This is a genomic window from Streptomyces sp. NBC_01314, assembly GCF_041435215.1.
Taxonomy (GTDB): domain Bacteria; phylum Actinomycetota; class Actinomycetes; order Streptomycetales; family Streptomycetaceae; genus Streptomyces.
In genome coordinates this window covers 10511922-10739930 of sequence record NZ_CP108394.1, presented here as the reverse complement: position 1 = coordinate 10739930, position 228009 = coordinate 10511922, and the positions used below count along the sequence as shown (strand labels likewise).

General features: G+C 69.8%; 200 protein-coding genes and 20 pseudogenes (1 of these 220 cut by a window edge). 112 read left to right on the top strand and 108 right to left on the bottom strand.

All coding sequences use genetic code 11. From position 1 onward, the window contains the following. Together OG622_RS47355 and OG622_RS47350 are read left to right on the top strand one after the other, a co-directional pair. Nucleotides 1-4927: the 3' portion of an amino acid adenylation domain-containing protein gene (locus OG622_RS47355; protein ID WP_371583394.1), read on the top strand. Its footprint begins 13979 nt before the window's first position; the window shows 4927 of its 18906 coding nt (coding positions 13980-18906); its start codon lies beyond the left edge, outside the window; its stop codon occupies nucleotides 4925-4927. Between the two features lie 42 nt (nucleotides 4928-4969). Further along, nucleotides 4970-5179, top strand: coding sequence for an MbtH family protein (locus OG622_RS47350; protein WP_319768694.1), 210 nt, complete (start codon nucleotides 4970-4972; stop codon nucleotides 5177-5179). 73 nt (nucleotides 5180-5252) lie between these two features. On the opposite strand, the gene OG622_RS47345 is transcribed toward OG622_RS47350, so the two are convergent. From OG622_RS47345 to OG622_RS47335, 3 genes are read right to left on the bottom strand one after another with little or no spacing between them, the layout of a single operon-like run. Further along, nucleotides 5253-6317, bottom strand: a complete 1065-nt coding sequence (locus OG622_RS47345) for an iron-siderophore ABC transporter substrate-binding protein (protein ID WP_371583391.1) — start codon at nucleotides 6315-6317, stop codon at nucleotides 5253-5255. Then, a complete protein-coding gene (locus OG622_RS47340; protein WP_371583389.1) occupies nucleotides 6317-8182 on the bottom strand; it encodes an ABC transporter ATP-binding protein in 1866 nt (621 codons plus the stop codon). Before OG622_RS47340 ends, OG622_RS47345 begins: the two co-directional genes overlap by 1 nt. Further along, nucleotides 8179-9930, bottom strand: a complete 1752-nt coding sequence (locus OG622_RS47335) for an ABC transporter ATP-binding protein (RefSeq protein ID WP_371583388.1) — start codon at nucleotides 9928-9930, stop codon at nucleotides 8179-8181. Before OG622_RS47335 ends, OG622_RS47340 begins: the two co-directional genes overlap by 4 nt. Nucleotides 9931-10154: 224 nt before the next feature. On the opposite strand from OG622_RS47335, the gene OG622_RS47330 reads away from it, so the two are divergent. Continuing rightward, the gene (locus OG622_RS47330; RefSeq protein ID WP_371583386.1) at nucleotides 10155-11717 is read left to right on the top strand and encodes an amidohydrolase; all 1563 of its coding nucleotides are present in this window, start codon (nucleotides 10155-10157) and stop codon (nucleotides 11715-11717) included. Between the two features lie 86 nt (nucleotides 11718-11803). Here the strand turns inward: OG622_RS47330 and OG622_RS47325 are convergent, their stop codons facing one another. Continuing rightward, nucleotides 11804-12754, bottom strand: coding sequence for a Dyp-type peroxidase (locus OG622_RS47325; protein ID WP_371583384.1), 951 nt, complete (start codon nucleotides 12752-12754; stop codon nucleotides 11804-11806). A 381-nt stretch (nucleotides 12755-13135) separates the two neighbouring features. Between OG622_RS47325 and OG622_RS47320 the strand changes: the two genes are divergently transcribed. Continuing rightward, on the top strand, nucleotides 13136-13816 hold the full coding sequence (locus tag OG622_RS47320) for a hypothetical protein (protein ID WP_371583383.1): 681 nt from the start codon (nucleotides 13136-13138) through the stop codon (nucleotides 13814-13816). Nucleotides 13817-13868: 52 nt separating this feature from the next. Here the strand turns inward: OG622_RS47320 and OG622_RS47315 are convergent, their stop codons facing one another. Then, nucleotides 13869-15341: an MFS transporter gene (locus tag OG622_RS47315; RefSeq protein ID WP_371583381.1), complete on the bottom strand. Its 1473-nt coding sequence runs from the start codon at nucleotides 15339-15341 to the stop codon at nucleotides 13869-13871. A 191-nt stretch (nucleotides 15342-15532) separates the two neighbouring features. Here OG622_RS47315 and OG622_RS47310 point away from each other — a divergent pair, with 191 nt between their 5' ends. Together OG622_RS47310 and OG622_RS47305 are read left to right on the top strand one after the other, a co-directional pair. Beyond that, nucleotides 15533-15988 (top strand): MarR family winged helix-turn-helix transcriptional regulator, encoded by a 456-nt coding sequence (locus OG622_RS47310; protein WP_371583379.1) that lies wholly within the window; start codon nucleotides 15533-15535, stop codon nucleotides 15986-15988. 32 nt (nucleotides 15989-16020) lie between these two features. Beyond that, nucleotides 16021-16485: an RpiB/LacA/LacB family sugar-phosphate isomerase gene (locus OG622_RS47305; protein ID WP_371583377.1), complete on the top strand. Its 465-nt coding sequence runs from the start codon at nucleotides 16021-16023 to the stop codon at nucleotides 16483-16485. Here the strand turns inward: OG622_RS47305 and OG622_RS47300 are convergent. The 4 genes from OG622_RS47300 to OG622_RS47285 all read right to left on the bottom strand — a co-directional run bounded on the left by OG622_RS47300 (nucleotide 16457) and on the right by OG622_RS47285 (nucleotide 20989). Continuing rightward, nucleotides 16457-17461, bottom strand: a complete 1005-nt coding sequence (locus OG622_RS47300) for a serine/threonine-protein kinase (protein ID WP_371583375.1) — start codon at nucleotides 17459-17461, stop codon at nucleotides 16457-16459. The genes OG622_RS47305 and OG622_RS47300 overlap by 29 nt on opposite strands. Further along, a complete protein-coding gene (locus OG622_RS47295) occupies nucleotides 17454-18134 on the bottom strand; it encodes a hypothetical protein (RefSeq protein WP_371583373.1) in 681 nt (226 codons plus the stop codon). Before OG622_RS47295 ends, OG622_RS47300 begins: the two co-directional genes overlap by 8 nt. 5 nt (nucleotides 18135-18139) lie before the next feature. Beyond that, nucleotides 18140-20464: an FHA domain-containing protein gene (locus OG622_RS47290; RefSeq protein WP_371583371.1), complete on the bottom strand. Its 2325-nt coding sequence runs from the start codon at nucleotides 20462-20464 to the stop codon at nucleotides 18140-18142. A 114-nt stretch (nucleotides 20465-20578) separates the two neighbouring features. Further along, nucleotides 20579-20989, bottom strand: coding sequence for a hypothetical protein (locus OG622_RS47285; protein ID WP_371583369.1), 411 nt, complete (start codon nucleotides 20987-20989; stop codon nucleotides 20579-20581). A 426-nt stretch (nucleotides 20990-21415) separates the two neighbouring features. Here OG622_RS47285 and OG622_RS47280 point away from each other — a divergent pair, with 426 nt between their 5' ends. Next, nucleotides 21416-21805: a nuclear transport factor 2 family protein gene (locus tag OG622_RS47280; RefSeq protein WP_371583367.1), complete on the top strand. Its 390-nt coding sequence runs from the start codon at nucleotides 21416-21418 to the stop codon at nucleotides 21803-21805. Between the two features lie 97 nt (nucleotides 21806-21902). Further along, nucleotides 21903-22226, top strand: a complete 324-nt coding sequence (locus OG622_RS47275) for a DUF1905 domain-containing protein (RefSeq protein ID WP_371583366.1) — start codon at nucleotides 21903-21905, stop codon at nucleotides 22224-22226. On the opposite strand, the gene mgrA is transcribed toward OG622_RS47275, so the two are convergent. Continuing rightward, nucleotides 22207-23205, bottom strand: coding sequence for an L-glyceraldehyde 3-phosphate reductase (mgrA, locus tag OG622_RS47270; RefSeq protein ID WP_371583364.1), 999 nt, complete (start codon nucleotides 23203-23205; stop codon nucleotides 22207-22209). The genes OG622_RS47275 and mgrA overlap by 20 nt on opposite strands. A gap of 127 nt (nucleotides 23206-23332) precedes the next feature. Between mgrA and OG622_RS47265 the strand changes: the two genes are divergently transcribed. Then, on the top strand, nucleotides 23333-24238 hold the full coding sequence (locus OG622_RS47265) for a LysR family transcriptional regulator (protein WP_371583362.1): 906 nt from the start codon (nucleotides 23333-23335) through the stop codon (nucleotides 24236-24238). On the opposite strand, the gene OG622_RS47260 is transcribed toward OG622_RS47265, so the two are convergent. Beyond that, nucleotides 24228-25733 carry a helix-turn-helix domain-containing protein gene (locus OG622_RS47260; RefSeq protein WP_371583360.1) on the bottom strand — a complete coding sequence of 502 codons (1506 nt, stop codon included), beginning with the start codon at nucleotides 25731-25733 and terminating at the stop codon, nucleotides 24228-24230. The genes OG622_RS47265 and OG622_RS47260 overlap by 11 nt on opposite strands. 234 nt (nucleotides 25734-25967) lie before the next feature. Between OG622_RS47260 and OG622_RS47255 the strand changes: the two genes are divergently transcribed. The 3 genes from OG622_RS47255 (at nucleotide 25968) to OG622_RS47245 (ending at nucleotide 27819) form a co-directional block, all read left to right on the top strand. Next, complete coding sequence (locus OG622_RS47255; RefSeq protein ID WP_371583359.1) at nucleotides 25968-26588, top strand: hypothetical protein; 621 nt, start codon at nucleotides 25968-25970, stop codon at nucleotides 26586-26588. Between the two features lie 66 nt (nucleotides 26589-26654). After that, the gene (locus tag OG622_RS47250) at nucleotides 26655-27119 is read left to right on the top strand and encodes a hypothetical protein (RefSeq protein ID WP_371583357.1); all 465 of its coding nucleotides are present in this window, start codon (nucleotides 26655-26657) and stop codon (nucleotides 27117-27119) included. 178 nt (nucleotides 27120-27297) lie between these two features. Next, on the top strand, nucleotides 27298-27819 hold the full coding sequence (locus OG622_RS47245; protein ID WP_371583355.1) for a DinB family protein: 522 nt from the start codon (nucleotides 27298-27300) through the stop codon (nucleotides 27817-27819). Here OG622_RS47245 and OG622_RS47240 read toward each other — a convergent pair. The 5 genes and pseudogenes from OG622_RS47240 to OG622_RS47220 all read right to left on the bottom strand — a co-directional run. Then, nucleotides 27795-28871 carry an adenosine deaminase gene (locus OG622_RS47240; protein WP_371583353.1) on the bottom strand — a complete coding sequence of 359 codons (1077 nt, stop codon included), beginning with the start codon at nucleotides 28869-28871 and terminating at the stop codon, nucleotides 27795-27797. The genes OG622_RS47245 and OG622_RS47240 overlap by 25 nt on opposite strands. A gap of 100 nt (nucleotides 28872-28971) precedes the next feature. Further along, the gene (locus OG622_RS47235) at nucleotides 28972-29370 is read right to left on the bottom strand and encodes a VOC family protein (protein WP_371583352.1); all 399 of its coding nucleotides are present in this window, start codon (nucleotides 29368-29370) and stop codon (nucleotides 28972-28974) included. 240 nt (nucleotides 29371-29610) lie between these two features. Continuing rightward, entirely contained in the window at nucleotides 29611-30954 is a 1344-nt protein-coding gene (locus OG622_RS47230) for a hypothetical protein (protein ID WP_371583351.1), read from the bottom strand. A gap of 63 nt (nucleotides 30955-31017) precedes the next feature. Next, nucleotides 31018-31956, bottom strand: coding sequence for an oxidoreductase (locus OG622_RS47225; protein ID WP_371583349.1), 939 nt, complete (start codon nucleotides 31954-31956; stop codon nucleotides 31018-31020). 42 nt (nucleotides 31957-31998) lie between these two features. After that, nucleotides 31999-32187: pseudogene (locus tag OG622_RS47220) on the bottom strand (phospholipase); the annotation flags it as partial. Nucleotides 32188-32438: 251 nt separating this feature from the next. Between OG622_RS47220 and OG622_RS47215 the strand changes: the two are divergent. Further along, nucleotides 32439-33482, top strand: coding sequence for an acyl-CoA dehydrogenase family protein (locus OG622_RS47215; protein ID WP_371583347.1), 1044 nt, complete (start codon nucleotides 32439-32441; stop codon nucleotides 33480-33482). A gap of 67 nt (nucleotides 33483-33549) precedes the next feature. Then, complete coding sequence (locus OG622_RS47210; protein WP_371583346.1) at nucleotides 33550-34050, top strand: GNAT family N-acetyltransferase; 501 nt, start codon at nucleotides 33550-33552, stop codon at nucleotides 34048-34050. A gap of 52 nt (nucleotides 34051-34102) precedes the next feature. Here OG622_RS47210 and OG622_RS47205 read toward each other — a convergent pair. The 3 genes and pseudogenes from OG622_RS47205 to OG622_RS47195 all read right to left on the bottom strand — a co-directional run. Further along, nucleotides 34103-34399: pseudogene (locus OG622_RS47205) on the bottom strand (alkanesulfonate monooxygenase); the annotation flags it as partial. Nucleotides 34400-34520: 121 nt separating this feature from the next. Continuing rightward, nucleotides 34521-35075 (bottom strand): NADPH-dependent FMN reductase, encoded by a 555-nt coding sequence (ssuE, locus tag OG622_RS47200; RefSeq protein WP_371583344.1) that lies wholly within the window; start codon nucleotides 35073-35075, stop codon nucleotides 34521-34523. Between the two features lie 290 nt (nucleotides 35076-35365). Next, nucleotides 35366-35443, bottom strand: coding sequence for a putative leader peptide (locus OG622_RS47195; RefSeq protein ID WP_371584437.1), 78 nt, complete (start codon nucleotides 35441-35443; stop codon nucleotides 35366-35368). A 143-nt stretch (nucleotides 35444-35586) separates the two neighbouring features. Here OG622_RS47195 and OG622_RS47190 point away from each other — a divergent pair. From OG622_RS47190 to OG622_RS47180, 3 genes and pseudogenes are all read left to right on the top strand, one after another. Next, nucleotides 35587-35965 (top strand): annotated as a pseudogene (locus OG622_RS47190) (LysR family transcriptional regulator); the annotation flags it as partial. Nucleotides 35966-36435: 470 nt separating this feature from the next. Further along, nucleotides 36436-37965 carry an SDR family oxidoreductase gene (locus OG622_RS47185; RefSeq protein ID WP_371583342.1) on the top strand — a complete coding sequence of 510 codons (1530 nt, stop codon included), beginning with the start codon at nucleotides 36436-36438 and terminating at the stop codon, nucleotides 37963-37965. Between the two features lie 112 nt (nucleotides 37966-38077). Further along, on the top strand, nucleotides 38078-39439 hold the full coding sequence (locus OG622_RS47180) for a deoxyribodipyrimidine photo-lyase (protein WP_371583341.1): 1362 nt from the start codon (nucleotides 38078-38080) through the stop codon (nucleotides 39437-39439). Here OG622_RS47180 and OG622_RS47175 read toward each other — a convergent pair. The 3 genes from OG622_RS47175 to OG622_RS47165 form a co-directional block, all read right to left on the bottom strand. Continuing rightward, nucleotides 39436-39597, bottom strand: a complete 162-nt coding sequence (locus tag OG622_RS47175) for a hypothetical protein (RefSeq protein WP_371583340.1) — start codon at nucleotides 39595-39597, stop codon at nucleotides 39436-39438. The genes OG622_RS47180 and OG622_RS47175 overlap by 4 nt on opposite strands. A gap of 254 nt (nucleotides 39598-39851) precedes the next feature. Then, entirely contained in the window at nucleotides 39852-40202 is a 351-nt protein-coding gene (locus tag OG622_RS47170) for a MerR family transcriptional regulator (protein WP_371583339.1), read from the bottom strand. A gap of 279 nt (nucleotides 40203-40481) precedes the next feature. After that, nucleotides 40482-40700: a hypothetical protein gene (locus OG622_RS47165; RefSeq protein WP_371583338.1), complete on the bottom strand. Its 219-nt coding sequence runs from the start codon at nucleotides 40698-40700 to the stop codon at nucleotides 40482-40484. Between the two features lie 211 nt (nucleotides 40701-40911). Here OG622_RS47165 and OG622_RS47160 point away from each other — a divergent pair, with 211 nt between their 5' ends. Next, nucleotides 40912-41367 carry an SPW repeat protein gene (locus tag OG622_RS47160; protein ID WP_371583337.1) on the top strand — a complete coding sequence of 152 codons (456 nt, stop codon included), beginning with the start codon at nucleotides 40912-40914 and terminating at the stop codon, nucleotides 41365-41367. 36 nt (nucleotides 41368-41403) lie between these two features. On the opposite strand, the gene OG622_RS47155 is transcribed toward OG622_RS47160, so the two are convergent. Beyond that, nucleotides 41404-42189 carry an ArsR/SmtB family transcription factor gene (locus OG622_RS47155; RefSeq protein ID WP_371583336.1) on the bottom strand — a complete coding sequence of 262 codons (786 nt, stop codon included), beginning with the start codon at nucleotides 42187-42189 and terminating at the stop codon, nucleotides 41404-41406. 212 nt (nucleotides 42190-42401) lie between these two features. Here OG622_RS47155 and OG622_RS47150 point away from each other — a divergent pair, with 212 nt between their 5' ends. The 3 genes from OG622_RS47150 to OG622_RS47140 all read left to right on the top strand — a co-directional run bounded on the left by OG622_RS47150 (nucleotide 42402) and on the right by OG622_RS47140 (nucleotide 45159). Continuing rightward, nucleotides 42402-43622: an aminoglycoside phosphotransferase family protein gene (locus OG622_RS47150; RefSeq protein ID WP_371583335.1), complete on the top strand. Its 1221-nt coding sequence runs from the start codon at nucleotides 42402-42404 to the stop codon at nucleotides 43620-43622. Nucleotides 43623-43809: 187 nt separating this feature from the next. Next, on the top strand, nucleotides 43810-44073 hold the full coding sequence (locus OG622_RS47145; RefSeq protein ID WP_371583334.1) for a GlsB/YeaQ/YmgE family stress response membrane protein: 264 nt from the start codon (nucleotides 43810-43812) through the stop codon (nucleotides 44071-44073). 201 nt (nucleotides 44074-44274) lie between these two features. Further along, the gene (locus tag OG622_RS47140; RefSeq protein ID WP_371583332.1) at nucleotides 44275-45159 is read left to right on the top strand and encodes a GNAT family N-acetyltransferase; all 885 of its coding nucleotides are present in this window, start codon (nucleotides 44275-44277) and stop codon (nucleotides 45157-45159) included. 30 nt (nucleotides 45160-45189) lie between these two features. Here the strand turns inward: OG622_RS47140 and OG622_RS47135 are convergent, their stop codons facing one another. Beyond that, nucleotides 45190-45984: a GNAT family N-acetyltransferase gene (locus OG622_RS47135; RefSeq protein ID WP_371583330.1), complete on the bottom strand. Its 795-nt coding sequence runs from the start codon at nucleotides 45982-45984 to the stop codon at nucleotides 45190-45192. A gap of 159 nt (nucleotides 45985-46143) precedes the next feature. Here OG622_RS47135 and OG622_RS47130 point away from each other — a divergent pair. Continuing rightward, nucleotides 46144-46446: pseudogene (locus OG622_RS47130) on the top strand (nucleoside deaminase); the annotation flags it as partial. A gap of 65 nt (nucleotides 46447-46511) precedes the next feature. Then, a complete protein-coding gene (locus tag OG622_RS47125; RefSeq protein ID WP_371583329.1) occupies nucleotides 46512-47702 on the top strand; it encodes an acyltransferase family protein in 1191 nt (396 codons plus the stop codon). On the opposite strand, the gene OG622_RS47120 is transcribed toward OG622_RS47125, so the two are convergent. Then, nucleotides 47680-48528: a GNAT family N-acetyltransferase gene (locus tag OG622_RS47120; RefSeq protein WP_371583328.1), complete on the bottom strand. Its 849-nt coding sequence runs from the start codon at nucleotides 48526-48528 to the stop codon at nucleotides 47680-47682. The genes OG622_RS47125 and OG622_RS47120 overlap by 23 nt on opposite strands. Nucleotides 48529-48857: 329 nt before the next feature. Between OG622_RS47120 and OG622_RS47115 the strand changes: the two genes are divergently transcribed. The 3 genes from OG622_RS47115 to OG622_RS47105 all read left to right on the top strand — a co-directional run bounded on the left by OG622_RS47115 (nucleotide 48858) and on the right by OG622_RS47105 (nucleotide 52547). Beyond that, the gene (locus OG622_RS47115; RefSeq protein ID WP_371583326.1) at nucleotides 48858-50600 is read left to right on the top strand and encodes an alpha/beta fold hydrolase; all 1743 of its coding nucleotides are present in this window, start codon (nucleotides 48858-48860) and stop codon (nucleotides 50598-50600) included. A 124-nt stretch (nucleotides 50601-50724) separates the two neighbouring features. Further along, nucleotides 50725-51267, top strand: a complete 543-nt coding sequence (locus OG622_RS47110; RefSeq protein ID WP_371583325.1) for a DUF4232 domain-containing protein — start codon at nucleotides 50725-50727, stop codon at nucleotides 51265-51267. Nucleotides 51268-51431: 164 nt separating this feature from the next. Continuing rightward, nucleotides 51432-52547: a chemotaxis protein gene (locus OG622_RS47105; RefSeq protein ID WP_371583324.1), complete on the top strand. Its 1116-nt coding sequence runs from the start codon at nucleotides 51432-51434 to the stop codon at nucleotides 52545-52547. Between the two features lie 43 nt (nucleotides 52548-52590). On the opposite strand, the gene OG622_RS47100 is transcribed toward OG622_RS47105, so the two are convergent. Further along, nucleotides 52591-53004 (bottom strand): SsgA family sporulation/cell division regulator, encoded by a 414-nt coding sequence (locus OG622_RS47100; RefSeq protein ID WP_371583322.1) that lies wholly within the window; start codon nucleotides 53002-53004, stop codon nucleotides 52591-52593. Nucleotides 53005-53482: 478 nt separating this feature from the next. Between OG622_RS47100 and OG622_RS47095 the strand changes: the two genes are divergently transcribed. After that, a complete protein-coding gene (locus tag OG622_RS47095; RefSeq protein ID WP_371583321.1) occupies nucleotides 53483-54913 on the top strand; it encodes a PP2C family protein-serine/threonine phosphatase in 1431 nt (476 codons plus the stop codon). A gap of 48 nt (nucleotides 54914-54961) precedes the next feature. On the opposite strand, the gene OG622_RS47090 is transcribed toward OG622_RS47095, so the two are convergent. Continuing rightward, on the bottom strand, nucleotides 54962-56458 hold the full coding sequence (locus OG622_RS47090) for a hypothetical protein (RefSeq protein WP_371583320.1): 1497 nt from the start codon (nucleotides 56456-56458) through the stop codon (nucleotides 54962-54964). 233 nt (nucleotides 56459-56691) lie between these two features. Here OG622_RS47090 and OG622_RS47085 point away from each other — a divergent pair, with 233 nt between their 5' ends. Both OG622_RS47085 and OG622_RS47080 read left to right on the top strand, forming a co-directional pair. Beyond that, nucleotides 56692-57834 (top strand): aminoglycoside phosphotransferase family protein, encoded by a 1143-nt coding sequence (locus OG622_RS47085; protein ID WP_371583318.1) that lies wholly within the window; start codon nucleotides 56692-56694, stop codon nucleotides 57832-57834. Between the two features lie 228 nt (nucleotides 57835-58062). Beyond that, the gene (locus OG622_RS47080; RefSeq protein WP_371583316.1) at nucleotides 58063-60039 is read left to right on the top strand and encodes an N-acetylmuramoyl-L-alanine amidase; all 1977 of its coding nucleotides are present in this window, start codon (nucleotides 58063-58065) and stop codon (nucleotides 60037-60039) included. 65 nt (nucleotides 60040-60104) lie between these two features. On the opposite strand, the gene OG622_RS47075 is transcribed toward OG622_RS47080, so the two are convergent. Both OG622_RS47075 and OG622_RS47070 read right to left on the bottom strand, forming a co-directional pair. After that, nucleotides 60105-60602 carry a hypothetical protein gene (locus OG622_RS47075; RefSeq protein WP_371583315.1) on the bottom strand — a complete coding sequence of 166 codons (498 nt, stop codon included), beginning with the start codon at nucleotides 60600-60602 and terminating at the stop codon, nucleotides 60105-60107. Nucleotides 60603-60681: 79 nt separating this feature from the next. Next, nucleotides 60682-61284, bottom strand: coding sequence for an ABATE domain-containing protein (locus tag OG622_RS47070; protein WP_371583313.1), 603 nt, complete (start codon nucleotides 61282-61284; stop codon nucleotides 60682-60684). A 177-nt stretch (nucleotides 61285-61461) separates the two neighbouring features. Between OG622_RS47070 and OG622_RS47065 the strand changes: the two genes are divergently transcribed. After that, entirely contained in the window at nucleotides 61462-62382 is a 921-nt protein-coding gene (locus OG622_RS47065) for a transglutaminase-like domain-containing protein (RefSeq protein WP_371583311.1), read from the top strand. 123 nt (nucleotides 62383-62505) lie between these two features. On the opposite strand, the gene OG622_RS47060 is transcribed toward OG622_RS47065, so the two are convergent. From OG622_RS47060 to OG622_RS47040, 5 genes are all read right to left on the bottom strand, one after another. Beyond that, a complete protein-coding gene (locus OG622_RS47060) occupies nucleotides 62506-62751 on the bottom strand; it encodes a DUF397 domain-containing protein (RefSeq protein ID WP_371583310.1) in 246 nt (81 codons plus the stop codon). Nucleotides 62752-62833: 82 nt separating this feature from the next. Further along, a complete protein-coding gene (locus OG622_RS47055) occupies nucleotides 62834-64000 on the bottom strand; it encodes a thiolase domain-containing protein (protein ID WP_319691490.1) in 1167 nt (388 codons plus the stop codon). After that, nucleotides 63997-65073 (bottom strand): thiolase domain-containing protein, encoded by a 1077-nt coding sequence (locus OG622_RS47050; protein ID WP_371583309.1) that lies wholly within the window; start codon nucleotides 65071-65073, stop codon nucleotides 63997-63999. Before OG622_RS47050 ends, OG622_RS47055 begins: the two co-directional genes overlap by 4 nt. Next, nucleotides 65070-66020, bottom strand: a complete 951-nt coding sequence (locus OG622_RS47045) for a Zn-ribbon domain-containing OB-fold protein (RefSeq protein ID WP_371583307.1) — start codon at nucleotides 66018-66020, stop codon at nucleotides 65070-65072. The genes OG622_RS47050 and OG622_RS47045 overlap by 4 nt, the downstream gene beginning before the upstream one ends. A gap of 118 nt (nucleotides 66021-66138) precedes the next feature. After that, a complete protein-coding gene (locus OG622_RS47040) occupies nucleotides 66139-66939 on the bottom strand; it encodes a crotonase/enoyl-CoA hydratase family protein (RefSeq protein WP_371583305.1) in 801 nt (266 codons plus the stop codon). Between the two features lie 212 nt (nucleotides 66940-67151). Between OG622_RS47040 and OG622_RS47035 the strand changes: the two genes are divergently transcribed. Continuing rightward, the gene (locus OG622_RS47035; protein WP_371583303.1) at nucleotides 67152-68771 is read left to right on the top strand and encodes an acyl-CoA synthetase; all 1620 of its coding nucleotides are present in this window, start codon (nucleotides 67152-67154) and stop codon (nucleotides 68769-68771) included. A 49-nt stretch (nucleotides 68772-68820) separates the two neighbouring features. On the opposite strand, the gene OG622_RS47030 is transcribed toward OG622_RS47035, so the two are convergent. From OG622_RS47030 to OG622_RS47015, 4 genes and pseudogenes are all read right to left on the bottom strand, one after another. Further along, nucleotides 68821-69171 (bottom strand): DUF6193 family natural product biosynthesis protein, encoded by a 351-nt coding sequence (locus OG622_RS47030; RefSeq protein ID WP_371584436.1) that lies wholly within the window; start codon nucleotides 69169-69171, stop codon nucleotides 68821-68823. A gap of 12 nt (nucleotides 69172-69183) precedes the next feature. Next, nucleotides 69184-70017, bottom strand: a pseudogene (locus OG622_RS47025) (alpha/beta fold hydrolase); the annotation flags it as partial. 64 nt (nucleotides 70018-70081) lie between these two features. Beyond that, a complete protein-coding gene (locus tag OG622_RS47020; protein ID WP_371583301.1) occupies nucleotides 70082-71581 on the bottom strand; it encodes an acyl-CoA synthetase in 1500 nt (499 codons plus the stop codon). 187 nt (nucleotides 71582-71768) lie between these two features. Next, on the bottom strand, nucleotides 71769-73313 hold the full coding sequence (locus OG622_RS47015) for a recombinase family protein (RefSeq protein WP_371583299.1): 1545 nt from the start codon (nucleotides 73311-73313) through the stop codon (nucleotides 71769-71771). A 31-nt stretch (nucleotides 73314-73344) separates the two neighbouring features. On the opposite strand from OG622_RS47015, the pseudogene OG622_RS47010 reads away from it, so the two are divergent. Both OG622_RS47010 and OG622_RS47005 read left to right on the top strand, forming a co-directional pair. After that, nucleotides 73345-74235: pseudogene (locus tag OG622_RS47010) on the top strand (penicillin acylase family protein); the annotation flags it as partial. Between the two features lie 98 nt (nucleotides 74236-74333). Beyond that, nucleotides 74334-75149, top strand: a complete 816-nt coding sequence (locus OG622_RS47005) for an SAM-dependent methyltransferase (protein ID WP_371583298.1) — start codon at nucleotides 74334-74336, stop codon at nucleotides 75147-75149. Nucleotides 75150-75224: 75 nt separating this feature from the next. On the opposite strand, the gene OG622_RS47000 is transcribed toward OG622_RS47005, so the two are convergent. From OG622_RS47000 to OG622_RS46970, 7 genes are all read right to left on the bottom strand, one after another. Next, nucleotides 75225-76820, bottom strand: a complete 1596-nt coding sequence (locus OG622_RS47000; RefSeq protein WP_371583296.1) for an acyl-CoA synthetase — start codon at nucleotides 76818-76820, stop codon at nucleotides 75225-75227. Beyond that, nucleotides 76817-77929, bottom strand: a complete 1113-nt coding sequence (locus OG622_RS46995; protein ID WP_371583295.1) for an NAD(P)H-dependent flavin oxidoreductase — start codon at nucleotides 77927-77929, stop codon at nucleotides 76817-76819. Before OG622_RS46995 ends, OG622_RS47000 begins: the two co-directional genes overlap by 4 nt. Nucleotides 77930-78360: 431 nt before the next feature. Continuing rightward, nucleotides 78361-79980 (bottom strand): phytoene desaturase family protein, encoded by a 1620-nt coding sequence (locus tag OG622_RS46990; RefSeq protein ID WP_371583293.1) that lies wholly within the window; start codon nucleotides 79978-79980, stop codon nucleotides 78361-78363. Between the two features lie 156 nt (nucleotides 79981-80136). Then, a complete protein-coding gene (locus tag OG622_RS46985; protein ID WP_371583291.1) occupies nucleotides 80137-82530 on the bottom strand; it encodes a M4 family metallopeptidase in 2394 nt (797 codons plus the stop codon). 314 nt (nucleotides 82531-82844) lie between these two features. Next, complete coding sequence (locus OG622_RS46980; RefSeq protein ID WP_371583290.1) at nucleotides 82845-85139, bottom strand: tetratricopeptide repeat protein; 2295 nt, start codon at nucleotides 85137-85139, stop codon at nucleotides 82845-82847. A gap of 159 nt (nucleotides 85140-85298) precedes the next feature. Then, nucleotides 85299-86165: an oxygenase MpaB family protein gene (locus OG622_RS46975; protein ID WP_371583288.1), complete on the bottom strand. Its 867-nt coding sequence runs from the start codon at nucleotides 86163-86165 to the stop codon at nucleotides 85299-85301. A gap of 234 nt (nucleotides 86166-86399) precedes the next feature. Next, nucleotides 86400-87002: a TetR/AcrR family transcriptional regulator gene (locus OG622_RS46970; protein ID WP_371583287.1), complete on the bottom strand. Its 603-nt coding sequence runs from the start codon at nucleotides 87000-87002 to the stop codon at nucleotides 86400-86402. A gap of 251 nt (nucleotides 87003-87253) precedes the next feature. Here OG622_RS46970 and OG622_RS46965 point away from each other — a divergent pair, with 251 nt between their 5' ends. Next, nucleotides 87254-88309 carry an aldo/keto reductase gene (locus OG622_RS46965; protein ID WP_371583285.1) on the top strand — a complete coding sequence of 352 codons (1056 nt, stop codon included), beginning with the start codon at nucleotides 87254-87256 and terminating at the stop codon, nucleotides 88307-88309. Nucleotides 88310-88633: 324 nt separating this feature from the next. On the opposite strand, the gene lpdA is transcribed toward OG622_RS46965, so the two are convergent. After that, on the bottom strand, nucleotides 88634-90046 hold the full coding sequence (gene lpdA / locus OG622_RS46960) for a dihydrolipoyl dehydrogenase (protein WP_371583284.1): 1413 nt from the start codon (nucleotides 90044-90046) through the stop codon (nucleotides 88634-88636). A 606-nt stretch (nucleotides 90047-90652) separates the two neighbouring features. On the opposite strand from lpdA, the gene OG622_RS46955 reads away from it, so the two are divergent. Next, nucleotides 90653-91282 carry a TetR/AcrR family transcriptional regulator gene (locus OG622_RS46955; RefSeq protein ID WP_371583283.1) on the top strand — a complete coding sequence of 210 codons (630 nt, stop codon included), beginning with the start codon at nucleotides 90653-90655 and terminating at the stop codon, nucleotides 91280-91282. 68 nt (nucleotides 91283-91350) lie between these two features. Here the strand turns inward: OG622_RS46955 and OG622_RS46950 are convergent, their stop codons facing one another. The 3 genes from OG622_RS46950 to OG622_RS46940 all read right to left on the bottom strand — a co-directional run bounded on the left by OG622_RS46950 (nucleotide 91351) and on the right by OG622_RS46940 (nucleotide 93562). Further along, on the bottom strand, nucleotides 91351-92409 hold the full coding sequence (locus OG622_RS46950) for an LLM class flavin-dependent oxidoreductase (protein ID WP_371583281.1): 1059 nt from the start codon (nucleotides 92407-92409) through the stop codon (nucleotides 91351-91353). Then, the gene (locus tag OG622_RS46945; RefSeq protein WP_371583279.1) at nucleotides 92409-92951 is read right to left on the bottom strand and encodes an SRPBCC family protein; all 543 of its coding nucleotides are present in this window, start codon (nucleotides 92949-92951) and stop codon (nucleotides 92409-92411) included. Before OG622_RS46945 ends, OG622_RS46950 begins: the two co-directional genes overlap by 1 nt. Nucleotides 92952-93064: 113 nt before the next feature. After that, nucleotides 93065-93562, bottom strand: a complete 498-nt coding sequence (locus OG622_RS46940; protein WP_371583277.1) for a winged helix-turn-helix transcriptional regulator — start codon at nucleotides 93560-93562, stop codon at nucleotides 93065-93067. A 104-nt stretch (nucleotides 93563-93666) separates the two neighbouring features. Between OG622_RS46940 and OG622_RS46935 the strand changes: the two genes are divergently transcribed. After that, complete coding sequence (locus OG622_RS46935) at nucleotides 93667-94563, top strand: short-chain dehydrogenase/reductase (protein WP_371583276.1); 897 nt, start codon at nucleotides 93667-93669, stop codon at nucleotides 94561-94563. A gap of 33 nt (nucleotides 94564-94596) precedes the next feature. Here the strand turns inward: OG622_RS46935 and OG622_RS46930 are convergent, their stop codons facing one another. Then, the gene (locus OG622_RS46930; protein ID WP_371583274.1) at nucleotides 94597-95280 is read right to left on the bottom strand and encodes a TetR/AcrR family transcriptional regulator; all 684 of its coding nucleotides are present in this window, start codon (nucleotides 95278-95280) and stop codon (nucleotides 94597-94599) included. A 263-nt stretch (nucleotides 95281-95543) separates the two neighbouring features. Here OG622_RS46930 and OG622_RS46925 point away from each other — a divergent pair, with 263 nt between their 5' ends. Genes OG622_RS46925 through OG622_RS46915 form a run of 3 tightly spaced genes read left to right on the top strand, consistent with a single transcriptional unit; the run spans nucleotide 95544 to nucleotide 98973 of the window. After that, entirely contained in the window at nucleotides 95544-96512 is a 969-nt protein-coding gene (locus OG622_RS46925; protein WP_371583273.1) for an enoyl-CoA hydratase/isomerase family protein, read from the top strand. A 7-nt stretch (nucleotides 96513-96519) separates the two neighbouring features. Further along, on the top strand, nucleotides 96520-97443 hold the full coding sequence (locus OG622_RS46920; RefSeq protein WP_371583272.1) for an alpha/beta hydrolase: 924 nt from the start codon (nucleotides 96520-96522) through the stop codon (nucleotides 97441-97443). A 36-nt stretch (nucleotides 97444-97479) separates the two neighbouring features. Beyond that, complete coding sequence (locus tag OG622_RS46915; RefSeq protein WP_371583271.1) at nucleotides 97480-98973, top strand: class I adenylate-forming enzyme family protein; 1494 nt, start codon at nucleotides 97480-97482, stop codon at nucleotides 98971-98973. Nucleotides 98974-98982: 9 nt separating this feature from the next. On the opposite strand, the gene OG622_RS46910 is transcribed toward OG622_RS46915, so the two are convergent. After that, on the bottom strand, nucleotides 98983-101145 hold the full coding sequence (locus OG622_RS46910; RefSeq protein WP_371583269.1) for a SpoIIE family protein phosphatase: 2163 nt from the start codon (nucleotides 101143-101145) through the stop codon (nucleotides 98983-98985). A gap of 145 nt (nucleotides 101146-101290) precedes the next feature. Continuing rightward, on the bottom strand, nucleotides 101291-101686 hold the full coding sequence (locus OG622_RS46905; RefSeq protein WP_371583267.1) for an alpha/beta fold hydrolase: 396 nt from the start codon (nucleotides 101684-101686) through the stop codon (nucleotides 101291-101293). Between the two features lie 38 nt (nucleotides 101687-101724). Between OG622_RS46905 and OG622_RS46900 the strand changes: the two genes are divergently transcribed. The 4 genes and pseudogenes from OG622_RS46900 to OG622_RS46885 form a co-directional block, all read left to right on the top strand. Next, on the top strand, nucleotides 101725-102219 hold the full coding sequence (locus tag OG622_RS46900) for a winged helix-turn-helix transcriptional regulator (RefSeq protein WP_371583266.1): 495 nt from the start codon (nucleotides 101725-101727) through the stop codon (nucleotides 102217-102219). Nucleotides 102220-102726: 507 nt separating this feature from the next. Continuing rightward, nucleotides 102727-104265, top strand: a complete 1539-nt coding sequence (locus tag OG622_RS46895; protein WP_371583265.1) for a flavin-containing monooxygenase — start codon at nucleotides 102727-102729, stop codon at nucleotides 104263-104265. Next, nucleotides 104262-105188, top strand: coding sequence for an alpha/beta fold hydrolase (locus OG622_RS46890; RefSeq protein ID WP_371583264.1), 927 nt, complete (start codon nucleotides 104262-104264; stop codon nucleotides 105186-105188). Before OG622_RS46895 ends, OG622_RS46890 begins: the two co-directional genes overlap by 4 nt. 12 nt (nucleotides 105189-105200) lie before the next feature. Beyond that, nucleotides 105201-105542, top strand: a pseudogene (locus OG622_RS46885) (4-coumarate--CoA ligase family protein); the annotation flags it as partial. Nucleotides 105543-105710: 168 nt separating this feature from the next. Here the strand turns inward: OG622_RS46885 and OG622_RS46880 are convergent. After that, on the bottom strand, nucleotides 105711-106601 hold the full coding sequence (locus OG622_RS46880) for a TIGR03620 family F420-dependent LLM class oxidoreductase (protein WP_371583262.1): 891 nt from the start codon (nucleotides 106599-106601) through the stop codon (nucleotides 105711-105713). 91 nt (nucleotides 106602-106692) lie between these two features. Here OG622_RS46880 and OG622_RS46875 point away from each other — a divergent pair, with 91 nt between their 5' ends. The 4 genes from OG622_RS46875 (at nucleotide 106693) to OG622_RS46860 (ending at nucleotide 110906) form a co-directional block, all read left to right on the top strand. Next, the gene (locus OG622_RS46875; RefSeq protein ID WP_371583261.1) at nucleotides 106693-107268 is read left to right on the top strand and encodes a TetR/AcrR family transcriptional regulator; all 576 of its coding nucleotides are present in this window, start codon (nucleotides 106693-106695) and stop codon (nucleotides 107266-107268) included. 126 nt (nucleotides 107269-107394) lie between these two features. Further along, the gene (locus OG622_RS46870; protein ID WP_371583259.1) at nucleotides 107395-108411 is read left to right on the top strand and encodes an NADP-dependent oxidoreductase; all 1017 of its coding nucleotides are present in this window, start codon (nucleotides 107395-107397) and stop codon (nucleotides 108409-108411) included. A gap of 228 nt (nucleotides 108412-108639) precedes the next feature. Continuing rightward, entirely contained in the window at nucleotides 108640-109338 is a 699-nt protein-coding gene (locus tag OG622_RS46865) for an SDR family oxidoreductase (RefSeq protein WP_371583258.1), read from the top strand. Between the two features lie 116 nt (nucleotides 109339-109454). Then, a complete protein-coding gene (locus OG622_RS46860) occupies nucleotides 109455-110906 on the top strand; it encodes a DHA2 family efflux MFS transporter permease subunit (protein WP_371583257.1) in 1452 nt (483 codons plus the stop codon). Nucleotides 110907-111097: 191 nt separating this feature from the next. On the opposite strand, the gene OG622_RS46855 is transcribed toward OG622_RS46860, so the two are convergent. After that, nucleotides 111098-111970, bottom strand: a complete 873-nt coding sequence (locus OG622_RS46855; protein ID WP_371583256.1) for an alpha/beta fold hydrolase — start codon at nucleotides 111968-111970, stop codon at nucleotides 111098-111100. 64 nt (nucleotides 111971-112034) lie between these two features. Between OG622_RS46855 and OG622_RS46850 the strand changes: the two genes are divergently transcribed. The 9 genes from OG622_RS46850 (at nucleotide 112035) to OG622_RS46810 (ending at nucleotide 123855) form a co-directional block, all read left to right on the top strand. Then, nucleotides 112035-112640, top strand: coding sequence for an ABATE domain-containing protein (locus OG622_RS46850; RefSeq protein ID WP_371583255.1), 606 nt, complete (start codon nucleotides 112035-112037; stop codon nucleotides 112638-112640). A gap of 266 nt (nucleotides 112641-112906) precedes the next feature. Beyond that, the gene (locus OG622_RS46845; RefSeq protein ID WP_371583253.1) at nucleotides 112907-113479 is read left to right on the top strand and encodes a TetR/AcrR family transcriptional regulator; all 573 of its coding nucleotides are present in this window, start codon (nucleotides 112907-112909) and stop codon (nucleotides 113477-113479) included. A 903-nt stretch (nucleotides 113480-114382) separates the two neighbouring features. Further along, the gene (locus tag OG622_RS46840; RefSeq protein WP_371583252.1) at nucleotides 114383-115258 is read left to right on the top strand and encodes an alpha/beta fold hydrolase; all 876 of its coding nucleotides are present in this window, start codon (nucleotides 114383-114385) and stop codon (nucleotides 115256-115258) included. 609 nt (nucleotides 115259-115867) lie between these two features. Then, nucleotides 115868-117337, top strand: a complete 1470-nt coding sequence (locus OG622_RS46835; RefSeq protein ID WP_371583251.1) for an amidase — start codon at nucleotides 115868-115870, stop codon at nucleotides 117335-117337. 79 nt (nucleotides 117338-117416) lie between these two features. Further along, nucleotides 117417-118664 carry an NADH:flavin oxidoreductase/NADH oxidase family protein gene (locus OG622_RS46830; protein WP_371583249.1) on the top strand — a complete coding sequence of 416 codons (1248 nt, stop codon included), beginning with the start codon at nucleotides 117417-117419 and terminating at the stop codon, nucleotides 118662-118664. A gap of 441 nt (nucleotides 118665-119105) precedes the next feature. Further along, complete coding sequence (locus OG622_RS46825; RefSeq protein WP_371583247.1) at nucleotides 119106-120065, top strand: GlxA family transcriptional regulator; 960 nt, start codon at nucleotides 119106-119108, stop codon at nucleotides 120063-120065. A 498-nt stretch (nucleotides 120066-120563) separates the two neighbouring features. Beyond that, nucleotides 120564-121568 carry an NADP-dependent oxidoreductase gene (locus OG622_RS46820; protein WP_371583245.1) on the top strand — a complete coding sequence of 335 codons (1005 nt, stop codon included), beginning with the start codon at nucleotides 120564-120566 and terminating at the stop codon, nucleotides 121566-121568. Nucleotides 121569-122071: 503 nt separating this feature from the next. Next, a complete protein-coding gene (locus tag OG622_RS46815; RefSeq protein WP_371583243.1) occupies nucleotides 122072-122920 on the top strand; it encodes an alpha/beta fold hydrolase in 849 nt (282 codons plus the stop codon). 320 nt (nucleotides 122921-123240) lie between these two features. Continuing rightward, nucleotides 123241-123855, top strand: coding sequence for a TetR/AcrR family transcriptional regulator (locus tag OG622_RS46810; protein ID WP_371583241.1), 615 nt, complete (start codon nucleotides 123241-123243; stop codon nucleotides 123853-123855). A 491-nt stretch (nucleotides 123856-124346) separates the two neighbouring features. Here the strand turns inward: OG622_RS46810 and OG622_RS46805 are convergent, their stop codons facing one another. From OG622_RS46805 to OG622_RS46785, 5 genes and pseudogenes are all read right to left on the bottom strand, one after another. Then, nucleotides 124347-124931 (bottom strand): hypothetical protein, encoded by a 585-nt coding sequence (locus OG622_RS46805; RefSeq protein ID WP_371583240.1) that lies wholly within the window; start codon nucleotides 124929-124931, stop codon nucleotides 124347-124349. A gap of 1050 nt (nucleotides 124932-125981) precedes the next feature. Continuing rightward, nucleotides 125982-126131 (bottom strand): annotated as a pseudogene (locus OG622_RS46800) (aromatic compound degradation protein PaaI); the annotation flags it as partial. 637 nt (nucleotides 126132-126768) lie between these two features. Further along, nucleotides 126769-127359, bottom strand: a complete 591-nt coding sequence (locus OG622_RS46795) for a TetR/AcrR family transcriptional regulator (RefSeq protein ID WP_371583238.1) — start codon at nucleotides 127357-127359, stop codon at nucleotides 126769-126771. 858 nt (nucleotides 127360-128217) lie between these two features. Then, nucleotides 128218-129105 (bottom strand): NAD(P)-dependent oxidoreductase, encoded by an 888-nt coding sequence (locus tag OG622_RS46790; RefSeq protein WP_371583236.1) that lies wholly within the window; start codon nucleotides 129103-129105, stop codon nucleotides 128218-128220. Nucleotides 129106-129283: 178 nt separating this feature from the next. Beyond that, complete coding sequence (locus tag OG622_RS46785; RefSeq protein WP_371583234.1) at nucleotides 129284-130174, bottom strand: NAD(P)-dependent oxidoreductase; 891 nt, start codon at nucleotides 130172-130174, stop codon at nucleotides 129284-129286. A gap of 157 nt (nucleotides 130175-130331) precedes the next feature. On the opposite strand from OG622_RS46785, the gene OG622_RS46780 reads away from it, so the two are divergent. Beyond that, entirely contained in the window at nucleotides 130332-130664 is a 333-nt protein-coding gene (locus tag OG622_RS46780) for a winged helix-turn-helix transcriptional regulator (protein ID WP_371583232.1), read from the top strand. Nucleotides 130665-130815: 151 nt separating this feature from the next. Next, the gene (locus OG622_RS46775) at nucleotides 130816-131187 is read left to right on the top strand and encodes a recombinase family protein (RefSeq protein WP_371584435.1); all 372 of its coding nucleotides are present in this window, start codon (nucleotides 130816-130818) and stop codon (nucleotides 131185-131187) included. On the opposite strand, the gene OG622_RS46770 is transcribed toward OG622_RS46775, so the two are convergent. Then, nucleotides 131178-131678, bottom strand: coding sequence for a PaaI family thioesterase (locus tag OG622_RS46770; protein ID WP_371583230.1), 501 nt, complete (start codon nucleotides 131676-131678; stop codon nucleotides 131178-131180). The genes OG622_RS46775 and OG622_RS46770 overlap by 10 nt on opposite strands. A gap of 104 nt (nucleotides 131679-131782) precedes the next feature. On the opposite strand from OG622_RS46770, the gene OG622_RS46765 reads away from it, so the two are divergent. Then, nucleotides 131783-132250 (top strand): winged helix-turn-helix transcriptional regulator, encoded by a 468-nt coding sequence (locus tag OG622_RS46765; protein WP_371583228.1) that lies wholly within the window; start codon nucleotides 131783-131785, stop codon nucleotides 132248-132250. 1132 nt (nucleotides 132251-133382) lie between these two features. Here the strand turns inward: OG622_RS46765 and OG622_RS46760 are convergent. The 3 genes and pseudogenes from OG622_RS46760 to OG622_RS46750 form a co-directional block, all read right to left on the bottom strand. Further along, nucleotides 133383-133538 (bottom strand): annotated as a pseudogene (locus OG622_RS46760) (aminoglycoside phosphotransferase); the annotation flags it as partial. A 90-nt stretch (nucleotides 133539-133628) separates the two neighbouring features. Next, entirely contained in the window at nucleotides 133629-134228 is a 600-nt protein-coding gene (locus tag OG622_RS46755) for a hypothetical protein (protein WP_371583227.1), read from the bottom strand. Further along, nucleotides 134207-135775, bottom strand: coding sequence for a transposase (locus OG622_RS46750; RefSeq protein WP_371583225.1), 1569 nt, complete (start codon nucleotides 135773-135775; stop codon nucleotides 134207-134209). The genes OG622_RS46755 and OG622_RS46750 overlap by 22 nt, the downstream gene beginning before the upstream one ends. Nucleotides 135776-135967: 192 nt before the next feature. Here OG622_RS46750 and OG622_RS46745 point away from each other — a divergent pair, with 192 nt between their 5' ends. Continuing rightward, a complete protein-coding gene (locus OG622_RS46745) occupies nucleotides 135968-136789 on the top strand; it encodes a phosphotransferase (protein WP_371583223.1) in 822 nt (273 codons plus the stop codon). Between the two features lie 266 nt (nucleotides 136790-137055). On the opposite strand, the gene OG622_RS46740 is transcribed toward OG622_RS46745, so the two are convergent. Further along, on the bottom strand, nucleotides 137056-137280 hold the full coding sequence (locus OG622_RS46740) for a hypothetical protein (protein WP_371583221.1): 225 nt from the start codon (nucleotides 137278-137280) through the stop codon (nucleotides 137056-137058). Nucleotides 137281-137375: 95 nt separating this feature from the next. Here OG622_RS46740 and OG622_RS46735 point away from each other — a divergent pair, with 95 nt between their 5' ends. The 3 genes from OG622_RS46735 (at nucleotide 137376) to OG622_RS46725 (ending at nucleotide 142804) form a co-directional block, all read left to right on the top strand. After that, entirely contained in the window at nucleotides 137376-141215 is a 3840-nt protein-coding gene (locus OG622_RS46735; RefSeq protein ID WP_371583220.1) for a HEAT repeat domain-containing protein, read from the top strand. A 634-nt stretch (nucleotides 141216-141849) separates the two neighbouring features. Then, the gene (locus OG622_RS46730) at nucleotides 141850-142110 is read left to right on the top strand and encodes a transposase (protein ID WP_371583219.1); all 261 of its coding nucleotides are present in this window, start codon (nucleotides 141850-141852) and stop codon (nucleotides 142108-142110) included. A 352-nt stretch (nucleotides 142111-142462) separates the two neighbouring features. Next, nucleotides 142463-142804: a hypothetical protein gene (locus OG622_RS46725; protein WP_371583217.1), complete on the top strand. Its 342-nt coding sequence runs from the start codon at nucleotides 142463-142465 to the stop codon at nucleotides 142802-142804. A gap of 448 nt (nucleotides 142805-143252) precedes the next feature. Here OG622_RS46725 and OG622_RS46720 read toward each other — a convergent pair whose 3' ends face one another. Further along, complete coding sequence (locus tag OG622_RS46720) at nucleotides 143253-143618, bottom strand: transposase family protein (RefSeq protein WP_371583215.1); 366 nt, start codon at nucleotides 143616-143618, stop codon at nucleotides 143253-143255. A gap of 297 nt (nucleotides 143619-143915) precedes the next feature. Here OG622_RS46720 and OG622_RS46715 point away from each other — a divergent pair, with 297 nt between their 5' ends. The 3 genes from OG622_RS46715 to OG622_RS46705 all read left to right on the top strand — a co-directional run bounded on the left by OG622_RS46715 (nucleotide 143916) and on the right by OG622_RS46705 (nucleotide 145540). Continuing rightward, nucleotides 143916-144821: an aminoglycoside phosphotransferase family protein gene (locus tag OG622_RS46715; RefSeq protein WP_371583214.1), complete on the top strand. Its 906-nt coding sequence runs from the start codon at nucleotides 143916-143918 to the stop codon at nucleotides 144819-144821. 37 nt (nucleotides 144822-144858) lie between these two features. After that, entirely contained in the window at nucleotides 144859-145038 is a 180-nt protein-coding gene (locus OG622_RS46710; protein ID WP_371583212.1) for a hypothetical protein, read from the top strand. 103 nt (nucleotides 145039-145141) lie between these two features. Continuing rightward, nucleotides 145142-145540, top strand: a complete 399-nt coding sequence (locus OG622_RS46705; protein ID WP_371583210.1) for a MerR family transcriptional regulator — start codon at nucleotides 145142-145144, stop codon at nucleotides 145538-145540. Between the two features lie 112 nt (nucleotides 145541-145652). Here OG622_RS46705 and OG622_RS46700 read toward each other — a convergent pair whose 3' ends face one another. Both OG622_RS46700 and OG622_RS46695 read right to left on the bottom strand, forming a co-directional pair. Continuing rightward, nucleotides 145653-145976, bottom strand: coding sequence for a hypothetical protein (locus tag OG622_RS46700; protein ID WP_371584482.1), 324 nt, complete (start codon nucleotides 145974-145976; stop codon nucleotides 145653-145655). Beyond that, nucleotides 145897-146163, bottom strand: coding sequence for a hypothetical protein (locus tag OG622_RS46695; RefSeq protein ID WP_371584434.1), 267 nt, complete (start codon nucleotides 146161-146163; stop codon nucleotides 145897-145899). Before OG622_RS46695 ends, OG622_RS46700 begins: the two co-directional genes overlap by 80 nt. Before the next feature lie 59 nt (nucleotides 146164-146222). Here OG622_RS46695 and OG622_RS46690 point away from each other — a divergent pair, with 59 nt between their 5' ends. Then, on the top strand, nucleotides 146223-146492 hold the full coding sequence (locus tag OG622_RS46690; RefSeq protein WP_371583209.1) for a Tn3 family transposase: 270 nt from the start codon (nucleotides 146223-146225) through the stop codon (nucleotides 146490-146492). 45 nt (nucleotides 146493-146537) lie between these two features. Here OG622_RS46690 and OG622_RS46685 read toward each other — a convergent pair whose 3' ends face one another. Further along, nucleotides 146538-146945: a RidA family protein gene (locus OG622_RS46685; protein ID WP_371583208.1), complete on the bottom strand. Its 408-nt coding sequence runs from the start codon at nucleotides 146943-146945 to the stop codon at nucleotides 146538-146540. A gap of 145 nt (nucleotides 146946-147090) precedes the next feature. Here OG622_RS46685 and OG622_RS46680 point away from each other — a divergent pair, with 145 nt between their 5' ends. Next, on the top strand, nucleotides 147091-147471 hold the full coding sequence (locus tag OG622_RS46680; RefSeq protein ID WP_371583207.1) for a winged helix-turn-helix transcriptional regulator: 381 nt from the start codon (nucleotides 147091-147093) through the stop codon (nucleotides 147469-147471). 436 nt (nucleotides 147472-147907) lie between these two features. Then, entirely contained in the window at nucleotides 147908-148069 is a 162-nt protein-coding gene (locus OG622_RS46675; RefSeq protein ID WP_371583206.1) for a three-helix bundle dimerization domain-containing protein, read from the top strand. A gap of 18 nt (nucleotides 148070-148087) precedes the next feature. Here the strand turns inward: OG622_RS46675 and OG622_RS46670 are convergent. After that, nucleotides 148088-148384, bottom strand: a pseudogene (locus OG622_RS46670) (transposase); the annotation flags it as partial. Between the two features lie 142 nt (nucleotides 148385-148526). Between OG622_RS46670 and OG622_RS46665 the strand changes: the two are divergent. The 6 genes from OG622_RS46665 (at nucleotide 148527) to OG622_RS46640 (ending at nucleotide 154472) form a co-directional block, all read left to right on the top strand. Further along, nucleotides 148527-149333 (top strand): sensor histidine kinase, encoded by an 807-nt coding sequence (locus OG622_RS46665; protein WP_371583204.1) that lies wholly within the window; start codon nucleotides 148527-148529, stop codon nucleotides 149331-149333. After that, nucleotides 149330-150091 carry a response regulator transcription factor gene (locus OG622_RS46660; RefSeq protein ID WP_327726265.1) on the top strand — a complete coding sequence of 254 codons (762 nt, stop codon included), beginning with the start codon at nucleotides 149330-149332 and terminating at the stop codon, nucleotides 150089-150091. Before OG622_RS46665 ends, OG622_RS46660 begins: the two co-directional genes overlap by 4 nt. Nucleotides 150092-150245: 154 nt before the next feature. Next, nucleotides 150246-151325, top strand: a complete 1080-nt coding sequence (locus OG622_RS46655; RefSeq protein WP_371583202.1) for an ABC transporter substrate-binding protein — start codon at nucleotides 150246-150248, stop codon at nucleotides 151323-151325. Further along, nucleotides 151322-153070: an ABC transporter permease gene (locus OG622_RS46650; protein WP_371583201.1), complete on the top strand. Its 1749-nt coding sequence runs from the start codon at nucleotides 151322-151324 to the stop codon at nucleotides 153068-153070. The genes OG622_RS46655 and OG622_RS46650 overlap by 4 nt, the downstream gene beginning before the upstream one ends. Continuing rightward, nucleotides 153067-154197, top strand: a complete 1131-nt coding sequence (locus OG622_RS46645; RefSeq protein WP_371583200.1) for an ABC transporter ATP-binding protein — start codon at nucleotides 153067-153069, stop codon at nucleotides 154195-154197. The genes OG622_RS46650 and OG622_RS46645 overlap by 4 nt, the downstream gene beginning before the upstream one ends. Nucleotides 154198-154298: 101 nt before the next feature. After that, on the top strand, nucleotides 154299-154472 hold the full coding sequence (locus OG622_RS46640) for a hypothetical protein (protein ID WP_371584481.1): 174 nt from the start codon (nucleotides 154299-154301) through the stop codon (nucleotides 154470-154472). A 399-nt stretch (nucleotides 154473-154871) separates the two neighbouring features. On the opposite strand, the pseudogene OG622_RS46635 reads toward OG622_RS46640, so the two are convergent. After that, nucleotides 154872-154919, bottom strand: a pseudogene (locus tag OG622_RS46635) (hypothetical protein); the annotation flags it as partial. 266 nt (nucleotides 154920-155185) lie between these two features. Then, a complete protein-coding gene (locus OG622_RS46630) occupies nucleotides 155186-155767 on the bottom strand; it encodes a hypothetical protein (protein ID WP_371583199.1) in 582 nt (193 codons plus the stop codon). A 376-nt stretch (nucleotides 155768-156143) separates the two neighbouring features. On the opposite strand from OG622_RS46630, the gene OG622_RS46625 reads away from it, so the two are divergent. Continuing rightward, nucleotides 156144-156632: a hypothetical protein gene (locus OG622_RS46625; RefSeq protein ID WP_371583198.1), complete on the top strand. Its 489-nt coding sequence runs from the start codon at nucleotides 156144-156146 to the stop codon at nucleotides 156630-156632. A 732-nt stretch (nucleotides 156633-157364) separates the two neighbouring features. Here OG622_RS46625 and OG622_RS46620 read toward each other — a convergent pair. Further along, nucleotides 157365-157838, bottom strand: a complete 474-nt coding sequence (locus OG622_RS46620; protein WP_371583197.1) for a winged helix-turn-helix transcriptional regulator — start codon at nucleotides 157836-157838, stop codon at nucleotides 157365-157367. Nucleotides 157839-158044: 206 nt separating this feature from the next. Between OG622_RS46620 and OG622_RS46615 the strand changes: the two genes are divergently transcribed. Then, nucleotides 158045-159058, top strand: coding sequence for an NADP-dependent oxidoreductase (locus OG622_RS46615; RefSeq protein ID WP_371583196.1), 1014 nt, complete (start codon nucleotides 158045-158047; stop codon nucleotides 159056-159058). Between the two features lie 522 nt (nucleotides 159059-159580). On the opposite strand, the gene OG622_RS46610 is transcribed toward OG622_RS46615, so the two are convergent. Continuing rightward, nucleotides 159581-159862, bottom strand: coding sequence for an enoyl-CoA hydratase/isomerase family protein (locus OG622_RS46610; RefSeq protein WP_371583194.1), 282 nt, complete (start codon nucleotides 159860-159862; stop codon nucleotides 159581-159583). Nucleotides 159863-159930: 68 nt separating this feature from the next. Here OG622_RS46610 and OG622_RS46605 point away from each other — a divergent pair, with 68 nt between their 5' ends. The 4 genes from OG622_RS46605 (at nucleotide 159931) to OG622_RS46590 (ending at nucleotide 164246) form a co-directional block, all read left to right on the top strand. Then, nucleotides 159931-160842, top strand: a complete 912-nt coding sequence (locus OG622_RS46605) for an alpha/beta hydrolase (RefSeq protein ID WP_371583193.1) — start codon at nucleotides 159931-159933, stop codon at nucleotides 160840-160842. A 216-nt stretch (nucleotides 160843-161058) separates the two neighbouring features. Continuing rightward, nucleotides 161059-162948 (top strand): propionyl-CoA synthetase, encoded by a 1890-nt coding sequence (locus OG622_RS46600; protein ID WP_371583191.1) that lies wholly within the window; start codon nucleotides 161059-161061, stop codon nucleotides 162946-162948. 3 nt (nucleotides 162949-162951) lie between these two features. After that, nucleotides 162952-163653: an MMPL family transporter gene (locus OG622_RS46595; RefSeq protein WP_371583190.1), complete on the top strand. Its 702-nt coding sequence runs from the start codon at nucleotides 162952-162954 to the stop codon at nucleotides 163651-163653. A gap of 290 nt (nucleotides 163654-163943) precedes the next feature. Further along, nucleotides 163944-164246, top strand: a complete 303-nt coding sequence (locus OG622_RS46590) for a hypothetical protein (RefSeq protein WP_371583189.1) — start codon at nucleotides 163944-163946, stop codon at nucleotides 164244-164246. A 271-nt stretch (nucleotides 164247-164517) separates the two neighbouring features. Here OG622_RS46590 and OG622_RS46585 read toward each other — a convergent pair whose 3' ends face one another. From OG622_RS46585 to OG622_RS46570, 4 genes and pseudogenes are all read right to left on the bottom strand, one after another. Further along, nucleotides 164518-165492, bottom strand: coding sequence for an NmrA family NAD(P)-binding protein (locus OG622_RS46585; protein ID WP_371583188.1), 975 nt, complete (start codon nucleotides 165490-165492; stop codon nucleotides 164518-164520). A 68-nt stretch (nucleotides 165493-165560) separates the two neighbouring features. After that, nucleotides 165561-166596, bottom strand: a pseudogene (locus OG622_RS46580) (alpha/beta fold hydrolase). Between the two features lie 33 nt (nucleotides 166597-166629). After that, nucleotides 166630-167331 (bottom strand): SDR family oxidoreductase, encoded by a 702-nt coding sequence (locus tag OG622_RS46575; protein ID WP_371583186.1) that lies wholly within the window; start codon nucleotides 167329-167331, stop codon nucleotides 166630-166632. A 553-nt stretch (nucleotides 167332-167884) separates the two neighbouring features. Next, entirely contained in the window at nucleotides 167885-168454 is a 570-nt protein-coding gene (locus OG622_RS46570) for a TetR/AcrR family transcriptional regulator (protein WP_371583184.1), read from the bottom strand. A gap of 393 nt (nucleotides 168455-168847) precedes the next feature. On the opposite strand from OG622_RS46570, the gene OG622_RS46565 reads away from it, so the two are divergent. After that, entirely contained in the window at nucleotides 168848-169681 is an 834-nt protein-coding gene (locus OG622_RS46565) for a PIG-L family deacetylase (RefSeq protein ID WP_371583182.1), read from the top strand. A 191-nt stretch (nucleotides 169682-169872) separates the two neighbouring features. Then, nucleotides 169873-169974, top strand: a pseudogene (locus OG622_RS46560) (type 1 glutamine amidotransferase domain-containing protein); the annotation flags it as partial. A 162-nt stretch (nucleotides 169975-170136) separates the two neighbouring features. Here OG622_RS46560 and OG622_RS46555 read toward each other — a convergent pair. From OG622_RS46555 to OG622_RS46515, 9 genes are all read right to left on the bottom strand, one after another. After that, a complete protein-coding gene (locus OG622_RS46555) occupies nucleotides 170137-171282 on the bottom strand; it encodes an L-dopachrome tautomerase-related protein (RefSeq protein WP_371583180.1) in 1146 nt (381 codons plus the stop codon). A 299-nt stretch (nucleotides 171283-171581) separates the two neighbouring features. Further along, a complete protein-coding gene (locus OG622_RS46550; RefSeq protein WP_371583178.1) occupies nucleotides 171582-172094 on the bottom strand; it encodes a nuclear transport factor 2 family protein in 513 nt (170 codons plus the stop codon). 48 nt (nucleotides 172095-172142) lie between these two features. Further along, entirely contained in the window at nucleotides 172143-172955 is an 813-nt protein-coding gene (locus OG622_RS46545; protein ID WP_371583177.1) for an oxidoreductase, read from the bottom strand. A 239-nt stretch (nucleotides 172956-173194) separates the two neighbouring features. Next, nucleotides 173195-173386 (bottom strand): hypothetical protein, encoded by a 192-nt coding sequence (locus OG622_RS46540; RefSeq protein WP_371583175.1) that lies wholly within the window; start codon nucleotides 173384-173386, stop codon nucleotides 173195-173197. A gap of 524 nt (nucleotides 173387-173910) precedes the next feature. Next, a complete protein-coding gene (locus tag OG622_RS46535) occupies nucleotides 173911-175014 on the bottom strand; it encodes an alcohol dehydrogenase catalytic domain-containing protein (RefSeq protein WP_371583174.1) in 1104 nt (367 codons plus the stop codon). After that, nucleotides 175014-176003: a hypothetical protein gene (locus OG622_RS46530; protein ID WP_371583172.1), complete on the bottom strand. Its 990-nt coding sequence runs from the start codon at nucleotides 176001-176003 to the stop codon at nucleotides 175014-175016. Before OG622_RS46530 ends, OG622_RS46535 begins: the two co-directional genes overlap by 1 nt. 96 nt (nucleotides 176004-176099) lie before the next feature. Continuing rightward, nucleotides 176100-176843 (bottom strand): hypothetical protein, encoded by a 744-nt coding sequence (locus OG622_RS46525; RefSeq protein ID WP_371583171.1) that lies wholly within the window; start codon nucleotides 176841-176843, stop codon nucleotides 176100-176102. A 95-nt stretch (nucleotides 176844-176938) separates the two neighbouring features. Next, nucleotides 176939-177058, bottom strand: a complete 120-nt coding sequence (locus OG622_RS46520; protein WP_371583169.1) for a fumarylacetoacetate hydrolase family protein — start codon at nucleotides 177056-177058, stop codon at nucleotides 176939-176941. Beyond that, nucleotides 177055-177177 (bottom strand): hypothetical protein, encoded by a 123-nt coding sequence (locus tag OG622_RS46515; protein ID WP_371583167.1) that lies wholly within the window; start codon nucleotides 177175-177177, stop codon nucleotides 177055-177057. The genes OG622_RS46520 and OG622_RS46515 overlap by 4 nt, the downstream gene beginning before the upstream one ends. Before the next feature lie 347 nt (nucleotides 177178-177524). Here OG622_RS46515 and OG622_RS46510 point away from each other — a divergent pair. Together OG622_RS46510 and OG622_RS46505 are read left to right on the top strand one after the other, a co-directional pair. Then, a pseudogene (locus OG622_RS46510) lies at nucleotides 177525-177746 on the top strand (FAD-dependent monooxygenase); the annotation flags it as partial. Between the two features lie 161 nt (nucleotides 177747-177907). Further along, nucleotides 177908-178543 (top strand): annotated as a pseudogene (locus tag OG622_RS46505) (FAD-dependent monooxygenase); the annotation flags it as partial. 139 nt (nucleotides 178544-178682) lie between these two features. Here the strand turns inward: OG622_RS46505 and OG622_RS46500 are convergent. Then, on the bottom strand, nucleotides 178683-179264 hold the full coding sequence (locus OG622_RS46500) for a TetR/AcrR family transcriptional regulator (RefSeq protein ID WP_371583166.1): 582 nt from the start codon (nucleotides 179262-179264) through the stop codon (nucleotides 178683-178685). 84 nt (nucleotides 179265-179348) lie between these two features. Here OG622_RS46500 and OG622_RS46495 point away from each other — a divergent pair, with 84 nt between their 5' ends. Next, entirely contained in the window at nucleotides 179349-179942 is a 594-nt protein-coding gene (locus tag OG622_RS46495; RefSeq protein ID WP_371583165.1) for a TetR/AcrR family transcriptional regulator, read from the top strand. A gap of 217 nt (nucleotides 179943-180159) precedes the next feature. Here OG622_RS46495 and OG622_RS46490 read toward each other — a convergent pair whose 3' ends face one another. Continuing rightward, complete coding sequence (locus OG622_RS46490; protein WP_371583163.1) at nucleotides 180160-181011, bottom strand: aldo/keto reductase; 852 nt, start codon at nucleotides 181009-181011, stop codon at nucleotides 180160-180162. Nucleotides 181012-181083: 72 nt separating this feature from the next. Between OG622_RS46490 and OG622_RS46485 the strand changes: the two genes are divergently transcribed. The 5 genes from OG622_RS46485 to OG622_RS46465 all read left to right on the top strand — a co-directional run bounded on the left by OG622_RS46485 (nucleotide 181084) and on the right by OG622_RS46465 (nucleotide 184713). Next, nucleotides 181084-181755: a DNA-binding response regulator gene (locus tag OG622_RS46485; RefSeq protein WP_371583161.1), complete on the top strand. Its 672-nt coding sequence runs from the start codon at nucleotides 181084-181086 to the stop codon at nucleotides 181753-181755. Between the two features lie 353 nt (nucleotides 181756-182108). Next, nucleotides 182109-182672 (top strand): MarR family winged helix-turn-helix transcriptional regulator, encoded by a 564-nt coding sequence (locus OG622_RS46480; protein WP_371583159.1) that lies wholly within the window; start codon nucleotides 182109-182111, stop codon nucleotides 182670-182672. 275 nt (nucleotides 182673-182947) lie between these two features. Continuing rightward, a complete protein-coding gene (locus OG622_RS46475; RefSeq protein ID WP_371583157.1) occupies nucleotides 182948-183487 on the top strand; it encodes a heme-binding protein in 540 nt (179 codons plus the stop codon). 321 nt (nucleotides 183488-183808) lie between these two features. Beyond that, complete coding sequence (locus OG622_RS46470) at nucleotides 183809-184339, top strand: hypothetical protein (RefSeq protein ID WP_371583155.1); 531 nt, start codon at nucleotides 183809-183811, stop codon at nucleotides 184337-184339. A gap of 191 nt (nucleotides 184340-184530) precedes the next feature. Then, nucleotides 184531-184713, top strand: a complete 183-nt coding sequence (locus OG622_RS46465) for a hypothetical protein (protein WP_371583153.1) — start codon at nucleotides 184531-184533, stop codon at nucleotides 184711-184713. 410 nt (nucleotides 184714-185123) lie between these two features. On the opposite strand, the gene OG622_RS46460 is transcribed toward OG622_RS46465, so the two are convergent. Beyond that, nucleotides 185124-186059 carry an AraC family transcriptional regulator gene (locus OG622_RS46460; RefSeq protein ID WP_371583152.1) on the bottom strand — a complete coding sequence of 312 codons (936 nt, stop codon included), beginning with the start codon at nucleotides 186057-186059 and terminating at the stop codon, nucleotides 185124-185126. Nucleotides 186060-186182: 123 nt separating this feature from the next. Between OG622_RS46460 and OG622_RS46455 the strand changes: the two genes are divergently transcribed. From OG622_RS46455 to OG622_RS46410, 10 genes and pseudogenes are all read left to right on the top strand, one after another. Further along, nucleotides 186183-186992 carry an alpha/beta fold hydrolase gene (locus OG622_RS46455; RefSeq protein WP_371583150.1) on the top strand — a complete coding sequence of 270 codons (810 nt, stop codon included), beginning with the start codon at nucleotides 186183-186185 and terminating at the stop codon, nucleotides 186990-186992. A 109-nt stretch (nucleotides 186993-187101) separates the two neighbouring features. Beyond that, complete coding sequence (locus tag OG622_RS46450) at nucleotides 187102-188403, top strand: class I adenylate-forming enzyme family protein (RefSeq protein ID WP_371583149.1); 1302 nt, start codon at nucleotides 187102-187104, stop codon at nucleotides 188401-188403. Further along, nucleotides 188387-188620, top strand: coding sequence for a hypothetical protein (locus OG622_RS46445; RefSeq protein WP_371583147.1), 234 nt, complete (start codon nucleotides 188387-188389; stop codon nucleotides 188618-188620). Before OG622_RS46450 ends, OG622_RS46445 begins: the two co-directional genes overlap by 17 nt. Nucleotides 188621-188831: 211 nt before the next feature. Then, nucleotides 188832-189772 (top strand): annotated as a pseudogene (locus OG622_RS46440) (immunity 49 family protein). A gap of 379 nt (nucleotides 189773-190151) precedes the next feature. Beyond that, nucleotides 190152-190400: pseudogene (locus OG622_RS46435) on the top strand (threonine/serine dehydratase); the annotation flags it as partial. Nucleotides 190401-190893: 493 nt separating this feature from the next. After that, on the top strand, nucleotides 190894-191040 hold the full coding sequence (locus OG622_RS46430; protein WP_371583146.1) for a hypothetical protein: 147 nt from the start codon (nucleotides 190894-190896) through the stop codon (nucleotides 191038-191040). Nucleotides 191041-191730: 690 nt separating this feature from the next. Then, the gene (locus tag OG622_RS46425; RefSeq protein ID WP_371583144.1) at nucleotides 191731-192396 is read left to right on the top strand and encodes an ArsR/SmtB family transcription factor; all 666 of its coding nucleotides are present in this window, start codon (nucleotides 191731-191733) and stop codon (nucleotides 192394-192396) included. Further along, a complete protein-coding gene (locus OG622_RS46420; protein ID WP_371583143.1) occupies nucleotides 192393-193730 on the top strand; it encodes an MFS transporter in 1338 nt (445 codons plus the stop codon). The genes OG622_RS46425 and OG622_RS46420 overlap by 4 nt, the downstream gene beginning before the upstream one ends. Nucleotides 193731-193961: 231 nt before the next feature. Beyond that, on the top strand, nucleotides 193962-194843 hold the full coding sequence (locus OG622_RS46415; protein WP_371583141.1) for a DUF3626 domain-containing protein: 882 nt from the start codon (nucleotides 193962-193964) through the stop codon (nucleotides 194841-194843). A gap of 366 nt (nucleotides 194844-195209) precedes the next feature. Then, nucleotides 195210-196076, top strand: a complete 867-nt coding sequence (locus OG622_RS46410; protein WP_371583139.1) for a class I SAM-dependent methyltransferase — start codon at nucleotides 195210-195212, stop codon at nucleotides 196074-196076. Here the strand turns inward: OG622_RS46410 and OG622_RS46405 are convergent. Continuing rightward, a complete protein-coding gene (locus tag OG622_RS46405; RefSeq protein ID WP_371583971.1) occupies nucleotides 196057-197328 on the bottom strand; it encodes an IS256 family transposase in 1272 nt (423 codons plus the stop codon). The genes OG622_RS46410 and OG622_RS46405 overlap by 20 nt on opposite strands. A gap of 586 nt (nucleotides 197329-197914) precedes the next feature. Here OG622_RS46405 and OG622_RS46400 point away from each other — a divergent pair. Further along, nucleotides 197915-198520, top strand: a complete 606-nt coding sequence (locus OG622_RS46400; protein WP_371583137.1) for a hypothetical protein — start codon at nucleotides 197915-197917, stop codon at nucleotides 198518-198520. 492 nt (nucleotides 198521-199012) lie between these two features. Here the strand turns inward: OG622_RS46400 and OG622_RS46395 are convergent, their stop codons facing one another. From OG622_RS46395 to OG622_RS46365, 7 genes are all read right to left on the bottom strand, one after another. Further along, the gene (locus OG622_RS46395; RefSeq protein WP_371583135.1) at nucleotides 199013-201427 is read right to left on the bottom strand and encodes a tyrosine-type recombinase/integrase; all 2415 of its coding nucleotides are present in this window, start codon (nucleotides 201425-201427) and stop codon (nucleotides 199013-199015) included. Further along, the gene (locus OG622_RS46390) at nucleotides 201424-202674 is read right to left on the bottom strand and encodes a tyrosine-type recombinase/integrase (RefSeq protein WP_371583133.1); all 1251 of its coding nucleotides are present in this window, start codon (nucleotides 202672-202674) and stop codon (nucleotides 201424-201426) included. Before OG622_RS46390 ends, OG622_RS46395 begins: the two co-directional genes overlap by 4 nt. Beyond that, nucleotides 202605-202955 carry a Tn3 family transposase gene (locus OG622_RS46385; protein ID WP_371584433.1) on the bottom strand — a complete coding sequence of 117 codons (351 nt, stop codon included), beginning with the start codon at nucleotides 202953-202955 and terminating at the stop codon, nucleotides 202605-202607. The genes OG622_RS46390 and OG622_RS46385 overlap by 70 nt, the downstream gene beginning before the upstream one ends. Before the next feature lie 351 nt (nucleotides 202956-203306). Then, nucleotides 203307-204179, bottom strand: coding sequence for a hypothetical protein (locus OG622_RS46380; RefSeq protein WP_371583131.1), 873 nt, complete (start codon nucleotides 204177-204179; stop codon nucleotides 203307-203309). Nucleotides 204180-204477: 298 nt separating this feature from the next. Further along, nucleotides 204478-204993 carry an N-acetyltransferase family protein gene (locus tag OG622_RS46375; RefSeq protein ID WP_371583129.1) on the bottom strand — a complete coding sequence of 172 codons (516 nt, stop codon included), beginning with the start codon at nucleotides 204991-204993 and terminating at the stop codon, nucleotides 204478-204480. A gap of 13 nt (nucleotides 204994-205006) precedes the next feature. After that, complete coding sequence (locus OG622_RS46370) at nucleotides 205007-205261, bottom strand: hypothetical protein (protein WP_371583127.1); 255 nt, start codon at nucleotides 205259-205261, stop codon at nucleotides 205007-205009. A gap of 149 nt (nucleotides 205262-205410) precedes the next feature. Beyond that, nucleotides 205411-205713, bottom strand: coding sequence for a hypothetical protein (locus tag OG622_RS46365; RefSeq protein ID WP_371583125.1), 303 nt, complete (start codon nucleotides 205711-205713; stop codon nucleotides 205411-205413). Nucleotides 205714-205766: 53 nt separating this feature from the next. Between OG622_RS46365 and OG622_RS46360 the strand changes: the two are divergent. The 3 genes and pseudogenes from OG622_RS46360 to OG622_RS46350 all read left to right on the top strand — a co-directional run. Then, nucleotides 205767-206663, top strand: a pseudogene (locus tag OG622_RS46360) (IS630 family transposase); the annotation flags it as partial. 670 nt (nucleotides 206664-207333) lie between these two features. Continuing rightward, the gene (locus OG622_RS46355) at nucleotides 207334-209139 is read left to right on the top strand and encodes a reverse transcriptase domain-containing protein (RefSeq protein ID WP_371572569.1); all 1806 of its coding nucleotides are present in this window, start codon (nucleotides 207334-207336) and stop codon (nucleotides 209137-209139) included. A gap of 74 nt (nucleotides 209140-209213) precedes the next feature. Beyond that, nucleotides 209214-209414, top strand: a pseudogene (locus OG622_RS46350) (IS630 family transposase); the annotation flags it as partial. On the opposite strand, the gene OG622_RS46345 reads toward OG622_RS46350, so the two are convergent. Beyond that, nucleotides 209411-210694: a LuxR C-terminal-related transcriptional regulator gene (locus tag OG622_RS46345; protein WP_371583124.1), complete on the bottom strand. Its 1284-nt coding sequence runs from the start codon at nucleotides 210692-210694 to the stop codon at nucleotides 209411-209413. The pseudogene OG622_RS46350 and the gene OG622_RS46345 sit on opposite strands and share 4 nt — an antisense overlap. A gap of 180 nt (nucleotides 210695-210874) precedes the next feature. On the opposite strand from OG622_RS46345, the gene OG622_RS46340 reads away from it, so the two are divergent. The 3 genes and pseudogenes from OG622_RS46340 to araB all read left to right on the top strand — a co-directional run bounded on the left by OG622_RS46340 (nucleotide 210875) and on the right by araB (nucleotide 214148). Continuing rightward, a complete protein-coding gene (locus OG622_RS46340) occupies nucleotides 210875-211783 on the top strand; it encodes an NADP-dependent oxidoreductase (RefSeq protein WP_371583122.1) in 909 nt (302 codons plus the stop codon). A gap of 197 nt (nucleotides 211784-211980) precedes the next feature. After that, nucleotides 211981-212310 (top strand): annotated as a pseudogene (locus tag OG622_RS46335) (RICIN domain-containing protein); the annotation flags it as partial. Nucleotides 212311-212465: 155 nt separating this feature from the next. Beyond that, nucleotides 212466-214148, top strand: coding sequence for a ribulokinase (araB, locus tag OG622_RS46330; protein WP_371583121.1), 1683 nt, complete (start codon nucleotides 212466-212468; stop codon nucleotides 214146-214148). Nucleotides 214149-214542: 394 nt separating this feature from the next. Here araB and OG622_RS46325 read toward each other — a convergent pair whose 3' ends face one another. Further along, entirely contained in the window at nucleotides 214543-214773 is a 231-nt protein-coding gene (locus tag OG622_RS46325; protein WP_371584432.1) for a DUF6308 family protein, read from the bottom strand. Nucleotides 214774-214906: 133 nt separating this feature from the next. On the opposite strand from OG622_RS46325, the gene OG622_RS46320 reads away from it, so the two are divergent. Then, nucleotides 214907-215533 carry a transposase gene (locus OG622_RS46320; protein WP_371583120.1) on the top strand — a complete coding sequence of 209 codons (627 nt, stop codon included), beginning with the start codon at nucleotides 214907-214909 and terminating at the stop codon, nucleotides 215531-215533. On the opposite strand, the gene OG622_RS46315 is transcribed toward OG622_RS46320, so the two are convergent. Next, nucleotides 215436-215828 (bottom strand): nuclear transport factor 2 family protein, encoded by a 393-nt coding sequence (locus OG622_RS46315; RefSeq protein WP_371583118.1) that lies wholly within the window; start codon nucleotides 215826-215828, stop codon nucleotides 215436-215438. The two genes, OG622_RS46320 and OG622_RS46315, sit on opposite strands and share 98 nt — an antisense overlap. Before the next feature lie 126 nt (nucleotides 215829-215954). Here OG622_RS46315 and OG622_RS46310 point away from each other — a divergent pair, with 126 nt between their 5' ends. After that, on the top strand, nucleotides 215955-216530 hold the full coding sequence (locus OG622_RS46310; RefSeq protein ID WP_371583116.1) for a PadR family transcriptional regulator: 576 nt from the start codon (nucleotides 215955-215957) through the stop codon (nucleotides 216528-216530). Between the two features lie 70 nt (nucleotides 216531-216600). Here OG622_RS46310 and OG622_RS46305 read toward each other — a convergent pair whose 3' ends face one another. The 4 genes from OG622_RS46305 to OG622_RS46290 form a co-directional block, all read right to left on the bottom strand. Beyond that, the gene (locus OG622_RS46305; protein ID WP_351057686.1) at nucleotides 216601-216732 is read right to left on the bottom strand and encodes a hypothetical protein; all 132 of its coding nucleotides are present in this window, start codon (nucleotides 216730-216732) and stop codon (nucleotides 216601-216603) included. A gap of 8 nt (nucleotides 216733-216740) precedes the next feature. Then, nucleotides 216741-216902 carry a hypothetical protein gene (locus OG622_RS46300; RefSeq protein ID WP_371583114.1) on the bottom strand — a complete coding sequence of 54 codons (162 nt, stop codon included), beginning with the start codon at nucleotides 216900-216902 and terminating at the stop codon, nucleotides 216741-216743. 838 nt (nucleotides 216903-217740) lie between these two features. Next, on the bottom strand, nucleotides 217741-218547 hold the full coding sequence (locus OG622_RS46295) for an SGNH/GDSL hydrolase family protein (protein WP_371583112.1): 807 nt from the start codon (nucleotides 218545-218547) through the stop codon (nucleotides 217741-217743). A 524-nt stretch (nucleotides 218548-219071) separates the two neighbouring features. Then, entirely contained in the window at nucleotides 219072-220532 is a 1461-nt protein-coding gene (locus OG622_RS46290) for an aldehyde dehydrogenase (protein WP_371583111.1), read from the bottom strand. Nucleotides 220533-220900: 368 nt separating this feature from the next. Between OG622_RS46290 and OG622_RS46285 the strand changes: the two genes are divergently transcribed. After that, nucleotides 220901-221845, top strand: a complete 945-nt coding sequence (locus OG622_RS46285) for a superoxide dismutase (protein ID WP_371583109.1) — start codon at nucleotides 220901-220903, stop codon at nucleotides 221843-221845. Nucleotides 221846-221974: 129 nt separating this feature from the next. Here the strand turns inward: OG622_RS46285 and OG622_RS46280 are convergent, their stop codons facing one another. Next, a complete protein-coding gene (locus OG622_RS46280; RefSeq protein ID WP_371583108.1) occupies nucleotides 221975-223456 on the bottom strand; it encodes an aldehyde dehydrogenase family protein in 1482 nt (493 codons plus the stop codon). A 284-nt stretch (nucleotides 223457-223740) separates the two neighbouring features. On the opposite strand from OG622_RS46280, the gene OG622_RS46275 reads away from it, so the two are divergent. After that, nucleotides 223741-224532: an IclR family transcriptional regulator C-terminal domain-containing protein gene (locus OG622_RS46275; protein ID WP_371583106.1), complete on the top strand. Its 792-nt coding sequence runs from the start codon at nucleotides 223741-223743 to the stop codon at nucleotides 224530-224532. A gap of 53 nt (nucleotides 224533-224585) precedes the next feature. Here OG622_RS46275 and OG622_RS46270 read toward each other — a convergent pair whose 3' ends face one another. The 3 genes from OG622_RS46270 to OG622_RS46260 all read right to left on the bottom strand — a co-directional run bounded on the left by OG622_RS46270 (nucleotide 224586) and on the right by OG622_RS46260 (nucleotide 227928). Then, nucleotides 224586-225497 (bottom strand): SDR family NAD(P)-dependent oxidoreductase, encoded by a 912-nt coding sequence (locus OG622_RS46270; RefSeq protein ID WP_371583104.1) that lies wholly within the window; start codon nucleotides 225495-225497, stop codon nucleotides 224586-224588. Nucleotides 225498-225637: 140 nt separating this feature from the next. Then, nucleotides 225638-226255, bottom strand: coding sequence for a response regulator transcription factor (locus OG622_RS46265; RefSeq protein WP_234441052.1), 618 nt, complete (start codon nucleotides 226253-226255; stop codon nucleotides 225638-225640). A gap of 17 nt (nucleotides 226256-226272) precedes the next feature. Beyond that, entirely contained in the window at nucleotides 226273-227928 is a 1656-nt protein-coding gene (locus OG622_RS46260; RefSeq protein ID WP_371583102.1) for an ATP-binding protein, read from the bottom strand. Between the last annotated feature and the right edge of the window lie 81 nt (nucleotides 227929-228009).

Here is a 228009-nt window from a genome sequence, read left to right as displayed (position 1 = left end):
ACTGGACCGCCGGGCGCTGCCCGTGCCCGACTTCTCGGCGGGCGGCGGCACGGGCGGCCGGGCGCGGGATCCGCGCGAGGAGATCCTCTGCGGTCTGTTCGCGGGCGTCCTGGGCGTGGACCGGGTCGGTATCGACGACGACTTCTTCGTCCTCGGCGGCCATTCCCTGCTCGCGATGCGACTGGTCGCCGGAGTCCGGGCGGCCTTCGGCGCCGAGGTGTCGCTGCGTACGGTGTTCGACGCGCCGACGGTGGCCCGTCTCGCGCGACGCCTGGCGGAGGATTCCACGGCCGATGTCCGTGCCAGGCCGGCGCTCGGGGTCCGGCCGCGCCCCGAGCGGCTGCCGCTGTCCTCCGCCCAGCAGCGCCTGTGGGTGCTGTACCAGGTGGAGGGCGCCGGCGCGACGTACAACATCCCCTCGGCCTGGCGGCTGACGGGCGCGCTGGACGTCGAGGCGCTGCGGGCCGCCGTGCACGACGTCGTCGTACGCCACGAGACACTGCGCACGGTCTTCCCCGACGACGCGGGCCGGGCCCATCAGCTGGTGCTGGCGCCCGACGAGGTCCGTGTCCCGTTCGAGGTCGTCGACACCGACGACGACCTGCTGCCGGAGCTGCTGGCGGAGGCCGGCGCGTACGGCTTCGAGCTGGACCGCGAACTCCCGCTGCGCGTCCATGTGTTCCGCACCGGCGAGGAGGAGTGGACCGTCCTGCTGCTCCTGCACCACATCGCCGGGGACGAGTGGTCGGAGGGGCCGCTCAACCGGGACCTCGCGCTCGCCTACTCCGCCCGTACGGCCGGACTCCCTCCCGAGTGGGAGCCGCTGCCCGTCCAGTACGCCGACTACACGCTGTGGCAGCGGGAGGTACTCGGCGACGAGAAGGACGCCGACAGCCTCGCGGCCCGCCAGCTCGCGTACTGGAAGCAGGCGCTGGCCGGGCTGCCCGAGGAGCTGGCACTGCCCGTGGACCGGGCCCGGCCGCTGGAGGCGACCTACCGGGGCGGCTCCGCCGACCTGTCGCTGGACGCCGGACTCGCCACAGCCCTGCACGGGTTGGCGCGGGACAACGGGGTCAGTGTGTTCATGGTGCTCCAGGCGGCCGTGGCCACCCTCCTCTCCCGGCTCGGCGCTGGGAACGACATCCCGATCGGCAGCCCCATCTCCGGGCGCGGCGACGCCGGTCTGGACGACCTGGTCGGGTTCTTCCTCAACACGCTGGTGCTGCGGACCGACACCTCGGGGGAGCCGACGTTCCGGGAGCTGCTCGGCCGTGTCAGGGAGGCCGACCTGGCCGCGTTCGACCACCAGGACGTGCCCTTCGAGCGGCTGGTGGAGGTGGTCAACCCGGCCCGGTCGCTCGCCCGTCACCCCCTGTTCCAGGTGATGGTCGTGTATCTGGCGTCGGGTGGCGACGACACCGGGCTGCTCGGACTGGACGCCCGCCGGGACGACGTGGCGCAGACGACCGCCAAGTTCGACCTGTCCTTCGACTTCGTCGAGCGCGGCGACGGCACCGGGGTGGACGGTGTCCTGGAGTACAGCGCCGATCTGTTCGACCACGACACGGCCCAGTCGTTCGCGGCCCGACTGCTGCGCGTCCTGCGTGCCGTGACCGCCGACCCGGACACCACGCTCGGCCGCGTCGACATCCTCGGCGCGGACGAGCGGGCCCTCCTCCTCGGCGGCTGGCACAGCAGGCCCGCCTCGGGCGCGCCGACCACCGTTCCCGCACTCTTCGAGGAGCGCGCGCACCGGCACGGCGATCGGCCCGCGGCCGCCTCCGACGGCGTCGAGCTGACCTTCGCCGAGCTCAACGCGGACGCCAACCGGTTGGCCCGGCTGCTCGTCGAGGCCGGTGCCGGACCGGAGCGGTTCGTGGCGCTCGCGCTGCCCCGTACGGCGCACTTCCTCACGGCCGTCCTCGCGGTCCACAAGGCGGGCGCCGGCTATCTGCCGCTCGACCCGGACGCCCCGGTGGAGCGCACGGCCGACGTCCTCGCCGATGCCCGGCCGGTCCTGACCCTGACCACCCGCGACCTCGCCGCCGCCCTGCCACCCGGCACCGAACCGCTGGTGCTGGACGACCGGGACACCAAGGCGCGGATCGCGGCCCAGGACACCGCCGACCTCACCGACGCCGACCGCACCGCCCCGCTGACGCCCCAACACCCGGCGTACGTCATCTACACCTCGGGCTCCACCGGCCGCCCCAAGGGCGTCGTGATCACCCACGAGACCCTCGGCAACCTCTTCCACAGCCACCGCGAGACCCTCTACGCACCCGCGATCGAGGCGGCCGGGCGGAGGCATCTGCGGGTGGGCCACGCCTGGTCGTTCTTCTTCGACGCCTCCTGGCAGCCCCAGTTGTGGCTGCTGGACGGGCACTGCGTCCATGTGCTGTCCGAGGAGGTCCGGCGCGACCCCGAGCTGGTCACCGAGGCCGTGTTCCGGCACCGCTTCGACTTCCTGGAGGTCACCCCGTCGTTCTTCGCGCAGATGGCCGACAGCGGTCTGCTGCGGGGCGGCGACTGCCCGCTCGCGGTCGTCGGCGTGGGCGGCGAGGCCGTCCCCGTCGCCCTGTGGAAGCGGCTGTCCGAGCTGCCCGGCACCGAGGCGTTCAACCTGTACGGGCCGACCGAGTCGACCGTGGACGCCCTCGTGGGACGCGTCCGCGACAGCGAACGGCCACTCGTGGGACGGCCGGTGGCCGGTACCCGGGCGTACGTCCTCGACGACCGCCTCCAGCCGCTGCCGCCCGGCGTCCCCGGCGAGCTGTACCTCGCGGGCGGCGGTCTCGCCCGCGGTTACCTGGGCGGCCCCGCGCTGACGGCCGAGCGGTTCGTGGCCGACCCGTTCGGGCCCGCCGGATCACGGCTGTACCGCACGGGCGACCTGGCCCGCTGGACCGCCGACGGACGGATCGACTACCTCGGCCGCGCCGACGACCAGGTCAAGATCCGGGGCTTCCGTATCGAGCCCGCCGAGATCGAGGCGGTGCTCACGACCCACCCGGAGGTCGGCCAGGCCCTGGTGACCGTCCACCAGGACGGCCCGCGCAAGCTGCTCGTGGCCTACGTCGTGCCGGTCCCGGACTCCGCGCCCGACCCGGCGCGGCTGCGCGCCCATGTCGCCGGCCGGCTCCCGGACCACATGGTCCCGGCGGCCGTCGTCGCCCTGGAGCGGTTCCCGCAGCTGGCCAACGGCAAGCTGGACCGGTCCGCCCTGCCCGCGCCCGACTTCTCCGCCCTGTCCTCCGGACGGGCACCCGCGACCCCCGTCGAGGAGCTGCTGTGCACGGTCTTCGCGGAGGTGCTGGGGCTCGAACGGGTCGGTGTGGACGACGACTTCTTCGCCCTCGGCGGTGACAGCATCGTCGCCATGCAGCTCGTGGGCCGGGCCCGCGCGGCAGGCCTGAGGATCAGCCCGAGGCTGGTGTTCCGGCACCGCACGGTCGCCGGGCTGGGCACGGTCGCCGAGGCGGCCGACGTCAGCGCACCGCGCCCGGCGGACGACGGTACCGGCTCCGTGCCGTTCACTCCGGTCATGCACTGGCTGCGCGAACTGGGTGGCCCCTTCGCCACGTACCACCAGTCGGCCCTGGTGCGCACCCCGGCGGCCCTGGACCTGCCCGCTCTGACCACCGTGCTCCAGGCGCTCACCGACCGGCACGACCTGCTGCGGGCCACCCTGGTCAGGCCCTCCCGCGAGGACACCGGGGAGTGGTCGCTGCTCGTACCGCCCGTCGGCACCGTCGACGCGGCCGGCTGGATCGAGCGGGTCGACGTGTCCGGCCTGGACGCCGGCGCGCTGGGCGAGGCCGTACGCGAACACACCACCGCGGCACGGGCGTTGCTCGACCCGGACTCGGGGGTCATGGTCAGGGCCGTATGGTTCGACGCGGGCGACGCCCCGGGCCGACTGCTGCTGATGGGCCACCATCTCGTCGTGGACGGTGTGTCGTGGCGTGTGCTGCTGCCGGACCTCGAAGCGGCCTGGCGGGACCTCTCCGCCGGACGGCCCATCGGGCTGGTGCCCGTCGAGACGTCGTTCGCCCGCTGGTCCCGGCTGCTCACCGAGCTGGCCCAGGCACCGGAGCGGGAGGCCGAACTCCCCGTGTGGGAGGCGATTCTCGACGGCGGCACCGAGTCCCTGCCGCTCACCCGCGAACGGGACCCGGACCGCGACACCGCCGCCACCCGGCGCGAGGTCGTGCTGCGACTGCCCGCCGAGCACACCGGACCGCTGCTGTCGGCCGTGCCCGCCGCGTTCGGCGCCGCCGTCAACGACGTGCTGCTGGCCGGGCTCGCCCTCGCCTTCGCCGACCGGCGGCGGCGGGACGGCGGTGCGGACACCTCGGTCCTCGTCGACCTCGAAGGCCACGGCCGCGAGGAGGAGCTGGGCGGCGACGGGATCGATCTGTCCCGTACGGTCGGCTGGTTCACCAGCGTCTTCCCGGTCCGGCTCGATCCTGGGCCGACCGACCCGGCCGAGGCCTTCGCCGGGGGCCCGGCAGCCGAGGAGGCCGTACGGCGGGTGCGCGAGCATCTGGCGGCGCTGCCCGCGAACGGGGTCGGGTACGGACTGCTGCGGCACCTCAACCCCCGTACCCGCGAGGTGCTGGCGGCCTACGAGCCGCCACGTGTCGAGTTCAACTACCTGGGCCGGTTCGGCATCCCGGAGGAGACGGACTGGTCGTACGCGCCCGAGGAGGACGCCGCGGACATCGGGTCGGAGGGCTCGATGCGGGAGGGTCACGCGCTGGAGATCAACGTGGTGACCGAGGACCGGGCGGACGGGCCGGTGCTGGCCGCGCACTGGTCGTACCTGGAAGGACTGCTGCCGCGCGACACGGTCCAGGATCTCGCCGAGACCTGGTTCCGGGCCCTGCGAGGGCTCGTCGCGTGGGCGGAGCGGAGTCCGAAGTGAGCAACCCGAAGTGAGTAACCCCAAGTCAGAAAGAGGAGTGGAATGAGCAACCCGTTCGAGGACCCCGAGGGCACCTACCTGGTGCTGGTCAACGACGAGAACCAGCACAGCCTGTGGCCGGACTTCGTGGACGTGCCGGCCGGCTGGCGGGTGGCCCACGGGCCCGACTCGCGGCAGTCCTGCCTGGACCACGTCGAGACCCACTGGACCGACATGCGGCCGCGGAGTCTGGCCGAGTCGATGGACGGCTGACAGCCGGGGACGGCTGACATGCGGGAGGGGGGCCGGTCGGTGACCGGCCCCCCTCCTTGTGCCCCCGCCCGCGTCAGGACGCGGGCTGCTCCACCTTGGTGTCCGTCTTGCCGTCGACGGCCGCCGCCAGCTGCGGGGCCAGCCGCTCGACCACGTACGGCAGGCTGAGGACGGAGACGAAGGACGTGGCGTTGCCGTAGTCGCCGGTCTCGTTCACGAAGACCTCGCGGCCCTCCTTCACGACCCCCAGGTCCTTGTAGGAGGCGTCCTTGTGCAGCTTCGCGGCGTCCTTGACGGGGTCGCCGACGATCCACACGATGGCGTCCTGGTCCAGCAGGTCGGTGCGCTCCTTGCTGATGTTCGCGCCGAACTGGTCGCCGATCGCCTTGTCCAGGTCGGTCGGCAGGGTGAAGCCGAGGCCGGTCAGCAGGCGCGAGCGGGCGTCCTGGCTGCCGAAGACGAACATGCCCTCGTAGGGGGTGGCCATGACGGCCGTGGCGCCCTTGAAGGCGGGGTACTCGTCGGCTGCGGCCTTGATCTTCGCCTCGGTGCCGGCGACCGCCTCGGCGGCCTCCTCGGACTTGCCGAGCGCCTTGCCGATCGTCTCGGTCTGCTCCTGCCACGGGACGCCGTAGTCGTTGTACGCCTTGGGCTGGGCGACCACGGGCGCGAACTTGGACAGCGACTCGTACTGTTCCTTGGTGAGTCCGCCGTACACCGCGAGGATCAGGTCGGGCTTGAGGGCGGCGATCTTCTCGACCTGCGGGCCGGTGCCCGTGTCCTTGAGGACGGTCGGCGCCTCGGCGGAGCCGAGCTTGTCCTCGGCCCAGGGGCCGATGGCGCCCTTGTAGCCGCCGAGCCATTCGGTGGTGCCGACGGGGACCTTGCCGAGGGCGAGGACCGCGTCCTGGTCGGTGAGGCCGACGGTGACGATCCGCTTGGGCTCGGCCTTGATGGTGGTACTGCCGTACTTGTGGTCGACGGAGACCGGGAAGGCGGACTCGCCGGAGCCGGTGCTCGCCTTGGCGCCGGCGTCCGACGCGTCGGAGTCCGAGTCGCCGCCGCACGCGGTGGCGAGGAGCAGGGTGGCGGAGGCAAGCACGACGGCGAGCCGTGGCGCTCTGCGGGAGCGGAACATCAGCGGTCCTTCGGTTCGGGATTCTGCGGAGCGGTACGTGTGGGGGTCTCGGGGGCCGGCCGGGGGCCGGTGTCGCGGGCGTCCGACCAGGCCGACCAGAGGGCGGCGTAGGGGCCCCGCGTGGCGTGGAGTTCGTCGTGGGTGCCGCTCTCGACCACGCGGCCGGCTTCCATGACGACGACGCGGTCGGCGGTGGCCGCCTGGCTGAGGCGGTGGGCGACGATCAGCGCGGTGCGGCCGTCCACGGCGCGGGCGACCGCCTTCTCCAGCGTGCGTGCTCCGGCGCTGCCCGCCTCGGCGGTGGCCTCGTCGAGGATCACCAGGGGCGGGTCGGCGAGGATCAGCCGGGCCAGCGCGAGGGCCTGGGTCCGCTCGCCGCTGAGCCGGTGGCCGCCGTCGCCGACGACCGTGGCGAGCCCGTCGGGCAGGGCCTCGGCCCAGGCGAGGGCGTCGACGCGGTCGAGCGCGGCGCGCAGTTCGTCGTCGGTGGCGTCGGGCCGGGCGAGCCGCAGGTCGTCGGCGAGGGGGCCCGCGAAGACATGGGTCTCCTGGGTGATCAGGGCGATCGTGCGGGAGGCGGCGGTGCCGAGTTCGGTGGGCGGGATCCCGCCCACCATGACGCTTCCGGTGGTGGGCGGCTGGATGCCCGCGACGAGCTTGGCCAGGGTGGTCTTGCCGGCACCGCTGGCGCCGACGAGGGCCACGCGTTCGCCGTGCCGGATCGTCAGGTCGATGTCGTGGAGGACGGGGTGGCCGGGCCGATAGGCGTGGTTGAGGCCCCGGACGGTGACGTCGACACCGCCGGCCTCGACGGTGTGCGCCGACACCGGGGGCACCGGCTCGTCGGTGACGCCGACGAGCCGGGCGAGGCCCGCCGTGGCCGACTGGGCGTCGTCGAGGAGGGCGAGGGCCGCGTTGACGGGACCGAACAGGCCGTGGAAGTACAGGGCGGCGGCGGTCGCCGTACCGATGCTGGCCGAACCGTCACGGACCAGCCAGTAGCCGGTGACCAGGACGGCGGCGAGCCCGATGTACTCGGCGATGTGCAGCCGGCTGTAGAAGCCGAGGACGAGCCGTACACCCCGCATGGTCAGCGCCACCACGGACCAGGACCGTTCGGTGACCCGCTCGGTGTGCTCCCGCCCCAGCCGGAACGACCGGACGGTGGAACTGCCGCCGATCGTGTCGAGCATCTGCTGCTGCTGGGCGCCTGCCGCCACCCGCTGCTCGGCGTAGAGGGGGATGGCGCGGGTGACGTACCAGCGTGCGGTGGCGGCCTGCACGGGGACCGCGAGCAGCGCGGCCAGCAGGAACCGCCAGTCGAGCAGGGCCATGGCCCCGAGGGTGAGGACGATGGTGAGCAGCGAATGCCCCAGCGCGGGCAGCGCGTTGCGTACGGCGTCGGCGATGAGGGAGACGTCGGCGGTGACCCGGGCGGTCAGGTCTCCGGCGCCGGCCTTCTCGACCCGCTCCAGCGGGAGGGCCAGGGCCCGTTCCACGAAGCGTTCGCGCAGCCGGGCCAGGGTCGTCTCACCCAGCCGGGCGATCTGCGACAGCCCGAAGCCCGCGGTCACGCCCTGGGCCACGGCGACGGCCACCAACAGGGCCGCGGTGACCGTGATGGCGTCGGCGGAGCCGCGGTCGGCGGCCAGGTCGACGATCCGGCCCAGCAGGGGCTGCACGAGCAGGCCGACGGCGGTGGAGGCGACCATCACGGTGAAGGCGGACAGCGCCAGCCGGCGCTGCGGGCGCAGCAGTTCGGCGACCGCGGCCCGGGTGCGGGCGGGCGTGGCGACGGGCAGCAGTTCGGGACCGGTGCGGTCGCCGCGGGGAGCGGCCTCGACGCCGTCGGATCGCTCGGTCATGTCAGAACCGCCGTACGGTAGTCGGCGCACTCGTGGACGAGGCGCTCGTGGTCGCCGGTCGCGGTGACCCGGCCGTCGTGGAGGAGGACGGCACGGTCGGTGACTGCGAGCAGGGCCGGGCTGTTGGTCACCAGGAGCGTGGTGCGTCCGCCGCGGACGTCCCTGATCCCGGCGGCGATGCGTGTCTCGGTGACGGCGTCCACGGCGGTGGCGGGCTCGTGCACGACGAGGACCGGCGCGTCGGCGGCCAGGGCGCGGGCCAGGGCGACCCGCTGCCGCTGTCCGCCGGAGAGCGAGCGGCCGCGTGCGGTGACGGCCGTGTCGACACCGTCGGGCAGCGCTCGGGCGACTTCGTCCGTGCCGGTGGCGACCATCGCGGCGGTGACTCCCGCCGATGGGGCCGCGGTTCCCACTGCTGCGGCCGTGGCTCCCACTGCTGCGGCGGCATCGATCGCCGCCGTGACGTTCTCCAGGACCGTGCCCTCGAACAGGTCCGCGTCGTGCTCGGCGATGAGGATCGCCGCGCGTACGTCGGCCAGGTTCAGCACGGTCAGTTCCGTGCCGTCGAGTTCCACGGCGCCCTCGTCGGGGTCGACGCGGCGGCCGAGGCAGCGCAGCAGGGCGAAGGCGTCGGCGGGGTCGGTGGTGGCGACGCCGACGGTCTCGCCGGGGGCGATGTCGAGGTCGAGGCCGCGCAGGGTGCCGTAGGTGAGGGCGCGGAGTGTCAGCCGTCCCTCGACGCCGCCGGGCGGGACGGCGTGGGCGGACGGTGCCTCGGCCACGTCACCGGGGGCGTCCAGGACCTCCGCGATCCGGGCGGCGGAGGCACGGCCCTGCGCCAGTTCGGCGTTGACCCAGGCGAACTCGCTGAGCGGGCCGACCAGGAACAGGGCGAGCCCGACGGAGGAGACGAGTTCACCGAGGCCGATGTCGCCGCGTGCGGCCAGGCGTCCGCCGACGAGGGCGACCACGGCGATGAAGGTGCCGGTGAGGATGGTGACGACGCCGTTCTGCCAGGACTCGGCGCGGGCGGCGCGCAGGGTCGCGGCGAGGGAGTCCTGGCTGACGCGCCGGTAGCGGGCGACGGCTGCCTGTTCGGCGCCGATGCCCTTGAGGACACGCAGTCCGGCCACCAGGTCGGCGGCGACGCCGGAGGCCTGCGCGGCGCGTTCCTGTTCGGTCTCGCTGCGGCGTTCCAGGGGCTTGCTCAGCAGGTGTCCCAGCCACAGCAACAGCGGGGTGCCGAGGAGGACGAGCAGGCCCAGGGCGAGGGAGACCCGCAGCAGCGCGACCGCGCCGACCACGAGACCCGCGGTGGCCGCGAAGGCGACGATGAGGGCCATGGCGACGGCGCCGACCCGTTTGGCGTCCTCGGTGGCGATGTTCGTCAGTTCGCCCGGCAGCCGTCCCTCCTCGGCACCGCCCTCGGGAGCGAGGACGCGGCCGACGAGTTCGGCTCTGAGGTGGTGCGCGGCGGTGACGGCGGCGCGCTCACCCGCCCGCGCGCTGAAGCGGAAGCTGAAGGAGAGTCCGACGTACACGGCGGCCAGGACGGCGAGCCACAGCAGCAGTCCGGGGACGTCGCCGTCCACGACTCCGCGCTCGATGGCCAGTCCGATGAGCACCGGCACGAGTGCCTCGCCCGTCTGGTGCCCCATCCCCAGAACCGCGCCCAGCACGACGTCCCGACGCTGTTCGCCGACCGCGCGCCACAGGACGTTACGCCCCGGTGGGTCCGCTTTTCTCACGCAACACTCCGGACCGGTTTCGCCAACACAGAACACGTAAAAAGACTTAGGTAAGGCTAACTATATTTGCCTTCCTGGGCCAGCCCTGAAACGTCTTCGAGACCCGACCGAGCCCCGGAAGCCTGGGACGCTATCCGATTGGCCCGTCAACTGGCCTACGTATCAAGCCAGTTCACCGATACGAGACTCCACCGGGCGTCAGCCCCGACCGGAAGGACCTGTTCGTGCTCAGCACCAGGATCACCAACGCCCGCATCGTCACGATGGACCCGGACCGGCCGGCCGCCCAAGAACTCGGGATCTGGCGGGGGCGGATCGTCGGCCTGGACGAGGACGTGGCGGGGCTTCCGGCGCGGCGGACGCTGGACCTGGGCGGTGCCACCGTGCTCCCGGGCTTCATCGACGCCCATGTGCACCTGGCGTGGACGGGCCTGAAGGCGAAGGCGCCCGGTGTCGCGCCGAGCCGGCGCGCCGACGACGTGCTCCGCGTGGTGGCGGAGGCGGTCGCCCAGGCCCCCGTCGGCGGCTGGGTGGACTTCGGCGGCTACGACCAGCGCGCTCTCGACCGCCCGCTCACGGCGGCGGATCTCGACGCCGTCAGCGCCGGACGCAAGGTGTATCTGGGCCACCTCTCCGGGCACGCCTGCCTGGTCAACTCGGCGGTGCTGAGCGGCCTGCCCGCGGAGGTCGCCCGGACGGACGGCTTTCTCGCGGAGGGCGCCATGGGCGCCGCGCTGCAGTCCCGACCGCCGCACTCGCTCACCGAACTGGCCTCGGCGATCGAGCACGCCGCCCGCCTCTGCCGGTCCGAGGGCATCACGGGGTGCGCCGAGGCGGGGGTCGGGGCCCGGCTCTTCGGACACAGCCCCATCGAGGGCGCCGCGTACCAGCTCGCCCACGAGGCGGGCCGACTTCCCGTCCGGGTACGGCTGATGGTGGCCGCCGACGCGCTGCGCCCGGTCGGCGCGGCACCCGAGGACACCACCGGCCGGGCGATCGACCTCGGTCTGCGCACGGGCTTCGGGGACGGCGCGCTCTCCCTGGGCGCGCTCAAGATCTTCACCGACGGCGGCATGATGGCCCGTACGGCGGCCCTCACCAGCCCCTACCTGGGCACCGACGGCTCCGGTCAGCTCATGCACGAGCCCGAGGTGCTGGAGAGCACCATCGTCGAGGGTCACCTCGCCGGCTGGCAGCTCGCCGTGCACGCCATCGGCGACCGGGCCCTCGACGTCGCCCTGGACGCGCTGGAGAAGGCACAGAAGCTCAGCCCCCGCCCGGCGGCACGCCATCGCGTCGAGCACGCGGGCCTGGTCCGTCCCGACCAGCTTCCCCGGCTGGCCGCGCTCGGCGTCACCGTCGTCGTCCAGCCGAGCTTCCTGCGCTACTACGGCGACGACTACGCCACGATCATGGGCGAGGACCGGGCCGGCTGGCTGTACCGGGGCCGGGGCTTCCTCGACCACGGCGTCCGGGTCGCCGGCAGCTCGGACCGCCCGGTGGCGAACGGCGCCCCGCTGCGGGCGATCCAGTTCATGGTGGAGCGGGCCTCGGAGTCCGGCCGCCTGATCGGCGCGGCCGAGGCGATCACCGTCGAGGAGGCCCTGCGCGCCTACACCACCGAGGCCGCGCGCGCCTGCCACTGGGAGACCGACGCCGGCAGCCTCACCCCCGGCAAACGGGCCGACCTGGTGGTGCTGGGCGACGACCCGCGCCGGGTGGACGTGTCGCGCATCGCGGACATCGAGGTGGTGCGGACCTTCGTCGGGGGCGAGGACGAGTTCTGACGAGGGGACGAGTTCTGACGGAGAGTCGAGTTCTGACGAGGGGAACGGCTGGAGGGCCGCCCGCCCGCCCGAAGGCGATCACTTCGTCAGTTCGGTGGGCGGCGGGCCGGGATCGTACGGAGATAGTCCGCGGAGGGCACGAAGAACATGGTCCCGGTCACGGCCCGGGAGAAGTCCAGGATCGGGTCGTGGCCGGTCGGCGGTTCGCCGATGAACATCTTCCGCAGCATGGCCTCGGGGATCCCGGGGTCGCGGGCGTAGGCGATGAAGTACGTGCCGAACTCGCCCTGCCCGGGCCTGCCGAAGGGCATGGCGGCGCGCAGTATGCGCTGCTCGGTGCCGTCCGGGTCGACGATGGTGTTGACGTCGACGTGCGAACCCTCCACGTCCAGCTCCAGGTTGGTCAGCTTGGTCCGGCCGATGACCTTCTCCTGCGCCTCGACGGGGAGTTTCTCCCACGAGTCCACGTCGTGCAGGTACTTCTGCACGAGCACATAGGTGCCGCCGCGGAAGCCGGGGTCCTCGTCGCCGACGAGGACCGCCTCGGCGGCCACACGTCCGACCGGGTTCTCCGTGCCGTCGACGAAGCCGAGAAGGTTGCGCGAGTCGAAGTACGCGAAGGCCTGGACCTCGTCCTCCAGGGTGGCCGCGCCGCGCAGTTGCCGCATGATCTCGGCGGCCAGGGCGAAGCACAGGTCCACGCGCGTCGCCCGGATGTGGAAGAGCAGGTCGCCCGGTGTGGACACGGCCCGGTGCCGGGGGCCGTCCAGCTCCCGGAAGGGGTGCAGGGCGGCGGGCCGGGAGGAGCCGAAGAGCCGGTCCCAGGCCTCCGCGCCGATCCCGGCCACGCAGCCCAGGGCGCCTTCGGGGCTGGAGAAGCCCACCGCCCTCTCCAGCCCGGCGAGTCCGGCCAGCACCCCGCGGGCCGTCGACTCGCCGCCCGGGGCGACAGTGACCACCAGGAAGACCGCGACTGGTGTCAGCGGGCTCAGCATCGGCTGCGGCAGAACGTCCTCGGACCCGACCGGCAGCGCCATGGCTCCCCTTTCACGCACCACACGTGGGCAGCACGCGTGACCACATTCACCTGAGTACGGAACGGGCGGCCCCGGCGCCGCCGACACACACGACTCCGTCGTCGCGCGCCGCATGCCCCGGGCACGTTCCGCCCCCCTCACCATGCCCGGTCGGGACGAGGACGATACCCGCCGATTCCCACTCCCCCGCAAACAATGACGAACGACACAATCCCGCAGTTCACACGGCCGGGGATTGCCGTCCATGAGCCCGCACGCCACTCCAACCTCCTTACGGGACAAGGCCGTTGGGTCCACATCGCACCCCGCCTCGCCCATTGCCGTATACGCGGCGGCCCCGACGTCCAATACTGTGCGCAGACGTCATCAGGGGGGCACTCGATGAAGTGGTTTCAGCGCGACCGTGCGAAGCGACGGGCCGTTGTGGAGCCGCTGTCCCGGGTCCCCAAGAGCGACGAGCCACCTCGGCAGGCGCCCCCGCTGCTCACCGCGGGCGGCCCGGCGCTGCAGCGGATCGGCGGTGACGGAGACAAGGTCACCCAGCTGACCAGCGGGACGGGGCCGGTCATCCTCGACATCACGCACACGGGAACCGGGCACTTCGTCGTGGACGCCCTGGACGGGAGGCTGCACTCCCAGAGCCAGCTCGTCTACACCGACGGGCCCTTCTCGTGCCGCGCCCTGGTGAACGCCGACGACCGGCCGGTGCGGGCGCTCCGGGTACAGGCGGACGGCCCGTGGACGGTCGACGTGAGCCCGGTGTCGAGCGCGCTGACCTGCGAGGGCCACACGCGCCGTACCGCCTCGGACGTGCTGTGCCACACCGGCGGCCCCGGGATCGCGACCCTCCGGTACGAGGGCGATCCGCGGTCCGACGACGGTGGCTACTTCCTCGTCGACACCTTCGAACCGGACGGCACCGGCTTCCTCGACGAGCTGGCCAACCATGTCGGCCCCTGGCACGGCGAAGCCCCCCTCACCGGCCCCTGCCTCATCTACGCCCGCTCCGACGGACCGTGGTCCATCACCGTCCAGTCCCTGGATTCCCCCACCTCGCCGTAGCCGCCGGCCGCACCCCGGCGCGGCGGTCACGAGCGCCCACGACCCCGCGCCGTTACGCGGCGGAAGCCGGTGCCTCCGCCGTGCTCGGCTCCTGCTGCTCCTGCTGCTCGGGGCCGGACTCGGAGGTGGCGACCCGTGCGGCGGGGATGAACACGGCGACCGCGGCGGCGACCAGAGCGGCCCCGCAGCCGATCATCAGACCGGTACGGAAGCCTGCCTCCGAGGGCAGGGTGAAGCCGCCGAGCGTGGTGGTCATCTGGGCGAGGACCACACCGACCACGGCGGCGGCGGTGGAGGTGCCCAGGGCGCGCATCAGCGTGTTGAAACTGTTGGCGGAGGCCGTCTCGGACAACGGCACCGTGCTCATGATCAGCGCGGGCATGGCGCCGTACGCGAGACCGACGCCCGAGCTGACGACCAGGGAGACGATCAGCAGGCCCCAGGTGGAACCCATCAGAGCCAGCGCGAGGCCGTAGCCGGTGCCGATCACCAGGGAGCCGGTGACCAGTGTGAACTTGGGCCCGCGGGCGTTGGTGAGCTTTCCGCCGAGCGGGGAGAGCGCCATCATCATCAGCCCGGCCGGGGCCATCCACAGCGCCATGGCCAGCATCGACTGGCCCAGACCGTAGCCGGTGGCCTCAGGCAGCCTCAGGAGCTGCGGAGTGATCAGCGACTGCGCGTACATGCCGAAGCCGACGAGGACCGAGGCGACGTTGGTGAGCAGCACGCGCGGGTGGGCGGTGGTGCGCAGGTCGACCAGCGGCTCGCGGGTGCGCAGCTCCCAGAAACCCCAGGACAGCAGGGATGCCGCGGCGGCGGTGAACAGGGCGAGCGTGGTCGCGGAACCCCAGCCCCAGTCCGCGCCCTTGGACACGGCGAGCAGCAGGCACACCACACCGCCGCCGAGGCCGAGGGCGCCGACGAAGTCGAAGCGCTGCCCCCTGGCCCCGGCGGGGGTCTCGGGGACGAGGAACCAGATCATGGTGGTGACCGCGACGGCCAGGCCGGCGGCGCCCCAGAACAGCACCCGCCAGCTCGCGTACTGGGCGACCGCGGCGGCGATCGGCAGGCCGAGGCCGGCGCCGATGCCCAGGGAGGCGCTGACCAGGGCGATGGAGCCGCTGAGCTTCTCCGGCGCAATGACGTCACGCAGCAGGCTGATGCCGAGCGGGACCACGCCCATGCCGATGCCCTGCAGGCCCCGGCCCACGATCATCGGGACGACGGTCGAGGACAGCGCGCACACCACCGAGCCGGCGATCAGCGGGGCACAGCAGACCAGGAGCATGCGGCGCTTGCCGTAGAGGTCGCCGAGGCGTCCGCCGATCGGGCCGAAGACGGCTCCCGTCAGCAGGGTCGCGGTGATCACCCAGGAGGCGTTGGCGGCGCTGGTGCCGAGGATCGTGGGCAGGTCGGTGAGCAGCGGTGTCACCAGTGTCTGCATGATCGCGGCGACGATGCCGGCGAGCGCCAGCGTCGCGATGACACCGCCCGGTCGGGTGGCGGGCGGGGGGTTGGCCGTCAAGGGGGTTCCTCCGTGCGATGTACCGGTGGCGGGGCATACGTCATGCACCTGGCGTGCAGCATACCTGGACCATGCATGGCACACGTCTCGTGCATGATGCACATCATGGTGTGCTGCCCGGTCCGGCGGGCCCTGCCGGCCGGGATGGAAAGATCGCCCTGGCGGTGTCCGCAACGAGAAGGTAGGCGACCGTGGAAGAGCCGACGCGCCGGGTCGAGTACGAGAACATGCTGCTCGGGCGTTATCAGCATCTGAGCCAGACCAAGGGGCGCCGCAGGGACTCCACGCTGGAGCGCAGCGCGTACATCCTCCTCAGCCGCATCCGGGTCGAGGGGCCGATGTCGATCAGCGAGCTGAGCGACGCCTTCGGCCTGGACGCCTCCACCCTGCGCCGGCAGACCGCCGCCACCCTGCGGGCCGGGCTGGTCGAGCACATCCTCGACCCGGAGGGCGGCGTGGCGCGCAAGTTCCGTATCACCGAGGAGGGCGAGCGTCGGCTGGACGAGGAGCGGGAGGGCAACGTCCGCAGCCTCGCCCTGGTACTGGAAGGCTGGTCCGAGGACGACATCGCCGGGTTCGCCGACTACCTGGAGCGTTTCAACACGAGCATCGAGCGGCTGCACGGCAAGACGTGGCCGCGCCCGTAGCCGGGGGCCGCGTGCCGGGTAGCCTCGGGGGCATGCGGATCTCCGTCTCCTCGGACATGGACGAGCCCGTCGCCCGCTTCCTCCTCGCGGAGTTGCGCGGCCGGGGCCACGAAGTGCTGACCCATGGCGCGCTGCGCACCGGGGACGACCCCCAGTGGGCGGCCTGCTCGGAGGCGGCGGCGCGCGAGGTCGCCTCCGGTGCGTCGGACCAGGCCGTCGTGTGCTGCTGGACGGGCACCGGCGCGTCGATCGCCGCGAACAAGGTGCCCGGGGTACGGGCCGCCCTGTGCACGGACGCGTACACGGCCGACGGCGCCCGCCGCTGGAACGACGCCAACGTCCTGGCGATCGGACTGCGGCTGACCTCCGAACCGCTGCTGAAGGAGATCCTTGACGCCTGGTTCGCCGCCGAGGCCAGCCAGGACGCCGATGACCGGGAGAACGTGGCCCGCGTGGAGCGGCTCGACGTCAGTCGGGGTACCGGCCGGGCCGGATGAAGACGGGCCCGGCCCACGGCGGCGGATCCGGCGGGGCTTCGGGCGGTCCTGATGCCTTCGGCGCAGCGGCCCTGGTCGGCGCGTGCCCCGGCGGGAGGCCGCGCGTGGTGTTGGCGGCCCTGAGCGCGGCCACGAAGGACAGACAGGAGTCGTACCGGTCGTCCGGCGACTTGGCCAGCGCCGTCGCCATGACCTGATCCACCGCGGGCGGCAGATCGGGGCGCCCGCCGGTCAGCGGAGGCGGCTCGTCGTACTGATGGGCCCACAGCAGTGCCATGTCGTCGTCCCGTTGGAAGGGCGGCCGGCCCGCGAGGGTCTCGTGGACGACGCAGGCGAGGCTGTAGACGTCGCAGCGGCCGTCGACGGGCTTGCCGGAGATCTGCTCCGGCGCCACGTAGTCGAGGGTGCCCACGAACTGTCCGACGCTGGTGAACCCGGTCAGGGACAGCGACTTCTTCGTCAGGCCGAAGTCGGTGAGGTAGACGTGTTCGGGGTGGTCGCTGTCGGTGCCCTGCGCGACCAGGATGTTGCCGGGCTTCACGTCCCGGTGCACCAGACCGTGGTCGTGCGCCGCGTCGAGCGCGGAGGCGACCTGGGCGGCGATCCGGAGGGCGGTCGTGACCGGCAACGGGCCCTCCCGGTCCAGGAGATGCCGCAGATCGCTGCCGGCCACGTACCGCATGGCGATGTAGAGGACACCGTCCGTCTCGCCCGCTTCGAAGACCGGCACGATGTGCGGGTGGTCGATCGCGGCGGCCACCCGTGACTCGTGGGTGAAGCGGCGCCGGAACGTGTCGTTGCGGGCCAGTTCCGGGGCGAGCAGCTTCAGCGCGACCGTCCGCTCCAGACGCAGGTCCAGCGCCTGGTAGACGACGGCCATACCGCCGCGGCCGATCTCGCGTTCGATGCGGTAGCTCGCGATCTGCCGCCCGACCAGCTCTGAGGGGCGCCCCGCGTACGGCTGTGTCTCACTCATCCCGGGTCACCGGTGGGACCAGGCGGGTGGGTTCGTGATCGGCCGGCCCGTGGTCCGCCGGTCCGTGGTCCGCCGGTCGTCGGTCGGCGGGCCGGTGTTTCTCCGGTCCGCGTTCGGGTTCCGCTACGACACGGGTCGGCTCCGGGGCCGGGGCCGCCGCCGGGAGGCGCGGGGCGGCCGGGGTCTCGTGCGGCTTGTCCCCCACCGCGAAGGTGCTCAGCCGGGCCCCGTCGCAGTACACCCACCGCTCGTGCGCGGCGTCGAACAGCCACAGCGACTCGCCGTCGACGACCACTCCGATCCGCAGCCCCTTCGTATGGTCACGGAACGACTCCCGGTCGCGGTGCCCGGCGGCCAGCGCCTCCGCCTCGTTCCGGTACCGCGTCAGGGCCTCCTCGGCTCGGGCCAGCAGCGGGCGCGGGTCGGCCGTACGCGCGGCGTCCGCGCCGGCGGCGGGCGGGTCCTGGGGTACGGCGACGAGGAGGCGGCCGTCGACCCAGGCGGACCAGTCGTTGGCGCACAGGACGCGCCCCCAGTCGCCGCGGCGCTCCAGGAGCTGGACGGGCAGCAGCGCGTCGAGGGCCACGGTGGGGTACGACGGGTCGGGCGCCTCCCAGGCGGGCAGTCCGCCGGGCGGGACGACATGGGTGGGGAGGAAGCCTGGGGTCGTCATCGCGGCTACTTCCGCATCACCGCGGGTTCGCGGCGGCGCAGCAGCCGGACGACGAGCCAGCCGCAGAGCAGCGACAGGACGACGAGCATCCCCATGTCGAGCAGCCACACTCCCGCCGAGTGCTCGAACAGCGGGTCCGTCGTGTCGGGGACGATCCGTTCGAGGTCGATCGTTCCGGCCATCGCGGCGAACGCCCACCGCGACGGCACCAGCCAGGCCAGTTGTTCGAGGACGAGCGTGCCCTTCACGTCCAGCAGCGCGCCGCAGAACACGACCTGGACGATCGCCAGGAGCACCAGCAGCGGCATGGTGACCTCTTCCTTGCGGACCAGAGCGGAGACGACCAGACCGAGCATCATCGCGGTGAAGGCGAGGAGCGCCACGGCGACGGTGATCTCGACCAGGGGCGGCATCAACACGCCTTCGCCGTTCGGGGCGTTGAGGTCGACGCCGAGCAGGGCGACCAGGGTGAGGACGACCGCCTGGAGGACGGTGACGGTGCCGAGGACGACGACCTTGGACATCAGGTACGCGGATCTGGACAGGCCGACGGCCCGTTCGCGCCGGTAGATCACCCGTTCCTTGACCAGTTCACGCACGGCGTTCGCCGCGCCCGTCAGTACCCCGCCCACACAGAGGATGAGCAGGGCGTTCATGGCGGTCTCCCGGTCCAGCGTGCTTCCCGCGAGCGCCCTCGCCATCGCGCCCATCACGAACGGCAGCGCGATCATGATGGCGAGGAAGGTGCGGTCGGCGCCGAGCGCGGCCGCGTACCGGCGCACCAGCGTGCCCAGTTGGGCGCCCCAGCTCTGCGGTTTCGGCGGCGGTGCCACGGCGACCGGCTCCGCGTCGGGCAGATACGGCTGGTTCATGGACGCGGTGACGTACTGGCGCTGGAAGGGTGAGTCGCGGTACTCCCCCGCCCAGTCCCGTTCCTGGTCCCGTTCGAAGGCCTCGAAGGCTTCCGGCCACTGTTCGAACCCGAAGAAGGCCAGGGTGTCGTCCGGCGGGCCGTAGTAGGCGACCTTGCCGCCGGGCGCGAGGACGAGGAGGCGGTCACAGACGTCGAGGCTGAGGACGCTGTGGGTGACGACGATGACCGTGCGGCCGTCGTCGGCGAGGCCGCGCAGCATGTGCATCACCGAGCGGTCCATGCCGGGGTCGAGTCCGGAGGTCGGTTCGTCCAGGAACAGCAGGGAGGGCTTCGTCAGCAGTTCCAGGGCGACGCTGACCCGCTTGCGCTGGCCGCCGGAGAGGCTGTGGATGGGCTGGCCGGCGCGTTGTTCGAGGCCCAGTTCGCGGATCACCTCGTCGACCCGGGCCTGCCGCTCGGCCTTCGCGGTGTCCTGCGGGAAGCGGAGTTCGGCGGCGTAGGTGAGGGCCCTGCGGACGGTCAGCTGGGCGTGCAGGATGTCGTCCTGCGGGACCAGGCCGATGCGTTGGCGCAGTTCGGCGTAGTCGCGGTAGAGGTCGCGGCCGTCGTAGAGGACCGTGCCGCTGTCGGCGGGGCGCTGCCCGGTCAGGGCGTTCAGGAGGGTGGACTTGCCGGCGCCGCTCGGGCCGACGACGGCGAGGAGGCATTTCTCGCCGACCGGAAACGAGACCTTGTCCAGGAGCGTCTTCCGGCCCCGGTCGACGGCGACGGTGAGTTCCTGGACATCGAGGGAGACCTCGCCGGTGTCGACGTACTCCTGGAGCTCGTCGCCGACCAGGCAGAACGCGGAGTGTCCGATGCCGACGATGTCACCGGGAGTGAGCGGAGCCTGGTCGACGGGCGTGCCGTTGAGGAAGGTGCCGTTGTGGCTGCCGAGGTCGACGATCTCGTAGGTGCCCTCCGGCCGTGCCCGCAGCTCCGCGTGCCGACGGGAGACGACGAGGTCGTCGATGACCAGGTCGTTGTCGGCGGCGCGGCCGATGCGGACGGTCCGCTCGGGCAGCGGGCGGACACTGGTGGGCTGCCGGAAGGTGCCGGTGGAGGCAGGGCGGGAAATACCGGAGGGTCGCTCGGGGGCGAGGCCGGTGAGCACCGCCCGGGGACCGTCGGGGAGGCTCCCGAAGTGGATGACCGTGCCGGGGCCGACGTCCCACTCGTGGACGCGGTGGCCGTCGGCGTACGTGCCGTTGGTGCTGTTCTCGTCCTCGATCGTCCAGTGGCCGGTCTCGGCCCGCAGCACCGCGTGGTGCCACGAGACCCGGTCGTCGTCGAGGACGACGTCGCTGAGCGGGTCGCGCCCCACGTGGTACGCGTGGCTCGGGGTCATCACCGTGGAGCCCGCCTCGGTTTCCAGCACGAGTTCGGGCGCAGTCGGTGCGACGGACCGCTCTGCCATGGAGGAAATTCTACCGATTCGCACGGATATGCGCCCGACCGCCGCAGCGGGGAGGGACAGAGCGTGGCACCCCGGCCCCTGGGGCGGTGCCGCCCGGGGCCCGGCCCCCGGGACTCATGCGGCGGGAGTGGCGATCCGCTGGGCGATGCGCTGCATGCGCATGGCGTCCACGGATTCCGCGAGCAGCTCGTACTCCGTGGTGTCGTCGTTGGTGGCGATCCGGACCAGGTTCCCGGCGGCCAACTCGTCGGCCACCAGCCCCTGTTGCGTGTCGTCGGTGGACCAGGCACGCAGCAGGCTCGGCACGTCCGGTACGGTGTCGGCGACCGGAACGACCGCGTTCGGCGGGAAGTTCGGGTTCTCGGGTCGCGGGTCGAGGCGCTCGGCGATCCATAACGCGCGGTCGCGCATCCACCACAGCGCCAGCGCCAACGTGGGGGCACGATAGGTCCCGAGAGGCACGCCGACGCGCCGGCCGCCGCACCATCCGTACGCGGTGACATGGCACAGAAATTCGTCGTGCACGCTTCGCTCCCCCGATCGCACCGCCGACCCGCCCGGCCCCACTCGCCGCGCGGACTTGCTCTCGCCTCACAGATTTGCTGGTCGTGCACATCCGGCGACCTGATCGTCACGCACAGTGACATGAAGACCGCGCACGGGTGCTCGTTCGTTCATGACTCAATCGCCCTGTCAGTCGAGTATCGACACTCCTGACGCTCTGTCACCATGCCAATTCGGCCAGTCTCCTGGCATATGCGAGAGCGTGATTGGCCGAAACGTTGCGCAGGGCCCTCCGACCGGGCCTTCCTCGGTATGACCTCCGAGGTAATCGACGCCCTCCGGGACGTCCGGGCATCGTGTGCTGTGCCGGATCACGAGGAGGCCGCGGACGGCTCCGGACCCGGTCCCCGACCCATACGTACGTCCTCGATGGAGGGTTCAACGATCATGCCCGCGATTCAAGACCGCCCAGACCGCTACGAGACCGCCGTCGCCCGCTACTTCGAGGCCTGGAACGCCGGCGGCGAGGAGGAACTGGCCGGGGCGGTCGCCGCCGCCTGGACCACCGACGGCGGCTACACCGATCCGTTGGCCGACGTGCGCGGACACGGGGAGATCGCCGCCCTGATCACCGCGGCCCGGAAACAGTTCCCCGGCCTCGCCTTCCGTCTGGTCACGGCCGTGGACGGACACCACGACACCGCCCGCTTCGGCTGGGAGCTGGTGGACGAGGCGGGTGGCGGTGCGCCGGTCGCCGGGTTCGACGTGATCACGCTCGACGCCGAGGGCCGTATCCGGAGCGTGTACGGCTTCCTGGACCGGGTGCCGTCGGCGTAGGCGTCGGGGGGCCGGTGCTCGCCGCCCCGCGATGAGTTCTTCCGCTTCCGGTGGTCTCTTGTTCATAGCGGACCCACCGGAAGCGGAAGACGACATCATGAGCACGCTCGACGAGCAGTTCACGGCGGAGCTGCGGAAGAGCCCCGCCGAAGGCGGCTGGACCTGCCTCGTGTGGCCCGGGTCCGCCGCCTTCTTCGGCACCCGCGGCCTGGTCAAGGTCCGCGGCACCATCGACGGCCACCCCTTCCGCAGCTCCTTCATGGCCCTGGGCGACGGCACCCACGAGCTGCCCGTCAGAGCGGATGTGCGCAAGGCGATCGGCAAGGAGGCGGGCGAGTCGGTGGCCGTACGGCTGGAGGAGCGTATCGAGGGTCAGGCGTTGGGGTGGGCGGGGTCGGCCGTCAGCCCTTGCCCTCGATGATCGCGTCGATGCGGGTCAGTTCGTCCGCCTCGAAGTCCAGGTTGGCGATGGCGCCGACGCTGTCCTCGATCTGCCGGGCGCTGCTCGCGCCGACGAGGGCGGAGGTGACCCGGCCGCCGCGCAGCGTCCAGGCCAGGGCGAGCTGGGCCAGGGTCTGGCCGCGTGACTTGGCGACCTCGTCCAGCGCGCGCAGCCTGCCCACCAGGTCCTCGGTGACGGCGTCGGACTTCAGGAACGGGCTGTCGCTCGCCGCGCGGGAGCCTTCCGGGATGCCGTCGAGGTAGCGGGAGGTCAGCAGGCCCTGCTCCAGCGGGGAGAAGACGATGGAGCCGACCTGGAGTTCGTCGAGGGCGTCGAGCAGGCCCTCGCTCTCGGGGCGCCGGTCGAGCATCGAGTAGCGGGGCTGGTGGATGAGGAGCGGGGTGCCCAGCTCGCCCAGGATGCGGGCGGCCTCACGGGTCTGCTCGGCGGAGTAGTTGGAGACGCCGACGTACAGCGCCTTGCCCTGCTGGACGGCCGAGTGCAGCGCGCCCATCGTCTCCTCCAGCGGAGTCTCCGGGTCGGGGCGGTGCGAGTAGAAGATGTCCACGTGGTCGAGGCCCATGCGCTTCAGGCTCTGGTCGAGCGAGGAGAGCACGTACTTGCGGGAGCCCCACTCGCCGTACGGGCCGGGCCACATCAGATAGCCCGCCTTGGTGGAGATGACCAGCTCGTCGCGGTACGGGGCGAAGTCGGCCTTGAGGGCCTCGCCGAGGGCGGACTCGGCGGAGCCGGGCGGCGGGCCGTAGTTGTTGGCCAGGTCGAAGTGGGTGACGCCCAGGTCGAAGGCGCGGCGCAGGATCGCGCGCTGCGTCTCGACGGACCGGTCGGGGCCGAAGTTGTGCCACAGGCCGAGCGAGAGCGCGGGCAGTTTCAGACCACTGCGTCCGGTGCGCCGGTAGGGCATCTCCGCGTAGCGGTCGGGGTGTGCGGTGTACAACGCGACTCCAGAGAGGTTGGCGCGGTGGGACCGAAGTCCCGGAGAACCGGTGTCCACTCTTTCGCGACCTGGGGGCATTGGTCCAACAGAAGAATCCGATGGGATTCAGCACGTACGCTTCTCAGTCATGGAACTCCGCCATCTCCAGCATTTCGTCGCGGTCGCCGAGGAGGAACACTTCACCCGGGCGGCCGAACGGCTGCTGGTCTCCCAGTCGGGTCTGTCCGCCTCCGTGAAGGCCCTGGAGCGCGAGCTGCAGACGCCGCTGTTCGTGCGGACGACCCGCCGGGTGATGCTCACGCCCGCCGGACGGGCGCTGTTGACCGAGGCGGAGCGGATCCTGGCGCAGGTGCGGTCGGCCCGTGAGGCGGTGGCCGCCGTGCAGGGCGTGCTGCGCGGGATGCTGGCGCTCGGATCGGAACAGTGCGTGGCCGGACTGCATGTGGCGGGGCTGCTCGCCGCTTTCCGGCGGCTCCACCCGGATGTGGAGATCTGTCTGCGGCAGGCGGGCTCGGGCGCACTCGCGGAGGAGGTCGCGAGCGGGCGCCTCGATCTGGCGTTCGCCGTGCGGACGGCCCAGGAGGACACCGACCAGCTGCGGGTCGTACCGCTGTCCAGCGAGCCGATGACCGTCCTGTGCCACCCCAGCCACCGCCTCGCCGCCGCCGGCGCCGCCGTGACCCCGGAGGAGCTGGGCGGCGAGGTCTTCGTCGACTTCCACCCGGACTGGGGCCCGCGCCACACCACCGACGCGGTCTTCGCCGCCGCGGGCGTCCGCCGGGCCGTCGCCCTGGAGGTCAACGACGTGCACAGCCTCCTCGAACTCGTCGACGAGAACCTCGGCGTCGCCGTCGTCCCGCGCCACTTCCGGCACAAGCGCGACTCGCTCGTCGCTCTCGGTGTCAAGGGCACCGGCGAGACCGTGTACGAGACGGTGGCCCTGCTGCCGCCCCCGCAGGCCATGAGTCCGGCGGCGCGAGCCCTGCTGGAACTCCTCGACCCACCGGTCGACTGTCCTCGGATCAGTCCGTGAGCGGCGCCCACCGGTGGTCCGACGTGGCGTACGTGTAGCGCGGCAGTCCGTCGATCCCGGTCGTACGGAAGGGGGTGCCATGGTCGTCGATCCGGACCGTGCCCGTACGGCCCTCGGAGGACCACTCCAGCTCCAGGTACCAGCGGCAGTCGCAGGTCTCGGTCTCCGCGCTGACCGTCAGGACCTCCGGGTCCTCGGCCGACACGCTGTACGGAAAGCGCACGGCGGGGATCGGTATGCCCAGGTCGGCGCCGTCGACCGGGCGGACGATCGGCCGGTCCTTGTCCAGGTCGACGTCGAAGTACCGGGGGCTGACCCTTCCTCCGCAGCCCTGGTCCATCGCGTAGGCGTTGCCCTTGGCGGGAGCCGTACGTCCGACGACGCGCACACGCAACGCCGTCAGGATGACGGCCGCGGACTTCCGCCCCTGCACCGTGATCTCCACGATCGTGTTCCGCCCGTGCACCGCCCGCTGTGTCGCGGCCCAGGCGCCCGCGTCCTGCGGCCCCGGCGGCGGGGGCACCTGGTTCGGCGGCTTGCCGACGACGTAGTCGTGCCCGCAGCCGAGCTCCCAGAGCTGGGAGTTCGCCGTCCAGGTGAGGGGCACGCCGGTGGCGGAGGGCCGCGGCTTTTCGGTGTCGTCGTCCTGGGTGGTGCTGCTTCCGGGCTTCGTGGGCGAGGACGTGCCCGAAGGACTCTTCGTGGCGTCCGGCGAGGGGGACGGGCTCGTGGGCGCGGTCGACGGGCGCTGGGCTCCTGACGTCGTACGGGAAGGTGCGGAGTCACCGCCCTGGGCGACCCCGTCCGCCGGGGGACGGCCGGACGGCAAGGCGGCGAGGCTGCCCAGCATGGCGAGGAGCACCGCAGCGACGGCCGCACCGACGAGAGTGCGTCGGCGACGGTGCCAGGGGCGACGGGCCGGGACCGGGAGCACCTCCGGCCGGGTCGACGAGGGTGCTTCCTGTTCTTGGACCGATGGCACCACCGCGGCGGAGGCGGCAGGTTGGAGCGCGTCGGCCGAGCGGACAGAAGTAGCCGGCTCGACGGGCCCGGCGGGTTCGGCGGGTTCGGCGGGTTCGGCGGGTTCGGCGGGTTCGGACGACTGGGCGGGGTCGGCGGGGTCGACCTGCCCGGCAGGTTCGGCCGGAGTGGCAGGTTCGGCCGACGCAGCGGGGTCGGCCGGCTGGGCTGAGTCCGTCGTCGTCGAGGAACCGGCCCCCGCTCCGGCCGTTCGCACCCGCTGCCGCGCCGCCACCGCCGACAGCCACAGCCGGTGAAGCTCCAGACGCTCCTCCCCCGTCGCTCCACAGAGCGCGGCGAAGCGCTCGACGGGCGCGAAGTCGAGGGGGACGGTGTCCCCCGCGCAGTACCGGTGCAGCGTGGAGGTGTTCATGTTGAGGCGGCGCGCCAGCTGCCCGTAGCTGCGGTCGGTGCGTTCCTTGATACGCGTGAGCGACGCCGCGAATTCCTGGACGTCGTCCCGTGCTGTCGGCACTGTTCCCCCGTGTCCTCCCCGTCCCGGGACGGCATCCCAGGTACTCCCTATGTGTGCACGTCAGAAGGGCTGGGATGGTTCCATGACGGCGGATCAGACCTCGGCCGTTGCGCTCGACCCCCGTGGCGGCCGATGCTTTTGGTGTCGCACCGACCGGAGCCGGACGGACCATCCGGCGCCGACGGCGACGCGGCACCACTCACTCATCCACGTACTCATTCACGGGGGACAACCATGCCCAGGCACACCCGAGCGAACATGCTCACCGCACTCGTCGTAGCCGGACTCACCGCGGGCTCCGCACTCGCCGCCGGCGCCGCACCGGCGGCCGCCGCGAAGGCGAGCAGCGCACCGAAGTTCCTGTCGGCGTCCCAGCTCCCGCCGCACCCCTCGTCCTCCTGGACAGCCGGCAAGATCGAGGACGGCGTCCCCGAGGTGTTCCAGTACTGCCTGGGCGACGCGCTCCTGGCCTACGACGCCCGGCACCGCTCCTTCCGGACGGACCTGGAGACCGGCGCCAACCAGCTCATCGTCGTCGCCGGCAGCAACAGCAAGGCCAAGGCTCTCGCCACGCGGCTGAACAAGGACTTCCGGGACTGCGTGAGCGAGTCCTCGGACCCAGACATCGAGGCCGAGTACCGGAACTTCGGGACGCTGCCCGTCGAGGAGGGCGCCCACGTCCACGGTGTGGCCACCGTCGCGTCCTGGGGGGCCATGGACATCCGGCTCCTGTCGGTGGGACGGGACGGCCGGACCGTCACCGTCGTCGACTGGGGACAGATGGGCGGCTTCAAGGACGCGCCGGTCAAGGCCTTCAAGAAGACCACGACCACCGCCGTCAACAAACTCCACTGACCAGTACCAGAAACGCAACACCAGAACGCAGCACCAGAACGCAGCACCGGAAAACGGGGAACACACATGACCAGCACCCGCACCACCCGCCGTACCGCTCTGGCGGCAGGCCTCGCCCTGGCCCTCGGCCTCGGTGTGACGGCCACCGCGTCCGCGGGCGGCCCGCGCACCGTCACCGGCAAGCCCGCCGACCCGATCTCCCGCATCGCCGACTTCTACGGCGCCTACATCGACGCCCGGAGCGACCCGGACGGCGGAGGCGAACTCGCCGAGGAGCTGCGGAAGTACTACCTGACGCCCGGCCTGCAGAAGAAGCTCAAGGCCTGGGAGGCCAAGAACCACGCGGACGGTGTGCTGCGCGCCCAGAACGTGCCCGTCCAGTGGAAGGTCACCGACAACGGCACCGCGAACTACACCGAGGCCGGTATCACCTTCACCTGGGGCAGCGGCAAGACCACGAAGCTGGTCGTCGACATGACCCGCGACCTCAAGATCTTCCACATCGGCACGAAGGGCGCCGCCGGAAGCTGACGGAGTCCTCGCGGTGCGCGTCGGGGGGCGGTGGCCATCGGGGGCCATCCCAGGGGGCGGCCGTCCCGGGGGGGGCCGTCCCGGGGGGCCGTCCCGGGGGGCCGTCCCGGGGGGGCCGTCCCGGGGGGGCCGTCCCGGGGGCGGTGCGGGTGCCGCCCCGATGCCCGATGGTGGACGTATGGATGTGCAGAACGTTCTGATCGACGCGTACGGCCGGATCAAGGAGGAGGTCCACGCCGCCGTGGACGGGCTGTCCCCGGCGGGCCTCCACGCCCGGCCCGCCCCCGACGCCAACTCCGTCGCCTGGCTGGTGTGGCATCTCACCCGGATCCAGGACGACCATGTGGCCGGTGCCTCCGGGCTCGACCAGGTGTGGCTGTCCCAGGGCTGGGAGAAGCGTTTCGGGCTGACTCTGCCGGCCCGGGACACGGGCTACGGGCACCGCCCGGCGCAGGTGGCCGAGGTACGGGTCGGCTCGGGTGACCTGCTCACCGGCTACTTCGACGCCGTGCACGAACGGACACTGGAGTTCGTGCGCGGCCTCGGAGCCGGCGACCTCGACCGGGTCGTGGACGAGCGGTGGACGCCGGCTGTCACCCTCGGCGTCCGCCTGGTCAGCGTCCTGGCCGACGACCTTCAGCATGTCGGCCAGGCGGCGTACGTACGAGGACTGGTTCAGCGCGCGGAGGCCGAGGCGTAGCCCGGCAGGACGACGTCCTGGATGAGGGCGTTGCGCTCGTCGAACGGGATGAAGGCGCTCTTGAGGGCGTTGACGGTGACCGTGCGCAGGTCCTCGAGGGTCCAGCCGGCCTCCTCCACGAGGAGGTTCATCTCGCGGGTCATGGTGGTGCCCGAGACCAGACGGTTGTCGGTGTTGAGGGTGACGCGGAAGCCGAGGTCCCTGAGCGCCGTGATGGGGTGCTCGGCGATGGAGGTGGCCGCGCCGGTCTGCAGGTTGGAGGTGGGGCACATCTCCAGCGCGACGCGGCGGTCGCGGGCCCAGGAGGCGAGGCGGCCGAGCTTGCCTTCGACGATGTCCTCGGTGATGCGGACGCCGTGGCCGATGCGCTGGGCGCCGCAGACCTGGAGGGCCTGGTGGATGCTGGGCAGGCCGTGGGCCTCGCCGGCGTGGATGGTGAAGGGGACGCTCTCGCGGCGCAGGTGCTCGAAGGCGGCCAGGTGGTCGGCGGGCGGGAAGCCGTCCTCGGCGCCCGCGATGTCGAAGCCGACGACACCGGCGTCCCGGAAGGTCACCGCCAGGTCGGCGGCCTCACGGACCCGGTCGAACATGCGCATTCCACACAGCAGCGTGCCGACGCGGACCGGGGTGCCCTGCGCAGCCGCCTTGGCCATACCGGCGGCCAGGCCCTCCTGGACGGTCTCGACGACCTCGCTCATCGTGAGCCCGCCCGCCGTGTTCAGCTCGGGGGCGTAGCGCACCTCGCCGTAGACGACACCGTCGGCGGCCAGGTCGAGCACATACTCCTCGGCGGTGCGCAGCAGGCCCTCACGGGTCTGCAGCACGGCGAGGGTGTGCTCGAAGGTGGCTATGTAGCGCACCAGGTCACCGGAGTTGGCGGCCTCGTAGAACCAGGCGGCGAGGGCCTCCGGGTCGGTCTCCGGGAGGGTGTGGCCGACCTCCGCCGCGAGTTCCACGAGCGTGGCGGGGCGCAGACCGCCGTCGAGGTGGTCGTGCAGGACGGCCTTGGGGAGGCGGCGGATGGTGTCGGCATCGATGCGGGGCGCGGTCATGGCGTTCGTTCCTCGGCAGGTGGTGCGGTGGTGGGAGCGGAGCGGGTGACCGGGTGGCCCGGTCGGGGTGGGTTGCCGCGAGCGGCTCGGGGCAACCCGGTCAGTCGGCGGCCGGCTGGAGGAGGTCCCAGCGGTTGCCGTACAGGTCCTCGAAGACAGCGACCGAGCCGTACGGCTCGTGGCGCGGCTCCTCCAGGAACCTGACGCCCGCGGCCAGCATCCGGGAGTGGTCGCGGGCGAAGTCGTCGGTGTGCAGGAAGAAGCCCACGCGTCCGCCGGTCTGGTCGCCGACCCGGCCGCGCTGGGCCTCGTTCCTGGCCCTGGCGAGCAGCAGTCCGCAGCTCTGCCCGTCGCTTCCCGGTTCGACGACGACCCAGCGGCTGCCGTCGGGCCTCGGTTCGTCCTCGACGAGCCGGAAGCCGAGCGCCTGCGTGTAGAAGCGGATCGCCTCGTCGTAGTCGTCGACCACGAGGGTGACCAGGGCCATGCGTCGTCTCATCGGGGCCTCTCGGGTGGGGCGCGGACCGCGCGGAGATCGCACGGGATCGTGCGCCGACCGTCCGGGGGCCGCTCGGGGTTCCCGGGAGGTTATACGTAACACGCACCGGACGGCAAATAGTATTTTCGCGTACGGCGCGAGGGGCGGTCGGGTCCGTGGCGAGCGTGGTGCCCGCACGGCACGGCTGAGGCCCCCTGCCGCACAGAGGGCCTCAGGAGTCAGGGGGGCCGGGGCCCTGGATCACTCGCCCGGCGACGCCTTGCGGAGGGCGGCGATGCAGGTGTTGAGGGCCTGCTGGAGGTCCTCAAGACGCTGGAGCATGTCGTCCTCGTAGATGGCGTCGAGGTCGACCGCGTCGTCGAGGGTCAGCTCCTCGAAGACCTTCGTCGCCTTCTGGAGGCTGCTGTAGAACTTCGTCCGGCGCTCCTGGACCCGCAGCTCGGGGTCCGCCTCGACGGTCTGGACGACGAGTTCCTTGACGGTGTCGTACGCCTCCGTCGCCCACTCGCCGGTGTCCTCGTCGTCGTCCAGCTCGTCGATGAGGGACAGGTGCCGCTCGGCTTCCGCACGCAGCTCCGCGGTGGCGTCGATGACCTGACCGGCGGGGGTCTTGACCTGCCCGTTCTCCACGATCTGCCGGACGTACCCGATACGGCTGGCCGCCTGCGTCTCGTTCGCGACCGCCTTTTTCAGTTCGTCGGTTCGGGCGATGTCACGGGCCAGTTCCGTCTGGAGGGAGGGGTCCTCCTTGAGTCGGTCGAGGAGTGCGGTGCGGGCCGCCTGCGCGGTGGAGGGGTCGGCGAGGATCGCGGCACGCAGCGCGGTGGGGTTCTCGGCAACCTCAAGTGCCTTGGTCGGGCGGATACCCTCCGCCTCGGCCGCCGCCGTGATCGCGATGCCGCGGTCGGAGGTCGCGCTTGATCGGGAGCCGTAGTACGTCAGCCACACGTCCGAGTCCGGGAGGTCGATCTCCTCGCCGGGGGCGAGCGCCTCGAAGTGCGGGACCATGCCGTCGTCGGCCGCCTTGTCCCACGCCTTGTAGTACCGCATGACCCGCTCCGGTGAGCACCCGGCCAGTTCGGCGAACCGCTTCGCCGACACCTTCGGTGTCTCGCCCGCCGTCTCCCCACCGGGCCGCACACTCCGCGCCACTTTCAGCGCGAACGCCCAGCCGCCGGTGCGCGCGTACACCCCGAACTCCCGGGCGTCGCGGGCGACCTGCACGTCCACGGCGTCGACGGGGGTGTCGTCGCCGGGCGCCCGCGCGGGGACGTCGTCGCCGGCTGCCTGCACGGGGATCTCGCCGGTGACGGGCCGCGCGGCGGTTTCCTCGCCGGAAGGCAGTGCGGTGGCTTCCCCGTCGGACGGCAGCGTGGTGGCTTCCTCGCCGGACGACTGCGCGGGAGCCTCACCTCCGGACGACTGCGCCGGCACCTCACCGGCGGGCGCGTTCACGGGGGCCTCGCCCTCGACCGTGCCCGGCTCGACCCAGAAGCCCTCGTCCCGCGACGGCGCTTCCCCGGTCGCGGGCGTCTCGTCGGCGGGCGGTACGGCCGATGCGGAGTGGGCGGTGGCTACGCTCACGGGTGACTCTCCCGGGTGGTGACGAACGGCAGGGACAGAGAGATAAGAGACAGAACAGGCATCCTATATGAACCTGTTGGTGCTGCTTTGCCCCGACGCCTCGCCCCGGTGCACGGCGTCCAGCCGGGCCACCTCCTCCGCCGTGAGCCGGAGGGCGCCGGCGGCGATGTTCTCGGCCAGGTGGTCCGGATCTCCCGTGCCGGGGATGGCGAGGACATGCGGTCCCTGGTGGAGGGTCCAGGCGAGTCGGATCTGCGCGGGGGTGGCGTCGTGGGCGCGGGCCACGGCAAGCAGTTCGTCGTCGTGCGCGGTGCTCGCGCCCTGCGGGCCGGCGTCGCCGGCGATCGCGTAGAACGGGACGAACGCGATGCCCTGTTCGCCGCAGACGCGGAGCACCTCGTCGGCGGCGAGGTCGGGAGCGTGCAGGCCGAACTGGTTCTGGACGCAGACCACCGGCGCGATCTCCCGGGCCTCGGCGAGGTGGCGGGGTTCGACGCCGGAGACGCCGAGATGCCGGATGAGCCCGGCCTCCCGCAGCTCGGCCAGCGCGCCGAAGTGCTCGGCGACGGAGTCCTGCCCCATCCGGCGCAGATTGACCACGTCGAGGTGGTCGCGGCCCAACTGCCGCAGATTCTCCTCGACCTGGCCGCGCAGCTGGTCGGGGCGCGCGGCCGTGCCCCACTCCCCCGAGTACTCGCGGTGCGGCCCGACCTTGGTGACGACGACCAGGTCGTCCGGGTACGGCCCGCCCAGCGCGCTGTTGATCAGTTCGTTGGCGGAGCGCAGGGACGAGAAGTAGAACGCGGCCGTGTCGATGTGGTTGACGCCCAGCTCGACCGCGCGCCGCAGCACGGCGATCGACCCCTCGCGCGCCCTCGGCGTCCCGAGGTGGAAGGCGGCGCTGCCCGTCAGCCGCATCGCGCCGAAACCGACACGGTTGACGGGCAGGTCACCCAGCGTCCAGGTGCCCGCGGCGGTCGCGGTGATCGTCGACGAGGTCATCGCCGCAGTCTCGCACGCGCCGGGCACCGCGCCCGCCGGGTTCTACGGATGGATGTATGTGTTGAGCGTCGCCACCGGGGACGCCGGGTTGCCCAGGTCGTAGTGGTCCACGGCGAGGAAGTTGGGCTTCTTCCGGGCGGCCGGTCCGCAGAACCGCTGGGCACGGTCGGCGAGTTTGGTGTTGTCCGTGGTCGCCGTCGAGGTGATCCCTGCGTCACGGAAGTGGTTCATGGTCTTTCTCCTTACGGGGGGCCATGGGCCAAGCGGCCCTGGTGAGGGGTGGAGCGAACCGTCGCTCATGGAGCGGGCCGGGGCACGTCCCCGGCGATCACATGCAAGCGCAACGGCCTGACCGGTTGCGGCCGACGACCTGACAAGGGGCCGACGTGGCGCAGGTCACACACCCCATGCCCCCGAAGAAGAGGTGATCCCGCGGCCCCGAAGATGTGATCTTTGGGGTCGGAGCCGGGGAGAATCACCTCATGACCACGTCACCGCACCCCCTCGTCGTCCAGGCGCGCCGACTCGCCGCCGAGGTGCTCGCACCTCAGGCGGAGCGCGTCGACCAGGAGGGGGTGCCCGCGAGCAGCATCGAGGCGATCAAGCGGTCGGGACTGCTCGGGGTGAGCGCGCCGGTGGCGTACGGCGGGTCGGGGGCGCCCAACTCCGTGGCGCGGGACACCGCCGAGATCCTGGCAGGGGCCTGCTGTTCCACGTGGTTCGTGCAGACCCAGCACTACACACCCGTACTGACCCTCGTGAAGAGCGAACTCCCCGCCCGGGAGAGCCTGCTGGGGAAGCTCGCCACCGGTGAACTGCTGTCCGGTGTCGCGTACGCGCATCTGCGCAGGTATCCGCAGGTGCCGGTCCGGGCCGTGCCGAAGCGTGGTGGCTGGCGGTTCCACGGCACCGTTCCCTGGTACACGGGGTGGGGGCTCAACGATGTGATGCTGCTGGCCGGGGTGACGGACGCGGACGAGGTGGTGTTCGCCTTCACCGAGGCCAAGCAGCAGTCCGGGCTGAAGGCCTCCGCGCCCATGCGGCTCGCCGCGCTCACGGCCGCCCGAACGGTCTCCCTCCACCTCGACGGGCTGTGGATCCCCGACGACGCGGTGGCCCTGCACGCGCCGTACGAGTCCTGGGCCGCGAGCGACCGCCCCAAGCCCGCGAACGCCTCGCCGGCGGTGTTCGGGGTCGCCGAGTCGGCCCTCGGTCTGCTGGAGCAGGACGACCCCACGACGAAAGGGCTGCGGCTGCGGTTGGACAAGGTGCGGCGGCAGGCGTACGCCCTCGCCGACCATCCGGCGCCGCACGAGCACATGGAGGAGCGGCTCGCCCTCAAGACGAAGGCGTTCGACCTGATGCGCACGGCGACCACCGCCGCGGTCGTCGCCGGCGGCGGACGCGCCCTCGACCTGGACAGCCGGGCGCAACGTCTGGCCCGCGAGGCGCTCTTCCTGCTGGTGCAGGGGCAGACCGCCGAGGTCCGCCGGGCCCACCTCGGCTCGCTGTCGGCCGCGTACTGATCCCGAACGGCGGCCGGGCGCCACGGGCTCGTGCGGAGCCCGGCCGGTGTCGTGTGATGCTGGCATCATGACTGATCGGCTCGAGATCTCCGTCGTCCGGTGGCCGGGCCGGACCGCTTCCGCCGCAGGGGGGCCGGCCTCGTTGCTGGCCGCCTACCACCTGCGGACGGAGGCCGAGAAGGGCGAGCCCGTCGCCGATGCGGAAGGGCTGCCGGACCGCTATCGGGCGGAGATCTCCGACCCGGCCGCCGCGTACGCCGGCGATGACGTGCTGATGGCCCTGAGCGGGGACACCGCGGTGGGCTGTGTGGTGGTGACCGCTCCCACCGACGGACGGTCGGAGATCAAGCGACTCTGGACGGACCCGGCGTTCCGGGGCCGGGGCATCGCCTCCCGCCTGCTCGACGCCGCGCTCGCACAGGCCGCGGAGCGCGGCGTGGGCACGGTACGGCTGTCGGTGTGGAACTGGCGGACCGGGGCCATCGCCCTGTACGAACGGCTCGGCTTCGCCGTCACCGAGTCGTGGGACGAGCGGGATCAACTGGTGTGCATGGAACGCGCGGTGTGAGCGGCACGCGGTGGGAGCGGCAGGCGCGGTCCCTCTGCCGCCCCCGTCCGGCTCACGCTCCCCGGCTCGCGAACGGCACCTGTGCCGCGGTGACGGCCGGCCCGGCGAAGGGGTGCCGCCACAGGCCCTGGGCGGCGAGGCGCGGGAGGACGCCCTCGCCGAACCAGTACGCCTCCTCCAGGTGCGGGTAGCCGGAGAGGACGAACTCGTCGATGCCGAGGGCGTGGTACTCCTTGCTGCGCCCGGCGACCTCGTCGTGGCTGCCCACCAGGGCGGTGCCCGCGCCGCCGCGCACCAGGCCGATGCCGGCCCAGAGGTTGGGGTGGATCTCCAGGCCGTCGCGGTCGCCGAGCCGAGAGCCGGCCCAACTCGGCCCACGGAAACCGCCGTTCGGCGTCCCGCTCCGAGGCCCCGGCCCGGAACTCCACGGCGAACCGGCCGGGGCTTCGGTGCGGGCGTCGGTCATGGCGTCAGCTCGCGGCGGCCAGCACCGGCGCGGGGCCGAGGGCGGTGAGGAACTGGTCGACGACCTGGCCGAGGGCCTCGGCGGTGGCCGGGGCGACGGTGACCTTGCCGTCCTCCCCGACGGTGATGTCCTTGTCGAGGGTGAACCAGCCGGGGACGATGTGCCGGGCGCCCATGGAGCTGAGTACAGGGCGCAGCGCGTAGTCGATGGCGAGGACGTGGGCGGTGGTGCCGCCGGTGGCCAGGGGCAGCACGGTCTTGCCGGTGAGGGCGTACTGCGGGAGCAGGTCGAGCAGGGCCTTGAGGACTCCGGAGTAGGCGGCCTTGTAGACGGGGGTGGCGATGACGATGCCGTCGGCCCGCTCGAAGAGTTCGGTGGCCTCGACGATGGCCGGGTGCTTGAAGTCCGCGCCGAGCAGCGCCTCGGCGGGGATGGTGCGGATGTCGAGCGGGACGACCTCGTGGCCCTGGGCGGCCAGCCTGGCGTCGAGGTGGCGTACGAGCTTCGCGGTGCGGGAGGAGACGGAGGGACTGCCGGAGACGGACAGGACGGTGGCCATGGGTCCTCTTTCTGGGAACCCGGGGTGCCCGTGCGGACGGGCACCCCGAAAGGGAGCGGTCAGGAGACCGGGTGAGTTCGAACCGTTCGCCCTTTCACGGGCGCGGCGGGCCTGCGGAACTTCTGTCGCGGAATGTTTTCGGGCACGTCTGATTCATCGGGCACGCCTGATTGGGATCAGGTGATGCGCGGGCGTTTCGACAAGAGGAGTGCACGCATGCCAAGGGGTGCGCGGGCACGGTGAATTCAGGCGCGGAAAGCAGGAATGCGCGGCGGATCGCGGAGAGGTGATCAGGCCATGGCGCGACAGGAGGCGCTGGAGACACGCGCGAGGTCGACATGGCGTCGCCGCGTGAGGTCCAGTCGCATCTTCATGCCGTCGATCGTGGCAGCCGTCGGCGAGGGCCGTCAAGGAGAACCCGACCGGTCTCGTATCCCGGACCATTGAATTTCACGAAGGTGTGACAGGGGAACCCTTGAACGGGCCGGAAAACGGCGCGCATTCTGCTGCGGTGCGGACCGAACAGCTGGAATACATCACGGCGGTGACCAGGCTCGATTCTCTGCGCCGGGCCGCCGAGGAACTACGGCTCTCCCAGCCTGCGTTGAGCGAGACCGTACGGAATCCGGAATCCGGAACGCGAACTCGGGGTCGACCTGCTGGAGCGCAAGCGTTCCGGCGCGACGATGAGCGCCTCGGGCCGGGAACTGCTGCCGCACATCATCGGTGAGCTGGACGCGGTGGACCGGCTGCGGACCGCGGCAGGCGAACAGCACCGCATCAGCCGCATGGTCCGCCTGGGCCTGGGCACGGTCAACGCGGCGACCGTGCCGCTGCTCATCCCGGTGATCCGCGACTTCCGCGCCACACATCCCCTCACCCAGGTCGACACCGCCGCCCTGGACGCCAGAGGGCTGTCCGGACCGACGACCACCACCGGCCGATCGCCGGTGACACCACGCGGGTCCTGCTGATGCTCGAGCGCCGCAGGGCGGACTCCGTACCGCGGGCCGCGGGCGACCTGGCCAAGTGGGTACGGCCAGAGGCGACGGGGAGGCCCTGAACCATCCACTGGTGGAGCAGGGGCCCCGCACGCTGACGCCGCACCCGGTGTCCCAGGTCGCACGATCACGTCAGCCCGATCAGCCCAGGGCACCGCAAGCCCACAAGCGGACGATCACATGATCGAGCTAATTCGGCCCTGTGCGTACCGATCACCCGATCGCGCGGCGGTACCCCTCCGCCGCATCCACGACCGCTCTCGCGGGGGAAGTGATGACGGGGGACGCCGACGCGAAGAACCCAGGAAGAACCCAGGACGAAGAACTTGGGACCAAACAACCGAGGAACCGAGGAACCCATGACGGGAGACGAACGCGGCAGCGGACCGCTCTGCCTGGTGACCGGTGCGACCGGGTACATCGGCGGGCGGCTCGTTCCGGAGCTGCTGGAGGCGGGCCTGCGGGTGCGCTGTCTGGCCCGCTCCCCGGACCGGCTGCGCGACCACCCCTGGGCCGGCGCCGTAGAGGTGGTCCGCGGGGACGTCACCGACGCGGAGTCCGTGACGCGGGCGATGCGGGGCGTCGACGTCGGCTACTACCTGGTGCACGCGCTGGGCACCGGCAAGGACTTCGAGGACACGGACCGGCGGGCCGCGCGGGTCTTCGGGGAGCGGGCCCACGCCGCCGGGGTGCGCCGGCTCGTGTACCTGGGCGGTCTCACACCGTACGGCGTGCCGGAGCGGGAGCTGTCGCCGCATCTGCGCTCGCGCGCCGAGGTCGGCCGGATCCTGCTGGACTCGGGTGTGCCCACGGCCGTGCTGCGGGCGGCGGTCGTCATCGGCTCGGGGTCGGCCTCCTTCGAGATGCTGCGCTACCTCACCGAGCGCCTGCCGGTGATGGTCACCCCGAGCTGGGTGCGCACCCGGATCCAGCCCGTCGCCGTCCGGGACGTGCTGCGCGCGCTCGTCGGCTGTGCCCGGCTGCCGGAGGACGTCAGCCGGACCTTCGACATCGGCGGTCCGGACGTCCTGACGTACCGCGAGATGATGCGGCGTTACGCCGTCGTCGCCGGGCTGCCGCACCGGCTCGTTCTGCCCGTGCCGGTGCTCTCCCCGGGCCTGTCCAGCCACTGGGTCGGGCTGGTGACGCCCGTGCCGGCCTCGATCGCCCGGCCGCTCACCGAGTCGCTGCGGCACGAGGTGGTCTGCCGCGAGCACGACATCGCACGGTACGTGCCGGATCCGCCCGGTCATCCGGTCGGCTTCGACGAGGCGGTGCGGCTCGCCCTGCGGCGGGTGCGCGAGGCCCGGGTCACCACCCGCTGGTCGTCGGCCTCCCTGCCCGGGGCGCCCAGCGACCCGCTGCCCACCGATCCCGACTGGGCCGGCGGCAGCCTCTACACCGACCACCGCGAGCTGTGCGTGGACGCCCCGCGCGCGTCCCTGTGGCGGGTCATCGAGGGCATCGGCGGTGACAACGGCTGGTACTCCTTCCCGCTCGCCTGGGCCGTACGGGGGTGGCTGGACCGGCTGGCGGGCGGGGTGGGCCTGCGCCGGGGCCGCCGGGACGCCGCCCGGCTGCGGGTGGGCGACTCGCTGGACTTCTGGAGGGTCGAGGAGATCGAGCCGGGGCGGCTGCTGCGGCTGCGGGCGGAGATGCGGCTGCCGGGCCTGGCGTGGCTGGAGATGTACGCGGACACCGACGACACGGGACGCACCCTGTTCCGTCAGCGTGCCCTGTTCCATCCGCGCGGGCTGCTGGGTCACACGTACTGGTGGAGCGTGGCCCCGTTCCACGCCGCCGTGTTCGGCGGCATGGCCCGCAACATCGCACGGGCGGCGGTGGCGGACGCGACCGCGCGGGCGCGGGAGGGGGCGCCCCTGCCCTGAGGTGTGCCGCGGCGGCCCGCGCCCCGGCCCTCCGCCTCCGGCCCGCGCATCCGCCGGATGCCTCCGGCCGGAAGCGGCGCATGATCCGTCTTTCCCTTCCCCGGAGTCCGTCATGAACGTCTCGGTCGTCCTGTTCACCTCCGATCTGCGGCTGCACGACCATCCGCCGATGCGCGCCGCCCTCGACGGATCGCGGCAGGTGGTCCCGCTGTTCGTGCGAGACCGGGCCGTGGCCGGGGCCGGGTTCGCCGCACCCAACCGGCTGGCGTTCCTCGCCGACTGTCTGCGCGACCTCGACGCGGGACTGCGTGAGCGGGGCGGCCGGCTCGTGGTTCGCTCCGGGGACGTGGTGGTGGAGGTGTGCAAGGCGGTCACCGAGGCGGACGCCGACGAGGTGCATGTGGCGGCCGACGTCAGCGCGTACGCCCAGCATCGCGAGGACAGGCTGCGGCGCGCGCTGGAGGCCGAGGGTGTGCGCCTGCACGTCCACGACACGGTGACGTCCGCCGTGGACCCCGGCGCGGTGCTGCCGAACTCCTCGGACCACTTCGCGGTCTTCACGCCGTACTTCGGCCACTGGTCGCGGCAGCGGCTGCGCGACGCGCTCGCCGCACCGCGGACCGTGCGCGTGCCGGACGGCATCGGCTCGGAGCGACTCCCCTCACGCGAACGGCTGTCCGGTCTCTCCCCAGGTCTGGCGGCAGGCGGCGAGACGGAGGGCCGCTCCCGGCTCTCCGCCTGGCTGCGGTCGGGCATCGAGGCGTACGAGGACCGGCACGACGACCTGGCGGGCGACGCGACCTCCCGGCTCTCACCGCATCTGCACTTCGGCACCCTCTCCCCCCTCGAACTCGTGCACCGGGCGCGCGCGGCGGGCGGTCCGGGCGCCGAGGCGTTCGTACGGCAGCTCGCGTGGCGGGACTTCAACCGCCAGGTGCTGGCCGTACGGCCGGAGGTCGCGACCGTGGACTACCGTGCCCGGGACGACCGTTGGCGGTCCGCGCCGGACGAGACCGAGGCATGGCGGAAGGGGTGCACCGGCTACCCGGTGATCGACGCGGCCATGCGCCAGCTCCTCCACGAGGGCTGGATGCACAACCGCGGCCGGCTTCTGACCGCGAGCTTCCTCACCAAGACGCTGTACGTCGACTGGCGCGTCGGCGCCCGCCACTTCCTTGACCTCCTGGTCGACGGCGACGTGGCCAACAACCAGCTCAACTGGCAGTGGACGGCCGGGACCGGCACCGACACCCGCCCCAACCGGGTCCTCAACCCGGTCACCCAGGCGAAACGGTACGACCCGGACGGGGAGTACGTACGGCGCTGGGTACCGGAGTTGGCGGACGTCGCGGGACCGGCGGTGCACGAGCCGTGGAAGCTGCGGGGGCTGGACCGCGGCGCGCTGGACTATCCGGAGCCGATCGTCGAACTGGCGGAGGGACGCGAGCGGTTCCTGCGGGCACGCAGGTCCTAGACCGGTCGGCCCGCCCGCCCATGGAGACCGGACAACGCCTCCACCGCCTCGCCCAGCGAGACCGGCCGGACCGTTCCCGAGGCGGGGTGCCCGTGCCAGCCGGGGCCGCCGAGCACGACGAGCGGGTGTCGGCGGGCGCCCTTCACGCCCCAGCGCATGGCGGCGACATGGCGGGCCAGGGGGCAGGCTCGCCGTGGAGCGGGCCTGCGCCCACAGGACCACGGCCGCGGGGCCGACCCGGTCGACCGCCGCGGTGAGCACCTCCAGCGGCAGGCTGTGCTGTTCGCCCGGCACGCAGGCGAGGACGACCGGGCCCGGGGCGGTGGCGGGGTGCGGGCGCCCGGTGGTGGCGGCGCAGGGTCGTGGAGACATGCCAGGACAGCAGATGCTCGACGGCCCCGGCCAACAGGTCCTACACCGCCGGAGCGTCGAGGCGTACGGCGGCGCGGGCGAGGCCCCGGCACTCCTTGCGGATGTCTCCCGGAGACGGTGGGCCGGGCGCGGGTGACGGCTGCGGACGAACCCCGTCCGGCACCCGCGCTGCCCCGACACCCTCCTTCGCTTCCCCCGCTCTCGGGGTTCCGGCCGCTTCCCTCGCCGCGCGGGCCGCCTCGGCCGGGGCCAGCCCGGCGGACGTCAGCCGGCACATCGTCTCGACCACCGCCACGTCCTGCGGGGTCCAGCGCCGGTGCCGGCCGTCGGTGCGGACCGCGGGCCCGATGCCGTAGCGGCGGTCCCAGGAACGCAGGGTCGTGGGCGACACACCCAGCCGACGGGGCCAGGGCACCGCTGCTGAGCCCCGGATCGGCGGGGTTTTCCTCCATCTATGCCCCCATAAGGGCGACTATACGATGCAGAAGCGATGCGAGTTGAAGCCCGGCCCCGCGGGCTCGCACGAGGCGCCATGCGCACCGCCCCACGCGAGGAGCCGCCCTCACGAGTTCCGTGTGTCCGAGCGTCGCAGCCGCCGACGACCAACTGGCACGGGGTCCGGTGGCGGGCGACGACGGCTGTTCCTGGGCGGGTGGCGCGACCGGCACGGCTACCGGTCCGAGCGCGGCGCGACGGGGGCCTGGATCGTCGGGATCACCCGGCGCCGGATCGCCGACGCTCTGTCCACGCGGACCCGCCGTCGGATCCGGTGACCTCGGCGGGCACCGCGCTCGCCCTCGCCGACCACCCCGACCACCCCGACCGCGCGTATCCCGAGGCCGCTCTCGACCGCGTACCGATCCGGCCCGACCCGGATCGCGGAACGCACCGGCCTACCCCTCGGGCACGGTCAAGAGCCACACCCGGCGGGCTCTGCGACGGTTGCGCGGCCGCTTGGACCACGAGTTTCGCCCCTCACCCTCCCCGCACCCCCGGCCACTACACATAAAGGCAAAATAAGCGCAGAATGAACGTAAGCGGCGCTTACCGCATACCCCACCAGACGCGGTCAGGCCTGCAGAGTTCAAAGGAGTCGAGTCATGGCCAACGTCTCACACCGGAATGACATCACCAGCCACCCCGATGCACCCGAAATGCAGGCCCGGTACGCCCGCATGCTCGGTGATCGCGATGTGGCGCTCGTGGACGGACCGGTGTTCCTGCTCGGTCTGTACTGCGCCGTGTCCCCGTGGATACTCCACTACACGACGAGCCAGCCCGCCCTGGCGTCCCACAACCTCATCGTGGGCATCGCCATCGGTCTGCTGGCCCTCGGCTTCACCGCCGCACCGGAGAGGATGTACGGCCTGAGCTGGGCCATGTGCGCACTGGGTGTGTGGATGATCATCTCGGCGTGGATCGTCGGCGACAGCCCGGACGCCGGTGTCGTGGTCAACAACATCATCATCGGCTGCCTGGCACTGCTGCTGGGGCTGATGTGCGCTGGCGCCGCGGCCAAGGGCACCTGGCGTGCGGGCCGCACGCCACAGGTGTAAACAGGACGCCCGCGAGGGGTACGACGGCCGACCCGCTCAGGCGGGCCGGCCGTCACCTGGACGCGGTACCTCCCACGGCTCCTGCGGCAGCGTCCGGCCGGTCTCCAGCAGCGACTTGAGGTTGGACAGCACCGCGGGCCAGCCGAAGGACACCTCGGCGAGCGCGCCCTCGCCCTCCAGGTCCTCATGGGTCACGGTGAGGCGCACGATGTCACCGTGCGGCTCGATGGCGAAGGTGACCCGCGAGTACGTGTCCTCCCTGCCCTCGTTCTCGGGGGCGGCCCAGGTGGTGACCAGACGGGTCGGCGGCTCGCTCACCACGACCGTGCCGACGACGTCCTCGACCCCGGAACCGTCGGTGCGGACATGCGCCCAGCGCGAGCCCTGCCTCCAGTCCGACTCGTTCCGGTGCCCCCAGTAGTCGGCGGTCAGGTCGGCGCTGGTGAGCGCCTCCCAGACCTTCTCGGGTGTGCTCGCGACATAGGTGACGTACACGAAGGTGGGTTTGTCGGTCATGGCGTCCTCGGCTCGTCGTTTCACGGCACCGAGCGCCCTCAGCCGCGGGCGCTCGAACTTGCCGGTCCACCGCTCCTGCATCTCGTGGAGCGGGACCGGATTGAGGTAGTGCAGCTTTTCCCGCCCACGCCGCACCGTGCTGACCAGGTTGGCGGCCTCCAGGACGGTGAGGTGCTGCGTCACGGACTGCCGGGCCATGTCGATCCGCTCGCACAGCTCGCCCAACGTCTGCCCGTTGTGCTCGTGCAGCCGGTCCAGCAGCCTCCTGCGGGTCTCGTCGGCCAGCGCCTTGAAGACCTTGTCCATTCCCGGGTCTCTCTCTGATCGCACACTCGACGTTATGCAGGCAATCACCTGCATGTCAACCGTCGGCGGGTTCACACCGACGGCGGGTGAGCATTGGGGGCGGTCAGCCCCGGGCGATCGCAGGCGACATCCCGGGCGACCAGGGACGACCAGGGACGGCCGCGGGCGATATTCGTTGGCCGCCCTTCCGCCACAGCCCTCAGACTGTCGCCGTGAGTCGAACCTTCAGCGCGTGGGTGACATCGGGTGCGGACTTCCTCGGTGTCACCGGTCCGTTCCCCGTCGACGTTCCGTGGTGGGCCGAGGTCGAGCCCGTGGTGGCGCGGTTGGAGCACGCACTCGGGGTGCCCGTGTTCGTGCTGCGTCTGCTGGAGGCGGACGGGGGTGAGAGCGGGCGCGACGGGCATGTGACGTACCACGTGGAGGCATTGGAGCGGCCCCGGGACGGCGCCCTCGAACAACATCCCGTGGACCAGGGGCTGTTGCGCACGGACGACGCTCTGCGATCACCGTGGGCGCGGGCCGACGGGTTGCGGGAACTGCTGGACTGGGCCTCGCGGACGCTGGCCGCACTGGGACGGCCGGTGACGGGACCGGTCGAGCAGCGGCGGACGTGGAACCTGGCGGGACTCTTCCGGCTGCCCACCGGGCAGGGGCCCGTCTGGCTCAAGGCGACCCCGGGCTTCGCCTCCGACGAGGCCGCGGTCATCGCCGCGTACGGCCGGGTGGACACGGGACTCGTGCCGACGGTGCTCGCCGCCGGCGAGCGCCGTGTGCTGATGGAGCACATCCCCGGCGAGGACTGCTGGGCGGCCGACACCGCCACGGTCGAATCCGGGGTACGCCGGTTCGTCGCCGCCCAGGCCGCGCTGACCGGCCGACGACCGCCGGGACTCCGGGACCGGCGGGACCGGGTCCTCGGCGGGCTGGTGCGCGAACTGCTCGACGGGCGAGTCGCGTTGGACATCACCGACGAGGAGCGGTCCGGCGCACGGGAGTTGACGTTCCGCTGGGATCGACTCGCCGAGTGCGGGCTCCCCGACACGCTCGTCCACGCCGACTTCCATCCGGGCAACTGGCGCAGCGACGGCCGGCCACCCGTCGTCGTGGACTTCGCCGACTCCCACTGGGGCAACCCCGTACTGGACTGTCTGCGCCTGTACGACTTCCTCCCCGAGGCGGTACGCCCCACGGCCGTCCGTGCCTGGGCCGACGCCTGGAAGGCGCACGCCCCGACGAGCGATCCCGCCCGCGCACTCGCCCTGGCCGAACCGCTGGCGCACCTCACGTACGCCGTGCGCTACCAGGAGTTCCTCGACGGCATCGAGGCGTCCGAGCGGCCGTATCACGAGGGCGACCCGGCGTCGGCGATCCGAAGGGCTCTGCGGTGCGCCGCGCACCCGGGTCTCGCCTCCGTGGAAGTGGCGGGCTAGACGGATCGGGCCCAGATACTCCTCACCGGCGGGCGGGCCGGGGTCCCGGCGGCAGGTCGACGGAGGTGCGGGCCGGCACGGGATGGGTGACGGGCTCGTGCAGAACGTGAACTCGGGGCGGACTGCACTCGCGTTCGAAGGGCACTCGCACGGTTGCGGGGACCCGACGAACAGGGGCGAAGATCAGATGGAGATCGACGGCATCATCAGTGCCATCATCATCGGCATTGTCATCGGCGTGATCGGTCGGCTCGTCGTGCCGGGCCGGCAGCGCATCGGCATCCTGCTGACGATCCTCGTCGGCATCATCGCCGCACTGATCGGCACAGCGATCGCCTCGGGGGTCGGTGTGGCCGACACCGACGGCCTCGACTGGGCCGAGTGGCTCATCCAGATCGCACTGGCGGCACTGGGTATCGCGGCACTGGACCGCACGAAGGCACGGCGCTGAGGGTTCACGGGGTGACGGTCGGCGGTCATGCGCGCGAAATAACGGCGAAGGGTTTCGAGCCGGTGTGAAAGCCGGTGGTCGCGCCCGCCCGGCCTGACGACAGCCGTCGGGCGCGCCCGGAATTCCGTTGCGGGTCGTCGCACCCGGCGGCTAGCGTCGCCGGGCCTCGCCATTTGCCCGCCGACCAGCCCCGGAGCCCCCTTGCCCTCGCGCGTCACCCCGCTCATCGACCCCGCCGCCACCCCGTCGAGCCACCGTCTGGCCTGGCTGGCGTCCGGGGCTGACGGCATCCCCCTCGGTTCCGCCTTCCTGCGGCTGTTCACCAAGGAGGGGCAGACGCATCTGGCCGAGCTGGACATCGCCGTGCACCCGGCCGAGCGGCGGCAGGGCGTCGGGACCGCACTGCTCGACGCGGCGGTCGGCTCGGCACGCGCCGAGCGGCGCCGCGCGGTCGTCGCGCAGGCCGAAGACGGCTCCCCCGGCGGCGTGTTCCTCGCGGCACGCGGCTTCCGCGGGGTGCTGACGTTGACGTACGCCCGGCTCGAACTCGCCGGAATCGACCCGGACCACTTCACCCGGATCCTCGAACAGCCCCGTCCCGGCTACCACTTGACCGATTGGACGGGCGTCGTACCGGCCGGACTCGCGCGGAACCACGCCGCGTCGCGCCGGGCGATGGACGACATGCCGATGGGCGACACCGACTACGGGACCGTGATCTGGGACGTCGAGCGGGTCGTGGCCGCCGCCGAGGCGATCGCGCAGCGCGGCGACTCGCTCTACACGGTGGCAGCCGTGCACACGTCGAGCGGCACCCTCGTCGGCTTCTCGGAGCTCGTCCTGCCGGGTGAGAGAGACGGCAAGGGCGACGGGCAGCACTACGGCACGGCGGTACTGCCCGAACACCGGGGTCACGGACTGGGGCTCTGGATGAAGGCGAAGGCCGTCCTCCACGCCCACAGCCTGGCTCCGGACCTGGCCCTGCTCACCGACACCGCCGAGAACAACATCCCGATGCGCCAGGTCAACGACGCGCTCGGTTACCGGCCCACGCACACGGCCGTCGAGTATCAACTCGACCTGTGACACTCCCGGCGCGGCCCACCGCCCGGCCGGTCAGGGGGTCGCCGTGCTCCCCACCGCGTACTCGTACGGCGTGGTCGTCGTGAGCGGCTCGAAGCCCAGGCGGGCCAGGACCGGGCGGCTGCCGGCCAGCGCGTCGACCTGGACGTAGCGGAAGCCGCGTTCGGCTGCGACGCGGGCGCGATGGGCGACGAGGGCCCGGTAGATACCGCGGCCCCGCCAGCCCTCGACGGTGCCGCCGCCCCACAGGCCGGCGAAGCGCGTGTTGGGGAGGAGTTCCATCCGGGCGGCACTCACCGGTTCGTCTCCGGCGAGGGCCACCACGGCCATCACCGTGTCGGGGTCCGCGGTGACGTGGGCCAGGAGCTGGTGGCGCATGCGGGTGCTGTCCCTGCCGAAGGCCTTCTCGTGGACGGCTGCCACGAGCTCCACGCCCTCACGGTCGGTGACCGGCAGGATTCGTACGCCCTCGGGCGGCTCGACATCGAGCGTCAGGTCGGCGACCTCCGCGACCATCAGCGTTTCCTCCGGAGCGGCCGTGAATCCGGCGTCGCGCAGGCGTTGCCCCAGGTCGACCGGGAGATCGTGGCCGTACAGCTTCCACTCGAAGTCGCGCCCGAGGCCGGAGTAGTACCGGATCTGCTCGGTGATCGCCGCGTCGACGCCCGCCTCGTCCAGATCGGACCAGACGACGCCGCTCCAGCCGTTCTCGAAACCGACCTGGCGCACCACCCGGCCCACGCGCTCGATCCGGGCTCCGGGCCCGTCGGGGCGAGCGCCCTCCCTCATGTCCCGGTCGAACAGTGCCAGCACAGCAGCGTGATCCATACCGCTCACTCCATCATCAGTCGTTCGCCCTGGCAACGGAATTCGCCCGCTTCTTCGCATCGGGAGCGAAACCGACCCTGTGCCCGCGCCGCGCACCGGGCCGCCCGGCGGGGCCGTACGGGTGTAGCTCGCGCAAGGGCCCGGGATTCGGACACGCCCGCCCGGCTCTCTCCCGAGGAGCGCGCGGCGGCGACCGCGTACACCTCGGGCTCGCACTGCCCGAGGTGCGCGGCCGCCCAGGCCCGGACGGCCTCGGCCGTATCGTGTACGTCGCCTCCTTCGAGCAACTCGGCCTCTGACTAAGCGAGTTGGAGGGACACGGCACCGGTGCGGACGCTGCCCGCGCGGGACATCGCGCCCGGGGTCACGGTCGAGGGGCCGGTGCCGGAGCTGGTCGGGCAGGTACGGGCCCTGCACCGGCGGTTCCACGCCAAAACCGTCCGGCGCTGTCGCCGACGATGACTGAGACGGGCGTGACGGGGCAGGCGGTCCGGGTTCCGTCGTCGTTGTCCGGAGACCTTTGACCGATGCCCGAAGACGTGGTGCAGCACACCCGCCCCGGCCCCCCGGCCCAGTCCGACCAGGAGAAGCCACGGGCGAAGCGTGCCTCGCGGGACCCCTACTTCGACAACGCGAAGTACCTCACCATCGTCCTGGTGGCCTGCGGGCACGCGTGGGAACCACTGACCTACGGCAGCCGGACCGCGACGGCCGCGTATCTGACCGTCTACGCGTTCCACATGCCGGCCTTCGCCCTGATCTCCGGGTACTTCTCGCGGAGCTTCGACATGGCGCCCGGCCGGCTGAAGCGGCTGATGACGGGGGTGGTCCTGCCGTACGTCGTGTTCGAGACGGCGTACACGCTGTTCTACCGGTGGGCACAGGACGACCCGGGCTATCCGCTGAGCCTGCTGGATCCCTGGTACGTGATGTGGTTCCTGGTCGCGCTCTTCGTCTGGCGGCTGACCACGCCCCTGTGGCTGATGCTGCGCCACCCGCTGCCCGTCGCGCTGGGTCTGGCGATGCTGGCGGCGGTCTCACCGGATCTCGGCGGCGACGTCTCCATCCAGCGCGTGCTGGGCTTCCTGCCGTTCTTCGTGCTGGGCCTGACCCTGCGGCCCGAGCACTTCGAGCGGCTGCGCACCCGCCGGGTACGGCTGTTCCTGCTCCCGGTCGGCCTGGGGGCGTTCCTGGCGGCGTACCGGGTGGCGCCGTGGTTCGACGCGGGCTGGTTCTACCACCGGGGAAGCGTCACCGGCCAGGGCGTGTCCCGCTGGGTGGGGCTGCTGACCACGCCCGCCCTGTTCTGTCTGGCGGTGCTGCTGACGGCCTGCTTCCTGGCCTGGGTGCCGCGCCGGCAGCTGTGGTTCACGGCGCTGGGCGCGGGCACGATGTACGGCTATCTGCTGCACGGCTTCGTGATCAAGTGGGCGCGCTTCCGGGACTGGTACGCCGTGGAGTGGCTGCACACCCCGCTCGGGCAGCTCACGGTCACGGCCATGGCGGTCGGCGGTATCACTCTGCTGTGCACCGCGCCCGTACGGGGCGCACTCCGCTGTGTCGTCGAACCACGCATGGAGTGGGCGTTCAAGAAGGGCGACGCCGCCTCGCCGGCCAGGACGAAGGACGCCACGCCCCCGGACAGGACGGCGGACCCCTCTCCCGCGGCCGGGACGGGCGACGCCGCCCCGTCCCCTAGCCGAGCTCCAGAGTCGTGACCCCGAAGACGCGCTCCGCCGCGTGCGGCCGGATCGGGCCGGTGTACATGCGGGCGGTCTCGAAGGACGGCGTCAGCCCGTACTCCTCGGCCAGCGCCACGGCGGCCGCGTTCGGCTCCGGAACGTCGATGGCCAGCTCGCGGCCCGCGGCCTCGGCGGCCAGTCCGGCGAGGAGCGCGCGGGCGTCGGCGGCGGTGTCGGCGAACAGGGGACCGATCCGCAGGGCGTCCCGGCCGGGGCGGATGACGCCGTAGCCGGTGAGCCGCCCGTCGACGACTCGCGCGAGGGCCCGGTGTCCGTCGGCGGTCAGCCAGTGCTCCAGGAAGCGGGGGCGGTCGGCCGGGTGGCAGGTGTTGTCGTACGCCGCGAGGGACGCGGGGTCCCCGACGCGCCGGACACCGTCGGGCACGGTCGCCTCGGGCACCACACCGGAGTACCGGAAGGTGCGGTGGGCGGGCTCGAAACCGGACTGGCGGTAGTTGTCCTGCTGCGCGACCACACCGTCGAGGCCGACCGTGCGGTCGCCGGCGTGGGCGAGTGCGGTCTTCCAGGTGGTGAGGCCGTGGCCCTGGCCGCGCAGGTCCGGGCGGACCAGGTAGAAGCCGAGGAAGGCGTAGTCGTCGCCGTAGTTGACGACGGAGACGGACGAGACCGGTTCCCCGTCGAGCCGGCCGATGAAGAAGCCCTCGGGGTCCTGCTCGAAGAAGCACACCGGGTCCGAGAGTCCCGGGTTCCAGCCCTCCTCCCCCGCCCATCGGGCGACCACCGCCCAGTCGTCGAGCGTGGCCCGGGTGACAACGAGGTCCTGATGCCCCTCAGAGGCCATCTGCGCGCTCCTTCGCTGCGGTGGCGGGTGCCCGGCCGCCGTGCGGTCTCGGGCGCGGTGGTCGGCCGTGTCCCCGCAGCATCCTCCCCGAAGCCCGACCACACCCGCTACGCCGGAAACAGCCGGTATCGCCGGGCGACGGGCCTGTCGGACCGCCCGGTTCACGCGTACGAGCGACCCGGCCACGGCCGTCGTGCGACGTCGGCGCGGCGCAGATTAGGGCACATTCGGCCGGTCCGCACGCTGGCGGGCGTGGCCGCCAGGGGCCGCCTATGGTGATCCGGGGGTTGTCCCCCGGCCGCCCTGGCCGGGCGTCCCTGGAGGCACGCATGCGGTCCACGCACAGACGGCGCCCTCTCGCCGGAGCCGCGGTCGCGGTGCTGGCCCTGCTGGCGGCCGGGCTGCCGGCCACGGTGGCGGGCGGGCTGCCGGCCACGGTGGCCGGCGCCGACAAGCAGCAGGACGCCGACCGGCCCGACCTGACCCGCTTCTACCGGCAGAAGATCAAGTGGTCGAAGTGCGAGGGCCCGGAGATACCCAAGGACCTGCGGTGCGGCAAGGTCACCGTGCCGCTCGACTACACCCGGCCGAAGGCCGGCACCCTCGACCTGGCGGTGGCCCGCTACCGGGGCTCCGGGGACCCGCGCGGCTCGCTGCTGCTGAACTTCGGCGGCCCCGGCAGTCCGGGAGTCCCCGAACTCGCCTACAGCGGCGAGGACTTCATGGATCTCACCAACGGCTACGACCTCGTCTCCTTCGATCCGCGCGGCGTGGGCCGCTCCTCCCCGGTCAGCTGCGGCGACGGTACCGACGAGGCCCTGGAGGCGACCGACGACGGGGACGACGCGAACAACCCGCAGGCCGCGCTCAAGCAGCTGCGGCGGGCCGCCACCGCGTGCGGGAAGAACTCCGGTCCCGTGCTCCCGTACGTAGGCACCCTCAACGCCTCCCGCGACCTGGACGTGATGCGCGCCGCCCTCGGTGACAAGAGGCTCAACTACCTCGGCTTCTCCTACGGGAGCCGGCTGGGCGCGGTCTACGCGGCGCAGTTCCCCGGGAAGGTCGGCCGGATGGTCCTCGACGGGGTGGACACCCTCACCGAACCACTGACCGAGCAGGGTCTGGTGGGTGCCGCGGGCCAGCAGATTGCGCTGGAGGACTACCTCGACGCGTGCACCGAGGAGCTGACCTGTCCGTTCGGGCAGGACTCCCGCTCGGCCCGTGAGCAGGTCGTCGCGCTGGTCGACTCGCTGGACGAGTACCCCGTGCCCTCGGACTTCGGGCAGGACTTCACGGGCCAGGACCTGGTGGGTGCCATCAGTCACGCCCTCTACAGCGAACAGATGTGGCCCCTGCTCACACAGGCGCTCAACATGCTCGTCCACGACGGCGACACCCGGGGCGTCATGGCACTCACGGGCGGCGGCTTCGCCCCGCCGACCGTCCCGTACCGCTCCCGTCCGACCGTCCCGTACGGCTCCCCTCTGCTCGCTCCGCACCGCTCACCTCTGCTCGTTCCGCACCGCTCCCCGGCGCCGGCCCGCCCGCACGAGCCTTCCGCGCCCAGCACGCCCAGCGCGTCCGGCACGCCGACTCCGCACACCGGACTCGTCGACGCCGAGGAGGTCCCGCTGGACAACCTTCCCGCCGCGCTCATGGCGATCAACTGCGCCGACGACCCCGACCGGCCCACCGCCAGGAAGATCACCGACAACCTGGAGGACCTGCGCGCGGCCTACGAGGACGCCTCCCCCGTGTTCGGGCCGTACCGGCTCACCCAGGTGCTGATGTGCTACGGCCGCCCCGCGGGCACCGACTACATCCGCGAGGAGGTACGGGACGTCGACACCCCGAAGATGCTGCTCGTGGGCACCCGGGGCGACCCGGCCACCCCCTACCGCTGGACCGTGGAGACGGCGAAGCGGCTCGGCTCCTCGGCGGTCGTCCTCGACAACAAGGGCAAGGGGCACACCGGGTACGGGTCGTCGAAGTGCGTGAAGGAGAAGGTCGACGACTTCCTGCTGTTCGGGACGCTGCCGGACCACGGAAGTTCTTGCGGAGCCGACGATTGAGCATCGGGCCTGTAACACGGACGGATTCGGTACAACCCCGCGCACACCCCGCGCGTCACACTGGGCAGACGTCACCTTTGTGCGTGCCGTACCCGTACGTGACCAAAACTGGGGGATTCCACCGATGCGTATTCGTTCCTTCCTCACCGTCTCGACCGCGGCGGCCGCCGGCGCCGCGCTGCTCCTCGCCGCCGCACCGCAGGGTCTGGCCGCCCAGCCCGCCGCCCAGCCCGCCGCGAAGACCCCGGTCTGCAAGGCGAAGGTCCTCAAGCTGGGGGCCAAGCAGTCGAAGGACGCGCGGGTCGTGCACATCAGCGTCAAGAACACCGGCGCCCGCACCTGCACGATCGACCGCCTTCCCGTCGTGACCTTCGGCGACCTCGACGGGGCGGCCCTGCCGGTGCCCTCCGGCGAGAGCGGCCCGTACAAGGTCGGCCCGGGCAAGACGGTCTACGCGGCGGTCCGCACGATCGCCGACCTCAAGGACCCCGAGGCGCGTCGCGTCGGCACGATCACCGTGTCGGCCAACCCGAACCTCAACGGCCGTACGTTCACCGCGAAGCAGCTCGGATCGAGCACGAAGATCAAGGTCTGGGAGCCGGTGACCACCTGGTGGAAGCCGTCCAAGGCCGCCGCCGACAAGGCGCTGAAGAAGGAAGTCGGCTGACCCCCGCGTCGGCCGCACGACACCGAGGAGCCCGTCGGAGCGCATCTTCACCGGTGCGCGCCGGCGGGCTCCTCCGCCGTCCTCCGCCGACCGCCGGAGCCGCCCGCAGCGATGGCCGGACCACCCCAAATGCCCGACACGCGAATCAGCCCTATCGTGAAGTCATGGAGCATGCCCTCAGTCCCGCGACCCTCACCGAACTGCGCCGCCCGCGGCCCTACCCCGCGGTGTCGGTGCTGACGCCGACCCACCGCCGGGAACCCGAGAAGGCCCAGGATCCGGTCCGGCTGCGCAATGTGGTGGCCGAGGCGAAGAAGCGACTGGAGCGCGACCCCGCCGTCACGCGGGAGCGGCGCAACGACGTCGTCCGCCAGCTGGACCAGGCGCTGGCCGAGGTGGATCTGACCCACGCCGAGGACGGCCTGGTGATCTTCGCGGCGCCCGGTGAGCACCAGGTCTGGTCGCTGGCCCGGCCGGTGCCGGAGCGCGTGGTGCTCTCGGACACCTTCCTCACCCGGAACCTGGTGGCCGCACAGGCCGCCGAGCGGCCGTTCTGGGTACTCGCGGTCTCCCCCGACAGGGTCACACTGTGGAACGGCGGCGGCGACCGCGTCACCGAGGCGCACACCGGCGGTTTCCCGCTCACCAGGGAGCGCGACAACTTCGACGCCGAGCGCCAGGAGCGGACCGGCGACCTGCCGTCCGCCTTCCGCGACGAGGACACCCGCCACTTCCTGCGCGACGCCGACACGGCCCTGGCCAGAGTGGTGCGCGCCCAGCACCGGCCCCTGTACGTCACCGGCGAGACGGCGGCGCTGTCTCTGCTCGACGAGATCGGCACGGTCACCAAGGACGCCACCCACATCCCGCACGGCGGTCTCGCGCACGGCACCCCGGACGCCGTGTGGCAGGCGGTACGGCCGCTGGTCGCCGCCGAGGACCGCAGGAACGTCGACGCCGTGGCCCGTCAGCTCGAAACGGCCCGTGGCCACAAGGCGTTCGCGGCCAGCGTCGACGAGGTCTGGCAGAACGCGCGGCAGGGCCGCATCCAGCTCCTGGCCGTCGAGGAGAACTACCGGACGACCGTCCGCTCCGACGGTGAGGCCGGGGGCGCCGGTGGTGGCCACCTCGTACCGGCCGAGAGCGGCGACCTCGACGTCCGCGAGGACATCGTGGACGAGATCGTCGAGCGGTGCCTGGACACCGGCGCCGAGGTCCGCTTCGTCCCCGACGGCACACTCGGCGACGCCCGGGGCATCGCGGGCGTCCTGCGCTACTGAGCGAGCCCGGTCCACACACACGGCGGCACCGGCCCGCCGAGTGTCAGACACCGCCGAGGAGCGACGTGAGACCCCGGTCGAGCGCCGGGCCCAGCTCCTCTCTTCCGGCGGCGACGACGGCGTAGCTGCGCAGCAGGAAGCGCTGGAGTGCCGCCTTCTCGAACCGGAGCAGGGCCGTGCCGTACGGGGAGTGCAGCTCCACCACGGTGCGGAGGCGGCCGCAGGGCCAGATCTGCACGTCGCCGGAGCCGGCGGGGGCCCGCACCCCTTTCTCCAGCAGGTCACGGGAGAAGGTCCAGGTCACCATGGAACCGTTCAGCGAGATGTCGGCCGGGAAGTCGAGGTGCACGGCCAGCGGATCGTCGGAGAAGTAGCGCAGGCTCGCGGGCACCGGGACCTCCCGGTCCTCGGCGGTGACGAGGAGAGCGCGGGCGGGCTGTTCCAGCGTGACGGTCATGAACGGTCTCCGTTTCGGGTGAAGCTCTTCCTGCGATGCGGGCCGGCCGGTGCGCCGACGTGCCTTCTCGACCTCGCGGAGGGCTTTCGCATGACGCGGCTTCCTGGATTCACCTCTGTGACCCATCTCACCCTCAATCCGGCTCCGGACGCGTCCAGTGATGCGGGTGCGGTCGGATTCACACAGGCCGTTCCATGTAATCGAGAGAGCTCGCACATATGCCCCTCGAACACGGGAATGAAAGACAGGTGAAGGCGGTCGACGATCCGTCAAGTCACGTACGATTCCTACGACTTGGGCCCCCGGGGCAGATACCGACCCGCAGTGGACGACGCCGACCGCAAGGACGGTGGCATATGCCAGACGCACCACCGTATCGTGTCTTGCCAAATCCCTTACAGCGCCTCGCGGGCTGTGCAACAGTCGTAATCGGCCCTTACGTCAGCGTTGGTCGTACCGTCCCCCATCGGAGTACGTGATGCCGTCCCATCTCTCTGCGGATCGTCCAGCCGCCCAGCCGCCCCGACGCGGCACGGTCGACGCGCTCATCTCGCAGACCCGGCGGCTGCGGGGCGACGTGGATGCCGTACGGCGTGACGCGCCCGCCGACGGAGCGGACCCCGAGGTCCGCTGGCAGCGCGCTCTCTGCGATCTGGCGCTGCATCAACTCAGCGACCTCGACGACCACTTGGCCCAGCTGCGGGACGGCCCGGCCCAGCCGCCCGCCCCCGTGGCCACGCCCTCTCCCCCGGTCGCACCGCCTCCCGCGCCCCGGCGCGCCTCACTGCTCAGCCGGGTCGGCAGCGCCGAGTGGAACCTGCTGACGGACGAGGCCAGCTGGTCCGGGGAGCTGTATCAGATCCTCGGCCGCGACCCCGCCGCCCCGCCGCTCACCCTCGACGAACTGCCGTCGCTGGTGCTCGACGAGGACCGGCCGAAGCTGACGGCGATGGTCACGGACTGTCTGATCGACGCGAAACGCATCGACGGCGAGTTCCGCATCCTGCTCCCCGACGGCGGGGTGCGCACCGTGCACATGATGGGCGAGCCCGTGCTCGACGACGACGGCGGCACGGCCTCGATGTGGGCCGTCCTGCGGGACGTCAGCGAACTGCGGCGCAGCCAGCGGGTGGAGAGCGAGAGCCGTGACTCGCTGCATCGCCAGCGGCACATCGCGCAGACCGAACACCGGATCGCGGTCGAGCTGCAGGAGGCCGTGCTGCCGCCGTGGCGCGCCTCCCTGCGGCTCCCGCACCAGGGCCCCGAGAGGCTGGACCTGGCGGCTCACTATCTGCCCTGCTCGACCAGCGCGCTGATCGGCGGTGACTGGTACGACGCCCTCGAACTGCCGGGCGGTGAGAGCCTGTTGAGCGTGGGCGACCTCACCGGGCACGGTGTCACGGTCACCTCGGGCATGGCGATGCTGATCGGCGCGCTGCGCGGTATGGCGATGACGGGCACAGAGCCGGGCCGGCTGATGGCCTGCCTCAACCAGTTACTGGATGCCACCGTGCAACCGGCCCTCGGCAGCGCCGTCTGCTGCCGCTACCGCCCGGCGACCCGCACTCTCGTGTGGGCTCAGGCGGGGCACCCCGCCCCGCTGCTGTTCCGCGACGGGACGGGGCGCGTGCTGACATCGCCGGACGGCGTCCTGCTCGGCGCGACCTCGGGTGCCGTCTACGGGCAGGCCGAAGTGACGCTCGAACAGGGCGACCTACTGCTCCTGCACACCGATGGACTGGTCCCCCGGCGGGGAGGAGAGGCAGCCGTGCAGCGGCTGCTGGACCTGGCCCCACGGTTCGGCGAGGCGCGTACGGCCCAGGATTGTGTACGGACAGTGGTGGAGGAGTTCGGCGAGAGCGAGCGGGCGGACGACGCCTGCGTGCTCGTCGCCCGGGTCAGCTCCTGAGGATCCGCCAGGGTCAGCTCATGACGGTCCGGGGGCCGGTCCCGGCGGTCACGTCGACGCGATGTCGCCCCTGTTCTTCGGCTGGGGCTTGGGCAGGGCGAGTTTGAGCTCCTCCCGCAGTTCCTGGATCTTCGGATAGCTGGAGTACTGGCCGGTGAGCCGGTACATCTCACGCAGCCGGTCCCAGGTGCGATGGGAGGAGTTGGAGCCCATCGACATCAGGGCGAGGCGGGCGTACCGGTCCGCCTGTTCGGGGTCGTCGGCGATGAAGCAGGCCGAGGCCATGGACAGGAAGTCGAAGATCTTCGACCGCTGGCGGCCGTCGACGCGCAGTTCCAGGGCCTTCTCCGCGTAGTGCTGGGCCTGTTTGGCCGCGGACGGGTCGTGCTCCGCGAGGGTGCGGTAGGCCAGTGCCTGCATGCCGTAGAGGTCCTCCTCCTTGAACATCTGCATCCAGCTGGGCGGCGGCACGTCCCCCCGGTCGGAGACGAACAGGTCCTCGGCCCGGCCCAGGGTGCGGCGCATGGCCTGGCCCTTGCCCAAGGAGGCCTGCGCCCAGGCCTCGACGGTGTGGAGCATGGCCTTGGTGCGCGGCAGCACCTGCTCGCCGGAGCCGGACTGGGCGAGCTTCATGAGGTCGAGCGCCTCGTCGGGCTTGCCGAGGTGCACCAGTTGTCGGGCCGCCCGGGAGAGGGCCTCGCCGGCGCGGGGCCGGTCACCGCCCTCCCTGGCGGCGTGGGCGGCGATGATGAAGTACTTCTGGGCGGTGGGTTCGAGGCCGATGTCGTGCGACATCCAGCCCGCGAGGACGGCGAGGTTGGCGGCGACGCCCCACAGGCGCCGCTGGAGATGTTCGGGGTGGCGGTAGGAGAGCATGCCTCCCACCTCGTTGAGCTGTCCCACGACAGCCTTGCGTTGCAGCCCGCCGCCGCGGGCCGCGTCCCAGGCCCGGAACACCTCGACCGAGCGCTCCAGTTCCTCGATCTCCTGCGACCCGATGGGGGCGGCCTCGTAACGGTCGAACCCGGCGGGGTCGGCGTGCAGGGGGTCGTCGAGGTGGGGCGCGTCGGCCGCGAGGGCCGGGTCGGTGTGCAGCCAGTCGTGCATGGCGCTGCTGAGTGCGGATCCCGCGGTGAGAGCGACGCCCGCACCCACCAAGCCGCGTCGGTTGAGCATGAGGTCCATTCCCGTGAATTCGGTGAGGACCGCAGCAGTCCGTTCGGGCGCCCACGGCACACCGTCGGGATGTTCCACACTCCCGCCGTCCGGCCGTTTTCCCGTACGCCCGTGCCGGACCAGACCGAGGTCCTCGATGGTCACGACACGGCCGAGACGCTCGGTGAACAGGGCCGCCAGCACCCGCGGCACGGGATCGCGCGGGATCTCTCCCATGTCGATCCAGCGCCGCACCCGTGAGGTGTCGGTCGCCAGCTGGGGGTGGCCCATGGCCGCCGCCTGCCGGTTGACCAGCCTCGCGAGCTCTCCCTTGGACCAGCCGGCCAGGCCGAACAGGTCTGCGAGTCGGGTGTTGGGTTGTCCGCTCACGTCAAGCCCCCAGGTTCTCGGCTGAGTTGAATGTAGCCCGCTGTCAGTTGCACGGGGACTATTCGCCAGGCTTCGCCAGGGTGCGCTACATGGTGTGCCACGGCCCATCCGGTGTCAGGTAGGAAAGCGCCACCCCGACCCGGTCGCCCGACGGACACTCCCCAGGGTGCACGTCGGCAGCCGGGGCGGGTAGCGCGTGACCTGCCGGCACACGAAGGGATCTGTCTTCCCCCATGTACGCAGCATCGTCCTCCGTGTCCGCTCCTCCCCGGTCGCTGCACCCCCGCCAGCCGGGCAGCGGCGGCCCCTACCTCGACCCCACCCGTACGACGGCCCCGGTGCTCGGTGCCGGCCGGACGCGGCGCGTGCCGGGGCTCGGCACCCAACCGCTCAGCGGGAGACTCGACTTGTCCGGCCCCCAGGGCGCGCAGCTGCGCACGGCGATCGCCTCGGTGCATCGCATCTGCCCGGAGTTCACTCCGGTCCAGGTGCTGCGCCGCAGCGGCCGCTCGGTGCTGCTCGTCGGTACGACAGGGCGCAGCACGGCCGTCGCCAAGTGTTTACTGGACCACTCCTCCATCTGGGAGGAGCGGCTCCGGCACGAAATAGCCGCATACCGCTCGTTCGTCCGGCACCGCCCCCCTGTGCGGGCGCCGAGGCTGATCGCGGCGGATCCGGACAACTGCACCCTGGTCATCGAGCGGATGCCGGGCCGGGTGGCCGCTCTGCAGCGGCATCCGGTGGAGGCGCCGCCGCGCGCCGACATCCGGGCGGCGCTCGGCGCGGTCTGCCGGCTGAACGCGTGGCGGCCACCGGCGGGGACGTTCGACGCCCCGCTCAACTACGCGGAGCGGATCTCCCGGTTCCATGAGCTGGGTCTGCTGACCGACCGGGACATGGGCGATCTGCAGAAGCTCCTGCACGGCATCGCGCACGCGTCGGGCCGTCAGGGCATGGGCCAGTTCTGTCACGGCGACGCCCTCCTGTCGAACATCCTGCTCTCACCGGCCGGTCCCGTGCTGGTGGACTGGGAACACGCCGGGTGGTATCTGCCGGGGTACGACCTGGCGACACTGTGGGCGGTGCTCGGGGACGCCCCGGTGGCACGACGGCAGATCAGCCAGCTGGCGCAGTCGGCGGGCCCGGCCTCGCGGGACGCGTTCCTGGTGAATCTGATGCTCGTACTGACCCGCGAGATCCGTACCTACGAGACGGCCGTGCAGCGTTCGATGCACGACTCGACCCCGGCGGCACCGGGCCCGGCCCACCCGACTGCCGCGCCGTCCGGCGAGGAACAGCGGCTGCTGCTCAGGCGGCTGCACGACGACTGCCAATTGGCCCGCAAGGCCGTACGGGCGGCGGTCGGCACTCGCTGAGGAGAGAAGGAGGTCCGCGGTGTGCCCTGGACACGGGGCGCGCCGCGGACCTTCGTCATGTCGGTGGGCCTGCGTCACGGCAGGAGGCCGCCGCCGAGGCAGGGGTCGGCAATCACGGGAGAACCAGCCTCCTCCGGGCATGATTGACGGATCGTCGGCCGACCGATAGCACTGGTGCCGTTCGGTCCCGCACGCCCCGCCAACGCCCCACCGTTCCAGGAGGCCGCCTTGCGAGGATCCCCCACCGACCGCAGGCCCACCCCGCACCCCGGACGTACACGCCGAACGGCGTTCGCCGCAGCCCCCGCCGTCCTGCTGCTGCCCCTGTTGGGCGCGGCCCCGCCCGAGAACCAGTCGTCCTCCGCCTCGGCTCGCCTGCAGGGCGCCTTCGCCGCCGCGTCCGCCGAGTACGGCGTCCCGCACGACGTCCTGCTCGGCGTCTCCTATCTCCAGTCCCGCTGGGACGCCCACGGCGGTGCGCCGAGCGTCACGGGCGGCTACGGCCCCATGCACCTCACCGACACGCGCACGGCCCTGGCCGAGGCGCCGCACCACAGCGAGGGCACGGAGGACGCGCGGGGCGACGACTCCCGCGCGCCGCTGGTGGCCGGGGCGGACCTGCCCGAGCCCGCCGAACTCCCGGCCCGGCTGCGGACGTTGACGAGGGCGGCCGAGCTGACCGGTCTGCCCGCGCGGACGCTGCGCACGGATGCCGGAGCCAACGTGGCGGGCGGTGCCGCCCTGCTCGCCGCCGCGCAGCGGGAGCTGGGCGCGCGCCCCAGTAGCGATCCGGCCGACTGGTACGGGGCGGTGGCGCGCTTCTCGGGCGCCGACGACCGGGCGACGGCCGCGGCGTACGCGAACGAGGTGTTCGCGGTGATCCGCGACGGCGCCCAGCGTGTCACGGACGCCGGCCAGCGGGTGACGCTCACCGCCGAGCCGGGTCTGCGCCCCGGCACCGGGCAGCTGTCCCGGGCGGGGCTGCGCGCGGCGGCCGCGGGCGCCACGGAGTGCCCGGCAACGGTGTCCTGCGAGTGGATCCCGGCGCCGTACGCGGAGTTCGGCGACAACGACTACGGCAACCACGACCTGGCCGACCGGCCGACGTCACAGCGGATCCGGTACATCGTCGTCCACGACACCGAGGGCTACTGGGACACCACTCTCGAGCTGGTCCAGGACCCGACGTATGTGTCGTGGCACTATTCGCTGCGCTCCACGGACGGGCACATCGCCCAGCACATCAAGAACAAGGACGTGGCCTGGCACGCCGGCAACTGGTACGTCAACTCGGAGTCGGTCGGCCTGGAGCACGAGGGCTTCCTGGCCTCGCCGGACGCCTGGTACACGGAGGCGATGTACCGCACGTCGGCGCGGCTGGTGAAGTACCTCGCCGACAAGTACGGCGTCCCGCTCGACCGGCAGCACATCCTGGGCCACGACACCGTGCCGGGCCCGACGACGGCGACGATCCCGGGGATGCACACCGACCCGGGCCCGTACTGGGACTGGCGGCACTACTTCGAGCTGCTGGGCGAACCGTTGGGCGCGACGTCCGGCGAGAACAGCGCCATGGTCACAATCCTGCCGGACTACGCCGACAACCGGCCCGCTTTCACCGGCTGTGTGACGGGCGGCGCGCCCTGCGCGGTGCACGGCTCCAGCGCCGTGCGTCTGTACAGCCGGCCCGATGTGACCTCGCCCCTGATCAAGGACATCGGGCTGCGGCCGGACGGCAGCGTTTCGACGATCGGGGTGAACGACCTCGGTTCACGGGTCTCCACCGGGCAGCAGTACGCGGTCGCCGAGCGGCAGGGCGACTGGACGGCGATCTGGTACCTGGGGCAGAAGGCCTGGTTCCAGAACCCGAAGGGGAAGCCGACGGCGGTCGGCGCGGCCGGACTGGTCGTGACGCCCCGGGAGGGCCTGGCGGACATCCCGGTGTACGGCCGCGCCTACCCGGAGGCGGCGGCGTACCCGGCGGGCGTGCCCGCCCAGGCGGTGTCCCCGTGGCCGTACAAGCTCCTCAAGGACCAGAAGTACGTCACCGGCGGCCGGGTGCCCGGCGAGTACTACTACGCCGTCTCCTTCGACACGAGCGGACACAGGGTCGTGGTCGGTGAGGATCTGTACTACGAGATCCAGTTCGGGCACCGGGTGGCGTTCGTGCGGGCGGCGGACGTGCGGGTGCTGCCGGCCGCGTGAGGGCGCGGACGTTCGAGGGCACAGGAAGGGCCGGGCGCGAGCCCGGCCCTTCCGTCCTCGCGCTCTCAGCCCTGCTGGAACAGCTCCGCCGGGAGCGGCTTGAGCAGGGTGTACAGGTCGTCGGTGATGGGGCGGTCCCAGGCGGCGATGGTCACCAGGACGTTGTCGCTGCGGTCGAACTGGACGCAGGAGATCCGGGACTCGGAGAGCTTGAGGCGGCGGACGATCAGGAGGTTGTCGCCCTGCATCACCGGGATGTCCTCGGAGCCGACGACGGTGATGTCCTCCTCGTTCTCCAGCGCGATCAGCAGCTGGGCCACCTCGAAGGGGACCTCGCCGTCGGAGATGTCGCGCGCCGGGGAGCCCTGCGGGAGGTTGCCGATGATCATCGCGGGGCCGCGGCCGCCGTAGAGGTCGTAGCGCAGGAAGACGCCCTGGCAGCTGCCGTCGGGGGCGGGCAGCAGGCCGGCGCCGAGATTGCCCGGCCAGTCGCCCGGGTCCATGGCCAGTACGTCGAAGTCGGGACCGGCAGGAGTGGCGCTGCGGCGGCGGAGGAAGGACATGCCGCAATGGTACGGCGTGCCGTCCGGCGGTGGGGCCGAGGGAGCTTCGGGGGGCAGAGGTCGTTCTTCGGGGCGGATGTCAGCTCGTCGTCCTCCTGTGCCGCTCGTGGTGGCGCGCGACGCGGGCGCGGTTGCCGCAGGACGGCCTGCACCATTCCTGGCGGGGGTGCTCCTTGAGGAAGTAGCGCACGCAGCGCGGTGCGTGGCAGGCGCGCAGCCGCTGCCGTTCGGGGCTCGCGAGGAAGGTGAGGGCGGCGCGGGCGAGCACGGCGGTGAGTGGGTCCTCGCCGGTGGCGGGTTCGTGGCGTACGACGGGTTCGGCGCCGGGGCCCCAGGTGAGCACCGGGACGGTCGGCGCGAGGGCGGCGGCCTCGTTGAGGAGGGCCAGGGCCTCGGGGGCGGGCAGCAGCCGGGTGGCGTCGGCCGGGCTGGGCTCGCCGGGGCTGACGGCGCGGGCGAACAGGGCGCGGACGGCTCCGCGCAGATCGCGTACGGCGGTGAGCGCGGCCTCGTCGGCGGCCGGGCCGGCGGTGGTCGGCAGTGTGTCCGCGTGCGCCCGGACCCAGGTGGCGAGCCCCGTGGGGTCGGTCAGGTCGTCGGCGACACCGCCGCTGCCGTCATGGCGGACGGTCAGGGCGAGGTCCAGGGCGAGCCGAGCGTCCGCACTGATCGAGTACTCCATGATGCTAATGATAGGCGAGTCGTCATCCATTAAATCGAGTCGGAACACCTGGAGCAGGGAATTCCGGGCGCTCACATTCCTGCGGGAATTCTGGACAATTGCGGGTGAATTTTGGCACGGTGAGGCGAAGCGGTCCGTGAATCGAACACGTGGCCGATTCATTCTGGGGGTCCAGTCATGCCACCCGTGCACCTCGCACCGGAAGTCGCCGCCTTCTACGCCACACAGAGCGAGTTCACCGACCCGGGCGAACTCGCTCCGCTCTACGCCGATCTTCCGCGCGATCCCGCTCGACTCGCCCGTGTGGCACGGGATCTGATGATCCATCGGGGCGAAGGTCGGACATTCGGCTACGCCACCCCGCGGGAGCGGCTGCACAACGACGCCGAGACGCGCTACCTCGACGACATCCTGCGGATCGTCGTCGAGCGCGACGACGCGCCCCTGTCGCACCGCCGCGAGCCCGAGAACCGGTTCGTCGGGGTGTGCCGCGACTTCTCACTGCTGCACTGCTCGCTCCTGCGGCATATGGGCGTGCCCGCCCGGCTGCGGTCGGGCTTCGCCACCTATTTCGGCAGCAACGGCTTCCACGGCGACCACGTGGTCACCGAGTACTGGGACCCGGTCCGGGGCTGGCTGCTGGCCGACGCGCAGTTGACGGAACCGTTGATCGTCGAGACCTGGAAGATCGACTTCGACCCGATGGACGTACCGCGCGACCGCTTCCTCGTCGCGGGCAAGGCGTGGCGGGCCATCCGGGAGGGCGGGGCGGACCCCGGGTCGTTCGGGCTGCACCCCCCGGCGGAGGGCCCACTGAACGGGGAGTGGTTCGTCGCCGGGAACGTCCGGCTCGATCTCGCGGACCTCAACAAGGTCGAGACGCTGCTGTGGGACATCTGGGGCACCGAGACCGAGGCCGGCGAGGAGCTCGTGGACCCGGTCCGCGAGCTGTATGACGAGGTCGCGCCGCTGGTGGGCGACGAGGTGGACTTCCGCGCGGCGCGTGAGCTGTTCGCGGGGCACGAGGGGCTGCGGACACCGCGGACCGTGCTGTCGCTGGCGCCGTACAACGGTCCGCGCGAGGTCACCCTCCGCTGACCGGTCCGCCGCAGGACAGTACCGGGCCCGGTTCGATCGCTCCGGACCTCGAACCCTCACCCCCTCTCTGTCGGTGGGCGCCGCCGGTCTCCGGCCGCCCACCGACACCACGCGTACGGCCGCTCAGGTCAGGTCGAACTCGCCCTCGCGGGCCCCCGACACGAAGGCGCCCCATTCGGCGGGGGTGAAGATCAGCGAGGGGCTCTCGGGGCTGCCGCTGTTGCGCATGGCGATGAAACCCTCGACAAAGGCGATCTGGACATCTCCGCGCCCCTGGCTGCTCGACCGCCAGTCCGCGTTGCTCAGGTCCAGTTCCGCCGGCTTGCGCCAGCCGTCGAGGGATCGCTGCTGCATGGTGGTCTCGGCCACGTCCGTGCTCCTCCCGGTTCGTCGTCCGCCCGCCAGACTAGCGATCGACCCCCACCGCCGACAGGCCACGTGAGGGGCGGGTTCAGGAGGTGGGGGGCTCGGCGCCCACCAACCACATCGAGAAGAACTGCGATCCGCCGCCGTAGGCGTGCCCCAGCACCCGCCGGGCGCCCTCCACCTGGTGTTCTCCCGCGAGGCCCCGCACCTGGAGCGCCGCCTCCGCGAAACGGATCATGCCGGAGGCGCCGATGGGATTGGTGGACAGGACTCCACCGGACATGTCGACCGGAAGATCCCCGTCCAGCTCGGTGACACCGGACTCGGTGAGCTTCCAGCCCTCCCCCTCGGCGGCGAAACCCAGATTCTCCAGCCACATCGGCTCGTACCAGGAGAACGGCACGTACATCTCCACCGCGTCGATCTCCCGGCGCGGATCCGCGATGCCCGCCTGCCGGTACACGTCGGCAGCGCAGTCCCGTCCCGCTCGCGGCGACACGCTGTCCTTCCCCGCGAAGAGCGTCGGCTCGCTGCGCATGGCGCCGCCGTGCATCCACGCGGCGGGCCGGGGCGCCCGGGCGGCCCCCGCACGGTCGGTGAGGACCATGGCGACGGCCCCGTCGGAGGACGGGCAGGTCTCCGAGTAGCGGATCGGGTCCCACAGCATGGGTGAGGCCTGGACCTTCTCCAGCGTGATGTCGTGCTCGTGGAGATGGGCGTACGGGTTCTTCAGCGCGTTGCGGCGGTTCTTGTAGGCCACCAGGGAGCCGACGGTGTCGGGGGCGCCGCTGCGCCGCATGTACGCCCGTACGTGCGGGGCGAAGAAACCGCCGGCGCCGGCCAGCAGCGGCTGCTGGAACGGGATCGGCAGGGACAGCCCCCACATGGCGTTCGATTCGGACTGTTTCTCGAAGGCTAGGGTCAGCACCGTGCCGTGGACACGGGCGGCGACCAGGCTCGCGGCGACCAGCGCGGTCGAGCCGCCGACCGAGCCCGCCGTGTGCACCCTCATCATGGGCTTGCCGACCGCCCCGAGCGCGTCCGCGAGGTACAGCTCGGGCATCATGACGCCCTCGAAGAAGTCGGGCGCCTTGCCGATGACGACGGCCTCGATGTCGGCCCAGGTCAACTCGGCGTCGTCGAGGGCCCGTCGGGCTGCCTCGCGGACGAGCCCGGCGATCGACACGTCCCGGCGCGCCGCCACGTGCTTGGTCTGGCCGACGCCTACGACGGCCACGGGCTCCTTGCTCATCGGGGATCCCCTTCGAGTACGGCGACCAGGTTCTGCTGCAGACAGGGGCCGGACGTGGCGTGCGCCAGCGCCCGGTCGGACTCGCCCCGGTGGATACGGGCGGCGGCCTCGCCGATCCGGACGAGCCCGGCGGCCATGATCGGGTTGGCGGCCAGGGCCCCGCCCGACGGATTGACTCGCACACGGTCGTCGAGCTCCAGCACCGCGCGGAGGAGCACCTCCTGGGAACTGAACGGCGCATGCAACTCGGCGGTGTCCACCGGCCGTTCGTAGACACCGGCCCGCTCGGCGGCGAGGCGGGTGGACGGGGAGTCGGTCAGATCGCGTACGCCGATGCCGTGCGCCTCGATGCGGTGGTCGATGCCCCGGATCCAGGCGGGCCGTTCGCACAGGTCACGGGCCCGCTCCCCCGCCGCGAGGATCACGGCGGCCGCCCCGTCGCCGATGGGCGGACAGTCCCCGGTGCGCAACGGCCGTACGAGGTACTCCCCCTGCGGCACCGAACCTCTCAGCTGGGCGTGGGAGTTCGCGGCGGCGTCCGCGCGGCTGCGCGCCCCGACGGCGGCCAGCGCCGGCTCGTCCGTGGTGCCCGCGTCGATGAGCGCCTGGGCCTGGAGGGCGGCGAGGGCGACGGAGTCGGGCCACAGCGGAGCCACGTAGTAGGGGTCCAACTGCCGGGTGAGGACGTCCCGTACGGAGCCGGGCGAGGACTTGCCGTACGCGTAGACGAGCGCGGTGTCGGCGTCCCCCGTCCGCAGTTTCACCCAGGCCTCGTACAGCGCCCACGCCCCGTCCATCTCGACGTGCGACTCGGAGATCGGCGGCCAGGCGCCCACACCGTCGAGGGCGAGGGTGAAGGAGAAGGCGCGCCCTGCGAGGTAGTCGCTGGAGCCGGAGCAGGTGAAGCCGATGTCGGCGGTCTTGAGCCCGGTGCTCTCCATGACCGCGTGGAGCACCGGCATGAGCATCTCCACCTCGGAGACCTCGTCGCTGGTGCGCCGGTGGTCGGTCTGGGCGAAGGCGACCACGGCGATGTCACGTACGCCTGCGGCTCCTGGCGCCTCGCGTGTCATAGCGTCTCCTTGAACGTGTCGTAGTCCGCGTCGGGTTCGCCGGTGGGCCGGTAGTGGTCGGGGTAGCGGGCCCCTTCGGTCCACACCGGTTCGACGCGCAGCCCCATGCGCACCTGGTCGTAGGGGATGCCGGCGATACGGCCGTGCAGGGCGAGCCCGGCGCCGTCGAGGGCGATGTGGGCGTAGACGTACGGGACTTCGATGTCGAGATTCGCCGTATGAGCAGCCTTGATGTTGACGATGCAGAACGTGGTGACCGTCCCGCCCGGCCCGACCTCCACCTGTTCGGCCGTGGCCACCCCGCAGGTCGGACAGGCGCCCCTCGGCGGGACGTACACCTTGCGGCAGGACGGGCAGCGTTCGCCGACGGTGCGGCGGCCGCCGAGGGCCTGGATGTAGCCGGTCTGGGCTCGGCCGGGCGAGTAGGTGTAGTCGAGGCGGGCGGGGGCGACGATGCCGGTGACGGGGTCGCCGAACTCGCCGCTGTGGCCCGCCGGTTCCACCGCGATCCCGTCGTACGGCTCGAAGCAGGCGATGTCCGTGATGCCACCGGACCGCTCCTCGGCCCAGCGGACACGGACGCGCATGCCGGTGCGCACGGCGTCGGGGCCCGGCGCGTCCAGGGCGTGCAGGAGCGAGGTGTCGGCGCCGTCGAGCCGCACCAGGACCCAGGCGAAGGGGGTGTCGAGGGGCTGGTCGCGGCGCGGGTCGTGGTTCCAGGCCCAGGTGGTGACGGTGCCGGTCGGCGCGACCTCGACGAGATCGCGGATCTCCTCGGCGGTGACGGGGTCGTACTCGACGGGTGGGACGAGCACCCGCCCGTCGCCGGTGCGCACACCGAGGACGACGCGTTCACGAAGCCCGGTGAGGAAGGCGCTCTGCACGGGGCCGAGAGACCGCGTGAACGGGAACTCGACGGTGAGGGGTGCTTTGAGGACTGCGGACATCGAAGGTTGCCTCCTTCAGCAGAGGGGCACAGACACGCCCCGCTTTTTAGGGCGCGGGGAACTGCGTGACCAGCCACGGCCAACCCGCAGCCACACACGACCGCCCCGAGCACAACGCCTACGCCCGCTTGTAAACAGGGGGCCGTTTCTCAGCAAACGCACGAGCCCCTTCCTTCGCGTCATCGGTGTCGAAAATCGGCCAGCCCCGCTTCAGCTCGGCGGCCAGCCCCTCCGCCTCGGTCATCTCGGCCGTCTCGTACACGGACGCCTTCACCGCCTCCACGGCCAACGGCCCACACGCGTTGATCAGCTCGGCGATCTCCAGGGCTTTCGCCAGGGCCGTGCCGTCAGGCACGACATGCCCGATCAGCCCGATCCCGGCGGCCTCGCGCGCGCTGTACGGCCGCCCGGTCAGCAGCATCTCCAGCGCGTGCGTGCGCGGGATCTGCCGCTGGAGACGGACCGTGGAGCCACCGATCGGAAAGAGCCCGCGCTTGACCTCGAAGAGGCCGAACGTCGCCGACTCGCCCGCGACCCGGATGTCGGTGCCCTGCAGGATCTCGGTGCCACCCGCGACGCAGTACCCCTCGACCGCGGTGATCACCGGCTTGCGCGGCCGGTGGTGGCGGAGCATCGCCTTCCAGTGCAGATCGGGGTCGGCCTTGAGCCGGTCCCGGTACCGCTGTCCCTCCATGCCCTTTCCCGCGAGGGCCTTGAGGTCCATGCCGGCGCAGAAGGCACCGCCGGCTCCCGTGAGGACGATCGAGCGGATCGCCTCGTCCTCGTCGGCCTCGACCCAGCCGTCGTACAGGCCGACGAGCATCGGCAGCGACAGCGCGTTCTTGGCCTCGGGCCTGTTGAGCGTGAGCACCAGTGTGGCGCCTTCGCGCCGCACGGTCAGGTGTTCCGTACCACCCATCGCTTCCTCCGTCCGGCAGAGCGAACACGGGTTCCGTCTCCGGAACGAGAACAGGTTGCAGGAGGCGCCGAGTCAGTACAAGGGTTTTCTGACACACAGTCAGATTTCTTCTGCGCGAACCCTTCACAGTCACGGCGCCCTTTGCTCTGATGACCGGCGAACCGACGGTTACGGCACGCGTGTCGGTCACGTCCGGGGTCAGGAGGAGCGCGGTGGAGTACAACCTTGCCGACCTGTTCGAGTCGGTGGTCGACGTGGTACCCGAACGGGCGGCGCTCGCGTATCTCGACGTCCCCGGTACGGGCGCGGAACACCGGCTGACGTACGCGGAACTGGACGCGGCGGCCAACCGTGTCGGGCACCATCTGCTCGACAGCGGGATAGCGCCCGGTGAGCATGTGGGGCTGCACCTCTACAACGGCATCGAGTATCTGCAGACCGCGCTCGGGTGCCTCAAGGCACGGATCGTGCCGGTCAACGTCAACTACCGTTATGTGGAAGACGAGTTGGTCTACCTCTACCGGGACGCGGATCTGGCCGGTCTGGTCTTCGACACGGAGTTCACGGGGCGGGTGGCGGCCGCGCTGCCGCGGACGGAGAAGCTGCGGCATCTGGTGCGGGTGGGGACCTCCGCGCCGGACGCGCCCGCCCTGGACGTCGTCGACTTCGCCGGGGCGGTGGCGACCGCGTCCGCCGGGCGGGGCTTCCCGGCCCGCTCGGGCGACGACCAGTTCATCATCTACACCGGCGGCACGACCGGCATGCCCAAGGGGGTGATGTGGCGTCAGGAGGACCTGTTCTTCTCGGGGTTGGGCGGTGGCGCCCCCACCGGGGAGCCGGTGAAGTCACCGGAGGAACTGGCCGAGCGGGTCGCGGCCGGCGGCGACGGGATCACGTTCTTTCCCACGGCCCCGCTGATGCACGGCACCTCCACGCTCACCGCGTTCATCGGGTTCAACTTCGGCCAACGGGTCGTGATCCACCGCAAGTTCGTGCCCGAGGAGGCCCTGCGGACGATCGAGAAGGAGAAGGTCACCAGTGTGTCGCTGGTCGGCGACGCGATGCTGCGGCCGCTCATCGACGCGCTCAACGGCCCGATGAGGGGCACGGACTGCTCGTCCCTGTTCAGCGTGTCGTCCTCCGGAGCGATCATGTCGGAGACAGTCCGGCAGCAGTTCCAGGCGCTGGTGCCGAACGCGATGGTGTTGAACAACTTCGGTTCGTCGGAATCCGGCTTCAACGGCACGGCGACGGCGGACTCGGGCGCGGGCGACGGTTTCCGTATCCGCGTCCACTCCGGTACGCGGGTCGTGGACCCGGCGACGTACGAACCCGTGCCGGTCGGTGTGCCGGGCCGGGTCGCCCAGCGGGGCCATGTCCCCCTCGGCTACTACAACGACCCGAGGAAGACCGCCGAGACCTTCTTCGAACGGGACGGCGAGCGCTGGGTGCTCCTCGGCGACATGGCGACCGTCGACGAGGAGGGCGTCGTCACGGTCCTCGGCCGGGGTTCGCAGTGCATCAACACCGGCGGCGAGAAGGTGTACCCGGAGGAGGTCGAACAGGCCCTGAAGGCCCACCCCGACGTGTACGACGCGCTGGTCGCCGGGGTGCCGGACGCCCGCTGGGGCAACCATGTCGCCGCCGTGGTGCAGCTGCGCACGGGGGCCGCCCAGCCGTCCCTGGAGGACATCCAGACCCACTGCCGTACCCGCCTGGCCGGCTACAAGATCCCCCGCCAGCTGGTCCTCACGGACACCATCCAGCGCTCCCCCAGCGGCAAGGCGGACTACCGCTGGGCGCGGTCGGTGGCCACGGCGGCCGACGGCTGAGAGCGTCGGGCTCCACGAGAGGAGTCCGCGAAAGTGGGGCCCGTCCCGGCTACCGGGAGCCGCTTCCCGCTTCCGGCCACGGTCCTTCCACGGCCGGCCCGCAGTCGTCCGGAAGATGGGCCACGACCAGTGCGGCGGCCTCCTGCGCAGTCCGCGTCTCGCCCAGCTCTTCGGCATAACCGGCGGCGTAGACCGTGTGGGTCGTGATGCCGCCGGCGATGAAAGGCAGGTCGCAGCTGAGGGGAGAGTCCGTGTTGCGGTGAAAGGAGAGGCAGCCGTGGCCGGGGTACGGGAACAGTTGACGGAGCCGCGGCTCGGCGTACGCCGCTTCGATCAGCTCGGGATCACCTCGGCGCGCCTCGGGGTGGCGCTCCAGCAGCATGCGCCAGGTCCGCTCCACCACTGACTCCTCACCGGTGAGGAAGGCCGTGACCCGCCGTACGAACCACTCCGGGTTGTCGAGCCAGGGGAAGTGGCCGCCTGCGGGCTGGACCGAGAACTCCGCCTCGGGGAAGAGGCCGACCACGCGTCGGGCCAGTTCCGGGGTCGGGCCGGTGTCGAGTTCGCCCGCGTACACGAGGACCGGCGCCGCCAGTTCGGCGAGCGCGGCGCGGGTGGCGGGCGGGTCGTAGGCGCCTGCGGAGCCGTAGGCGGCGGACGCCTCGTCATTCGTCTGCCGTTCGTCGGTGGCCATGTGGGCGCGGGCGGTGTCGTCCCAGCGGCCGTAGAAGAACGGCATCATGGCGTCGTCGAAGGGGCCCCGCCCGGTCCAGGCCGCCTCGAACGCCGGGTACGCCTCGGCGAACCACGGCTCGTCCTCGCGCAGCCGGGCGGCGGCGAGGCGGTCCTCGACGGTCACCGGCAGACCCACCGCCCAGGGGGTGGCGGTGATCAGCGCCAGGCGGGAGACCCGCTGGGGGTACCGGGCCGCGTACAGCGTGGCCAGGTTGCCGCCGGCCGAGTGGGCGAGCAGGTCCACACGGTCCAGACCCAGGTGGACGCGGAGTGCCTCCACGTCGTCGACCTGCCGGTCGCACCGGTACGTCGCCGGATCGGCGGGGATCGCGGAGTCGCCCGTGCCGCGCAGGTCGAGCAGGACCAGCCGCCGGTGGGCGGTGAGGCCACCCAGATCGCCCAGGTAGGCGGAGGCACGCATCGCTCCGCCGGGCAGGACGACGAGCGGGTCGCCCTCGCCGCGCAGGTGGTAGGTGAGTTCGGTTCCGTCGGGTGCGGTGAAGGTCGGCATGGTGTCGATCTTCAGGGGCGGGCGGTGGGCGCCGCAACGGAGTTCACGGCGTCGCCGCGTGTGCTCACGCCTGCGCGAAGCGGTCCCGCAGCTCCCGCTTGAGGATCTTCCCGCTCGCGTTGCGCGGCAGTTCGTCCACGAAGAGGATCTTTTTCGGTGCCTTGAAGTGGGGGAGCTTCTCGCGGGCGTGGGCGATGAGTTCGTCCTCCGTGGCCTCTGCCCGGCGTACGACGACCGCAGTGACGGCCTCGATCCAGTGGTCGTCGGGCAGACCGATCACCGCGGCCTCGGCGACCGCCTCGTGGGTGTAGAGCGCGTCCTCGACCTGGCGGGAGGCGATCAGGACGCCGCCGGAGTTGATGACGTCCTTCACACGGTCGACGACGGTGAAGAACCCGTGGGCGTCGCGCACGGCGAGGTCCCCGGAGTGGAACCACCCGTCGCGGAAGGCCTCGGCGGTCTCCTCCGGCTTCTCCCAGTAGCCCTCGCAGAGTTGCTGCGACTGGTAGACGATCTCGCCGGGAGTGCCGTCGGGCACCTCCTCGCCGTCCTCGTCGACGACCTTGGCCTCGACGAACATGACGGGACGTCCGCAGGAGTCCATCCGTCCCCTGTGCTCGTGCGGGCCGAGGACCATCGCCAGCGGACCGATCTCGCTCTGCCCGAAGCAGTTGTGGAAGGCGAGCTTCGGCAGGCGCTCCTTGAGCCGTTCCAGGACGGGCACCGGCATGATCGACGCCCCGTAGTAGGCCTTGCGCAGCCCGCCGAGGTCGCGGGTGTCGAAGTCGGGGCGATTGGCGAGGGCGATCCACACGGTGGGCGGGGCGAAGAAGCTGTCGGCGCGGCCCTCCTCCACGAGGTCGAGGACGCGGTCGCCGTCGGGTGCGTCGAGGATCGTGTTCGTGGCGCCGACCGCGAGGTACGGCACCAGGAAGACGTGCATCTGCGCGGAGTGGTACAGCGGCAGGGAGTGCACGGGCAGGTCGCCCGCCTGGAGGTCGAGGGCGGCGATCGCGCTGAGGTACTCGTGCACCAGCGCGCGGTGCGTCATCATCGCGCCCTTGGGGAACGCGGTGGTGCCCGAGGTGTACAGGAGCTGGACGAGGTCCTCGGCGCGGGGCTCCTCGCCGTCGTACGGCTCCGTGGCGGCGAGGCGGACGAGGAGCGAGTCGTCCGCGTCGCGCAGCGGCAGGATGCGGGTGCCCTCGGGGAGGTTCCCGGCCAGGTCGGGATCGGTGAGGACGAGGGTGCTGCCGGACTGGTCGAGGATGTACGCGAGGTCGTCACCGGTGAGGTTCTGGTTGACCGGGACGTGGACCAGGCCGGCGCGGGCGGCTGCCAGGAAGGCGATGAGGTAGGCGTCCGAGTTGTGGCCGTAGGCGGCGACCCGGTCGCCGGCCCGCAGTCCGGTGTCACGCAGGGCGCGGGCCGCGCGGGAGACCGCGTCGTCCAGCTCGGCGTAGGTCCAGGACCGTTCGCCGTAGTGGATCGCGACACGGGCGGGGATGCGCCGGGCGCTGCGTCGCAACGTCCCGTCGACCGTCACGCTGCGGCCAGCCGTCATGATTCCCGCTCCTTCGTCCACGTTTCCGACGCCCGATCCTCGTTCCGCCGCGGGAGCGAGGTCAAGCGCGCCACCCGCACGCCCGGAATCCGGCACACATGGCGGGAAGTCGCTCAACCTCGACCATCGCTCGGCGAGTCACCTTGAGGGAGGATCCATTCGGCGAGTTACGGGGATGATCTACAGATCAATTCCACGCGATGCCGACGGACTCCGGATCGAAGTACGGCATGCCCGGCCGCCACCCGGACGGCCGTCCGGTCTGCGCGGGCAGCAGGGTCACCGTGGCGAGCACGCTGAGGATCTTCCTGCGCCGGTCCAGGCTGTGGGTCTCGCGCCACCACGCCAGGGCGTCGTCTGCGTCGGTCGCGTGACGCCGTGTCAGCTCGGGAAGGTCCACCCCGTCCAGCGGTCCCGGCTCGCGGGCGGCGGCGGCCTGCGCCTGCACATCGGCGATCTCTTGCTCCACGACCGCGAGTTGTTTCTTGATTCCCCGCGCCGCGAGGCGGTACTCCACAGGGTCCTGGTCGTCGTCACCGGCGAACGCGTCCGCCAGACGTTCCAGCCGGGCGGTGAGCGCGGCGTGACGGGCGGTCAGCCCCACCAGGTCCACCCCGGCGGAGACCGACGCCACAGGGGCCATGAACACCTCGCGGGCATCCGGCTCACACAGCCGGGCAATGATCACGCGTTCCACGAAATCGTCGACCCGCGCCACCTGCCGGATCAGGTGCGCGCGTTCGGTGCACCGGTACTGCTGCGGCCGTCCGGCATGCGCACCGCCGGGCCGGATCACGGCGCTGCAATGGCACTGGTAGATCCCGCTGCCCAGGTACTTCACGGTCTTGCCGTCGTGGCCTGAACTCAGGTGCGAGGCACGGGACTTGTCGGTCAGCACGGTGCACACGGCCAGCCACAGATCATGGTCGAGGATCGCGGCCCACTGTGCCGGGCCGATGTCCTCGCCCTTGTGGGCGACGCGTCCGGCGATGCGCGGAGACAGCAGCGCCTTGCGCAGCGACGGCACGGTCCACGGATTGCCCCGGGGGGTGAGCGCGCCCTTGTCGTTCCAGGCGCGGCAGATGCCCGCCAGCGTCAGGCCTGTGTCCGGGTCGACCGCGCGGGCCAGCACCGCGTCCGCCGCCATACGGATCAATTCCGCCTCGGTCTCGTCGACTTGCGGCACGGCGGGAGCCTCACCCTTGGCGTGCGGCTGCACGGGCTGGTAGCCGAACGCACGGGGCCCGCCGTGGTTGACCCCCGCCGCGCGGAGATCTTCCTTCTTGTCGAGCATGCGCTCACGGGCGCGCTCCACTTCGTGACTGGCCACGGCCGCGAGCATACGGGCGACCATGCGGCCGGACGCGGTGGCCAGGTCCAGCGGGCCGGTCTCCACCGGGTAGACCATGACGCCCGTGTTCTCCACCACGGTGATCAGCGGTTCGAGGTCGCGGCTCTGCCGGTACAGCCGGTCCGTGTGCAGGCAGAGCACCGCGTCGGCCGCGCCGGTGGTCAGCAGATCCACCGCTTCGTCGTACGCGGGACGGTCGGCGCGCTGGCCGTTCTTGCCCATGGCGGTCCGATCGTCGTCGACCTTGACGGCCACGATGGTGGCGCCCAGGCGGGCGCCCAGTTCACGGCAACGCCGCACCTGGCTGGGGGTGTTGGCGGATCCGTTGGACAGTCGGGCGTAGATCACCGCGCGGAGCGGTTCGTTCACGGTGCGTGTCATGCGTCCAAAGTACGCCTGGATCATGGACTTGGATAACTCGAACAACAGCGCGTGGCTGGCCAACGCGGACCAGCCGCTGACCGGATACGAGCGGGTCTTCGGCAATCTCGGGACCCAGCGGTCGATGCGGACGCGCGGCGCGATCGAGGACGTGGCGGCGATGGCCGACAAGGGCGGCCTCACCGTACGGGACCTGCAGCGGCAGCAGTTCGCGAACCGGGTGCCCGCGGCGGATCTCGCCGTCGAGGACGTGGCGCGGGCGTGTGCCGCGCTGCCGGGCGGCACGGCGACGGGCAGTAGCGGCACGGTCGTCGATGTGTCCGAGGCGTGTGGTGTGTTCAAGGCGTGGGACCGGACCACGAACACCGACAGCGAGGGCGCGCTGCTCTTCGACCGGTTCTGGCGGCGGCTGAACGCGGTGGTGCCGCGCGGGCAGTTCTGGAAGGTGCCCTTCTCCGCGGCCGACCCGGTCAACACCCCGAACACGCTCAACACGGACGCGCCCGGCTTCGCCACGGCCCTCGCCGACACGGTGAAGGATCTGCGGGCGGCGGGCGTGGCGCTGGACGCGGAACTCGGCGACCACCAGTTCGTCGTACGGAACGACCGGCGCATCCCGGTGCCCGGGGGCACGGAGTCGCTGGGCGTGTGGAACAAGATCGAGTCGCCGTGGCGCCCGGCCGAGGGTGTCTACCAGGAGGTCTCGTCGGGTTCCAGCCACATTCAGGCGGTGGGCTGGGACGGCGGCCGCTGCCCGGTGGCCCGGACGCTGCTGACGTATTCGCAGTCCTCCAACCCGAACTCGCCTCACCACCTGGACCAGACACGGCTGTTCTCGGCGGAGAAGTGGGTGACGTCCCGTTTCTGCGAGAAGGACATCCTGTCCTCGCCGAAGTTGAAGGTGGTCCGTGTGAGCCAATGAGTCGAGGCAGGTGGTGCCGCCCCCGCTCGGGGCGGCACCATTCCTGTGTCAGCACCATGCCGTTGGCATATCACCGCTTTTCTTGAGGAGGCCGCCCGGTGGCGCAGGACTCGTTACGTCCGCAGACGGATTCGACCGCCCTGATCGACACGACGGTGCCGCACTCGGCCCGTATCTGGAACTACTGGCTGGGCGGCAAGGACAACTACCCGGTCGACCACGCGGCGGGCGACGCCTTCCGCGCGGTGTTCCCGGGCATCACCGACCTGGCCCGTGACTCCCGGGCCTTCCTCGGGCGCGCGGTGACCCACCTCGCCGCGGAGGCCGGCATACGTCAGTTCCTGGACATCGGCACCGGTCTGCCGACCGCCGACAACACGCACGAGATCGCCCAGCGGGTGGCCCCTCGGGCGCGGGTCGTCTACGTGGACAACGACCCGCTGGTCCTGACCCACGCGCGGGCGCTGCTCGCCGGCACGCCCGAGGGGGCGACCGACTACATCGACTCCGATCTGCACGACCCCGAGACCGTCCTCCGCGAGGCGGCCCGGACCCTCGACCTCTCGCAGCCGGTCGGGCTGACGCTGATGCAGGTCAGTGGGCACATCGCCGACTACGACGAGGCCCGCTCGATCATCGGCGCGCTGATGGCCGCCCTGCCGTCGGGGAGTTACCTCGCGTTCAACGACAGCGTGGACACGAACGAGGCCAACGCCGAGGCCACCCGCGCCTACAACGAGAGCGGCGCGGTCCCCTACTACCTGCGCAGCCCGGCCGAACTCGCCGGATTCTTCGACGGCTTGGAGCTGCTGGCGCCGGGGGTGGTACCGCTGAACGACTGGCGGCCGAACCCGACGGCGCCCGGCGGCTCCGGCGAGGTGATCGCGGTGGGCGGGGTCGCTCGCAAGCGCTGAGGCCCGCGCGCGAGCGGACCGTGCGACCGCCCCGCCCGTACCCGGCCGGCCCGTCACACCGGCCGGGTCCTTCCGTCACAGGGCCTTCTGCCTGCCCTCCCAGTACGGCTCCCGCAGCCGCCGCTTGTAGAGCTTGCCGTTCGGGTCGCGGGGCATCGCCTCGGTGAAGTCGACGCTCTTCGGGCGCTTGTACCCGGCGAGTCGGCGGGTGCAGTGGGCGAGGATCTCCTCGGCGAGCACCGGCCCCGGGGTGAATCCGGGGGCGGGCTCGACCACGGCTTTGACCTCCTCGCCCCAGTCGTCGTGCGGGATGCCGAAGGCGGCTGCGTCGGCGACGGCGGGGTGGGTGAGCAGGGCGGCCTCGATCTCGGCGGGGTAGATGTTGACGCCGCCGGAGATGATGAGGTCGATCTTGCGGTCGCGGAGGAAGAGATAGCCGTCCTCGTCGATGAGGCCGAGGTCGCCCACGGTGAAGAAGTCGCCGATGCGGTTCTTCCGCGTCTTGCCCTCGTCCTTGTGGTACGAGAAGCCGCCGGTGCTCATCTTCATGTAGACGGTGCCGAGTTCGCCGGGCGGCAGCCGGTTGCCGTCGTCGTCGAAGACGGCGAGTTCGCTGATGGGCCAGGCCTTGCCGACCGTGCCTGGCTTCTTCAGCCAGTCCTCGGCGGTGGCGAAGGCGCCGCCGCCCTCACTGGCCGCGTAGTACTCCTCGACGCACTCACCCCACCACTCGATCATGGCCCGCTTCACATGGTCCGGGCAGGGCGCCGCCCCGTGGATGGCGTGCCGCATGGACGACACGTCGTAGCGGGCGCGCACCTCCTCGGGGAGGGCGAGGAGCCGGTGGAACTGGGTGGGCACCATGTGGGTGTGCGTGCAGCGGTGGGCGTCGATGACGCGGAGCATCTCCTCCGGTGTCCACTTGTCCATCAGCACCAGCCTGTGCCCGATGTGCAGGGACGCGCCGGCGAACTGCAGGACGGCCGTGTGGTAGAGCGGCGAGCACACCAGGTGGACGTTGTCGCCGAACGGCCTGATGCCGAAGATGCCGAGGAAGCCGCCGAGGTAGGACTCCTCGGGGAGCTTGCCGGGCAGCGGGCGGCGGATTCCCCGGGGGCGGCCCGTGGTACCCGAGGTGTAGTTCATGACCCAGCCGAGGGTGCGGTCGCCGGGTGCCGACTCGGGCTGCCCGTCGAGCAGTTCGGCGTACGGGCGGAAGCCGTCGGCCGTGCCGACCGCGTACCGGTGGCTCGCGGGGAGCTCGGCCTCGTCGGCGGCGTTCCGGGCGGCTTCGGCGAACCGCTCGTGCGCGATGAGCACCTTGGCGCCCGAGTCGGCGACGATCCAGGCGATCTCGGGGCCCACGAGGTGGTGGTTGACGGGGACGAGGTAGAAACCGGCCTGGGTGGCGGCGAGGTAGGCGGTGAAGAACTCGACGCCGTTGGGCAGGACGACCGCGAAGGCGTCACCGCGTTCGAGGCCGGCGGCGCGCAGGCCGTGCACCAGCCGGTTGGTCTCGGCGTGCAGTCGTCCGGCGGTCCATTCCTCCCCGCCGGGGGCGATGAGCACCGTGCGGCCGGGGTCGGCGGCGGCCTGGGCCCAGAAGCCCTGGGGAGGTTGCCCCTGGGGGGCTTGGCCTTGGGGGGCTTGGCCTTGGGGGGCTTGGCTCACTGTCCCTCGCTCCTTCCGGCGATCCGGTTGATGTGGTCCACGGCCTTCTCGAAGCCCCGGGTGAGGTCGTCGAAGACTGCCTGGACGCTGCGTTCGCTGTTCATCCGGCCGACGATCTGTCCGACCGGGGTGCCGAGCAGCGGATCCACCTCGTGCTTCTGGATCCGGGAGACCGCCTCGGCGACGAGCAGCCCTTGGAGGGGCATGGGGAGGGTGCCGGGTCCCGTGGGGTCGTCCCAGGCGTCGGTCCATTCGGTACGGAGCTGGCGCGCGGGTTTGCCGGTGAGGGCGCGGGAGCGGACCGTGTCGCCGGAGCCGGCGGCGAGCAGTTTCTCGATCAGCCGGGGCGAGGGCAGTTCGGCCTCGGTGGTGGTCAGCCAGAGCGAACCGAGCCAGACGCCCTGGGCGCCCAGGGCGAGGGCGGCCGCCACCTGCTGTCCGCTGCCGATGCCGCCGGCGGCGAGGACCGGCAACGGGGCGACGGCGTCGACGACTTCGGGGGTCAGCACCATGGAGGCGATCTCGCCGGTGTGACCGCCGGCCTCGTAGCCCTGGGCCACGACGATGTCGATGCCCGCCTCGGCGTGCTTGCGGGCGTGGCGGGCGCTGCCGGCGAGCGCGGCGACGAGGACGTCCTGTTCGTGGGCGCGGTCGATGACGTCGGCGGGTGGGGAGCCGAGCGCGTTGGCCACCAGCTTGATCGGGTAGTCGAAGGCGACGTCGAGCTGACTGCGGGCGACCTGCTCCATCCAGCCGGTGATGCGCCAGCCGGAGACCTCGCCCTCGGCCAGCTCGGGCACGCCGTACTTGGCGAGGGTTTCCTGGACGAACTGCCGGTGTGCCTCGGGGATCATCGCCTCGACGTCGGCCTCGGTGACGCCCTCGACCTTCTTGGCCGGCATGACGACGTCCAGGCCGTACGGCTTGCCGTCGACGTGGGCCTCGATCCAGTCCAGGTCGCGCTTGAGGTCGTCGGGGGCCGTGTAGCGGACCGCGCCGAGTACCCCGAAGCCGCCGGCCCGGCTGATGGCCGCCGCGACCGCGGGGAATGGCGTGAAGCCGAAGACGGCGTACTGGACTCCGAGTTTGTTGCTCAGCTCCGTCTGCATGGTGCGCAGAATGCCGTAGTCCTCCGGACGAGGGAAGGGTTTTTCTGATGCGCCGTCAGATTTGGCGGGGACGGCGCGCTGGAGGGGGTGCCACGGGAGGCGGTATGGCGCGTGCGGGTCCGTGGGGGCTGGTCGCGCAGTTCCCGGCGCCCCTCAGGGGGTGGATGCGGACGTGGCTTCTTGAGTGCGGGAGCATCCGTCCGGGTCGGTCACGGGGTGGTCGGGCCGGGCCTGGCACCGGGTCACCGCGGAGTTGCGAGCGGGCGGCGGCCCTGCTGACCGCGGGCAATCAGCAGGGCGCTTCCCCCGTGAACGGCCCCCCGTCGCCGCTCGCACCACTGATTCCAGCGCACGGCGCATTGTTTGGCAGGGGTGTTCCGGCGACCGGACAATGGCCGCCGCCCACGTACCTGCCTGCCCTGCCTACGGCTCTACGGCAGGGCACCCGTCCCGGACTCCTCCAGGACCGCCATCGCCGCGTTGTGGCCGGGGACCCCGCTCACCCCGCCGCCGCGCACGGCTCCCGCGCCGCACAGCAGGACGTTGGCGTGGCGGGTCTCGACGCCCCAGCGGCCGGTGCCTTCCTGAACGTGGGGCCAGGCGAGGTCGCGGTGGAAGATGTTGCCGCCGGGGAGGCCGAGGTCGCGTTCCAGGTCGAGGGGGGTCCTGGCCTCGATGCAGGGGCGGCCGTCGGCGTCGGTGGCCAGGCAGTCGGCGAGGGGTTCGGCGAGGTGGGCGTCCAGTTGGGCGAGGGTGGACTTGAGGAGTTCCTCGCGTACGCCGTCGTTGTCGGCCTCGAACAGCCGCGCGGGTGTGTGCAGGCCGAACAGGGTGAGTGTCTGGTAGCCCTGTTCCGCCAGGTCCGGGCCGAGGATGGTCGGGTCGGTGAGGGAGTGGCAGTAGATCTCGGAGGGCGGGGCCTCGGGCAGTGCGCCGGAGGCCGCCTGGGCGTAGGCGGCGGCCAGTTGGCCGTATCCCTCGGCGATGTGGAAGGTCCCGGAGAAGGCCTCGCGTGGGTCGACGGACTCGTCGCGGAGCCTCGGGAGCCGCTTGAGCAGCATGTTCACCTTGAGCTGGGCGCCCTCGGCGGGGGTGGGCGGTTCGTCGCCGGTCAGCGTGGCCAGTTCCCGCGGCGAGGCGTTCACCAGGACGTGCCGTGCGGCGACGGTGCGCTCCGTGTCGGCGGTCCGGTAGGTGATCTCGGCGGACCGGCCGTCCGTCGCGATCCGGCGGGCCTCGTGGCCCGTGGCGATCACGGCACCCGCCGCGCGCGCGGCCGTGGCCAGGGCGTCCGTGAGGGCGCCCATGCCACCGACGGGCACGTCCCAGGCGCCCGTGCCGCCGCCGATCACGTGGTAGAGGAAGCAGCGGTTCTGGCGGAGGGAGGGGTCGTGGGCGTCCGTGAAGGTGCCGATGAGCGCGTCGGTGAGGACGACACCGCGTACGAGGTCGTCGCCGAAGGTCGATTCGACGGCCGTGCCGATCGGCTCCTCGAAGAGGATCCGCCACGCCTCCTCGTCGTCGATGCGGTCACGCAGGTCGTCCCGGGTGGGCAGGGGCTCGGTGAGCGTCGGGAACACCCGTCCGGCGACGCGGCCCGTCATCGCGTAGAAGCGCTGCCAGGCCTCGTACTCGCGGCCCGAACCGGTCAGCCGCGCGAACGCCTCGCGGGTGCGGCGTTCGCCGCCGCCGACGAGCAGGCCGGTGGGCCGGCCGTCGCGTTCGACGGGGGTGTACGACGAGATCGTGCGGCCACGGACACGGAAGTCGAGGTCCAGGTCCCGCACGATCTTCCGGGGCAGCAGGCTGACCAGGTAGGAGTACCGCGACAGCCGGGCGTCGACCCCGGCGAAGGGGCGCGAGGAGACGGCGGCGCCGCCGGTGTGGTCCAGCCGTTCCAGCACGAGCACGGAACGCCCCGCGCGGGCGAGGTAGGCGGCGGCGACCAGGCCGTTGTGGCCACCGCCGACGATCACGGCGTCGTACGAGTCGTGCGGCCGGGGTCCGGCCGGGCGTCCGGGCTGAGGGGGGTGTGCGGGGGTGGCAGGCATGGCTCTTCGTAACACGCGATGATCGAGGTCGGCCAGGGGTGCGGGTGCAGGTGGACGAACCGGCCGTACCGCCGGTGGAGTCGGCGCACCGGGGGCGACGCGGGCAGTTGGGCACCCACGTCGCCCCCGGTCCTGGTACGGATCAGGTGACGCCGGTCAGCCGGTCGTCACGGCGGTGTCGTCGACGACGAAGCTGGTCTGCAGCGAGGAGTCCTCGACGCCGGTGAACTTCAGGCTCACGGTGCTGCCCGCGAAGGACCCGAGGCTGAAGGACTTCTGTACATAACCGGAGGCCGCGTTGAGGTTGGAGTAGGTGGCCAGGGTCGTCGACCCGGCGGTGACCGTCAGCTTGTCGTACTGGGTGCTGGTGGTGGTCTCGGCCGTGTCGACGTGCAGGTAGAAGGTGAAGGTGGTGTTGGTGCAGCCGCTCGGGATCGTCACCGACTGCGACAGCGTGTCGGTGTGGGTCGATCCGTAGCCGTCGAGCCAGGCCTTGTAGGAGCCGGTGCGGGCCGCCTGGCTGCTGGAGTTGGTGATGACACCGCTCGACGCCGTCCAGGTCGTGTTTCCCGACTCGAAGCCCGCGTTGCCCAGGAGCTGTGTCGAGGTGCAGCTGCCGCCTCCGGAGGAGCTGACCGTCCAGGTGAAGCTCGCCGTGCCGGTCGCGCCGGTGCTGTCGGTCACCGTGACGGTGGTGCTGTAGGTGCCGGCCGTGGTCGGGGTGCCCGAGACGACGCCGGTGGAGGCGCTGATCGACAGGCCGGTGGGCAGGCCGGTCGCGGCGTAGGTCAGCGAGCCGCTGTTGGTGCTGGAGGCCGAGACCTGCAGGCTCACGGCGGTGCCGACGGTCGAGGACTGGCTGCCCGGGTTGGTGACCGTGACGCCGGTGGTCGGCACGGAGATGTGGCTGCCGACGTTGATCCCGGCGAAGGCGTTGCCGACCCCCGCGTACTGCGTGGAGCTGGTGCCGTACAGGGCCGCGGCGGCGTTGAGCGCGGCGGTGCGGGCGCCGGCGTAGGTGGTGCTCGACGTCATGTAGGTCGTGAGCGCCTTGTACCAGATCTGCAGGGCGGCGGCCCGGCCGATACCCGTGACGGCGACGCCGTCCGAGGTCGGGCTGTTGTAGGTCACGCCGTTGATGGTCTTGGAGCCGCTGCCCTCGGAGAGCAGGTAGAACATGTGGTTCGCCGGGCCCGAGGAGTAGTGGACGTCCAGGTTGCCGATGCCCGAGTACCAGCTGTCGGCCGAGGAGCCGTCCTTGTCGGGCTCGTCCATGTAACGCAGCGGTGTGCCGTCACCGTTGATGTCGACTTCCTCGCCGACGAGGTAGTCACCGACGTCGGAGCTGTTGGCGGCGTAGAACTCCACGCCCGTGCCGAAGATGTCGGAGGTCGCCTCGTTGAGGCCGCCGGACTCTCCGGTGTAGTTGAGGTTCGCGGTGTTGGAGGTGACGCCGTGGGTCATCTCGTGGCCGGCGATGTCGAGCGAGGTGAGGGCCTTGGTACCGCCCTCGCCGTCACCGTACGTCATGCAGAAGCAGGCGTCGTCCCAGAAGGCGTTGACGTACGCGGTGCTGTAGTGGACGCGCGAGTAGGCGGCGACTCCGTCGTTCTTGATGCCGCTGCGGCCCAGGGTGTTCTTGTAGAAGTCCCAGGTCGTCTGGGCGCCGAAGTGGGCGTCGACACCGGCGGTCTGGGTGTTGGAGCCGGAGCCGGTGCCCCACACGTCGTCGGCGTCGGTCATCAGGGTGCCGGTGCCGGACGTGCCGTTGCTGAGGTTGTACGTCTTGGCGGTACCGCGCGTGGCGTCGTTCAGCTGGTACGTCGAGCCGGAGAGCGTGGTGCCGATGGAGATGGTGCCGCTGTACTGGCTGTTTCCGGTACCGGTCTTGATGGCCTGGAACTGGTAGAGCTTCGCGCCCGTGGTGGCGTCGGTGATGACGTGGAGCCGGCTGGGCGTGCCGTCGTCCTGGAGGCCGCCGACCACGGTCTCCCAGGCGAGTTTCGGGGCACCGTCGCCCGCCCAGACGACCTTGCGGGCACTGTCGGTGGTGGGCTTCTCCGCGTCCAGGGCCCTGGCCGCCTTCAGGGCCTTGGTCACCGCGGCCGACTTGGCGAAGGTCGCGGTGGTGGAGGTGACCTTGACGGTGCGCTTGCTGTTGAAGGTGGTGCTCACCGTGCCGGACGCCCGGGAGGCGGGCGGGGTGTGCACGACGAGGTCGCCGCCGAGGACGGGCAGGCCTGCGTAGGTGCGTTCGTACCGTGTGTGGAGCGTGCCGTCGTTGTCCTTGGAGACGTCCTTGACGACCAGCTTCTCCTTGGAGCCGAGCCCGAGGGTGTCGGCGGTGGCCGCGGTCTGCTTGAATGCCTTCTTCAGCAGCGCCGTGTGCTGGGCCGGGGTGAGTTCGGCCGGCAGGCCTCCCGTGCGGAGGGGACTGGGGTGGGGCACCGGCTTGGCGGCAGCGGGGACCGCCTGTATGCCGAGAGCCAGGAACGCCGCTGTGGCCGCCAGGGCTCCGGCTGTTGCCGCCCGAGGGGGGATACGTCTCACTCTTGCTCCTACTGCGACGGCCGCGCGTCGGCGGCCGGTGACAGACCGGGTAGACGGGTCGTGCTGCCCGGGGGACGAGCTGAGCAGTGCGGTGTGGGGGGTTCCCGACCTGCGCACACCGTGTGAGGCATGCGTGGAAGGTGGGGGAAGAATGGCAGCGTTGACGGAGACATGTCATTCCCCTCGGGTTCATTCGAGGGCCGGTCGAGGGTTATCCCTCTACAACGCTCCCGGGACCCGCGTCATGGGCCGGAGCCGCACATCGCGGGACGGGCGCCACGACGGGCCGCCGGCGACAGGACGTCGCCCTGGCCTCAGCGCCCGTCGGTCGCCCGGCGCTGCCGTACCGCCGCCACTCTCCGGTACAGCTCCGCCGCCTCCTGGCCGCGGCCGAGTTGTTCCAGGCAGTGGGCCTCGTCGTTGCGGCTGGCGAGGGCGTCCGGATGGTCGGGGCCGAGGACGCGTTCGCGGGCGTCGGCGACGCCGCGGTACTCGGTGAGGGCGTCGGGCCAGCGGCCGAGCCAGCCCAGGCCGACGGCGACCTCACGGCGGCTGACCAGGGTGTCGGGGTGGTCGGGGCCGAGGACGCGCTCGCGCAGGGCGCACACGTCGCGGGACTCGGCGAGTGCCTCCTCCCAGCGGCTGAGGCGGCCGAGGTTGACGCCGAGGCCGTGGCGGGCGCGCAGCGTCTCGGTGTGGGCGGGGCCGTGGACACGGGTGCGGTCGTCGACCAGGGCACGGTAGAGGGTCAGCGCGTCGGCGCTGCGGCCGAGCCGGCCGAGGCTGATCCCGACCTCGTGGCGGGCGGCGAGCGTGTCGGGGTGGTCGGGGCCCAGGGCCCGGGCGCGGGACTCGGCGACCTCCTGGTAGGTCTGCAGCGCCTCTGGCCAGCGGCCCAACTGACCGAGCGCGTAAGCGACTTCGTACCGCGTGACGAGGGTGTCGGGGTGGTTGGCGCCGAGCACGCGGGTGCGGGCGGCGGCGACCTCGCTCGCCATCCGGTACGAGTCCTCGAGGCGACCGAGTCTGCTGAGGTTGAAGGCGAGGTTGTGGCGGCAGCGCAGGGTGTCCGGATGGTCGGGGCCGGCGATGCGTTCGCGGGCGCCGAGGACGGACAGGTATGCCTGGTGGGCTTCGAGGTGTCGGCCCAACTGGCCCAGTGCGTACGCCATTTCCTGTCGGGTGGCGAGGGTGTCGGGGTGCTCGGGGCCGAGGGCGTGCTCGCGGGCGTGGGCGACGTGGGCGAACTCGCGCAGCGCGTCGGCGGGGCGGCCGGTGCGGCTGAGGGTGAAGCCGACCTCGTAGCGGCTGGACAGCGTGTCGGGGTGGTCGGGGCCGAGGGCGTGTTCGCGTTCGACGGCGACCGCGCGGTGCACCTCGCCGGCCTCCGTCCAGCGGCCCAGACGGCCCAGGCTCAGACCCGCGTTGTGCCGCCCTGCCAGCGTGGTGATCAACTCCGGTGACGGAGTGGGCCGTTCGCTGCGTACGGGTCGCTCGGTACGGCCGGGGGCGGGACGGGCGATCCATTCCCCGGTGAGTCCGGCGGAGCCGTCCGGCGGGGTGAGGCCCAGCCCGGCTCCGGCGCCGGTGGCCTTGTGGCCCGTGGTCATGCCACGGGTCCAGGAGGGCAGCCTGGCTTCGCGCGACGACGGCTGCTCGGGGCGCGTCCGGGGCCGGTGCCCACCGTGGGCGGACTCGGGCGGGACAGGGCGCGAGACGATGGTCGGCACATGGAAGCGGGCCGGTGCCACCGCGGTCGCCGCCCGCCCCTCTCCGACCCTGCGGCCCACCTCGCGCGCGTCGTACGGTCGTTCCTCGGGTTCCTTGGCCAACAGGTCCAGGATGATGTGGTCGAGGTACTCGGGCACCTCGTCGCGGTGGCTGCGCGGGGGCCTCGGCGCGGTGTCGCGGTGGCCCATGAGGACCGCCCAGGCGTCGTCGAGGTCGAACGGCGGTACCCCGGTGGCGATCTCGTAGAGCACACAACCGAAGGAGTAGAGGTCGCTGCGCCGGTCGACCTGGTCGCCGCTGATCTGCTCCGGCGACATGTAGTGCGGGGTGCCCATCGCGATGCCGGTGCCGGTGAGGCGGGAGGTGAAGGTGACGTCGCGGCCGAGACGGGCGATGCCGAAGTCGCAGATCTTCACGGTGCCGTCGATGAGCAGCATGATGTTCGCGGGCTTCAGGTCACGGTGCACGATGCCCTGTTGATGGGTGTAGGCGAGGGCGGCGGCCACTTGGTCGGCGATCTCGACGACCACGGGGACGGCCAGCGGATGGTGCTTGTTGTCCTCCAGGAGCTGGCTGAGGTTGCGGCCCTCCAACAACTCCATGACGAGGAACAGCACCCCGTCGGACTCTCCGAAGTCATGGACGACGGTCACCCCCCGGTGCTGGAGGGCGGCCGCGACACGCGCCTCGCGCCGGAAGCGTTCTCGCAGGACACGGGTGAAGGACTGGTCGGGCTGGGCGTTGACGGGTTTGAGACACTTGACCGCGACCAGCCGCCCCAGCGACTCGTCCCTCGCGCGCCAGACCTCACCCATCCCCCCGCGCCCGATCAGATCGAGCAGCCGGTACCGGCCTTGGATCAGCCTGGTGTCCGCCATCGCCAACGATGCCCCCGTATCCGTACGGACCCGCCCTCCCCTGGCGTCTGTCTTCCGGATCAGGTCTGGGCCACGGGGCTCACCGGTGGTCATTCGGCACCCTTCGCCCGAAGCCGACCTGATCCGAAGGACAGACCCTGTCCCGTCCAGTATGGCGACCTATCTGCCGACTTTGTACGGTGCCGGGCGGGAGCCGGGGCCGAGCCGTGACATGGCGCGGAGGATGTGCTTGGGCGGGAGCTGCCAGCGCAGACGGGCGGGAACACAGCGCAACAGGGTGCCGGTGAGCCGTAGGCGGCGGGTGACCACGGCCGGTGCGGGGCCCGGCCTGCCGTACAACTCGTGGGCGTACGGCGGCAGGGAGGCGTACGCCAGGTTCGCCACGCGCCGCCACAGTGCTTCACGTGCCGGTACGAGCAACGGGTGGGCGGGCGGTCGGCGCAGGAAGTCGTCGACCTCCCGCGCCTCGGGCCCGGCAGCCAGCTCGGGCCGGACCTTCTCGAAGTAGGCCGCCAACTCCGCCCGGTTCCCGGGCACGTCGTCCGGGTCGAGGCCCACCAGGCGGGCACTGACGCGGTGTTCGCCGATATAGCGGTCGGCGGCGGCCCCGGTGAGGGGGTAGCCGGTGCGGCGCAGGATGTGGAGATAGGAGTCGATCTCGGCGCAGTGCACCCACAGCAGCAGTTCGGGTTCGTCGACGCGGTACCGCTCCCCCGTGTCCGGGTCGGTCGCCGACAGCAGCCGGTGGATCTTCCGGACGCGGGCGCCGGCCTCCTCTGCGGCCTCCGTGGTGCCGTACGTCGTCGTGCCGACGAAGTTCGCCGTGCGCAGCAGCCGGCCCCAGGCCTCCTTGCTGAAGTCGGAGTTCTGCATGACACCGCGTACCGCGCGGGGGTGCAGGGCCTGGAGATACAGCGCGCGGATCCCGGCGATCCACATCACGGGGTCGCCATGGGCCTGCCACGTCACAGAGGCAGGCCCGAACAGGCCTGGGTCACCTTCGAAGGGCTCGCTGTGGGCGTCCATACCGTCCAGCCTCGCGGATCGGCTCGCCCAGGGAAGGCGGCGACGCCGCGGCCGTCGCGGTGGTGATCAGTTCGAGCTTCCATCGGTTCGAGTTTCTATCGGACGAGGAAGCCCTGTGCGGGTGGGTACAGCGGGCCGGCCGACCATGGCGAGCAGGACGGCTGGTGACGAATTCGCCGGAGAGGGCGGGTCCCGCAGGCCTCGCCCGACGCCGCGCCGACATTGCCGACCTCATCACGCGGATGCCGGGCCGGGGAGGGCGGCATCGACCAACGACTCCGCGATGGATCGCGCGCACGCTCCGGGGTGGCTGCTGTTGAGCGCGGTGCCGCGTGCGGCCGCGCCGTCGAAGAGCAGTGCCAGTTGCTCACCGAGGCTTTCCGGGTCTGCGGCCCCGGCCTGCCGTGCGATCTCCGTGAGGCGACGGGCGAACTCCCTCTTGTACACGGCGGCCAGCTGATGGGCGGAATGCCCGGGGTCAGGCACTTCGACGCTGACGTTCAGGAAGGGGCACCCCCGGAACGGAGCGGTGGTTTCCGGCAGCTTCCAGTCGAAGACGGCGAGGAGCTGCTCACGCGGGCTCGGTGCCGGTCGGTCGGGCGACGGGGGAACGGGCAGGAGATCGTCCACCAGGGGCCGCAGATACGCCCCGACGAGCTCGTCCTTGCTGGGGAAGTGCGTGTAGAGGGTGCGTTTCGATACTTCGGCGACGGTCGACAGCTGGTCCATCCCGGTCGCGTTGATCCCCTGCGCCGTGAACAGCTCGGTCGCCGCTTTGAGGATCCGCTCCCGGGCGCCCCGCCCACGACGCCGACGTACGGGATGAGATTCGGTCACAGCCTTGAGGATACCGATCGTTTTACATAGACCGGTGCGGCCAGCTACCGTGGAGCCTTAAGTAGACCGATCGTCTTACTTAACCGCGTCCGGCATCGCGCCGCACGCGGATGGGCGGTCCGTCGGCGCGGCATCCGTTCAGAGCGTGCTCAGCCCCTCCTGACCGCCGCGCCGGGCCACCGCCCTGACCAGCGCCTCCCGCGCCACCGCCCACCCCACCATCGATGCGAAACCAGCACCAAGGAGACCCGATGCGATACACGACCTTCGGACGACGGACAGGACTGCGCGTTTCCGAGTACGCACTCGGTACGGGGAACTTCGGCACCGGCTGGGGTGCCGGTGCGGAGCCGGACGAGGCTCGCCGGATGTTCGACAGGTTCGCCGAGGCCGGCGGAACATTTCTCGACACCGCCGACGGATACCAGTTCGGCGAGTCCGAAGAACTGGTGGGGAAGTTCGTCGCCGCCGACCGGGACCACTTCGTCCTTGCCACCAAGTTCACCAACGGGGCCTCCCCGCAGCCCGGCATCTCCAGGACGGGCAACAGCCGCAAGAACATGGTCGCTTCGCTGGAGGCGAGCCTGAAGCGCCTCGGCACCGACTACATCGACCTGTACTGGGTCCACTTCCCCGACGACCTCACCCCCATGGAGGAGATCCTGCGCGGGCTGGACGACCTGGTCAGCTCCGGCAAGATCCTCCATGCCGCCCTGTCCAACTTCCCCGCATGGCGTGTCTCCCGCGCCGCCACCCTCGCGGACCTGAAGAACTGGGCACCGGTCGCGGGCATCCAGATCGAGTACAGCCTCGTCGAGCGGACCGCCGACCGCGAGCTGCTCCCGATGGCCGAGAGCCTGGGACTCGGCGCAGCCCTGTGGTCCCCCCTCGGCGGCGGACTGCTCACCGGCAAGTACCGCCGCAGCACCGAGGGGCGGCTGACCGACCTCAAGGCGATCATCCACACCGAGAGCACCGAACAGAAGACCGCCGTCGTCGACACCGTTCTGGCCATCTCCGAGGAGACCGGCGCGACGCCCGCCCAGGTGTCGGTGGCCTGGGTCCGTGAGCGTGCCGCCCAGGCGTCCACCTCGTTCGTCCCGATCATCGGCCCGCGTAACCTCACCCAGCTCGACGACTATCTGGACGCCCTGGACGTCCAGCTCACGCCGAAGCAGTTCGCGCGCCTGTCCGACGTCAGCGCCGTCCCCCTCGGAGTGCCCCACGAGGCGACCGCTCGCGCCCGGGACGCCGTCCAGGGCGGTGACGCCTCCCTCGTCACCCAGCCCTCCACTCCCACGGCCTGAGCCTCGGATCCCGCCGCCGACGGCCCCCTGCCGCCGACGCCACTTTTCCGTCCCGCATCGTGTGCACGGTGCGGGACGGCGCCACCCGTCCAGCCGCGGCACGTCCCACCCAGCCGACGTCCACGCCGACGACATCGTCGTCACCCTCGTCGGTATGTTCACGACGACCTCACCGGCGGCGGGCGCGACCAGTTGGGCAGCCTGCTCGATCTCCTGATGGTCGCGGTCCGGCGCCAGACTGCCTCCTGACGTAGGGAGACAGATCCCCTTGGCCGCTCGCGATCGCGGGACCGGTCCGGTGCCAAGGGGTCCTGTCGCCGCCCCCTACATGTTGATCATGTGGCCCGCGAGGCCGTGCACGGCCTCCTTGACGGCCTCACCCAGGGTGGGGTGGGCGTGGACGTTGCGGGCGACCTCGTGGACGGTGAGGTCCCACTGCTGGGCCAGGGTCAGCTCCGGCAGCAGTTCGGTGACGTCCGGACCGATCAGATGGCCTCCGAGGAGCTCGCCGTACTTGGCGTCGCTGATCAGCTTCACGAAGCCGGTCGCGTCGCCCAGGCCATGGGCCTTGGCGTTCGCGGTGAACGGGAACTTGGCGACCCGGACGTCGAATCCCTTCTCCCTCGCCTGCGCCTCGGTGTAGCCGAAGCTGGCGATCTGCGGTTGGCAGAAGGTGGACCGCGGGATCATCACATAGTCCAGCTCCATGGTCTCCGCGTCCGCGATCGTCTCGGCGGCGACCACGCCCATCGCCTCGGCGGCGTGCGCGAGCATCAGCTTCGCGGTGACGTCACCGATGGCGTAGATGTGCGGGACCGAGGTGCGGCAACGGCCGTCCACGTCGATCGCGCCGCGCTCGGTGACCGTCACGCCCGTGTTCTCCAGGCCGTAACCGGTGACGTTCGGGGCGAAGCCGATCGCCTGCAGGACCTTGTCGGCCTCCAGGACCTGCTGGGCGCCGTCCTTGCCGGTGACCGTGACACGGACCTGCGGGCCGGACTCGTCGATCGACTCGACGCGGGTCGAGGTGAGAACGTCGATGCCCAACTTCCGGTACTGCTTGCCCAGTTCGGCGGAGACCTCGACGTCCTCCAGCGGCGCGACCCGATCCAGGAACTCGACGATCGTGACCTTCACGCCGTAGTTGTGCAGGACGTAAGCGAACTCGATGCCGATGGCGCCGGCGCCCGCGATGACGATCGACTGCGGCAGGTCCTCGGCGAGGATCTGCTCCTCGAACGTCACCACGCGCGCGCTGCGCTTGGTGCCGGGCAGCAGCTTGGGGGTCGCCCCGGCGGCGATGATGCAGTGATCGAAGCCGATCGTGCGTGTGTTGCCGTCGTAGTCGGCCACCTGGAGTGTGTGCGGGTCGACGAACGTGCCGCGACCGCTGATTTCCGTGATCTTGTTCTTCTTCATCAGGAAGTGGACGCCCTTGACCCGGCCGTCCGCGACCTTCCGGCTACGGCGGAAGGCCTCCCCGTAGTCGAAGGAGATCTTCCCGTCGACCTTGATGCCGAAGGTCTTCGCCTCGCGCGTGAAGACATGCGCCAGCTCTGCGTTGCGCAGCAGGGCCTTGGTGGGAATGCAGCCCACGTTCAGGCAGACGCCGCCCCAGTACTTCTCCTCGACGACGGCGACGCGCTTGCCCAGCTGGGCAGCCCGGATGGCGGCGACGTATCCGCCGGGGCCGGCGCCGAGTACGACGACGTCGAAGCGCTCATCCTGCTCGTCCATGGACGGTTCCTTTCCGCTGGGGGCCGACGCCCCGCAGGAGGCCGACTCGTCCCGATCGAACAATCTGGTCATCAACTCAACAGCGGTGCGTCCCGCCAGCGCCCGATACAGGGGGCTGCTGAAGGGCGAGGGCGCGGCCGGCACACGGTCCAGCTCGGCGACGAGTTGCCCGGACGTCCACTACAGCGCCCCGATGCCAAGGTCCATGCCCACGCGGCAATCATCGACGGCGGACGGACGTCCCGTCGATTTCGTGTACTCCGGCCTCAGCGGCACCGAGCCTGAGGGTGTCGAGACCCAGGGCCGCACGGCCGGCCCGTGTACACCGTGGAACGGCCGTCGAGGTCCGGTTCGCGGTGCGATCCGGGGAGCCGCTCGGACCATCGCGTCAACGCTGCCCGCACCCTCGGCGATCGCGGCAGGGGTGCCTGGAGCGTGGCGGCGATCCGCACCGGGCGGGCCCACCGCCCGACCCAGCCCACCCAGCGGCACGATCCTGCGCTTCTCCACGGCTCCGCCTGCCTTCCGGAGGGCTTGGTCACCACGACCATCGGCTGACCACAAGTCATTCACTGACCCCAGGTCATCGAATATACGATGGTGCGTATGCGAGGTCCAAACCGACGACAGATGTACGCGGAGCAGACCCGGGCGGACCTGGTGGCGGCCGCGCGGAAGCTGTTGGTCGACAAGGGGTTCGCGAAGACGTCCGTGGAGGCCATCACCGGGGCGGCGCTGGTGAGCAAGGGCACCTTCTACCACCACTTCCCGGACAAGAAAGCGATGTTCGCCGAGCTCTACACGGAGCTGATCCACCGGGTCGGCGCCCTGGGAGACGCGACGTCCGAGGCGATCCGTGCCGCACCGGACCAGCCCGCCATGACCACGGTGGCCGGCCTCACGCACGCGTTCCTACGGCGGACCATCGACGACCCCCTGCACCGCGAGCTGATGGCCCAGGCGCCCTCGGTTCTGGGGGATCGATACCGGCACATCAACGACACCGTCGCCCAGCCGCCGATCGAACGGCTGCTGGCCGTTCTGGCCGAGCGCGGTGACCTGCAACCGGACGTTCCCGTCTCCACTGTCGCCCGGTTGCTGTTGGCCGGCCTGTGCGAGGGCAACCAGATCATCGCCGCCGCGGCGGATCGGGAGGACGCCCTGGACAGGACGTTCCATGCGATCACTCTGCTGATGTCGGGCCTGGCCGCCGACGGCATCAGCGCCCGCGGTTGACCTGCGCCGGGGCCTGACGGACGGCGTCGGCGATGGCCGCCCGCCTCGGCAGCCATGGCCTGTCGTCGCTACCCTGCCGCCTCGTCCTCGATGTCGTGAACCAGCTGGATGGCCCGGCCCAGGGTGGCGAGTCGGGCGTCGATGGTCTCCCCGGCGGGATAGAAGCGAACGGTGTCGACACCGGCGTCGCGCCACACACGCAGCCGCTCACGCACCATGTCCTCGGTTCCGATCAGCGTGGTCGCGAGGACCATCTCGTCGGTGACCAGGCCGGCCGCGCCATCTCGGTCACCGGCCTGCCAGCGGGTGCGGACCTCGGCCGCCACCTCGGCCCAGCCCTGGCGGCTGTAGGCGTTGTTGTAGAAGTTCGTGGTCGCGGAACCCATGCCGCCGAGGCTGAAGGCCAGCTCCTTCTTGCGTCCGGCCACCATCGCGCGCAGCACGTCCTCGTCCTCCGCGAAGGCGACCTCGGCGCCCTGGCAGATGTCGAGGTCGGAGCGGGTGCGACCGGCGGCGGCAAGCCCCTGGTCCAAGTGGTCGAAGTACGCCTCCTTGGCGCCCTCGGGTACGAAACTGGTGCCCAGCCAGCCGTCGGCGATCTCACCGGTCAGGTGCAGCGTCTTCGGCGAAAGGGTGGCCAGGTAGACGGGGATGTCGTACTCGGCGCGCATCGACAGACGCATGGGTTTCGCCTCGCCAGGCAGCGGGATCCGGAACTCCCGCCCGGAATAGGAGATCTTCTCGCCCGACGCGGCCTGGCGCACGATCTCGACGGTCTCGCGCATGCGTGACAGCGGCCGGGCGAAGGACACGCCGTGGAGTCCTTCGATCACCTGCGGGCCGGAGGGGCCCAGTCCGAGCAGAAAGCGCCCCTGGGATATCTGCGACAGCGTGATCGCGGCGCGGGCGATGGCCATCGGCGTGCGGGTGCCGAGCTGGATGATCCCGGATCCGAGAAGCATGCGCTCGGTCTTCGCGGCGAGATAGCCCAGGGCCGAAGGCGCCTCGGAGCCCCACGCCTCCGCCACCCAGCAGATGTCCAGACCGAGGTTCTCCGCCTCGGTGACGTAGTCGACGATCTCCCGCCAGTCGGCTCCGGAGGCTTCGATCGTGGTGGAGGTGCGCATCAGAGACTCGCCTCTCCCGAAGCCCCGGCGCTCTCGGCGCTCTCGGCCAGCTTCTTGATCTCTTCGAGGGTGACGGCCATGTTGGCCTCGAACTCCCGCATGCGTACGAAGACGATCTTCTGCTCCTTCTCCGGCATGCGATCGATGGCGAAGGACAGGCCCGAGCGGCCCGGCCCCATCTGCATCCACTGCGTGAGCAGAGTGCCGCCGTCCCGCGGCGCCAACGTGAACCGCCAGAGCGCCGACGGGTGCTGCGGATCCTCGACCGCCCAGGCGAGCGTCTTGGACGGCTCGTACTCGACGATGTGGGACGTGGTGGCCCACTCCCCGAACGACGCATGCTTGCTCCGGCCGATGAAGCGGGCTCCCGGAGCAGGGCCGCTCCTGCCGTCCAGCCACTCGACCGACTCCAGCTCGGAGCTCCAGCGCGGCATCAGCTCGATGTCGGCGACCAGCGCCCACACCCGTGCCGGCGGGGCGGCGATCCAGGTATGGACCTCAACCGACGGCTTGTCCGCGTAGCGCGCACCCGTCCACTCCATGATCCTGCGGCCTCCCTGCCTGTACCGAGAACCCTCATTCGAGCACCGACCAGTAAAGTTGCGTAGATAGACTTACTTGTCAAGGGCGAGCACCGCTGCCGTGGCCCCCTGGGTCAGCCCGCGAAACGCTCCCGCACATCCGGCCGCTCGGCCAGATGGGGTGGATAGCCAGGGCCGATCCGGGGACGCGTGTTGTCCACGGTCATCGGCTCGCCGCAGGCGGCACACACCACCTCGGCATGGGTCTCCTGCCCGCACACATCGTGGTGCATGGCCACCGGCGGGCCCGCCTCACCGGCCAGCCAGCGGTCGCCCCACCGGTTCATCACCAGCAGCACGTCGTAGAAGTCGCGTCCCATGTCGGTGAGTACGTAGTCGTACCGAACCGGCTCCGTCTGGTACGGCCGCTTCTCCAGCAGCCCTTCCTCCACCAGCCTGCGCAGCCGGTCCGTCAGCGTGTTCCGGGCGATCCCCAGGGAGTCCTGGAACGCGTCGAACCGCCGGATCCCGTAGAACGCCTCACGCAGCACCAAGGGCGTCCACCAGTCCCCCAGCAGATCCATGGTCCGCGCGATCGAACAGGGCCACTGCGCAAAGGATGTCCGCCTCATGACAGCCAGCATAGGTTCGTCCAGTCGTGAGACCCAGCAGGTACAGCGGACGACCGGTGCGCGCGACTCTTGTGTTCCATCAATAACGAAGTTATGTTGCCGCCATGAAACGTGACCTGCTGGGCAGAAAACTGGTTGTCACCGGAGCGGCACGCGGCATCGGCGAGAAGGTGGCCCGCCTGGCCGCCGCCCGAGGCGCTCGTGTGACCCTGATCGGCCTCGAACCCGACCGGTTGCGCGCCCTCGCCGATGACCTGGGCCCCACCGCTTCCTGGCGTGAGGCCGATGTGCGCGACGGCGCCGCTCTGCGGTCGGCGATCGACGAGGCCGCGGAGGTCATGGGCGGCATCGACCTCGTCGTCGCCAATGCCGGGGTCGTGGCGTACGGGACGGTGCGGCAGACGGACGAGGCGTCGTTCGAGCGGGTGATCGACGTCAACCTGAACGGCGTGTTCCGCACCCTCAAGTACGCGACACCCCACCTGGAACGCAGTCGGGGCCACGTGCTGGTCGTGGCGTCCGCGCTGTCGTTCATGCCGCTGGCCGCGATGGCCTCCTACGGCGCGAGCAAGGCCGCGGCCGAGCTGCTCGCCCTGACCTACCGCCAGGAGGTGGCGCACCTCGGGGTCACGGTCGGCCTTGTACACCCGTCCTGGATCGACACGGACCTCGTCCGGGGCGCCGAGGCGGACCTCCCCTCGTTCCAGGGACTGCGTCAGCGGCTGCCGTATCCGGGCAACGTCACGACGAGTTCCGACCGGGCGGCCGCCGCGATCGTCGACGGACTGGTGCGCCGACGCAGTCGCGTGTATGTCCCGCGCGCGGTCGTCGTGGCCAACTGGGCGAAGGCGGCACTGAATTCACCCCTGACCTGGCCCTGGGCGAGGCGCTTCGCGGCCCGAGCGGTTCCGTCCCTGGAACGCGAGGTCGCGGCGCTGGGCAGGCATGACCAAATCACGCCGGGCGCCGGCGCGCCCACCGCGGAGACCAAGTCTTCCTAGCCGCGTACAGGGCAGCAGCCGACCACCCGGCTTTCAGTGGCCCTGCACCATCGAGTCGTACAAGCGCGCGCCCGTTTCGTGCGAGGCCTCGGCACGCTTCCGCTCGTCGCCCAACCCGACAGAGAAGTTCACGCCCAGCGGCAGCATCACCTGCGCCACCGCGTCCTCGAACTCGACGAAGTGATCGGCCAGTTCGAGAGTGATGTAGCCGTGGACCATGCTCCACAACTGTGCGGCTATGACCTCGGGTTCCTGCTGCTCGACCCTGCCGGAGGCCACAAGGCGCGCACACGCCGCGGTGACATGGGTGTGGGCGTCCCTGAAGGCCGGCGAACGCCCACTCAAACGATGATCCGCGTCCGACAGCGGCCGGTACGTCGCCCGAGTGGACAGCCCGAACATCAGGTCGTACAGGTGAGGGTTCTCGCGGGCCACTCGACGACAGGTCAAGGCCATGACGAAGAGATCCGCGATCGGATCCTCCGTCACCGGCACCAGCGCGAACGCCGCGCCAAGCTCTTTGAACCCGTGGTCGACAACAGCTCGCATCAGCTCGGGGATTCCCCCGAAGTGGCTGTAGAGCACCATCGTCGACAGTCCGCTCGCGGACGCCACCGTGCGCGCCTTGACAGCCGACGGCCCCTGCTCGGCGAGCAGGCCGATGGCGGCTCGCACAAGCCGGTCAGGTGCGTTCTCAAGTCTCGCCCGCCCTGGCATTTCTCTCGGCCTCCATCGTTGACACAGTTGAAATAACTTGGTTATCTAACCCTGCGCGGCAATAGTACACATCACGGGTGAGGTGCCGTCCCGGACACAGGCACTCGTCCTTGGACACCCCATCACGCGCCGTCCAGGTTTTCTGCCGCCCGCGCGGCCACAGCCCACCGGGGCGATCCGCACCCCCTCGGCGCGACACCCACCCGTCGCTGCCCGCCACACCCTTTCCACTCCCCCATGAACGCGAGCCGGGAGCAGAATCCATGCCATACAAAGACAAGGGCCACCTGGAGATCGAGCAACGCGGGGCCGTCCTGGTCGTCCGCGTCGACGGCGGCCCCCACCAGGTGTTCGGCCTCGACATCGCCAATCAGCTCGACAAGCTGGTGGCCCGGGCCGACCGCGATCCGGACATCCGCGCCGTCGTCTTCACCGGGGCACATCCCGAGCGGTTCGTCAGCCATGCCGCAGTCGGTTGGCTGCAGGAAGAGGGCGCCGCGAGCCCGACGGTCGGCCGACGCGGCGCCGCCGCCGTCGTACGGATGGCGAAGCATGTGGACCGGTTGCGTTTCCTCGGGCCCGTGATGCGCAGGACCCCGATGCGGGGAGCCCTGCAACTGGAACGCCTGCACACGACGTTCCTGCGGATGAACAGCAGCGGTGTGCTCTTCGTCGCCGCCCTCAACGGTTCGGCTCTCGGCCTCGGCGCCGAGTTCGCCTGGGCGTGCGATCTGCGGGTCATGGCCGACGGGGACTTCTTCATCGGCCAACCGGAAATCCTCCTCGGCATCATCCCGGGCGGAGGTGGGACCCAGCGGCTGACCCGTCTGATCGGCACCCACCGGTCCTTGGCCGCGATCCTCGAAGGCAAGCCGTTCACGCCCGCGGAGGCGCTCGCCAACGGGGCGGTCGACAAGATCGTTCCGCAGGACAAGGTGGTGGCACAGGCGGTCGAACTCGCGGAGCACTTCGGCAAGCGGCCGAAGGGGTCGGTCGCGGCCGCCAAGAGGTCGGTGTACTTCGGCGGCTCGATGTCACTGGAGGACGGCCTGCACGTCGAACGCGCCGAGTTCTTCACCAGAGTCATGTCGAAGGAAGGCCAGGAACTGATGCTCGACTACATGGCGACGACGGACGCCACCGGCGAGCTCCCGCTCTACCGGCCGGACACCTACGCGCAGTCCCTCGCGTCGGGCAGCGTGCCCGGTCGCCGCTCGGCGAACGGACGGTGAGCCGACGATGACCACTTCCCAGCCCTACACCCGTCGTGACATCACGTTCTCGTCCGGCGACAGCAGGTGCGCCGGATGGCTCTACCTCCCCACGGGCGTCACCTCCCCGCCCGTCGTCGTCCTCGGGCACGGCCTGGGCGCCACCCGTGAGATGCGCCTGGACGCCTTCGCCGAGCGTTTCGCGCAGGCCGGCATAGCCGCCGTGGCCTTCACCTACAGGCACTTCGGCGACAGCGGCGGCCACCCCCGCCAGCTCCTGTCGATCAAGCGTCAGCTCGCCGACTGGGACGCCGCCCTCGCCTACGTCACATCCTGTCCTGACGTCGACCGCGCTCGCGTCGCGGTGTGGGGCAGTTCCTTCGGCGGCGGCCACGCCATCACCGTCGCCTCCCGCCATCCCGAACTGCGCGCGGCCGTGGCACAGTGCCCGTTCACCGACGGTCTCGCCTCCGCGCTCGCGCTCGGCCCGATGGCGTCGCTCAGGATAACCCCCGTGCTGGCCCGGGATCTGTCGGCCAGAGTGCGCGGCAAGGCGCCCGCGATGGTTCCCATCGCCGCCCCACCCGGTTCGCCGGCCCTGATGAACGCCCCGGACGCCCTGCCCGGATACCAGGCGCTGCAGCCGCCCGGGACGACGTTCCGCAACGAGGTGGCGGCACGGGTGATTCCGACCATCGCCGGCTACCGGCCCGGGCGTGCGGCGAGGAAGGTCACCATGCCGATCCTCTTCTGCGTCAGCGACACCGACTCGGTCACGCCTCCCGCCCAGACCCTCCGGTACGCGGCCACCGCGCCCCTGGGAGAGATCAAGAGGTACGACGCCGGCCACTTCGACTTCTACAACGGTGAGACCTTCGAGGCACTGGTACGCGATCAGGTCGCGTTCCTCTCCCGCCAGTTGCACCCGGCGCCCGCCGCGTCGACTCCTTGACCGGATCGCATCACACCGAGACAGGTACACCTCGCCATGGATTTCGCTTCCCTGACCGACCGCCGCGCCGAACTCGACCCCCATGGGGCCGCGGTCTCGGACGGGCACCAGTCCCTCACCAACACCCAACTGCTGAACCGCGTCCGTACGGCGGCACGTCAGCTCCACGCTCTCGGAATCGGCCCCGGAGACGTCGTCGCCCTCAAGCTGACGAACCGTGTCGAGTTCGTCCTCCTGCTGTTCGCCTCCTGGCGGCTCGGCGCCACCGTCACACCGGTCAACCCGAGCATGACCGATGCCGAAGTGGTCCGACAGCTCAAGGACTCCGGTGCGCGCCTGCTGGTGGTCGAGGACGGTGCGGCCGTCGTGACGGACGGTACCGCCGTACTCGCCGTCGCCGAACTCGACGAACTCGACGAACTGGCTGAAGGGACGGTGACGGAGCCGGATCAGGCACCGGTTCCGGACCCGTCCGCGCTGGCCCTGCTCATCTACACCAGCGGTACGACCGGTGTTCCCAAGGGTGTGATGCTCGACCACGCCAACATCGACGCCATGGTGGAGATGGGGCACCAGGCGTTGGACGTCGGACCGACCGACCGGTGCCTGCTGATCCTGCCGCTCTTCCACGTCAACGGAATCGTGGTCAGCGTCCTCATGCCTCTGCTCGTGGGCGCGAGCGTCGTGATCGCGGGCCGGTTCGACCCCCGTACGTTCTTCGACCTCGTCGAGCGGGAGCGCCCCACCTTCTTCAGCGCCGTGCCGACGATCTACGGCATGCTCGCGGCGCTCCCCGAGGACGTCCGGCCCGACACATCGTCGCTGAGGTTCGGGGTCTGCGGCGCCGCGCCCGCCTCCGCCGAGTTGCTGACCCGGTTCGAGGCCCGGTACGGCGTTCCCCTCATCGAGGGGTACGGGCTGTCCGAAGGGACCTGCGGCTCCACCATCAACCCGGTCGCGGGCCCTCGCCGCGCGGGAACCGTGGGGCTCGCCTTCCCGGGCCAGGAGATCCGGATCGTCGACGCCGACGGTATCGAGGTGGCACCGGGCATCGACGGTGAGGTCGTCGTGAGGGGGGCCAACGTCATGCGTGGCTATCTCGGCCGTCCGGACGAGACAGCCGAGGTCGTCATCGGCGGCTGGTTGCACACGGGCGACATCGGCCACCTCGACGCCGAGGGGTATCTGACCCTGGTCGGGCGTTCGAAGGACATGATCATCCGGGGTGGGGAGAACATCTACCCCAGGGAGATCGAGGACGTGCTAGCCGGCGATCCGTCGGTACTTGAGGCCGCCGTGATCGGCGTACCCGACGAGACGTGGGGAGAGGTGGTGGTCGCCTACGTCCAGCCGCGCCCGGGTTCGACCGTCGATTCCGAGGCTCTGAAAGCCCTGTGCGCGCGCAGCCTCACCGGCTACAAGCGCCCGACCGCGTTCTTCGTGGTGAAGGCCATCCCGAAGAACGCGGTCGGCAAGATCGACAAGCCCTCGTTGCGGACCGCCCACGCCGCGGCGTCTGCCGGATCCTGATCCCTACGGCTACTCCGCGAGGGCGGACGGAATCAGCTGTTCCGCCCAGATGACCTTCCCCTCGCGGTGGTGCCGCGTGCCCCAGCGTTCGGTGAGCTGGGCGACCAGGAGCAGGCCGCGACCGCCCTCGTCGAACGCCCGGGCGCGGCGCAGGTGCGGGGTGGTACCGCTGGCGTCGGAAACCTCGCACGTCACGGTGGACTCTAGGATCATCCGCAGCCGGACGGGGCTCTTGCCGTAGCGGATCGCGTTCGTCACCAGTTCGCTGACCACGAGTTCCGTGGTGAAGGCCATCTCGTCCAGCCCCCAGGCAGCCAGCTGGTCGGAGGCGAAAGCGCGCGCTTCGGAGATGACGGCCGGATCGGAGGGGAGATCCAGTGTGGCGACATGGTCGCCGTCCAGCGCTCGGGTGCGCGCCAGAAGAAGAGCGACATCATCGGAGGGGCGGTTCGGCAGGAGGGCGTGGAGCAGTCCGTCGCAGGTCTCCTCCAGGGACGCCGGCGCCAGGGCGAGGACGTCGGACATGACCGCGAGGGCTCCGTCGACGTCGCCCTCGCGACTTTCGATGAGGCCATCGGTGTACAGCGCCAGAAGACTGCCCGGTGACAGTTCGAACTGGGCTGTTTCGAAGGGCAGCCCGCCCAGGCCCAGGGGCGGGCCGATGGGCAACTCCGGGAAGGTGACCACGCGGGAGTCCGGCGCGTCACCGGGAGTCACCACGGCCGGCAGGACATGTCCGGCGCTTGCCAGGGAACACACACGGGAGACGGGATCGTAGACCGCGTACAGGCACGTGGCGCTGATCTCGTCCATGCCCCGTTGTTCCGCGCGCTGCAGCCGGATGACCACGTCGTCGAGGTGTGTCAGCAGTTCGTCGGGGGTGAGGTCGATGTCCGCCAGAGTGCGAACGGCCGTTCGTAGTCGGCCCATGGTGGCCGAGGCCTGAAGGCCGCGGCCCACCACGTCGCCCACGACGAGGGCGACCCGGGCTCCGGAGAGCGGGATCACGTCGTACCAGTCACCGCCCACGCCGGCGCGGGCTCCGCTGGGCAGGTAGCGGGAGGCGGTCTCGACGGCGGACTCGTCCGGTGCGTGCTGAGGCAGCAGGCTGCGCTGGAGGGTGAGGGCGATGGACCGCTCCTGGGTGTAACGCCGGGCGTTGTCGATGTTCACCGCTGCTCTGGAGACGATCTCCTGGGCGAGAAGCAAGTCGTCGTCGTCGAACGGATCCGCCGACCGACGGCGGCAGAACTGCGCCAGTCCCAGCGGATTGCCCCGTGCCCACAGCGGGACGAGGAGCATGGAGTGGATGCCGCCCGCACCCGAGGCACCGCTGCCGTCTGCGGGCACCTTCAGCCACGTCGGCGTTTCGGAGGCCGTGATGCCGAGGCGGAGGGGTTGTCCGGTGGCCAGCGCGACAGCCGGCTCCGACCCTTCCGGGTAGAAGTGTCTCGGCCATGAGTCGGCTGTCCGGTCCGGGCTGCCGTCCGAAACGGACCGCGTGACCCGGCGGAGTACCGCCGGGCCCTCTGCCGGTTGCGTCCCCTCTTCTCGCAGAGCGGCCTCAAGGAGGTCGACGATGACGAGGTCGGCGAGGTGGTCGGTGCCGACGTCTGCCAGCTCCTGAGCGGTACGGGCGGTGTCCAGAGTGGTCCCGATCCGCGTGCCGGCCTCGTTGATCGTGATCAGCCGCCGCTGCAGCCATCGGTCGCGTGCTCTCTGATACACCGCGACCGCCTGCTGCGAGGTGCGATCGGCGTACTCGAAAGCCATCGCGCTCAGTGTGATCATCACTTCGTTGATCAGCTCAGGGTCCTTGGTAAGATGTCCGGTCTCCTCGTAGAACAGCTCGAGCAACCCTGCGTGGACGAGCCGATGGACGCGCAGGAGTTCGCTGATCTGCACCCCGTGCTCAGCGAGCCGAGAAGCGAAGACAATGGCCGCGGGGGGCGTCTTGATTTCGGACAGTTCGCGGCCGTGCTCAAGAAAGTCCAGAATGCTGTCGACATGCTCGGCCAGACCCGCCGGCGCCGCGGCGGCGATGTCCTCGTACCTCCACACCTCGGGCAGCTCGCTGCGCAGGCGCTGCAGCACCGATTCGGTCAGCTGATCCGATTGCGGCTTGAGCCCTCGGGCGAGATCCGCAAGGAAGGCATGGGCGTCGGTTCCCATAGACCAAAATGTACGGGTAAAGGTAGGCGCGGGCACTTCCCGGCCTCTTCCCCGTTTCCCGCGAGGCCGGCTGGAATTCCGGGGTGCCGGGCGACGACGACCCTCGCCGTCGCCGCCCCACCCGGCCGATGTGCCCTCTTCCGGATCAGAGACCGCCGGGGCCCGCGCCAGAGGCCGTTGAGGAAGTCCAGCAACTCTCTGTTGACCGCCTCGGGCCGCTCCTGCCGATCCAGTGCCCACAGTCCGCCAGGATCACCGATCCGCGCAGGTCGTGGACGTTCTCCGCGATCCGGGCGATCGCTTCCCGGCTCCAGATCGTCGTCACGTCCCGGTCGCCACCGATGAAGAGCGCGGGCACGGTCACCGGCCTGCTCTCGTACTCTCCAAGGACCTCCCGGTTCAGGTCGAGGGTCCGGTAGTAGTTCAGCGGACCGGCCAGTCCGGTGTGCTCCAGCTCGGCGACGAGGAAGTCCACCTCGTCCGGGCCGGCGGATCGCCCTGCCGCCGACGGCGGAAACGACCGGTTCGACCGGTGACTCACCACCTCCGGTTCCGATACCTCATCCGTAGACTTCCATCATGGAACGGAAGAGCTTTCAGGACATGAGCTGCCCGGTCGCGCTGGCGCTGGAACGGGTCGGCGAGTGGTGGAGCATTCTCATCCTGCGCGACGCGACACATGGCATCACCCGGTTCGACGGGTTCCAGAAGAGCCTGGGCATCTCACCGAACTCCCTGACCCGCCGACTCGGCGCGCTCGTCGAGGCCGGCCTCCTCGAACGCCGCCGCTACAGTGACCGCCCGCCGCGGGACGAGTACGTCCTCACCGAGGCCGGACACGCCTTCCTACCGGTACTCACCGCCCTGTACGCCTTCGGCGCCAAGCACTTCCCGCCGGAGGCGCCGAACGTCCGTCTGGTGGACAAGGAGTCAGGCACCGACGTCGATCCGCTCCTGATCGACCGCACGACCGGCCACCCCATCGACGAGGAGCACACCATGTTCCTGCCGGGACCGGCCGCGGACGTACGGCTCCGAGCCGTACTCGAGCGGAGGAACGAGCAGGCCTCGTGAGCCCAGGGTGACCACCGTCACGACAACCAGTCACTTGCATGATGATAGTGACTCTCTTAATGTGATCCCCTGAGCCCGCAAATGAGCGTGAGCACGTGGGCGTCCCGCTCGGATCAGATGGCCGAGCACCGCTCCCCACACCCGCCGCCGCCACGGCGGGGGCAGTCACACGACGAGGTGTGCCATGAGCGCTTCAGCAAGCGGCCGAGCCGGCCGACAACAGCCGTATGTCTGTGGCACCGTCCCGCTGGATGATCAACCAAGCGACAACAGACAGCCGTTGAACACCTCCGCCGACAACACCGCCCGGCTGTCGCTGTCCCTCACCCTTGCCTGACGGGACGAGCCTGCCCGCGTCGGCACCCACCCGGACCACCAGTCGTGGAGTCACCCGCGCGCCGACTACACCGCCCCGGCCTACCAGCGTCCTGGTTTCCTCGATATGCCCGACATCTCCGTCGTACCTGACCTCGTGCCCTTGATCTCGCCGACCGAAGGAAAACTGACATGAGCGCAACCGCTGAGGTGGCACGGAGACTCGAACACGTCGACGTACTGATCGTCGGAGCCGGCATCTCCGGCATCGACCTGGGCCATCACCTGAAGACGAAGCAGCCGGGCCGGACCTTCGCCATCGTCGACGGCCGAGACGCGATCGGCGGGACCTGGGACCTGTTCCGCTACCCGGGCATCCGGTCCGACGCGGACATGCAGAGCTTCGGCTTCGCGTTCAAACCGTGGACCAAGGACAACGCCATCGCCGACGCCCACGAGATCCTCGACTATCTGCACGAGGCGATCGCCGAGAACGACCTCGACCGGCACCTGCACCTCGGCCACAAGGTGCTCCGCGCGGACTTCTCGTCCGGCCAGGCGCGCTGGACCGTCACACTGGAGCGCACCAGCGACGGCGAGCAGTTCGACGTCACCTGCCATGTGCTGTTCTCCGCCGCCGGCTACTACGACTACGCCGGCGGATACACCCCCCACTTCGAGGGGCGCGAGGACTTCAGCGGCCCGATCATCCACCCGCAGCAGTGGCCGGAGGATCTCGATCACACCGGCAAGAAGGTCGTCGTCATCGGCAGCGGCGCCACAGCCGTGACGCTCCTGCCGTCGATGGCCGAGAAGGCGGGCCACGTCACGATGCTGCAGCGCTCACCGTCGTACGTACTGCCGATCCCGCGCCGGGACCCGATCGCCAACACCCTGCGCCGGCTGCTGCCGGAGACGGCCGCGTGGCGGCTCTCACGACAAATCAACATCAACCGTCAGCGCCTGCTCCTGGCCCTCAGCCGCCGCTACCCGGGGCAGATGCGCCGTCTGATCCGCAAGCTCAACGCCAGTGCACTGCCTGAGGGGTACGCGGTCGACACCCACTTCAACCCCCAGTACAACCCGTGGGACCAACGGTTGTGCGTGGTCCCCGACTCCGACATCTTCAAGGCCATCTCCAGCGGTGCGGCATCCGTGGTCACCGACCGCATCGTGCGGTTCACCGGACACGGGATCCTGCTCGAGTCGGGTACCGAACTCGACGCCGACATCATCGTCACGGCCACCGGGCTGAACATGCTGCCCTTCGGCGGGATCGCGCTGCACGTGGACGGGCAGGCCGTCGATCTCCACGACCACCTCATCTACAAGTCCATGATGGTCAGCAGCTTGCCCAACTTCGCGTTCGCGCTCGGCTACACCACCAACGCGTGGACGCTCAAGGTCGACCTGGTCTCCGACCACCTGTGCCGACTGCTCGCCCACATGGACCGCCACGGCTACTCCACCGTCACCCCGATCGCCGACGACCCGACGCTCACCGGACGGCCGTTCCTCGACATGGACACGGCATACATCAACCGCGGTATGCCCTTGTTCCCGCAGCAGGGCTCCCACGGCCCGTGGACGGTGAGCCAGGACTACGCCCTCGACCGTGCCCGGCTGGGCGGCCCGGTCGAGGACCCCGCTCTGAAGTTCTCCTCCACCGTGGTGGGCTCGGCCGCGACACCGGGCGCGATGGCGACGTCCGAGGAAGCGGCGGCGGCATGAGCACGCCCGCCTTCATCTCCGCCAATGGCCGCCGCACCCGCGTCCGTGTCGAGGGGGATCCGGCCGACCCGCCCGTGCTGCTGTTGCACGGCATCGGCCGCAGCCTCGAGGACTGGGCCCCGCAGTTCCCGCGCCTCGCCCAGGGACATCGGTTGATCGCCCTCGACCTTCCGGGCTTCGGGTTCTCTGCGCGCTCCCCCGAGCCCACCACACTGGAGGTCCTGGCACGTGGGGTGCTCGAGACTCTCGACGCCCTCGGCGAGCAGCGGCCGCTGCAGGTGCTCGGTAACTCTCTCGGTGGCGCGGTCGCGCAGCAGTTGCTCGTCCTCGCTCCGGAACGGGTGGCCGGCCTGGTGCTGGTCAACAGTGCCGGATTCGGCGCCGAGGTCGCGCTCCCGCTGCGGCTGCTTGCCGCCCCCGTTCTCGGCCGTCTGGCCACTCGCCGCACCACGGAGGCCGGCGCAAAAATGGCCGAACGCCTGCTCTTCGCCGACCCGGGACTGGCCACCACGGTGCGGATCGAACACGCCTTGGCCATCGCCCGCCAACCCGACCCGAGCACTGTGCTGCTGGAGACCCTCCGCGAACTTGCCACCCTGCGCGGCACCAAGCCCCGCTGGCGCGCCGAGTTGACCGCGGCGGTCGCGAAGCACCCCCGCCCCACCCTGATCGTCTGGGGCGACCGTGATCGTGTCCTGCCCGCCCGTCACCTCGACTCCGCCCGTCGGCTCCTCCCGCGCGCCGAGGCCCATCTGTTCACCGGGATCGGTCACATGCCTCAGATCGAATGCCCCGACGAGTTCGCCACCCGCGTCCTGGCGTTTCTCGCCGACGCACGAAGCCCCGACCGACCCGAACCGGCAGAGCCTTCGGCAGCGCCGGTTCATCGCACCGTCCCGCACGACGCGGCGACCACACCCTGATCGCTGCACCAGGACCACGCCGGCCGGGTGTTCATCGTCGACCGGCTCAAGGAACTGATCAAGCACAAGGGCTACCAGGTCCCGCCCGCCGAACGCGAGGCCCTGCTGCTGACCCACCCGGCCATCACCGACACAGCGGTCATCGGGGTCACCGACGACGAGGGTGAGGAGATCCCCAAGGCCTTCGTCGTCGGCCGACCCGGCACCGACCTCACCGCGGACGAGGTCATCGAGCTCGTCGCGCGCCAGGTCGCCCCGTACAAGAAGGTCCGGCGGGTCGAGTTCATCGACGCCATACCCAAGTCGGCGTCGGGCAAGATCCTCCGCAAGGACCTCCGCACCCCGGCCGAGTGACCCCCACGGTCGGGGCCCACCGGGTGACGGTCCTCACCCCTGCGGCGGGCGGCCCTGACGTGTCCACCCGAGCGGGGCGCCCACCCAGAATTGCCTCGCCCGTTCCCGCCCCGCCCCGTGCCAGGCGCCGCGACTCGTCCCGCTCGCGGCGCCTGCACAAACCACAGATCAGGCGTTGCCGCCCCGAGGCAGGAGTGCCTCACCGAGCATGCGCCAGTACGGCATCGCGGATTCGCCCGGCTCGATCCCGATCACCTGCACCGCGACATGATCGGCTCCGGCCGCGACATGGGCATGGAGCTTCTCGACAATGGTGTCCAGGTCGCCCCAGAACACGAGGTCGTCGACGATGCGGTCGCCGGCACCGGCGATCTCCTCCTCCGAGTAGCCCAGTCGGCGGAACTTCGCGACGTTGTAAGGGGAGTTCAGGTACGGATGCAGGTGTTCACGCGCGATCGCGCGGGCCCTGCCGGGGTCGGACTCGAACAGCACAGCGTGCTCGACGCCCAGGAACGTGTCCGGCCCGAGGATCTCGCGCGCCAGCGCGGTATGCGCCACGTTGACGTGATAGGTCTGCGCGCCGGCCGTGCGTTCGCCGGCCAGCTCAAGCATTTTGGGCCCGTACGCGGCCATGATGCGGCGCATCGGAGTCTTCGGCAGGGGGTTGGGCGTCTGGAGCGCGTCCATCTCGTCGAGGTATGCGGTCATGGCGGCCAGGGGCTTGGTCCCCGGCCCCTGCCCGCCGCCGAATCCCAGACCGAGCACATGCCGGTCGGGGTAGGCGTCGGCCAGCAGGAGGCCGGCGCCGTACGCCCACCGGGCACCGCGTGACCAGATCTGTGCGATGCCGTTGATGACACGCATCTGCTCGGTACAGGAGAGCAGATAGCCGGCGTGCGTGAACGCGTCGCGCCCGAGGAGCTCGGGAATCCACAACGCCCGCCAGCCCTGCTCCTCGAGCTCCCGGACCGACTCGCGTATCCGAGCCGCCGACTGGACCTCGAAGTCGAAGGTATAGACCCCGAACCTCCCGAGATCCAGGCCATCGATGCCGCCCATCGAAACATCTCCTCGCAGTCAAGTACTGGATTAGACAGACAGGTCTGTTCACTTCTTGCAGTAGACAGACCTGTCTGTTAACTTACACCTCATGACCACCACGCCCAAGCGACTCCCGGCCCGGGACCGCATTCTCGACACCGCCTGCGCGCTGTTCTACGCACACGGCATCCACGCCGTGGGGGTGGACCGGCTGATCGCCGAGTCGGGAGTCGCCAAGGCCACGCTGTACAAGCAGTTCCCCAGCAAGGACGACGTGGTCGCCGCCTACCTGCGGCGGATGGACGACAGCTGGCGGCGCCAGCTGCGCTCAGCGGCACTCGCGGCCGGGGACGACCCACGCGAGCAGCTCTTCGGCCTCTTCGTCGCACTGGAGTACGCGGCGCGAGAGGGCACGCTGGGCTGTGCGTTCATCAACGCGGTGGCGGAGTACGAACCCGGCAGCACCGCTCACGCCATCACCGCCGAGCACAAGCGCACCGTCCGCGAATGGGTGCGCGACCTGGCCACCGCAGCCGGCGCGGCGGACCCTGACACGCTCGCATTCCAGCTCACGGTCCTCATCGACGGCACACTGGCGGCGACCCGCGTCGAAAATGCCGACGCCGCCGCCGAGGCCGCCAAGCAGGCCGCACGCGCCCTGCTCGACGCGACCTGCCCCCGATAGCCCCCTGAAACGCGCCGCTCGCGGCTCCTTCCCAAGACCCATACCAGACAGACCTCTCCGTTCAGTAGACAGACCTTTCTGTTCACCACTCTCAGAGCAGCACCTCTCCGAAGGGACTCGATCCACATGTCCGAGCAGAACCTGCCCACCACCGCCCACGCATGGCACCTGGACTCCCGCCCCGAGGGCCGGCCGACGGCGTCGAACCTCTCGCTGCGCGAGGTGGAACTCCCCACACTCGGCCCCGGGCAGCTCCTGGTCGCCAACGAGTACCTCTCGGTAGACCCCTACATGCGCGGCCGGATGAGTGACAAGAAGTCCTACATCGAGCCCTACGAGGTGGACGCACCGCTCGACGGCCCCGCGGTCGGCCGCGTCCTCGCCTCCAACGCCGAGGGCTTCGCGCCCGGCGACCACGTGATCCACGTACTCGGCTGGCGCGACCACGCGGTCCTCGACGCGGCGACCGCCCAGAAGGTGGACCCGAATCTGGCCCCGCTCACCGCCTACCTGGGCGCCCTCGGCGTCACCGGCCTCACCGCGTACATCGGGCTCGAGCGGTTCGCGAAGATCAAGGAGGGCGACACGGTCTTCGTCTCCGGCGCGGCGGGCGCGGTCGGCAGCCAGGTCGGTCAGATCGCCAAGCTGAAGGGTGCCGGCCGCGTCATAGGCAGCGCGGGCTCGGACGACAAGGTCAAGCTGCTGATCGAGGAGTACGGCTACGACGCGGCCTTCAACTACAAGAACGGGCCGGTCGCCGAGCAGCTGGCCCACGCGGCCCCGGACGGCATCGACGTCTTCTTCGACAACGTCGGGGGCGAGCACCTGGAGGCGGCGATCGGCGCTCTCAAGCTGCACGCGCGGATCGTCCTGTGCGGGATGGTCTCCCAGTACAACGACGAGAAGGTCGTCGGGCCGCGCAACCTGTGGAACCTGCTGGTGACGCGGTCCGACATCCTGGCATTCATGTTCAGCGAAGAGCTGGACCTCCAGCCCGACTTCGTCCGCGAGGTCGGCGGCTGGCTCGCCGAGGGCAAGCTCCGCTACCGCGAAACCGTGCGGGACGGCCTCGACAACACCCTGGACGCCTTCCTCGCGATGATGCGGGGCGAGAGCGTCGGGAAGATGATCGTCAAGCTCTGAGTCCGCCTTTCAGCCGACCGCGCGAGGGGGCCTGCCGTGCACACGGCAGGCCCCCTCCGTTTCCCCCGCTCCGCACAGAGCCCTTGCGACCACCGACTCGGCCCCGTTAACATTACGACCATACTTTAATGGATCCGGGCCCTCTCAGCCGATGACCCAGATCCCCCTTCCGGTCCGACGGCCCGCTCTGCGGCTGCCCGGGAACACCCACTTCACCAGGAACTCTCCATGGACCTCTCCACCAGCACCGCCCTTGTCACCGGAGCCAACCGGGGCTTCGGCCGGGCCCTCGCGGCCGAACTGCTCAGCCGTGGCGCCACCGTCTACGCCGGCGCCCGTAACCCCGACCATGTCGACCTGCCCGGCGCCAAGCCGATCGCGCTCGACATCACCGACCCCGCCTCCGTCGCGGCCGCCGCCGCAGTCACCGGCGACGTGACCGTCCTGGTCAACAACGCGGGGTCCTCCACCGGCGCCGACCTGCTCACCGCGGACCTGGACGACATCCGCCTGGAGATGGACACGCACTACTTCGGCACCCTCTCGGTGGCCCGCGCCTTCGCACCCCAGATCGCCGCCAACGGCGGGGGAGCGATCCTGAACATCCTGTCCGGCCTGTCCTGGGTCAGCTTCCCGGAATTCGGCGCGTACTGCGCCGCCAAGTCCGCTCAGTGGTCGCTCACCAACGCCCTGCGCCAGCAACTCGCCGCCCAGGGCATCCGCGTAGCCGGCCTGCACGTCGGCTACATGGACACCGACATGGTCCGGACCGTCGACGCGGCCAAGTCCGACCCCGCCGACATCGCCCGAATCGCCGTCGACGGCATCGCCGCCGGCGCCTACGAGATCCTCGCGGACAACGCCGCCCGCCAGGCACAGGCCGCACTGGCCGGAGGCGTTTCCGTGCTCTACCCGCAGCTCCCCTGAGGTCCGGCAGCCAGGAATCCGCACCGAGCCGGTGGATGCCGGTGCTCGGTATCGCACGCCGCGCCCCGGCATCCACATCCATTGCTCACGCCAGGTACGTCTGCCAAGGGAACCTCATGGATCAGCAACGCAAGCAACCGGCTCGGCGCGGCAGCGCCATCTGGGCCGTGGCCATCACCAGCGCGGCCGGATTCATCGCCGCGCTCGACAACCTGATCGTCACCACCGCCCTCCCCTCCATCCGCGAGGACCTCGGCGGCGGCCTCGAAGACCTCGAATGGACGGTGAGCGCCTACACCCTCACCTTCGCGGTCCTGCTCATGTTCGGCGCCTCCCTCGGCGACCGCTTCGGCCGCCGAAGACTGTTCGTCATCGGGCTCGCGATCTTCACCGCCGCCTCCGCAGCGGCCGCCCTCGCCCCAGGAATGAGTGAACTGATCGCCGCCCGCGCCGCGCAGGGCGTCGGAGCCGCGATCGTGACGCCCCTGACACTCACCCTGTTGTCGGCGGCCGTCCCGGCCGAGCGGCGCGGTGTCGCCTTGGGTATCTGGGGCGCGGCCAGCGGCATCGCCGTCGCCACCGGACCGCTGATCGGCGGCGCACTCACCGAGCACATCGCCTGGCAGTGGATCTTCTGGGTGAACGTCCCGCTCGGCCTGGCGCTGATGCCGCTGGCCCTGCTGCGGCTGGACGAGAGCCGCGGCCCGAACCCGAGTCTCGACCTTGTCGGCACGGTCCTGGCCAGCGGCGGTCTGTTCGGCATCATCTACGCCCTCATACGCGGCAACGTCGACGGCTGGACCAGCACCCCGGTGCTGGGCGGCTTCATCGCGGGGGCCGCCCTGCTCGTCGGCTTCGTCCGCTACGAACTGCGCGCCAAGCACCCGATGCTGCCGATGCGCCTCTTCCGCCACCGCTCCTTCAGCGCCATCAACGCGGCCAGCCTGCTGATGTTCGTGGGCATGTTCGGGGCGATCTTCCTTCTCAGCCAGTACCTGCAGACCGTCGGCGGCTACTCGCCGATGGAGGCCGGCGTGCGCATGCTGCCCTGGACCGCCATGCCCATGATCGCCGGACCACTGGCCGGAGCACTGTCCGACCGCATCGGCGGCGCCCCTGTCGTCATGGTGGGCATGGCCCTGAACGCGGTGGGCCTCGGGCTCTGGGCACTGGCCGTCGAGCCGCAGGTGTCGTACACCGCTCTGCTGCCGGCCCTGATCGTCTGCGGCATCGGCATGGGCATGTTCTTCGCCCCCAGCGCGAACCTCGTCATGAGCACGGTCCGCCCGGAGGAGCAGGGCATCGCCTCCGGCGCCAACAACGCGATCCGTGAGGTCGGCGGCGCCATCGGCGTCGCGTCGCTGGCGGCGGTCTTCTCCGCCCAGGGCGGCTACGGGTCCGCCTCACTGTTCGTGGACGGCCTGGTCCCGGCGCTCTGGGTCGGCGCCGGTGCGGTCGCCCTGGCCGCGGCCCTGGCGTTGCTGATACCCCGGCAGCGCAAAGCAGGCGGCCCGACTGCCGACCTTGCCGCAGGATATGGTCCGGCGGGCGCCCCGGTCGCGATCTGAAGCCCGGCCCGAGGGGCGGCCCAGCCGGTTACGGCGAGGCCGCGCCGCCCCTCAGCCCCGTCCTGCCGTCCTGCCCGTCCAGGCTCGCTCGCCATGCGGGCATCACACTGCGTTCGAGGGCCCCTCGGACATCGCGCCCCTCGGGCCGGCGCTCGACCGGCTGAGGGGCGCCGCTCCATCACCGTGGGGGTTCACCGGCTCTTCTTGTCGGCCAGGAAAGGCCGCAGATGCGCCAACAGCGCCTCCGGTTGCTCCTCCGGGATGAAGTGGCCGCACTCCGGGATCTCGGCACCGGTGACGTCGTCCGCGTAGCCCCGCCAGATCTCCAGTGTCGGCAGGCGGGCAGGCAGCCCCGCGGAACCCCACAGCGCCAGCAGCGGCATGGTGAGGCGGTGGCCTTCGGCGGCGTCGATGTCGTCGAGCGCGGTGTCCTCCTCCATGGCGCGGTAGTCGTCGAGGCTCGCGCGCAGGGCGCCCGGGCGGGAGAACGCACGGACATAACCGTCGACCGCGTCGGCCGTGAGTCCGTGGCGGTTGTAGGTCCACCGCTCGAAGAAGTACTCGAGATACCCGCGGATGTCGTGCCCCACCAGGCGCTCGGGCAGATCGGGCTGCATATGGAACAGCCAGTGCCAGTAACCGGAGGCGAGCGAGGCGTCCAGGCGGCGGAACATCTCCCGGGTGGGAACGATGTCGAGCACGGCCAGCCGCTCCACCTGGTCCGGACGGTCCAGCGCCCAGCGGTGCCCCACACGAGCGCCGCGGTCGTGCCCCACGACCATGGCCCGCTCGAAGCCGAGCGCCTCGACGAGGCCTGCCATGTCGGCGGCCATCCGGCGCTTGTCGTAACCAGTGGTGGGCTTGTCGCTGAGGCCGTATCCGCGCAGGTCCGGCGCCACAACGGTGTGGTCGGCGGCGAGATCCGCCAGTACCGGCCGCCAGCAGTCGGAGGTCTGCGGCCAGCCATGGAGCAGAACGAGCAGAGGGCCGGATCCCGCCCGGACATAGTGCAGACGGACCCCGTCCACCTGTGTCACTCCGGTTGTCACTGTCGGCTGTCCCATGGGTGCGCCTTCCTGACATGAGCTAACCGCCTAAGACGGTTAGGCTAGCGGGCAGAATGGAGACATGGCAACGGACGACTTGTGGATCTGGGATGGCGGACGGGTCTGCCTGGACTTCGCCAACACTCTCCGAAGCCGGTGGAGAACCACTCCGGAGGAGACACTCCGGGGACCGGACGACCTGATGGGCTGGCTCCGGGAGGCCCTTCTGCTCACACCGGGGTCCACAGGTCCCACAACGGCAGCCGTTCTTGGGTCCGCCCGGCACCTGCGTGAGACCGTCGACCGGGCCGTACTGGCGGTCGCCGACGGCCGACTGCCCACATCCGGCGACGTGACGCTGCTCAACCGCTCGGCAGCGGCGGCCCCCAGACCCACCCTGCAACTCGTCATCACCGACGACCGACTGGAACCCGCCGACGCCACGACCCTCACCGCCGACCCCGCACTCGCGCTGGCGCTCATCGCCCAGGACGCCGTCGACCTGCTTCTGTCCGCCGAGATCCGGCGCGTACGCGTCTGCGGAGCGGACCACTGCGCGCTGCGTTTCCTGGACCGCTCTCCGGCCCGCAACCGCCGCTGGTGCTCCATGTCCCGCTGCGGAAACCGCACCAAGGTCCGCCTCCATCAGGCGCGTACACGACAGAGCGGCCGGATCACGGAAAGCTGACGCAGGACTTTCCGCAGCTCACTCGGGCGCACTCGTACGAGAGGCTGGGCCGGGGACGCTCTCGATGTCCTTCGCTTGCACCGGGTGGCCTCGTACGCAGCGAATCCGGACGTCGACGTGCGCGACGCACCCGCGGTGTCTCGCCAGTACCGCCGGCCCCACGTAGACGATTCACATTACCTCGCGGTCATAATATTATTTACGCCAGGCAAGAGACTGGACTCGGATTCCAAGCAACGGCCTTACATCGCGACGGAAGGAACCCTGTGGCGCGCTACGCCAAGGAGCACAAGCAGGTGACGCGGCAACGGATCATCGAGAAGGCCGGCCACCGATTCAAGCAGGACGGCATAGACGGCTCAGGCATCTCGACACTGATGGCCGACGCCGGGCTCACCAACGGAGCGTTCTACGCCCACTTCGCCTCCAAGGACGACCTCGTCGCCAACGTTGTCGCCGATGAACTGCGCACACAGGTGGAGAAGTACGACACTCTGCGGCCCGGCCGACAGGGAGTCGAGGACTTCGTTCGCGGCTACCTGTCGCCCGAGCACCGTGACCGGCCCAGCACCGGATGCCCCTCCGCCGCACTGCTCGACGAGATCGGCCGCTGCGCGGACGTCACCAAGCAGGCGTACACCGAGGGCGCGACGGCCATCGTGGAAGAGATCGCCGCTCGTCTGGCGCCTGCGGATCCGCAGTCCGCTCGCGGCAGGGCCATTGGGCTCTTCACCATGCTGGTGGGGACACTGCAACTGTCCCGCGCCCTCGCCGACCGCAAGTTCGCCGACGAGGTCCTCGAGCAGGGAATCGAGAACGCCCGCACGTTCATGCCCTGAGAGGAACGTCCGGGTCGCAGCAGTCTGGTGGCCGACCTCCGCCCGGCGATGCGCGAGGGCATTGAGCCGAACCCGGATGCGACAACCTTCCGTCCGTCCGGGTAATGGCCGCTCTCCGCCCCTTCGGACTCGTCAAGTGGCCTCTCCGACACGCATGACTGGTCGACGGGCGTCGACCACCCGGGCCGGGGAAGCCACCGACGTCCCCAGCGCGCATACCGCCCGCCCCTGCCCTCACCCGCTACCCCTCAAGAAAGTCGAGGGCTTCCGTCACAAACTGCTCCTGGAACAGGAGGCCACCAGAAGCATGGCCGCCACAGCGACCACGCCCCGGCCCGCCCGCCCGGAGGCGGCGGGGTCACCTGTGAGCCATGTCGGGGCATGACCGAAGCGCCCGCGCCGCCGACCGGCGTCTCGCCGCCACGAGACATGACACACCGGGGAGCCAGGGCCCCCTTGCGGGCCGTTGACCAACCTCATAGAATGATGAACGTAATTCAATCAGCCGGAGCCCGGTGTGCCAGTCACACCGGCATCCATGACGACCTGGCCGGGGTGGTGGTCGAGGCGGGTGCGGCAGTTACGGGTGCACGATCGACGATGACGCCATGCGCGACCCGACAAGGACCGCGTCGACACGTTCACCGAACTCGTCGCAGTGCACCAGGACGATGTGGCGATCAAGCCGGCCACGCTCACCCCGCTCATCGACGCCGACAGGATTCGGCCCGCAACCCGACACCGCCTTCCCGTTCGAGTCGACCCGGAAGGCGCTGGAGTACGCCGGGACAGGGCACGCGAAGACAGGCACGGTCGTCGTCACGATCACGTGAAGAACCCGATTCCCTCCGGTCCCCCGGCAACGAGACCGCCCCGACACCCACCTACACGAAAGACCTGGACATGAGCGCACCGCGGAACTCCCCGCCCCCCTCACGATCGAGCCACAAGAACGCGCCGACCCGCTCCGTGTCCGTCGGCGGGATGGACTTCGTCTACCGGGAGCTCGGTCCCGAGGACGGAGTGCCGCTGATCCTCCTGATCCACATGGCCGGGAACCTGGACAACTGGGATCCGCGCGTCGTCGACGGACTCGCCGCACGACGCCGGGTGATCACCTTCGGAAACCGCGGGGTCGGCGGGTCGGGCGGTTCCACGCCGGACACGATCGAAGGGATGGCCCACGACGCGGTGCGGTTCATCCGGGCCCTCGGCTTCGACCAGGTCGATCTGTTCGGTCTGTCGATGGGCGGCTTCATCGCGCAGGTCGTCGCGGAAGAAGAACCACACCTCGTCCGCAAGGTCATCCTCGCGGGCACCGGTCCCGCGGGCGGCCACGGCATCGACAGGGTTCCGGCTCTCGCCATCCAGGCCACGATCAAGGGCGCCCTGACCCGCCAGGACCCAAAACTCTCCCTCTTCTTCACCGACACCACAAGCGGCCGACAGGCAGGCCGCGCCCTCCTGCGACGACTGGAGGAGCGCACGGACAACCGCGACAAGGACATCTCGCTGCCGTCGCTCCGCGCCCAGCTGAAGGCCGTCAAACGATGGGGCCGCCAGGCCCCGTCAGACCTGTCGGCCGTACGCCAGCCCGTCCTCGTGGCAAACGGTGACCACGACCGGATGGTGCCCAGCCAGAACACGATCGACCTGGCCGCCCGTCTGCCCAAGAGCGAACTCGTCCCCCTCTATCCTGATTCCGGCCACGGAGGGGTCTTCCAGAACCACGAGGATTTCGTCGCTAGGGCGCTCGGGTTCCTCGAGTCCCGAGTTTGATCGGATGCCGCTGGAGCGGGCCTCACATTCGCCGTACTGACGCCGGACCAGAGGCGCGATGGGATGCCCGGCCCATCCCGCGCGCCTCCCGCAGCGTCCGAACACTCCGCCATCCGACGGCTGAGCCCCGGCTGAGCCCCGCCAGTTGCGCGTCTCAGTGGCAGGCGCACCCACTGCGATCCGGTCTGCACCTTCTCGGCGGTCGCGTCGATCACCTCACGACGGCCCCGTGAACAGGCTCCACGCCTTGGCATCCGATCCCGCCGCAGAGGCTTGTCAGCGCCCACTGCGCGTCAATCGCTGGGTGCAAGGCGGCCCAGCGGCACGGACAAAAACGGCTTCCCCCGTCTCGACCCGTGCGATCACAGACCGGGCTTCGTTCTTCGACCTCTCACGCACGCTTGGCGCGACTGCCCGTCGCGGGCCTTCCGGGCGCAATCGATTCCGGAAAGGCCCGAGTGGCGCCCGGCCGCGGAACTTCATGAGGGAAGGGCTAGAAATTACCGTATGGTCGTAATAGTATGACCGTTCGCCCTTGGGGCGTCAGGGGACCTCCCCCTCTCGGCCTCTGGTCCCGCCGAATCAGCGCATACAGAAACGAGGCCCTTCGTGCATGACCTCCCATTTCAGTCAGCCGCTGACCAGTTGAGTGCGCTGGCCTCGGGCGAGGTGTCGAGTGAGGAACTGCTCGAGGTCTACCTGAGCCGCATCGACGCCCACAACGGCACGCTCAACGCGATCGTCACCCTTGACGTCGAGCGGGCGCGACACGCGGCCAGGAATGCCGACGCGAAACGGGCGAGTGGGGCAGAACTCGGCCCGCTGCACGGTCTGCCGATCACGCTGAAGGACAGCTACGAGACCGCTGGTCTGCGGACCGTCTGTGGTCGGCCCCACCTCAAGGACTACGTGCCCGAACAGGACGCCGAAGCGGTACGACGGCTGCGTGCCGCGGGTGCGTTGATCATCGGCAAGACCAACATGCCCGCGGGGAACCAGGACGTCCAGGCGGACAACCCGGTGTTCGGACCCACGTTGAACCCGTGGAACACCACACGCACCTCCGGAGGCTCCGCAGGGGGTGGCGCCGTGGCCACAGCCGCGGGGCTGACCGCTTTCGACTTCGGCTCGGAGATCGGCGGATCCACCCGCATCCCAGCACACTTCAACGGCCTCTACGGACACAAGGCGACCTGGCGGTCCATCCCGCTGATCGGCCACGTGCCGGGCGGACCCGGTGTCGGGCGATGGGGGGAGATCGACCTCGCCTGCGCGGGCGCCCAGGTGCGCGAGGCGCGCGATCTCGTCCCCATCCTGCACGCGACGGTGGGACCGCCCGAGCGCGACGGCGGATTCAGCTACACCCTCGCTCCACCCAGGGCGAGCGAACTGCGTGGCTTCCGGATCGCGGTGTGGCCCGAGGACGTGTCGTGTCCCGTCGACCACGATGTCGCCACAGCGATGGACGACGCCCTCAATGCCCTCAAGGCGGCCGGCGCGAAGGTCGAGTTGCGGCCCTCCGGCCTCCCGGGAGACATGGCGACCAGTCATGACATCTTCCTGCGCCTGCTCTTCGGTGCGTTCACCTACGACCGATCCGGACTGACAGCGGCCTCCAACACCGCACTCCTCGCGCGTCTCGTCCAGCATCCTCGTGGAGAAGCGCTGCACGCCCTGCGAGGAACCTTCCAGTCCCACTACAGCTGGCTCCAGGCGGACGTGGCACGCCATGAGCTGCGGCAGCGGTGGACCGAGTTCTTCCGGGACTTCGATGTTCTGCTCATGCCGGTCACACCGACCACGGCACCGCCTCATCACAACAAACCGATCGACAGATTCGGACGCCGGATCCAGGTCGACGAGCGGCCTCGCCCCTACTGGGACCAGGTCAAGTGGAGCGCCATCGCCAACGTGGCCGGCTCTCCGGCGACGACCATCCCCGTGCGAACCGGCCGAGACGGTCTGCCGGTCGGGCTCCAGGCGATGGGTCCGAGCGGCGGAGACCTCACCACCATCAAGTTCGCCGAGCTCCTCGGCCGAGAACTCGAGGGCTACCAGCCCCCTCCGGCCTTCATGTGACGATCCGCCGACCCCCACTGCCCCGAACCCGACCTCCAGGCAACCCCGGCTGGCGGCGACCACACCGAAGTAGGCCCCGATGAATACGCTGGACACCCCCCTCACTCTCCCGAACGGCCAGATACTGCCCAACCGCCTCATGAAGTCGGCACTCAGCGAGTCGCTGGGAAACAAGAACAACGCCCCCGACGGGCGCCTCGGCCGTCTGTACTCCACATGGAGCCGCGGCGGCTACGGCCTCATGATCACCGGCAACGTCATGGTCGATCGCGCACAGCTCGGTGAACCGGGCAACATCGTCATCGAGGACGAGCGTGATCTCGACGCGCTCTCGCGCTGGGCCAAGTCGGCCCAGGACTCGGGCGGTGCGATCTGGGCACAGCTCAACCACCCCGGACGCCAGGCCAACCCCTTGGCACTCGGACACACGCCGGTGGCCCCCAGCCCGGTCCCGCCGAAACTGCCCGGAGCCACGACGCCGCGCGAACTGCGACCCGCGGAGATCGAGGAGATCATCGAGCGCTTCGCCACGGCCGCGGCCGTGTGCGAGACAGCCGGCTTCAACGGTGTACAGGTGCAAGCGGCCCACGGGTATCTCATCTCGCAGTTCCTGTCACCGCTGTCGAACCGGCGCGACGACGACTGGGGCGGCGATCTCGAGCGGCGGATGCGTTTCGGCCTCGAGGTCGTCCGCCGCATCCGCGGCCGCGTCGGGCCCGGCTTCGCGGTGGGCGTCAAACTCAACTCGGCGGACTTCCAGCGGGGCGGCTTCACCGAGGACGAGTCCCAGGCCGTGCTGGCCGCGCTCGCCCACGAAGGCGTCGACCTCATCGAGGTCAGCGGCGGTAGTTACGAGTCCATGGCCATGAGTGGCTCGGCGGCCCCCAGCACCAGGGCACGCGAGGCGTACTTCTTGGAATACGCCCGCACGGTTCGCAAGCGCGTGGGCGACATCCCCCTCGCCGTCACAGGCGGATTCCGCACCCGCGATGCCATGCTGCGAGCCGTACAGGCCGGCGAATGCGACGTGGTCGGCATCGGCCGGCCGACGATCACCACACCAGACGCGGCCCGGCTCATCCTCGAAGGGCGGGCCGACGCACTCACGGCACACCAGGTGCGCTACGGCATGAGGACCCTGCTGGGTAAAATCGCCGACCTCAAGGTCCTGGACGGCGTACTGGACATCAGCTGGCACACCGACCAGATACATCGCCTCGGGAACGGCCTGCGGCCCGACCTGAATCGCGGCAGCCTTGCAGCCACCCTCGCAATGGTTCGGCGGAACGGGCGCACCTCGTTCCGCGCCAGGCGTGGCGGGTCATGAGCGCCTGCAGCTTCCACGGTCGGAGCCCACGCTGAGCCCGGCTCGGGACAGGCCGCGCTACCCGATGGAGCGTCTCAGCACTGTCCACCGACCCCAGTGGCACCTGCTTGTCGCCTGAACCGTGCTGGGCCCGGCGCGACCTCACCACCGGTCCCAGGTTCGCTGAAGGTCGCGGTGAACGCCTCGGGTCCTCCTGCCCATGGTGCTGATCATGCGGCCCATCCGGGTCTCCGAGCCGTGGCCCTTGCCGGATGGCCGGCAATCTCGTCCGCGGCAGACGTCAGGTGTCGGCGACCACCCCACCGGGTCCCCGTCGGGAAGGCCAAGGCGCCGTTGCTCGGCGAAAGGACCGTTGCGCACAGGGCGACGCTGCGCGTGCTGCGCGTTGCCGTAACGGTCCGATACCATGGCCTGAATTCCAACTTTCGACGGGATCACGCCATGGTGCCCATTCATCGAGTCGTCGTTCTGGCCATCGACGGTGTGTACCCCTTCGAACTGGGCATTCCCAGCCGGGTATTCGGGGCGGCGGTGGGCCGTTACGAGGTTCTCACCTGCAGCGTCGACGGCCGCCCGGTCCGCACCAACTCCGACTTCTCGATCACCGTCGAGCACGGCCCGGAGGTGCTGCACACCGCCGACACCGTCATCATCCCGCCCTTCGTCACCACCGCCGTGACCCGGGAAGCTCCGCAAGCCGTGGTCCAGGTGCTCGCGTCCGTGGCTCCAGGCGCCCGCCTCGTATCGATCTGCACCGGCGCCTTCGTCCTTGCCGCAGCCGGTCTCCTCGACGGTCGGCCGGCCACCACCCACTGGATGGTCGCGGACCTCTTCCGCGCACGCTTCCCTCAGGTCGCACTGGATCCCGACGTCCTGTTCATCGATGACGGAGATGTGCTGACCTCGGCCGGCGCCGCCTCCGGGCTCGACGTCTGCCTGCACATCATTCGCAAGGACCACGGCACTGAAGTCGCCAATCAGGTGGCCCGCATGTGCATCGTCCCCCCGTGGCGCGAAGGAGGACAGGCGCAGTACATCCAGCACCCGGTGCCCGAGGCCACGGCCAGCGGAACGGCCACCGCCCGCCAGTGGGCGCTGGAGAACCTCCACGAGCCCATGACCCTGACGGACCTCGCCGAGCACTCCCACATGAGCCTGCGCACCTTCGCCCGCCGCTTCACCGAAGAGGTGGGCATGAGCCCGGGACGCTGGCTGATCCAGCAGCGCGTCGACCGCGCACGACACCTCCTGGAAACCACCGACCTGCCGGTGGACGAGATCGCCGGCCAAGTCGGCTTCGCCGGCGGCACATCGCTACGAGAACACCTGCACGCCGCCATCGGCGTCTCCCCGCTCACCTACCGGCGCACCTTCCGCGGCACCCTGTCCCCCACGCACTGAGCACCACCGCGCCTCCCGCCCTGCGGACGCGTTGACGAACCGGCGCACCGTTCACGGCCGGGGGGGGGAATGGCCTTCGCCACACAGCACGCGCCCGTCCATGCGGACAGCGCGCGCCCGTCCATTGCCGCAGGGCGCCCGTCCGCCCCGCCGGGGCGCACTGCTTGAAACCACACCACACCGCACCCATGCCTCGCCACAGAGCCGACTGTCGCGGGGCCTTGCGGGCGATGGCCCGGCGGCCGGGCGCTTCTCGTTGATGCCCCGATTCCGCCCCAGGCGCGATGCACCTTCACAGACGAGGGCTTACTTGCCATCCACCGGCCGACCATTTAATATTACGAACGTAATTCAACTGGCTTTGGATCTTTCGTTGACCACACCGGCTACCGACGGCATCCATGACGCAAGACGGGCCCTCGAAAGCCCTGCCGGCCGAGGTGAACGCCGGGCACCGCACCCAGCCCGTCCGCTTGCGAGCAAGATACGGAGAGAACGATGAGGGCATTCCTGGTCGAGCGCTACGGCGACAGGGCCGGCCTGCGGGCCGGTGAGGCGCCGGACCCGGAGGTGGGCGCGGACGACGTCCTGATCCAGATTTATGCGGCGAGCATCAACCCGCTCGATCTCAAGACCCTGGACGGGGCATTCAAGGCAATCCTGCCGTACCGGGTTCCTTTCGTCCCGGGCAACGACCTGGCCGGGGTGGTGGTCGAGGTGGGTGCGGCCGTCACTCGGTTCTCGGTGGGCGACGAGGTCTACGCGCGGCCCGACCAGGACCGCATCGGCACGTTCGCCGAACTCATCGCCGTGCACCAGGACGACGTGGCGATCAAGCCGGTCACACTGACCATGGAGGAGGCCGCGTCCCTTCCGCTGGTCGCCCTGACCGCATGGCAGGTGCTGGTAGAGCGGGCGCGCGTCCAGCCGGGCCAGAAGGTCCTCATCCACGCGGGTTCCGGCGGCCTGGGCACCATCGCCGTCCAGCTGGCGAAGCAGCTGGGCGCGCACGTGGCCACCACCGCGAGCACGGCCAACGTCGACCTGGCGAAGCGTCTGGGCGCGGACATCGTCGTCGACTACAAGAAGCAGGCATTCGAGACGGTGCTGCACGACTACGACGTCGTCCTGGACTCTCTCGGCGGCAAGACGCTCCACAAGTCCCTGGACGTGCTCAAGCCCGGCGGGCAGGTCATCAGTGTCGCGGGCCCGCCCGACGCGGCTTTCGCCAGGGAGCTGGGTGCGAATCCGATCATCCGGCTGGTGATGTCCGCACTGAGCTTCCGGATCCGACGCCGCGCCCGGCGCCGGCAGGTGACGTACTCGTTCCTGTTCATGAAGGCCAGCGGCGACCAGTTGCGCAAGCTCACCCCACTCGTCGACGCCGGCAGGATCCACCCCGTCGTCGACACCGTCTTCCCGTTCGAGTCGACCCGAGAGGCGCTGGAGTACGCCGAGAAGAGGCGCGCGAAGGCCGGCAAGGTCGTCGTCAAGATGGTATGAGGGAACAGTCCTTCCGGAAGGCCGAGATCCTCCACGAGGCGAGTTGCTCGGCGAGGATCTCGGGCTCCGAACTCCTCGCCTGACGTGCGACGTTGGCGATCGGGTGGGCGAACTCCCACTCGTAGGCCGCGGCGAGTCGATGGGCCGTCCGCAGCTCCCGTGAGAAGCAGCCGCCAGGAATCCGCACCGTGCCCGTCGATGCCGATGCTCGGTGCCCACGCCCGCCCCGTCGCGAGCCATCGGCGTGAGGGCAGCGGCGGCGGCACAGGACGGCGAAGGCCGACCACTCAACCGTCGTCAGGGCAATCGTCGCGGCAACCACCGACCCCGAGCCGTGACCGCACCACCCGTCAGCCCGTCGGCCTCACGCATTCGCACGAGGCGCCGCGCCGTTCCACGACCGGGTCCTCGACGAAAGATCCGCAAGCCAGCAAAGCGTCCGACTGACGCCCGGCCCGACAGACCACATCTCTCAGGCACACCGGCAAGAGGAGAAGCACATCATGCGCATTTATCTGGCAGACAAGACCGAGGACCTGTCCGTGGAAGGCGCTTCCGCAACGTTCACCTACCGGCGGATGGGCCCACGAGGCGGCGTCCCCCTGGTCCTGGTGAACCGCTTCCGCGGGACCATCGACTGGTGGGACCCCGAGTTCCTGGACCTCCTGGCCGCCGAGCACGACGTGATCCTTTTCGACAACATCGGGATCGGATACACGACCGGTGAGCCGCGCGACTCCATCGAAGGATTCGCCGACGGCGCCATCGAATTCATCGAGGCCCTCGGCCTGGCGCGGGCCGACCTGCTCGGATGGTCCATGGGCGGCTTCGTCGCCCAGCACGTTGCGCTGCGGCGGCCCGACCTCGTCCGCAAGCTGGTCGTGGCGGGCAGCGGTCCGGGCCCGGTGCCCGAGCTGCCGCCGTTGCCCGAGAAGGTGCAGGCCATCATGGCCAAGCCCGACGCCGACGCGGACGACATGCTCTACCTGTTCTACCCCGAGACCGCCGCGGCCCGTGCCGCCGGGGTCGAGCACCTCACCAAGGTCTCGACACGACTGGCCGCCGGGGGCCCCGCGGTGTCCGAGACAGCGGCCGTGCGCCAACGCGAGGCGATCGTCAAGTTCATGACGGTTCCGTTCGAACAGGTACGGGCGAATCTGGAGACCATCAAGCAGCCCGTCCTGTACGCCAACGGCGTCCACGACGTGATGGTCAACGCCCTGGCCTCCTACGTCGCCGTCCAGCACCTCGACTCGGCCACCCTGGTCCTCTACAGCGACGCCGGCCACGCCTTCCTGTTCCAGCATGTCAATGCCTTCGCGACCGAGGTGGCCAACTTCCTCGCCGCCTGAGTCGAGCGGCAGACCCCTGACACCGAATCAGACGGCACCTCATGACCATGCGAGGTACCGCCTGCTCCGAGTGGCGATCATCGCCGCCGGGCGTCCCGGGGCCGGGAGCCGATGCTGACCCCGGGTGCCTCATGACCAGTACAGGCGGCGTGAACCCTCAGTGGACGCCGGACCTCCGAGGGCCCCTACGTGGCTCCTGTCACGACCTGCGCGCCGACCGGCCCCCTCGCCCCTCAGCCGCCTTCCCGTCCATGTACGCCAGGCGCAGATCCAGGACGGAAGCGTGGATGTACGCACGCGCGACATCACGGGAGTGAACAGTGACGGAGAGACCGAACAACACATCGGTCGGCGTCACCGCCGAGCGATCCGATGCCGCGCGCAATCGCTCCCGGCTGCTGGAAGCGGCCGGACGACTGATCGCCGAGCAGGGGGTCGAGAATGTGACGATGCGGGAGGTCGCCGAGGCGGCCGGCGTAGGAAAAGGCACGCTCTTTCGCCGGTTCGGCGACCGCGACGGCCTCCTGCTCGCTCTCCTCGACGAAGCCGAGGCGGAGTTCCAGGAGGTGTATACCTCAGGTCCGCCTCCTCTGGGGCCAGGAGCGCCTGCGGGAGATCGTCTGGCAGCGTTCGGCTGCGCCCTGCTCGAGCGCATCGCCGCCGACGCGGACCTGGGCACGGCGCTGGGACGCCAGGTGCCCTACGCACGCCGCAACGCCTCGGACACCGGCCGGGCCATCCATGGTCATGTCTCAACTCTCCTGCGTGAGACGGGGGTTGACGGGGACCACGACATGCTCGCCCACGCCCTTCTCGCCTTCACGAGCTTCGAAGCGGCGGACTACCTGCGCAAGGAGCGCGGGGTGGCCACCGCGCGCCTCCAGGCCACCTGGGTGGACCTGGTTCGGCGGCTGACCCTGCCCAAGGGGCCGTGAAGGAGATCATCCCTGGGGTAGGAATCCACTCCGGGCATCGGCGAGCCGGCCGGGCAGCCCCGGAACTCCGCGCCGGCGCTGAAGCGCGCACCCCACGCGGCACCCATACCTCGATGAACCGGGCGGCGAAGTCCGCGACGGTCTGGGGGACAGCGTCGCCGCGCGCCGCAAGGCACGGGCCGCCGTGGCACAGCCACCGCACGCCCAGGACCGGCGGGCCGACTCTTCCAGCAGTCGGGCCACGTCCTCGTCGGGTCTGCCCACGGCTTCCAGCGCCGCGGCGAGGTGCCAGGGGCCCGGCTCGTCGGCGTTCTCACCGCCAGTCCATGGCCGACTTGGGGGGAGGCGACGGCCACCCTGTGGCTGGGGGCTGTCGGTCTCTCCCCGGACGGCGGCCTCCCACAGAGCGGCATTCCGCCCGGCGGTCATCTGAAGTCTGCGGCGTCTGAAGTCTGCGGTCATCGGCGAGGGAGACACTGTCGGACGGCTTCTCACAACGCCGGAACCGGGAAGAGCAGGGACACCTTGGCGCCCGTTTCCCGTGCCGGCGCCGGGCTCATTGCCCGCACCGCGGGCCGGGTCCGGCCACCGGCGAAGACGAACACACGCAGCACCAGGAAACGTCCGACACCGGAGAGCCCGGCGGCGGTGAGGTAGACGACCTGCTCGTAGAGCGCTCCGGCCGACGGCTGCACGAGGTGCAGGACGAGCACCGCGATGGAGGTCACCGCGTAGGCGGCCGTGGCCGACCCGGCGGACTGCCAGTGCTGGCGCCATCCGGCATGCCCTGTCCCGAAGGTGAAGCGCGCGTGGAGCTCCGTACTGAGGAGCGTCGAGGCGACGGTGACCAGAGCATTCGCCACCACCCAGGGCATCAGTCCGGCGAGCTCGACCACGGCACCGCTGGACGCCACCCCGACACCGCCGCCGAGGAGGACGAACCGGGCGAAGGAGGCGAGCGGGCCGGGGGTGGCCGGGTTCGGTCGCGCCACGGCCGTATCGATGTCCGTCCGTACGTCATCCCACGCCTCGTCCGCTGCCCCCGGCGTCGTCTTCGGCAAGACCAGCGACTTCATGGGAAGTCCCCTTCGACTGAGAGAGTTGCTGGGCCTCTGGGGCCGGCGGGTCCGGCAGGATGCTGCGCCCGCATGCTCATTGACCTTTTACATTATGACTGTATGACAATAAGCAGGGCGTCGACCTGCGAACAAGGGCCTGACAAAATTTAGATTATGACCGTACTCACAAGAGTGGCGCCCTCGCCCCACTCTCTTCGCCCATCCGGCCACGGCGGCATGAGCAGGCGGACGCCTCCACCCATCTCACGGCCCTGTCACGAACGGTCGCCCCATCTGGACGTCACGTCGCGTAAGGGACCGGACGAGGCGTGAATCGGCCCGGCCTGAAGACCCAACGCGAAACGGAGGTCAGGTGGCGCCGGCCCTGAAGGCGCTCTGGCGCGCCGGTCCCGATCGCCGCACCTCCTCGGCTTCGGCTCACCCCTCCCCTCCTCCAAGACCTGCGCGCCCCGGGAGAAGCCCGCGAGGCCGGAGCAACTCGTCCCTGCCCGGGTGCGCCAGGACGCCGGGACCCCGGTGCACAGCACTTTGCGGGTGACGAGGCCCCGCAGGGGCATGTTCAGGCATGGGGGGGGACGTAGGCCGGCACTCGATGGGGTGCCCGGTCGCAGGCTGCGAGGACCTGCCGCGCCAGGAGGACACCGCTGACCGCCGTGCCGCTCGCCGAGGGCAGCGCCAGGACCACCCGCGGACCGCGCCGGCGGACCAACTGTCCGCCGACCGGCGCGGTGAGCAGCGACGCCAGGTGCTGGGCAACAGGTACTCCACCGAGGAACGCAGCACAGTCGCGTCGAATCCGTATCCCGCGACCTTCGACGCCATCTGGACCAGATATGACACGCCGATCACGAGCACGAACCCGCCGCGGCCGACCAGGAGCCCGGCGAGATTGGCGAAGAGCACCGGTCGATGGGCGGACATCCCCATGTCGACCAGCGGTTCCAGCACCTGCCGTGATGCATACGTGCGGTGATGTGACCGTCAACCGAGGTCGAGGTCGCGGTCGGGAGCGCTGCCCGTGCGAGCCGCGAACATGCCCGTCTCGGTTCAGTGCGCGGAGATGGGAAAGAGCATGCAGGTGCTGGTGGCGTGGGCGAGCAGGCGGTCCGCCTCGTCGACCAAATGGGCCTGCGCGAGAGCGGTTTGGCGCCCCCTGCTGACGACCGTGCCGATGGCGCGGACCTTGCCGGTGTCCATAATGAAGTCAGGAGCCCCGTGGTGGCGGGATGAAGTGGCTTGAGGTGAGCCTTGAGGTGAGCACGGACAGCCGCCCGGTCCAGCACACGCTCGACGTGACGGGAGCTGTGGACGCTGCTGATCCTGCGCGACACCGGCAACGGACTCCGCTGCCACATCGGCCGAGCGCCGCCTCACTCAGCCTGGCAGCGGCACCCGATCCGGTGTCGCCGACCAGCTCGGATTGAATCGTCCCGTTCGACTGCGGGCCGGAGCGACCGGTCCGGCATGCAGTTGGTCACGCCCTTCGCGTAGGACGTGACGCGCTGGAGCAGGACGGCCTGGCGGCATTGATGAGGGTTCTCGCCTTCGGCCAGATCTGCTCGTCACCTGCTGGCCATCCACTCGTCTCGTCATCCACTCGTCGTCCTCACTGAATCCGACACGGACGTCCCCTCCACTCCACAGCATCTCGGCCTGGTTCTGGTGGTTGCGGAGCCGGCAGGGGAGGGGCCGTCGATGTCGACGAGTGCGGCCGGCGCGGGAGCCGGTCGAGCATCGCCGCGGAGGCATCGGCAAGGCGCCCGCCCCAGCCGGCGATCTCGACGTCGGGGCAGAATCATGGAGAGCCACTGCCTGGGGCTGGGGATGTGGTGCGTCAGACGCGCTGCCCGGCGTCCAGCAGGGCCAGGGCGTTGTCTATCCCCTGATCGAGGAGCTCATTGGAGAGTTGGCTGTCGGTCAAGGCGCGGGCTAGCTGCAGTGTCCCGGCCATCAGGCCGAGGAGGCTGAGCGCCTTCACACGTGCGGAGGGCGGGTCCTCAGGCACCATGCGGGCGGCAATGCCGTCGATGAGAACCAGCACGCCGTCGGTGTACGCCTGCCTGGTCGTATCGGCACAACGCCCGATCTCGTCGAGCAGAGCGGCGTTGGGACAGCCATCGCCAAGGCTGTCGCGGTGCCGAGGCGACAGGTACCCCCGCACAATCTGCTCGAGTCCGGCACGGCCAGGCGCAGCCCGTGCGACGACATCCTCGGCCTGCACCGTCAACTGGTCGGCGATTGCCGTGGTGACGAGGTCATCTTTGGATTGGAAGTGAGCATAGAAGGCCCCATTGGTCAGCCCCGCGTCCTTCATGAGCGTCGAGACCCCGGAGCTGTCGATACCGTCCTGCTTGAACCGGCGGCCCGCCACCTCGATGATCCGCCGCCTCGTCGCCGACTTGTGCTCTTTTCCATACCGCACCACAGCACACACTCCTTTGCCGACCGGAGAGACCGGTTGCCCTACACGGACTTCACCAGTCTATGGTATTGCGAACGTAATCCAAAGAGGGCGACAGCGGGGCCGGCCGCCTCGCCTCCGGTCGCCCTCCGCGGCAAGGACGACAGGCGGGCGTCGGACTTTCATCAGCTAGGGCAGACACGGACCCGGCACCTGAACTCACCCTCGCCGGCGAGGCTCACGGTGCCGGCCATCACCACGAGCCTCGCCATGCCCCAGGTGAAGCAACCGCGCCGGGCGACAGGCGTACCGCAGCTTCGGCTCCGAGCCAGTCCGGTCCGGTCCGAGCCAGTCCGGTCCGGTCACCCCACCACGCCGATCACCACGCCGACGAGGCACAGTCGCCGCAGCCTTTGACCGCCGCCGCGATCGACCGACGGCGACCTGCCGCCGCCGCCCGGCCCTGACCGTCAGGGAGAAGTCGGGCTTTACATCGACGCCGCCGTCAAGCAGCCGGCCGCCGACGGCTTCCCCGTCAGCGACAAGCTCCTCGCCCGCTCGTCCCCGCTACAAGTACGACCACATCAACTTCCTCGGCTGCTACGCCTTCACCCGGCCCGCAGTACCGGGCCGACGCCACCTGCGCGACCCGCACACAGACGACGAGCCGGACGCGACCGCGATGACGGGCGAGGCAGGCCGTAAGACTGAGGGGGCGACGCGGAACAGCCACCGCGGGTTGCGCACCGCCTTGATCTTCGCCGGTCAGCCGATGACGAGCCTCACCAGTGCCGTCCTTCGGGCAGGACGGGGCCAACAAAGAGGTAGCGGGGTTCGCGGTGCCGATTGAGACCGCGCGTCAGCCGGACCGGCACGAAGCGGCTATACGGCGGGCTTCTTCAGGACCTCGATCAAGCTGGTCGCGCTGTCGTCGGCATGGCCGACTGCTGTGCCTCGCCGGAAAATCTCCAGGACCGCCGTCGGCAACGAGGTGTCGACCCCCGCGCCCCTGGCGGTCTGCAGGACATGGTCGACGCTCGCCACACCCATGGCGAGCCTTTCGATGTCGCCCGGGTACTCACCCGCGTCGATCCGCTGTGTGTAGAAGGCCAGGAAATCTGGCATCCCGGACAGCACGGATGACGCAGACGGCAGGATCTCCTCGGCCGAGACGCCGTGGGCATCCGCCAGCGCGAGGGCGTGCAGCCAGCCGAGCACCGTCGTCCAGAACAGGTCCATCCCGACCTGGTAGTACAACGCCGCCAGCCCTGGGTCCTCGCCGCGGTAGTCCGTGCCGGTAAGCACCTTCAGGGCCTCCCGGTGCGCGTCGAACACCTCCTTGGGCCCGCTGTAGAAGGTGGAGAGCCCGGGCTGCCCGATGCCCGGGGGTGAGGCCTGCACACCTCCGGTGAGGTACCGGGCCCCATGTCCTGACGCCCACCGCGCAGCGCTGCGGGCACTCTCGGGCGTGTCCGAGCTGAGATTGACGAGGACCCGGCCGGACAGCGCCTCGGTGGCCGACTCAAGGACGGCATACATCGCGTGGTGGTCCGTCAGGCTGAGGATCACCAGTTCGCTCGCGGCGAGCGCGCCGTGGACCGTGGCGGCCAGGTCGGCGCCCGCGCCCACCAACTCGTCCGCCTTGCCTGCGGTCCGGTTCCAGACGGTGACCCGGTAGCCCCTGCCGAGGAACGCGCTCGCCATCGCACGTCCCATTGGCCCGAGCCCAATGACCGTCACATCGTGCTTGCTCACAACACTCCTCAACATCACATCAAAGCCTGAACGTCTTTCCGGGTGAGGTATGAACGTGCCGTTCCCTCACCGAACGACCTGCGCCGACACCTTCGAGGCCGGGTGGCCGCCGCAGCCTGTCGCAGGCGGCGTGACTGTGACCCAAGACCATGGACGGATCCGCGGGAACATGTGCCTCGGAACAGAAGTCGCGTCACGCCTTCTGTGCCGGCTTCCTGAGTACTTCGGTCAGGGCCGAGATGCTGTGGTCGCCGTGACCCGCCGCGGCCGCCCGCTCCACCAGGTCGTGCAGTGGAGCGAGCCAGGCCACGTCGACGTTCGTCTCCTCGGCCAGTTCCATGTCATGGGCCGCGCCCGCGAGGAAGAGGTTCACGGAGGAGGCGGCATCGGTGTAGTCACCGCCGTCGATTTCCATGGCGTAGACCGGCAGCAGAGACTTGATCATGTCCAGCCACTTCCCTGCGAACCGCACCATGCTGCTCGCCTCCAGCCCACGGGCCTGAACGGCCGCGGCCCCCTGGAAGAAACCGACGAGCGCGGGCAGCAGCATGGCGCCCACGGCCATCTCGTACAGGGCGGCGAGATCGGTCTCATCTCCCAGATGGACGGTGTCGCCGCCCAGTACCTTCAGCGTCGCCTCGTACTCGTCGAACACCGTCTTGTCTCCGCTGTAGTACAGCAGCGTGTCCGACCCTCCCACGGCCTCCGGCACGTTCTTGACCGCTCCGGCCAGAAACCGGGCGCCGCGGCCGGTCGCCCAGGCAGCCATGGCGCGGGCGCCGGCGGGCGAACCGCTGTTCAACGTGACAAGGACACGCCCGGACAGCGCCGCCGCAGCCGGCTCCAGGGCCGAGCGAGTGTCTTCGAAGGTGGTCAGGCACGTGATGATCAGCGGGCTCGCCTCGACCGCGGCCTCCACCGCCCGGGCATGGACGGCGCCCTTGGCCACCAGCGGTACGGCCTTGGCCGGCGTGCGGTTCCACACCGTTGTCGGGTGCCCCGCGTCGGCGAACGCTCCGGCCAGTGCCCGGCCCATCGACCCCAGCCCGACGATGGTCACGGGTGTGGGGGCATCCCTGGTCATGCGTCACTCCAGTCAGCGGTCGGATGGTTGAGCAGCCACGCAATCGCCGATCAGCGCGTCCTGCGCGGCTCTCATTCCATTCTGGAATCCCCACATACATTTGATCAAGTACCTACAATTCTGTTCGGTACCCACACTTTTGTCAGTAGGAGTGCTGATGACCAAGCGGACCTATATCTGCGGGCTCGACGCCGCCATCGCCGTCATGGGCGGTAAGTGGAAGGGGCTAATCCTGTTTTCGCTCGGTGAGGAGGGGCCGCTGCGTTTCGGAGAGTTGAGGCGGGCGGTGCCCGGCATCAGCGAGAGGATGCTGATCCTTCAACTCCGGGAGATGGAGGCCAGCGGCCTGGTGCACCGGAAGGTCTACCAGCAGGTTCCGCCCAAGGTGGAGTACTCGCTCACCGATTTCGGCAGCTCGCTCAACACGGCACTCGCGCCACTCGGGGCATGGGGCGAGGACCATATGGAGCGCATCGAGGCCATCCCCTAGCCAGCCCTTCCTTCCTCCGGCGCGTGACGCGCCGGAGGAATCTCCCAGAGACTCTCGTGTTCGAGAATCGACCGATTGATGAGCGAGATCCGTCAGCACGGGTTCGCGGCCGGACCAGCGCCGGACCAGGTCCGCAAAACGGTGTCAGACGATTCACGCCCTCAATCAAGCAGGCCGCATCCGGGTCTTCGCCGACAAGGAGTCCGGCAAGAACGCCGAGCGCGAGGAACTGTGGAAGGCCCTCGACTACCTCCGCGAAGGCGACACCCTCGTCGTCCCGGCGCTCGACCGGCTCGGCCGCTCCATCCAGGACCTCATCGCCATCGTGTCCGGCCTGCGCAAGCGCGGCATCGGCTTCACCTCGCCGCACGATGCGCTCGATACCACCACCCCGGGCGAGCGCCTGCTGTTCCATGACAAAAGACCAAGGGGCAGCGGGCAGCCGCCGAGCGGGATGTCGATGCACTCCCAGTTGTCCCGGTGCCCCACGGTCCGAGGGCACTGCCTGCGGAGTCACACCTGAGATGCGGGCACCGGGAAGAGCAGGCAGCTACTGGTGGCGTGGGCGAGGAGACGACCCTGCGCGTCGACCAACTGGGCCTGGGCAAGGGCGGTTTGGCGGCCCTTGCTGAGGACCGTGCCGATGGCGCGCACCGGGCCCGTCTCCACGGTGATCCGCCGCAGGAACTTCACCGTCAGGTCGAGCGAGGTGTACGCCATGCCCTGCGGGAGGGTGGACTGGACGGCGCAGCCCGCCGCCGAGTCGAGCAGGGTGGCGAAGACGCCCCCGTGCACACTGCCGATCGGGTTGTAGTGCTCCTCCCCCGGTGTCAGCGAGAAGACCGCCCTGCCGGGCTCCACCTCGTCCAGGTCGAAGTCGACGGTGTGACTGATCGGCGCCTTCGGCAGTCTCCCCGCCTGCACCTCGCGCAGGAAGTCGATACCGGCCATACGCCCGGCGGCCTCCGCCGAGATCGCGGGGTCGTCCCAGTGATACGTACGCGTTCGCCCCACGGTCCAGCGCCTTCCCTCTGACTGTCAGCTGACTTTTCCAAGTGAAGCTAGACTTTTACTCACCTGACTGTCAATGGCGAAGGCAGGTCCCTTACGATGGCGGGATGGAGTGGCTTGAGGCGAGCACGGAGAACTGCCCCGTCCAGCGCACGCTCGACGTGATCGGGGAGAAATGGACACTGTTGATCCTGCGTGACGCCGTCAACGGCGTCCGCCGCTTCGATGACTTCCACCGCCACATCCGCCTGTCGGAAGCCGTCCTCAGCGACCGCCTCCGCAAGCTGACCTCCAGCGGCATCCTCAAAACCGTCCCCTACCAGGAGCCCGGCACCCGCTCCCGCAACGAATACCGCCTGACCCGCAAGGGCTGGGACCTGTGGCCCGTCCTCATGGCGCTGAGCCAGTGGGGCGAGACGCACGCCCTCGGCCCCGAGGGCCCTCTCCTGGACATCCGCCACACCGACTGCGACGCCCCGGTCCGCGTCGTCGTCGAGTGCTCCACGGAACACGCCACCCTCACTCCCCGTGAAGTCACCGCCCGCCTGGGAACAGGCGCCCGCCTCCGGTCGTAAGCCATCGCCCCCACGACTTCGGCGTACCGCCGCACCGAACTCGACAGGCGCCCCGGTCGCCGGGTTCAGGGCCCTTCACCGATCCCGTCGTCGCCGGCACACTGGCCGCGCCGATGAGCAGTTCTACGGTGAGCGTCAGACCTGTGCCCCCGTGAACGCGGTGACGATCTCGTCGGCGGTCACGATGACGTGGGCGCGGGTCGGGCCGTTCAGGTTGAGGGCCGCGTGCAGCATTTCCCGAATCCACGCGACAGTCGCTCCGCGCACCAACGTCACGTGGTCCCCAGCTCCATGGCGAAGCAACTGGTCGTCTCCAAACAGGCGTTGTCCAACTTGCCGATGCTCAAGTCATAGGTGATGGCGTGCCGCTTGAGCTGGAAGTCGATGCGCCGGCTCGTACTGCTTAGCGGCGTTCGGCCGCCTGGTTTGTAGGCGAAAGTGAAGTTCTGGCACACACATCTTGGGGACCTGCCACAGAGGGGTGACCACTGCGTTCGATTGTGATGTACCGATCGGGTGCGAGACCGCGTACGCCGCGCCACAGAAACGGCAAATAGTGACGCTCCATCAGATATCTGTAGGCATCCGCTGCCTACGCGCAACCTCTGACCCGGATCGTCCGGCTCACGGTCGACGACGTGATCCGCGACGGAGAAACGGTGCTGCTACGGCTCGGCGGACCAGCCTCGCCTGTTCCCGCACCGGTTGCTGACCTGCTGCTGGAGCACATCGCGGACCGCGACAACAGGAACACCGCCACCAACCCGGCATCCCGCTGGCTCTTCCCCGGCCGCCGGGGGCCAGCCGTTCGGCCCGACCACCCGTCTGCACTACTCAACGCCATCGGTGTCCCGGCCGCGGCCGCCCCCGGCGCCGCCATCCGGCAGCAACTCCTGGAGATCCGCTCCCGTCACTGCAGAGGCTCTCGGCTACCACGACAAGACCACCACTCGGCTCCGCAACAAGACCGCCGGAACATTGAGTCGATATGCCCCGGAGATCACGCACGGTCACCAGAAGGCTGGATTCCTCGAAGAATCAGCGATAGCTGAACAGGCCCCGGATCCCAGCTCAGACACCAGCCGCAAAGCGCCTTGAAGTGGTCTGCGTCGCTCCGAGATCGGAGAGGGGCCTATGCGGGAGAGGGCCAGCGCAAGCTGGACGTCAGAACACGATCGAGCGCCGCCCGGCCCGCGGGTCCCCATGTCGGCTTGCCGCCAGGAAGGCCCCGCTCCCCGTTCTGGCCCATGAGGATGAGGAAAAGGCTCTTCATAGCAGCCAACCCTCGGGGATTGTGCCCGGCCTGCCGGTGGCCTGACCACCAGGCCGGACGAGAACCGGAACCGTCGCACTTGGTGCAGCGCCGGCCCCCGGACGCTCAGTCGTAGCGGACGAGCGGCTGGTCAGGTGGCCCGGCCCAAGAAGCGGGTGGGTTCTGGTTCCAGAGGACCTTCTTGCGGCGGTAGGCGTCGAGGGCGGTGCTGCGCAGGGAGTGGCGCGAGTGCACTGCGACCGTCTCGGGCGGGTAGCCGGCTGCCAGGGCCTGTTGGATCCAGCCGCGACGGAAGCAGTGGCCGGTGATGCGGCGTGCGGAGGCGCGGGCTGCGCGCCGAGCGGTGCGCCAGGCCTTGAGGATGGCGTTGACCTCTTCGGCGGTGGGCGCTGCGTCGGCGGCCGCGAGGGGACCGGGGTGAGCCGGGCGGCGCGGGCGGCGGCCTTGATGATGTCGTTGACGGTGTCGGCGGTGATGCGCGGCGGCGGTCGTCCTTGGGCGGCCGGCGGCCTTGGCGCCGATGTTGCCGTGGCGGTCGATACGGCGCAGCAGCGGGCCGGGGGTGAGCCGGCCGTCGCCGACGAGGACGTCGAGCCATTCGCGACGACCGGCGGACGTCGAAGGGACCGCACACGAGCCGTGTGCGGTCCCTTCGACGTCCGGGCGGCGCGACCAACGAGCTGTCAGATGCCCACGGGCTGCCACTCCCCGCAACTCCTACTGTTGAAGGAGTAGTCGCTGGCGATGATGGTGACCTGGACCCGCTTCGCGGCAGTGACGAAGTTGTTGTCGAGCGTCTCGCCGTTGGCGTCGGTTCGCTCCCAGTAGCAGCCCTCGACGTCGGTGACGAAATAGGTACCTGGCTTGATCTCGTCGGGGCCCACGCGATGGACGCCCTCACCGAAGACCCGCCCCTCGGCCCGAAGCTTGTCGCGTTCCTGCGCATCCTTGATCTGCTTCCGATACTTGCGTGCCTGGGGATGAACCGGACACAGAAGGAAGGCGCCGCGGATTTCCTTCTTCTGCACTTCGTTGGCTGAATCGAGATAGTTCCGGGGGGCGCTCTCGGCGCAAATGCTGTACAGAACGCCGAGGCTCTGAAGGTCTCCCTCCTCATCCGGGCGGCCGAAGGAGTCGAGGCGTTCCTCCTCGTCCCCGTATGCGGTCTCCACGGCTTTCGTCTCCGTGTCGCTCATCTCTGTGCCGCTGAGTGTGACATCGCAGTGCTCGTGCTTGCCCGCCCATGCCTCCTCCACGGAGGTGTAGTCGTCCCAGTCGCACGAGATCTCGTCCACCGTCACAGGATCCGGCTCATCCTCGACGACGTCCGCAATCGCCTGGCTCTCGACGGCGGTTGCTTCCGGCTTCGACTCACTGTCCCGCGCTTTCTCCTCCGCGCTGGAACAGCCAACGAGCAACAGGCTCGCCACCGCTGCAACCATGACCTTCTTCATTGCCCCCCACGTGCGCTTCCACGGGCCTGAACGATTCTCGAACCCCGGTAACGTTGCACAGTAAGCGACACATGGCCAAAAGTCGCCGGTAGGTGTCGCCGAAGTGCTGCCGTCGGCAGTACGGGTGCGGATCTCGGCCTCGATCACGCGCAGGGTGAGCCCGACGACACGCGCGAGGTAGGAGCCGTCGGGCAACAGGGCCAGGACCGGCGGGTGTCGACGACTGGTGCAACGCACCAAGAACTGCGTGCCGCGGCGGGCGATCTGCGCGAGCAGATCATTGGTGTGGAAAGCGCGGTCCGCCAAGAGCAGCATGTCCGGCGTCAGGTTCGAATTCATCCCGGTCCCGGAGGACCACAGCCAGACCGGCAGCGGGTCCCCGCCGCCGGGCAGGTGGTCGGCCTGAAGACGGATCAACGTGCCCTCGATGAGCGGGAGTTCGCCGACGTGATCGATCCAGGCCGAGCGGGTGGTGAGCCGAGGGTGGATACGGTCCCACGCCATCGCCCGGGCGGTGCCGTAGCGGTCGGTGACCTGCATGGTCGCTGTGTCCGGCTCACCCCAGGTGTCCGGCCTGGCGACACGGAACTCTTTGCCGTGCTTCGGAGGCCGCCCGCCCTGCGGCGGCGATTTCCGGGGCTGGGGCACGGGCTTGCGCATCACCCGATCCGAACGCAGCCGGCCGAGCACTTCGACCGGCAGGCCGAAGGAGGTGGGCCATGCGCGGGCGTCGTATCCGTCCTCGACGACGACCAGGACGTCCGGGTCCCCGTCACGCCACTGGCCGCCCGTGATCACGTCCTCGACGACGCATCGGAATACAGCATCGTCATCTCCATGGCCTCGCTCTGGTCACGAGCGTCCTTGGTCCGGAGCACAGGATCAGGCCGAGGCCACTGAGGTATCCGGCGAATCCTCAGGTGGGCGACCAAGTTCGAGTCCCGTTTCGATCCCGGCCCACCGGACCGATCTGGCGATAGCGTGATCGGTATGACGGGTGAAGGTGAGGGTGAGGCGGCGGACGGCGAGGCGCTGGTCGGCGGCATGGCGAACGCAGGCGCGGTCTTTCGTAGGGGTGCGTTGGTGGAACGCCCGGCGCCACGCAACGCGTACGCCCTCCATGCCTACCTCCGCGCGCTGAAGGAGCACGGCTTCGACGCAGCTCCGACCCCAGCCGGCCTGACCGCGGACGGCCGTGAGCAACTGACCTTCATCCCCGGCGACGTCGCCCTGCCTCCGTTTCCGCGCTGGGTGCTGACGGAAACTGCCCTCGAATCAGTGGGGAGCCTGCTGCGACGCCTGCACGAGGCCAGTGCGGCCATCGCGATTGACACCCGTGTCGAGTGGCCCCGGGACCTCGCCGACCCGGAGGGAGGAACGATGCTGTGCCACAACGACGTGTGCCCGGACAACGTCGTCTTCCGTGGCGGCCGTGCCGCTGCCCTGATCGATTTCGACCTGGCGGCACCAGGCCGCCCCCTCTGGGACGTCGCCATGACCGCCCGCTATTGGGTTCCCATGCTCCATCCCGCATCCGCAGCCGCCCTCTACTCCGCCGGGCTGGATGCACCCGTACGGCTGCGGATTCTCGCGGACAGCTACGGCCTGTCGTCGCGGGAACGTGCCGAGTTGCCCGGCGCCATCGAACAGGCCACCGAGACCTGCCGGGCCTTCGTCGCCAGCCGCGTGGCTGACGGTGACCCCGTCTACCTCCAGGCACTTGCCGAGCGTGGTGGATGGGAACGCTGGGACCGGATGCAAGCCTGGTTGGCCGCCTACCGCAACACGTTCACGGCCGCCCTGCTGAACTGACCCCCACGACGTTGAAAACTTCCCAATGACGATGTCAAGCCGCCGCCGTGACGGTTGGTAGGGCTTCGGACGACCTCGCCGACGTTGCCCTGCACAGCGATCGAGTCGCGTATCCCAATGAGCGGTCGAGTCGTCGCGGGGCTCCGGGCGGCCAAGTTCTTTGAGCCATCCAACGGCGACAAACTCACAGCCACACCCAGATCCCCTGGGCCCGCCGATCTTACGAATGACCAGCTCTGACCCACGGCTTGGAAGGTAGGACAAGCTCAGCCTCGGTGCTTTCTGGTCGGCTCGACACGCCACTCGCGGTGTGCCGCGAGCAGCCTTTCGCGCTGATTGGGCTTCGCGTCGCGTAGCACCATGCGCAACGTGATCAAGTCGCGGATCTCGCGGACCAGTCCCATCGTCTTCGTCTGGGCCTTGTATTGCCGCAGCACATGCACTCCCACCAGCAGAACGGGGGCGATGGCCAGAGCCAGTTCGGTGGTCATCTCCGGTACTCCTCCATAACGATCGTGCCGATTCAGGCGGGATCGGCCGGCCGGTCGAGTACAGAATCAGCTCGTGAGGCGTTCACCGGGTTCACGTGAACAAGAATGAACAGCAAGGGGGCAGGGTGGCCTATGCAGAGCCCGACACGGGCGCCAACAGGGAACTGAAGAGGCGACTCAAGGCCGCTATGGACCGTCAGTGCCTGAGCCAAGCCGATATCGTCAGGCGGACGGAACTCGCTGATGAGGCGGTCAGTAAGGCGACGGTCAACAATGCGTTGAACCCCGAGAAGGGGCCGCCGTCGTCTTTCACGCTCAAGGCGATCCTCAACGCGTTGGGCATCAGCGGCTCGGAGAGGGCGGAGCTGTCACGCCTGCGCGGGGCGCACTCACACGGCACGGCCCGACCGGAGATGCACGTGGAAGCCGCCCAGAAGGCGGCGAGCCCGCACGCTCGTACTCCGGCAGCGGACAGCCAGGACGGGTTCGACGCCGCGCGCCAGGCGTACTTTGCGGGGCTGCGCCGACGGTACGCGCGGGTCGAAGTCTTGGCCTCCGGGAGCGATCCGGTCGGCCGTCCGCCGCTCCAGTTGAGTGACGTGTTCGTCGCCCCGTCGGTTCGAATGGATCCGCCAGCGGGGGAGCTGCAGTACGCCGCGCCCGCGGTGAGCGACGTCGAATCGCTGGAACGCGTCCGGCGGGCATGCGGTGACCGCCCGGCCCGCCGGGTCTTGCAAGTACTGGCCGAAGAGTCCGCTCAGCGAATCGTGCTGCTCGGCGACCCGGGCGCGGGCAAGTCGACGTTCGCCCGGTACCTCGCGCTAGCGCTCGCGGAGGCGATGGACACCGACCCGGACCTTGGCACCGACCCGGACCTTGCCCCGCTCGCCGGGTCGCTGCCTCTTCTGGTTGAGCTGGGCGCGTACGCCCACCCGCGGTGGCGCACGCATACCCTTCTCGATCTCGTCGACCGCCTGCACCACACTGACGGGCGGGGCCTGCCGAGAGACGTGCTCGAGGGGTTCCTGCGCGCCGGTGGCCGCGCGGTGGTGATTTTCGACGGGCTCGATGAGCTGTTCGACCCACGACTGCGCGAGGAAGTCACCGGCGAGATCGCCGGTTTCGCAGAGCGCTACCCGAGCGCCCGTGTCGTGGTGACGTCCCGGGTGATCGGGTACCAACAGGCGGTGCTCGAACGCGAGGGCTTCCGCACATACATGCTGCAGGACTTCGACCGGGCACAGATCGACGCGTTCGTGACTGGCTGGTACCGGTTGGCTTTCCCGGCACAGCCAGCCGAGGCGGCCCGCCTGCGCGACCGACTGCTGGCGGCCATCGACGACTCGCCGGCAGCAGGTGAACTGGCCGGCAACCCGTTGGTGCTCACCATGCTGGCCCTTCGCGGCGAGCACCGGGATCTGCCGCGGGACCGACGCGGGGTGTACGAGCAAGCCGTGAGTGCCTTCATCGCACAGTGGGATCCGAGCCGATACTCACACGACGAGCGGGTAGCCGAGGACGCGGGCCGCCTTCGTGAGTGTGACCGGCTGGAGCTGCTGCGCCGCGTAGCCCATCGGATGCAGGACGGCCAGGTCGGGATAGCGGGAAACCTTCTGCACGACCGGGAGTTGACTGCGGAGCTCGTCGGCTACCTGCGCGAAAGCTATGGGTTCCCACCTGATCGCTCTATGGCGCTCGCCCGCGCGATGCTCGATGAGTTCTGCGCGCGGAACAGCATCCTCAGCCACTTCGGCGCACAGTTGTACGGTTTCCTCCACCGCGCACTCCTTGAGTATCTCGCCGCGGCGGAAATCCAGCACCGGCTCACCGTCGAGCGCAGCCTGACTGGGGATGCCCTCATGCACCAGGTGTACGGCAAGCACTGGGCCGACCCTGCCTGGCACGAAACCCTCGTCCTCGTCGCGGGAATGGTCGAACCGCGCCTCGCAGGCCAGATCGTCGACCATCTCCTCGCGGCCGATCCGCTGTGGTTCGTTCGGCGGCCCGGGTCGTCCTTGGGTGAGACGCCACACCACATCGTGCTCGCCGCTCGATGCCTTGGCGAGGTCCGTGACCCCGGCAAGCTACCCGTCCAGTGTTCCGCCGTCGTCAACGCGGTGATCGGGCTGATCGAGCACATGGTCGCAGAGCGGGCGTTCCCCGGTTCCCCGGTCACCCGCGCGGTTGTGGAGACGCTACCGCCTGTGCTCGGCCGGCTCGGCGCACGCAACTCCACCATCCGTCAGCGCTATCACGACTGGTACCTGGCGCGCGGCCAGTTCCTGAGCGTCATGAGGGAAGGGGAAAGCTTCGCCTGGTTCGAGGTACCGCCAGCCGCGCGGGTCGGTGCCGCGCTGTTGCGCGACAACAGCGAGTTCCGCGAGAGTCTGGTCAGTCAGGCGGTCTTCGGCTCCACACCCGCCGACAGAGAGGAGGCGCTACGCGCGCTCATCCAGGAATGGCCCGACGATCCGCAGGTCGCCGGCCTGCTCCGCGAGTTCGCTGAGACAGACCCCGATGGAAACGTCAGGTACGGCTCGGTACAGCTGTTCGCAATGATCCGCCATGCAGAACAATCCACCGGAGACTGGCTGCGGATGTGCCTCACCGACGATGACCCGTACCTCCGGCGGGGGGCGCTAGCGGCGCTCGCCGAAGGCTGGCGCGACGAACCTGAGACGTTCGCCGTGGTACGCCAATGCGCGACCGGTGACCGGGACCACTGGGTCCGCCTCACCGCAGTGAAATGCATCGCGACTGGCTGGCCGGGCGACCCGGACGCTGCGGCCGTAGTACGCAAGCGCGCAGCCTGCGATCCAAACCCGCACCTGCGGACCTCCGTGTTCGACATCCTCGTCGAGGGCTGGCCCGACGATCCGCAGACCGTGGCACTGCTGCGTTCGATCGCCGCCGGCTCAGATGGCGAGGCATGGGTGCAAGAGGCCGCGAAGCGGGCGCTCGCCCGCGCCGAGACCCGACCCATCGGCCCCGCCACAGCCCGGTCGGCGCTCCCACCACCCGCGGAGGATCCGCGACACGCCGCGCTGAAGCCCCTCGTCATCGAACGGCGCACCGATGCGAAGACCCCCATGCTGCTGCGCGAACGGGCCGAAACTCACCCCGACAACACGGTCCGGGTGGCCGCGGTGCGGGCGCTGGCCACGGGGTGGCACACCGATCCGCGAACGCTGCCGTGGCTGTGCGAACTCGCCACCTCCGATGCGAGCGAGCCGGTGCGGCAGGCCGCACTATGGGCCGTCGGCTCCGTCTGGGCCGACCATCCCGACGCTGCGGCACTGCTACGCAGCGTCGCCAACGGCAAGGGCGAGTCGCAGGCCCGAGAGATGGCCGTCCTCGCCCTCGCCGCCGGATGGCGCAACGACCCGGAAACCGGGTCGCTGCTTCGCAGCCTCGCAGTTGCCGACAGCGCCGAGTTCGTACGCGCGACGACGGTACGGACGCTCGGAGCCAGCTGGCGCGACCACCCCGACACCGTCGCGCTGTTACGCGACAGGGCCGAGAACGACCCTGAGCCCTACGTCCGTGGGGCCGCTGTCCAGGCCCTCGTCACAAACTGTCGCACCCCGCAGACCGCCGCCCTGCTGAGTCGGCTCGCCGTCGCCGACCCCGACGAGCACCTGCGCGCAAACGCCGTGTACCACTTGGCGGCGGGCTGGCGCGCCGACCCAGAGACCGGCGCGCTGTTCCGGCGAATCGTCACCAGCCAAACCGACACGATCAGTCGAGGCGCGGCAATCCGGGCACTCGCAGGTGGCTGGCGCGCCGACCCCGTGACCGAGGCGCTGCTACGCGAGCGAGCCGCCGACGACTCCAACTGGGGCCTGCGACGGGTGGCCGTGGAGACACTCGCCGAACGCTGGCCATACGACCCGGAGATCCGGGCGCTCGCCGACCGATTCTCCGACGAGTGGTAGCGGTCAGGGCTCAGCGGGCTGTCACTTCGGCACGGTGCCGAGGGCGCGTTTTCGACGTCCAGCGGGAGACGTGATGGGGTTCGTTGAAAACGGCTCTGGCCGCAGTTCCGTGAATCCCCAGGTCAGCGGAGTGAGCGAGGGATCGTTTCGGCAGAATATGTCCCGGCATGGCGAGCAAGACGGTCGAGGCTGTGCTGTATCCCTGAATCGATGTGCGAGTGGAGTGCGTCAGCGACTCCTCCGACGTCCTTGTGGTGGAGGCGGCGTCCACCGCTCGCCCCAGCCGGTGCCCAGACTGCCGGAAACAGGCGAGACGCGCACACATCGTGTACCAACGCGCCCTGAATGAAAGACCGTTGGAATCCTGCCAGATCGTGATGCGGCTGCGGGTCCGCCGGTACTTCTGTGATCGGAAGAGCTGTTCCCGCAAGACGTTCGTCGAGGGTGCCGGGCCTGTCCGCGCGGCACCGCCGCTCCAGCACCGGACTGACAGGCTGGCCGCGGTCGATCGCGATCGAACTCGGCGGACGTCCGACCACGCGGTTGTGCCGCCGCCTGCGGCTGGCCGCGGGCCGGCCCCGACTGCTCAAGGCTGTTGACGGCGCCGACGGCCCGTGCGCCGCGGGTAATGGGGGTGGACGAGTTCGCCTTCCGCAAGGGCTGTACGTACGGCACCGTGCTGGTAGACGTCGAGGCCGGTCGGGTCGTGGACGTGCTGCCCGATCGCACCTCCGAGACGTTCGCAGCCTGGCTCACCGAGCATCCCGGCGCCGAGATCATCTGCCGGGATCGGGCCACCGCCCATACCCAGGCGGTCAGGGAAGCCGCCCCTCATGCCCTGGAAGTCGCTGATCGCTGGCACCTGCTGCAGAACCTGTCCTCCGCGGTGAAGTAGACCTGCCACCAACACCGTGACTGCCTGCGCAAACGTGCTGAGGAGGAGACGGTGACCGAGGTGCCGGAGCCGCCCCCGATGCTGATACCGCCCGCGGAACTGCCCGGCACCCAGATCATCGAACGCACCCACCGCCTCCGCGGACGAGCACGTGTGACGGTGTGGCCACGCCCATCGGTATCAGCACCCCGCGGTCTCTACTCGAGATCATTCACGATAGAGCGGCCAGAGCCCGAATTTTCCCCAAAGGTGCTCTTGATCCCCAGTTGGTTCGAGAAGCGAACCAACTGAGGATGGGCAGTGAGCGTCAGTGGCTGGTCGCGGTGTCAGACCTATGCGGGAAGATCGGCCCATGTTGCAAGCGAGGGATGAACGCGGCCGCCTGGTGGGCAAGCCCAAGCCAGGAGTGCTGAGCGAGATGGTGGCCAACTTGGGCCGGAGCAATGCCTTTGTGATCGTCGAGCGAGTCGACGAAGATTCAGACGGCGACTGGTATGTGCAGGTGTGGTTGAGGGATGACAACACCTACCAGTTGGAGTTCCGGGACGGGATGGCCGCTGAGCATTACCAGACCCGAACGATCTCCCAGGAGAAGGTGATCGACGCGCTGAGCGGGTGGGCTGACGGCCGGCCAGGTTGGAAAGACACCTTCATGTGGAACAACATCGGCAGCTGGTTCGAGAACGCCGACTGACCTGTCGTCACTTGGTCCGACGAGGTCAGAGGCCTTGCGCGAGCTCAACTGCGGCGCATGGGAATGACGTCGGGGCTTGTTGCGGGGATGGTGGGTCGTGCGGCTTCAGGGGTGGCAAGCAGAGCAACGATGGTGACTGGTTTGTCGCAGTGAGGGCAGTTGCGGGTTGCGGGTTCTGGCACAGATCTTGGGGAGCGGTCGCAGAGCGTCACGGCAGCAGGATCATCGGACGACTGTCCGCGCCGGGTGGCGAAATCATCAGCGCCCAGCACTCGCGGAGTGCTGGACTGCGGATCCGGCAGCGCCACGACCCGGCACAGCAAGGTCGTCCTCCCTGCGTCAAACCCGAGTTGGGCGGCCGGCCGGGAGCCGACCCGTCCGGCCGGCGCCAGACCGATGCGCTCCAGGGTGTGGTTGATCCGGCGGGTGAAGCGTGCGTACGGGCTGGTCAACTGTGTGCACGGCTCGGCGAACGTCCGGCGCGGGCAGTGAACCAGCCGCAGATGAACCGCCGGACTGTCAGCAGGATCACGACACGGAACTCACCGAGCGGGAGATCCCTGGGCCTGCGCCGGTAGGAGTCGTGCACCCGATGTGAGAAGCCGCTGAAGTCCGGGCAGGATGCTCCGGCCCCTCGGCTTCTTGCCACCACGTCGACTGTGCCGAAGGCGGCGGTCACCGCCTCGACGGCGAGCTCGTCGATCCCGCCGAACACCAGCGAGTTCCAGAACGACGCGTCGGCCTGCACGACCAGTACCGTCACCGGCCACAGCCGCAAGCAGCGGATGTCTACAGCTACCTGACGGATCGTCATCACCAGCCCGTTCTACGGCGCGGCGTACGCGGGCTCACACCCGACCGGTGCATCACAATCGAACACCGCAGTCACCCTCTGCGACCGCTCTCCAAGCTCCGTGCCAGAACCGAAATCCGACAACGGTTCTTGATGGGTCGCACCGCTGCGGGGGCCGTCTGTCTGGTCTCGGTGACCGCCATGGCATGACCCGCTATGGCATTCAGGGGCACCGCACCACCTGCCGGACTTCCAGCAGGCAACGTTGCGCGACAGAAATGGTTTGCAGTTGAAGATCGTGACGCTGATGCTTCCACCATGAAGATGCACGCCAACCAGCTGACGGTGTCACCTGAGACGGTGCGCATGTTGGTAGAGCAGCAGTTTCCTGAGTGGCGGAGCCTGCCAGTCAGGAGCATCGCGGCGCAGGGTACCGTCAACGCCGTCTTCCGTATCGGCAATCGGTTCGCAGCCCGATTCCCTCTTGAGTCCGCAGACGTCGAGTCGGCGCGGCGCTGGCTGGAGTCCGAAGCGGCAGCGGCTCGCGAGTTGGCAGGTCGCACGCGTTTCCCCACGCCCGAGCCGGTCGCGCTTGGTGAACCTGGGGCAGATTACCCGCTTCCGTGGTCGGTGCAAACGTGGCTGCCCGGCATCGTGGCCGCCAACGAGGACCCAGGCGAATCGTCTGCGTTCGCCCGCGACTTGGCCGATCTCATCGGTGACCTACGCGCGATCGACACGCATGGCCGTACGTTCGCCGGCACAGGTCGAGGAGGCGACCTGCAGTCCCACGACGCGTGGATGGAGACCTGTTTCAGACACAGTGAGCAACTCCTGGATGTCCCTCGGCTGCGCCGTATCTGGGCAACTTTGCGTGATCTGCCGCGAGGTGCTGCTGAGGACGCCATGGCCCATTGCGATCTGATTCCTGGCAACGTGCTCGTGTCCGCTGGTCGACTTTCGGGGATTCTCGACGTTGGCGGCTTCGGGCCGGCGGACCCTTCGCTGGATCTTGTGAGTGCGTGGCATTTGCTCGAGGCTGGGCCGCGGCAGGTGCTCCGCGATCACCTGGGTAGTGACAACCTCGAATGGGAGCGAGGCAAGGCGTGGGCTTTCGTTCAAGCGATGGGGTTGGTCTGGTACTACGTCAAAAGCAACCCGCCCATGAGCCGGACGGGTCAACGATCCTTGGAACGTATCCTGGCGGACAGGTCGCTCGCGTGACTTGAAGCGGCTGCTGGTCACGGGTGAGGAAATCTTGATGGGGCCGTGTGCAATCGACGAAGCCCTCAGGAACGCCGGCTACCAGGTACAGACAACCACCAACCCGACCGCCATCAAGGTCATCTGGGAGGAAGGCGTCCGCCTGCTCACCAGCAACGGCCCTCAGGCCATCGACGAGCACACCGCCCGCCTGCGCACCCTCCTGCCCCGCCACTGACCATCCCTCTCCCGGTTCCAGGGCGTCGACATCAGTTACACTCAGACCTCACGCTGACGTCAGATATAGCTCTGGCGGGGCGCGCAACAAACAAGGAGCGGTCATGCGGATCGGAGAGGTCGCCGAACAGGCGGGGGTCAGTGTTCGGGCGCTGCGTTACTACGAAGAGCAGCGGCTCCTCGGCGCCACGCGCACCGGCGGCGGGCAGCGGCAGTACCCGGAGGGCGCGGTCGCCCGGGTCAGGATGATCCAGCAGTTGTACGCCGCCGGCCTGTCGAGCAGGCTCGTCCGCGAGGTCCTGCCCCGGTGCATGAACGAGGGCGAATCGCCCGTCGGGTTCAGCGACAGTCTCATCACCGAACGGGCCCGCATCGACCGCCAGATCGGCGACCTGACAGCAGTACGCGCCCGCCTCGACGAGATCATCGCGGTGGCGACAGACCCCAGCCACCCGCACCACAGCCACCCCGTACGCGGCGGCGCTACCGCCGGCACCGCCTGAATCGGTACCCACCGTCGCCTCGACGGGGTCGCTGCGCGCGGAACCTCGCCCGCCTGCAGTCACGGCCTCGCTACGGCCGATGCAACCGGTACCGCACGAGAGGGCGTCGCGCTCAGTCCATGGTGAGGACGACACGTCTCTGGAGCCCACCCCTGGTCATGCGCGCGTAAGCCTGCGCGGCCTCCCGCAGCGGGCAGGTCTCGGCCACGCGCAACGCCAGGTCTCCCACCGCCGCCAGGCCGGACAGCGTCGTGAGCATCGCTCCGTCCGGGCCGACCCGTGTCAGCAGCACCCGGATCCCCCGCTCGGCCTGCGGCAGAGCATCACGCCGCGTGGTCACGAACCTGCCACCGATCTCACGGTGCGCGTCGCCGTAGCCCTCGACACCCTTCAGAACTCCCTGAGGTGCGGGACCGGCGTCTGCACCACCTGCCAACAGCCCTGCCCAGCCGGCCTCGAGATCCGGACAGACCTGTCGGAGTTCTATCAGTCCCGGCGACCGCCGCGGCGCAGTACGCGGGTGCACCAGCCGATGATCGCGTGCACCAGCCGATGATCGCGGCGTTGACCGCTGCCCCGACAGCGACGGCGGTGAAGAACACGACGCTGTTGGCCGGCAACATGAGGAATGCGAGGCTGGCGGGGGCGGTGGCGAGGAACGGGATGACGCCGGCCACTGCGCTTGGGCACTGCCGAGGCCGAGCAGGTCCTACGGCGCTTCACGCGGGCCGGCCCGAAGCACCCGACGTACTGGGCGATCGAGGAGTTGGGCCGTGCGGTTCGTACGGCGTTCATCTGCGACTACCTCGCCGACGCCGACCTGCGCCGCGAGATCGACGACGGGCTCCCGGTCGTGGAGAACTGGAACTCCGCCAACCACGACCTGTTCTACGGCAAGGACGGCGACTTGACCGGCTCCGACAAAGAGTCCGCGGCCGGGTCGGCATCCTGAAGGCCCCGCAGCCTGGCATCGCTGGTGGGCGGAGGATTGTTGACCTCAGTCGAGGACGGCGGTCGCTTCGAGCTCGACCAGGTGCTCGGGTACGTCCAGTGCCGCGACGCCGATCAGCGTGGCCGGCGGTGCGCTGGTGATCCCCAGCTTCGCGGCCGCCCGGCCGAGCCCCTCCATCAGCGAGGGCATCTTGTCGGGGGTCCAGTCGACGACGTACACGGTCACCTTCGCCACATCGCCGAAGGAGCCACCGACCCCGGCCAGAGCGGCGGCGACGTTGCGGTAGCACTGCTCGACCTGGGCGGCCAGGTCGCCTTCGCCGACCGTCACTCCATCGGTGGCCCAGGAGACCTGCCCGGCGATGAAGACCAGCTTCGATCCTGTCGCGACCGACACCTGCCGGTAGGCGTCGCTTACCGGCAATCCGTCGGGGTTCACCAGGGTGATGGACATGCTGCCTCCATTGCTATGAGCGCCCGCGCCCGTGAGCTCGCTTCCGTCAGGCCACGACGCGGGCGCTCTCTTGTGGTTACTTAGGAACCATAGGAGAGTGTGTGCTGGCGTGGAAGAACGCACTTTTCGGTGACTGGAGAACCTGATGGTGACCAAGCAGTTCGCAGGCTCGCCCGACGAGGCGGACCTCAGGCGCGCGGACTCTCTGGCGCGGGAGATCTTCTCGGACGTCGCCAACAAATGGGCGCTCCTGATCATCGAGGCTCTGGGGGAGGACACGCTGCGCTTCGGCGAGCTGCGCGACGAGATCGAGGGCATCAGTCACAAGATGCTCACCCAGAACCTGCGCATGCTGGAGCGATACGGCCTGGTCGAGCGGACGGTGCATCCCGTCGTGCCGCCGCGGGTCGAGTACACCCTGACCGAGCCGGGCCGGGCCCTGCGGGTGACGATCGACGGACTGTGTGACTGGACCCACCGCTACCTTGGGCACATCGATGCCTCCCGCCGTCGCTTCGGCGCCTGAAGGGGCAGCAACCGCCCGCGAAGCCATCGGGCCGGGCCTTCCCCCAGGGCTCGATGGGCTGCAGCGGGCGGAGGCGTGAAGGCTCTCGGCGGGAGGAGTAGCGGATCCAGGCGTCCGTGAGGCTCTGCAGCGCCGTTTGGCTGGCGCCGCCCCCTCCAGGTGATCGGTGAAGGTTCGCAGCCGGTCCGGCCCTTTGGGCCACCTCGGATCAGCGGCGGCTTTCCTGGCGAGCTCACCGAGGGCGTCCCGATCCGTCACGTGTCGCAGCAGCCACGCCGTGAACCCGTCCATAGGTCCATCCTGTCTCCGAATTCACCGGCCTCGGCTCGCGTACGGGCACTGCCGACGGCCGCCCAGAGCGGTGAAAGATCGACTTCCCGGCTGATGGCCGCTCCGCGAAACTGGGGAAAGGCGATCCGGAGGAAGGGTGAAGCGCATGATGGCGGAATCGGAGGATGCCCTCACCATCCGACACGTCGCCGAGCGGCCGATGAAGGCGCACCCTCAGCTGGACGCCGGACTGGTGCAAAGCTCGGTACAGACGGCGTACGAAGAGCTCAGGTACGCACGTGTGCGGACCTACCTGCCGATCCTGTAGCGGCGGTGACGGTCACATATCGATGACGGAGGCCGTCGGTTCGGGCTTGCGGCCTTGTTTCACGCGGGCCAAGACGATGAAGTCGTAATTGAGTTGGGTGAAGATTCCCTCGTCACGCCACGCGGCGTAGTAGGCATAGACGGTGCCGTGGCTCGGGAAGTCGTGCGGGACGTATTTCCACGGGATTCCGGTGCGGTTCAGGTAGAAGATCGCGTTGAACACGTCACGGAGTTTGACTTTCGCCGGCTGTCCGGTGGGGCGGCGGTCGAGCCGGGCTTTCCGCCATGCCGTCAGGGTCGGCTCGATCCCAGCGATCCTCTCCCGTCACCGACTCCGTGAGCTGGCGCTCTCCCTGATATGTCGGGTAGCGAACTGATTGTCGTAGCGGTTGTCGCCATGCAGAATGCACGGGACCGCCTCGCCCCGCGCGCGAGGCGGGCCTTGAGGAGGACGGGGCATGGTCACCGTCTGGTGGTTGTCGGTGGCTGCGCTCGGTGGTGCGGTCTCCGTCGGCCTGGCGACGTTCCTGCGGATGCGCAGGGCAGCTGCGGCCCGGGTCGCCGAACTGGAACACCTGGAGCAGCTCGTGGAGCGCCGGGCGGAGCAGGTGACCGCGCTCAGTCATGAGCTGCGAACGCCGCTCAGCATGATCAAGGGCGCTGTGGATCTGCTGCGGGAAGGGTCGCCGGGCCCGCTGACGGCGGCGCAGGAGCGGTTGTTGCTGGTCGCCGACCATCAGTCCACGCAGGTCATCAGCCTGTGCGAGAGTCTGCTGATCCAGGCGAAGATCGAGGCCGGCCTGTTCACACCGCGTATGGAGAAGGTCGACGTCTCGGTGGTGGCGCGGGATGTCGTCACCGCGATGCGGCCGCTGTGCGCCCAGCGCGAGCAGCGGGTCAGCCTGGACGTGCCGCAGGTGATGCCACGGATCCCGGCGGACCCGATGCTGCTGACCCAGGCGCTGACGAACCTGCTGTCCAACGCGAGCCGGTTCACCACCACGGGCGGCAGCATCGACGTCCGGGTCGCGCTCATCGACACCGGCGTCGCGGTGTACATCACCGACGACGGCGCCGGCATGACGCGAGCCGAACGGCATCGACTGTTCCACCGCTTCGCGACCGGGCGGCCCCTGGCCGACGGGACCGGCCTCGGTCTCGTGATCACGAAGACAGTCGTGGAGCTGCACGGAGGCGAGATCATGGTGCACACCGCGTCGTCCCGCGGGACGACGTTCCTGCTGACCCTGCCCGACGCGTCATGACGGCGGAGGAGCTGACGGCGGCGGGGCCGACCGCGCTGGTGGTCGACGACGAGCCACAGATGACGATCATCATCGAGTTCGCCCTGCAGACGCAGGGGTTCACGGTGCTCACGGCGCACGACGGGGCGACCGCGCTGAATCTGCTGCGGACCCGCGCCGTCGACCTGGTCGTGCTGGACGTGATGATGCCGGCGATGGACGGGCTCACTCTGTGCGGCCGGATCCGGGCCCGCTCGGACGTCCCGGTCATGCTGCTCACCGCGCTGTCCCAGCACGACGACGTCATCGCCGGCCTGGAGCACGGCGCCGACGACTATGTGACCAAGCCGTTCCACCCACGCGAGGTGGCCCTGCGCGCCCAGGCCCTGGTCCGGCGCCACCGCCGGGGCAGCGGCACGGCGCTCCGCGTGGGACGGCTGGTGATCGATCCGGTGGCGCAGTCGGCGACCCTGGGTCCGCATCGGCTGGACCTGCCGTTCACGGAGCTCAAACTGCTGACCCATCTGGCATCGCGGCGGGGTGTGCCGCAGTCCTGGCAGGAGCTGCTGCGCGAGGTGTGGGGTACGGCGGATCTGCTGGGCGGACGGGACGTGGTCAAGTCCACGGTGTACCGGCTGCGGTCGCGGCTGGCCGGGGTGCCGGACGGCTCCGCGTACATCCGCACCCTGCGCGGGGTCGGCTACCTGATGCCGGACCTGCCGGTGGAGGGACCGGAGAACGCTCCCTCCGACGAGCCGGACGAGCCGCCCGCCGGGTGAGGAGCCGGAAGACGGCTCGCGTCATGTGCTGGGTGACGGCGCTGTCACCGGGGCTCACCGCGCCGTCACCGGGGCCTCGTTCACACGCTCCTAATGTGGCCGCAACATCGCTCGGGCGAGCCGCTTCGGGCTCGGATACGCGGAGGTCAACGTCGTGACAGTCGTGACACAGGGAAGACGATCGCGCCGGGGCGCGACAGTGACGATGGCGCTGGCGGCCGTGGTGGTCGCGAGCGTGAGCGGCTGCGCGCGTGACGCCGCCGAGGTCGGCGCCGGGCAGGACGGCGGCGTGGTGCACGTCGCCTGCGGTGCCACGGAGGAGTGGTGCGCCGCCACCACGGAGCAGTTCGCCGAGACGACCGGGTTGAAGGCCGACTTCGTCCGGCTCTCCAGCGGCGAGGCCCTGGCCCGCATCCAGGCCGGCAAGGGCAACGCCGAGTTCGACGTCTGGTACGGCGGGCCCGCCGACGGGTACGCCGCCGCGGGCGAGCAGGGCCTGCTCACGCCGTATGTGTCGGCGAACGCGAAGGTCATCCCCACAAAATACAAGGACGCCTCGGGGCTGTGGACCGGCGTCTACGTCGGCGCGCTGGGCTTCTGCAGCAATGGCGAACTCCTGAAGGAGAAGGGGCTCGACGCCCCGGACTCGTGGGCCGACCTGCTCGACCCGAAGCTGAAGAACGACATCGGCATCGCGCACCCGTCCACGTCGGGCACCGCGTACACGGCCTTGTGGACGCAGGTGCAGCTGGCCGGCGGGGACCAGGACAAGGCGCTGGACTACATGCGCGAGCTCCACCCGAACGTGCTGCAGTACACCAAGTCCGGCGCGGCACCCGCGCAGATGACGGCGCGCGGCGAGGTCGCCGTCGGCGTGATCTTCTCCCACGACTGCATAGCCACCCAGGAGGCCGGCTTCCCCGACCTGCAGGTGACCTTCCCGTCGGAGGGCACAGGCTACGAGACGGGAGGTGTCGCGCTGGTCAAGGGCGCGAAGAACCCAACGAGCGCCAAGAAGTTCGTCGACTGGGCGCTGACCCCCGAGGCCCAGGAGATCGGACCCGGCGTCAAGGCGTACCAGTTCCCGACCAACCCCGAGGCCAGGGTGTCGGACAAGGTCGTGGACCTGGCGAGCATCAAGGTCGTGGACTACGACGCGGCCGCGGCCGGGGCCGCCAAGTCGGAGCTGACCAAGCGGTTCGACGAAGACGTCGCGCAGGCGCCGAAGTCATGACCGTGACTCTCTCCGACCGCGAGCCGTCCACCTCGGTCGAGGTGGCGGCTCCGCGCCGGCGCCGCCGGGCCGATCTGGGGGTCCGGGTCCTGATCGTGGCCGTCGCCCTGCTGGTGGTGATCGGCGCGGTCGTGCCGCTGGTCGCGGTGCTCGCCACCGCCTTCGCTCCCGACGCGCTGCCACGCTACGCGGAGTTCTTCACCTCATGGGTCGACCTCGCCGTCCTGCGCAACACCCTCGTCCTCGGCGCCCTCGTCGGTCTCTGCGGTACGGCGCTCGGCTTCCTGTTCGCGTTCGTCCAGGCCAGGCTCGATGTGCCGGGCAAGCGGGTCCTGCACGTCATCGCCCTGATGCCGATCGTCAGCCCGCCCTTCGCGATCGCCACCGCCACGGTCGTGCTGTACGGCCGTCGCGGTGTCATCAGCAACGGTGTCTTCGGCGTGGAGTACGACATCTACGGCCTCGACGGGCTCGTGTTCGTACTGGCGCTCTCCCTCTTCCCCGTGGCGTACCTGGGTCTGCTCGGCATGCTGCGGGGCCTTGACCCGGCGCTGGAGGAGGCCGCCATGAACATGGGCGCCTCTCGGCGGCGGATCCTGCGAACGCTGATCCTGCCGCTGGTGGCACCCGGCCTGGTCGCGCCGTTCCTGCTTTTGTTCGTGGAGGCGATCGCCGACCTGGCCAACCCGCTGGTCCTCGGCGGCGACTACACGGTCCTCGCCAGCCGCGCCTATCTGGCGGTCACCGGCGAGTACGACATCACCGGCGCCGCGGTCTACTGCGTGATCCTGCTGGTGCCGTCGCTGGCGATGTACTTCGGGCAGCGCCACTGGATGAGCCGGAAGGTCCGCACGACCATCACCGGCCGCCCCTCCGGCAGCGTCCATCTGATCACCGGCTGGACCCGGTGGCCGTTCTACGGACTGGCCCTGCTGGCCGCCGCGGTGATCCTCAGCCTCTACGGCACCGTGATCATCGGCTCGGTGACCCGGGTGTTCGGCGTCGACAACACGTTCACCCTCGACTATCTCAAGGAGGTCGTCGCCGGGGTGGGGGTCGAGGCGGTGCTGGACACGCTCAGGTTCGCCGCCATCGCCACGCCGGTCGCCGGCATCGTCGGCCTGGTGATCGCCTGGCTGGTGGTACGGCACCTGGACCGCACGGCCTGGCTGCTCGACCTCGGCGGCACCCTGGGCGTCGCTGTCCCCGGCACCGTCCTGGGTATCGGCTTCGTGCTCGCCTACCGGCCCGACCGGTGGATCGGTCCGGTCCACGCGGTGCCCAGCCTGGTCGGGGGGAGTGCCGTCGCCGGTGGCGCGGTCGCCATCGTGCTGGCGTACGTCGTCCGCAGCGTCCCGGCGGGCCAGCGCACCGCGGTCGGCTCCCTCACGCAGCTGCACCCCTACATCGAACAGGCGTCGACCGACCTGGGGGCGAGCCCGCTGCAGACGTTCCGCCGGGTGACCCTCCCGCTCATCCGCCCGGCGCTGCTCACGGGGCTGAGCTACAGCTTCGCCCGCAGCATGACCTCCGTCTCGACGATCGTCCTGCTGGTCACGCCCCAGACGAAGATCGTCACCTCGCAGGTCCTCAGCGCCGCCAGTACGGGCCGGTACGGCGTCGCCTTCGCCTACTGCACGGTGCTGACCGTGCTGGTGCTGGCGGGTTTCGCCCTCATCCGCGTCCTCGTCGGCACGGGCGCCGCACTGCAGCGCACCGCCACCTCCGAAAGGCAGAAGTCATGACCGCCGCCGCGCCCGAACTCACCGCCGCGCCGTCGCGCGAGGCCGACAGCGGACATCTGCGGCTCGCCGCCCTGACCAAGCGGTTCACCGGCCGCTCCGCCACCGTGACCGCCGTGGACAGCGTGTCGCTCGACGTCGATCCCGGGGAGTTCATCACTCTGCTCGGCCCGTCCGGCTGCGGCAAGACCACCACCCTGCGCATGGTCGCCGGCTTCGAGGACGCCTCCAGCGGCAGCATCCTCCTCGACGACCGGGCCATCGACGCCATGCCCCCGCAGCGCAGGCCCATGGCGATGGTGTTCCAGAGCTACGCCCTGTTCCCGCACATGACCGTGGCGGAGAACATCGCCTACGGGATGCGCCTTCAGCGGCGTACCCGCGACGACATCGCCACCAGCATGCGGATGGCCGTCACCAGCATGAACCTGGTCGGCCTGGAGGACCGCAGCCCGCACGAGCTGTCCGGCGGCCAGCAACAGCGGGTCGCGCTCGCCCGCGCCCTGGTCGTCCAGCCGAAGGTCCTGCTGTTCGACGAGCCGCTGTCCAATTTGGACGCGAAGCTGCGCGACGCGATGCGGGCGGAGATCCGGCGCATCCAGAAGATGTTCGGCATCACCAGCCTCTATGTCACCCACGACCAGGACGAGGCGATGAGCATGTCCGACCGGATCGTGGTGATGAACAAGGGCCGGGTGGAGCAGGCCGCCACCCCGGGCGAGATCTACGCCCGGCCGGCCAGCGTGTTCGTCGCCGACTTCATCGGCCGGGCGAACTTCCTGGAGACGGTGCCCGAGCGGGTCGTCGACGGCAGGGTGACCGTGACCGTCCTCGGGCGACAGCTCACCGTCGCCGCGCACCCCAAGGTGACCACCGGGTGCACCGGCGCCTACCTGATGGTGCGGCCGGAGACGGCCAGGCTGTCCGCCGTCACCGACGGCGGCACCGGCATCGGCGCGGTGCTGCGCTCCACCTTCCACGGCCCCACCATCGACTACGAGGTGGAGACGACCGGCGGCACCATCACGGTCACCGAGCCGGGCGTCGACCCCCGGGAGGCCCTGACCGAAGGCACCAACGTCGACGTCACCTTCGACCCGGACCGGGCCTATCTGCTCACCCAGGACTAGCCGGCGCCCCCAGCGATCCCCATACCGCCCGAGAGGCCGTATCGCCATCGTGTGATACGGCCTCCGACCTGCCCCATGGCCACTCCCCCCGCACTGGACGCGTGTTCGTCGCGCAGTGGGTCCGCGGTCTGTTGGCGGCCGGTGGCGTGGCCGACCAGGCGGCCCGGGCAGCCGTCGCACCATGGCGAGAGGCGCTGGGCGAGGCGCGCTTCAGTGAACTCGTCGCCGACCTGACCCGGCTTACGCCACCGGGGCCGATCCGCCCCGCCTGGTGAGCCAGTAAGCCACTGGCCTGGACGACCGCAGGTCACCAAGGAGGAGCCAGGGCAACGGATTTGCGCATCCCGCGTCGGGGATGCGCAGCAAGTCGTGAATCCCGCAACCCCCGAAGGACTTCCGGAGCTGACCACCAAGCCGTCGACAACGGTCGGAAGTGGAAGGCCATACCGCGGGATTTTGCCTGGTGGCGGGCGGTGTACGACTTCCTCCGCCGGTGGCGGGCCCAGGGCTACATTCGTGAGCTGTACCAACGGCTGCGCCGCGCCGACCAGGTCGCACGGGGCCGTGGCGCGGAGCCGACGGCCGGGATCATCGACGCGCAGCCCGTCGACGGCGCTCCACTCGCCGACTGCCAGCAGCGAGGTCGCCCCGGCCAGCACCGCGCACGCGGTCAGCGCGAGGACGACGGACAGGGCGAGGACGACGGACAGGGCGTGCCGCACTCCGCGCGGATCGCGCGGGTCCGGCACCTGGGTCAGCCGCTCCAGCAGGCCGGGGACGCGCAGTACCGGGAGCCGGCCTTTCTCAAGGCGCGTCGGAGGTATCAACAGGCCGGGCACCTCGCCGGGGCCGACGTCGAGATGCTCTCGGAGCTGGTCAGGGGCGAGCGGGATCGCGGATGATGCGTCGGCAGGCACGGTCTTCCAGTCAGGTCACGAGGGCGTAGAGCACTCCATGATCACGGGACCTTCCCGGCATCGTCCTCAGGTCACATCAACGCCGCAGCCTCGCCTGCCACCCAGGTCTGCCAGACATGACGGGTGTTCGGCAGGTCAGGGCGGTCAAGGAGCCAGAGCACATACCCTGCATGGCACCGGGCCCACGGACTGTCCGAATCGGCTGCCCTACCGAGCCTGCCCCGTAGGTCAGCGCTGTCGACAGCCCGGGCAACCCGCACGTATTCGCGGTCCTTGCAGCGATACGCCCGGTGGACGACGATCTCGACCAGGTCGGTGAGCTTCGCCTTGATCGCCTCCTCCTGGCGAGCACGGGCCACCTTCCGGATCAGGCTCCGCTTCGTACCCCACGCCTTCGCATGCTGCGTCCACTCCAGCGGGTACCTCGCCTCCCACTCCAGGAAGAGCAACACATAGGGCAGCCCCGGCCACGTCGCCAGATCCCCGCCCACAGGACCACCCCACACCCCATCAGGCAGCGAACGCCTCTGGGCTTGCTGATGCCTCCGGCGCGCCTGCAGAAAGGCCGGCTCCCGGTACTGCTCGTCCGCTCCCAGGGGCCGCGTCAGCAGCCACATCTCGTTGGACCGGGCGAGCGCGTCCGTGACCTTCATCTGGGCCTCCGCCAGATGGACGAGCGCTGCACCTCTCGCAGCCGGATCATCCGCTATAAGTCCAAACGCCCAACCCAGACGCTCAGCCCATGCACAAGCGTCGTCCGCATCTGTACCTGCATCTTCAGCCACGCACGGGATCATCTCCTAGCGCAGTCGGCTCGCTCCACCCGACGGTGCGGGGGAGACGCAAGGGCTCCGAGGCGCAACGGACGTGAGCAGGAACCGCCCGCTCGCCCTCTCTTCATCTCAAGTGATCACGAAACGGACGCCCGACGACTACGCCGACGCCCTGCGCAATCGCCGTGGCAGGAGCGGTCCGCGGGTGGATGGGCTCCTCGCACAGTGACGAACCCGGTGTTGAGAGACTCCAGTTATGGGATCTTGGGGAACCTTGGGGCCGGCGTTGTTGTCGCTGGCAGGTGTTGCGCTCGGCGCGGGCGGGTCGCTGTTTGGCCAGTACCTCGTGTCACGAGCAAGCACTCGGCAGCTCGAAGTACAGGAGGCAGCCGCGCATCGGGCGGAGCTCAAAAACGCGGTCCTGAAGTTCCTGGGCCTTGCGTCGCAGGTGGAGAAGGCGGCGCTCACCCGCTCGGGCAGTGGCGGCACCGTGGCCGATGCCGAGCTCGACCATCTCGTCGATGATCTGTGGCTGGCTCATGCGGAGATCGACTTGGCGGCCAGAAGCGAGCCCTTGCGAGGCGCTGCCCACCGTTATGCGGCCCGCCTCGCGGAAGCAGCCAGGGACGGGATATCCGACAGGTCCACGCTGCGCCGGGCGCAGGCGCAGTTCTTCGACGCGGCGTATGACGACATGTGGCCTGGCCATCGGCGGGCGGCCGATGATTCCGTAACACCTCGGTGAGATGGTGCGGCGGGTGGGGGGCCTTGACCCGAAATCACGCACACGGACTGTGCGACTGCGGTCCAACACCACGTTGTTCAGGGGTTGTTGGGCCCGACGAGGAGGTTGGCTCCCATGCGTCGGCGAGGACGCGCTTCCCGTAACCGATCCTGCGGAGCCCCGCCGCTGCCAGGCGTCCTGGCATCGGGTCGACGACGCGCGAGACAGTAGTCCGAACCGTCCTGGCGGCCGCCGACGGCCGACCGTTCGCATCCAACGATGTCACCGTGCCCAACCAGGCTGCAGCAGCGGAGACCCCGGCCCACCCTGCACACAGCCATCACGGACGGACGGCTGGAGCATGGCGGCACCGCGAGCAGCATCACCACCGATGCCGCGGTCGCGCCGGCACTGACCACCCAGGGCGTCGTCGATTCACGCAGGGCACCGTCGATCTGCTCCTGTCCGCCGAAGATCCGGCGCGTGCTCGTGCGCGGCACACGCCCGTCCGTGGCGCACGCTCGTCCGTGGCGCACGCTCGTCCGTGGCGCATGCTCGTCCGTGGCGCGGACATGTGCACCCTGCGCTTCCTGGACCGCTCCCCCGCCCACACCCGCCGCCGGTCGCACCATGCCCCGCAGCGGCAACCGCACGAAGGTCCGCCTCCGCCTCCCACCAGTTCCGCGCCAGACCGAGTGGGCACACCCCGGCAGCCTGAGCCCGCCACCAGTTCCCGGCGCGACCGCGCTCAGCTCACTCGGCGGGCCTCATTCGAAACGCAGGGCCGGGGACGCTCTCGATGTCCTCCGCCTGCACGGCGTGGCCTCGTTCGCAGCGGATCTGGGCGTCGACGTGGGCGCCGCATCCGCGGTGTCGCGCCAGTACGGCCGGGCCCTCCGGATCGGCGCGGTAACGGTCGCCCCACTGCAGAAGCCCCATCACGGCCGGGACCAGATCCATACCCTTGGGCGTGATCACGTACTTCGGCCGGCTCCGCGAGCCCGGTTCCTTGTAGGTCTCGGTGGCCAGGATCCCTTCCTCCACCAGCATCCGAAGCCGCGCCGCGAGGAGGTTGCGAGGACAGCCGAGGACGCGTTCGAAGTCGCTGAAGCGGGACAAGCCGTACCAGACCTCCCGCAAAATCAGGATCGTCCACTTCTCCCCCACGACCTCAAGGGTCCGGGCAATCGAGCAGTTCGACATGTCCCGGTCGAGACGGGGGTCCATGCCGGCTTCCTGAAGAGCTTCGGTCCTCGCATCCATAGGGGTGATCCTAACCCCACCTGAGTTTACTTTTCCATACTCAGACAGTAGCGTCGTGACCGGCACATCAACCCGGCCGCACGCGAGAAACGGGCGCGCAGGGGGACCTGCGCGAAGAATCACATCGATCACATCAATATCCGGAATACCCACATAGAAGGGCGGCCGACATGAAGGCATTCATCGTCGAGAAGTACGGCAAGGACGGCGCGCGGGCCGCAGAAGTCCCCGAGCCCACCGTCGGAGACCGCGACGTCCTGGTCAGAGTGAGCGCCGCCAGCATCAACCCGCTGGACAAAATGGTCCGCAACGGGGAGTTCAAGCAGATCCTGAAGTACAAGCTTCCGTTCGCGCTCGGCCACGACGTGGCCGGCGTCGTGACGCGGGTCGGCTCCGCCGTACGCAGCTTCGAAGTCGGCGACGAGGTCTACGCCCGCCCGCGCGACCTGCGGATCGGAGGCTTCGCCGAGTTCATCGCGATCGACACGGACGATGTCGCGCCCAAGCCTGCCTCCCTCACCCCCCAGGAGGCAGCGGCGGTGCCGCTGGTGGCCCTGGCCGCCTGGCAGATTCTCGTCGACCGTGCCGACGTGAAGCCGGGGCAGAAGGTGCTCATCCACGCCGGCGCCGGCGGCCTCGGCTCGACAGTCATCCAGCTCGCCAAGCACCTCGGCGCCACAGTGGCGACGACCACGGACACCGACACCGAGAAGCTGGTCAGGAGCCTCGGCGCCGACGTCGTCGTCGACTACACCAAGGAAGACTTCTCGAAGGTGCTGTCCGGCTACGACCTGGTGCTGGACTCCCTGGGCGGAGCGAACCTCGAGAAGTCGCTCACGGTGCTGAAGCCCGGCGGCCTGGCCATCAGTGTCGTCGGCCCGCCGGACTCCGGTTTCGCCAAGCAGCTCGGCGCGCCCTCCTTCCTCGGTCTCGTCATGAACACGCTCAGCCGTAAGATCCGTAAGCAGGCGAAGGCGCTGGGAGTGCGCTACGAGTTCTTCTTCATGCAGGCCAACGGCTCCCAGCTGCGCAAGCTCGGCGCGCTCTACGACAGCGGGAAGCTCCGCCCGGTCATCGACAGCACCTTCCCGTTCGACCAGACGCTGGAGGCGATGGCACACGTCGAGCAGGGGCGCACCAAGGCCGGCAAGGTCGTGGTCTCGATGGTGCCCGACAACGACTGAGACCATTCCGGCCACAGACCCTCCGCCCGGCACGGTCACCGGGCGGGCGAAGAAACCGTCGGCCGTCCCATGGCGACCACAGTCACGGCGAGCCGCCGCCGCAGGCCGTCTCGGTGCCATTCCGCCCGCCATACGGCTCCCGACACAGCGCCACGCGGCCCTGCGCCGACCCGAGCCGTGGTCAGGCCCCCGCACGCGTTGCGTGTCGGGAGTGTGATCACGGCAGACGGACCGCCACCCCCGCACGAGCCCAGCCCCGCACGAGCCCGGCCCACCCGCACGAGCCCAGCCCGGCCCGGCCCGGCCCGGCAGCGAGACGAGGATTTTCCCGGGTCGGGCGAGACAAGCCGACGGCTCGCAGCTCTCGATGCTCATGACAGACGCATACCTGCCCCATAGCTCCGCCTTCCGCATAGCGCCTTCCCCATAGCACCTTCCGCTTCCGCTGAACCTTCCGCGACAACCCGGTCGGCAGGCCCGCGCTCCCGTCTCGTTGAAGCGTCCTGCTCACGGCGGACATGCTCAGGACGGCAGCGTCCGCCCGCCGACCGACGCACGTTGCCAGTGGGCAGTGCGGTCCTTGCCGAGCAGGGCCGCACGGATGCCCTCCAGGAAGTCCGGCGTGCGGATGGTCGTGCGCGTGAGAGCGAGTTCGGTGCCGAGGCACCCGCGCAACGTGTGCCGCCCGCCCCGGGCCAGCAGCGGGTGAGTGATCTCCAGACTCTGCGGCGAGGCGGACTCCAGGACGACCAGTGATTCCAGCCCATCTGAGTTTACTTTCCTATACTCAGCTAGTAGCGTCATGACCCATCACATCGATCGACTGCCGCGAGGGAACCCGTCACGGCACCCGCCTGAGAAGGAGCACGATCATGGGAGTAAGCCCAGAGGCACACGAGTTCGCGGAGTTCCTCGCGAGCACGAACGCGAGGGCGGCCACACCCGGCCTCGACCTGGCCGTCATCCGCGACATCGTCGACTCGAACCACAAGGCGTCGACCGAGCCGGAAGGCGTCACCTACGCCGAGGTGGACGCCGGCGGCGTCCCCGCCCTGTGGGCCATCCCGGAGGGCGCCGACCCCGACAAGGCGCTGCTTCACTTCCACTTCGGCGGATCGGTCACCGCCTCGATGCACTCGGACCGCAAGGCCGCGGGCCACATCGCGAAAGCGGCCGGAGCCCGCTCCCTCGTGGTGGACTTCCGTCTGGCGCCCGAACATCCCTACCCCGCCCAGCTCGACGACGCCGAGACGGCCTACCGGTGGCTGCTCTCCCAGGGCTACGAGCCGCGGAACATCGGCAGCACGGGCCACTCGATCGGCGGCACGCTCGCCGTGATGCTGCCGCTGCGTCTGCTCGCCAAGGGCGAGGCGACCCCGGGTGCGATCGTCAGCGTCTCGCCGTGGACCGACCTCACCATCCAGAACGCGTCGGTCGACGCGAACGAGGACAACGACAAGATGCTCAGCCGGGGCACACTGGAGCTCTTCCGGGGAGCCTGGCTGCAGGACCCCGCAGTGGACTTCACCGACCCGCAGATCAGCCTCGTGAACGCCGACCTGACCGGTCTGCCGCCCACGACCGTCCACTACGGCGAGTACGAGACCCTCGCCGACGACGGCGCCCAGCTCGGCCGCCGCCTCGCGGACTTCAAGGTCACCTCCGAAGTCCACCCGATGCCCGAAGGACAGCACTCGTTCGTCCTGGGCGCGGGGCGCGTACCCGAGGTTGACCAGGCGATCCAGCAGATGGGTCAGTGGCTCCGCAAGCACCTCGGCACGTGAGCAGAAACAGCACCTGACGATTGAGCAGAAGCTGCACCTGACGGCCAGGCCTGACAGCTTGGCCGCCTCGGCGCCGCACCACCGCGATGCCGGTGACCGGTCCGCCGGAATCCGGCATTCTGCCCGACCATGCCGCCCGGCATACGGTACCTGTGTCACGACACCGTTCCGCACGCAGCCCCACCACCGTCCCTCGATGCCACAAAGGAGTGCGCGATGGGAACGTACGAGGATGTCTTCCGCGCCAGTACCGAGAACCCGGACAGCTTCTGGCTGAAGGCGGCAGAGGGCATCGACTGGGATGTCGCTCCGCGACGCGCCCTGGACTCCTCGGGCGCACCGTTCCACCGCTGGTTTCCCGACGGACGGCTCAACGTCTGTTTCAACGCGCTCGACCGGCACGTCGAAGCCGGCCGCGGTGAGCAACCCGCGCTCGTCTATGACTCACCCGTGACCGACACCCGGCGCAGCTACACCTACACGCAGTTGAGGGACGAGGTGGCGGCCTTCGCGGGAGCGCTCGCGCAGCTCGGCGTGGGGCACGGTGACCGTGTCGTCATCTACATGCCGATGGTCCCCGAGGCTGCGATCGCGATGCTGGCCTGCGCACGTATCGGCGCGGTGCACTCGGTCGTCTTCGGCGGCTTCGCCCCCCGCGAACTCGCCCTCCGTATCGATGACGCGGCCCCCAAGGTGGTCGTATCGGCGTCTTGCGGCATCGAGGGCAAGCGCGTCATCGCGTACAAGCCTCTGCTCGACCAGGCGATCGAACTCGCGGCCCACAAGCCGGAGAAGAGCGTGATCCTGCAACGTCCGCAGGAACGTGCGGAGTTGGGGCCCGACGATCTCGACTGGGCCGACCTGGTCGCCGCCGCGCCGCCGGCCGACTGCGTTCCCGTCCCCGCCACCGATCCGCTCTACATCCTCTACACGTCCGGAACGACCGGAAAGCCCAAGGGAGTCGTGCGTGACTGCGGTGGCTACGCGGTCGCCCTCCACTGGTCGATGGGCGCCGTCTACGACGTGGGCCCGGGCGAGACGATGTTCACCGGCTCCGACGTCGGCTGGGTCGTCGGGCACTCGTACATCGTCTACGCTCCCTTGCTGGCCGGAGCCACGACAGTCCTGTACGAGGGCAAGCCGGTCGGCACCCCGGACGCGGGCCAGTTCTGGCGCGTCGCCGCCGAATACCGGGTCAAGACCATGTTCACGGCGCCCACAGCCTTCCGCGCGATCAGGAAGGAGGACCCGGCAGGGGCGCTCACCGCCGGCTACGACCTCTCCCACCTGCGCTATCTCTTCCTGGCCGGTGAGCGCCTCGACCCCGAGACGTATCACTGGGCGAGCGACCTGCTGAGTGTCCCGGTGATCGACCACTGGTGGCAGACCGAGACCGGTTGGCCCATCGTCGCCAACCCGGTGGGCATCGAAGCCGCTCCCCTCAAGCCCGGCTCCCCGACCCGTCCGCTGCCGGGCTGGGACGTCCGCGTCCTCGACGCTTCGGGCGAGCCGGTGCCCGCGGGCGTCGACGGTGCGATCGTCGTGAAGCTCCCTCTGCCGCCCGGCACACTCCCCACTCTCTGGAACGACGACGACCGCTACGTCGCCTCCTACCTCTCCGCCTACGACGGCTACTACCTCACCGGGGACAGCGGCCATATCGACGACGACGGCTACGTCTTCGTCATGGGACGCACCGATGACGTCATCAACGTCGCCGGACACCGGCTGTCCACCGGCACCATGGAAGAGGCCCTGGCCGCCCACCCCGATGTCGCCGAATGCGCCGTCATCGGCGTCGCCGACGAACTCAAGGGACAGATCCCGCGCGGCTTCGTCGTCCTGAAGGCCGGCGTCGACCGCGAACCCGGAGAGGTTGAGGCCGAACTCGTCCAGCTGGTACGCGAACGCATCGGCGCCGTCGCCTCCCTCAAGGACGTCACGGTCGTGGCCGCCCTGCCCAAGACCCGCTCGGGCAAGATCCTGCGCAAGACCATGCGGGGCATCGCCGACGGCCGCGACGAACCCATCCCGTCCACGGTGGACGACCCCAGCGTCATCGAGGTCCTACGGCCTGTTCTCCGCCGGCCCGGTCACACGCCGTGAACGGTGGGCACCGCCCTGGGCGACGCGGTGCTGCAACACCTGCTCGGTGAGCTTTCCGAGTTGTGGAAGTACGAGGACGACGCCACGGACGCGATGGCGTCCGTGGCGTCGTCCGAACGTATCGTCGCCGTTCTGGATCCCCACGAGCGCGTCCTGCTGCCCGTCGTGCTGATCGGCGTGGTGTTCGGACTCGCCATGGACTACGAGGTCTTCCTCGTCTCCCGGATGCGGGAGGAGTACGTCCACAGCGCCGAACCCACACAGGCCGTCGTGGAGGGATTCCGGCACAGCGGCCGAGTGGTCACCGCCGCCGCAGTCATCATGCTCTCCGTCTTCTCCGGATTCCTCCTCGACGACGAAGCGCTGATCAAGTCCATCGGCCTGGGGCTCGCCACCGCCGTGTTCATCGACGCCTTCGTCGTCCGCATGACCATCGTCCCCGCGGTGATGGCCCTGCTCGGCCACCGCTCCTGGGCTCTGCCGAAGTGGCTGGACCGCATCCTGCCCGACGTGGACGTCGAGGGCGAGAAACTGCGCCACGCGCTCGAAGCCGAGCAGACGGACTCCGCACCTGAACCCGTGTTCGCCGGTGTCGCCGCGGGGGTCCACGCGGGCTCGGACGACCACGGCGCCCCCGCGCCTTCACCGGCGTCCAGGCTTCTGGCGCCCCGGACGCTCCGGCGCCTGCCCAGCCGGCCCCCGTGAAGGCACGCGGACTGCCCGGGCTCAAGCAGCGCCTCGCTCGGGGGCGGCGACGCCACCGCCCCCGCCGGCACGACGGAGTCGGAGGCACCGGCACGCAGGAAGCGGCTGAAGAACCCGATCCGCAGGAGCTGATGCGAACGAGCAGCAGCACGGCTGCCGTACGGCTCCTGACGTGGCGGCCGACTCTCACCGGCCGTTTCCCTGCGCCGGCCGGCTCCTCCCCCTGCCCCGTCCGTCGGCCCGATCCCCCCGGGCCGACGGACGGCTCGACATCGCGAAGGGCCCATCCCGTGACCGCGCCGAGCACCGCCGCTCCCGGATCGCGCCCGGACGAGCGTCAGTTCCTCCCGGCCCGGACGAGCGATCCCGAGCAGCGGGTGATCGCATCGGTCATCTCCCGGCTCGCCTCGTGGCGGCGGGCCGACCGGGCCCATCCCTGGGCCCGGCGGTCCTGCCGGTCCCGCTCGGGGCACCGCCGCCCATCGCCCGCAGTCCCCTGCGCCGCGGTGTCCGCCCAGCAGTTGGTCATCCGTGACGACGACAGGAGAAACCCATGGGACCGTATGCACGCGCAGGTCTGGCCGGGACCGTGAGCTGCGGTGTTCTGCTCACCACCGTCCTCATCGGACGGCCGGACGGCGACCACGGGAGCTCCGGGGGCGAGCGACCGCAGCCGGAGCCCTACGTCGCTCTCGGCGACTCCTACACCTCCGGCCCGAAGATCCCCCGACAGTCCGGAACCCCGGCCGGTTGCTCTCCTCCGTCTCCACACCCATGCTCCTCGTGCGCCAGCTCGCAGGACCAGCCCGCTGACAGGCTTTTCGGACGAAGACGAGCTGGAGATGGCCCGGACCGCGCAGTGGTTCAGGCAGACGCCAGCTTCCGGATGCGCGGATGGTTCTCCAACGCCCAGCGCACGGTCTTCGGCGGGCGTCCGAGCAGGGTTTCCAGCTGGTCGGTGGCGCCGCGGTATCCGCCGCCGCCCATCAGCCGGGTCAGGGTCTTCAGGTGCTCCGCGGTGTGCGGGAACGCGGCCAGGGCGGTGTCCACGTAGGTCTCGTTCCAGGTTTCGATGTCTTCGGGAACGTAGGTGACCGGGCGTCCCAGCACGGCCGCGTAGTCCTCGGCGAACCCGTGCATGTCCTTCAGTTCCGGGCCGTTGAGGTCGTAGGACTTCGAGATGTGCGGCTCCGGGTCGGCCAGGATCTTCACGCACAACTCCGCCACGTCGTAGCCCGCGATGGGCGCGAGTCGGTGGTCGCCGAAGGGCAGGCGCAGTTCACCCTTGCTCAGCGGCTCCAGCGCCAGCCAGGTCATCAGGGGGTTCTCGACGAACATGGCCCCCCGGATGTTGACGGTCGGGAGGCCGGACCAGTCCAGCACCTGCTCGGCGACCCAGTGGGCACGCTGCTGCGGCGACCAGTCGGCGATGAGTCCGCCGAGCCACGCGCGCCGTTCCTCCTCCGGCGCGGTCATCTTGTCGAACGTCATGAACGACTGCTCGTACTCGGAGATGTTGACGAAGACCTCGATGTCGCCCTGGGCCCGCGCCGCCGCGGCCATCAGGCTGACGGCGTCGGTGTAGTACGGCGACAGGCTCATGCTGAAGTAGATGCGCCGGACGCCCTTCAGCGCGGCGGTCACGTCGGCGATGGTGAGCAGGTCACCGACGAAGACCTCGGCCCCTGCCTGGCGGAGCGCGTGGGCGCGTTCGTCGTCCTGGCGTACGAACGCCCGTACCGGGTGCCCCTGTTCAAGCAGCATGTCGACCATCGTCCGGCTCACACCACCTATTTCGCCGGCGGCACCGGTGATCAGGATGGGATTGCGCTCTGGCATCAATGTGTCCTCTGTCTGGTGGGGGGATGCAACTGTTGAGAAAGCCACGGGGCGGATGCCGCGTGGCGTCATCGGGGCGCGGGGCCGTCGATGTGGGTGAGGAAGTCGAGGAGTGCGGTGTTGACCTCGGCGGGACGTTCTTGTTGTGTCCAGTGGCCGCATCCCGGCAGCACCACCGGGCCGTGCAGTTGTGGCGCGACAGCGCTCAGCGGGTTGCCCGGTCCTCCCTGGCCGCGGAAGATCTCGCTCAGCGGGTTGCCCCGGTCCGGGGGGCGCAAGGCGGTGACCATGTAGCGGTCTCCCACGACATACAACGCGGGGACGTCGATCCCGCGCCCCCGGAACGGCGCGAGCAGTTCGTTGTTGCGTTCGATGTTCCGGTACCAGTTGAAGGCCCCGGTGAACGCCTGCTCACCGTGCAGGGCGAAGCCCTCGGCGTACGCCCCGATGTCGTCCTCCGTCAGCCATGCCGGGAGAGCGGGTGACTTTGGCATGGTGTCCAGTAGGCCCAGACCGTCGGGTATGACCAACGGGCGGGGCTTCCTACCGAGCGGGTTGTCTCCCGAGGCGCCGACCAGTAGACGGCGGAAGGAGGCCGGGATGTCCTTGGCGAACTCGGCGTCGGCGACTCCCGGCTGTTGGATGTAGACCTGGTAGAAGCCCTCGCCGTACTGGGTGCGGGTGATCGAGGGCGGGACCATCCCGCCCGGCAGAATGGGCGGAATGCTGAGCCCGGCCACCGCGCGGACCTTGTCCGGGCGCAGCATCGCCGCGGTCCAGGCGACGGGTGCGCCCCCAGTCGTGGCCCACCACGACCGCCTGCTCCTCCCCGAGTTCCTCGATCAGGGCGATCACGTCGCCGACGAGGTGGAGCAGGGTGTACGAGGTGACGTCCGGCGGTTGCTCGCTGCGGGCGTAGCCGCGCTGGTCGGGGGCGACGACCCGGTACCCCGCCGCCGCCAGAGCGCCGAACTGGTGACGCCAGGAGTGCCAGCTCTCCGGCCAGCCGTGCGGCAGCAGGACCAGCGGCCCCTGCCCCTGCTCGGCGATGTGCAGTCTGACCCCGTTCACGTCGGCGAAGCGGTGGGCGAGCGGACTTTCCACGTGGATCTCCTTGCAGCGCGCAAGTGCGCGCTCCTACTTCGCCAGCTGGGCGTACATGGCCTCCAGGTCGCTGGACAGCTGGGACTTGACCCAGCGGGTGGTGTCGTCGGCCAGCACCTCGTGCGCCCCTGCCTCGATGCCGTCGAGTGCGGCCACGGCGATGTCGCGGGGATCGGCCTTGGGTGCGTCGACACCCGAGGTCATGTCGGTGTCCACATACGCCATGTGGAGCCCGGTCACCGCGATGCCGCGCGGCTGCAACTCCAGGCGCAGGGAGTTGGTCTGCGACCACAGGGCAGCCTTGGAGGCGCCGTACGGTGTGCCGTCGGCCAGCCAGGACAGGGCGGAATGGGCGTTGAGGATGTGGCCCCCGCCGTTGCGCTCGATGATCGGCACGAAGGCCCGGGTGACCAGCAGCGGCCCGTAGAAGTTGGTCTCCAGATCCCGGCGCACGTCCTCCATCGGGGAGTCGAGGTACGAAGCGCGGACGGAGGCCCCGGCGTTGTTGATCAGGATGGTGACGTCCTCGGCCTGCTCGGCTGCGGCTGCCGCGGATGCCGGGTCAGTGGCCTCGAGCGCCAGCGGAACGGCACCGGGGTGTGTCACCGAGCGCGGGTCACGGGCCGTGGCGTAGACCTTGCCGGCCCCGCGCGCGTAGAGCTCCTCGACCAACATCTTGCCGATGCCCCGGCTGCCTCCGGTGACGAGGACGTTGGCGCCCTTGATTGCTGTCACGACTACCTCCACAGAGATGAAAACCGATCGGTTTCCATCACCGTAAACCGATCGGTTTCGTCATGCAAGTCGGTCGAGCGGCAGATGACCACGGCGCGGGGGGGGCGAGGTTGAGTCGGGCGGAGCTCAGACTCCAGGGGCCGGCCTCGTACCCATCGGCGGAATCCGTACTCGCCCGGCGCAGGCCGGTGAAGCCACGAGCCCGCCGACAGTGATCGACATGGCCTGGCTGGACCTCAGGCAGGGTTCAGCGGAGTGAGCAGAGTGACTGGAGGGGTGGCGCGCCATACGGCTCGGCGTCGCCGCGGCGCGCCCGGCCGGTGCCCCCTTGCGGACCGGCCTGGGGTCGGCGAACAAGGGCGGCCGGCGGCGCGCGGCGCAAGGTCACGAGCTTCCTGCCTGCGGCATGCTCGGTAACACCCTTACGGCCACCGGCCTTTCCCCCGACGGCCGGGAAGCAGGGGCGTGAAGCCGTGGGCGCCGCCGCGGCTGCCGAGGCAGGCATCAGCACGGAAGAGCGCTTCGGTCGCCGCCCGCTCGAAGACGGGGCGCGTCAGCGCGTATCTGCCGCATCGAGCAGGGCGGCCACGGTCGGTGCGATGAGCCCGGTCAGGTCGTCGGCCTGGATTCCAGCGCGGGCGTTGGCGCCGTCGAAGACCAGGATGAGCTGGCGGGCCAGCAGGTCGGGATCGCTCGCGCCACCCTGTTCGGCCTCGGAACGGAAAAAGGCCGTCAGGTTAGCCTTGATCTGATGGGCCACCCGGCTCGCGGGGTGGTTCCGATCCTTGAGCTCGATCTGCACAGCCAGGTACCGGCAGCCTCGGAACTCGGGCGCACCTGCCTGCGATTGCACCCGCTCGAAGACGTGCAGGATCCGCTCGCGGGGTGAGCGGCCATCGTCCGCCGGCGGCAGGAGACCGGCCACGAAGCCTGCGGCGCGCTCCCCCAGGCTCGCCGCCAGCAGTTCGTCCTTGCTTTCGAACAGCTGGTACATGGAGCGCTTCGACACCCCCGCCGCCTTGCACAGCGCCTCGACGCCGATGCCGACACCGTCTCGGTAGGTGAGTGTGGCCGCCGCGTCCAGCAGCCGCTCTCTGGGACTTGGCTTCACTTCGGTGCTCATACCATGAGGTTAACTCGAATCGGGCGAAATTGAAACCGATCGGTTTCCAGGGAGTGTCGGACAGATGCCCGGGGTCGCGCCGGGACTCCGACCGATAAAATCGGTCGGATTCAGGCTCACCGTAAACCGATCAGTTTTCAAACTCCGAGTCGAGGCGCCACCCCATGTCCCAGCAGCGCAGAAATCCACATGCCGACGCCTGAAGCGGTCTCTCCGGCCTGGGTCCGGCCTGAAATGATCAGTTCTGAGATGATCAGCTGAAGGACGGCAGCGGGTGAAGCCAGGGTGGTCGGATCCTGGGGGCACCGGACGGACTTGGCGGGCTGCGCGCGGTCACGTTCCGCTGTGCCGCAGACTGGCACCGATCACTTGACCGACCAGGGGATGGATTTCATGGCTGACCGGCCTTTGACGCTGATGGCAGTGCACGCCCACCCGGACGACGAGGCCACGGGAACGGGGGGTGTCCTGAGGCGCTATGCGGCGGAGGGCATCCGCACCGTGCTCGTCACGTGCACCGACGGAAGCTGCGGTGACGGTCCGGGGGGTGCCAAGCCGGGCGACCCCGGGCATGATCCGGCGGCCGTTGCCGAGATGCGTCGAGGCGAGCTCGAAGCGAGCTGTGATGTCCTGGGGGTCGACCATCTTGAACTGCTCGGGTACGCCGACTCCGGGATGATGGGCTGGCCGGCCAACACCGCGCCCGGATCGTTCTGGAGTACGCCCGTGGATGAGGCAGCCTCCCGGCTGGCCGAGCTGATGCTGCGTTACCAGCCTGATGTCGTCGTGACCTACGACGAGAACGGGTTCTACGGCCACCCCGATCACATCCAGGCGAACCGGATCACAGCAGCAGCGCTGTCACTCACCGGGATGGCGTCGAAGGTGTACTGGACGACGGCACCGCGCTCGACGATGAAGCAGTTCGGCGAGATCATGCGCGAGTTCGGCGCGGACTGGGAGGAGCCCGATCCGTCCGAGGCCGGAGCGGGGCCCGAAATCGGCCTGCCCGACGAGGAGATCACCACGTGGGTGGACACCACCGAGTTCGGCAGCCAGAAGTTCGACGCGCTGGCCGCGCATGCCAGCCAGGGGGAGAACATCTTCTTCCTGCGGATGGGCAAGGAGAGGTTCACTCAGCTCATGGGCGTGGAGACGTTCGTCCGGGTCCACGACACCACCGGCGCGCCCCTGCCCGAGAACGACCTCTTCGCCGGCCTACGTTGAGCTCCGCCCGGCGGCCGTCCCTCGGACACACGGAGAACCGCAGCCCGCACACGCTGCGCCCCGAGCCGGGTCTCCCAGGAGGACGGCTCCTGGCCGCACCCCGGCAAGGTCACCGACGTCTTCGAGAGGCTCGCCGCCGCCTCCGGTCTCCCGCCCGTCCGGCTGTCCACCTCCGGCACGGCGCGGCCTCAGACCCGTGGGCGCCGCACATCGAGGTCGACCGCGACGTCGACACCGGCCAGAACCCCGCCTCGTCCGGCCCTCTTGCCACCGAACTGCTCGAGAAGCCCTGAGACCCGATCCGCCCAAGCGCACGCGCCGTCGAGCTGTACGAACGACGAGGGCTCGGCCGACGTCGACCGCATCGCCGCGCACTTGACCGGCAAGCCCTGCCCCGACCAGGTCCGCGCCCGGGGCAGGGCGCGGGTCGAGGTCGAGGTCGAGGTCCACCGAGGTCAAACGAGCCTGACCGGTCCGGCGTCGATCGGCAGGCGGACCAGGAGGTAGGGCTTGCGGCGCAGGTCCTGACCCTCGTGGAAGGGCGACAGTCGGTTGAGCTGGTTGGCGATGGCGTACAGGTGCCGGTCCGAGGCGACGGACAGGGTGTCGACCCAGAGCAGGTCGGCCCCTTGGGCGAGGGTCCGGTAGGTGCCGTTAGGGCTCCTGCGCCAGAGGGCGTTGTGTTCCAGGTCGCCGCCGTACAGCCGCCCCTTGTCGTCGCTCTCCAGGCCGTCGGCCATCGGTTTGAACCCGAGGTCCTCGACCGTCGCCGCCACCTCGGCGTCCGTGGCGTCCGGGTCGGCGAGGGCGTCGATGGACACGCTGTGCAGCCGGCGACTGGACAGCGGGCAGTAGTAGAGGCGCGTGCCGTCTGCGCTGAGAGCGATGCCGTCGGAGCCGGTCTCGTAGTGCGTGGGCTCGCCGCCCGCGGGGCGGACCATGAAGGGCTCGCCCTCGATGATGGGAAGGAACCGCTTGTCCGCGAGCGCCGAGGGGTGCCCGGTCAGCCGCCGCCAGGAGCGGCCCGTGGCGAGGTCGACCACGATGACGCCGTTGGAGCCGCCCGAGTCGGTGATGAACGCCGTGCCCTCGGCGCCGCGCCGCAGGTCGAAGCGCACGTCGTTGGGGTAGCTGTTCGCCGGCACCACCTCGGGCGGGAAGAGGATCTTCCGTACGATGCGGTCGGTGTGCAGGTCGACGGCCACGAGCTTGGGGCCGCCGTAGGAGGACCCGGCGAACAGCGGGCTTCCGGTGTCGAGGATCCACAACCGGTCGGCCGGGTCGACGACGACGCTCTGCACCGACTGGAAGTGCCCGGCCAGGTCGGAGGCGTCCTGGCGGTTCACCTCGGCGTCGGGGTAGGCCACCGGCTTCCCGCCCCGCAGTTCGGCGACGGTGAAGGGGACGTCGTCGCCCCAGCGGGGAAAATTGACGAAGACCCGGCCGCGGCGCGAGACGGTGACACCCGTGGGCATCGCGCCCCAGAAGCGGGCAACGACCTCGTAGTGTCCGGCTGTTGGACCGGAGGCGTAGGCGGGCCCGGCGAGTTGGGTGGCCGCCAGCGACGCGGTGGTCGCTGTAAGGAACGTACGTCGTTTCATGCGAGCGTCTCCTGCTGGATCAAGTCGCCGGAGTGCGCGGCAAGTTGCCGCATCACCTCGGCGCGTGGGGGGATCGGCCGGATGCTGCCGCGGCCGGTGGAGGCCGCCGCCTTCAGCGGCCGCTCTCGGGGAGTCGGCTTCGCCCGTGTGGTCAGGGCGAGCCGAAGTGCACCCGGACGGCAGGTGCCTCGTGCGTTCCTGCGACCTGAAGTTGTCCGCCGAGGACATCGCCTGCGGCTGCCGCCAACTCCTGGAAGGGGAACGGGGTCAAACGGCCGGTGGACCTGGTGCTCTCAGGTCTACCGGGCTGCCGGCCGGGTCTTCGCGACCATGCTGCGGTCCCCCGAGGAGACCATCGCGTGTATGGGCATGGTGCTGACGCTCATGAGCGCCGCGAGTCCCCGGCGGCCCTGCTGGCGAGCGAGCGCGGGACCCATGAGGTGCATCAGGGCGGTGAGGGTCGGCATCGGACGCCCGAAGAGCGTGATCTCCTTGATGCGTGCCTCGTCGTCGAGCCGCAGCAACTGCACCTCCTCGAACGACTGGGACCCCACCCGCGCCCGGTAGACCAGGGCGTACGTATCGCCCTCGCCGGTCTGGGTGTGGTACCGGACGTCCTTGACCGCCGCGAACGCCACGGTCAGGAAGTCACGCAGCTGGTCAGATCCCTCGAAGCGGAACTGGTCGGTGAGCGGCGAGCTGAGCACGACGTCCCGGCTCAGGCACGCGACCGCGGCGTCGACGTCACCGCGTTCCTCGGCGGCGCGCCAGCTCGCGACGGTAGCGGCGGCGGAGTGCGGGGGCTCGGACATGGGTCTCTCCCGGTGTCAACGGCGCGTGGGGTTTGCGGGTGGTGAGGGTCAGCCGGTCAGCTTGTTCATGCTGCGGATCTGCTTGTCCAGGACCCAGGCGGGAACGAAGCGGAGGAGGCGTGCGCGTCCGGCCATGGGGCCGGCGGCGTAGCGCAGTTTCGGCTTGGTGTCGGTTGCTGCCGTGACGATCGTCTTGGCGACCACGGTGGGGTCGTCGCCGTCCTTGATCGCCTGTGTCATCAGGTGGTCGAAGACGTGCCGCTGGTCCGCGTAGGTCTGCAGGGGCGTGTCGGGCTTCGCGCTGTTGGCCTCGAATCCGGTCCTGGTGTAGGCGGGTTCGACGAGGAGTGAGCGGACGCCGTACTGCCGGACCTCGTGGTCCAGGGACTGGGAGTAGCCCTCGATCGCGTGCTTGGACGCGCCGTAGACGGCCATGTAGGGGGCGGGGATGAACCCTTGCACTGACGAGAGGTTGATGATGCGCCCGCGTCCCTGGGCACGCATGTGCGGCAGGACCTCCTTCACCATGCGCATGACCCCGAAGACGTTGATGTCGAAGACGCCCTGGGCCTGCGCGAGGGAGGTTTCCTCGGCCGCGCCGATCGAGCCGATGCCGGCGTTGTTGACCAGGACGTCGATCCGCCCGAACCGGTCGATCACCTGCTGGACCACGGTGGTGACCGACTTGTCACCGACCACGTCGAGGTCGAAGAACGTCACACCGCCGAGCGGGGTGACGCGTGAGGTGTCGCGGCCTGTGCCGGCCACCTCGAAACCCGCCGCGACCAGCGCGAGCGCGGTTTCCTTCCCGATGCCGGATGACGCGCCCGTCACCAGGGCCACCGGCCGATTTGTCGTCATCATGCACTCCCGAACCCATCCGGGGAAACCGATCGGTTTCCGCTCGCCCTCACTGTAAACCGATCGGTTTCCGCGCACAAGCTCAAGCAGCAATCCGATCCAGGGCACACGTCACCGGCTGCCTCCAGGTCGAGCTGACCGGCGCCGCCGACATGACGGCACCAGCCTCCGCTCTCATGCAGGGACTCGGCGTCTCCCCTCCGCCCGGGGAGAAACCCACCCGACCGCGTCAGGACCGCTCAGCCTCGGGCTGCGAACACGGTGGCCGCTTGTTCGAAGGAAGCAGGGTGGCGGCCGAGCAGCATCCGCAGGACGTTGCTGTTGCCGCGCAGGCCGTGCCGGTCATGGACCTGCCACATGGCGCGCATGTCCGAGGCCCGGGACGCAGAGTCGGCCACTCCCGGCGGGAGCGGTGCGTCCGCCCGGTCCACCGTCCTCGCCTCTGGATCCACTCCTCGCGCACGCCCGGCGAAGCGCACTGCCTCGGCCAATGTGAGGGCGGGTTCCGCGAGTTCGTAGGTCGCCGAGTCGTGCCCTTTGCTCGGAAAGCATTTTGACGCAGGCTTCCCCGAGGTCACGCGAGTCGATGAACGAGAACTCGTTGTCGACGTCGAACCCTTCGGGTGGGACGTCGGCGGGATCATGAACACGGGGTCCGTGTTCTTCAGCGCCTGACGGACGGCGTCCGGCTCCTCCAGGTCGGCCTCGACGATGTCGTCCACGCCCAGGGCAGCCACTCGTTTCCGTCCTGACGGGCCGTGCAGCACGGCCCGGGGCCAGGAATGGAGCTCGCAGCGCGGACTCCAGCACATCCGTACGACAGAGCTCTGCCGCCCCGATCATCGCGATCAGGGGCGGCTCCTGGCTGCGTACGGCTTCTGATTCGAACGCTTTCCGGCTTCCTCTCGCTGTTCCGAGGTGACTCCGCGCAGCCGTGACGCGCTCGTACGTCGGGTCAGGGGTTGATCACGGTCATCCACATCGGGTCGTCGGCACGTTGATCTGTGGCGTCCATGGCCTTGAGCGCTTCGGTGAGCGGAAACCGATGGGTGATGAGCTCGTCGACGGTGAGGGTGCCCGTCTCGAGCAGACGCAGGACATCCGTCGTGTCCTGGCGGGTGCACGCGCGAGTGGTGACGAAGCGCCAGCAATGCATCATCAGGGCGATGGGGGGCAGCGACAGCGGGGTGGAGTTGGCGCCCATGTGCACGACTGTCCCGCCGGTGGCCATGCCGGCCATGGTCTGGCTGAGGCCGGGACCCTCCGGGATGAAGTCGATGACGGCATGGGCTCCCTCGGGTGCCAGCTCGCGCAGCCGACGGGTGAGAGTACCGTCGGTCGACCAGTTCTCAGGAAGTTCGTCGAATGCGACGACACTGGCCGGTACGCCGCCGGCGAGCCCGGCGACGCGGTGGAGACGCTCGGTGTCGCGGCCGACGAGGATCAGACGGGCGACTCCGAAGTGCTCCGCGAGTTTGACCGTCGCGGTTCCCATGGTGCCGGTCGCGGCGGTGACCACGAGGGTGGCCCGTTCCGGAAGGTCGGCGCACTTGAGTGCGCGCACGGCGTTGGCCAGATCCTGGACCTTGGCCGCGACGTCGAAGCCGACGGAGTCGGGCAGGGAATCGATCAGCCAGTGCGGGACACGGACGTACTCCGCGAGTCCGCCGTCGTGGTACTGCTCGTACAGGGGCATCGGAGCATTGCCGAAGGCGGCGTGGCCGAGCATGGCCTGCTGGGCGCACATCATGTCCCGGTCGGTACGGCAGTAGTCGCACTCACGGCAGTTCAGCAGGGGGTGGACCCGCACCCGGTCGCCGACCGCGCGGCCCGCGACGTCGCGGCCGACGGCGGAGACGACGCCTGCGGCCTCGTGGCCGAGGGTGGTGGGCAGGTGCTTGATCGCCCCCATCTGGAGCAGGCGCATGATGCCCGGCGCCAGGCCGGCGGAGGCGACCTTCACGACCACGTCGAGCGGACCTGGCTCGGGGACGGGTATCTCGTCCAGGGCGAGTGCTACGGCGCCCTGGTGCGCTCTCAGGGCAAGCATCGTGGCCATCAGCGGACCTCCACGGTGAGGCTCAAGAGTCGTTCGGGGGTGCAGGAATTCGCCGAACGCGCGGTCTCGGCGACCTGGCGCAGTTCCTGGTGCGAGAGGAGACTGACGTAGTCACCGGGCTCGGTCACCACGCTGGCGTGGGAGATGCCGAGCGGGATGCGCACGAAGTCGCCCGGCTCGAGGTCGAGGATGCCGCGCTGGGTGATCAGCGTGCGGTGACCGTGGGCCTGGTACTGGATCTCGTCGGCGTCGAGGGTGCGCCGGTAGCGGCGCTGTCCGCCAGGGGTGGTGGTGACCATGCCGAGGCGGATGCGATCGGTCGTGTACAGCCAGGTGACGTCCTGACCGGGATCGGCCCGCAGCACCGCCATCCGCCGGTCCTCGTGGTGCACCTGCTCCAGCAGGAGTTGTTCGTCGACCCCGAAGACGGTGACGTCGTGGCCGGCTGCGGCCATGCACTGAGTGATCGCCTCGTTGGCCTCGCCGGGCTGCCAGCCGGGAAAGGGCGGGAACACGGCCCCGGACTCCCGCTGGGCCGGCGCCAACTCGGTAACCGGCGCGGGAATGTAGAACAGCAGGTGGCTGTCCTCACGGCCGTAGTTGTCGTGGGCGACGCCGCGCGGGATACGGGAGAACTCACCTGGCCCGAACTCGATCACACCGAGCTCGGACATCAGCGTCCGCTCGCCGCCGATCTGGTAGGAGATCTCGTCGACGTCGCAGTTGCGGTGGTAGAACGGCTGCCGGCCGTCGAGTTTCTGCCACTCGACACGGATCTCGTCGTTCTCGTAGACATCGCGCGGCCGGGCGAATGCCTCCGGCTCGTACTGCTGCGGGTAGTGCACCACGGTCAGCGGCGGGTGCTCCCCCCACAGCTTGACGGGCACCTTCGGGGCATGCGGCGGTGCCAGCAGCAGCTGCTCATCGCGGATGATACTGCGCAACGGATGGTCGGAACCCAAGACCATGACGTCTTCAACGACGCTCACGGGGACCTCCTTGTCCTTGGGTGAATGAGAGGATCGACTCGGGTGGCGCGGAGGGAATATGTGCCGCAGCCTGGTGCCTGAAGCCCGCGGCAGTGCTCACCTCTTTCGGCCCCAGTACATCTCGATGCCCTTCCATTCCATCAGCTGAGGGCTGTCGACCTTGTCCCCGAACGCCTCGCGGATCTGCTCTCCGGAGTAGTAGGGGATGTCGTCCGCGGGGACGTGCCCGAAGAGTTTGTCGAACCACTGCCGAAGGTGGACGTCGGAGTCGATACGGGAGTAGAACGTCGCTCCCTTCAAGACCGCTTCGGCCAGCACGATGCGTCGGCCGGCCTTCATCACCCGCAGCAGGTCCGCGGCCGTCTCGTGCCAGTCGTCACAGTGCTGTGTCGCCTGCAGCACGGCGACACAGTCGTATGCCTCGTCGTCCACCGAGTCCGTGTACGACCAGCGCCAGCAGCCAACCTGGCCGTTCCGGCCGGGAATCTTGCCCAGGACGGCGTTTCGTCCGTCCTTGATGATCTCCACGGTGTCGATGACGCCCTCCGGTCCCACCAGGGCCCGCATGTCCTCGACCCACCCGGCGGGAGCGATGCCCTCACCGATGAGCAGAACCCGGTCTCCGGCACGGAGTTCGAGGAGACCGTAGACGATTTCGGAGATCGGCCGGGCCAGCTCCTGCCAGATGTACGGCAGGCCACCGGCGATGGCCATGGCCATTTCCCATTTCACCCGCTGGGTGATGTCGTGGATCTCCGGACCGAAACGCTCCTCGTCCCACGGCTGGATGTACCCCCACGGGTCTCCGCCGCCGAAGCTGTTCTTGGCTTCTGTACTCATGTCGTCATGTCCTCCGTAGCCTGCCGGAATCGTGTGGTGAGGGCGCCGTTCCTCCGGCTGGAACGGCGCCCCGACGCGCCGACGCGCCCGGTCCATCAGGCGCAGGTGTTGACCAGGGCGCCGATGCCTTCGATCTCGATGCGCACCTCGGTGCCGGACCGCAGGAAGAGTCCCTGCCTGTGGCCGACGCCGGCCGGGGTTCCGGTGCTGATCACGTCGCCGGGAAGTTGGGGCAGGAGATCTCGGTCCTGAGCACCAGCTCGGAGAGCTGCAGCGCGACGGCTTTCGTCCCGTCGGCGCCTGTCCCGGCCTCGGGCTGAGGTGTAGTCATCATCGTGAGGGCCTCCTTGCCCGGCGAACGCTGAGGTGCAGCGGCCCTGAGGTGCGGCGCGTGATGTGCCACTTGCCGCCGGTACGGCGGAATTGGCTGGTGGTGATGTCTTGCCGGTGTCCGACAACCGGGGCCAGACAGCGGCTCCCGGCATCGTCCTGATCAGCGGGAGTCGCCATGACGATCCCTACCTCTTGAACACGGGATGAGCGTAACACCGCACGTGATCCGTCAAAAGTCTTGTGTTTTTCCAGGTCTTCCATGCAACGGCGTACATATGCGATTCTGACCCCGGTTCAAGAGTTGGGGCTACGAGCGGTCCGACCCTTGCTCAGGAAGGCAGATTTCCCATGTCCGACCAGCACGAGAGAGCCCGATCTCCGCGCGTCCTGGTCGTGGGTGCGGGGCCTGTGGCCCTCACCCTCGCGACCGAGTTGGGGTGGCGTGGTGTACCGGTCACCGTGATCGATCAGGGCGACGGCCGCGTGCCCTTTCCAGCAGGCGAGGCGATCTTTTCGCGCACCATGGAACACCTGCGCCGCTGGGGTTGCGCGGAAGAGGCACGCACGGAGTCGGCACCGCCCCCGGACTACCCGCACCGCACGGTGTTCGCCACCTCCGCCACGGGGCGTGTCCTCACCGACTTCGACTACGGGGTCGCCAACCGGTCTTCGGGCGTGTCCACCTCGCTGACGCCGGAGGGTCCCGCGTTTCCGTCCAAGTTTTCCTGGCCGTGGTGCGCGACGTGGCGAGCGGTGCCACCGAGACGCTGGCCGGCACGTACCTGGTGGCCTGCGACGGAGGCCACAGCGGCATACGTCGGGCGCTCGGCATCGAGTTCGAGGACATGTTCGCCCAGGGTCACAACTTCGCTGTGCACTTCCGTGCGCCGCAACTGCTGGACCTGCTGCGGGAGAAGCTGGGCGGCCCGGCGGTGCAGATCCACACCCTGTCGTCGGCGCGCAGACCGTACATCACGGTGGTCAACGGCGTGGAAGAGTGGCGGCTCTCGGTCTACCTGGACGAGGAGCCCGACCCCGATGACGCGGTCGCCTGGGTGCACGAAGCCGTCGGGGCACCCATCGACCCGGAGCCGCCCGACGAACCGGACGGGTACGTACCGTCGACGTGGCCCGGCTGCCGCGCACCGCACGTCTGGCTGCCCGACGGCAGCTCGGTTCTCGACCACTTCGGCCGCGGGTTCACTCTCGTGGTCTCGGGTTCCGCGGACCCGCCGCCTCTTGTGAAGGCCGCACGCCGATGTGGTGTGCCGTTGACGGTGCTGCGCCTCGTCGACCCGGCCGCCACGAAGCTGTACGAGCGGCCGTTGGTGCTCGTCCGCCCGGACGGTCACGTCGGCTGGCGGGGCCGGCAGGCTCCTGCGGATCCCGTCGCCGTGCTCGACGTGTTGCGCGGGGCGACGGTCCCGCCTCCGGACGCGAAAGCGGCCGGTGCGGCGCGGGCGGTATCAGCGGGAGTCGGAACTCATCTCGTCCGAGGTACCGCGCTCAGCGCTCCCGTCCCTTGGCCCCTGACCTGGCCAGGACGGACTCCATCAGGAAACGGAGCATCTCGTGCGCCGGTCTGTTCCGGTCGTTGGGCACGTTCGCCCCTTCGAACACGGCGACCGCGACATCGCGGACGAGCGCAGCATCGATGCCACGGGCCTGATCGAGGCCGCGCTCGGTCATGAGCTCGTCGACCAGTCCCACGATCCAGTTCAGGAAGGTGTCGTGGGCCTCGCGAACTGCCACCGAACAGGGAAGCCGGTCGTGCATGGCCTGGTGCAGCGGCCGGTACAAGCGCATGTCGGACAGCCCTCGCACCAGCCGGCTCAGTGGGTCGGCACCGGCGTGCTCCTCGTTCAGGATGCGGATCTCGCGACTGAGCATGCGGTCCATGACGGCGGCGAAGATGTGGTCCTTGGAGTCGAAATACCAGTAGACGTTGCCCCGGGCCACGCCGGCGGCGGAACTGATGTCCGCCATCGTGGTCTTGACGTAGCCCTTCGCCAGAAAGAGCTCGGTGGCCGCGGCCAGCAGATCACCCGTGCGCTCCTCCCGGGGGATCTGTTGGCGGTTCCGCGGCATGCCGATTCCTCCCATGAGTTCACCACATCTCACGTGAGTGTAGACACCTGGCAGGCCGCGCCCTGCTCAGGAGGAAGGAGTGCTGTGCCCACCGAGCCCTGGCAGGGAGTCCCCGCAGATACTGTGCCGAGGAAGAGGCGGCTCGCCGCGCGCGACGCACGTGCCGCGGAACTGCTCGCCGCCGCGACGGAACTGTTCCTGACACGCAGCTATGCCGGCACGAAAATGGCGGACATCAGCGCGGCAGCAGGTGTCGCCCGAGGCAATGTCTACCGGTACTACTCGTCGAAGGACGACATATTCGCCGCGGTGATGGACCGGATGCTCAGCCGCGAGATGCAGACGCTGGACAGTGAACTCCGTGACCGCGATCCGCTGACCGCGCTGACCCGGAGCCTCGCCGACATGCGTACGTCCCGCTCGCTGCATCGGGCGTTGCACGAGCGACTGGACCACTCATCGGCCGTGCGGGAGACCCACGAGCGTTTTCTGCGCTGGATGCGGTCGATGGTGTACGAGGTGCTCGACCGGCACCCGCAGCCTGTGGACAGGGAGATGATCGCGGATCTGGCCGTCGCCTTGTTCGAAGGCGCGAACGCGCCCCGGTCGCCTCAGCGCCCCGCCCACGAGCTGATCCGGTTCCTGCTGGAAGGAGTCATCGCGCGGGCGGGCGCCTGAGGTGGGTCCTTATGTGCTCACGGAAATGGTTTCGGCACCAGGACGATCTTTCCGGTGGTGCGGCCGACCATACTCTCGCGATGGGCTGCGGCGGCGTCGAGCAACGGGTAGGGCGTCATGCAACAGGTAGGTGGCCGCGATCAGGATGCGCAGTTGTCCTGCATCACGACGATGCTCGTGACGGTTCTCCTTGAGGCCTTTCGACAGCCCTCGGATGTCAGGAGAGGTCGGCGAGGTCTTCTTCGCTGAGGGTGATCCCGGCGACGGCCATGTTGTCCTCCAAGTGCGAGAGGGAGCCCGTGCCAGGGATGGCCAGGGTCACCGGGGAGGAGGCCAGCAGCCAGGCCAGGCCGATCTGCGACACGGTGACGCCGTGCCGGGCCGCGACCTTGGCCAGTCGCTCGTCGTCGAGTTCCCTGCCGCCACCCATCGGGAAGAAGGGCACGAACGCGATGTCGGCCTCCTCACAGACGGCCAGCAGCTCCGTGTCGTCGCGCTTGGCGGCGTTGAACTGGTTCTGCACTGCCACGACCGGTGCGATCGCGCGGGCCTCCGCGAGATGGGCGGTGTCGACGTTGCTGATGCCGAGATGACGGATCAGGCCCTCCTCCCGCAGCGCGGCGAGCGCCTCGAAACGCTCGGCGATCGACTCGCCGTGCGGGGGTTCCAGCCGACCGACGCGCAGGTAGACCAGATCGAGTCGGTCCACGCCCAGGCCATCGAGGTTGGTCTCCACCAAGCCGCGCAGGTCGGCGGGGGTGGCGGGCTGGCGGAAGCCGTCGGGGCGGGCGATGGGGCCCACCTTGGTGGCGATGACCAGGTCGGACGGGTAGGGACGGAGGGCCTCGCGGATCAGTGTGTTCGCGCGCACCGCACCACCGGCGCTGACGTAGAAGTCGGCGGTGTCGAGGAGGTTGACGCCCAGCTCGACGGCGCGGCGCAGTACGGCATGGCCGGTCTCGGGGTCGCGGGCCGGCCCACCCATGCCCTCCTTGGACGGGAGGCGCATGGTACCGAAGCCGAGCCGGTTCACGGCCAGGTCGCCGCCGAGGCGGAATTCATTGCTCATGGGTCCAGCCTGCACGGCGCGCAACCTGCTGACGAGGCTGTGGCACCTTGCTGCCAGAGGCACAATGAACGCATGCCACAGCACATGGCCCTCAAAGGTGATCTTGAGCTCCGCGCGCGGATCAAGCCCTTGGTGGAGTTGTTCGACGCGGAATGGGTCAGCGCCGCACGCGACCTCGACACCTGGCCCAACGCCCGCGAGGCCGCCCGTCTGCGGATACGACGTGACGGAGCACGTCAGGCCCGCAAGTTGTACAGTCCCGCCGTGCTCGCCGACGAGCGCGACCGGGAGGTACTGCGCGAGATGGCCGCCCACGGCATGCAGGTACGGATCACCGCCACCCCGTTGCCCCAGGGAACGGTCTTCATCGACCGGCGAACCATGTTCCTCACCGACCCCGATCCCGCGCCCTCGTCCGCTCCCGGTCCCCGGCACCGTACGTACACGATGAGCGCCGAACCCGCCCTGGTCAGCGGGGTGTTCGCACTGTTCGAAGCCGCGTGGGAGTCGGCCACCGACCTGGCGGCCTTCTTCGACGCCGACCGGCCCCGGATCGACGCGCAAGCCCGCGAGGTGCTGTACGCACTGGGCTCCGGAATGACCGACGTGACCGCCGCACGCCAACTGGGCATGTCACTGCGGACCTACCGCCGCAGAGTCGCCGAACTCCTTGTCGCCCTGGGCGCGGACTCACGCTTCCAGGCCGGAATGCGTGCGGGCGAGTTGGGCCTGACCCGCGGCTGACAGACCTTCGACCGGGCCGAAGCGAGTCGGGCGTCGAGGTTCGGGTCGTAGCGGTGGAGGTCCCGCCTGACCGCGAGCCAGCGCTGCCTTGGGCCCGGCGTCCTCCGGTGTCCGGTCCGGCGACCGATCACCATCGCCAGGCCGACAGCATGCCCGGCGCCTTCCACATCCGTGTGCTGATGGCCGCCGGGGTGGTGCCACCAGCCGACCCGGTTGCAGGAACCGCTCGGAGGGGAAGCTCACCCCTGATCATCGCCGGCGCCAGGTACTTCTCCGTGGCCGTTGCCTTGACCGCATCGTCGGTCGCTTCGCGGGGAAGGTCATCCATCCTCCCTCGCGCATAGAATCTGCTCATGGTCAAGAACCGCCCTGTGAAGCGGACCCGCAGCGCACCCGCCGGCGAACACAGCCCCGGCGCGCAAGCCGAGCCGGCAGGGGGCAGCGAGGCCGCGGAGCCGATCCGGTGGCTGAACGAGGAGGAACTCCACGCCTGGATGGCCCTGGCCGGCATGGTCGCCAAGCTGCCGGCGGCACTGGATCGACAGCTCCAGCGCGACGCCGGGCTCACGCACTTCGAGTACCAGGTCCTCGTAGGACTGTCTCGGGCCCCCGAGCGCACCCTTCGCATGAGCGAGCTGGCCAACTTCACCGGGGGTCAACTGCCGCGTCTGTCGCAGGTCGCGACCCGCATGGAACGACGCGGCTGGCTCACCCGCCGCCCCGACCCCACCGACGGCCGTTACACCCTGGCCTCCCTGACCGACGCAGGGACGGCGAAGCTCGAGGTCAGCGCCCCGGGCCACGTCGCCGCGGTCCGCGGCCTCATCTTCGACAGCCTCTCCCCCACGCAGGTGCGTCAGATGGCCCAGATCGCGAGGCGCATCGCGCAGGCGGCGGGCAGCGACGAGTTCCGCTGATCCTGAGGCCGTGACATCCCGGTTCAGGCGCGAGACATGCACTTCACGCATGAAGTGAATTACTTCGAAGGATCAGTTGCGCCATGAAGTGACGCCCCTATATAACTTCATGCATGAAGTGATCGGGAGAGCGTGGCGCCCCCCACGCCATCGCCGCCGTCGGACCAGGCATCCATGGGCGCGGGCAACAACCCCGCCCGTCGACGCGGGCAGGACGCCCAAGAACGACCCCGAGATCCGTAAGAGCCTTCCGTACAGAGACGTAGGAGCAAGCCATGACAGAGGAATCCGTCAACACCCTGGCCACAAGACGCGGAATGCTCGGAATAGCGGGGGCGGTAGCGGGCGGACTTGCGGTCAGCCAGATGGCTGCCGGCAGCGCCTCGGCCGCCACCGGCAGCGGTGGATCGATCGCGACGCGGACGATCAGCCTGGCCCAGGCTCAGCGGCTCGCCGAGGCCGCCGTCCGCTACGTGCGGGACCACCCCAAGCTTCCTCCCATGTATGTGGTGGTCGTCGACTCCGCCGGCGAAGCCAAGGCGTCCCTTCGCATGGACAACAACAGCTCGGCAGCTGCCGAGTTGGTACCGCACAAAGCACACACCGCGCGCACCTTCCGGACCGCCACCGCCGACCTGGCCTCCAACATCAAGGACCCGGGCCAGATCGCCTCACTCGTCGCCGCCGGCGGTAGCCTGCTGGCCGGCGGTCGACCGATCTTCGAGAACAGTCAGTTCATCGGCGCCCTCGCCGTCGGCGGAGGCACCCCGGCCCAGGACGACGAGGTAGCCCGCGCCGCGCTGAGCGCACTCTGACTCTCGTCCGCCCATCGCCGGGCGGTGGTCGGGAGACCTGGAAGCGCTCCGCAGCCGGCCCCAGGGGCCAGTCGTCCTCGACTGCACAGCGCGCCAAGCGGAGGCGTCCGGTCTCAGGCAGGGGTGCTGACTGAAAACCACGAGGGTCTTCCGGTTCGGTGTAGACGTAGCAATCCACACCGAACCGGAGACCCTCACCTGTTCAAGATCCCTCAGTCGATCCCCGGCTCACCCGGCCACGACCTCCCCGGACGGAACACCTGGAGACGAGCAGTCCCGAACGTGGGGTTCCCAGACGGAGGCGGTGTCCAACGTCCAGTTGTGACAACCGAGTTAGACACCGTCTCGACGGCACTGCACGTCCACATCGACGACCGCTCGAAGACCTCGCGGTGGCGTGGTCGGCCACCCCGGCTGACGGACGCGCAACTGGTCACCCTGACCGTGGCCCAGGCCATGCTGGGCTTCCACTGCGAGGCTCGCCGGCTGCGCTTCGCCCATACCCACCTGCACGGACTGCTCCCCCACCTGCCCCAGCGGCCTGCCTACAACAAGCGTCTGCGGGCCGCGTTGGGCTTGGCCAAGCGGGCCATCCGGTCCTCGGCGGCGGACACCGGCCTGTGGCTGGACCCGCTGTGGATCGTGGACTCCACGCCGGTCGAATACGCCCGATCGCATGAGACCGTCAAACCCTCCGACCTGGCCGGCTGGGCGAACTACGGCTATTGCCGTTCCCACTCGCGCTTCTACTGGGGCCTGAAGCTGAACCTGGTGTGCACCCCGGCCGGTCTGCCGGTCGCCCGGGCTCTGGCCGCCCCGAGATCGACGAGCGGCAGGTGCTGGCCGCCCTGATCGACCATGAACCGCACCTGGCATCCGCCCGGCGGGCTTGCTCATCCGCCCGGCGGGCTTGCTCATCCTGGCCGACAAGGGCTACATCGCCACCGAACCCGACCGCTTCCTCGCCGCCCGCAGCATCAGCCTGCTGCGACCCTTCACCGCAACCGCGGCACCCCACACCCCGCCGAGCCCCGCTCAAGGCGGTGCGGCAGCTGATCGAATCGGTCAACGACACCAATCGGCCGACCCTGCCGCATCTGATCGTCCAGGCGCCGGGCGAGCCGGTCGGCGAGGACCTGCGGCGCATCGCCGCGACCGGTGAAGCCTCCACCCGCTTCAGCTCGCTGCGGGTCGCGGCTTCACCCACAAGACCATGCAACGTTTGAGTACATCACGCTCCAAGGCCAGCTCCTTGTTGTCCTTCTTCAGCTGCGCGTTCTCCCGCCGCAGCCGTGCGAGCTCCTCGTTTTCACCAGCAGCTCGCGAGGGTCGGCCTTGGGCGGGTAGGGCGCCCAGCGCTGCCGTAGGGGCACGGGTAAAGCTCGCCGTCGTCCACGCGCCACAGGGTGATCACGTCCGGGTTGTGCGGGTCGCGCACGGCGTCTGGTCGACCGGTGATCACGACAAGGCGACCTACGGATTCATCGCCTTGGAGGGCATCGAACGCTCGGCATCCGACCCGGAGTTCGCGTGTGGCGGTGTGGCCTCGACGCTGCAGCCAGTGGCTGGTTGACCTTCGCGAGCCGGAGGCCCGCCACCCGTGGTCCGCCAAGTCACTGACCACGCCGCCCGCTGCTCATCGGCCCCGGGCGTCCTGCGGGGTCACCCCGAACCGTGCCTTGAAAGATACTCCGAAGGCACTCAGCGAGCGGAAGCCGCTTGCGTGTGCGATGTCGGCGATCGTTCGGCCGGCTGGGGCCTCGCGGAGCAGTCGGCGCGCCATGTCGAGCCGCGTTGCGCGCAGCAGCCCGGCCGCCGACGTGCCGCTGCGCTGGAGGGCGAGCTGGACTTGTCGAAGCGACCAGCCAAGGGCCCGCGCGATCGCGGCCGGGTCCAGTTCGGGGTTGGCGGCGTGCCGGCGGACGTAGTCACGGACGGCGGCGTCCACGGCTGCCAGCGTGTCGGGCAGCTCGGGCCGGGGACGCAGGCACAGTGCCAGCAACTCGATGATGGTGTCGGACACCGAGGTGAACGCGGTCCCGTCCACCGCCCGGCGCTGCGCCCCGAGTTGAGCGATCATGTTGCCGACCACAGACCCCAGGCCTTGTCCGAAGTCGAGCAGCACGCAGCCGGTGCCCTCGACCTGAGGGAGAGCTCCTGCGGGCAGGTTCATCACCCACGCCCGCGCCCGCCCGCTGTGCACGAGATCGAACGGACGGGCCTTCGTCACCAACCCGGCCTGTCCCGGCCTGATCCGCCTGCTGACTCCGTCCTGGCTCAGCTCCAGCGTGCCGACAGCCGGCACGAGCAGCCGCACACTCTCGTCACCGTCGCTGCGGACGTCCTTGGGTGACCGCGCGTAGACGATGCCGTCGGACCAGAAGTCGATCAGCTGGTGCCCGCCGTAGCGCTGCAGAATCGTGCCACCCTGGAACGTGGCCGGAGCGGCGAAGCGGAAGGTCAGGGTGCCGTGGTTTCGGCAGACGTGCTCGGCCCAGAAGTCCGCGGGCTCGCCCGCCGACAGCACGGCGGTGTCCGTCTTCTCCACGAGATATGTTTCGGCAAGCGACATGACAGCTCCGCCCGGCGTGCGCGTTTCCGTGCGTGCAGTGCGCGAATCAGGGGGAACGGGCACCAAGCACGCGCCTACGGTCAGGGCAGTGTAGCGATCCGCGCCGCACACCAGGGAGGTCTCATGCGCAGCGCCGCCGTGAACGGCACGACACTTGCCTACATCGACGAGGGGCCCCGCGAAGGTACCCCGATCGTATTCAGTCACTCTCTGTTCTTCGACCACAGTATGTTCGACGGCCACCTGGCCCATTTCACGCGTGAGGGTTTCCGGGTCATCGCCTACGACCACCGCAACCAGGGCGGCAGCGCCCCCGCCGCACGCGGGGAACTGGACATGGACACCCTCACCGAGGACGCCGCGGCGTTGATCGAGCACCTCGGACTGGGAAAGTGCCACTTCGTGGGCAATTCGCTGGGCGGGTTCATCGCCCTCCGGCTGGCCGCGCGCCGTCCTGACCTCCTGCTGTCGGTCACCACGCTCGGCGCGTCGGCGGAGGAGGAACACCAACTGGCGCAGTTCGCCCCACTGGCCGACCACTTGACCGCCCACGGGGCGGAGCAGATCGTCGACACGTTGATGCACATCATGTTCGGTGACACCAGCCTCGCGACGCGGCCCGAGCTGTGCGCACCATGGCGAGAGTTCATGGCGCGACTGGGGCCAACGATCGGCGACAGCGCCTACGGTGTCATCCACCGCTCCCGCATGGTCGAGGAGCTCGCCGGCTGCCAAGTGCCTGTACTGGCCATCGCCGGCAGCGAGGACCACGCCTACCCCCAGCCGATTTCGGGTGTGAACATCGCCGCCGCCACCGGCGGCACCGAGGTGACCGTCGAGGGCGCCGGCCACTCGGTCGCCGTGGAGCAGACCGACGTCGTAGCCGAACACCTCGCGCGGCACTTCGCTGGATCAAGTGTCTCTCTGAGCTGATCCGTCGGGGCACCGTCCCCTTTGTCGGACACCAGGTCAGGAACTGAGCCACCGTGGCCACCGTGCTGGTTCACAACCTGGTCCGCCATCTGTCAGAAAGGCAGGTCTGATGAGCCCGATCCGAGAACTGCGCAGGACCGCCGAGAATCCGTTCGGGCTCGAAGGCACCCACCGGGACGCGAGCGGCCTGCGGACGTACGACGATCTGCCGGCGACCTTGGTGGACGTGATCACCTCCCATGCTGCGCGCACCCCGCGCGTAGAGGCCGTGGTCGAAGTCGACGGACCACGACTCGACTACGTGACGCTGTTGGAGCGTGCCTCTCGGGTGGCCGGTGGGCTGGTCGCCGCGGGCGTGAAGCCGGGAGACCGGGTCGCCCTGCGCCAGCCCGCCGGAGTGGAATGGGTCCTGGGATTCTGGGGCTCGATCCTGGCCGGCGCCATTCCGGTGGCGATCAACACCCGGTTCTCCGAGCAGGAGGTCGATTACGTCGTCGCCGACTCGGGCGCCCACGTCGTGCTCGGCTGCGGCATCGCCCTGCCGGATGGGGAACCGTTCGCGCAGGGCGCGGCGGCCGCCGACGATGTGGCCGCGATCTTCTACACATCCGGAACGACCGGCCACCCCAAGGGGGTGCCGACGACCCACCGGGCCTTCCTCAGCAACGCCGAGACGATGACGCGGACACTCGGCATCGAAGGCGGGGCCGGGCTGCGCACGCTGATCTCGGTTCCCCTGTTCCACGTGACAGGCTGCAACTCCCAGCTGATCACGGCCGCCTACCTGGGTGGGACGTCGGTGATCCTCCCGGAGCTGAACCTGGACAGGGCGCTGGCGACCCTGGCGGAGGAGCGGATCTCCTTCGTGGTGACGGTGCCCGCCGTCTATAACCTGCTGCTGCGACGGCTCTCCGAGCACCCCACCGACGTGAGCGGTGTGACGCTGATCGGATACGGCGGTGCGCCCATCGCGGTCGGCCTGGTGAAGGCCCTGCGGCAGACGTTCACCTCGGCGCGGGTTTTCAACGGCTTCGGCATGACCGAGACCGCCTCGCTGATCAGCGTACTGCCCGACCACGACGCCGCCGAGCACGCCGATTCGATCGGATTCCCGGTGCCGGTCGTCGACCTCGCGCTGGACCAGATCGACGGACCGGACCACGGGGAACTGCTGGTCCGGTGGCCCGAATGTGCTCACGGGCTACTGGGATGCGGTCACTCCCGCGCTTGTCGACGGCTGGTTTCGTACCGGGGACGTGGTCACGGTCGACCCGGCCGGCCGATTGCGCATCGTGGACCGGGTCAAGGACCTGATCAATCGCGGAGGGGAGAACGTCTCCAGCGTCGAGGTCGAGGCGGCGCTCATCGAAACTCCCGGCGTACTCGATGCCGCCGTGATCGGAGTCCCTGACGAAGTGATGGGAGAGAAGGTCGGCGCGGTGATAGTCCTGGCCGGTGACGACTTCGATGTCGCGGCAGTGATCAGCGGGGTGGCCGAGCGGATCGCCGACTACAAGGTGCCGCAGTACGTCTCGGTGCGTCGTGAACCGCTGCCACGCAACGCCGGCGGGAAGCTGCTCAAGCGAGAGTTGCGCGAAGGTGTCGACTGGGGCGAACCGTGGCGCTGACGCATGCGGCCACCGCCCACCGAACCGCTCCGGGGCAGTCCGGAGCGGTTCACCGATCCCGGAGCGGTTCACTCTCACTCCACGGTCTTGCTCGGTGCCCCGCGTCGAGGCCGGTGGCTCCAGCCGAAAGCGGGGCCGATGTCCGAGCCCGCTGATAGCGTGCCGCGCCCGGTCGGAAGATCATGAGAGGACGGCTGCTGTGCGGGAAGTGATGTGTCATGAGGTCGGCGGAGACCATATGACCCAGGCGCTCGACGACATCGAGGGGCGGATCCACGGCCGGTGGCACTGGATGCGCTACGGCGACGGCTCTCTGAAGGAGATGCTGGAGATGCGTGATGAGCTCCTCGACCACGTCGCCGCACGCACCCTGGAGGACCGACCGCTGGATGAGGAGTCGCGTACGGCACTGCGGACCGCGGCGGAGTCCTCCCTGGGGGTCCTGAGCGTCGGCTGTTACCCAAACGGCGACCAAGAGATCCTCTTCCCGCTCATCGGCCAACGGCTCAGCAGCGAGGACCTCGAGTTCCGCTACATCGCCAAAGAGGCCCCCACGGCCGCAACATGGATCGACACCTTTGAGATGTGCGTGGTGAGCGGCCTGGTGTGGGAGTGGCAGCGGGTGATCGGCCTGATGCTGCGGGGCGACTTCGCGCCCACCATCCGCAAGGGGGTTCCGTACTCGGACTTGGACTCGGTGTCGGATCCGGCCGACGTTGCGGCAATGGACGCGCTGTGCTGCTACCTGACGGACACAGACGGGCATCTGCCCCGCGACTGGCCCACCGTGCCCCTGCGCAAGCCGGATGCTGCCGAGCGCGCCGAGACCGCCCGGCACCTGGACGCAGCCGGCACCCTGACAGCGGACCAGCGCCTTCTTCGCGTACTCCTCGACGACGACCAGCATGCCTTCGAGCAGGCGCTCGTGGCCCGGCTCATCGATTACCGGGAGAGCATGGGAGCCGACGTTGCCCCCGGACCCTTCTGCCGGTGGGAGCGCTGGCGCTGGCCACTCTCGCGGTCCAGGTCCACGGGTGGGAGCTGAGGGTCCGCTCCGGCTATCTGCCGCACTCCCTGCTCGGCTCCACCGACGCGCTGCGGCAAGCAGCCGACTCCAACAGCAACGACCTCGGTCTTTGGACCGCCAGGTAGGAGTCAGATGCCGCTTCAGAGCACGCGCAGGACGCCGATGTCCTTCCCGAGGATCTGTTCCGGAGCGGGGACATCTGCCTGCTTCCACCGCGCTGCTCCGGCCTTGCCTGCAGTCGGCCCATTGCCCGCCCGTCAGTGAGGTCCTATCGCGCGGCTGGCCGGCAGCCGGTTTCAGTGGACTGGTCGTGGAGGTAGCGGGACTGTTCCAGAGGGGTGAGTGTGGTGTCGATGGCCTCGCAAATGGTGCGTAGCGCGGAGGCCGGGGCGGGCAGATCAACCTTTCGCAGCCCGATGGAGCCACCTGTGCTGGTGGCCAGGGTCCGTCCGTCCGTCCGGGCTGAACGCCACAAGTACTCCAGCAGTACTTCGTGGCTTGACGGACCACCAGATCGTCCGCGCCCGCCAGGCACTGTGGGACCACCGCCGGGTGGCCGTCGAGCACGGCGCCGCCACCGCCCTGGCCGCCCTGCTCGGCCCGGACCAGCACACCACCCAGTGGGACACGGCGACGCCTGGCGGGCAGACGGGCCACAGCTACCGGCCCGGCAGCGGCGAAAAGGTCGTCGTGGTCCTCTGCGGAGCCAACACCGACCCGTCCGACCTCGTACAACAGGTGGACCAGAACTGAAGGTTGCCGGACACGGCAGTGCCCCGCCGGACGCCCCACACGGGAACCGGGCGGGGCACCGTCGTCTCCGGGCCCCATGGTCGACTGCGGTCGCTCGTAGGGTTCTGACCAGTCCCGCCCGACTCACCGCCAGGCAGTCAGCCCGGCTGATCACCGCGCTACGGCACGGCCGGCCGCTGGACGAGGCGGCCGGCGAACTGCGGCTCGACGTGGCCGCCGTGTGGGCGACGGCCCGCACGGACACCCGTCTCGTGATCGCGCTAGCGGGCCGCGCCCCGGAGGCGGACGCCGAACACGCGCGCATTGCCCGCGCCGAGTACCTGCGACTCCTCGCCCTGGGCGCATCCCCGACCCTGGCTGAGCAGATCATGGGCAGCGGCCATGTCAGAGCATGGCGGGGCAGAGACCCGGCATACGCGCACGCCTGCACAGCGGTCAGCGAGGCTGCCGCCCCCTACAGCAGCACCCGTCAGGTACGGCTCACCCCGGACGCGTGGCCCGGTTCCTCGACGAGTTGCGCAAGCCCGGCGCCACGGTGAAGGCCGCCGCGATCACTACCGTGGCGATCTACCAGCGCCGACGCCGTGACGCGGAGTTCGCCCAGGCAATGGACGACGCGCGGCAGTCCGCGCAGAGGTGACCGATGGTTCCTGCCACCCCTGACCGGTCGACGGCTGCACCGAGCTGCGGTGAGCCACCACGAGCCCCGGGTGCGGCCACCAGTAAGTACGGGCCATGACGGCCGTCGACCCGTCGAAGTCGATGAGCACCTGATACGCCGTACGGCCGTCCGGCCAGTCCTGCCGAGCCCGCACCGGCGACCACCGCCACGCACCCCGCGACCACACCCAGGACGTCGGCCTGCCTCCCGGCGGCCACGACCACACCACGGGTGAGGCCGACCTCCGGACGCCACGGCCGCGCCTCCACCGACTCCGACAGGATATCGCTCACATGTTTGAGTCTAGGTCTGTCTTCGCAGGTCGCACGCGAGTGACCGTCACGACCTGATGCCGGGTGCTGCCCGCCAGAACCTCCGTGAGGTGGTCGGCGTCGATGACGGCAACGCTGACGAAGGCCTTTGGTTTGGAGCCGGGCAAGTCACTGTGGCGAAAACAGATGAAGGTACAGAAATGCCTATGTTTCGACCGAAGCACGTTAGATACGAGCCCAGTGAGCGCAGTCGGCGAGAAGACCTTGGCGTTCCGCTACCAAGCGTCCCGAAACGGTCGATAGGTGAGCGGCGGGATCCCTCACGCGAAGCAAACCGCAAAGAGTTCTTCGCAAAGAGCTCTTCGCAAAGAACTCTTTGCGGTTTAACCTGTGGGGTGTGAGCGACGCGAGGAAGAGGCCAGAAGGCCCGAACGTTGAAGAGAACTCCGTTGTCCTGGATGCCAAGGGGCTGCGTGCCATGGCGCATCCGGTGCGAGTGCAGTTGGTTGGGCTGCTGCGGAAGTACGGCCCATCGACAGCTACCCGCCTCGCGGAGCGGCTGGGTGTGAATTCCGGGACGGCCAGCTATCACCTGCGCCAGCTCGGGGCGGCTGGTTTCGTCGAGGAGGACGCTGAGCGCGGCAACGCGCGAGAGCGCTGGTGGCGTTCCGTACATCAGATGACGGAGCTCAACGACCGGGAGCTGCTTGTTCGAGAGCCCGAGGCCACCTTGGCCTTCCTGCAATCCGTCGTCACCACTTACACCTTGCGCACTCAGCAGACGCTGAACGAGCTGCAGACGATGCCCCACGCATGGCGGGACACCGTCGACATGAGCGACTGGGCCTTGCGGCTCACGCCCGAAGAGGCCGTCGCCTTGCGGGAGGAGTTGAGGGCCGTCATCTCCCGGTACCGGAGAGATACGCCCGAGGCAGCGGCCAGTGCCCCCGAGGGAGCCGAGCGAGTCGGCGTCATCACGCACCTCCTGCCCGAACTGGATGAGCCCTTCCCGTCGGAAGTACAAGCCGGTACTGAGTCCGCGGCAGGGACGGAGACGTCGTGACAGGGGACGCTCCAGGGACTGACGGCAGGTCCGGGAAGCGGTCCTTACGGCCTCTGGGTGGGGTGCTGGCGGCCATGGCAGTGGCGCTGACCGGTACGCGGGTAGCGGCGGTCGCGCTGCCCTGGTTCGTACTGGTCACGACCGGCAGCGCCACCCAGACCGGGCTGGTCGCCTTCTTCGAGATGGCCCCCTATGTGGTGGTCAAGGCACTCACCGGACCGTTGGTGGACCGGGTCGGCCCACGGGCCGTTTCCTGGACCACGGACCTCGCCAGCGCGGCCGCTGCCGCCGCCGTCCCTCTGTTCCACGCCTTGCACCTGCTGTCCTTCCCGCTTCTGCTTGCCCTGGTTGCGGTGATCGGCGCCGCCCGCGGGCCCGGCGACCTGGCCAAGGAAGTCATGGTCCCGGAAGCGGCTGAGCGCAGTGGGGTGCCGCTGGAGCGTGCCACCGGCCTGTCCGGTGTGACCGAGCGGCTCGCTTCCACCGTCGGCCCGGCGGCCGGCGGCGCCTTGACGGCGCTGCTCGGCCCCTTGACGGGTCTTGTCGTGAACGCGGGCTGCTTTGCTCTCGGATCGGTGATCATCGCACTGGCGCTGCCTCGCCACATGGGAGAGCCGGCCAGGGACGCCTCGTCGCAGGCCGGAGAGGCTCAAGCGGGCTACTGGAAGCGCTTCGGCGAAGGCTTCGCCTTCCTCCGCGCCGAGCCGTTGCTGCTCACCGTCATCGTCATGGTGGGCATCACCAACCTGCTCGACGCGGCGTTCATGACGGTTCTCATGCCCGTCTGGGCCAAGGAGTCCGGCAGCGGGCCGACCGCGATCGGTCTCACAGGCAGCGTGATGGGGGCCGCTGCGGTTGCGGGGAGCCTGATCGCCGCGGTGGCCTCGCACCGGCTGCGGCGCAGGGTCGTGTTCTTCACCGGGTTCCTGTTGGCCGGGGCCCCGAGATTTCTGATCCTCGCCTTCGACGCCCCGCTGGGAGCGGTACTGGCCGTCTTTGCCGTCAGTGGATTCGGTGCGGGCTTCCTCAACCCGGTGATCGGGGCCGTCCTCCTCGAACGGGTGCCCCGCCGGATGCTGGGCCGGGTCAACGCGCTCGGCGACTCGTTGGCCTGGGCAGGTATCCCTCTCGGTGGGCTGATCGCCGGGGCGGCGGTGGCCTCCGTCGGACTTGTGCCGGTACTGCTCGCCTGCGGGGCCACGTACTTCCTCACCACGAACCTGGCAGGACTGCGGCCGGAGTGGCGCGAGATGGACCGTCCGGGTGGGAGAGACGTCCTGAAGCAGCACCCTGAGGAAGACGCTCCACGAAACAGCGCGGATGCCACGACCTGACGTTCACCGGAGGGCGGGGCTGTCCCCTGGCTGTGCAACAGAGGTGGGGAGTTGGCTGTGACGTTGTTCAGCGGCTCCGGCATATTGGCTTCGAGCGGCCCCAGTTGGTGGGGATCTCAAGGCTTGCGGACGTCCTGACGTGGCCCCGGGGAGGAATGGTGCGCCGCCCGACGGACTGTCGGTGGGTGAATCCGAGTGCACCGGTTGATCAGCTTGGGGAACACTGTGCGGATGACCTCCGCAGCCTCCCCAACAGCGCAGGAACGGGCTCTTCGGCATGTTGCGGAACTGGCATCGGGCCCTCCACTTGATCCGATGCTGCGGGTGACCCTCAACTTCCACCCGGACCGTCTGCTGCTCGGCAAGCCGATCCTGGACGTCATGGCCGAGGACGGCGTCTACCGCTCACAGTTCGTCACGGGAACCAGCAACGGCGGGCTGACCGCGTATCCCGGCGGCGATCGGTGGTGCTGGGAGAGTCGGATCTTCAACGGAGCGTACGACGAAGCACCTGCGCATGAGCGGCCGGTCTACGGGGCCTTGAACTTCCGTCGCAAGCCGCTCGGCGGAGCGCCACGGTTTGGCTCCGCCCACTTCCGTCTGACAGGCGAGACGCTGACGCGGAGCACGTTCTGTTACCCGGACAGTTTCCTTGAGCCCTCGGATTTCGGTGTCGCGCACCGCATGGGCCTCATTTGGCTTGCCCTCGCCGATCAACAGGACGATCTTGACGACTACATCGAGGCGCAGGTGCACGGCCCCGTCCGGCCGGACTGCCATGTGGAGGCGTTGGTACTGGACCCCTGCTACCAAGGCACGGTTGTCGAGGCCGCGGCCCTGCGCGTTGGCTGCCCCGTGGAGTGGCACCAAGGCATCCGTCTCGCTGTCGAGGAACTCCGCCGTTATCCCGGATATCGCGGCCAGGAGTACGTCGACCTGGGCACGCAGATCGCGGTCGACGGCGTACTCGATCCTCGTACCGTCGGAGATGCGGCGCGTTCCGGCCGCTATGACCCCCAGGCGGTCAAGAAAGTGTGGCACTACCTGGCGCGGTACGGGGCGCCCTGGACGGCCGGTGACTCCCGTACCGGTGGAGGGAGTCACACTCGATGACCTTCGTTGAGAGGTTGGACCGGAGGGACTGTGAGAGCTGTTCCGGGCTGTGAGGCCGCCGATCTCCACGAGGCCGCAAGGCGGTGGCCGTCGGCGGGTTGATGACCGCGCGGTCCTTGCCTCGTTCCTCAGCACAGATGATCTTGCGGCCGGGCTGAACGCCTGGGAGCCCTACCACTACCCGGAGTCGCAGCTGCTCCCACGCTGGCGGTAGAGCAGTAGCCCGCGCTGTCCCGAGCTTTCTGGCACCCAAAATCAAGTGCTTGCTTGAATGCCCGTACCGATGGTCCCCGCGGCCAGACATACAGCTGATTCTGCTGCCGATCCGCCCGCCCCCAGCGTCGTCCGGACCGCTATCGTCGCGAGATGCCTGAAGCTCCGGAGAAGTTCAACACCGCGATGGCCACCTGGCAGGAGTGGCAGGACGCCCCCTGGGGCAGACTGCGCTACTCGATCGCTGAGGCAAACCTGCTGCGTCACCTCGACGACCTGGGCAGCGAATCGCTGCGGATACTCGACCTCGCCGGCGGCGACGGCGGAGACGCCATCCGCCTGGCGGCCCGCGGGCACCATGTCACCATCGTCGACTACGCGCCCTCCATGCTCGCTGTAGCCACCGAGCGAGCCGCTGCAGGCGGCGTGACCGAGCTGATCACCTGCGTCGAGGCCGACGCGACCGATCTGCCGCGCGACCTCGCCGACGGCGAGTTCGACGTCGTACTCTGCCATAACCTCCTGCAATACATGGACGACGTCCCAGGCACTCTCGCCTCAGCACTCTCCCCACTGAAGCCCGGGGGCCTGGTCTCCGTCATGGCGATCAACCGGCACTCGGCGCCCCTGAACATCGCTGTCCGGGAAATGGATCCTGAGGCCGCGCTCGCCGCACTCGACACCGATCAGGCCCGGACGCAGATGTTCAACTCGACCCTGACACTCCACACAGCCGACGAGATCATCCCCACCCTGCGGAATCTCGGATGCCGGGACATCGCCCACTACGGCATCCGCAGCTTCTGCGACTACATCACCGACGACGCACGCAAACACGAACCGGACTTCTACGCAGCCCTCGAACGCCTCGAACTCGCTACCACCGCACGCCCGCCCTACATGCACACCGCCCGGCTCTTCCAGCTCACCGCTTGGGTCTATCAGGAATTAGGTGTGATTCGTCTGTTTGGCCTACGAGTTGGTGGGTGGGCTGTTCGGCCTACACTCGTCCGGCGGTAAGGCGGCCGTCGAAGAGGACGTCGAACTCGTTGAGGGCGGACTTCCAGCGGTTGTTCCAGCGCTGGCGGCCGCGGCCGGTGGGGTCGAGGGCGAGGGTGGCGAGGTAGAGGCGTTTGAGGGCGGCCTGCTCGTTGGGGAAGTGCCCGCAGGCCTGGGCCGCGCGCCGGTAGCGGGCGTTGAGGGACTCGATGGCGTTGGTGGTGTAGACGACCTGGCGGATGGCGTCGGGCAGGCCGAGGAAGGGTACGAACTCGCTCCAGGCCCGCTGCCAGGTGCCGGCGATCGAGGGGTAGCGCTTGCCCCACGTGGCGTCGAAGTCCGCGAGCCGTTGCCGGGCCTCTTCCTCGTTGACGGCGGTGTAGACGGGCTTGAGGTCGCGGGCGACCTCGGCCCAGTCGCGGCGCGATGCGTAGCGCAGGCTGGCGCGGATGAGGTGGACCACGCAGGTCTGCACGACGGTCTGGGGCCAGACGGTGTTCACCGCGTCGGGCAGGGCGCTCAGCCCGTCGCAGACCAGCATGAGCACGTCGCGGACGCCTCTGTTCTTGATCTCGGTCAGGATGGTCTGCCAGTACTTGGCGCCCTCGCCGCCGTTGCCGGCCCACAGTCCGAGGATCTCGCGGTAGCCGTCCGCGGTGACCGCGACGGCCACGTAGACCGGCCGGTTGGCGACGTGACCGTCCCTGATCTTGACGTGCACGGCGTCGATGAAGACGACAGGGTAGACCGGATCGAGCGGGCGGGTGCGCCATTCCGCCATCGATTCCAGGGCCTTGTCGGTGATCGTGGAGATGGTCTCCTTCGTGGTCGTCATCCCGTACGTCTGGGCGAGGTGGGAGACGATCTCGCCGGAGGTCAGGCCCTTCGCGGTCAGTGAGAGCACCAGGTCGTCCAGCGCGCCGGTGCGGCGGGCGTGCACGGGCAGCAGCCGGGGCCGGAAGGTGCCCAGCCTGTCTCTGGGGACCTGCACCGTCACGGCGCCGACCTCCGTCATGACCTTCTTGGCCCGGTAGCCGTTGCGCATGTTGCCGCCCGAGCGGGACCCGCGCCCGCCGACCCGGCCGGCCTCGGCGGCGAGGTGCTCGTCCATCTCGGCCTCCAGGGCGGCCTGCATCAGATGCTGGGCCAGTTCGGGCAGCAGCCCGCCCTCGCCCATCAGCCGCAGCCCTTCGCCGCCATGGACCTTCTCGGCCGCGAGCGCGGCCAGCTCCTCCAGCAATTCGCTGGACAGACCGTTCTCAGACACCGGCATCGACTTCACGTCGGCACCCTGGACACTGCCGTCGGCCACGGCAAGCGACACGCGGTCTACGGCCTCAATCAGGTGACCTGTCGTCGCATTCATCAGATGACTCCTTCGGGAAGGATCACACCTAATTCATGACACTCCCCACCGCTTGGAAGCCGCGGTAGGGATCACTCGGCCCACAGCGATGCGTCATCGTCTGCATTCGGGTCGCGCAGTTGTCGCAGGCCCGGCGCCGACGGCCGGGTGAAGACATACCGGCCCAGGAAGTTGATGTGGTCGAACTGGAGCGGAGAGAGGCGGGCGAGCAGGTCGTCGGTGAGGGGAAGCCGTCGGCGGCAAGCTGCTTGACGGCTGCGTCGATGCAGAGGCTGTTGAACAGGACTACGGAGTTGAGGGCCAGGCCGAGGGCGCCGAGCTGGTATTATCCGAACTTGGCATGCTGTCCGCCTGGGCCGTCTGTCCGCCGATAGGTCGCTGAGAGTAGCGGCCGAATTTCTTGAGGATCAGCGGCCTCCCGGGCGTGTCACCGAGCCGGTTCTCGCGAGGGGGCCCGATGAGGACGTCGCTGGGGCCTTGGAAAATGCTCCTCATGGACGATGCCTTCACGCTCCTTCGGCGAGCGACTGATCTACTTCCCGAGGGCGCCCGGGCCGAAAACGGTGTGACGGTTGACGACGTGCGCGACTATCAACGGCACCAGGAGTGGGAGCTCGTCCTCGACCTCCTGATGGAGATCGCGGACGAGCAGCCGGTTTCCTTGCGATTCTGGTCGCTACTCGAGGACGCAGCACGCCAGATGATGCTGGAGCACAGCGCCGACTGGTGCGAGTGGCGGGCCTGGGAGACGCAGCACGGCACCCTCCGGGCCAGGCTGAGCCTGCTGAGCACGGAGGAGGGCGGACGTCAGACCGCCTTTTCCGGGCAGGGGCAGCTGCGGCCGCTCTGGGACATCGGCAACCGGGCGCCCGATGGCGGACAGTCAGTGAACGTTGCGCAACTGTGGGTGGAGGGTGCGCCCGGCCTGGCACCGGGAGAAAGTGCATCGATCCGTTTGGCGCCACTCAGCCCCGAACAGTGGCGCCATGTGCAGCCTGGCGATGTGATCACCATGCACGAGGGCAGGCCGGTTGTCGGCACGGCCGTGATCATCGAGGTCACACCGCCTTCCGTCCCTGGGCGCGAGGGAGATCTGTAGGCGCGATCTGCAGGGTATTCGAGGCGCTCGGGGGTTGCGGGTCAATCCGGGCTGGTCGCGTAGCGACCGCAGATGGGAAGATGGCCAGTATGACGATCAACAGAAAGGCCCATGCCGCGTAGGCGGCCTGGGTGCGTCCGGGCCGAGTTGCCTCGTCGGCGCCGGAAGCATGACGACATCACGGCCATCCCTGGCCTTTCCTCGGCCGCACTCGCCGAGGTTCGACGGATCGAACGTCAGAAGAAGTACCTGTGGCAGGGCTCGATCGGGTCGGCGATGGTGCGCTGGCGAAGCTTTGTCCACCAGCCGAATCGACGGTTGTGGGAGTACGAGAGCGGTGGCTGCACGGAGTGGGCCTGTTGCGGCGATCCGTGGCAGGCCCGCGAGTTCCTCGAAGCGGTGATGCTGGCGATGTCCCGTCGCCGGTCGCGCGAACTCCGCAGCCTCGTTGAGGCTTTGGACCGACGGTACTGATGCCAGGCGGCACCGCTGTCACTGCTCGGCATCAAGACTTCCGGCACTGCTGCGGAAGTCGGGCATGCCGAGGTGAACGGTGGTGTGCCTGGCCGCGATGTCGCGCATGGCCGTGAGTTTCTGCTCGGCGGCAGCGAGGCTGGCCTCGATCGCGGCGACCTCGCCGAGCCACCCCTGTTCCTTGGCCTCTTGTAGCCGGTCGAGCAGGTTCGCGTGGATTTCCTCCAAGCGGGGCATCTGCTCGGGATCGGGCCGCAGGACGGGGCAGCGGATGCAGGCGTGTTCATGGACGCAGGGGGTCCCGAAGTCGCGTGCGCAGACGCCGAGGGCGACCTTCCGCAGCTCGAAGTGAGCGAGGAAGTCCTGCCATTCCTGCGCGGTGGGTTCGCGGTACTCCTCACTGGGCCGCAGCGCCCGGCGGCGGGCGATGAAGGACCGGTGGTGGTTGATGACGTCCTCGGGATAGATCGCGGCATAGCCGAGAGTCGTGTCGACCTGCCGGTGGCCGCAGATGCGGGCGGCGATGTGTGGGGGCAGGCCGGAGCGGATGGCGTCGGTTACGAAGATTCTCCGGAAGTCGTGCGGCGTGTATCGCAGTTGCTCGTCGCTGGGCCCGGTCAGCCCGCTCGCGGCGAGCGCATGGTTGAGGCAGGTGTAGATGTAGTTGCGCGGGATGGCCCGGTCCTCCGGACCGCAGCGGCGCTGGAAGAGGAATGGCATCGGCGCACTCCAGAGCCGTTCCAGACTGTCGTAGGCGGAGACCGGGGGCATGGTCTGATGCCCGTGCCGGACGCGGTGGATGATCGCAGTGAGCACCTCGCCGAGCTCTGGTGAGACCAGCAGCAGCCGCTCCTGGTCGAGTTTGGACGGGGCGACCTGAAGCATGGGCACGATCTCGCCGGTGGTGGGCAGCTGGTAGGCGACGAAGCTGTGGTGGGTGAGTTCGAGTGCTTCCTCGATGCGCATACCGGTGTGGCGAAGGACCTCGACGATGGCCCAGGCCCAGAACGCCCGTTCCTCTTCCACGGTCAGGTCCCGGCGCCGGCCGGTGGCGGGGTCGTCGGCGTAGACGCGGGAGGACACCCCGGCGCGGCGGAGGAGGATCTCGCCCGCCGGAGTGGTGAACGGGGCTCCGGCCGGGGTCTCCCGCCCGGTGGCGAGACAGGTCTGGGCGTCCTTGAGCTGTCGCTCGACGGCTTTGACCAGGGCCGGGAGTGCGGGCAGCAGGGTGCGGGTGCGCTGGTCCATGGCCGCCTTGCGGCGGGCACGGTTCTTGCTGTGGTCGGTGTCGCTGTCTCGGACCGGGCAGGGTGCCACCCACGGGCCCCAGCGCGTCGGTTCGTCGGCGGCCCAGCGGGCGAGATCTTGGTAGAACGTGCGGACCCAGCTGAATACGGTGTGCGCGTTGACCCGCGGGCGGATGGGGATGCCGTGCCGGTCACGAACCATGCGGACGCGCTCCCGCCAGGCGGTGACGATGTCGGCTTCCAGCCGCAGCGAGTCGATGCCCGGGTGGTGTTTCTCCAGGTCTCGCCAGAACAGTCCGGCCAGGGTGCGGGCCATGTCCTCCAGCGTGGTGTAGTCGACGTCCACCGCGCGCTCGGTGAGGTAGTCGACCAGGAGGTCGCGTATCGCGGTGCAGGTGATGCCGTGCCGGTCGACCAGGGCTGCCGGTGTCAACTGCCCTGGCAGCATCACTGTCTTCAGCCGTGCCGGGGCGTTGGGGCCGAAGACGCCGAGGCCCGCGAGGAGCGCGTAGAAGAGGTGCTTGCCGTGGTAGCCATTGGTCTGGTGCTCGCCGATGGCGTGCTGCAGATCGACGCAGTCGCCGATGGTGACGTCGTGGACGGTGCCGCCCTTGGCGGTCACGATCCAGGTGACGCGGTTGAGCGCATTGTTGCAGTCGTTGGCACCGGCGTGGCCGGTGGCGGTGTACTGATCCTTGAGTGCCGCGAAGCCGTCGGGATCGGTGACGTTGCGGATGTGCGTCAGCAGTTGAGAAGGGCGCTGCTGCAGCAGCCACCGGTAGGCGGGACGTACGACTTGGCCGCCCAGCAACGGGATCATGCCGCAGCACAGATCGGCACGGTCGTACTTGCGTGCCCGCTGGTGCTCGGCGAGCCACTGCATCGGAAGCCGCGTCCACTCCCGGCCGGCTTCCTCGGCGCCGCTGGCCATCCAGCGGTCCTGCCATGTGCGGCCGGGCTGGTCCTCCAGCCAGTCCAGCAGCTTGATCAGACCGCGCTGCCGTGTGCGCAGGTTGGCGTCGCTGTCCGCGGTGAACGGCAGCGCGAGTGTGCGCTCCAGCACCTGTTCACGCGGTTCCTCCGTCTGCCACCAGGTCACCGGCGCTTCGCGTTTCTCCTGGCCGGGCGGCAAGGGGGCGTGGCGGGCGAGGGCGGAGGGCCGGGCAGTCACGGTCGCGGTGGTCATGCCGGGCCTCCGCCGAGGGCGGCCGTGCCGAGCAGGGTCTGGAGAACCTCGGAGCGGTAGCCCGGGGCGGGCATTACCGGTTTGACGGGTTCCGCGGCCTGCCGGGCGTGGTGGGCCAGCACGTGCGCGACGACCTCGTCCTCGGCGGGTTCGAGGTACTGCTCCGTGGTGCTGATGTGGAGGTGGCCAAGGACCCATTGGACGTCGGTGAGCGAGAGCTGGGGGTCGCGCACCATGCGTTTGGCGGCGCTGTGCCGCAGGTCATGCAGGGTCCAGTTCGCTCCCAAGGTCTCGTTGGCCCGGGTGAACACCATGCGGGCCGCGTCGTAGCTCAACGGCCTGATCGGGCGTCGGAGGGTCCACCACAGCGGCTCATCCGACCCGTCGAGGGCCTGCGGGCGGATCTGCTGCTGGTAGAGGCGTAGCCATACGAACGCGTCGCTGGAGGCGGGGATCCATTGCAGGGCCCGGGAGCCCTTGCGAATGACACCGACCGTCTGGCCACCGGGGCTGACCCGGTCCCGGCTGACGCCGAGGAGTTCCGAGGCCCGCGGGCCGGCCGAGATGTAGAAGGCGACCAGCGCGCGGTCGCGGTGCGAGGGCAGGGCCGCGAACAGTTCGTTGAATGCCTGGTCGGGGATGCCGCGCGGGGTCCGCCGGGGTTCCTTCGGCTGGTAGGGGGCCCGGCGGGCAGGGTGTTTGAAGGCGTGCATCGGGTTGTGGTGGGCGTTGAGGTGCTCGTCCTCGGCGCGCTTGGTCTTCGGGAACGGGTTGAGCAGCGGGCGTCCGTGCATGTCGCGGTGGTACTCGTAGAAGCTGCGGACGACTGCCCGCGCGTGCCGCCGGGTGCGGGGAGCGTAGTTCTCGCCCGCGTACCGCTTGCCGGTCACCGGGTTGACCGACCCGGGCGCCGGGGCGTCCGGCCGCCGGGGTCGCGGCGGCTTCTTGACCATCTTCAGCCACAGTGCGAAGTCTCGGGCCTCCGCCCGGCCGGCCCGGTCCCACTGGACGTCGACGGCCCACAGGAACCGGAACCAGGCCAGCAGCTCGTACGCGTACGAGCGGAGCGAGGCCGGGCTGTCGTCGTTGGCGAGCATGTCGAGCAGGAACTCGCTGACTGCCGCCACCTCAATCCCGTCCCGGTCGAGCAGCCGGTACGGCAGCGACGGATCGCTGGTCACCTCGACCCGGCCGACCCTCGGCACCATGAGCGCCGTGACGTCCCGTAACTGCATGCTCTCTTGCACCTGAGCCTCCACGAGTTGCTGTGGTCTCCAACAGCTCGTGATGACAGCACATCAGGACGGTGGTGTGGCACGTCCTCGAGGGCAAGCTGACCGGCCTGATGCTTGGGCCCGTCACCGTGCGTCGATCTCCGGGCGCTTTTCGGCTCGCACCCCGGTAGTTCGGTCAACTGGTCCTCCATGCCCTCGCGGTAGTGCTGGCGCAGTTCGCCGCGCTGTCCGAAGAAGATCTTCCGGGCGAGGCGGTGGCGGGCCTCGGTGATGTTGAGCTGGGCGCCGATCATGCGCCGGTATCCCTCGTCGGAGACGAACTGGAGCAGGTGCAGGCTCTTGCCCCCCGGCGGCCGGCTCGTCTTCCACGTGTTCGCCGCCCTCGCCGAGTTCATCCGCGCGCTCATCGTCATCGGCACCAACGAGGGTCTGGCCGCCGCCCGCGCCTGCGACCTGCTGCCTGATTCCGGCTGCTCCATCACCTCGATCGCCAAGCTCCTCGGCGTCTGCGCAGGCACCCTCTACAACCACATCCCCGACCTGAGAGAGCTGCGGGCCGGCGCCGTTCCCCGTCAGCTCGGAACTCGTACAAGGGAGGCGAACCCCAGCAAGATCGTTCTCGCCGGGGATTTTCTGTACCTCAACTACTCACCCGGAGTCTCCCACCGCCCCCGGGCCACCCCGTCCGCGTCCGGTACGACGGCGCACCAGTCGCCCAGCGCCGCATCGGCCAGCATGAGGGAGAAGCCGTCATCCGTGACCTTGGAGAGTGTGTCGGCTCCACCGGGGTAGTTCCGGTGGGCCAGTTCGCCGTGCGGCAGCGGGGCCACGAAAGCGGTGAAGCCGTCTTGCAGCAGCTCCGCTCTGGGGTTCAGCTCCGGCTCGATGGCAACGCAAACCAGCGAGCGTGGCCGCAGTAGTCGGGCCACCTCGGCTGTGCTCTCCGGCGTCACGCGGAACCATCGACACCCCTGAGCGCCGTACGCCCAGCGCTCGCAGACCAGGGTCAGGCGCTCGGACACCTCCGCCACCCTCGCCCAAAAACCCGCGTCCGCGACGGCGTCGACGAGGTCCGAGACCTCTATGGGTTCAGGAGCCGCGTCTCGCCACAGGAACGTCACGCCCTCACCATGGAATCCCGCCAGATCGGCGGCCACCGCTGGTGTGGTGTAGAGGTGTACCGATCCGTCCCATCCCGACTCGATCTGAAGTCTCCCGGGTGCGGCGAGCTGACAATACGGCCCGCGCCCGGCTGCCATTCCCTCGGCGAGACCTATCGCTTGCGGCGGCCGGACCTCCGCACCATTGCGCAGGCCGCGGAGCTCTTCGGGAAGGGGCTCGCTCACCAGCAGCCCGCCCACCTCCAGGAGGTCTGCGCCACTCTTCTCAATCGCGGCTCCGAGCACCTCGCGAAGATCCGCCGCGTACGCGCTCCAGGCAGCGGCTTCCGCCAGCTCCTCTCGCACGCGCTCGCTGCGGGGGCCGATGATCAGCTCTTTGCTCAATTCGCCAGCCACTTGAGTCCTCGCAGCTCTCCGTTCGGCCAGATGTCCAATCGTACGTTCCGTCTCGGGCCGGGCCCCCAACGACGGCCGGGCAGCGAAGGCAAGTTTCCGTGGCCGCCGCTACCTTGCACCCTGGGTCAGGGATAGGAGACCGGGGCCTCGGACCCCGCGAGTTCAGGCAATCTGAAGAGTCCTTGCTGGGAACCCAGGGGTCCGTCGTGGTGCTGAACGGCATTGGACCCGCGAGTGCGACTCCAACTCGCGGCCATGCCGCTTCCGGGCTTCCTGGACGAACAAGGCGGTGAGCGGGCTAGCCAAGAGGGCGGCGGTAGCGCAACTTGTTGAGAGAGGCGCCACCGGTGGAGTCCTCCACGGCCGCGCCGTCTGCGCCCCAGCCGGCGGCTTCGTAGAAGCGCCGGGCGCGTTCGTTGTCTTCCAGGACCCACAAGGTGGCTTGTGTGTAGTCGGCCTGTCCGAGAGTCGTCAGCGTGGCCAGCATCAACTGCTTTCCGATCCCCGTTCCCCAGATCTCGGGCATCGCGTAGAGCGTGCCGATTTCCGCAGTGCCAGGGGTGTCCTGAGACGGGCCGAAACCTACGAATCCGACGATCCCGGCCTCGGTTTCGGCAACCAGTACTCCCGACGATGGCCACCGTGATTCCGCGATGCGTGTCTTCCACTCGGACTCTTCGCGGCTTGGGTCCATGGTGTCGAGGTAGTGCTGGGAAACAAGACCGGCGAAGGCTACCTGCCAGGAACGCACGTAGACGCCAGCAACCGCCGAGGCGTCATCAGGCCCTGCCTGTCGAATCTGCATGGGCGTCATTCTTCAAGTCCTGTCAATCCGGGCCAAGTTCTTTTGTCGAGGGCGATGGTGAGTGCTCGGCTGTCTGTCCCAGCAGTGCCCGCGCCGAGCCCGCGTAGCGGACGGCGGTCTTCTCGTCGATGCCGAAGACCAGTGCGAGGTGGAGCGGGTCGGCACCGTGGGTGAGGGCCTCTTCGAGCACGGCGCAGGCCACCGAGGAGATGGCCGAGTGAAGCGCCCGCCTGCCCGGCCCGAACGACAAGCCGCTGTCCGTTTCCGCAATGTCCAAGGCGATCGCCCGATACGGACGCGTCGATCTCCTCTGCATTGACGAGTTCTTATCTCAACAGTCGCTTCGTCATCGATCACGGTGGCGTGGCACAGTCATCCGACTGACTCTCGTCCGGCTTACTGCGCTTCTGCGCGCTTCCGCGTCTCTTAGCGCATGGCCTGCCATCGCCTGTTGGCGTCGTCAGGCCTCTGGTGCCCGCACTCGATGAGGTTGCCCTCGTTGTCGACGACTTCGGCGTAGCAGTCACCGTTCTCGATCCAGACCGCGATGTTCTCGATCCCTGCCGACCGGTCGTCGTCCTCCACCCAAAAAGTCACGGAGAAGGCCAGCTCGTCGCCGTTGTAGTTGGATCGGACTCGGAATGTCTCGTCGGGCTTGAGCCAGCGATCCTCACCAAGTGGCTCGAGCCACATCGTGAGCCACCCTTTGGAATCGTTGCGTACATCCATGACGGCCCCTAGTGTCCTGAGTCTTTGATTCACTGAAGAAGTAGGCTGGGCTCATGGCGCGTATGGGTCGGCCGACGGTCGAGGTGGTCCTGACAGACGACGAGCGGGATACGTTGCTGCGCTGGTCGCGGCGGGCGACGTCGTCGCAGGCTTTGGCGTTGCGGTGCCGGATCGTTCCGGCCTGCGCCCAGGGTGGCTCAAATACCGTCGTGGGTACGGAGCTTGGGGTGCACCCGGTGACGGTGGCCAAGTGGCGCAAGCGGTTCGCGTCCGATCGGCTTCAGGGCCTGTCGGACGAGCCGCGGCCAGGGCCGCCGCGCACGGTGAGCGACGAGAAGGTCGAGGAGGTCGTGGTGCGCACGCTGGAGTCCACCCCGAAGAACGCCACGCACTGGTCGACGCGGGAGATGGCCGAGGCCAGCGGCTTGTCGCAGTCCACGGTCTCCAGGATCTGGCGGACCTTCGGCCTCAAGCCGCACCTGGTGGACACCTTCAAGCTGTCCAAGGACCCGCAGTTCATCGAGAAGGTCCGCGACGTCGTCGGTCTGTACCTGGACCCGCCGGAGCGGGCGATCGTGCTGTGCGTGGACGAGAAGTCGCAGATCCAGGCGCTGGACCGGTCCGCGCCGGTACTGCCGATGATGCCCGGCATGCCCGAGCGCCGCACCCACGACTATGTGCGCGGTGGGGTGACGGCCCTGTTCGCCGCGCTGAACGCTGCGACCGGCGAGGTCATCTCCTCCATCCACCGCCGGCACCGCGCGGTGGAGTTCAAGAAGTTCCTGGCCAAGCTCGACAAGGAGGTGCCCGAGCACCTCGATGTCCACCTGATCTGCGACAACTACGCCACTCGCAAGACCCCCGCGATCCAGAAGTGGCTGCTGGCCCACCCCCGGTTCCATATGCACTTCACGCCGACCAGCGCCTCCTGGTTGAACCAGGTCGTGCGACACGAAGTCGCTTGAGAAGAGTGGGAATCACCAAGGAGGTTCGACGATGTCGAAGGTGTAGACCCGAGCCAGTGCACAGGGCTCGTTCCCGCCTCAGCGTGCGTCGCGAGTGATCGCGGGGTGCGAAGCCTGAGGAAAGGTCCAAGGATTCCCGTTCCATCCGGGGATTACAGGCCGGGAAATGCCGGACGGGTGAATGCGAATGAACCCTTGATGATGCCTCGTCATGAGCACTCTCGCCGATGGGTTGTTTCAGCGGGAGATAGGGACTGGCCATTGAAAAGTGGCAGGCGCCGACCGGAGATATCTGACCGGTCGGGAGTGCACCGCCGTCCCCGGGGTGCAGAGGGCACCCTCCCCGGCAGCACCTCTCTCATGCGGAACGTGACAACCCCGATGGAGTCCAGGCAATAAGTTTCTGGCCTGGTAAGCCAACCGCAAGTAAGGCCCAAATCTCCAGCGGGCGCAGGAAGACCCAGCAAGCGAATGCCGGTGGCCGAAAGGCAGCAGGAAACCGGGAACCACATGCCGACACCTCCGTCGGCGGTTCCCGCATAACTGGCCGGATAGGGGCCGATACCCCGACCTGAAAGGGTGCTGACGTGGGTCTGGTGAGCTTGTGAAGGCACGAAGACCGAAGACACCGGAACCGAAGGAAAAGTTGGACGTCATGACGACACACGCGGCCGGGACGGCGCAAGCCGCAGCGACCGCCGTCGGCATAGCGAACGGACCGGAGGGCGAGATCACCGACTGGCCGTCGATCGACTGGCGGAGGGTCGAGGACGACGTACGGCGTCTGCGGCAGCGCATCTTCACGGCATCGCAGGCAGGAGACCTGGCCAAGGTCAGGAATCTGCAGAAGCTGATGCTCCGCTCCCGCGCCAACGCACTCGTGAGTGTGCGGCGGGTCACGGAGGTCAACGCTGGCCGCAAGACGGCGGGGGTTGACGGGAAAGTCGTCCTGCCGCCCCAGGAAAAGGCCGAGCTGGCCGACTGGGTCCAGCATGGCGCGGCCCCGTGGAAACCCAAGCCCGTCAAGCGGGTGTATATCGCCAAGGCGAATGGAAAACAGCGCCCGCTCGGAATTCCCGTGATCGCTGACAGATGCCTCCAAGCTCTGGCACTGAATGCGCTGGAGCCCGAGTGGGAGGCACGGCTGGAACCGAAGGTCTACGGCTTCCGTCCCGGCCGTGGCTGTCATGACGCGATTGTGGCCATCCACACGACGGCGTGCGGCAAGACCGCCAAGCGCCTGTGGGTGCTCGACGCCGACTTGAAAGCGGCATTCGACCGGATCGACCACGATAATCTGCTCACGTCGCTGGGTTCGTTTCCCGGAAGGGGAATGATCGCCGGATGGCTGAAGGCGGGCGTGGTCGAGAAAGGTTGGTTCGCCCCCACGTTGGAAGGAACTCCTCAGGGCGGGGTGATCAGTCCCGCGTTGTTGAATATCGCTTTGCATGGAATGGGAAAGGCCGCTGGAGTCCGCTACCAGACTCTCGGCAGCGATGCCGCGATTTTGGCGCGTGACTCACCGGTTCTGGTCGTCTACGCCGACGACCTCCTCGCCCTGTGCCACTCGCAGGAACAAGCCGAGGAGGTCAAGGCACGGCTCGCCGCGTGGCTCGCGCCCCGGGGACTGGCTTTCAACGAGGACAAGACGCGCGTTGTCCACCTCGATGAGGGCTGCGACTTCCTGGGGTTCAACATCCGACGCTATCGCGGCAAGTTGCTGACCAAGCCGAGCAACGCGGCCCTGTGGCGGATCCGGGAACGGCTCGCCGCCGAGATGCTGGCCCTGCGAGGGGCCAACGCCGACGCGGTGATCGCCAAGCTCAACCCGATCATCAAGGGCTGGGCCGCCTACTACCGGATCGGGGTGTCCAAGCGGGCGTTCAACTCGCTGGACGCCTACGTGTGGAGGCTGGTCTACAAGTGGGCCAAGTTCTCTCACGCGAACAAGTCGAAGCGCTGGGTGACCGACCGGTACTTCGGCATGTTCAACCCGTTCAGGTATGACAGGTGGGTGTTCGGGGACCGCACCAGCGGTTTCTACCTCTACAAGTTCGCCTGGACGCCGATCGTCCGGCACCGGATGGTGCCAGGAACGGCGTCGACCGACGATCCCACCCTGGTCGACTTCTGGGCCAAGCGGCGTCGCCGCGGCAAACTCCCGCTGGGCAAAGGCACCCTGCATCTATTGCAGAAGCAGGACGGCCGATGTCCAGTCTGCGGAGGGCTGTTGCTGCACGCCGACCACGAGCCGCAAACTCCCGACCAGTGGGAACAGTGGCTCAAGGTCACCCGCACGGCGATCCGGAAACACGCGATCATCGCTGATGCGGGCAACGGCAAGCCGGACAAATCCGCCGCCCCACGTCTGATCCACACCCACTGCCACCGTCGGCTGACCACCGGCATCGGCAAGTCGCCAGCACTTCTGACCAGCCCGCGAGCCATAGAGCTTGCTTGAGCCGGTTGCCTGGAAATCGGGCACGGCCGGTTCTGAGGGGGGACCGCTGCAGCAATGCAGCGGTCCTACCCGACGAGCGCTGGTTCGGCCTGCTGACGGACAAGCAGATACGGCGCGGCGTCCACAAGAACGTGCAGGCCCTGGAGAAAGACATCCGCTCCTGGATCGCCACCTGGAACGAAGATCCCCGACCTTTCGTCTGGACGAAGACCGCCGACGAGATCTTCGAACGCCTCGCCGGATATCTGAACCGAATCAAAGACTCAGGACACTAGGCGCCCGCGCCCCATTCGTGGGCGAGGGCGGCCGCCTCCCCGCGGGAGCTGACCCCAAGCTTGCCGAGGACCTTCGCGACGTGGAACTTCACCGTCGACTCGCTGATGCGCAGATCCTGCGCGATGTCCCGGTTGCGTCGACCGCGGGCCAGCTGTCCCAGTACCTCCAGCTCCCGTCCGCCGAGCGCGGTCAGCGGATCCTGGCGGGGTGTGTTGGACGATGCGAGAGGGATCTCGAGAGTCACCGTCGTGCCCCAACCGGGCACCGCGTCCAAGTCGAGCCGCCCGCCGAGCGGCGCCAGTCGCTCGGTGACGCGGCGGGCGTCGAGGGCGCTGCGGGACAGAGTCCCGGGCCCGTTGTCCCGAACGGTGGCGCGCAGTTCGTCCGTACCGACCTTCCAGCCGACGTGGATGCGGTGCTCCGCGTCATCGTCCGGACCGTGGACCTGGTCCTCCAGTGACGCGTGCACGGTGGCCCGGACGACGGCCAGCGCCGTGTGGGTGACATCGGTGGGCAGTTGCCGGTCCGCGCCTTCCTTCGCGCCGGGCGGGCTCAGCTCCAGCCGTACGCCGCGGGTGTGCAGGATGCGGCGCAGCGACACGGCGAGCCGCTCGAAGGCGTCCCCGGCCCGCTCCTCCGCCAGCGACTGGTCGAGTTCGGCCCGGGAACGCAGTTCGGCGTGGGCGGAGACGGCGAGGTCTACGGCGCGCGTACGGGCATTGCTGTCGTCCAGGTCGCGGTCGCGCAGGACGCCGAGCAGGGCGGTCAGCGCGGCCCCGTGTGCGTCGCCGAGTTCGGCGATGGCCGCGGCCCGTGCCGCTGCCGCGGCTCGCGACGCGGCCAGCGACCCGGGGAGCGCCTCGGACCGCAGACCTTCCCGGTGCGCGGTCACCAGGTCCCACATCAGCTGGGCGGGCGTCAGGTGCTCCTCCGGTACAGGGGTGTCCTCGGTCCGTATGACGACCAGCAGCGCGCCCTGCTCGGTGATATCGCTGGTCAGGGCCAGCACGGGCACATCGACGCCCGCCATCCGTGCCCGCCCCTGCCAGTTTCCCCTCGCCGGCAACAGCGGCCGCAGCGCGGCCAGGTCGGCGGCGGTGGCGACGGAGTGGGGCCGGCCGGAGGGCTCACCGTGAGTCAGATACGGCGAGTACGCGCAGTTGCCGGACAGCTGGGCGATCGCCCGGTGCGGAATGGCCTCCGCCAGCGCGGCGGACAGGCGCGACAGGTTCTCGGACAGCGGCGCCTGGATCAGCTGGACTGCGGCCATCAGGTTCATGTCTGCCAGCGTAAGCAGTCGGCTCTCCCGCCGGATCGTCCTTTCGGCTAGTCCGAACCGTCCGAAAGGACAGCGGCAGCCGAGCCGCGCAGCCGGAGGCTGGAGGTGTTGTCCACGACAGGCCGCCGTCACGGCGGCCTGATGCATACAGATGCATACATATGACGGGAAGTGACAGGCGTGAAGGCGATCTCGTACGAGGAGTACGGCGGTCCGGAGGTTCTTCGGCAGGCGGAGGTGACGGAGCCGCATGCCGGCCCCGGGCAGGTGCGGATAAGGATCGTGGCCGCCGCCGTCAACCCCATCGACTTCAAGATTCGCCACGGCTGGGTCCAGGAGATGATGGGCCCCGTATCCTTCCCCGCCGTTCCCGGTATGGAAGCGGCCGGCATCGTCGACGAGCTGGGGGAGGGCGTCACCGGTGTCTCGGTCGGGGACGAGGTGATGGGCTGGACCGAGACCGGCGCCTATGCCGAGTACGCCTTGGCCTCGGACTTCGCGCTCAAGCCGGCCGGCCTCGACTGGGAGACGGCCGCCGCGCTGCCCGTGGCCGTCGAGACCTCCGACCGTGCGCTGGGTGCGCTCGCGGTGGGCCAGGACGAGACGCTGCTGATCCACGGAGCCGCGAGCGTGGTCGGCTCCGTCGGCGTTCAGCTCGCCGTGGCCCGCGGTGTCACCGTGATCGGTACGGCGTCCGAGGCCAACCACGACTACCTGCGCTCTCTCGGCGCGATCCCCGTGGTGTACGGCGACGGCCTCGCCGACCGGGTCCGCGCCGTTGCCCCGCAGGGCATCGACGCCGTCTACGACGTCGCCGGCATCGACGCGCTGGATGTCTCCGTGGAGCTGCGCGGCGGCACCACCGACCGCATCGTCACCATCTCCGACCCCCGGGCCTTCGAGCTGGGCATCACCTTCTCCGGCGACAACCGACGGTTCGGGCCCGAGCTCACCGAGTACGCCCGCCTCGCCTCCGACGGCCAACTGCGTGTGCGCGTCGACCAGAGCTTCCCGCTCGCCGACGCCGCCAAGGCACACGAGCTGAGCGAGTCCGGCCGTGCGCGCGGCAAGTTGCTCCTGCGCCCGTAGGGAGAGCCGCGGAGAGTTACGGCGTCACCCTCCCGCGTGCTCGTTGAGACAGCTCTCGATTTGGTGATTCGGTGTACCCGTTCGCGTCACCGCCGTCGGTACGGCCGACGTCGGACGGGGCGCCGGGAATCAGCGCCGGCCCACGCTCCCAGGCGTCCGGTATGCCGTTTGTTCAGCAAGCGCAAGCATGAGGTCGGTTGGAGGCGCCTGGATCGGCGTCGAACCCGGACACCCAGTTCTGGCACGTGGTCACCGAGTCCAACGGCGGCAAAACGCTGCTGAACAAGGCGGGCGGACGCGCGGCGGCCATCTGGACGGGCAACGCGACGGCCGGCCAGAAGATCGGCCAGTGGGTCGACAACAGCGCCACCGGCAGCTGGAACCTCATCAAGACCGCCGACGGGTTCTACAAGCTCCAGTCCGTCAAGAACACGAACCTGTACCTGACCGGTGCGTCCGCCGGAGCGCAGCTGACTCTGCAGAATGCGGTCACGGACGGCTCGCAGGACTGGGAGCTCGTCGAGTAGGCGGCCCCTTCACTGCAAAGGCCTGACAGGACCAGCGGCGGGGCCCGGCGATCGGGCCGGGCCCCCGACCGGCCCCCTGTCACTGTGGGATCACTCGCCCACCCGTGTCCGAGAAACCGAACGACGTACGAAATATCGAAGAGAAAGGTGGTTCGGTGGTGGACGCCGATCACAAGGAACACGCGGACGCCGAGACCTATGTCGTCGGCGTCGACTTCGGCACCCTGTCCGGCCGGGCCGTGGTGGTCCGCGTTCGCGACGGCGCCGAACTGGCGGTGGCGGAACACCCGTACACCCATGCCGTCCTCGACAGTGAACTCCCGGACGGCACCCGCCTGACGCCCGACTGGGCCCTGCAGGTTCCGTCCGACTACATCGACGTCCTGCGTACCGCCGTGGCGGAGGCCGTCGGCCGGTCCGGTGTCCAGCCCCACCAGGTGATCGGGATCGGCACCGACTTCACCGCCTGCACAGTCCTGCCGGTCCGCGCCGACGGTATGCCCCTGTGCGAACTGCCCGGCCTCGCGGGCCGCCCGCACGCCTACCCCAAGCTGTGGCGTCACCACGCGGCCCAGGCACAGGCCGACCGGATCACGGCACTCGCCGAGGAACGGGGGGAGGAATGGCTGGCGCGGTACGGCGGGAAGATCTCCTCGGAGTGGGAGTTCGCCAAGGCTCTGCAACTGCTGGAAGAGGACCCGGAGCTCTACGAGCTGACCGACCGCTGGATCGAGGCCGCCGACTGGATCGTGTGGCGGCTGTGCGGCACCTACCTCCGCAACGCCTGCACCGCCGGGTACAAGGGCCAGTTCCAGGACGGCGCTTACCCCTCCCGCGACTACCTCGCCGCGCTCAACCCCGCGTTCGCCGACTTCGTAGCCGACAAACTGGACCGGCCGATCGGCGAACTGGGCGCACCGGCCGGGACGCTCACGGCCGAGGCGGCCGCGTGGACGGGGCTGCCCGAGGGCATCGCGGTGTGTGTGGGCAATGTCGACGCCCATGTGACGGCTCCCGCGGCCGGGGCCGTGGAGCCAGGACACATGGTGGCCATCATGGGCACCTCCACCTGCCATGTGATGAGCTCCGACCGGTGGGCCGAGGTGCCGGGCATGTGCGGTGTCGTCGATGGCGGCATCCTGCCGGGCCTGTGGGGTTACGAGGCCGGGCAGAGCGGTGTCGGCGACATCTTCGGCTGGTTCGTGCGCACCGGATTTCCCGCGTCGTACGCCCAGGAGGCCGCCGCCGTGGGGCGGAACGCGCACGAACACCTGACGGCCCTCGCAGCAGGGCAGCAGGTGGGCGAACACGGACTGATCGCCCTGGACTGGCACAGCGGCAACCGTTCCGTCCTGGTCGACCACGACCTGAGCGGCGTCCTGGTGGGCCTGACGCTGTCCACGCGCCCCGAGGACGTCTACCGCGCGCTGCTGGAGGCCACCGCCTTCGGCACCCGCACCATCATCGAGGCGTTCGAAACCGCCGGCGTGCCGGTGGAGGAGCTCATCATCGCGGGCGGCCTGACGAAGAACGCGCTGCTCATGCAGATCTACGCCGACGTCACCCGTCGCCCTCTGGGCGTCATCGGTTCCGCCCAGGGTCCGGCCCTGGGCGCCGCGATGCACGCCGCGGTCGCCGCCGGCGCGTACCCCGACATCCGGGCCGCCGCCCACGCGATGGGCAAGGTCCACCGAGCCGTCCACCTGCCCGACCCCGAGCGCGCCGCGGCCTACGACCGCCTGTTCGCCGAGTACCGGCTCCTGCACGACTACTTCGGCCGCGGTGCCAACGAGGTCATGCACCGTCTGCGCCGCATCCGCGCCGAGGCGTCCGCCTGAGCGGCAGCCCCTCTGCTCGGCGCCCCCTCCCCGACGGCCCCGACGCCTACTACGGCAGCCCGGAGATGGCGACCTCCATGTGACGAGACCTGTCCGTCACGCAGGGCGCGGCACCAGCCGACCAGCCATGGCCGGCTGGTGCCGCTTCGCTCCAAGTGACGAAGACCGGATGAACACCGCTGCATGTTGCAAACAGAACAGTGTGACCAGGATCGCTAGTTGGCGCCAGGGCACATTCGTGACCTGCGCTGATGCCAACTATGTTCAGCGACCGTCGGTACGAAATCAGAGAGATAGTTGGCACTTTGGTACAGCGCAGGTCACAAGGCGTGTCACCGGAGCAGGAAATCCAGCCCTCCGAGCGTAAGGCTCCCTTGTGCGCGGCCGACGGACTTCAGATTCCGGTACAACTCCCCTGCTGATGATCCGTACGGTGATGCATCCAGAGCACCACGTCACAGACCCGTAGCGCACTGGCGGTCTCTGGGAGGTCTGCGGCCTGCCGTAGGGCCATCAACTCGTGATGCAGCGCCCAGTTGTCGACGCGCAGCGCGGCATGCAGGTCGAGCCAGAAAGACTTGGGCCGGCCGAGGACGCATCGAACGACCTGATCGTAGACGGGCAGTCAAGGCTGTGGTGAAGGAGTTAGCGGGCCGGGCGGGATCTCATTTGATTGCGATACTCACGGCGGGCCTGCTCGCCACACGGCCCTGCGCGCCCTGCTGCGCATCCCGTTGCCCACCGGGCGGGCGCCCCGCGTGATCGGCGTCGACGACTTCGCTCTGCGCCGGCGGCACCGCTATGCCACCGTGGTGATCGACGCCGAGACCTATGAGCGGATCGACGTGCTGCCCGACCGCACCGCCGACACGCTGGGAACTTGGCTGCGCGAACATCCGGGCGTCGAGGTCGTGTGCCGTGACGGCTCCGTCACGTCCCTGGCGAGCGCGAAGAAACGCTCGACGCGGGCGCGGTTGCTGGGGAAGGCGTCCTCCAGGGCGTCCACGGCGCCGGCCCAGTCGGCGGGCAGGGTCACATCGTGCCGGCCGGGTACCACGGCGCGATACAGGTCGTGCTCCTGGACGAACTACAGCGAGTCAGCGACGCCCAGCTTCTCGAACAGCCCGCGCAGCGTGTACGGCTGGACTTCCAGGCCGATTCCGGACAGCCGGTGCAGCGCCGTCTCGAACTCGAAGCAGCCTCGTCGAAAGAAGGTGGCGCAGCCGCCGGGGACGTTGTGGCGCTCCTCCAGGAGGGTGCGCAGTCCGTCGAAGTCCGTCGTCGTGGTTACTGTTCGGCGGCCTCTCGGGCGATCTGCTCGAACTGGGCGCCCATGGCCTCGCCGAGCGCCTGGGCGGCGGAGAGCGGGCGCACCATCACCGTGAACTCGTCGATCTTCCCGTCGTCGTCGAAGTGCAGGAAGTCGCATCCCTGGATCTGCTTGCCGGCGACAGTGGCGGTGAAGACGAAGGCGTGATCGCGGCCGTCGGAATTGGCGATCTCACGGATGTAGGTGAAGTCCTCGAAGACCCGGAGCACGCCGCGCAGGATCGCGGCGGTGATGGCCTTGCCCGGGTACGGCTTGAAGGTGACGGGGCTGGTGAAGACGACGTCGTCGGCCAGCAGAGCGGCCACGGCGTCCAGGTCGCCGCTCTCGACGGCCTTGCGGAAGGGATGCATGAGCCCACCCTCTGATACTCAGAAAAGTTAATAGGTGTGGTGGAGATTAGCGGCCGCATTAGGGCTTGTCTACAGGGAAGGGGGACTGTTAGTCATGTTGTTGATTAATCTGCTAGCGTGCAATCCATGGCTTTGCGGAACGCGGTGATGGCCGCACTGTTGGAGGGCGAGGCGTCCGGGTACGACCTCGCGAAGGCGTTCGACGCGACGGTCGCCAACTTCTGGATGTCGACGCCTCAGCAGCTCTACCGGGAGCTGGATCGCATGGAGGCCGAAGGGCTCGTCACGGCCCGCGTCGTCGAGCAGAAGCGCCGCCCCAACAAGCGACTGTTCTCCTTGACGGAGGCTGGGCGGAAGGCCGTCCACGCCTACACCGCCGAGCCCTTGGGTAAACCGGCGGTGATCCGGGACGAGTTGCTTGTCAAGGTGCAGTGCCTGGACGCGGGCGATACGGAAGCGGTCCGGACCGCCATCACCGAGCGCATGGAGTGGGCCACCGCCAAGCTGGCCCGCTACGAGCGGCTCCGGCAGCGCCTGCTCGACGGGCACTCCGAGGAGGCGTACTTCGCCGAGGCCGAGCGCATCGGCCCGTATCTCACCCTGCTGCGCGGGATGTCGTTCGAGCGGGAGAACCTCCAGTGGGGGGACATGGCGCTGCGCAGGCTCGAACAGCGCACGGCCGCGCTCCGGGCCGACGGCTGACTGCGGCGGCCCCACCCACACAGCTAGTCAACAAAGTTAGTAACTGGACGGTCGTGAGCAGCCCGGCCTCTCAGGGGTCGTCGGTCTGTGTCCGAGCGAGGACCGGCTGCGGTTCCTTGTCGGCGGGATTGCGATGCAGTCCCTTGCGGTCGTAGAACCGGGTCACGCCGAAGCCGAAGAGGCACGCGACCGCGAGTCCCAAGCCCAGGATCATCCAGCCTCGGGGCAGTCCGGCGTCGCCTGGGCGTCGTAGTAGAGGATGGAGCGGACGACGCCGGTGATCTTACGCAGGGGCTGGAACCCGCCGAGGGTGCGGTGGAAGCCGGGGAGTGCCTGGAGGGGGACCGTGGCGCCGGACGTCGGTATCGCCATGGCGATGTAGAAGATCGTGATGAACAGCCATCCCCGGCATGAGCGTGCGGCTGAGGGCCAGGGTCTGTACCCGGGTCGCCCGCAGTAGCAGGTTATGGATCCGCAGCGTGCCCATGTCGCTGTGGGTGCAGCCGAGGGCGTGGTCCACCTTGCCGCTGATGACATTGGCGGCGAGGTGCCGCAGACGACGAGGACGAGTGAGTAGGAGAAGGCACTCAGGCCCAGGCCGCTGTGGGAGTCGAGCGGATGCCCGTCCCCGACCTGTGCCACGGTCGGGTCGGTCAGCAGCATCGAGCACGGCAACGGCCGGCTCTGCCTGAGCGGTCAGCTCCCTGCCTACCTGCGCGTAGGCCGACTGGTCAGCACGGTGAGTGTGGGGCGGACGGCGTTGCGCGCCGCCTCGGGGCTGGTGAGTGCGGCGACGGTGGAGGTGAAGTCGCGGGGCGACGAGCGCGCCGAACAGCTTGCCCTTGCCGAGCTCCTCCGTCATCTCCTTCTCGTCCACCACCTTCCAGTCGATCCTGTCTCCACCCTGGGAGGACTTTTGATCGACTGGACGATCCGCACTCCGAGGTCGGTCTGCTGCCACCGGCCTTCGCCCCCTCGTCCGCGCCGGCCAGCCGATGAGCAGCTTGTGGAGGCGACTGGCGGGGTCGATGTTGGACTGACGTAGAACACGGTGAACAGCGGTGCCACGACGCCTAAGACCACGTCGTTGACGATCCGCAGACCCTTCGCGCGCAGTACGCGAAGGGATGGATGTCACTCATTTCCAGCTCCCGTCCGGTGAAGAGCAGTTCAGCACGAGGAGCCGCCGGCGTTGCCGCAGGCCAGAGCATCACACCGATGGGGAGGTGTCCCCAGCGGACGCGGCCACCGGAAGCAGCGCCGGCCGCTTGGCCTGGCGGCCGTCGCCGGAGGAGCGGCCACGCAGGCGGCGGCCGACCCAAGGGCCGAGGAAGGTGCCGGCCCAGCGCAGTTCGGCACCCACGGTCCTCCAGACAGAGATGTCTGTCCCCTCGGCCGGAAGGGGAAGGGTCCACTTGTCGTCGCTGCCCGGCAGACCGAGCGCCTGGGCCACGGCAGCCGCGATGCGCGTGTGTCCCAGCGGGCCGGCGTGCAGCCGGTCAGCACTCCACAACCGCGGATCGGTCGCCGCCGCGTGCGCGGCCGTCTCCGCCACCACCACGCCATGGCGGTCGGCGGCCTCCCGGATGCGCGCGTTGAGTGCGAGAACACGGTGACCGATCGGGCGGGCCAACGGCGTGATACGCCCGACATCGGGAAACATGAGGGTCGCGACGGTGGCGCCCTGCGCCGTGAGGGCGGCGAACATCGCCTCAACATGGCCGGCCACCTCGTCGAGGTCGCAGCCCGGGCGCAACGCATCGTTGACCCCAGCCACCACGGTGGCGAGGTCGGGCCGCATCGCGAGAGCCGGAGCCAGCTGCTCGGCGCGCACCTGACCGGCCTTACGGCCGCGCACCGCGAGGTTGGCGTAGAGCAGGCCGGGGCTGTGGCGGGCGACCTGCTCGGCGAGCCGGTCCGCCCAGCCCCGAAGACCACGGACGTCGTCGCCGTCCCCGAGCCCCTCGGTGTGACTGTCCCCCAGGGCGACATAGCGCAGATACCCACTGCTCGACACGGGGCCGACCGCCTCTCGTCAACGGTGCTGATAGAAGTGGCACACGGCCATCGCTGAACAACTAGGCACCTAGTCGCATTGTTGAGTATGAGGATAGCTGCGGGCTCACCTTCCTGCAAAGTGACGCCGCTCAGGCAGGAGCTGAGGCCGTCGAGGGCGGTCCACCGCGCAGTCCACCGCCGCAGTCCACCGCCTTGGTCCCGCGCCGATCTCACCGCCCATTCCTCTTCAGACCTGAGCACCGATTACGGTCTGCGCCGGCACCTGAGCGCCCGGGTCATCAACGGCATGCACAACGAGGACGCGGTCGGCTTCACCACCGCCCGCCGTTTCGCGCCGAACCGCCCGTACCGGGTCACCTTCAACGGTGGCGTCCATGGCCCGGGCGACAACGCCTACTGCCAGGCCGCCATGCCCGACTCACCTCCGGCTCTTAAGAGCCGGGGACGGAGTTCACCCGGCCGATCCGGCCGGGAGGGCCCGCCGGCGGCGGCCGGGCGCTCGGAGCGGGCCCCGTCGAGGGGTCAGACGAGGGAAATAACGACCGACTTGGTCCTCGTGTACGCCTGCAGCGCCTCCGGCCCGGATTCGCGTCCGTAGCCGGACTGCTTGACGCCGCCGAAGGGCACGGCGGGATCGAGCATGGCCCAGTCGTTGACCCAGACGATGCCGGCATCCAGTCGCGCGGCGACCCGATGGGCGCGCGCCAGGTCGGAAGTCTGCAGACCGGCGGCGAGTCCGTACGGCGTGCTGTTCGCCAGCGCGATCGCCTCTTCCTCGGTGTCGAAGGGCTGAACCGTCAGCACCGGGCCGAAGATCTCCTCCTGGACGGTGCGGGCGTCGTTGTCCAGGCCGGCGATGACGGTGGGCTTGAAGTAGTAACCGCCGTTGAGTTCCAAGCGCTCACCGCCGACGACGATGCGGCCGCCGTCCTCGACGGCCGCTTTCACGAAGCGCTCGACGTTCTCCACGTGCCGCTCGCCGGCCATCGGCCCGACGACGGTGGCCGGGTCGAAGGGGTCGCCGACGGGGACCGCCGGAACCGCGTCGGCGAGGATGCCCAGCGTGGTGTCGTACAGGGACCGGTGGACCAGCAGCCGGGGTCCGCCCATGCAGAACTGTCCGGTGTTGAAGACGAAGGCCTTGATGATCGCGCCGATCGCTTTCCCGACGTCGGCGTCCTCGAAGACGATGTGCGGCGCGTTGCCACCCAACTCCATAGTGACGGGCTTGAGTTGCTCGCCGGCCGTGCTCGCCACCAGGCGGCCGACCCTCGTCGACCCTGTGAAGGCGATCTTGTCGACGCCCGGTTGACGCAGCAGTGCCTCACCCAGGACGGGGCCGCTGCCGGTGACGACGTTCACCACACCCGCGGGAACGCCGGCGTCGGCGAGGATCTCTGCCATCAGCAGCGCGCTGAGGGGGGTCTCGTCGGCCGGTTTGTGGACGATGGTGTTGCCGGCCGCCAGGGCGGGGGCGAACTTCGACGTGCTCAGGATCAACGGGAAGTTGAACGGGGTGATCGCTCCCACCACGCCGATGGGCTCCCTGCGGGTGTAGGCGTGGGCGGGTATGGCGACCTGCCGCGTGGCTCCGTCGAGGCTCTGCGCCAGCGCCGAGTAGTACTCGTACGTCTCGGCCACGGTCTCCACGTCCACCCCCCGGCTGAACGAGACGGGCTTGCCGACGTCGAGGCTCTCGACAGCGGCGAGCTCGTCCGCCCGTTCACGCACCAGATCGGCCGCCCGGTGCAGCACGCGGGCGCGCTCGCGGGCCGGTGTCCGGGGCCAGGGCCCCGCGTCGAAGGCCTCGCGGGCGGCGGCCACCGCGGCGGCGACATCCGCCCCGTCGGCCTCCGCAACCGTGGTGACGACTCTGCCGGTGGACGGGTCGATGACGTCGCGCCGTTCCTTGGACTCCGCGTCCCGCCACTCTCCGCCGATGAACAGCCTGCCCGGTTCGATGTGCGGTCGCTGCACGCTCATGCCCGCTCGCCTTCCCGGTGCGGCGCGAAGCCGTCACCGTACTCACGCCGGTCGCGCCACTGCGACCGGCCGGTTTTCGGATGATGGCCCAGCGGTGACGGCCTGGACAGAGAGCCGGGAGGCGAGCGCTGGAAGTAAGGACGAATGACGTATCTCGTGCGCGACGTTCGGCCTTGCGAGGTCGGTCTGGTGTCGAGTGGCGCGCCTTCGCGGTCCGTGCTCCCACCGGCCCGGCAGCTTTCCGTCCGATGGCCCGAGGAGAGTCAGGACATTCGTCGCTGTGCACAGGTATTTGAACTCTCAAAAATTGATCCAGGAGCCCAGCCGGACCGGCACGGCCCGTCTTGTTTTCCGTGGAAGGACGATCGATGACAAGTTCTCTCGCACGCAGGCAGCTTCTCGGCGCGGGCATCGCCCTGGGAGCGACGGCCCTGATCGGTGGTGCGGCACAGGCCGCCCCGGGCACCGCCAGGTCCTGGCCCATGGAGTTCTCGCTGCCCAACGGGTGGGGGCCGGAGGGAGTCACGATCGGCTCCGGGCCGTACGCCTACTTCGGATCGATCGCCACCGGCGGCGTGTACCGGGTGAACCTCGCGAGCGGCAAGGGCAAGGTCGCCCACCGCGGCCTGGGGCGCATGACGGTCGGCCTGAAGGTCGACTCCTGGGGCCGGCTGTTCCTGGCCGGCGGCAGCAGTGGTGAACTGCGGGTCGTCGACGCCCACAGTGGTGCGCTGCTCGCCAACCACGTGGTCGCCGGAGAGAACAGTTTCGTCAACGACGTCCTGCTCACCCGCGACGCCGCCTGGTTCACCGAGTCGTTCAGCGCACAGCTGTTCAAGCTGCCCCTGGGCAGGCAGGGCCGCATCGGCGCCCCGGAGAGCCTCACGCTGAGCGGTGACTGGGTGCAGTCCGGTTTCACGTCCAACGGCATCTCGCTCACCCCCGACGGCAGCGCCCTGCTCGTCACCAACGCGGCCGCGGACGGCGGCTCACTGATGCGCGTCAACCCCCGCACCGGCGTGGCCCGCAAGGTGGACCTGGGTGACACGGCGCTGCCCAGCGGCGACGGGCTGGTGCTCATCGGCCGCACTCTCTACGTGGTCCAGCCCAACCCCAACCAGGTGGACGTGATCCGGCTCAACCGGTCGGGCACAAGGGGCACCGCGATCGGGGTGATCAGGGACGACCGCTTCGACCTGCCCACCACGGCCGCCGCGTACAAGGGTCGGCTCTACCTGCCCAACTCCCGCTTCACCACCCCGGACCGGGACGAGAACACCCCTTACAACGCGGTGTCCGTGCCGTTGGTGTGACGTACGGCCGGAGTACGGCTGGACCCCGTCCGTTCGAAGCGGGCGGGGTCCGTTGCTCTGACGTACGGCCGGAGTGCGGCTGCACCCCGCCCACTCAAGGCCGGCGGGGTACAGCCGCACTCGCCGTTTCTATCCGTGCGTCGTGATGGTGTGCGCTTCGGTGAAGGAGAGCAGGCCCTCCGAGCCCATCTCCCGTCCGATGCCACTCTGACGGAAGCCGCCGAAGGGAGCCCGGTCGTCGCACGCGACGGCGTTGGCGTGGTTGATCCAGGTGGTGCCGGTACGCAGCCTTTCCGCGATCCTGCCCGCCTGGGCGGGATCGCCGCTCCAGACCGAGGAACACAGTCCCGACCAGTCGTTGTTGACCCGGTCCACCACGGAATCGACGTCGTCGAAAGGCAGGATCGGCAGGGCGGGGCCGAACTGCTCCTCGGTGACGGTCCGCAAGCGGGGGTCGGGGTCGAGGACGAGTGCGGGACGCAGGAAGTGGCCCGCGGAGGTGGCGGCGCCGGGGGCCAGGGCGCCCAGTTCGCGCACCTCGGCTCCGGCGTCGGCCGCCTCGGCCAGCATGGCGGTGACCTTGTCGCGCTGGGCGGCGCTGTTGAGCGGGCCCATGGTCGAGGCGGGATCGGTTCCCGCGCCCACGCAATGGGTGTCGAGGGCGGAGGTCAGCGCGTCGACGAGCTCGTCGTAGCGGGAGCGATGGACGTACACCCGTTTGACCGCCATGCAGACCTGGCCGCTGGTCAGGAAGGCGCCCTGGACGAGCCGTCCGATGTGCTCCTGGTCGAGTACGGCGTCGTCGAGGACGATCGCGGGGTCGTTGCCGCCGAGTTCGAGCGTCACCGAGGCGAGGTTCTGTGCGGCGGCCGCCATGATGTGCTTGCCGGCGGCCGTGCTACCAGTGAAGACGATCTTTCGGACACGAGGGTCGGTGAGCAGTGGGGCGACCGCGTCGTTGCTGCCCGTCACGACGTTCAGCACCCCCGCCGGGAGCCCCGCGGCGAACAGCTCCAGCGTGCGCACCATGGCCAGCGGCACGGTGGGCGGGGGCTTGACCACGGCCGTGTTCCCGGCGAGCAGCGCGTACGGCAGGCTCGCCCCGAGGATGGCGATCGGCCAGTTGAACGGCACGATGACGGTGACCACGCCCGTGGGGAGCCGATGGATGTGCGAGGTCAGCGGCGGGCCGTCGAGGCGTCGTACCTGGTCGAGGGAGTCGGCCAGGTCGATCGCCGCCCGGGTGCGTGCGACGAAGACCCCCATCTCCACCTGGCTCTCGAAGGAGATCTTGCCGTTCTCCCGGGTCATCAGGGCCGCCCGCTCGGCCTCACTGCCGTCGAGGAGGGTGAGCGCCTGGCCGATGATCTCCGCTCGCCGGCGCGCGGGCATCGCTGCCCAGCTCGGGAACGCCGCGTCCGCGGCGGCTACCGCCGCCCGGGCCTGCTCAACACTGGCCGCGGCGGCATGACCGACGATCTGATCAGGGGCCGCGGGGTTGTGGACGGCTGTCCAGTCGTCGGTCTCGACGGTCTTGCCGTCGATGAGCAGTCCGGTCCGGACAGGTGCCGCCCAGGTCTCCGCCGGTGTTGTTTGGATTCTTTCGGACATGCGACTCTCCAAGGATCAGGTGTGCCCCACCGCTCCGTGCCTCTGCGCCGTTCCCTGCCACTCAGCGTGCAGGACGGGATGACCAAGAAGCGCGAGAAAGAAGGGCCTATGACGCCTAGCGGACAATCATCCGTATGGCGGACAGTGTGAGGTCAGCGTCACTTCGGAGGCTGTCGGTGTCAACCCCTTCACTGCGGAAGTCTCGCCTGGACTCCTGTCCGCATCACGGACACACGTTAGGCTGACCGTGCGAACCCATAGCTCGACCGCAGCCGAGGAGTCACGTGCCACGCCAGGGAGCAGGACCGGATTTCATCGAGGCACTGGCCCGAGGGCTTGAGGTCATTGCCGCGTTCCCACCCGGGCAGCCACAGATGTCACTGGCTCAGGTCGCCGGCGCCACCGGGCTCGCCAGGCCGACCGCCCGCAGGATTCTGCTGACCCTGGAGGAACTGGGCTATGTCCGCTCGTGTGAGGCGGGGTTCGCGCTGACCCCCAGGGTGCTCGAACTCGGGGTCGCCTACGTACGCTCCATGGGTCTGTGGGACATCGCGCGGCCCCATATGGAGCGCCTGGTGGAGCGAACCGGCGAGTCGTGCTCCGTGGCTCAGCTGGACGGATCGGACATCATCTATGTGGCCCGGGTGGCTGTCCCCAAGCTCGTGACCCTGTCGGTGCAGATCGGAACACGGTTTCCGGCTCTGCAGACCTCTCTGGGAAAGGTACTGCTGGCAGCCTTGCGGGCCGATGAGCTGAAGCAGGTGCTCGCCGAGCCTTCCCGCTCGGGGCTGACGCCGTGCTGGCAGCCCGACCTCGGCGAACGTGACGCGGCCCTGCGCGAGGTGCGAGCACGGGGATGGGCGCTGACGGACCAGCAGTTGGCGCCCGGTATCCGGTCGGTCGCGGCCCCGCTGCGTGACGGCTCCGGCCAGGTCATCGCGGCGCTCAATGTCAACTGTCACGCGGCCGAGACATCGGTAGAGCGACTTGTCGAGGAGCATCTGCCACCGCTGTTGCAGACGGCGGGAGACATCAGCGCGGATTTCGCCCGCGTCGCCGCGGTGCCGCAGGCCTGAGGAGCCACCGCCCCCTGCACGGACCTGAGGGCCGTCGAGGGGCCGCGTGCGCGTCACGCCTCCTCGAAGGCCGCCAGATCGAGGGGCGTGGGCCTGAAGTCCTGAAGCCGGTTCGCATAGGTGCCGGAGAAGAGTTCCGCGACTGATCCGGCGGTCCAGCCGTCCTGCCGGAACCGCTCCTCGACCTCACCGGGGTGCGTCCACAGAGCGATCCGGTCGCCCCCCGCCGCGATGGCCTGTCCGGTGATGTGGGCCGACTCCTTCGACGCCAGATACACGATCACCGGTGCCACGTCGTCCGGCGATCCCAGACCCTGCCGCCGGACGGCGCCGGGAACGGGCTCCCCCGCGTCGACCTTCGCCACGAGGTCACCGACCCGGGGCATGGTCGCCACCATGCGGGTCAGCGCGGTCGGCACGATGGCGTTGACAGTGACATCGATCTTCGCGAGTTCGAGCGCCCAGGTGCGTGTCATCGCGACGATCGCGCCCTTGGACGCCGAGTACGCGGTCTGGCCGAAGCTGGCGCGCTGCCCCGCCGGCGATCCCACCAGGATGAGCCGACCGCCCTCGCCCTGTTCCCGGAAGTGGGCCGCCGCCGCGCGGCCGCAGGTGAACGTACCGCGCAGATGGCTGTTGACGACGACGTCGAAGTCGTCGTCGGTGGTGTTGCGCAGGGTCCTGTCACGCAGCGCACCGGCGTTGGTGACCATCACATCGAGCCGGCCGAACTCGTCGACCGCGCGCCGCACCAGCCCGTCGGCGAACTCGGAACCGCCGACCGCCCCGACATGCGCGACAGCTGCTCCGCCCGCGTCCGTGATCAGGTCCACCGTCTCCTTGGCCACGTCGGCGTCCAGGTCGTTCACGACGACGGAGGCACCCGCCGCCGCCATGGCACGGGCGTAGGCACGTCCCAGGCCTCGGCCCGCACCTGTGACAATGGCGGCTTTGCCGTCGAGCATGATGTCCTCCTGAGCTGGTCGATACGGCTTCCTTCTGAGCGTAGGAACGCCGGGGCCCGTGAGGATCCCGCTGATGACGGCACCTGTGGCCGACCTCTGTCCTGTCCGGTCCGGGACATCCGTCGCGGTCGGCGGAGCGGTCAGCCCTTCGGGGGCACCAGCCCTTGCCGTACCGCGAGCAGCGCGGCCTGAGTCCGGGAGGTGAGCCGGAGTTTGCGCAGGACGTTGCTCACGTGGGTGCGGGCGGTGCGCTCGCTGATCACCAGCTCGTCGGCGATCTGCTGGTTCGACCGTCCTTCGGCGACCAGGACGAGGACGTCGCGTTCCCGGCCGGTGAGCGAGGCGAGCCCGGTCGGTGGCGAAACGATCTCCTGGGTGAGTCCCCTGGCCACCGCGGGGTCGAGGAAGACCTCGCCCCGGGCCGCCGCGCGGATCGCGGCTACCACCTCACCCGCTTCGGCGTCCTTGAGCAGGTAGCCGGCGGCTCCCTGGGCGAGCGCCGCGTGGACGCGTTCCATCTCGCCGAAGCTGGTGAGCACCACGACCCGGACACCGGGGTGACGCTGCTTGATCGCTCCGATCGCCGTGGCCCCGTCCATCCTGGGCATGAGCAGGTCGATCAGCACCACGTCCGGCAGTTCCCGGTGCGCGGCCATCGCGTCCAGCCTGGTGAGCGCCTCCTGGCCGTCGGCGGCCTCCGCAGCCACCTCCATGTCGTCCAGGACCTCGAGGTAGGCGCGGATTCCGCGGCGTACCACGGCGTGGTCGTCGACGATCAGGACCCGGACCGGGCGGAGTGCTCCGCCTCCGGAAGCGGGACCGCCGACGGAGCGTTCCGGCCGCGCTCCGAGTCCGCGGGCGGCGCCTGGGGCACTCGTACCGGAAGGGGTACGACGACCCGTACGGTCGTGCCGCTCCTCGCGCCGGATCTGATCCTCATGGTGCCGCCCCATCGCTCCGCCCTTTCGCGCATGGTCGTCAGTCCATAGCCGTGGTGCCGGTGGGGACCGGTCCTTCGGCCCCCTTCGCTGTCCGGCGTGTCCCGTCGTCCGCCGGAGTCCGCGAATCCGCAGCCGTCATCGCGGATCACGGCGGTCAGTGTGTGGTCGCGTATGCCGAGGCGGATGGTGACGGTGGTGGCCTCCGCGTGCTTGACCACGTTGTGGATGGCCTCGGCGACGATCCGGTACATGTCCTCGGCCAGTTCGGGTTCGACCGCGTCCACTTCCTGCCCGCACTCCAGCCGGATGCTGAGACCCGTCCGGTTCTCGGTGCTCTTGACGAGCGTGGTCACCGCGTCCTCCAGCCCGAGCCGGAGGGAGGCGGACGGACGGAGTTCGTGCACCATGGCCCGGAGATCGGCGAGGACGGTCCGCGACAGGGACCCGACTTCGTCCGCGAAGTTCCGGACCGCCACCGCGGAAACCGCTTCGCCCCGCGCACCCAGCACTCCCACGGCGTTGGCCTGCATGCCGATGGAGAACACCTGCTGAACGATCGAGTCGTGCAGGTCGCGGGCGAGGCGCTGACGCTCGTTACGGCGGGCGCCCTCGCGCTCCGTCTGGAGCAGCATGGCGTGGTCGACGGCGAGGGCGGCCTGTTCGGCCATGGCGGCGAGGAACTCCAGTGTCCGGCCGCCGATCTCCTGGCCCGGTGCGAAGTACGCGTTCAGCACCCCTTCGGGACGGCCGCGCGCCATCAGCGGCACACTGACGAAAGAGTCCCAGTTCAGCTCCCCGAGGTACGCGTGCAGCGGTTCCCAGGCGGGATCCTCGAGGATCTGGGCCCATCGGTGCGGCACGACGATCGGCTTGCGCTCCTTCAGGGTGTCCAGCATGCACAGCCGGGCGCCCCGGTCACGACACTCCAGGAGACGGTCGAGGAACCCGTCCCAGTGCCGCAGCCCTGCAGAACCCATCAGCCTCAGTTCTCGGCCGGTGCTGTCGAGGGTGAGGATCTGCACGCCGGCCAGGCCGTCCGCCTGGACGATCTGCTGGGCCACGGCGTCCAGTGTCGAGCCGAGCGAGCCTTCCGAAGCCAGCGCTATCGACGTCCGGGCGATCGCCGCGATCCTGCGCTGCCGATGCCATTCGTCGGTGACGTCGCGGAACGACACCACCGTGAACTTCGGGTCGGTCGGCAGACTACGGGTCCGGTAGGCAAACTCGCGACGGGGTCCGGATGCCGGCTCCCAGTGGGCCACCTGCTCGTCCGATCGGGCTTCCAGCAGCCCGGCCCGGCATGCGCCGCCCCCCTCCGCCGGCGTGAACGGGGACGGCCCACCGATCAGCTCACCCTCCGAGTCCGCCTCGAGCAGCGCAACGGCCGCCGGGTTCAGCCGTACGAAGCGGCCCACGCAGTCCAGAACGGCGAGGCCGTCCGGCGCGGCGGCGGCGATGTCGTCCCACCCCACGAGCGGCGACGCGGACATGACCGATCTCCTCATGGTCGACGAACGATGAACCTGCCCGGAAGCCCGCTCTGCCAGGCGAACGCGGCGTGGAACCGGGTA

Excerpts from the sequence above, each read along its gene's own strand:
- OG622_RS46480 (WP_371583159.1), top strand. The coding sequence starts at position 182,109 with ATGGTCAAGAACCGCCCTGTGAAGCGGACCCGCAGCGCACCCGCCGGC.
- OG622_RS46925 (WP_371583273.1), top strand. The coding sequence starts at position 95,544 with ATGCCATACAAAGACAAGGGCCACCTGGAGATCGAGCAACGCGGGGCC.
- OG622_RS47050 (WP_371583309.1), bottom strand. The coding sequence starts at position 65,073 with ATGACACGCGAGGCGCCAGGAGCCGCAGGCGTACGTGACATCGCCGTG.
- OG622_RS46545 (WP_371583177.1), bottom strand. The coding sequence starts at position 172,955 with ATGACGACAAATCGGCCGGTGGCCCTGGTGACGGGCGCGTCATCCGGC.
- OG622_RS47110 (WP_371583325.1), top strand. The coding sequence starts at position 50,725 with ATGCGTATTCGTTCCTTCCTCACCGTCTCGACCGCGGCGGCCGCCGGC.
- OG622_RS46460 (WP_371583152.1), bottom strand. The coding sequence starts at position 186,059 with ATGTCGCTTGCCGAAACATATCTCGTGGAGAAGACGGACACCGCCGTG.
- OG622_RS46660 (WP_327726265.1), top strand. The coding sequence starts at position 149,330 with ATGACGGCGGAGGAGCTGACGGCGGCGGGGCCGACCGCGCTGGTGGTC.
- OG622_RS46790 (WP_371583236.1), bottom strand. The coding sequence starts at position 129,105 with ATGTTGAGGAGTGTTGTGAGCAAGCACGATGTGACGGTCATTGGGCTC.
- OG622_RS47320 (WP_371583383.1), top strand. The coding sequence starts at position 13,136 with ATGAAGTGGTTTCAGCGCGACCGTGCGAAGCGACGGGCCGTTGTGGAG.
- OG622_RS47120 (WP_371583328.1), bottom strand. The coding sequence starts at position 48,528 with ATGGCCTCTGAGGGGCATCAGGACCTCGTTGTCACCCGGGCCACGCTC.
- OG622_RS46650 (WP_371583201.1), top strand. The coding sequence starts at position 151,322 with ATGACCGTGACTCTCTCCGACCGCGAGCCGTCCACCTCGGTCGAGGTG.
- OG622_RS46945 (WP_371583279.1), bottom strand. The coding sequence starts at position 92,951 with ATGGAGTGGACGGGTGCGCGCTACGCGGACAAGCCGTCGGTTGAGGTC.
- OG622_RS46950 (WP_371583281.1), bottom strand. The coding sequence starts at position 92,409 with ATGCGCACCTCCACCACGATCGAAGCCTCCGGAGCCGACTGGCGGGAG.
- OG622_RS47160 (WP_371583337.1), top strand. The coding sequence starts at position 40,912 with ATGGCCAACGTCTCACACCGGAATGACATCACCAGCCACCCCGATGCA.
- OG622_RS47340 (WP_371583389.1), bottom strand. The coding sequence starts at position 8,182 with ATGACCGAGCGATCCGACGGCGTCGAGGCCGCTCCCCGCGGCGACCGC.
- OG622_RS46345 (WP_371583124.1), bottom strand. The coding sequence starts at position 210,694 with ATGAACCTGATGGCCGCAGTCCAGCTGATCCAGGCGCCGCTGTCCGAG.
- OG622_RS46625 (WP_371583198.1), top strand. The coding sequence starts at position 156,144 with ATGGGATCTTGGGGAACCTTGGGGCCGGCGTTGTTGTCGCTGGCAGGT.
- OG622_RS47145 (WP_371583334.1), top strand. The coding sequence starts at position 43,810 with ATGGAGATCGACGGCATCATCAGTGCCATCATCATCGGCATTGTCATC.
- OG622_RS46740 (WP_371583221.1), bottom strand. The coding sequence starts at position 137,280 with ATGACCACCGAACTGGCTCTGGCCATCGCCCCCGTTCTGCTGGTGGGA.
- OG622_RS46975 (WP_371583288.1), bottom strand. The coding sequence starts at position 86,165 with ATGGACGCCCACAGCGAGCCCTTCGAAGGTGACCCAGGCCTGTTCGGG.
- OG622_RS47290 (WP_371583371.1), bottom strand. The coding sequence starts at position 20,464 with ATGGCAGAGCGGTCCGTCGCACCGACTGCGCCCGAACTCGTGCTGGAA.
- OG622_RS46855 (WP_371583256.1), bottom strand. The coding sequence starts at position 111,970 with ATGGGACAGCCGACAGTGACAACCGGAGTGACACAGGTGGACGGGGTC.
- OG622_RS46405 (WP_371583971.1), bottom strand. The coding sequence starts at position 197,328 with ATGCCGGTGTCTGAGAACGGTCTGTCCAGCGAATTGCTGGAGGAGCTG.
- OG622_RS46535 (WP_371583174.1), bottom strand. The coding sequence starts at position 175,014 with ATGGCCACGATGCTTGCCCTGAGAGCGCACCAGGGCGCCGTAGCACTC.
- OG622_RS47085 (WP_371583318.1), top strand. The coding sequence starts at position 56,692 with ATGTACGCAGCATCGTCCTCCGTGTCCGCTCCTCCCCGGTCGCTGCAC.
- OG622_RS46895 (WP_371583265.1), top strand. The coding sequence starts at position 102,727 with ATGAGCGCAACCGCTGAGGTGGCACGGAGACTCGAACACGTCGACGTA.
- OG622_RS46890 (WP_371583264.1), top strand. The coding sequence starts at position 104,262 with ATGAGCACGCCCGCCTTCATCTCCGCCAATGGCCGCCGCACCCGCGTC.
- OG622_RS46645 (WP_371583200.1), top strand. The coding sequence starts at position 153,067 with ATGACCGCCGCCGCGCCCGAACTCACCGCCGCGCCGTCGCGCGAGGCC.
- OG622_RS46385 (WP_371584433.1), bottom strand. The coding sequence starts at position 202,955 with ATGATCGGCGCCCAGCTCAACATCACCGAGGCCCGCCACCGCCTCGCC.
- OG622_RS46260 (WP_371583102.1), bottom strand. The coding sequence starts at position 227,928 with ATGTCCGCGTCGCCGCTCGTGGGGTGGGACGACATCGCCGCCGCCGCG.
- OG622_RS46870 (WP_371583259.1), top strand. The coding sequence starts at position 107,395 with ATGTCCGAGCAGAACCTGCCCACCACCGCCCACGCATGGCACCTGGAC.
- OG622_RS47300 (WP_371583375.1), bottom strand. The coding sequence starts at position 17,461 with ATGAGTGAGACACAGCCGTACGCGGGGCGCCCCTCAGAGCTGGTCGGG.
- OG622_RS47210 (WP_371583346.1), top strand. The coding sequence starts at position 33,550 with ATGACTGATCGGCTCGAGATCTCCGTCGTCCGGTGGCCGGGCCGGACC.
- OG622_RS46280 (WP_371583108.1), bottom strand. The coding sequence starts at position 223,456 with ATGTCCGAAAGAATCCAAACAACACCGGCGGAGACCTGGGCGGCACCT.
- OG622_RS46515 (WP_371583167.1), bottom strand. The coding sequence starts at position 177,177 with ATGATGACTACACCTCAGCCCGAGGCCGGGACAGGCGCCGACGGGACG.
- OG622_RS46675 (WP_371583206.1), top strand. The coding sequence starts at position 147,908 with ATGATGGCGGAATCGGAGGATGCCCTCACCATCCGACACGTCGCCGAG.
- OG622_RS47185 (WP_371583342.1), top strand. The coding sequence starts at position 36,436 with ATGACGGGAGACGAACGCGGCAGCGGACCGCTCTGCCTGGTGACCGGT.
- OG622_RS47215 (WP_371583347.1), top strand. The coding sequence starts at position 32,439 with ATGACCACGTCACCGCACCCCCTCGTCGTCCAGGCGCGCCGACTCGCC.
- OG622_RS46840 (WP_371583252.1), top strand. The coding sequence starts at position 114,383 with ATGAGCGCACCGCGGAACTCCCCGCCCCCCTCACGATCGAGCCACAAG.
- OG622_RS46570 (WP_371583184.1), bottom strand. The coding sequence starts at position 168,454 with ATGAGCACCGAAGTGAAGCCAAGTCCCAGAGAGCGGCTGCTGGACGCG.
- OG622_RS47095 (WP_371583321.1), top strand. The coding sequence starts at position 53,483 with ATGCCGTCCCATCTCTCTGCGGATCGTCCAGCCGCCCAGCCGCCCCGA.
- OG622_RS46630 (WP_371583199.1), bottom strand. The coding sequence starts at position 155,767 with ATGAAGGTCACGGACGCGCTCGCCCGGTCCAACGAGATGTGGCTGCTG.
- OG622_RS47115 (WP_371583326.1), top strand. The coding sequence starts at position 48,858 with ATGCGGTCCACGCACAGACGGCGCCCTCTCGCCGGAGCCGCGGTCGCG.
- OG622_RS46555 (WP_371583180.1), bottom strand. The coding sequence starts at position 171,282 with ATGAAACGACGTACGTTCCTTACAGCGACCACCGCGTCGCTGGCGGCC.
- OG622_RS47100 (WP_371583322.1), bottom strand. The coding sequence starts at position 53,004 with ATGACCGTCACGCTGGAACAGCCCGCCCGCGCTCTCCTCGTCACCGCC.
- OG622_RS46815 (WP_371583243.1), top strand. The coding sequence starts at position 122,072 with ATGCGCATTTATCTGGCAGACAAGACCGAGGACCTGTCCGTGGAAGGC.
- OG622_RS46355 (WP_371572569.1), top strand. The coding sequence starts at position 207,334 with ATGACGACACACGCGGCCGGGACGGCGCAAGCCGCAGCGACCGCCGTC.
- OG622_RS46500 (WP_371583166.1), bottom strand. The coding sequence starts at position 179,264 with ATGCCGCGGAACCGCCAACAGATCCCCCGGGAGGAGCGCACGGGTGAT.
- OG622_RS46935 (WP_371583276.1), top strand. The coding sequence starts at position 93,667 with ATGAAACGTGACCTGCTGGGCAGAAAACTGGTTGTCACCGGAGCGGCA.
- OG622_RS47175 (WP_371583340.1), bottom strand. The coding sequence starts at position 39,597 with ATGCGCTGGGGCGTGAAGGGCGCCCGCCGACACCCGCTCGTCGTGCTC.
- OG622_RS47350 (WP_319768694.1), top strand. The coding sequence starts at position 4,970 with ATGAGCAACCCGTTCGAGGACCCCGAGGGCACCTACCTGGTGCTGGTC.
- OG622_RS46310 (WP_371583116.1), top strand. The coding sequence starts at position 215,955 with ATGGCTTTGCGGAACGCGGTGATGGCCGCACTGTTGGAGGGCGAGGCG.
- OG622_RS46720 (WP_371583215.1), bottom strand. The coding sequence starts at position 143,618 with ATGACGATCCGTCAGGTAGCTGTAGACATCCGCTGCTTGCGGCTGTGG.
- OG622_RS46805 (WP_371583240.1), bottom strand. The coding sequence starts at position 124,931 with ATGAAGTCGCTGGTCTTGCCGAAGACGACGCCGGGGGCAGCGGACGAG.
- OG622_RS47295 (WP_371583373.1), bottom strand. The coding sequence starts at position 18,134 with ATGACGACCCCAGGCTTCCTCCCCACCCATGTCGTCCCGCCCGGCGGA.
- OG622_RS46270 (WP_371583104.1), bottom strand. The coding sequence starts at position 225,497 with ATGCTCGACGGCAAAGCCGCCATTGTCACAGGTGCGGGCCGAGGCCTG.
- OG622_RS46665 (WP_371583204.1), top strand. The coding sequence starts at position 148,527 with ATGGTCACCGTCTGGTGGTTGTCGGTGGCTGCGCTCGGTGGTGCGGTC.
- OG622_RS46585 (WP_371583188.1), bottom strand. The coding sequence starts at position 165,492 with ATGCCAGAGCGCAATCCCATCCTGATCACCGGTGCCGCCGGCGAAATA.
- OG622_RS46725 (WP_371583217.1), top strand. The coding sequence starts at position 142,463 with ATGTTGCAAGCGAGGGATGAACGCGGCCGCCTGGTGGGCAAGCCCAAG.
- OG622_RS46965 (WP_371583285.1), top strand. The coding sequence starts at position 87,254 with ATGCGATACACGACCTTCGGACGACGGACAGGACTGCGCGTTTCCGAG.
- OG622_RS46695 (WP_371584434.1), bottom strand. The coding sequence starts at position 146,163 with ATGTTGCCGGCCAACAGCGTCGTGTTCTTCACCGCCGTCGCTGTCGGG.
- OG622_RS47020 (WP_371583301.1), bottom strand. The coding sequence starts at position 71,581 with ATGACGGCTGGCCGCAGCGTGACGGTCGACGGGACGTTGCGACGCAGC.
- OG622_RS47075 (WP_371583315.1), bottom strand. The coding sequence starts at position 60,602 with ATGTCCTTCCTCCGCCGCCGCAGCGCCACTCCTGCCGGTCCCGACTTC.
- OG622_RS46395 (WP_371583135.1), bottom strand. The coding sequence starts at position 201,427 with ATGACCACCGCGACCGTGACTGCCCGGCCCTCCGCCCTCGCCCGCCAC.
- OG622_RS47305 (WP_371583377.1), top strand. The coding sequence starts at position 16,021 with ATGCGGATCTCCGTCTCCTCGGACATGGACGAGCCCGTCGCCCGCTTC.
- OG622_RS47135 (WP_371583330.1), bottom strand. The coding sequence starts at position 45,984 with ATGGATCACGCTGCTGTGCTGGCACTGTTCGACCGGGACATGAGGGAG.
- OG622_RS46865 (WP_371583258.1), top strand. The coding sequence starts at position 108,640 with ATGGACCTCTCCACCAGCACCGCCCTTGTCACCGGAGCCAACCGGGGC.
- OG622_RS46415 (WP_371583141.1), top strand. The coding sequence starts at position 193,962 with ATGACCTCCGCAGCCTCCCCAACAGCGCAGGAACGGGCTCTTCGGCAT.
- OG622_RS46915 (WP_371583271.1), top strand. The coding sequence starts at position 97,480 with ATGGATTTCGCTTCCCTGACCGACCGCCGCGCCGAACTCGACCCCCAT.
- OG622_RS47235 (WP_371583352.1), bottom strand. The coding sequence starts at position 29,370 with ATGAGACGACGCATGGCCCTGGTCACCCTCGTGGTCGACGACTACGAC.
- OG622_RS46990 (WP_371583293.1), bottom strand. The coding sequence starts at position 79,980 with ATGCCTGCCACCCCCGCACACCCCCCTCAGCCCGGACGCCCGGCCGGA.
- OG622_RS47325 (WP_371583384.1), bottom strand. The coding sequence starts at position 12,754 with ATGGCGCTGCCGGTCGGGTCCGAGGACGTTCTGCCGCAGCCGATGCTG.
- OG622_RS46765 (WP_371583228.1), top strand. The coding sequence starts at position 131,783 with ATGGAGTGGCTTGAGGCGAGCACGGAGAACTGCCCCGTCCAGCGCACG.
- OG622_RS47225 (WP_371583349.1), bottom strand. The coding sequence starts at position 31,956 with ATGACCTCGTCGACGATCACCGCGACCGCCGCGGGCACCTGGACGCTG.
- OG622_RS46475 (WP_371583157.1), top strand. The coding sequence starts at position 182,948 with ATGACAGAGGAATCCGTCAACACCCTGGCCACAAGACGCGGAATGCTC.
- OG622_RS46785 (WP_371583234.1), bottom strand. The coding sequence starts at position 130,174 with ATGACCAGGGATGCCCCCACACCCGTGACCATCGTCGGGCTGGGGTCG.
- OG622_RS46615 (WP_371583196.1), top strand. The coding sequence starts at position 158,045 with ATGAAGGCATTCATCGTCGAGAAGTACGGCAAGGACGGCGCGCGGGCC.
- OG622_RS46830 (WP_371583249.1), top strand. The coding sequence starts at position 117,417 with ATGAATACGCTGGACACCCCCCTCACTCTCCCGAACGGCCAGATACTG.
- OG622_RS47105 (WP_371583324.1), top strand. The coding sequence starts at position 51,432 with ATGGAGCATGCCCTCAGTCCCGCGACCCTCACCGAACTGCGCCGCCCG.
- OG622_RS46995 (WP_371583295.1), bottom strand. The coding sequence starts at position 77,929 with ATGCAGACGGAGCTGAGCAACAAACTCGGAGTCCAGTACGCCGTCTTC.
- OG622_RS46780 (WP_371583232.1), top strand. The coding sequence starts at position 130,332 with ATGACCAAGCGGACCTATATCTGCGGGCTCGACGCCGCCATCGCCGTC.
- OG622_RS46910 (WP_371583269.1), bottom strand. The coding sequence starts at position 101,145 with ATGGGAACCGACGCCCATGCCTTCCTTGCGGATCTCGCCCGAGGGCTC.
- OG622_RS46285 (WP_371583109.1), top strand. The coding sequence starts at position 220,901 with ATGACAAGTTCTCTCGCACGCAGGCAGCTTCTCGGCGCGGGCATCGCC.
- OG622_RS46485 (WP_371583161.1), top strand. The coding sequence starts at position 181,084 with ATGCCACAGCACATGGCCCTCAAAGGTGATCTTGAGCTCCGCGCGCGG.
- OG622_RS46610 (WP_371583194.1), bottom strand. The coding sequence starts at position 159,862 with ATGACGCTACTAGCTGAGTATAGGAAAGTAAACTCAGATGGGCTGGAA.
- OG622_RS46400 (WP_371583137.1), top strand. The coding sequence starts at position 197,915 with ATGGACGATGCCTTCACGCTCCTTCGGCGAGCGACTGATCTACTTCCC.
- OG622_RS46900 (WP_371583266.1), top strand. The coding sequence starts at position 101,725 with ATGGAACGGAAGAGCTTTCAGGACATGAGCTGCCCGGTCGCGCTGGCG.
- OG622_RS46685 (WP_371583208.1), bottom strand. The coding sequence starts at position 146,945 with ATGTCCATCACCCTGGTGAACCCCGACGGATTGCCGGTAAGCGACGCC.
- OG622_RS47040 (WP_371583305.1), bottom strand. The coding sequence starts at position 66,939 with ATGGGTGGTACGGAACACCTGACCGTGCGGCGCGAAGGCGCCACACTG.
- OG622_RS47275 (WP_371583366.1), top strand. The coding sequence starts at position 21,903 with ATGAGCACGCTCGACGAGCAGTTCACGGCGGAGCTGCGGAAGAGCCCC.
- OG622_RS46705 (WP_371583210.1), top strand. The coding sequence starts at position 145,142 with ATGCGGATCGGAGAGGTCGCCGAACAGGCGGGGGTCAGTGTTCGGGCG.
- OG622_RS47240 (WP_371583353.1), bottom strand. The coding sequence starts at position 28,871 with ATGACCGCGCCCCGCATCGATGCCGACACCATCCGCCGCCTCCCCAAG.
- OG622_RS47245 (WP_371583355.1), top strand. The coding sequence starts at position 27,298 with ATGGATGTGCAGAACGTTCTGATCGACGCGTACGGCCGGATCAAGGAG.
- OG622_RS46620 (WP_371583197.1), bottom strand. The coding sequence starts at position 157,838 with ATGGACCCCCGTCTCGACCGGGACATGTCGAACTGCTCGATTGCCCGG.
- OG622_RS47255 (WP_371583359.1), top strand. The coding sequence starts at position 25,968 with ATGCCCAGGCACACCCGAGCGAACATGCTCACCGCACTCGTCGTAGCC.
- OG622_RS46410 (WP_371583139.1), top strand. The coding sequence starts at position 195,210 with ATGCCTGAAGCTCCGGAGAAGTTCAACACCGCGATGGCCACCTGGCAG.
- OG622_RS47180 (WP_371583341.1), top strand. The coding sequence starts at position 38,078 with ATGAACGTCTCGGTCGTCCTGTTCACCTCCGATCTGCGGCTGCACGAC.
- OG622_RS46605 (WP_371583193.1), top strand. The coding sequence starts at position 159,931 with ATGGGAGTAAGCCCAGAGGCACACGAGTTCGCGGAGTTCCTCGCGAGC.
- OG622_RS46980 (WP_371583290.1), bottom strand. The coding sequence starts at position 85,139 with ATGGCGGACACCAGGCTGATCCAAGGCCGGTACCGGCTGCTCGATCTG.
- OG622_RS46490 (WP_371583163.1), bottom strand. The coding sequence starts at position 181,011 with ATGAGCAATGAATTCCGCCTCGGCGGCGACCTGGCCGTGAACCGGCTC.
- OG622_RS46300 (WP_371583114.1), bottom strand. The coding sequence starts at position 216,902 with ATGGCGATACCGACGTCCGGCGCCACGGTCCCCCTCCAGGCACTCCCC.
- OG622_RS46315 (WP_371583118.1), bottom strand. The coding sequence starts at position 215,828 with ATGCATCCCTTCCGCAAGGCCGTCGAGAGCGGCGACCTGGACGCCGTG.
- OG622_RS46880 (WP_371583262.1), bottom strand. The coding sequence starts at position 106,601 with ATGGGCGGCATCGATGGCCTGGATCTCGGGAGGTTCGGGGTCTATACC.
- OG622_RS47265 (WP_371583362.1), top strand. The coding sequence starts at position 23,333 with ATGGAACTCCGCCATCTCCAGCATTTCGTCGCGGTCGCCGAGGAGGAA.
- OG622_RS46825 (WP_371583247.1), top strand. The coding sequence starts at position 119,106 with ATGGTGCCCATTCATCGAGTCGTCGTTCTGGCCATCGACGGTGTGTAC.
- OG622_RS47125 (WP_371583329.1), top strand. The coding sequence starts at position 46,512 with ATGCCCGAAGACGTGGTGCAGCACACCCGCCCCGGCCCCCCGGCCCAG.
- OG622_RS46450 (WP_371583149.1), top strand. The coding sequence starts at position 187,102 with ATGAGCCCGATCCGAGAACTGCGCAGGACCGCCGAGAATCCGTTCGGG.
- OG622_RS47055 (WP_319691490.1), bottom strand. The coding sequence starts at position 64,000 with ATGAGCAAGGAGCCCGTGGCCGTCGTAGGCGTCGGCCAGACCAAGCAC.
- OG622_RS47015 (WP_371583299.1), bottom strand. The coding sequence starts at position 73,313 with ATGACACGCACCGTGAACGAACCGCTCCGCGCGGTGATCTACGCCCGA.
- OG622_RS46710 (WP_371583212.1), top strand. The coding sequence starts at position 144,859 with ATGGGGCCGTGTGCAATCGACGAAGCCCTCAGGAACGCCGGCTACCAG.
- OG622_RS46860 (WP_371583257.1), top strand. The coding sequence starts at position 109,455 with ATGGATCAGCAACGCAAGCAACCGGCTCGGCGCGGCAGCGCCATCTGG.
- OG622_RS47045 (WP_371583307.1), bottom strand. The coding sequence starts at position 66,020 with ATGTCCGCAGTCCTCAAAGCACCCCTCACCGTCGAGTTCCCGTTCACG.
- OG622_RS46745 (WP_371583223.1), top strand. The coding sequence starts at position 135,968 with ATGACGGGTGAAGGTGAGGGTGAGGCGGCGGACGGCGAGGCGCTGGTC.
- OG622_RS46715 (WP_371583214.1), top strand. The coding sequence starts at position 143,916 with ATGAAGATGCACGCCAACCAGCTGACGGTGTCACCTGAGACGGTGCGC.
- OG622_RS46375 (WP_371583129.1), bottom strand. The coding sequence starts at position 204,993 with ATGACGCCCATGCAGATTCGACAGGCAGGGCCTGATGACGCCTCGGCG.
- OG622_RS46455 (WP_371583150.1), top strand. The coding sequence starts at position 186,183 with ATGCGCAGCGCCGCCGTGAACGGCACGACACTTGCCTACATCGACGAG.
- OG622_RS46930 (WP_371583274.1), bottom strand. The coding sequence starts at position 95,280 with ATGCCAGGGCGGGCGAGACTTGAGAACGCACCTGACCGGCTTGTGCGA.
- lpdA (WP_371583284.1), bottom strand. The coding sequence starts at position 90,046 with ATGGACGAGCAGGATGAGCGCTTCGACGTCGTCGTACTCGGCGCCGGC.
- OG622_RS47345 (WP_371583391.1), bottom strand. The coding sequence starts at position 6,317 with ATGTTCCGCTCCCGCAGAGCGCCACGGCTCGCCGTCGTGCTTGCCTCC.
- OG622_RS47155 (WP_371583336.1), bottom strand. The coding sequence starts at position 42,189 with ATGGACAAGGTCTTCAAGGCGCTGGCCGACGAGACCCGCAGGAGGCTG.
- OG622_RS46680 (WP_371583207.1), top strand. The coding sequence starts at position 147,091 with ATGGTGACCAAGCAGTTCGCAGGCTCGCCCGACGAGGCGGACCTCAGG.
- OG622_RS47195 (WP_371584437.1), bottom strand. The coding sequence starts at position 35,443 with ATGCGACTGGACCTCACGCGGCGACGCCATGTCGACCTCGCGCGTGTC.
- OG622_RS46940 (WP_371583277.1), bottom strand. The coding sequence starts at position 93,562 with ATGAGGCGGACATCCTTTGCGCAGTGGCCCTGTTCGATCGCGCGGACC.
- OG622_RS46290 (WP_371583111.1), bottom strand. The coding sequence starts at position 220,532 with ATGAGCGTGCAGCGACCGCACATCGAACCGGGCAGGCTGTTCATCGGC.
- OG622_RS46565 (WP_371583182.1), top strand. The coding sequence starts at position 168,848 with ATGGCTGACCGGCCTTTGACGCTGATGGCAGTGCACGCCCACCCGGAC.
- OG622_RS47280 (WP_371583367.1), top strand. The coding sequence starts at position 21,416 with ATGCCCGCGATTCAAGACCGCCCAGACCGCTACGAGACCGCCGTCGCC.
- OG622_RS46820 (WP_371583245.1), top strand. The coding sequence starts at position 120,564 with ATGAGGGCATTCCTGGTCGAGCGCTACGGCGACAGGGCCGGCCTGCGG.
- OG622_RS47250 (WP_371583357.1), top strand. The coding sequence starts at position 26,655 with ATGACCAGCACCCGCACCACCCGCCGTACCGCTCTGGCGGCAGGCCTC.
- OG622_RS46850 (WP_371583255.1), top strand. The coding sequence starts at position 112,035 with ATGGCAACGGACGACTTGTGGATCTGGGATGGCGGACGGGTCTGCCTG.
- OG622_RS47065 (WP_371583311.1), top strand. The coding sequence starts at position 61,462 with ATGCCACCCGTGCACCTCGCACCGGAAGTCGCCGCCTTCTACGCCACA.
- OG622_RS47070 (WP_371583313.1), bottom strand. The coding sequence starts at position 61,284 with ATGGAGTACTCGATCAGTGCGGACGCTCGGCTCGCCCTGGACCTCGCC.
- OG622_RS46955 (WP_371583283.1), top strand. The coding sequence starts at position 90,653 with ATGCGAGGTCCAAACCGACGACAGATGTACGCGGAGCAGACCCGGGCG.
- ssuE (WP_371583344.1), bottom strand. The coding sequence starts at position 35,075 with ATGGCCACCGTCCTGTCCGTCTCCGGCAGTCCCTCCGTCTCCTCCCGC.
- OG622_RS46920 (WP_371583272.1), top strand. The coding sequence starts at position 96,520 with ATGACCACTTCCCAGCCCTACACCCGTCGTGACATCACGTTCTCGTCC.
- OG622_RS46525 (WP_371583171.1), bottom strand. The coding sequence starts at position 176,843 with ATGAGTACAGAAGCCAAGAACAGCTTCGGCGGCGGAGACCCGTGGGGG.
- OG622_RS46875 (WP_371583261.1), top strand. The coding sequence starts at position 106,693 with ATGACCACCACGCCCAAGCGACTCCCGGCCCGGGACCGCATTCTCGAC.
- OG622_RS46600 (WP_371583191.1), top strand. The coding sequence starts at position 161,059 with ATGGGAACGTACGAGGATGTCTTCCGCGCCAGTACCGAGAACCCGGAC.
- OG622_RS46550 (WP_371583178.1), bottom strand. The coding sequence starts at position 172,094 with ATGTCCGAGCCCCCGCACTCCGCCGCCGCTACCGTCGCGAGCTGGCGC.
- OG622_RS46365 (WP_371583125.1), bottom strand. The coding sequence starts at position 205,713 with ATGGATGTACGCAACGATTCCAAAGGGTGGCTCACGATGTGGCTCGAG.